This is a genomic window from Kaistella carnis (assembly GCF_003860585.1).
Taxonomy (GTDB): Bacteria; Bacteroidota; Bacteroidia; order Flavobacteriales; family Weeksellaceae; genus Kaistella; species Kaistella carnis.
Genome location: NZ_CP034159.1, coordinates 403701 through 634386, shown reverse-complemented (window position 1 = coordinate 634386; position 230686 = coordinate 403701). Strand labels below are relative to the sequence as shown.

The following is a 230686-nucleotide window of genomic DNA, read 5'->3' as shown; positions in this document are numbered from 1 at the left end:
TTTCCGTCGTTACTTACATAGTTAACAGGAGTAACTGCCTGCATAGAATCCATCGGCATTGTTTCCGTCATTGCAGAATCTTGCGCCGGTAACGCCATACTGTCAACAGTAGTGTCCATTGAAGTGGATTCTGTTTTTTCTTTAGAGCAAGAAGCTACGGTTAATGATAATGCTAAAACGGGTAATAAAAGTTTGATGTTCATCTTTAAAATATTTAGATTTAGGTGACATTTTTGCAAAAGTTATGCCACAAACAGATATGGAACTCTGATTTCATTAATTTATTTAGTTCTTTATCTATCCTTTTTAAAATCCCACAACTTAAAAAAGTGGTAGGATTATTATTTACTCTAAATCACTTTCTGGGTGATGCGAAATGGTGTCGTACAGATCTTTTCTACGGTCACTCATTGTTCTTACGGCGCCGTAATGATGCAGTTCTTTCAGCAAATTTAAATCGACATCTACAATTAAAGTACTTTCTGTATTTGGAGTCGCTTCTCCTTTAATTGCATTTGAAGGGAATGCAAAATCAGATGGCGTGAAAACCGCAGCCTGTCCGTACTGAATATCCATATTATTTACTCCCGGCAAGTTGCCCACACAGCCTGCAATGGCAACATAACACTCATTTTCAATGGCACGTGCAGATGCACAGTTTCGAACACGCATATAAGCATTTTGCGTATCGGTAAGGTAAGGAACAAATAAAATTTTCATTCCCTGATCCGCTAGAAGTCTTGGTAACTCCGGAAATTCTACGTCATAACAAATTACAAGTCCTACTTTTCCACAATCGGTATCGATGACTTTAATTTGGTCGCCACCTTTCATTCCATAATATTTTCTTTCATTCGGCGTAATGTGAACCTTGCGGTGTTCATCAATTTTTCCGTCTCGGTGCAGTAAATAACTGATGTTGTACAACTCCTCATTCTCTACATAAGGCATACTTCCACCAATAATATTAATGTTGTAAGCGATGGCTAACTGAGATAGTTTATTCTTAATTTCCTCTGTGAGTTCCGCCAGTTTAAACATACTGTCTCTTTCATTAAGGTCATTGAAAGGAGCGAGTAGAGGCGTATTGAAGAATTCGGGGAACATAATGAAATCTGATTTGTAATCTGCCATTACATTTACAAAAAATTCTACCTGTTCATAAAAAGCTTCGAGGTCTTTAAAATGGCGCATTTGCCACTGAATTAATCCAAGACGAATGACCGAATCCTGCATGGTATTCGGCTTTTTGCTATAGTAAATATTGTTCCACTGCAGCAAAACTGCATTTTCTTCGGAATGTAAATCTTCAGGCAAGTAATTTTTGAGAACCCGCACCGGTAAGAAATTATTCGCGAGCTGAAAACTTAAAACGGGGTCATAAATTTCTTTCTTGCGAACTTGCTGAATATATTGGCGGGGCGTTAATTCGGCACTGTGTAAGTGATAGTGAGGAATTCTGCCACCTACTACAATTGATTTTAAATTTAGTTTTTCACAGAGTTCTTTTCTGGCATCATATAATCTGCGCGCCAGACGTAATTCTCTGAATTCCGGATCTACAAAAATTTCAATTCCGTATAAGACATTTCCGGTATCAGAATGGGTGTTAAAAGTGTAGTTCCCGGTAATTTCTTTATACGTATGATCATCTCCGAAGAGTTCATACTGCACTTTAAGGGAGAGACAAACCGCCGCAATTTTTTCATCAACGGTGATGCAGATTTGACCGTCAGGAAAAATTTTAATGAGTTTCTGAATGCTTTTTTTAGACCAAATACTTTCCGACATTGTAGGATACGCTTTGAGCATGGTTTCCCGCAGTTCGTCGTAATCTGAAAGGGCTAAATTTCTAATATCTATTTGCATCTCTATGTATTTATATTAAAGTTTTTTTATATCACAATTCCGGAACAGTGATTCTCTGAACTTCCGGTTGCTGAAGACAATATATTAATTTCATTGTTCACACGCAAAACGCCCATGAAAGCGAAGATCAGAGCTTCTTTAAAGTTAATAATCTCCTCCTCGGGAACGATAATTTGGGTTTCGGTCTTTGTTTTTATTCTTTCCAAAAAATAGGTATTGTAAGTGCCGCCACCTGTAAATACTATTTTCTGAATTGCATTTCGATTTAAAACTTCTGCAACCTGAATCGCAGCATGTTCTGTAAATGTCGCTAAGACATCTATTGAATTTTCATTTTCTAAATGTGGTAAAATATTTTCAGCTACCCATTCCATTCCTAATGATTTGGGCGGTTTCTCCTGATAAAATGGTAAGGAATTCAGTTTTGATAACAGCGCATGATCTACTTTTCCGGTTCGGGCAAGATTGCCATTTTCATCGAAATCTTTTCCGACCTTTTTGGCAAAATGATTTAAAACGATATTCACGGGACAAATATCGAAGGCGATCCTATGACCATTTTCTTTAAAGGAGATGTTAGAAAATCCACCAATATTTAGACAAGCATCGTACTCAGAAAACAGTAATTCGTCACCGATCGGCACTAAAGGCGCTCCGTTGCCACCCATCAAAACATCCTGACTTCTGAAATCATAAACCACGGGAAGCTTCGTTAAAAGTTTAATCGCACGACCGTCACCAGTTTGAACGGTAAATTTTTTTTGAGGCTGATGAAAAACCGTATGTCCGTGGGAAGCTATTAAATCGATATTTTTTAAAGAATATTCTTTGATAAACTCATTTGCTTTTTCACCCAGATAAAAACCATAGTCCGAATTAAGTTCATAGAGTTCTTCCGCCGATAACCGAGTTGCATTTCGAAGGCGATTTTCCCAGACTTCAGTATAAGGAAAAGTAGAAGCATTTAAAATTCTGAATTGCCATTGACCCAGATCATCTTTTTGAAAAGACGCATGGCAAATATCCAATCCATCCAGACTTGTTCCTGACATTAATCCTAAAGCGTGAAAAATCATGAGATCAAATTTTCTTAAGTGTAAGAATTGTTGCTAAAAAATTACTTCAAATTTAAGAAGAGCGAATTATTGCCCTTTCTCCGGAATCTTTTGCGCATTAATATCACCGGAATTATTATAGAACGTATATTCCGAAAAGTCATCCTTGGCGATCATTCCGTTCGCACCAACCAGCGTAGATCCGTCTTTATCAGTAACATAAACCGTGTCTTTAGTAGAGATTGTTTTCTTGACTTGATCCCAATAAACCGATTGCATTGCAAACATCTGATTTTCATTGCTGATTATTTTAACGTTTCCTTTGGCCTCGTAGAATTTTTTCTTCTCATTAAACTTAGCAAATTTAGCTGAGATTTTACCCGGAGCATCAGGTTTCTTTTTATCGTAAAAGAGAATATTAATTCCTTTTCTGGCGACTATATAAGGAGAATCAATATATTCGTACTTCTCAATGAGTGGAGCAGTAGCGCGCAATTTGATCATTCCCGAATCCCGCTGTACGATATTGGCATTATTAATAATCTGCGATGGGAAATTGGTATTTTTGTTTTTATTGATCTTGGCAAGATCTTCTTCACATGAGGTCAAAGCAAAAAATATAGCACAACCCAAAAAGGCGGCTATATTTTTAATTTTTATTGTTCTAAAGACGTTCATCTTTTAATCATAAAGACGTTTAGTAAACCATTTATCTGCGAAATTAATTCCGATTTTTAAGTTTACAAAATTCTGACGAATCAGATTATTGTCCAATGTTCCTCTTTTACCCAATTCAATTCCTAAATCAATACCGCTCATTCTGCTTGCACTTCTGTTTTCAAATGGTAAAGAAACACCACCTGTAACTGCAAACTGATTAATATTTGTGCCGTTAAAAGCTAAATTTCCTTTTTCATAATACGCTCCATAACGATAAGTTACGCGGGAAAAGTAATTTCTAAAGTTGTTGTAATTCGGTAAATACCAACCTCCAGCTGAAATTTTGTAAGAGTTTTCATTTGAAAAAGGCTGACCTAAAAATTGAATAGTTTCTCCTTTTTTATAATCAAACTGTGTTCCTACAAACCATTTTGCGTCTCTTCCGTACCCAGCTCCCACAGACAATTCCATTGGGATAAGATTTTTATCTTCACTGAATTTTTCTTCAATAACGCTGATGTTATTTTTGGTTTGTCCCGGAGTATAATAATAAGTACTGTTTACATAATTTGTTTCCATTTGACCGGTATTCCCAAAAGTGTACGTCGCTCCCAAAGTCAATTTTCTATCGTTTTGCAGCTTTTTCTGATAAGCAGTACCCAACGTGAAATTAAAAGTTTTGATCTTATTTTTAGTTTCGTATCCGTTAATTAGTTCTGCGTTAGAAAAAGTTAACTCGTTGATGTCATACAGATTTCCGAAATAAAAGTTAGAGCGAAGACCCAATGCAAATTCCGGCGTAATTTGATAACCTAAAGCAGCCTGTACGGTACTCAAAGTTCCTTCTCCTCTAAAAATACTCTGTTGTGTATTGCCACCTTCAGTTTCTCTCGAACTCAGCACCGCGTATTTTTTCGAACTGTACGGTTGATATCCCATTCCAAATTTAATTTTACTTGAAATAGGAAAAGCGATCGTAAGGTTAGAAAGGTAACTTGAATGTTTGGTAGAACTCATATCATCAACATTTGATTTGAAGAAATTATTCTCATTCGAACCTTCAATTTTCAAAGTTGTTAATTCTAAGTTTTTATTTGCAGCGGGATTGCTAAAATTAAAATTATTGTTGAAATCCCAAATATATGCGGTAGAAATACCACCCATGGCATTGATATCAGCTGTATTATCATACTTCACATCTCCAATTCCAAAAGCAGCGTAAGGAGAATTACCAATTGTTTGCGCATTCAGAAAAAAGCCGGCCGCGATGAGTGGTAATACAAAAAATCTTTTCATTCTCTATTTTTAAAAATAATGCGCAAATATCCTAAATATTACTGAACTACGAAAGTAAGTTTGGTTAAAGTTTGTTAAGCTTCTTAAATGGATTTCTTCCTCCACATCTGTATAAAAGAACATTGAAATTTCTTTAATAAACAATAGTTCTAAAAAAGATCTTTTCAATATAATCAGACGAAACATCATTTTAACTATCAAAATAAAAAATCTGGAAGACACAGAAACGAGATTTGCCGCTATTTTTAAGCCATAAATTTTGATAAAAATATTTATCTTTGAGGCATGAATTGGGAACAGATCGTAGGTCATCAGCATTTAAAAAATATTTTGCAGGAAAGCATTGATAATGGAAGGGTGAGTCATGCGCAATTATTTGTCGGCAAAGACGGTTACGGAACGCTTCCCTTGGCAATGGCTTTTGCAAAAGAAATTTTAAGAAAGGAAAATGAAGCGTCCTGTTCAAAAGTTGATCATCTCAATCATTTGGATCTGCATTTTAGTTTTCCTGTCTTTAAAGTAGATAAAAAGGGACTAAGTGCAGCTTTCTTTCCAGAATTTCGGGAAATGCTGCTCGCAAATCCATATTCCAACAGCGAAGACTGGAGTGCAACTCTGGAATCTGAAAATAAACAATTGACCATTTACGCCGAAGAAGTTGATGAAATCAATAAAAAATTTGCCCTTAAAAGTTTTGAAGGCGGCAGTAAGATATTAATTGTCTGGCAAGCTGATAAAATGAATACTGATGCGGCGAATAAATTTCTGAAGTTTTTAGAGGAACCACCGAAAAACACCTACATCATTTTAACAGCGGACAATACGAACTTGATGTTGCAAACAATACTGTCGCGCACGCAAATCGTAGAAATTCCGCGAATTGGAGACGAAGATCTGTCGGAGTTTCTCAGGTCAAATAAAAAAGTTGACGAAGAAAAAATAAAATCCATTATTTTTCAGGCACAGGGAAATTATAATACCACACAAAAATTATTGCAGACGGAAAACTCAGATGCCGAGTTTGAAGAACTGTTTGTAATGTGGGTGCGTGAAGCTTTTCAGGTAAAGAAAAAACCGGAGTTCTTGAAAAATATCGTTTTATGGAGCCGAAAAATCGCCCATTTTAACAGGGAAAAACAAAAGAGTTTCCTCGAATATTGTTCAGAGATGTTTCGTTTGGCCTTACTCCAGAATTACGGAAATGACCTTTTGGTGTATAAAAAAATTGAAACGGGTGGTTTTAAATGGGACAGCTTTTCGAAATTTATTCACGGTGCAAATATAGAAGCGATTTTAGAAGAAATCTCCGAAGCCGATTATCATTTGGAAAGAAATGGAAATGCAAAAATTATCTGGACTGATTTAGGAATTAAACTGTCGAGATATCTACACAAATCAATATAATAAGAACCACCAGCGCGGTGGTTTTCTTATTAATGATACTTATTCACAACCTTATCAAATAAGTTATATATCATTCCGGTGTTGAATGTTGTGAAGTTTAAAAGTGCCCTTTAAAATACCAGCAGCCAATTGTAAACTAACCATCTTTAAAAATAGAGGAGAGGCTTTTGCGAAAAAAAATCAATCAAACGTTTGATTGTTGTCTGATTTTAATTTAATTTTACACCCTCAAAAATTACAATTATGATTTCTAAAGAAGAAAACCTTTTGCGAAGTGCTGAAATACTCTTTGCAGAAAAAGGCTTCGCAGGAACTTCCATTAGAGAGATAGCAAAAGAGGCCAACGTTAATATTTCGATGATTTCCTATTATTTTGGTTCTAAAGAAAAATTATATGAGAAGCTTTTCGAATTTAGAATGAATGAAAGTTTAAGTTTTAGCGAAGATGTAATTGCGAACAATACTTTAGATGAATGGGAAAAAATGGTTTTGGTAATGAACCGATACGCAGACCGCGTAAAGAACCTGAAGCCTTTTTATCTGATTATGCAGCGTGAACAGTTGGTTAATAGAAATCCTGTGATTTATGAGTTTTTGAAACAGTCTAAAAAGAAATTTCTCGGCATTTATGAGGAGTTGATTAAAAAGGGAATTGAACGCAAAATTTTCACAAAGAATCCACGACTTGAATTTGTTCATTCCACGGTGTCGGGCACCATTTTCACCGCTTTAAATACGCTTCCGGTGTACCAAGAATTTTTCGAAGGTGATGACGATTATGAAATCCAATACTTCGAAGAAATAAAAATTCATATTCAAACTATTTTAAAACATCTTTTAGGTTATGAAGAAAATAAATAAATCGGCTTTTATTTTTGTCTTTTTGGGAATGATTCCTATGATAAAAAGCAGACGGTAAAGAAGCTTACGCTGGAGGAAGCCATTGCTTTGGGAACTCAAAATTCTAAAAATTTAATAATTGACGAAGCAAAAATTCAGGAAGCTACAGCCAATTATCTGGAAGCAAAAAACAACAGATTGCCCAGCCTGAAAGTTTCCGGAAGTGCTTTGGCGCTGGCAAATGCTAAAGTGGATTTGAAGATTTCTCAACCTTCTACGGAAGGTGGGAGACAAACCCCAAAAGCCAATTCTGCCTTTTATGGAAATGTTTCGGCATCGTTACCTCTGTTTACGGGTGGCAGAATAAAATACGGAATTCAATCCGCAGAATATCTCGTCACTGCCGCAAAGTTGAGTACCGAAAATGATCGACTTGCCATAGAATATAATATTGCCCAGGCTTATAATAGTCTGTTTAAAGCAAGTCAGCAGATTAAAGTGCTGGAAGATAATTTAGCTTCTTCTCAAAAAAGAGATTTGTCTTATCAAAAATTAGAAGATAATGGAATTATTGCCAGAAATGATAAGTTGAAAGCCAATTTGAAAACTTCAAATGTCGAGCTGCAACTTTTAGATGCGTATAATAATTACAGCATCGCAACCATCAATATGGATTTATTATTGGGTCTGCCGGAAAATACGGTATTAGAAATTGATGATAATTATATTTCAGATTTAATGGAAAATCAGCCGGCTTCATATTATGTAGAAAAAGCATTTTCACTTCGTACCGATCTGCAGTCGATTGATTATCAACAGAAAGCTTCAGAATTAAATATAAAATCTGCAAAAGCAGAAAATTTACCTACGATAGCTTTAACTGGAGGTTATGTTGCTGCGGAAATTCCTAAAATTTTAACCGTCCTGAATGCTGCAAATATTGGCGTAGGTATTCAATATAATATCGACAATCTTTGGAAGAAAAATTCAAGTCTGATGCGTGCAACCGCCACCGACAAAAGACTTACAGCCACCCGGGAACTATTAACTGATCAAATTAAACTGGAAGTAAACAGAGATTATCAGACCGCGCAGTTTGCAAAGAAGAAGATTTTGGTGTACGAAAAGGCAGCTGATCAGGCAAATGAAAACTTCCGCGTAACAAAAAATAAATACGATAATGGTTTGTCGACAATCACAGAGTTATTGGATGCAGATGCTGCACAAATGACGGCGAACGTAAATGTGGTTAACGCAAAAGCAGACGCAGAACTGGCTTATCGAAAACTCTTACAAAGTTCCGGCATTTTAACCGCAAAATAAACCATAACAATATTAACAGAACAACAATACAATGGATAATACTACAGATCAACCGGAACTTTTTCCTGAAACAAAAAAGAAAAAATCACTTGTCTTTCCTATCATTTTAGCAACGGTATTACTCGTAGGAGGATTTTTTGGGTACCGAATTTATTCCTATGGTTTAACTCATGAAGAAACGGACGATGCACAAATCGCGTCTAATATGAGTCCTGTTATTTCTAAAATTTCAGGCTATGTTGCGGAAGTAAAAGTAACTGACAATCAATTTGTTAAGAAAGGAGATACGCTCATTATTCTTGATAATCGGGATCAGAAAATGCTCTTGGAGCAAGCAATTGCAGCGTTAGGAACAGCAAAAAGCAACGTACAAACTTCGATTGCTTCGACCAGAGCAGCTTCCCAAAATATTAACTCAACCAAGGCTGCAATTGCAACTGCAAATGCACAAATTGAAGCAGCGAAAGTAAATGTGTGGAGAACAACCCAGGATCTCAAAAGATATGCAAACTTGGTGCAGGATCACACCATTACGCAACAGCTATACGAAACTGCGCTTGCTGCAAAACAAACTGCAGACCGACAGCTACAGGTTTTGGTGGATCAGCGAAACCAAGCTTCCCAACAAACGGGAATTGTAAATTCTCAAACAGAAGCCAGTTCCCAACAAATTGGTGTTGCAAATTCTATGGTAAAACAACGGGAAGTTGATGTAGAAAATGCAAAGTTGAATCTTTCCTACACTGTAATTTTAGCGCCGGAGGATGGGAACGTTTCTAAAATTTCTACACAAAAAGGACAGTTTGTTCAGGCCGGAGCTCAGCTTTTCAGTTTGGTTCGGGATAATCAAAAATGGATTATTGCCAATTTCAAGGAAACGCAGCTGTCAAAAATGGTAGAAGGACAAAAAGTAGAAGTAGAAATTGATGCATTTCCGAAAGAAAAATTTGAAGGAAAAGTTACTTCTTTTTCCCCTGCGACAGGATCTACATTTTCTATTTTGCCGCCGGATAATGCAAGTGGAAATTTTGTAAAAGTAGTTCAAAGATTACCAGTTCGAATTGATTTCACCAACCTGAAGCCCGAAATCGCTAAAAAACTGCGCACCGGAATGAATGTAAAAACAACAGTTGTTTTAAATTGATCATTCCAATTTAGCAAGAACATCATTTTCCCAAAATCTTAATACAGACTTAATAAAATGGAACAAGATTCATTAGTTGAATACGGTGCCAGACGCGTTATCATTACCATTACTGCGATTCTCTGTGCTTTGCTGGAGATTGTGGATTCTACTATTGTAAATGTTGCTTTGAATGAGATGAAGGGGAATCTTGGAGCCACGTTATCAGAAGTCGGTTGGGTGATTACAGCCTATGCCATTGGTAATGTGATTATTGTACCAATGACCAGCTGGCTTTCTCAACAGTTTGGCCGTCGAAATTATTTTGCGGCTTCTATTATCATATTTACTATTTTCTCTTTTCTGTGTGGGAATGCCACAAATATCTGGGAACTTGTTTTTTTTAGACTGTGTCAGGGAATCGGTGGTGGAGCATTGCTCGTGACGTCCCAAACGATTATTACAGAATCTTATCCTTTGGCAAAAAGAAGTATGGCGCAGGCGATTTATGGGTTAGGAGTCATTATTGGACCTACTTTGGGACCACCATTAGGCGGATATATTGTTGATAATTTCAGTTGGCCGTATATTTTTTACATTAATATTCCAATCGGAATTGCAGCTACTTTGATGACTCTACAATTTGTAAGAAGTCCAAAATTTGCGGAGAAACGAAAAGCAAGAGATGTAGACTGGTACGGAATTATGCTGCTCGCTGCTTTCGTGGGTTCTCTTCAATATATATTAGAAAAAGGTCATGAAGATGACTGGTTTGACAGCCCCGTAATTGTGTATCTCAGTATTGTCGCTGTGATTGGATTTATTCTTTTTCTGTGGCGGGAACTCAGTTACAAATATCCTGTCGTTGAACTGCGTGTCTTGAAGAATGGCAATCTAAGGCTTGGTACCATCATGTCCTTTATTCTGGGGTTTGGTTTGTATGGGTCAACATTTATTGTTCCGCTTTACACGCAGAGTGTTTTGGGCTGGACTGCCTTAGAATCGGGAGCCTTAATGATTCCCGCAGCCTTAACAACCGCTGTCATGATGCCAATTATTGGGCGTTTGTTAACAAGAGGAGTTAGACAGCAACTCTTGGTTGCTCTGGGATTGTTACTGTTCTTCGCTTACAGTTTTTGGGGATATAAAATTATCACGCCGGATACCGGAAAATCTGATTTCTTCTGGATGCTGATTGTGCGTGGAGCAGGATTAGGATTGCTTTTTATACCAATTACGTCTTTGGCCTTAAGTACACTGAAGGGTCAGGAAATCGGTCAGGGTGCTGCGTTTACAGGAATGATGAGACAGCTCGGTGGTTCCTTTGGAATTGCCGCGATTACCACTTTTATCTCAAATCAAACTTCCATTCACCGGGTTGCATTAACTAGTCATTTAGATGCCAACAGTTTTGATGTTCAGCAAAGATTGAATGGTTTAATTGCCTCTTTCCAGGCGAAAGGGTTTAGTGTCGACCAGGCACACGGCGCAGCTTATAAAATACTGGATCTATCCGTTATGAAACAGGCAACGGTTTTATCCTACATGGATGTTTTCCTGTATCTGGGATTTCTTTTCTTGGTGTGTATTCCTTTTGTTCTTTTGGTAAGAGAAAAGAAAAGCAAAGAACCTATCGATTTGGGAAGTATTCATTAAAATAAACAATTACTTTTCAAAGAAGGCGAGGGAGCTGCCAATCCATATGGCATCTTTTTTATTGAAATCGACATTTGCCATGGCAACCTTGGTCATCCGCGCCAGATTATCCATAAGTAATGGGTCTTCTTCGTCTTCTTTCCAAAGATAGAGCATTCGAATTTCCGATTTCGAAAACTCACCATTCGGGTCTTCAAATAAAGGTTCATAAAAAACTTTACGTTGCATTATGAAATTTTCTTTATCCTCAATTTCATCAATGTCGGCTCGAGTTGGATCTAAGTTAACACCACTTCCTGCAAAAGAGAAAAGTGGTTTCAAGACAAAGTTTTCAAATTTTTCATCTGTCGGGAATTCTGATAGAAAATAACTTTTGGGAATATACGGATGTTCTAATTTTGGAAGAATAAACTTTGAAATCTTAAAGAACCAATTCGGGTGTGTCACCCAGGTTACGTCAACTTCTTCACGAAAATCAAATTCTAATTTTAAATTGGGAATCCGATCCAGTTCATCGAAAATAACACGGTTATAAATCCGGTGAATCGGTATAAGTTTTCCTTTTTTCTCGTAAAATAATTTTTTGCCTTGTTTTTTGACTTTTGTAAAACAGACCGTTTCAATTCCTAAATATTTTTCTGTAAAAGCAAAGTCAATATTTGTTTTTTGCCGCTCGGGATAAATTTCCATCAATACCACATTTTCGGGTTTTTCATCTGCAACGATAACTTCCGTTAAATATTGAATGTATTGATCTTTTGGAAGGGAAGTTCGAAGTTCTTTTAAGAATGGAAAAATCTCTGAAATCACTTCTTCATATTCCTCCTGGAAAGCATATAACGTAGGAAATGCCTGCAATTCAATTAACTGAGGTTCGATTTCACCCGTTGTTTGATTTTTACAAATTCCAAAATCTATGGCTAAAAAGTGTGGTTTATGATAGTCGTTCGGGACACGGCAATGAGCGGGAACTGCCAAATCTAATTCTGCCGCAGACATGTTCTTTATCTGAGAGATGATGCTGTTGCAAGCCTGGTCGAGCTTGTTTTTTAAATCTTTAGTTAAAAAGATAGGACTTTCAGAAATTCTGAACTGCGCTTCTGTCCCTGCTCTTAGGGCAAGTTCATCTTTAACTTTATTATATTTTTCTTCGGAATATTCAGCGTTAAACTGTTTTCTGTATTTTTGAATCATCTTAATTTTTTTTTTGAAAAATAGTCACTGGTTAACATGAACCAGCATTATTGATAAAGTTAAAAACACTTCTGCAAAAACAGTACACTGAAACCATTTAAAAGAGGGTTCTAAACCATCATTAAATTCTTAACAATCTGTTCCGAAGCATGTTGTAAAAAGCGAGGTAAAATTTGAGTCTGCGTTAACACTATTTTATCTGGATCATCCATCCGGTCGACGGTTTCCAGGTATTTTTCAACACCATAATTTTCGATCATGGCATCGCGGTTACTTTCAATTTTTAAATTCTCCAGCATTCCATAAGGGTTTGCTTCCGGGTGAAACTGTGTTCCGAAAATCTCCTCTGAAAACCGTATCGCCATCACCGCTCTTTCCAGTCGAACGTGAGGTCTTACCTTTTCCAAAGCCACCACAGACATTCCCATTTCTTTCAATTTATCGTAATTGGGTTCTATAAACTGATACGCTCTGGAATCTACTGCATAGAAAGGTTCCGGCAAATTCTTCAGCAGAAAATCTTCTTTGCCTTGTCGGGTTTTATGAATAGGCATGACACCAAAGGAATATGATTTTCTTTTACAGATATTGCCCAACCGCCAATGAATACTTGCAAGCTGGAAGGAGTGACAGATCAGAAAAGCGAATTTTTTATTTTCCGCATTCTTGTTATGTTCCCAAATTTGATCCAAAAAATCAGCGTACTTACTTTCCCACGCATAACCTTCTTTGTGAGGATTTCCGGGGCCACCGGATGAAATAAAAATATCAAAATCGGCAATGTTGGGAATTTCTTCTTTATAACGTACGTCAAAGACAGAAATAGTTACGTCTTCCTCAGAATTTTGCTGAAAATGGTGTGCTATTTCTTTTATATTCCGCATACCCTGATTTACATGATTGTTATTCATATCCAGCAGTGCGATCTTAATCTTTTTCATACGTTTAATTTCTGAGGACAAATTTACGGAAATCTCAATTACTCATAGGTGATACCATATTCGGTCTCAGAAATCATATAATCAACCACCGCTTTTAGGTCACCTGTTTCTTCTAATATTCGGAGTTGTCGGTCGGCACCGGTTCCGTTTTTCATAATTTCCCAGGCATATTCTAACTCACTGCGACAATCGAGATCATCAACCACATCATCAATAAATTCCAATAGCTCTTTCAACAAATCAACATAAGGAACGCTAGTTTCTTTTCCAAAATCAATCAGGTGAGCGTGAATTCCGTCTTTAGAAGCACGCCACTTATTTTCATTTAACAGCAATCTTCGGTAGCTTCTAAAACTCATATTCTGCTCATGGAGTTTATAAATTTTTGCAACAAGACTTTGCATAATCGCAGCCAGACAAACGGTTTCGTCTATTCTTAAAGGCATATCGCAAATTCGAAACTCGATTGTAGGGTAGAAGGGATGAACACGCAGATCCCACCAGATTTTCTTTGCATTATCAATGGTTCCGGTCCTGATCATTAGATCGATGTAGGCATCAAATTCTGCAGCACAACTAAAATAACTTGGAATTCCGGTACGCGGAAATTTTGCAAAAACTTCTTGACGGTAGGATTTAAAACCTGTATTTCGACCCACCCAAAAAGGAGAATTTGTGGAAAGTGCATAAATATGGGGCAGAAAATATCGCATCACATTTTGAATTCGTACGCCTTCTTCGCGATTCGGAATCCCAATATGAACATGGAGCCCAAAAATTAAATTTGACCGCGCGGCGTCACCCAAATCACTTATAATTTTATCATAGCGAACATCTTTCGTGATGTGATTGTCTTTCCAGTTCGAAAAAGGATGAGTTCCCCCGCCGGAAACACGCAAATCATTTTCGTGCGCCACCTTGATCAGTCGCTTTCGGAGATCCTCTAATTCCGCTCTAACGCCGGCGATATTTTGACAGATCCCGGTTTCCATCTCAATCACAGATTCATGCATTTCATGTTTTAAGTTTTCATGCAATGTGGCTTTTCCGCCTTCAATGATTTTTGAAACGTGCGACACCAAATCGCGGGTTTCCGCATCGATAATTTGATATTCTTCTTCAACTCCTATGGTAAACTGATGCATTACTTTGTGTTTTTAAATTATGATTTTTCGAATTTCTTTCTAGAAATAACTGACCTACTTAAAGGAATCTTTAACAAATTTTCCCCAAGAAATATTCGGCTTCCCGGGAACATATTCTTTTGCTTTTTCAATGGCAAGTTTCGCAGCATGTTCTACGATCCAAGCGAAATTTTCTTCTCCCACTGCATTGCGATCGGCATCAGGCGCCGGATTACAAAAATCAATGGCGTACGGAATCCCATCTTTTACCGCAAATTCTACGGTGTTGAAGTCGTAACCCAAAGCTTCATTCATTTTAATGGTGTAATCATGAATAATTTTCAGCAGTTTCTCCCGGTCTTTACCTTCAGTTTTATGGGTAGTTTCATATCGTAAGTGAGGAGCATTTCTTGGTTCATATGGCATAATGTGAACATATTTTTTACCCAAACAGTAAACTCTGTAGTAATCCTCGAAAAATATTTCTTCCTGAAGCATCATCACCAACTGTCCTGTTTCTCCTAATTTATTCCACATATCTTCGGCATTTTCTACACGATAAACATTTTTCCAGCCGCCACCGTCGTGCGGTTTCATATATGCAGGAAATCCGATGTAATTAAAAATATAATCCCAGTCATGAGGAAATTTGAGGTTTCTGAAAGAAGTTTCTGTGGTGTTGGTCGGGCGGTCATTTGAAGGCAACAAAACAGTTTTCGGAAGTGGAATTCCTAATTTTGTCATTAAAGCATTATTGAAGAACTTCTCATCTGCACTCCACCAAAAGGGATTATTAATTACATACGTGCCATTCAAAGCAGCGTTTTTTAAATATGCTCTGTAAAAGGGAACGTCCTGAGAAATTCGGTCAATGATCACCGCATAACCGTAATCTACACCTTGCTCCAACTTGTCGATCATTACTGCTTCTGCAACAATTTCTCCTTTTCCCATTTCATTTACTTTATCGATAAATGCCCAGGGAAAGGTATCTTCCATGCCGAATAAAATTCCTACTTTCTTTGCCATAATATTTATTTTTTTAAATTAAAGTGGGTTAAAACTTTTTTATTAGTTCTAAAATTAAGAGAAAAACCGGCCGATGAATTTAGGGAAAACCATTCGCCAGAGAGGCCAGTCGTGATTAATCCATTTTTGTTCATCATACCAATATTTGATTCCTTTCGAGGATAAAATACCAGCCATTTCTTTGGTCTGCTCCAAACAGATATCTTGATCAGAAGTGCTCAAAACGATATGCATGTGTTGATATTTCCAAGCTTCATCATTCACAACAAACTCGCGTGGACAATTAAAATAAACGGTTTCGCTGTTAAAACCCTCCATGAAATTACGGATCGAAAAAGCGCCCGACAGACAAAAAAGATGCGACACCACATCAGGAAATCTAAAAGCAAAATTTGACGCGTGATAACCACCGAAACTTGCTCCGGCTACTGCAACACGGTGAACACCATGCAACTTTTGAATATAAGGTACATATTCCTGAATCAAAAACTGAACATACATTTCGTAGTTCCTAATCCTTTCTGAAGGAGATCTATTTTTATCATAAAAACTATATTCATCAATGGTCGCCACATTATAAAGTTTTACTTTTCCCCCATCAATAAAATGATTAATGCTTTCATTTAATTTAAAATCATGATTCTGTGTATATTGACCCTGAGACGTCGGGAACATGATGATCGGATGTCCGTAATGTCCAGTTACTTCTACTTTTAAAGAAGTTCCTAATATATTTGAATAATAATCGGTGTGCTCAATTCTTGGCATAATAAGGTAAATTAGTTTTCGTTCTGTTTTTAATGGAACTTGTTTTAAGAAGTCGGTTTGGTCTTGGGCGGCATGATACTGATATAATGCTCCCTAATTTTGTTTGCGGTTTCATCTAACAGCTGTTGTATGACTTCCTCATCCGTAGACTTGTAAACAAGACCAATGTGGTAATCCATTGGCAAGATTTTATAGACTTCTTCCCGTTTAAATTCGGCGTAATCCGGCGTTTTATTTTTAGACAGACAAATAATTAAACCTGCAAAAAATTCTGTAGGTTTGGCGACTTTATAATCAGTATTTTTGAGCCAGGCATTTTCGATTCTTGCCCATTCCCGCCATAAATTGGTGCCCGTAGAAGCTTCTACCAAATCAGGGATATGAGCACCTCCAACGCGTGAAGACGTTTCCAGAAAATACCATTTTCCATCTTCTTTACCGCGTATAAACTCAGTGTGGGTTGCGCCGTTTTTTAAGCCGAAACTTTTCATCACTTTATGATTTGCTTGTTCCAATGCCTTAAATTCAGCTGTGGAAAAGCCTAATGTTTTAGACCGAAAAACACCACCTTCATGCGAAACTTCCATAGGCGGCGAAAGATATTGTGAGGCCGAAACAAAAACAATTTCACTGTTGTAAACCAAACTGTCCACATGGAAAACATCGCCAGGTTTAAAACTTTCTAAAAGAAAATGATGTCTTTTATCAACTAAATTATCAATGGCTTTAAAAAGCTCTTCCTTGGATGTTATTTTAATAATTCCAGTAGCAGAAGCTTCAGAACGTGGTTTCAAAACCCAGGGTGGCGAAACTTTATCTGCAAATTCCTCTACGGTTTCATCATTAAAAATTGAGGAGTATTCGGGAACTTCAATTTGTGAATCCTTTGCCATTTGTCGCATGGCCAACTTATCCCGAAAATATCGATGAGTAGTTTGTCCCATTCCGGGAATACGGAAAGTCTCCCGAATTAAAGCGGCTTTTTCAACATCATAATCATCCAGAGCAATGACCACATCAATTTTACACCTTTTCAGCAGATGAGAAAAACCTTGAACCAGATGGTCTAAATCCCAGACAGAAGGCTCTTTTTCTGACATGTAATACACTTCGTCAATTGCATGCCAAGGCCAGTTTTTATCTTTAATTTTCTCCGAAGTAATGAGGATGATTTTATTGCCGAGCTTTTTCATCTCATCCATAAAATCATACCCCTTGTAATAGCAGGAAATACACACAATCGTTTTCTCCTTCATATAATGATTATTAATAATTAGTGAATAATCAAAAAATAAAATAAATTCTTATTAAATTATCAACACTGATTTTTAATAATCATTCAATATATGAAAATCCACTATCAATTATACAGAGAAAATTTCAGATATGCTAATTTTCTTCGGAGAAAGTTTCCAGATAATCCATCAATAATTGAACTCCGTAGCCAGTTGCGCCATAACCTTTCATATAGCGAACACCTCCAAAGGCAACTCCTGCGATATCAAGATGCGCCCATTTAGGATGCCCTTCTATAAACTGCTCCAGAAATTTTCCGGCGATGATACAACCACCGACCGGCTTAGACGATATGTTTTTAAAATCTGCAACATCAGACTTGAAATCTTTTTCCCAAATGTCCCAAAGCGGCAAATTCCACAACCTTTGATTGGTTTTATCAGCAGATTTTTCCAAAGATTTCTTCAGCTCATCACTGTTTGAGAAATAGGCACCACAAGTATCTCCAAAAGTTCTTACGGAGCTGCCGGTTAAGGTTGCCAGATCAATCAATACTTCTGTTTTGTAGTTTTTAGAAAGGTAGGAGAGTCCGTCTGCCAAAGTCATTCTTCCTTCCGCATCCGTATTTAAAACTTCAATTGTTTTCCCATTATAAGCTGTTACAACATCACTTGGAATATACGCCGTATTTGAAACTGCGTTATCGGTAATCGGTAAAATAGCAATAATGTTTACAGGAAGTTTTATTTCTGCCGCGGCAATTAAAGTTCCGATAACCGCTGTTGCACCGCCCATGTCGGATTTCATATAATGAAGGTTTTCTGAACCTTTAATTGAAATTCCGCCGGTATCAAAAAGAACACATTTCCCAACCAAACCAACGGTTTTTGCATTTTGATTTTCAGAATGATATTCTAAAATGGTAAAAGCGGCTTCCTGCGAACTTCCCTGATTTACAGAAAGAAATGCTCCAAGTCCTACTTCCTCAGATTTTTTGCGGTCGAAAACAGTTTGTTTGAAATTATATTTTGTGGAAATTTCATTTAAAAATCCAGAAATATGCGGAACTCTTTTAAAATTTTGAGGTTTGTTCAGCCATTCCATGCAGGCAAATTGTCCTTCGCAAATTGCTTGAGTTTTAATTTCTAATTCCTTTAGATCTTCGTCTGAAAATGAAATCAATTTTAAAGAAAAATTATCATTAAAGAAAGAATGCTCTTCTTTAAAGGGATATTCGTAAGTTCCAAGATATAAACCTTTTACTAAGTTTTCAATTTGATCAGTATTAAAGTTTTCGGTCTTGATAAAAGTACTTTCTACTTTAATTTTTTTTCGAAAGTCATAACTGAATTTTTCCGCAGCTTCCCGAATTTCAAAATTCTTTGGATCCGCTCCTAAACCTATTAAAAAGTGAACTAAACCATCTTGAAGAAGAATAAAAGTTTCGTCTTTTTTTGCGGAAAATAAACCGTCGAAATTATGGCTGAAGTTTGCTTTTTCTTTTTGCCATTGTTCTTCGGTTAAAAAAGTGAATTTTTGATTTGTCTCGATTGATGGACTATTGGTAAGATTAATTGTCATTTTAGATTTGTATGAATTAATTATTTGAATTTATTTAAAATTAAGGTTTTTTAAAGTTCCAGGGAATTTATTTCAGATTTTTTTAAATAAAAAAAGCCGGAAGAGTAGTTCTCCCGACTTTGACCGAAGTCGATATTTAAATCAAATTTATTTTTTGATTACTTTATGGCTGGAAGTTTTTCCGTCTTGAGTAATCTTCATTATATAAATTCCGGTTGGTAAACTTTGAACATTGACAGCGTTTTCAGATTGGTTGCCATCTTTAACAATTTTTCCATCGATGGAGATCAATTGATAATTATAGTCACCTTTTGCATTAATATTCAAAATATCTTTCACTGGATTTGGATAAACATTAACTGTGTCTGCACTCGTGTTTACTAACGCTGTCACTGTTCCTGCAGCTTTAATGTTTAAGGTGTAATCTTCGACCTGTCCATAAGAGAAAGTTTCGCAAGCTGTTGGTATTCCATTGTATTTCATGGAAACTCTCATTCTGGTATTTCCTGAAAGTGCAGATGCCGGAATTGTGATTGATCCAGAAACCGGATTTGTTTTAGAAGCAGCTTTTGTGAAAACAGTTTCGCCCGCATCAGAGAAATCTCCATCTTGATTATAATCAATGAAAACGGCGTAACCTTCATTATAGGAAGTGGAAGTCCATTTTGGAGTAATGGTAATCGTGTAAGCAGTTCCTTTATTTACATTAGCAATTTGAGTGGTGAAGTTTTCGTAACCCGCCGTTCCTGTAGAAGTATTATTAAAATTGAGCTTTACTAATCATTTTACGTGTATTGTTGAAATAATTATAATCTTATTTTTAATAATTATTCAAACAAACATTTAATTAGAAATAAGATCCAAAAATTGCTGCTCATCAAGAATTTCACTCGTTCCAATGTCTTGGGCTTTCTTTAGTTTGCTTCCGGCCTTTTCACCAACCACTAAATAATTGAGGTTTTTAGAAACTGCAGAAATATTTTTTCCACCATGTTTTTCGACCATTTCTTCGGCGGCTTCCCTTGTAAAAAGAGAAAGTTTTCCGGTAAAGAGAAAAGTCTTATCTTCTAAAACAGTGCTTATAACTTCATTCGTATTTTCTCCTTTTTCCAGTTGAACTCCGTAAGATTTCAAACGTTCAATCATCAATAAGTTTTCTGGATCTTTAAAGAAATTGACAATACTTTCAGCGATTTTTCCACCGATGTCTTCAACCTGAATTAATTCTTCGGCAGTAGCATTTTTCAAATCATCAATCGAGTTGAAATTTTTCGCTAATTTTTTAGCAACCGTTTCTCCAACGTGCTTTATGCCAATTCCAAACAATACTTTTTCGAAGGGAATTTGTTTTGATTTTTCAACACCATCGATAATATTCTGTGCAGATTTTTCTGCCATTCTTTCTAATGGAAGGATTTGCTCTTTTGTTAAAGTATAGAAATCTGCAGGATTTTCAATCAATTTTTCACGATATAACTGTTCAATCGTTTCAGCGCCTAAACCTTCGATGTCCAGGGCTTTTCTGGAAACATAATGAATCATTCGTCCTACAACCTGCGGCGGACAATGCAAATCGTTCGGACAAAAATGAATCGCCTGATCTTCAATTCTGACTAATTCAGTTCCGCATTCCGGACAGTTCGTGATGTATTCAATTTCCTTAGAATCGGATTTTCTTTTCTCTTCATTAATGCCAACAATCTTTGGAATAATCTCACCACCTTTTTCTACATATACAAAATCATGTTCGTGCAAACCGAGTTTTTTAATGATGTCTTCATTGTGTAAACTTGCTCTTTTAACGATTGTTCCGGCAAGTAAAACAGGTTTTAAATTAGCAACAGGCGTAATCGCTCCCGTTCTACCAACCTGATAAGTGACGGTTAATAATTCGGTTTCTACCTTTTCGGCTTTGAATTTATACGCCATTGCCCAACGCGGAGACTTCGCCGTATAACCTAATTGCGCTTGTTGCTTAATAGAATTTACTTTTAAAACAATTCCATCGATTTCAAAAGGAAGTTCATGTCGATGCTCGTCCCAGTAAGTAATAAAGGCTTTTATCTCGTCTAAATTTTTACATAATTTTGCCTGATCCGAAACTTTGAAACCCCATTTTCTGGAATTCTGCAACAATTCCCAATGTGTTTCTGCCGGAATTTCAGAAGAAATAAATTGATATAGTACGGCTGAAAGTCCACGTTTTCGAACTTCCGCTGAATCCTGCATTTTCAAACTTCCTGAAGCCGTATTTCTTGGATTCATGAACAAGTCCAATCCTTCTTCTTCACGTCTTGCATTTATTTTGTCAAAGTTTTTTCGGGTTAAATAAATTTCACCGCGCATAAAAAACTGAGTCGGGAAATCACCTTTTAAGGTTAAAGGAATATCTGAAATCGTTTTTACATTCGCTGTGATTTCGTCGCCTTGAAAACCATCACCACGAGTTACGGCTTGTCTCAGTTTTCCGCTTTCGTAAAAAATAGAAATGGAAGCGCCATCGTATTTTAGTTCGGCGACAAATTCGACAGGTTCATTAATGGTTTTGATAATTCTTTTTTCCCAGTCTTCCAAATCATCGAAATCGTAAGAATTATCCAGAGAATACATTCTGAATTGATGTTGAATGGTCGGAAAGTTTTTAGTGATTTCGCCTCCAACGCGCAAAGTGGGAGAGTTAGCATCATAAAATTCAGGATGATTTTTTTCGAGTTCCTGCAATTCCTTTAATTTCAAATCAAATTCAAAATCAGAAATCTTGGCTTCGTCTAAAATGTAGTAATTATAATTATGCTGATGAAGTTCTGTACGAAGTTCTTCTATTTTTTGCTGGATGTTTTCGGGCATCGTTTTGAAGGGTTTGTACAAAAATACTAAATCATTCAGTAATTGGCTGATTTTTTTTGAAAGTGAAAACGCACTAAACTTTAATTGTAACATTCCTTCAAAAGTGTAAAAAACTATAAGGAATTTAGATTTTAATACACTGATTTTATCCATTCATTTTGTCTTCTTCTAAAAAAATCACCTTCCGTGTTTCTATAAAAAACTATTGTTTTTATAACGAGTCGCGCCCCGGATAGCAATGGAAATCCTTTTTTTTGGAGGGTCAAGCAACGGAAAAAAAAGATTGTAATGAATAGCCGGAAATGTGCGCCCGAAAAAACTACTTCAAAACCGTAGATTTTTTGTTACTTTTATTATATAAATCTCAGACGATGAATAAAAAAGATGTCTTATTAATTGCGGCCGCTTCGGTTGTTGCCGCAGCGACTGGCTTTGCTACCCATGCCGGACTCAATGCTGTTTTATTATTTGTTTTGGCAGCAGTTTCGTTGGTTTTGGTGGCCATGATCGTAGGAAAAGCCACGGAACAGTTGGGAAGTAGGATGGGACCGGCAGCAACGGGGGTTTTACAATCGGCTTTAGGAAATTTGCCCGAACTTTTTGTGTGTATTTTCGCATTAAGAGCAGGTTTGGATATGGTGGTAAAAGCGGCTCTGGTCGGATCGATTTTGGGAAATTCTGTTTTGGTTTTTGGAATGGCTATTTTATTCGGTGGCTTAAAAAATGGAAGACAATATTTTCATTCCGAACCTCCGAAGATGAATGCAGTTTTGATGATTTTAGCGGTTGCCGCCATGGCAGTTCCTACCTTGACATTTTATCTTCATACGCCTGCGGAAAGCCATTTAAATAAATTAGATATTATTGTTGCTGTTGTTTTACTTATTGTTTTTGGCGCGTATTTGACCTTCTCTATCAAAGGAGACAAAGCAATTATACCCGATAAAAACGGAGAAACTGAAGAAGCGACCTGGTCGTTACCGACGACGCTTATTATTTTGGCAGCGTCGGGGGTGGGCGCCGCTTTTGTTTCAGATTGGTTTGTGCAGGCTTTAAAACCCGCGATGGATTCTTTGGGTATTAACGATGTTTTCGCAGGTTTAATTGTGGTTGCAATTGCGGGAAATGCAATAGAAAATCTGGTAGGAATTCAGTTGGCGCTCAAAAATAAAGCAGATTATGCGGTGAGTGTTATTATGAATTCTTCTTTGCAGATCGCTTTGGTCATTTATCCGCTGTTAATCCTTCTATCCTTCTTTTTAGGCGGTGCTATTTTATCATTTGTATTGAGTCCGCTTTTATTAGCAGCTTTGGCGCTTGCCGTATTAACCAGTGCTTTCATCGTTTTTGATGGGGAAAGTATCTGGCTTGAAGGTGTTGCTTTAATTGGATTGTATATTATTATCGCGACGGCTTTTTGGTGGGGCTAAGAAAGACTTGAAGGACAAAAGTTAAACTGTTGTTACTTTTGATTTTTGGTCAAATACAAGGATCACATCCACGGCTGCAACTTTGATTTTTTCACTTTAACATTGCGTAATAATATCTTATTGTTTAAAAAAATGATCCATCTTCAACTACAAGAAGCTATAGTTCTTGCTTCCATAAAAAAAACTTAATGTTGAGAATATCAACATTAAGTTTTTAAGAGATTGGAAACTTTAAATTTATGTAAAAGTCAAATTAATGATTTAACATTTCTTCAATTTTTTTAGTCAGTTTTTCCGCGTTTGGAAGCATTTCTTTTTCCAACACTAAATTGATTGGAACTGCCGGTAAATTCAGTGAACCCATGGCTTCAACAGGAGCATCTAAATATCGGAAACATTCCTTAGATATTCGGTGTGCGAAAGCTTCTGCAAAAGAGTTTTGAATTTGCTCTTCCGTTAAAACCAAACATTTTCCGTGGAGTTTTGTACGTTCAAAAACTAACTTTTCATCCAAAGGAATTAAAGTTCTCAAATCGATAATTTCAACTCGACCTTCGAAATTCTTAGCGGCTTCTTTTGCCCAATAAACACCCATTCCATAAGTGACTATGAGCATTGTTCTGCCTTTTTCAGTTTCAGCTTGATCAGCTTCTAAAAGGATATTTCCTTTCCCAAAAGGAAGGATATAATCTTCTGCGGGCTCAATAGTTTTTGCATCTTCGGTTCCCGGAACTTTGCTCCAGTATAATCCTTTATGCTCCAACATAACGACTGGATTTGGATCGTAATAAGCAGCTTTTAGTAAACCTTTAAAATCGGCAGCATTGCTTGGATAAGCTACTTTAATTCCTTTAATATTGGCCAGAATACTTTCTACACTTCCGCTGTGATAAGGTCCGCCACCACCATAAGCACCAATCGGAACCCGGATAATGTTACTCACCGGAAATTTACCGTTGCTCAGATAACAGGATTTTGAGATCTCTGTAATCAATTGATTGATCCCTGGATAAATATAATCAGCAAACTGCACTTCTACAATAGGTTTTAAACCAACTGCACTCATACCAACGGTTGAACCTATGATATAAGCTTCCTGAATAGGCGTATTGAAAACCCTTTTGTTCCCAAATTTTTTGCCTAAAGTGACAGTTTCGCGAAAAACTCCCCCAATTCTTTCACCAACATCCTGTCCGTAAAGCAATGCTTCCGGATGTTTCCACATGATTTCCTGAATCGCGTGAATCGCGGCATCAACCATTACAATTTTCTCCTGACCTTTCGGTTCTCTTTCACCCACTTCTTCTGTAATAGAAGTAGGAGCGAACACATGATCTTCTACGGATTGTGGTTTTGGATCTTCGGCGGCAATTGCTCTCTGGAAAGCTTGTTCAACTTCTAATCTTGCTTTCTTTTCTATTTGTTTTAAAAGATCTTCGTCGGTACCTTCTTCTAAGAGTCTTTTTCGAAGAATATTGCCCGGATCTTTTGCGCGGTGTTTTACCAAATCATCTTCATCACGGTAGAATTCTCGTCGAACTCCGGAAGTGTGATGCCCAATCAAGACGGTACTTGCACAAACCAACATTGGTTTTCTTTCTGTTCTTACGAAATCAACGGCTTTCTTCATGGCTTGGAAACTGGCTTCGAAATCAGTTCCATCCACTTTCATTCGGTTAAGACCGACAAATCCTGCGGCGAAATCATATGCATCTGAAGTTCTTGCTTCTTCTTTAGTTACAGAAATTCCCCATCCATTATCCTGAACTAAGAATATAATCGGTAACTGATGAAGTGCTGCAAACTGAAATGCTTCCGAAACTTCACCTTCTGTGATGGAGTTATCTCCAAAACTACAAACTACCACAGGATTATTTTCGTATTCTTTTAAGTTAAATTCCTGAATGTATTTGATTCCCTGCGCAACTCCCGTCGTAGGAATAGCCTGCATTCCAGTCGCAGAACTTTGGTGAATTATTTTAGGTAAACTTTCTTCCCGACTTGATGAATGCGAATAATATGAACGTCCGCCCGAAAAAGGATCTTCTGCTTTTGCCAGTAACTGAAGCATTAATTGATAAGGCTCGAAACCTATTCCTAATAATAAACTTTCGTCACGATAATATGGGGAAACCCAATCTTCTTTTGTTAATTGATAAGCAGTTGCTAACTGTATGGCTTCGTGACCCCGAGAAGTAGAGTGCACATATTTGCAAATATTTCGGTTTTCTTCATAAACATCGGCTGTTGCTTTGGCAATCATCATGTGATTGAACGCTTTCAGCAATATCTCCTGTGAAACGGTTTTTTTTGTATCAATTTCCATATCGAACAAAGATAAAACATTTATTCATTTTTAGAAATTTTTAAAGGATTCTGACCCATTTTATGTCTTTAGATATTTTCATTTTTTGAAAATAGCAACTTTTTTTTAAAGAAATTTTAGCCTAATTTTACCAAAATTCTTCATATTCATGTATCTTATTTTTGACACAGAAACTACCGGTTTACCTAAAAATTTCAATGCTCCCATCACCGACTCCGATAACTGGCCCCGAATGGTTCAGATCGCGTGGCAACTTCATGACAGAGAAGGTAATCTAATTGAGAATCAGGATTATATCATTAAGCCGGAGGGTTATGATATTCCCTTTTCTTCCCAAAGGATCCACGGTATTTCAACAAAAATGGCCACCGAAGAAGGTCGTGATCTGAATGAAGTTTTATTGGAATTCAGAGAAGCTATGCAGAAAGCGGAAGTGGTGGTTGGCCACAATATTATTTTTGATTATAATATTGTAGGAGCCGAGTTTTTCCGTAAACAAATTGACAATAATTTACAGGAAATCCCTTTTGCTGATACCATGAAACTGGGAACCGATTTTTGTCAGTTAGGTGGTGGAAAAAGCGGAAAATATAAATCTCCGAAACTCACCGAGCTTTACGAAAAGTTATACGACGAAGAATTTGATGAAGCGCATAATGCTGCAGCCGATGTAAATGCAACGGCACAGGTCTTCTTTGAAATGATGCGGATCGGAATTGTACCCGCTGAGGAGGTGAAGCTTGAGACTCAGGAATTACAGCAGTATATCAACAATCATCCGAGTCCGATAAAACCATTTCCCATCGTCATTCGAAGACAGGTTGCGGATTCGAAAAAGAAAAAGAAAACATCTTTTAATAATACGGATGAAATTGAAATAGGAAGTTATTTTAATTTTCATAATCACAGTATTTATTCGTCACTTCAGGCATCCTCAAATATTAATGATTTAATTAAACGGGCTCTAGAAAATAATTTTCCAGCTGTTGGTATTGTGGATTTGGGAAATATGATGGGTGCTTTTAAATTCATTTCTGAAGTTGAAAAAACCAATGGAACGATTAAGAAAAACCATCAGGAATATTTAGAGCGGAAACAGAAAGCGGAAGAAGACGCACTTCCATTTAACGAAACTGAACCGAGAAAAGAACCCTTAATTCCTATTATTGGATGTGAATTTTATCTTTCCGACCGCCCAGAGCAGAAACAGTTTACGAAAGATGATCCCGACCGAAGAACAAATATCGTTCTTTTGGCAAAGAATTTCAATGGCTATAAAAATTTGGCAAAACTCTCGAGTTTAGGATATATCAATGGTTTTTATTTTGGAGTTCCGCGAATCTCAAAAAAGATGATCGCCGAGTTGAAAGAGGATCTTATTGCTGTAACTGCAGGAACAATAGGAGACATTCCCAATACAATTTTAGAATTTGGAGAACAAAAAGGAGAAGAGGTTTTTCAATGGTGGAAAAACACCTTCGGCGAGGATTTTTATGTACAGTTGCAAAACCATGAAATTGAAGAAGAACATTATTTGAATGATGTTTTATTGACTTTCGCAGAAAAATATGAAGTCAAAATTTTAGCACAAAATGAGACTTTTTACACCGAAAAATCAGAAGCGCACATTCAGGATATTTTATACTGTATTAAGGATGGAGAAAAATTATCTTCGCCTGTAGGAAAAGGTTTTGGTAAAAGACGAGGATTGCCTTCACACGAATTTTACATTAAAAATACGGAGGAACTCAAACAAAGTTTCCGTGAATTCCCCGATGCTTTTGAAGCGTATGACGAGTTGGTGAAAAAGTTTGAACCTTACACATTGAAGCGTGATGTTCTGCTTCCTGAATTTGGTATTCCTGACGAATTCCTAAGTGAAGAAGATAAATTAGACGGCGGAAAAAGAGGAGAGAACGCTTATTTGAGGCATTTAACCTACGAAGGTGCCAACAAAAGGTATGAGGAAATCACCGACGAAATAAGAGAAAGATTAGACTTTGAGTTAGAAGTTATCGCCAAAACCGGTTATCCCGGATACTTTTTGATTGTACAGGATTTCTGTAATGAAGCCAGAAAAATGGGTGTTTGGGTTGGTCCCGGTCGTGGTTCGGCCGCGGGTTCTGCGGTGGCATATTGTACGGGAATTACCAATGTTGATCCTATAAAATATGATTTGCTATTTGAGCGTTTTCTAAACCCGGAAAGGATTTCAATGCCCGATATCGATATTGATTTTGATGATGAAGGTCGCGATAAAATCATTAAATGGGTGGTTGAGAAATACGGTAAAACAAATGTTGCTCAAATTATCACCTATTCCGTTTTAGGAGGAAAATCTGCGATCAAAGATGCCGGAAGAGTTTTGGACTATCCAATTTTCGAGACCAATAATATTGCAAAATTAATCCCACCTTCTCCAGGAATGAATATTGCGAAAGCTTTTGCAAAATTCGATAAACTTGCCCCGGAAGATAAAGCGTTGGCGCAGGAAATGAAAGATATCCTGGCAAACCCAAAAGATGAGCGTTACCAAGTTCTGTCTGCTGCTCAAAAAATGGAAGGTTGCATTCGAAATACTGGTATCCACGCTTGTGGAGTAATTATAACGCCCGAAGATATTTCTAATCTGGTGCCGATTACGATTGCATCTAAAGACGCAGATATTTTGGTATCGCAGTTTGACAACTCGGTGGCTGAAAGTGCAGGATTGTTGAAAATGGATTTCTTAGGATTGCGGACTTTGACCATAATCAAACACGCAATCAAACTTATCAAAGAAAAACACGGCATCGAGATCGATCCGGATACCATTCCCTTAGATGATGCTAAAACCTATCAGCTTTTTAAAGAAGGTCGCACTGTTGGGATTTTTCAGTATGAAAGTCCCGGAATGCAGAAATATATGCGTGAACTTAAACCAACGGAGTTTGCTGACTTGATTGCGATGAACGCTTTGTATCGACCTGGACCGATTAAATACATCCCACTATTTATCAATCGAAAAAATGGGGTAGAAGAAACGGTTTACGATTTAGAAGAAACCGAAGAGTATTTAAGTGAAACCTATGGAATTACCGTCTATCAGGAGCAGGTAATGCTTTTATCTCAGAAATTAGCCAACTTTACAAAAGGGGAAGCTGATACTTTGCGTAAAGCAATGGGTAAAAAACAAAGGGACGTACTGGATAAAATGTATCCTAAATTTATCGAAGGTGGAAAAAGCAATAACCTCGACGAAACCAAACTCAATAAAATTTGGAAAGACTGGGAAGCTTTTGCTGAATATGCATTTAACAAATCGCACTCCACGTGTTATGCTTTAATTGCCTATCAAACAGCCTATTTAAAAGCGAATTATCCCGCGGAATATATGGCGAGCGTGATGTCTAATAACATTAATAATACGAAGCAGATCACTTTATTTATGGAGGATTGTAAAAGTATTGGTGTTGACGTTTTGGGGCCAGATGTTAATGAATCGCAGTATGCTTTTGCAGTGAATGAGAAGGGGCAAATACGTTTTGGTTTAGGTGCAATTAAAGGGATTGGCGAAGGTCCGAGTGAGGCAATTGTGGAGACCAGAAAAAATGGACGTTTCAAGAATATCTATGATTTTTTCGAAAGGATTCCGACCTCACAAATGAACAAGCGAGTAGCGGAAAGTTTAGTCGTTGCAGGCGCCTTCGATGAAGTTGATGTTTATCACCGGGCGCAGTATTTCGATATTGATTCCTCTGGAAAAACAAACATTGAAAGGTTACTTCGATATGGTAACAGTTTTCAGGACAGCAAGAATGAGATTGAAAATTCTCTGTTTGCAGATTTTGCGGAGGAAGTTAAAATTGAACAGCCCAAAATTAATCCTGCACCCGAATGGCAAAGCATGCACAAACTTAATAAAGAAAAAGAAATTATTGGCTTCTATCTCTCTGCCCATCCTCTGGATGAATATAAATATCAGTTCCAGTTTTTACAGGGAGCTTTGAGCAAAAAAGAAATTTTGGAAAGCAAGAAGGAAGAACCGTTGGAACTGGAGAAAGTGATTTTACCAATCGAAGTTTCCGAAGTGGAAGACGCTGATGATGATCTGGTTGATCTGCCGCCTGAAATTTTAGAAGGTGATGATGACGTTATGATTGAAGAACCTGCTAAAATAGTGGAACCAAGAGGAAGTTTTAATTTCTTGAATCTAGACGAGATTGAAGATTATAAGAATAACGTTTTTGCCAATCAACAACCCGATTTATTCAATAATGATAAATTATCCTGGAAAGAAAAACAGGCCTTAAAAAATAACACACCCGAATACATGGTCGCTGGTTTGGTAACAGAATACACCATTAAAGACGGTAAAAATAGTGGTGAAAAGGTGGCGTTTTTGATGTTGGAAGATTATAGTGGAAGTTATTCTTTCCGTTTAGGCGACCGCGATTATATGAAATTCAGAGATAAAATTGATGTTCAGCGATTCGTTATCTTTAAAATTAAATTCTCTCAATCCAATGATGGACGGGTTTTCGTAAATGTGTCGGAAGTTATTGATCTTAAAGAAGCTTTTGAAAAATTTGCAAAGAAGATGACCGTAGTTGTGGATATTGATCATTTGCGAAAAGAAGATATCGATTTCTTAAGAAATCAGTTTGATGAACATAAGGGGGACCAGAAACTTAATTTTTACATTAAAAATCCCGCAGATGAGAGTCAACTGGAGGTGATGAGTATGCAGACGATGATTCAGGTGAATGGTGAATTAATCGAGATATTTAATGAGATGCAACGTTATGATATATTTCTGAACTAATGTCCTTTTCTAAAAATCAGCCTTAAAAAAGAGGTTGATCTATTAGATATATTAATAAGAAATAATTAAATTAACTTGTGTACGTTAAGTGTAAATCTCTAATATTTTTCATGATAAGGGGTTGTTATTTACGAATTTCCTATCTTTTCTAGGTTAATGGTGAAAAATTTACTAAATTCGTACAAACTAACACACCATGAAAAAAAAAATTATCCTTTACGAAAGTCAGAGGCTTTACTTAGATTGTATACATTACTTTCTACAAAGCAATGTTATTAGTAAAAACTACCAGATTGTAGGAATTACCGAATTTGGAGATATTGAAAAGAATATCACTACCGAAAATTCTGTTTTGTTCCTAAATGTTACAGGAATTAATACCTTCGATATTACAGATTACATTGAAAAATTCCTCGAAATAAATCCCACCCTGAAGATTATTGTCAATTCCCTCACTCCCGAGGCAAGAATGATTAAGAAATTTTTTGACAAAGGCGTAAAAAGCTATTTGGGTGGAACGACCAGCAAAGAAGAATTTTTAGAAGCACTTCATCAGGTAATGGACGGCAAAGTCTATGTAAATGATAATGCAAAGAATGCCCTGTTGAATTTCATTTGTAGCGTAGATGATCTTTACGAGAAAAAACATAATAGTGTAGAAGATCTGACCGCGAGAGAGAAAGATGTTCTTCTTCTAATTTGCGATGGTTTGCGATCAAAGGAAATTGCTGAAAAGCTTTTTATCAGTACGCATACGGTGGAATCACACCGCAGAAATATGATGTTGAAATTCAACACTAACAATTCTTCTAAACTGGTGAAATTTGCCTTAGAAAATCGTTTGGTTGAATATTGATTTACAATAAAATATAAAAATAAGAGCTGACTAAAATAGTCAGCTCTTACTGTTTTAAAAAAAGAAGAAAGTTGAGGAATAAATTCCTCAACCCCCTTGAAAACATCACTCCCAGTCCGGCATTTCTGCGTCAGGGAATAAGTCTGTTCTGCTATTATCTTGTAAGATTACTTTTGTTATTTTTTTGGCGGAGATGCCATCGTTTGAGGTATTCACAAAAATAACGTCTGCATCATTTGGTGAAAATCTTGGATCCAAATCATTACTGCCATCTGGTTTTTCACTTAGTACCGATAAGTCGATATTCTCATCAGTCACTAAATTGTAAATGAACATGTGAGTATCAAGCTGTCGATAATTCGCTTCTTGATGTCCGGATATATCGTAAGTATAGAGTAATTTACTTCCGTCAACTGAAAAGTTGAGTCCGCCCGCTGCACCAGGAACATTTTCTAAAACTGTTTTCACGGTGTTACCGACCAAGTCAATGATGTAAATTTTCACGTTGTATCCATTCGCATCATTGGTCTTTAAAGCGATTTTACTTCCATCGTAACTCCAGTCACATTCTGAAATAAAACTACCATCCGGTGTTGTGTAGACCAGTTGGAGTCCACTGCCATCTTTATTTATTCTATAGAGTTTGGTAAAGTTGGCATAAAGAAATTCTTTTCCGTTTTTACTCCAGGCGTAATCAATTTCAGCATTATCAAAACCTGCAACCGGAACTGCCGTCACTTGGAAAGGATTAGATCCATCGGTATTTGCGGTGAAAATCTGCGCATTACCACCAACCGTTCTTAAAAATGCAATGATTTGCGAATTTTGATTAAGTCGTGGTCGCCAACTGTTTTTGTCAAAAGGTGTGAACTGAAAATTAACGTTTGCTTCATCACTTGAAACGATATAATAACTTCCGTTCATTTTTTTCACATAATGAAATCTGTTATTAGGAGTTGTACTGGTTTTGAAACGGAAAACGGGACTGTTGACTTCAGGATTGATTCCATCAGAAACTGACACCTGCCAATAGTAGGTCACTCCAAATTTTAGATTTTCCAGATAATAATGTTTATCCGTTAAATCTTTAATTTCAATAACATTTGCATCAAAGTCATTTTTAACCACCACTTTATATTTAAGAACGTCGAGAGAATCCGCATCGTTGCAATCCCATGTTAAATCAACAGCTAGTGGTTGATCAACTGCATTGTCAACCGGACTTAGCAAAACGGGAACTGATGGCGAACTGTTTAATGAATCATCATCACTCATTTCGAAAACGACACTTACAGTCTGCTCATTATTTTTAAAACTTACCCCTTGAAAGCTTGTAAGATACCCGGTAAGTTCAGCACGCACAGAGTAATCACCCAAGGGAATATTTTCTATAATAAAACTGCCGTCATCTTTTGTAAAAACAGTTTCGGTAGAAGGAGTAGTAAATAATTTTACATTTTTAATTGGCTGATTTGTTCCTTTTTTTATTACGATTCCTTTTAAGGTCGCTACTTGCACCTTATCCACTAGATCTTCACTACAGGAAGAAAGTGAAAATATAAAGAGGAAAAATGTTAATATGTTAAATATATTTTTCATGATCTTAGTTTTTAATTTTTTTAGAACCGAAATAATAGTTAAGGCCGACCCCAAATCTTACCCCCATATCTTTTTTCTTACCGTTAACGAAATTGTCCCAATCATCGGTAAAACCAAGATCATACTGAGCAACTGCGCGTACGCCCAAGTTTTTACCGGCTAAATATTCGAATCCACCACCGACCTGTGCTTTATAAAGATTAACGGTGGGATGGAAAAAGTTTCCAACTCCGGCATAAACAAATGGCGAAAATTTAAATTTGGCAAGAAAGAGATATTCCAGATTTAATTCGGAACCAAACACTTCTTTCTTATAGATATCTTTATTTTCTAAGGTAACCGCACTCACATTAACTTCTGCATTTAGGTTATCCGTTATAAAATATTTTATACCTACTTTTCCGCCTAACGTCGTTGTGGGGTTCACATAATCTCCTTTAATTTTAAAAGCTTCTACATTAGCAAAGACAGACATTTTCCCCCGTTCCTGATCTGGGAACTTATTACCAATCAATCTGGAGTCATTTATCTTTTCTTCTGAAGTGTAGTTTTCAATCAATTTGTCGAAGTCATGAGGATTTACCTGTTTGTTAGCCCACAAATTATCTTTTACTCCTTCGATAATTAAGGAGAGTACCGCTTTTTCAATCGCCTCCGTAACAGCAAGTTGTACGGGTTCATTTTGAGTTATACCGATGTCAGATTCCAACAATCTTTCCGTATCGATAAATCGGAAGAAATTACCATTGATACTGGTAGACAAAATTGTTTTGGAGGTGTAAACAGTTTTTAGAATTTCACCGGTAGAGGTAGAGACTGCTCTAATATAGACTGTGATTCGATCCTGTCTATATTGTGCTCCGGCGCCAAGTCCAAAATAGCGCGCTCCAATCCCCCCAGTCATTACATTGGTATCATAGGAAATTACACCACCTTCCAGTAACACTCCTGCGAAAAGCAGAGGTGGTAAAGCAGCCACATCATTTGAATCATTCCCGGAATATTCTTTTCTGGTACTTCGAATAATCTGTCTTTCGTTCAGAAGATTACCAATATTTTCTCTTTCGATTGGAGTAAACCATTTACTGTCTTCCAATGCTTTTAATAAAATTGAAGTCGTTCCCTGCGGAATTGCAGTACTCCAGCTTGCGCCATTTTCTGCTGCTTTGTATTGTCCTGTTTGATCTCGGAATTTGTAAACTCCGACCACAATTTTATCTTTTGGTGCGGGCAGTTTTCTTATTTCTGGGGTGTAATTCGTATTTTCTCCTAAAGTTGATTTTTCGTTGCCAGTGGGTAAATTAAATAATGTACAATTTTGAAGAGAAAATAAAAGAACTGATAGAAATGCTAATTTTATAAGAGTAGATGTTTTCATGTGTTTTTTGTTTTTTAGCCGCCCGGAATTACAATTTGAGACTGTTCACCGGTGTCGGTGTTCAAGATCGAAATCAATAATCCTTGGCCGGTCTGTATAACTTCAAGGTAAATAGAACCGAAAATGTAAGTTCCAGGTTGTAAGTCACCATCCCCAAATTGATCTCCAAATAATTTCCGAGATAATTCGCTGAGGATTTGTCGGTTCAGACTATCTGTAAAACTGCTTAAAGAATTTAAATCCTTTAATGAACTGGTGCGGGAGTTGCCTTCATCAAATTGATTTTGAGCGCTTGCAGAACTCATTAACCACTGATAATTAAAAGTATCGCCACCAAAAGCGGGATTAACAGGTTTATAGACGAGCTGTTGGGCATTTAGGAATGAAAATCCTAAAAATGATATGAAGAAAAATAAATTTTTCATGATGTTATATTAATATTTGAATTCTTTGTTCCGAAGGCTGTTTCGGGAATTGTAACTGATCAGACTTGCCAATGCCTTATCGGCTTCTGCTTCTATGGATTCCTCATCAGGTTTTGATAGGAAGGCGTGAATCACCTGATCGTCTATTGTGACGACAATACGGGTGTTTCTTCCGAAAGTCGGCATTTCTGAAACGGTAACCGTACCTTCTAATTTTGTTTGGAGCTGATTATATTTCTTAAAAAAAGAATCATAAAAGCTTTGTCCAATTCGGGTTTTGGTATCGTCTATGGTGAGACCGGCTAATTCCAAATTACTTTCCGGAATATAACTTACCTCAGAATCAAACTGATCGCCGTTGATTTCCAGGCTGTCTTTCGAAACAACCTGATCACTTTCTTCATCCTTTAAAAATAAAAACACTTTTAATCCATCATTTTTTGACAGATTAATATTCATTTCGGAAAGAGTTTTGGTTTCTTTAGGCTTTATTGAAAATTTTCCACTTTGTTTATTAGTTGAACTTCCTGATTTTCCTTTTTTAACGGAAACCATAATGTAATTGAGATCACCATAGATCTCTGAACTGTTGCTTGCGACGGCTTTTATTTTTAGGCCACCTTCGTGATTATCGGTAACTATTTTTCCTGTAACTGCTGCATTCTTTTGTGCAGATGTTTTGTTGTACAGAGAAAACATGACCAGAATTGCGATGAGAGTTTTCATTTTCAAGGGGTTTAGTAATTTCTCATAAAGATCGTCATGTCATTGGCGTTAATGTTAATTTTCATTCCATCAGAAATGCTGTTACTGCCAGTAATGTCTATATAATTACCCGAACCTTTTACATTGATCTCTGCATTTGTAGGGTAGTTATTTGGATTTACAAAATAGGTGGTGTTGAAATTTCCTGTTTGTGATAGCTCAATATAACTTGGAGTTTTATCAATCACTTCAATTAAGTTACCGGTTCCGATTTGGGTCGCAATATCTATACTTTTATTTTCCATAGCAGATTGTCTTATCTGCGAACTAATGTAATAATCTAAGATATTGGAGCTGTTAATTTTATTTAATGAAATATCTTGAGCCGACATAAAATGAAAAGTACATAAACAGAGCATTAAAGTGCATAGCGTTTTCATGATGTTATGAATTAAAATACAGGAGAAAACGAGTTCTCCTGTATTTATTATTTAATATTACCTAGTTAGATTGTGTAATAATCATCGTGTTAGAGTTACCGATTTGAGTACCAATATGAACATGATCATCACCTGTTTGCCAAGTATCAGCATAGTTGCCGTCACCAATTTGCCAATCATCAGCTAAGTTTCCATTACCCCATTGGTATTGATACAAATCGTTATTGTCTCCGATTTGTAAACCTAAAGTGGTATTGTCGTTTCCAGTTTGGTGAGAGTCTGCAGAGTTATTATCTCCCATTTGTAAATGGTCTGCATAATTTCTGTTACCGTCTTGAAGTTGGTGGATGTAGTTGTCATCTCCAATCTGTTCAGCGTTAGCCTCATTTCTGTTTCCATACTGTTGTTGGTTAACAAAGTTGAATGCTCCATCTTGCATAGAAGACGCGTCATTTCTGTTTCCGATTTGGGTTTGAAAAGCTTCATTTGCAAAACCATCTTGCTCCGCATAGGTCGTATTTCTATTTCCTTGCTGAAGTTGTTCTACATAATTAAAAATACCATCTTGATCAGTTGTAGCACTGTTTCTGTTGCCGTACTGCTCTGTGGAGTTTTCATTTAAAATACCAACTTGGTCAACATTAATAGAGTTTCTATTTCCTTGACTTAAGGCATTGTTTAAATTCCACCAGCCAGTTTGGTCAACATCTGCTGTGTTACGATTACCGTCCTGGGTCAGGTAATTTTCGTTTTGGTACCCTGTTTGGTCCACTGTTGCGTAGTTAAGGTTTCCCAATTGAGTGGTTACATCTAAGTTTCCTTGTGCAAAAGCGAAACTTACTGCCATAAGTGCGCAAGCACTTGTAAATAATTTTTTCATGGTTAAAAAATTTTATTGGTTAGTTTGTGATACAAATGTATGTTGATTGCCAACTCGAAAAATCACAGATATTAGTGAAATTTAGAAAATCAATAAAATTGGTGAAGCCTATGGTATAATCACCTTTTCAAAATTTGACTCTGAAAAATGACTCTTTTAACCAAGGAGTTTTACTGAATTAAAGCACATATGTAAAAGTTAATTAAAGCTGATAGAACCAGGACTTAATTAACTGCTCTATAGAAGGACAAAGTATTTACAATTAATTTATAATACCCATTTCGTCGGAAGGAGCTTTGTTAAATGAACATTAACAATGAAATAAATGTATAAAAACATCTTATAAGGATCAGATCCTCTTTATTAAACTAAAATTTAAAGCATAAAAAATCCCAAAGATCAAACTCTTCAGGATTTATATAGATAAATGATATCGAATTAATAAACTGTTCGTCTCAATTTAATTTAAGAAGGATCAAAAAATTGAAAGTTCTTAATCTTCTTCTGGCGTTTTATTGGTTAATAGCAAAATCTATCTTTCGCTGGGAAAGCTTTAAAAACCTCATCACGAGCAAAATTGCAGATATTGTTAATCCTAATCCAAGGGCGATCCACATTCCCCAAGCACCCATTCTTAAAGTCACACATAAATAATACCCCAAAGGAATGGTGATAATCCAGTACGCAACAAAAGTGATCATAGAAGGAATCTTTACATCCTGTATTCCACGTAAAATCCCGAGAGCGACCACCTGAACACCGTCTGACAACTGGAATAGAGCGGCAATAATCAATAATTTAGAAGCGAGAACAATAACATCTACATCTTCTTTCTGGGTGAAGAATGTCGGTAATATATTTCTACCAATGATAAAGAATAGCCCACAGAAAGCCATAAATATGAATACAATTTTCAGGTTATTAATACCCACTTTTTTCAAACCTACAAAATCGCGCTCTCCAGATCTGCGCCCAATCATTACGGTCGACGCGACACTAAATCCTATACTTAAATTAAAGGTGAAAGACGCCATGGACAAAGCAATTTGGTGAGAAGCAATATCATGTGCAGAAATAAGCCCACAAATAAATGCAGCACCTGCAAATGCGGTGACTTCAAAAAACATCTGCAACGCTGTAGGAAAACCGATCTTTAACATTTTCTGAAACATCACCTTAGAAAAACCTGCAAGTTTCAAGGAAAAGTGTTTGATATATCTTCGGGTTCCGGGCTGTTTTAAAAGTACATAATAAAGGAATATCATCATAAAAATTCGAGCGATGAGACTTGCAATGGCTGATCCTTTTACCCCCATAGGAGGGAATCCAAATAAACCTTTAATGAAAACATAATTAAGAACGATATTGATGATATTTGCAATAATCGTAGCTTTTGTCACTCCAATTGTAAATGATAAACCTTCGCTAAATTCCCTTAAAGTTTGAAAAGCCATAAAGGGAACAATACTCAGTGTCATAATTCCTAAAAAGCTGATGGTATCAGGAATTATTTCCTGAGGCTGATCCATATGATAGAGTAGTGGCATTGCGGCCAACATAATAATCATGAGGATTAATCCTATTCCCATATTAATGATAAACCCATGTCGAAAAACAGAATTGATGGTGTTGTGATCATTTCTGGAATGAGCTTCAGAAACCAAAGGAGGAATTGCCAAAGAAAAACCTAAGGCAAAAACAAAAATGGAGAAAAAGACGGCATTTCCCAGAGATACAGAAGCCAACGCCTGTGCACCCAACAATTTTCCAACAATAATATTATCGAATAAATTCACAGAAACTTGCCCGACTTGTGTCAGCATTACAGGTAATGCTAGTTTTAAACAGGCTTTGGTATATTGGGGATTCAGAAAGGCCATGAAATAAAAAATTTCCTGCAAAAATACTGCAAACTTTCTGGATATGTTTTATCGGATTATTTTTTATTCCAATATTGATCTTCAGAATTTAAGACTTATTCAAAGCTTTATCGAGAAAAAGAGCATTTTTGATGCCGGCAACTCCAAAGGTATTATTGAAAAATAGATAAGATGTTCCTTTAAAATTTTCTATTTTTTTTGCTAAATCTTCTAATTCTGACTCTGAATATTCCGATTTAAAAAGCTGAGGAACGCCATGCAAACGATAGTACAAAGTGTTATCATTATTTATAACGACATCATCGGGAATATTTTTTGGAAATGAAACGCCGGCGAAAATGATTGCGTTTTTCTTTAACGCTTCCTGAACTTCAGAATTCCACCATGATTCATGTCTAAATTCAAACACATTCATATAATTCCTGTCGCCCGCATTCAGTACTTTCTCTAAATTCTCCGGAGTAAATTGAAAAGAGGGTGGAAGCTGAAATAAAAATCCCGCAAGCTTCTCTTCTAAGCCTGCGGAAATATATTCGCAAAATAACGAAACCTCCTGCTTTACTTCTGTTAACTTTTTAAGATGTGTAATTGCTTTTGGAATTTTAATGAAAAATCTAAATTCCGTTCCAGTTGAGTCATACCATTTGGCTAATGTCTTGACCATTGGTTTGCGATAAAAAGTAGAGTTAATTTCTACAGCAGATAAATGCTCAGAATAAAAAGCAAGGTAGTCTTTAGACGGAAGATCTTCCGGATAGAAAAAACCTTTCCAATACCCCTGCGCAAATCCGGAACAGCCAATGTATCTTTTATTCTTCAATTTTGATCAGACCATTTGTTAGACCTTTCCACTGAATCGTGCTTCCAATCATCATGGCGCCGAAAGCGACCATTTTATTTCTCAACTTTTCCGAAATACCTTTATCTTCCGTATTTGGAACTTCATTTCGGGCATGAACTTGCGCACTGATCATCTTTCCTTCCCTTTTAATAATAAAATTAGAAGTAGAGTCTGAATCTAAAAAATGAGTAACCGAAGAATCCTTTTCGCTCGGCTTGGAAGTCGGTCGAAGTCTGATATAGACCGATTCAGAATTATCATTTTTATCCTCTTCAACTACTTCTACCTTTGCCCAATCTAAATGATCCGGATCTTGATTTGGAAGCAAAGGGATTTTAATGGCAACTAAATCACCAACTTTCGGTGACTCAACTATAACATTACCGTTTGAGTTTCGGAGGGAAAATTCAGCTTTTTCTTTTCCGGCGAAAAGTTCCCACGAATTAATATCCAGAAATCTTTTCTTTACGGTCTCAAAATGTTTCTCAGCTAAAGCGACAGTTTCAAACTCAATATTTGAAACCGCGTCACTTTCAGCGCCTTTAATTTGTGGAGGGACTTTATGGTTCATGATTAAATATTGAATTTATTTACCGAACTCTTCCACCATTCTTTTATTAAAAGCGGGCAGATCTTCCGGAGAACGGCTTGTCGTAAGATTTCCATCGGTTACCACTTCTTCATCAACCCAGTTTGCACCGGCATTTTCCAAATCTTTGGAAATTGTTTTGTAAGATGTCATTTTTCTGTCTTTCACAACTCCGGCATTAATTAATGTTTGCGGAGCGTGGCAAATTGCAGCAACAGGCTTATTGGCAGAGAAAAAATCTTTAACAAATGAAACTGCTTTTTCATCGCCACGCAAGGCATCTGGATTAATAACGCCTCCAGGCAAAAGTAATCCGTCATAGTCCTTACAATCTGCATTAGAAACGGTTTGATCAACGGTAACAGAGTTGCTCCATTGATGATCCTTCATTGCTTTTATTTCACCTGATTTTAATGATACGATCTCAACCTTGGCACCCGCATCTTTTAGTGCTTTTACGGGACTTTCTAATTCGGACTGTTCATAACCATCAGCAGCTAAAACCGCTATTTTTTTATTATTTAAGTTTGACATAATATTTATTTAATTTAGAAGCAACAAAAATTTTGCCGCAGTTCTATCATTTATTACTATTTGGTATTGTTTAAGGATATTTTAAGATTAAATAACCTAATTATCATTTAAAAAGGTGATCTAATTCCGACCACCTTAATTATCATTTTGCTTTGATGTTAATTTCTGTTTTAGCGAGCTTCGTTAAGTCTTTGTCGCATGTTTTTTCTTCTTTCAGGGTTTCAAGAAGAAGTTTTAGAACTTCTTTTTCGCCGAGTAATTTGGCATAAGTCGCCATCGTACCGTACGATGCAATTTCGTAATGTTCTACTTTTTGAGCCGCTGCGATAATCCCTGCATCTCTTACTGCTCCTGGCTCTGTTTCTTCCATTATTCCTTTTGCTTCTTTCAGCAGACCGTCCATTGCTTCACATTTCACGGCTTGTGGTTTCAATTTTAAAGCTTTAAAAGCGTCTTCTAATCTTTTCACCTGCGTTTTAGTTTCAGATAAATGTGCGTCTACGGCTTTTTTGAGGTGAGGAGATGTAGCGTTTTTAGACATTTTCGGAAGATTTTTCACTAAGGCTTTTTCTGCCCAATACAAATCCTTAATTCCGTCGATCATAAAATCTTTTAATTTGTCAGCTGCATCCGATTTTGGAGCAATTTTTCCTTTTGGAGCTGTTTTCTTTGCCATAATTTAAATTTTTAATGTTTATTAGGATATTGAAAAACAGAAATTCATTTAGGTAAATATAAAAACGTCATTTTCAAATAAAACGCTTCTTCATCACATTTTTTATTACTAAAGGGGGAATTTCTTTATATTTAAAGTACATCAACTATGCCAAAAGAAGAAAAGTACTATTAATTAGATAAAAAAAACCAAAGTAAAAATACTTTGGTTAGTCTATATTATCGTTTAAATGAAATTACATTTAAGTGTTAAGTCTATTTTCTTACAAAACTGATCACGTCATTTTCATTAATTGGGTTTGACCCTAAAATGATTAATCGCTCTACGACATTTCTCAGTTCCCGTATATTTCCGGTCCAGCTGAAATTTTCTAACGCTTTAATAGCCTTATCATCAAATTTCTTTAATGCTGTGCCATGTTCTTCAGAAATAATTTTAGCGAAATGCTCTACCAGAAGTTTAATGTCATCTTTTCTTTCATCTAAAGAAGGAACGTAAATTTCAATTACTGAAAGTCTGTGATACAAATCTTCCCGAAACTTTCCAGACCTAATTTCTTCCTGCATATTTTTATTCGTGGCTGCTAAAACTCTAACATCAACTTTGATTTCTTTGTCGCTTCCAACCGGCGAAACCTTACTTTCCTGAAGAGCACGAAGTACTTTAGCCTGAGCAATCAACGACATATCACCAATCTCATCCAGAAAAATGGTTCCATTGTTTGCAAGTTCAAATTTACCTTGTTTATCTTTTATCGCGCCCGTAAAACTTCCTTTAACATGTCCGAAAAGTTCAGATTCAATCAATTCTGAAGGAATGGCAGCACAGTTCACTTCGATCATTGGTCCCTTGCTTCGGTCACTTTGCGCGTGAATGGCGTGAGCAACCAATTCTTTGCCGGCACCGTTTGGCCCGGTAATAAGAACTCTGGCATCAGAAGCTGCAACTTTCTCAATCATTTCCTGAATTTTTTTCAACGCAGGAGATTCACCAATCATCTGATATTTTTTATTAACCTTCTTTTTCAAGGTTTTATTTTCGGTACTTAAATGTTGATTTGATTTTTGAAGATTTCTTTTATCTAAAGCATTTTTAACACTGGTGATCAAGCGATTAATATCAATAGGCTTGGATATAAAATCGTAGGCTCCATCTTTTAGGCAGTCTACGGCAGTATCAATATCAGCATGACCAGAAATCATCACGAAAGTGATATCGGGTTTTAATTGTAAAGCTTGTTTTAAAAGTTCTGTTCCGGAGACTTTCGGCATTTTAATATCCGAAACGACCAAAGCGAAATCATCTTTCTCAATATGTTTAAGTCCTTCTAAACCATCTTCGGCAATAATGAATTCATAATCAGACAGTTCATCAGAGAGAATGCTCTGCAATACCCCGGAAATAGCTTTTTCATCTTCAACAATTAAGATTTTTTGCATTAGTTAAAATTTATGGAATTAATAAAAAATTTTGTGTGAAAGTAGGAATCTAATTAGCAATAATCGTTCCCAAAAGGTTCTTATACGATATCTCTGCGACCGAAAATTGCAGAACCAATTCGTACGGAATTAGCACCGCATTCTATAGCCAGTGGGTAATCATTGCTCATTCCCATAGAAAGAGTGTGCATTTGTTGTTTTAAAGAAAGTTGATCAAAGATCTGTTTGAGGACCGTAAATTCTTTTCGGATCTGATTTTTATCCTCCGTAAAAGTGGCCATTCCCATTAATCCCACAACATCTACATTCGGATATTCATTGTTTAGGAATTCTACAAATAATTCCTTTGCTTCATAAATTTCAAGACCATATTTTGTCTCTTCCTCAGCGATTTTTACCTGTAAAAGAACTTTGATTTTTCGATTAAATTTAGCAGCCTGTTTATCTATCTCTAAAAGTAGTTTTTTAGAATCAACGCTTTGTATGGTATCGATAAATTCAGCAATATATTTAACTTTATTCGTTTGCAGGTGACCAATCAAGTGCCATTTAATATCTTTTGGTAACTGGGGATATTTTTCCACGATTTCCTGCACTTTATTTTCTCCAAAAGTCCTTTGTCCCAGATCATATACGGTTTTTATCATTTCCGCAGCATGCGTTTTTGAAACAGCAACCAATTCTACATTTTTGGGTAAAGCACTGATAATTTGGCGATAGTTTTCTTCGAGATGAGCGTTTTCTTGCATTGTTTCTACTTAGCGCAACCTAAAGTTGTGTTATAAAATTCAAAAGTGAAATTTAAGTAATTAATCTTTTATTTACAAAAGAAGAGGAAAAAAACAAATTCGTTTAAAATAAATTTGATTTTGGGTGATTTCACTTATTTTTTTCCGCAATTTAACGTTAGATTTGTTAAAATCAAAAAATAACCATGAGTAATTTACAAAAACACTTAATAACAAAAGGTGAAAGCGAGGTTTTATCCCGCGAATATGATACCAGCAACTATGCCGCAATTAATAAAATCAGACCTGCCGCTAAACCAGACTCGAAAACATACACTTATGAACTGGAAGTTTTGCAGGATTATATCAATTTAATCCGTGATGGATTGGAAAAACAAGGCGTCAAAAATAAAGGAATAAAAATTTCGCTCGGTAAATATCCTGAAAGTGGTTTTACAGACCGGTTAGATCCAAAATATAAAGGTTACCAAACGGTATTCTTTACTGCAGTTGATTTAGATGATAAGTCGGAAAATGAATCCGATAAAAAGAAAGGAAGCGGGGGATTACCAGGTTTAGATTTTGGGCAGCTTTGTCCGCCTTGATTTCTAACAGAAAATATAATAAATAGATAATTCGGGTAATCATCCGAATTTTCTTTGATACAAACAATTCGTTGAATTAAATATCCGGTAATAAATATCAACTCAGGCGATATAGCCAACTTAAATTTCAAAGCTTATGATTGAATGGAACAGAGATGTTGCAAGTGCGATCCAACTATTGTTGGTCTTATTATTTTTTATCTTACTCGTTATCTTCCGAAAAAGGTTGGGTAGGGGAATCATCTATTTAATTTTGGCTTCGGCCATTGTAGCAGGTACAGACAGTTTTGTTTTTTTTATGAGATTGAAATCGGCAACATTCAACAGTATAGCCATTTATTCTATCGCGGTAAATTTGTTCGTGTTTCTTTTATTCTTCATTTATTTTTATCATGTGTTAGAACTTAAAAAATCGAAGAAATTAAGTTTGTTCCTTTTGGGATCTTTTCTCACCACTTATATCTTCTTTGCTATATTTTCGGAGGATTTTTACAGTAAATTTCCCTTTATCTTTTACTTTGTTGAAGTCATTTTATTGATGGGGAATATTTATCTTGTTATGCACGAAGTCTTTAATTCCGATAAGATTTTAAATATAAAACGATATTATCCAATTTGGGCTTGTGTAGGAATCATGTCTCTCTATCTTGGAGTAACACCCTTGCTAATTATCAGTAATTCAGTTGAAAGACTAATGAATATCAAAATATTTTTCATAATTTTATTTGTTGTAAATATGATAGGTTATTCAATACTCATAACAGGAATTTTTTTCGCGCAAAATATTAAAAAAGGTGAACCTTACAGAAACTGATTTTTTACTGAGCATTTCAACCTTCATTATTCTAATTGTCATCTTAATGATGGTTTTAGTTTACGGAGTCTTTATAAAGAAAAAGTCTCAAATGATTTTGGCGCAACAGAAAAGGGATGCCTTATTTGAACAGGAACTTGCCATCTCCCAGGTAGAAATTAAAGAGCAGACGTTAAATTATATTGGGCAGGAATTACACGATGATCTGGGTCAAAAACTTTCCGTTGCCCGATTGATGACTAATAAAATCGCATTGGCGAAAGAGGAGGATAAAACGAATATTGCAAATGAGATCAATATGTTGATTGGGGAATGTATTCAGGATATTAGGAATTTGTCAAAAGTTTTCATTAGTACGCAGGTCAAGCATTTTGGATTTGTAGAATCTCTGGAAAGGGAAATATTTAGAATTGAGCGACTGGAATTGTTAGAAGTTGATTATCACATCAATAATCACAGTTTGGAAATTAACGCAGATCACTCCCTTATTTTATTTAGAATTATTCAGGAATGTATAAATAACGTGATTAAACATGCAAAATCGAATAAAATAGAAGTCAAGATTGAAGATAAATTAAACGTTATTGAGATTCATATTAATGACTACGGAATTGGATTCGACAGAAACATCAACGATGATGGCAGCGGACTGAAAAACATTTTCAACCGTGCAAAAATAATCGATGCAGATTTTAATCTTAAAAGCGGTAAAAACAGCGGGACAGAAATCACCATAACTTATAAAAAACGTGCGGCATGGAAAGAATAAAAATTGCGATTGTAGATGACCATAAACTGGTTTCGAAAGCGTTGGAGAATATGATTTCCTTTAATCCGGATTTCGAAGTAGTGATGAACTGTTTCAACGGAGAAGATTTCTTAAAAGAACTGGAGCAACAGAAAATTTTACCGGAAGTTGTCCTGATGGATATTAATATGCCAAAAAAAAATGGCATTGAAACTACCGCTAAATTAACGGAGAAATATCCTGATCTTAAAGTGATAGCTTTAACCATGGAAGATAATGAAACTACAATCATTAATATGTTAAAGGCGGGTGCGAAAGGATATCTTCTGAAAGATATGTCGCCAGACATTCTTTTTAGTGCCATTAATATCGTTCACCAAAAAGGAATTTTTTACACTGATATTGTGACTCAAAGTTTGCTTAAAATAAAAACCGAGGAAAAAGCAACAATTGAAATTAATAAATCCCTAAAAGACAGGGAACTGGAATTTATCAAATTAGCATGTTCCGAACTTACCTACAAAGAAATTGCCGAAAAAATGTGTCTGAGTCCACGTACGATCGATGGATACAGGGATTCAGTATTTGCTAAACTTAATGTAAAAACACGCGTCGGTATCGTCTTGTTTGCAATAAAACATGAGATGTGTTAATTAGGGTGTTTTCACGCTGTTATTGCTTATACATTTGTCTTACTTTTGTACCAACACAGAAGCACGAATAGTGAAAAAAAAAAGAGAGCCGGTTTTTAATCGGTTCTTTTTTTTTCTAACGAAATATTTGAAACCCTGGAATCATTTCATATTATTCAAAAATTTCTTTGTTAAAATCTTCATTCCCTCCGTCGCTGACATTTGAAAATAATGTTCTGATTTTGTGTAACTATTGGATAATTTAGGGTCAATAACAAAAATTTCACAATCGTCCGGTAAATAATGAATTAACCCTGCTGCCGGATAAACCGTCATCGAAGTACCAATGACAATAAAATAATCTGCCGTCGAAGTAATTTCTATGGCATTTTCCATTTCAGAAACTGTTTCACCAAACCAAACGATGTGTGGCCTCAGTTGAACTCCTTTGTCATTTTTATCCCCAACATTTAAATCATTTTCCCAAACTACAATATCCACATCAGAGTCTATAGGTCTTGCTTTTTTAAGTTCACCATGAAGATGAAGAACTTTTTTAGAACCGGCCCTTTCATGCAAATCGTCTACGTTCTGGGTGATAATTTCCACGTCATAAAATTCCTGCAATTCTGCTAAAATTAAATGAGCATCATTGGGTTCAACTTCGTTTAATTGCCTTCTTCTGGCGTTATAAAAATCTAACACCAGTTGCGGATTTTTACGAAAACCCTCCGGACTCGCCACATCTTCAATGCGATGATTTTCCCAGAGGCCATCATGATCCCGAAAGGTTTTTACCCCACTTTCTGCAGAAATTCCCGCACCGGAAAAAACAACAATTTTCTTTTTCATGTTTACTTTTTTACTATTATACGTTCAAAATTAATAAATGCGGTCATTAAAATTATAATGTTCTTTAAATTTGTACAAATAAAAAAACGAACATGCACCCATCTCCACTACAATTTAAGCTGAGGATCGCTCAAACAGATGACCAAGAAATAATATGAAAAATTATTCAAGGTGCAATTTTAAGAAGAAAAAAAGATGGCAGCACCCAATGGCAAGATGGTTACCCTAATCCAGAAACTATTCTGAATGATATCAACAATAAAAATGGATATGTATTGGAAGTTAATTCGGAAATCGTGGCTTATACAACCATTATTTTTGAACCTGAACCTGCCTACAATGAAATTGTTGGCTCGTGGCTCTCTGATCAAAATTATGTAGTAGTTCATCGTGTTGCAGTTCATGATAACTGGCTGGGAAAAGGGTTAGCAACCAAAATATTTGAACTGACAGAAGAGGTTGCCCTTTTAAATAAAGTCTACGATATAAGAGTTGATACTAATTTTGATAATGCTCCAATGCTAAAAATCTTAGATAAACTTGGATATACGTATTGCGGAGAAGTGTTTTTTCGGGGATCGTCAAGAAAGGCGTTTGAAAAAATACTTGAATAACTTTAGTATTTAGGAACGTATATTTTTAAAAGATCACGTATTTAGTCGTGAATTTACTGGTAAATCACTAAATTTGTATATCATCAAAAATAAAAAATAGAAATGTCAAAGAAAGCCATTTTAGCCATACTGGACGGTTGGGGTTTGGGCACCGACCCGAAAGTCTCCGCGATTGCTCAGGCCAATACTCCTTTTATGGATTCGTGTTTTCAAAATTATCCACATACAACTTTAGAAGCGAGCGGAATTGCAGTAGGTTTGCCATTTGGGCAAATGGGCAACTCGGAAGTTGGTCATATGAACCTTGGTGCGGGTAGAGTAGTGTATCAAAATTTGGTCAAGTTAAACATGGCCGTAGAAAACGCAACCTTAGGGAAGGAAAATGCGATCACTGCTGCGTTTGACTATGCCTTAAAAAATAAAAAGAAAGTTCATTTTATCGGTTTGGTTTCCGATGGAGGTGTTCATTCACACATCAACCATTTGAAAGGATTGCTTACCGCTGCAAAAGAATATGGCCTAAACGACAATGTTTATGTTCATGCATTTACTGACGGTAGAGATTGCGACCCACACTCAGGCAAAGGGTTTATTGAAGAATTGCTGGAACATATGTCCGTAACGACCGGTAAATTAGCAACAGTTGTAGGAAGATATTATGCCATGGATCGGGACCGTAGATGGGAACGCGTAAAATTGGCTTATGACGCAATGGTAAACGGGATCGGTGAACAAAGCCAAAATGTTTTATCGTCCATTGACAATGCATATAAAAATAATATTACCGATGAGTTTTTGAAACCTATCATCTGTTTGAAAGAAAGCAGTTTGCCCGTCGCAAAGATTGAATCTGATGACGTTGTTTTTTGTTTCAATTTTAGAACAGACCGCGGACGCGAAATCACAGAAGTTCTTTCTCAACATGATTTACCCGAGTTTGGCATGAGTCGTCTTAATCTTTATTACGTCACCATGACCAATTATGATAAAGAATATTCAAATGTGCATGTCGTTTTTGATGAAGAAGTTTTGCATGAAACAATGGGAGAAATTCTTGAGAGAAATGGTCGTACTCAAATAAGAGTGGCTGAAACTGAGAAATATCCTCACGTTACGTTTTTCTTTTCCGGTGGAAGGGAGGAGCCATTTGTCGGAGAAAGCCGTTTGTTATGTCCAAGTCCGAAAGAGGTTCCAACTTATGATTTTAAGCCGGAAATGTCAGCATTTGATATTACAGAGAAAATTTTACCGGAGATTGAAAATGAAACCGCAGATTTCATCTGTTTAAATTTCGCGAATACTGATATGGTAGGTCACACCGGAGTTTTCTCTGCGGCAGTCAAGGCAGCAGAAACCGTAGATCAATGCATTGAAAAAGTCGCTAAAATGGCTTTTGAACATGATTACGCAGTCTTCATTCTTGCGGATCACGGTAATTCAGATGTTATGATTAATGCTGATGGAAGTCCCAACACGCAACATTCTACAAACCTGGTTCCTTTAATTGTTATGGATAAGGACCGAACCTGGAAATTGAAACCTGGAAAATTAGGAGATGTAGCACCATCCATCCTTAAAGTAATGGGAATTGAAATTCCCAGCATTATGACAGGAGATGTTTTGGTTGGATAATTGATTACTTATAAACTGATTTTAGAATTGCACCATCGTTCAAATTTAAATAAATTTGAAAACTAAGATGATCGCTTCTTTTAAAATCGACAAAGAACTTATGCTATAAATAATAATTTTAAATTATATTTGTACGCAAAATTAAAAAAAGAAGAAAAATGTATAATAAATTAGTAAGAATGGAAGTAATGCGAACTCTCGGCAAAGATGTCGATGATTTCATTTCTTCCTACTTAACTCCTGTAGAAAAGATTTGGCAACCCAGCGATTTTTTACCGGATCCTTCCTCAGATAGCTTTAAACATGAAGTTGATGAGTTACAGACTTTTGCACAAGAGATGGGTTACGATCTTTTTGTAACCTTAATCGGTGACTGTATTACTGAAGAAGCGTTGCCAAGTTATGAATCTTGGTTAATGGGCATTGACGGAGTAGATCAGGAAGAAAAATCAGGTTGGTCACAGTGGATTCGCAGCTGGACGGCTGAAGAAAACAGACACGGTGATCTTCTAAATAAATATCTCTATTTATGCGGTCGCGTCAACATGCGTGAGATCGAAATGACGACACAGTATCTTATTCAAGATGGTCTGGACATCGGCACTACAATGGATCCATATAGAAACTTTGTATATACCAGTTTTCAGGAAACCGCAACCAATATTTCTCACCGTAGAGTAGGCACATTCGCAAAGCAAACCGGAAACACAAAACTTTCCAGAATGTGTGGAGTCATCGCTGCAGATGAAGCAAGACACGCAAAAGCCTACAAGCATTTCGTAACTCGAATCTTAGAATTAGATCCTTCGGAGATGATTCTGGCATTCGAAGATATGATGAGAAAAAAAATTGTGATGCCTGCACACTTATTACGTGAATCCGGACAAAAAGCGGGTGAACTTTGGGGACATTTCAGTGATGCTGCACAACGAGCCATGGTTTATACGGGTCAGGATTATATTAATATTCTTTCCGAACTTCTGGAAGACTGGAAAATTGACCATGTCACCGGTCTAAATGAAAAAGCGGAAAGAGCTCAGGAATATTTAATGAAACTTCCATCAAGACTTCAAAGAGTTACAGACCGTATTTCAACTCCCGATTTAGAATGGCAGTTTAAATGGGTTAAATCTTAATAAACACTTTAAAATATAGAGATTGCCAAAGAGCACTGCATCAGTGAACTTTGGCAATTTTCGTTTAATAGGAGAAGCAAAATATAGGGACTATAATTTTTGACGAATTGAAATTTCTTATCTTTGCACATCTGAAATTTAAAACTAATGAAGAACAGTAAAAAACTTGCAATTGATTTCGACGGAACGGTGGTTGATGATGCATATCCGGGAATTGGAAAGCCAAAAACATTTGCTTTTGAAACTTTACGCAAACTGCAGTCGGAAGGATATCGCTTAATCCTGTGGACTTACCGTCATGGAAAAACTTTGGACGAAGCTGTTGAATTCTGTAGAAAAAACGGCGTAGAATTTTATGCTGTAAATTCCAGTTTTGAAGGTGAGATTTTTGATCACAGTCAGGCATCGCGCAAGATTGATGCAGACTTATTTATTGATGACCGCAATTTAGGAGGTTTTCCTGGTTGGGGAGAAATCTATAATATTATTACAGAAAGAATCGAATTTCGGGTAGAAGGCAAAGAAGTTTTAGCCTACTCTAAAATGAAGAAAGACAAGAAAAAAGGGTTATTCTGGTAGTTTCTTACCACGAATGACCACTATTTTATACAACATATACTTACTCCTGTGATACAGTTAAAATCTATAGAAGAACTTCGCTTAATGCGTGAAAGTGCCCAATTGGTTTCTAAAACTTTAGGGATGCTTGCAAAAGAAATTAAGCCTGGCGTTACCACATTACATCTCGATAATCTGGGTGGTGAATTTATTCGCGATCATGGCGGCGAGCCCGCTTTTCTGGGAATGTACGGTTTCCCAAAAAATCTGTGTATTTCTCCAAATGCTGAAGTTGTACATGGTATTCCCAATGAAAAACCTCTGGAAGACGGTGATATTTTATCCGTTGATTGTGGCGTTTATATGAATGGTTTTTACGGAGATCATGCCTATTCTTTTGAAGTGGGTGAAGTTGCTCCTAAAACTAAAAAATTACTGCAAGTCACCAAAGAATCCCTTTACAAAGGAATCGAGCAGTGTGTTCGTGGTAAAAGAGTTGGTGATATATCAAATGCCATTCAGACCTATTGTGAAGCCCATGGATATGGCGTTGTTCGTGAATTAGTGGGACACGGTTTGGGCAGAAAAATGCACGAAGATCCACAAGTTCCAAATTACGGCAGAAAGGGGAGTGGTAAAGTACTAAAAGACGGGATCGTACTAGCTATTGAACCGATGGTTAATTTAAGAACTGAAAAAGTAAAATTCCATGATGATGGCTGGACTGTAACTTCTTTAGACAATTCTCCCTCTGCGCATTTCGAACACGATGTTTGTATTATTAATGGAAAACCCGTGTTACTTTCAACGTATCGTTACATTTACGAAGCGCTGGGAATTGTAAGTGACGAAGAAAAACCATTTACGTTGGATTTTTAATGAAGAAAATCACCAAATTCCTTCTCAACAAAATACCTCGTCCATTCCTAATTAAAGCGAGCATTCTTGCACGACCTTTAATTGTTTTATTTTTTAAAGGAGACAAATTCACAGACCCGATCGATGGGAAGTCTTATCGTAAATTCCTGCCTTATGGTTATGGAAAGCAACGCGAAAACGCTTTATCTCCGGGAACTTTAAGTTTAGAAAGACATCGCCAAATGTGGCTTTATCTTCAAAATGAAACCGACTTTTTTACAAAAAATTACAAAGTTCTGCATATCGCACCGGAACAGGAATTTTTGCGGAAATTTAAAAAGATGAAGAATCTTAATTATGTTTCTGCAGATTTATATTCCCCGATTGTTGATGTAAAAGCAGATATTTTAGATCTTCCCTTTGAAAATGAAAGTTTCGATATTGTTTTCTGTAATCATGTTTTAGAACATATTGAGGATGATCAGAAAGCGATGAGTGAGCTTTACAGGGTGATGAAAAAAGAGGGTTGGGGAATTTTTCAAGTTCCTATGAAAAACGATCTGGAAAAAACATATGAAGATTTTTCTATTAAAAATCCACAGGAACGGCAGAAACATTTCGGACAATACGATCACGTTCGCTGGTACGGAATGGACTATTTTAAAAGATTAGAAAACGCAGGTTTCGAAGTGGATATCAATTTTTATTCTCAAAAATATCCTAAGGATATGATTGAAAAATACGGTTTAAATAAAAATGAGATTTTACCCATCGTTTTTAAAAGATCCGTGAACGGTTGAGAAAAAAATATTTTTTACATCTGTTAAGATCGCTCCCTTTATTGCCGATCATTTATTTTCAGGGAAAAAAAATCAAGAAAGAAATTCCCCTTTTGCCGGCAGCTAAAAATCCTGAAGGTTCCGTCATTATCATTTCCAATAGAAATTTAAAAGTTCTTTTCATTGGCGAAAGTTCTTTTGCCGGCGTCGGAACGGATTACCACAAAAATAGTTTCGCGGGATATTTTGCAGAAAAAATAAGTGAATTATTCCAATCTAATATCCATTGGAAGGTTTACGCCAAGATTGGTTACAATATTGATCAAATCCAACGAATGATCATTCCTAAAATTGAGGAGACAAACTGCGATCTTATTGTGGTTGGAATTGGTGGTAATGATACTTTTGAATTAACGCATCCCAAAAAATGGAGTAGAAGTGTTCAGGTTTTAATTGATGATTTACGGGAAAAATTTCCTGATACTCCCATTTTATTTGCTCAGTTACCAACTATTGAAGCTTTCCCAGCATTTACAGCAGAAATGAAATGTGTTCTGGCAGGGCATAAAAATATTCTTGCTAATTATCTGCATCGGCAGGTTTTAAAGAATAAAAACATCTTTTATCCGTCAGAAAAAATTAATATCCAAAAATGGATGGCAACACTAAAAGATGGTGAAACGGTTGCAGAATTTTTCAGCGATGGTATTCATCCCTCAGAACTTACTTATAAGATGTGGGCTTACGAATGTGCAGATTTCTTGCATCAGTCGTCAGTTAAATTTAATTAGGTTTCGGACAGATTTTCTAAGCTTTTCAGCATATCAATTCCTTTTCCTAAAACAGGTTTAAACAGATCACCTTTCTTTTCAATGCGCTCTAGAGAATTTGTAATATTGAATTCTGTAGCCTTTAAACCAAACTTAAGTTCGTCCCAATTTAAAGGCATAGACACCGGCGCAAATGGTTTAGGCCGAACGCTGTAAACACTCGCGAGGGTTTGTCCCGACCGGTTTTGCAGATAATCCAGGTATATTTTTTCTTTGCTTCGTTTTTTTAGACTTCTTTCTAAAGTTGTAAGATCAGGCAATTTTTTCTGTACTTTTTGCATCAGCAAATGGGCAAAATTCTTTACCTGTTCCACCTCATATTTGGCGTTCATCGGAATGTAAATATGAATTCCAGAGCTGCCGGAGGTCTTACAATATCCTTTGATTTTTGCTGAATCCAAAACTTCTTTTACTGCCAAAGCCGTTTCAATTACGTGATCAAATGTATTATCGTCTGAAGGATCCAAATCCAAAGCCAGCCAATCAGGCTGATCCAGATTTTGAATCGTGGAATTCCAGGGATTTAAATCAATGCAGCCCAAATTATTGAGATAAGCCAGATCATTTGCGGTATTGCAAATTAAGTAGTGGATTTCCTTTTCGTTTGATTCTGAAAAAATACCGATTTTATCGATCCAGTCGGGTGCATCATCGCCCGCGTCTTTATGATAAAAACTCAACCCGTTAATTCCATTGGGAAATCTATTCAATGATTGTGGTCGGTTTTTTAAATGAGGCAAAATATATTTCGCAACAGATTGATAATAATCGATCAAATCACCCTTTGTAATATCACTTTCCGGAAAATAAATCTTGTCTCGATTTGTTAATTTAATGGTGGGTTTTGCAACACCCTTTTTTTTACCTGAGATTATTTCTGTAGATATTTTAGTCTGTTTCTTTCCACTGCTAATCGGAATCGAATCGCTTTCCGATTCCTCCGTGTCCTCATTTTTCAAATTTTCTACCTCTTTATCTTCGCGAAGGCCCATAAAGACAGGGTGACGAAAAATACCATCTTTCGTTTTTTCCGTGTATTTAATTTCACAAACAAGCTCAGGTTTTAACCAGGTTGCCGGTCCATTTGTTTTGGGAATTTCTTCAAAAGGACACTTCTCGGTAATGAATGGTTTAAAAATTTCATGTAATTTTTTTAGAGATTCATCATTAAAACCCGTTCCGGCATGACCGCAATACTGGAGTTGATCATCAATAAAAGTCCCGAGAATTAATGCACCAAAGTTCTTACGAGACCCTTTTGGATCGGTAAAGCCGCATATTAAAACATCTTCCGTATTTTGAAATTTTATCTTGAGCCAATCCGAAGATCGAACGCCTTCTGAATAGTTACTGTCGGCTTTTTTAGCCATCATTCCTTCGAGCTCCATTTTTTTAATCTGATCAAAAAAATCTTTTCCATGTTCGGGAATGTGCTCACAATATTTTACGACTTCATTTTCCACCAAAGCTTCTTTCAATAATTCCTTTCTTTCAATTAAAGTTAAACTTTCAGTCGAATGACCATTAAGCCACAACAAATCAAAAACCTGAAAAGTCATTGCTAAATCAGGATTTTCATCAATCTTTTGTAAAGTTTGAAAATCCGGTTTTCCGTCAGCATTGAAAGCAACGATTTCGCCGTCCAGAACCATAGGAAACTTTTGATCTTCCAACGCTTTTACAATTTTTGAAAATTTTTCAGCATAGTTAAGACCATTTCTGGAATAGAGTTTAATCGAATCTTCCCGTAAATCAGAAATCGCACGATAGCCGTCCCATTTGATTTCGAAAACCCATTCTTTATCATTAAAAGGTTTTTTGCCAACTTTCGCCAGCATCGGTGTAATGAAATCTTTTAATTTTCTTTCCCCGGAAAGGGCCGGAGCATAATTTTTAAATGTCTTTTCTGAGGAGCTAGTTTTCTTACTCCTTTTTTTTGAAGGTCTCGCTTCTTCCCGCAACGTTACTTTAGATTTTGGCGGAACATGATCTTCAGAATTATAATTTTTTTGGGCGAAATCATCTTTATGTTTTATCAAAAGCCAGGCGTTCCCGTCTTTAGAATTTTTGATTTTAACCAAGGCAAATTCACCTTTTAGCTTTTTACCGTGAAGCACAAATTTTAGAGATTCTTTATGCAGTTCGTGTCGCATAATTAAATCGTCTGTTTTTCCCTCCACCTTTTCTAAAGGCTCATAGGTACCGGAATCCCAAATTTCAACTTCGCCACCTCCATAATTTCCTTCCGGAATTGTACCTTCAAAATCTTTGTAGTCATACGGATGATCTTCCGTCATCATGGCAAGCCTTTTATCTGCCGGATCGAGTGACGGACCTTTGGGGATGGCCCAACTTTTAAGAACACCATCCATTTCCAAACGGAAATCATAATGTAGTCGGGTTGCAGAATGTCTTTGAATAACAAAAATAAGTTTGCCACTGTTTTCCACCTTTTCACCTTCCGGCTCAGGAGTTTCGCCGAACTTTCTCTTTTTGTTATAATCTTCTAAAGACATAATCAGGAGGCTTTTTTATCTTTTTTTGAACTTTCTAAACTGGCTTTTAACTGCGCCATTAAATCGACTACTTTTCCATTATCTTCTTTAGTTTCTGTGGCTTTTTTAACCTTTCCACCTTTTGCTTTTTTCTTGATGATCTTCATTAAATCTTCAGCATAATGATCTTTATAAGCTGTGGGATCAAATTTCTCCGAGGTTTGTTCAATAAGGGAAACCGCCATTTTTAATTCTCCAGCTTTCGGACTTTTACTATCTGGAATTTTCAAATCTTTGTAATCCCTAATTTCCTGTGCAAATCTTAATCTGTTAACAATTAATATTTTATCATCGTAAGGTCGAATCATCCCAAATATTTCCTTATCGCGCATCACAAATGTTCCAACGCCAGCCATTTTTGTTTTGGTTAAAGCCTTTAACAACAAATTGTAGGCATTTTCAGCATTTTTCTGGGGTTCCAGAAAGTAAGGAACTTCAAAATAAATAGAATCAATTTCAGCTTCTTTCACAAAGTGCTCAATAGAAAATACTTTGGTTTTTTCGGGACTTGCCGCCGCATAATCTTCGTCATCTAAAACAACATATTTATCATCCAGTAAAAAGCCCTTGACAATATTTTCCCATTTTACTTCTTTGCCGGTTTTTTCATTAACCCGTTTAAATTTGATATTTGAAAAATCATTTTTATCCAGCATATCCAAATCTAAATTGCTGTTTTCGACCGCAGAATACATTTTAATGGGAATATTTACCAAACCAAATCCTATTGCTCCATTCCAAATTGCTTTCATAGTTTTATGTTTTTAATGAGTGGGTTTAATGAAATAATTGTGCCTTTTAAAAGTGTCTCTATAATCACTTATAATTCGGTCACAAATCAACTTTTTATTCTGATTAACTAAAAGTAAGATTTAAATAGTGACCTTCATTAAACATTGAACTGACCACCACTTTTTATTCATTGTATTATAAAGATAAATAAATAACTCTTTAATTCGTTATAGACGCACACATCTGATGGTCATATAAAAATACCCGCTCAAATTTTATCCGTACAACAATGTTTCACTACCTTTGTGATGATTTTGAAAATTCATTATCTTTAATTTTAACTATTTCAACACATAAGAATGCATAAAGCAGGATTCGTAAATATTGTCGGCAAACCAAACGCCGGCAAATCCACCCTTCTTAACCAATTGATGGGAGAGAAGTTGGCTATTGTTACCCAAAAAGCACAGACTACCAGACACCGAATTTTCGGTATTTATAATGAAGAGGATTTACAGATTGTATTTTCTGACACGCCGGGAGTTTTAGACCCGAAATATGGTCTTCAGGAAAAAATGATGGATTTTGTAAAAGATTCACTGCAAGATGCAGATGTCTTTCTATTCATCGTAGATATTACCGATAAAACTGAACCGAGTGAGTTTTTGATCGATAAATTGAATAAAATCCCAGTTCCTGTTTTAATTCTTGTCAATAAAATCGATGCGTCTAATCAAACGGATTTAGAGCGGATTATGGAGTTTTGGCATGAACAGATTCCTAAAGCTGAGATTTTACCAATTTCAGCATTGACCGGATTTAATACGGAGGTGATTTTGCCGAAATTAAAATCCATGCTTCCTGAAAGTCCGCCGTATTACGATAAAGATCAATACACTGATAAACCGGAAAGATTCTTTGTAAATGAAACCATTCGGGAGAAAATCCTTTTAAATTACGACAAAGAAATTCCTTATTCTGTAGAAGTTGTTACTGAAATGTTTAAGGAAAAAGAAGGCATTATCTTCATAGATTCGGTGATTTATGTCGAACGTGATACGCAGAAAGGAATTATTATTGGCCATAAAGGTGACGCCATTAAAAAAGTAGGAACGGAGGCTAGAATAGATCTGGAAAAGTTCTTTTCCAAAAAAATACACCTCAATCTATTTGTGAAGGTGAAAAAGGACTGGCGCAAAAATGACCGTGATCTGAAAAATTTTGGGTACCGTTAAATTAATCCAGCGTGTGTTTTATATGTATTGACCTTTACTAAATTTGTAATTAAAAATTCACATGAATTATTTTTTTTCAACCAAAGATTCTTCTGTCCTCAATGATATAATGATGCTTCTGGTTCGGGTATTTATTGGTATTGCAATGATTTTTTTGCATGGACTCCCAAAATTAGAAAATTTGCTCAGTAGTGAACCAATTAAATTTTACAATTTTCTGAGCCTTAGCGAGGAAACGACTTTGATTATAGCTACAATTATAGAAATAGTTGGCGCTTTCTTTATCATCATCGGACTTTTTACGAGAGCTTCCAGTTTAATTTTAATGTTGATGATGATAATTGCTGCGTTTGGATATCATTACTCAGATCCATTCAGCTTAAGGGAGAACAGCTTACTTTATCTGAGTATTTTTACGCTGATATTTGCCTTTGGCTCGCGAAAGTATTCAATCGACAATATGCTTACCAAAAGACGGGAATCTAAATGGTAAAGTAATTCATATGTTTTTAAATTATAAATCCGCTCATTCCAAGCGGATTTTCTTTGTTGTTAAAGCCATATATTTTTGATACTTTTGAGAAAAAAGTATTCATGAAAAAAAGACTCACGACGATTGCACTTCTTTGTATGATGTTTGTAAATGCGCAAGAAAACATCACTTATCAAAAGCCTTCGCCTGAAATTTTGCAACTCGCAGATTTTGAAAGGGCACCTTCTGTTTCTATGAACAGTAAGCGAGACTGGATGATTTTCTCTTACCGGTCAACGTATAAAACCTTAGATGACCTTAATCAGGAAGAAATGAAACTTGCGGGTTTACGTGTGAATCCTGTTACCAATATCTCGAGTACCATTACGTATGTGAATAACCTAAAGACAAGAAAGTTAACCGATAAAAACGAAGCACAGGTTAAAGGTTTGCCCAATAATCCTAAGATAGCATATCTGTCTTTCTCTCCGGATGAAAAAAAATTGGCTTTTACAAATACGACCTCAAATGCAGTGGAGCTGTGGATTCTGGATCTAGCAACCAATACTGCAAAAAAGGTCTCAAATCAGCCACTAAACGCAAATTTAGGAAGCCCTTTTGTTTGGATGTCAGATTCGGAAAATCTTTTGGTTAAGGTCATTCCGGCAAACCGAAAAGAATTGATTGACGAGAAGAAAAATCTTCCTACAGGTCCAATTGTTTCTAATTCTGATGGAAAAGTTTCCCAAAACAGAACCTATCAGGATTTGTTGAAAAATCCTCAGGATGAAGCCAATTTTGAAACGTTGGCAAAGTCCGAACTGGTAAAAATATCGACTTCCGGAACCGCTCAAAAATTTAAAGATGCTGAATTATATACGTCTGTAAATTTCTCTCCAGACGGTAACTATTTGATGCTGACCACCATTCAAAAACCTTATTCTTATATTGTTCCGCTCAATAGATTTCCAATGACTTCTACCGTTTATGATAAAGAACTAAATTTAGTGAAAACGGTTAACGAAACTCCGTTAAATGAGATTATGCCGAAAGGTTTTTCTTCTGTAAGAGCCGGAAAGAGAAATATGAGCTGGCGAGATGATCAACCGGCGACTTTGGTTTATGCTGAAGCTTTGGATGGGGGGGAGATCAGGCAAAACAAGTGGAATACCGTGATGAACTTTTCTTATGGGAAGCGCCTTTCAATGCAGAACCTCGGTCATTTTTCAAAACAAAGCAGAGATTTAGTAATATCGAATGGTCAAATTCTAATGTTGCGATTATAACTGACAGCTGGTATGACACCCGAAATTCTAAATCATATTTGGTGAATTTAACAGATAATTCTTCCAAAATAATTGATGACAGAAATTATCAGGACGTTTACAGTGATCACGGAAATTTTGTTGAAACGAAGAACAAATTCGGAAGATCTGTTATTAATATTGATAACAATAAAGCACATTTAATAGGAGACGGGTTTACAAAAGATGGCCAGTTTCCTTTCATTGATGAACTTGATCTGAATGGATTAGGGAAAAAGAGAATTTATAAATCAAACCTCAAAAACTCCAAAGAAAGCATTGTTGATATTTTAGATGCAAAAAGTGGTAAAGTTTTAGTCGTTGAGCAGTCTTCCAGTCAATATCCTAATTATTTTGTCAGAAACATTAAAAACGGAAAAGCAACTGCGGTGACGAATTTTGAAAACCCCTTTGAAAGCATAAAAAATGTGTACAAAGAAGTCATTAAATATAAAAGAAATGATGGAGTAGAGCTTACCGGAACCCTTTATCTACCCGCAAATTATGACCGAAAAAATCATAAAGAGAAATTGCCGCTTTTAATTTGGGCGTACCCGAGAGAGTATGTGAATAAAGATACTGCCGGACAAAACACGCAGAATCCGAATGATTTTACCTTCCCAAGTTATGGTTCATTTATTTATTGGGTGACAAAAGGATATGCCGTCTTGGATGATGCTTCATTCCCAATTATTGGTGAAGGTGATGCCCAACCGAATGATACTTTTGTGACCCAGTTGGTTGCGAACGGAAAGGCAGCCATCGACGCCGTTGATAAATTAGGCTACATTGACCGAACTAAAGTTGCGGTTGGCGGACATTCTTACGGTGCATTTATGACCGCAAATCTATTGACTTATTCAAAGGATTATGCGTGCGGAATTGCCAGAAGTGGCGCTTATAACAGAACTTTGACGCCATTTGGTTTCCAGAGTGAACAGAGAAATTATTGGGATGTTCCAGAAATCTACAATACCATGTCGCCGTTTATGCAAGCGGATAAGATGAAAACACCAATGTTGTTGATTCATGGTGAAGCTGACAATAATCCCGGAACATTTACTTTGCAGACGGAAAGATATTTCCAGGCATTGAAAAATTTGGGTGCGCCGGTGCGAATGGTTCTTTTACCTAAAGAAGCGCACGGATATGCAGCCAAAGAAAACATTTTACATACTTTATGGGAACAAGATCAGTTCTTAGAAAAATGTTTAAAAAAATAATTTTAAAAGTCTTCCAAATTGGAAGACTTTTTTTATGAAGTCATTAGAATCAACAGTGTTCCAAGTTTACGATTGGAGTATTTTAAATGATGTTTGAAATAAATGGATTAATTGTTTAGACAAAATGAATAGACTTCTAAGATATTTAAAAAGTTAAATTTACTATCAAACGATCATTGAAGATAATTCTGACTTAAGTACAAAAACAATAACTGGAAACAATTTCAATTTAACATAATATAAATTATAAGACTTTTTATTAAGTGGAAGAGTTGTGATACTTTTCTGTAATTTACATTAGAATTCTTAAAATATAATCTAATTCTGTCATGAATAACTTTTATAGGTAAGATGTTCATTAAAATTGAATATTAACTAAACCTCAATTTTTTACATATCCGCATCATTATCATTCTAAAAAGCTAAAGCCGATTCTCAGCGATTAGGATTTAATTTCAATTGTTCTCAAAATAAAAATATAATTTTTAAGTCTGAGTTTTTAAATAATCCGCCTCATTATCATTTTAAATAGCTAAAGCCGATTCTCAGCGATTAGGATTTCATTTCAATCGTTCTCAAAAAAAATTTAGATGTTATTAATAAATTTCGATTTACTTTTTTCTGCAGATTATATAAAGCATCATTAAATTCTTTGAAGTAATCTTCCTGTTGAAATTTTGTTTTTAGGATATTTTTGACTTCATTAAAATTACATCATTTTTAATTCCTTTAAAGGATTCCGTTTTATTTTACTAAATTTAGGCACCAATAAAAGATTAATAATAGTTTATGAAAAGTTATGTTTTAACAGCTTGTATTGCCTTATTGGCTTTCAGTTGTGAAAAAAAATCAACGGAAATAGTGAACACTGATAATTCATTGAAGGACACCATTGTAATTCCCGAAACCAATGAACCAATTGAATCTTCCACGCTACAAACATGCTATATGGAGGCGATAAATAAAGATTCAGTCTTTATCAGTTTGGATGATAATCTGGGAACAATTACGGGCAAATTGAGATACAAAAATTTTGAAAAAGACAGTTCTTATGGTGATTTAATGGGAAGCCAAAATGGTGATACTTTAAAATTGATGTACACTTTTGAATCTGAAGGAAGCACTTCTGAACGCGAAATTTATTTCCTCAAAAAAGACGGTAACCTTTTGGAAGCCACCGGAGAATATAAAGTAGATGGAATAAAATCAATGTATGCAAATCCAAACGCCTTAAAATACGATGTACATGTTTTAAAACAGGCAGATTGTAACAATTTTGAGAAGAACTTTAAAATAAAATAATATTTAATCCGGTTCTTTTCTTACTGCAATAAATTTTCCAGAAATGTTTTATTAAAAATTTAAAAAATCCTACATTAGGGCAAACTATATAATATGTCTTATTATCCATTAAATTCCATCCCCGATTACTACGGAATTGATTCCTTACTTACTGAAGAACACCTACTTATACGCCAATCGGTACGGGATTGGGTTGAAAGTTTTGTGATGCCTAAAATTGATGATGCCGCACAAAATCATACCGACATTGCTGATTTGATGAAAGAATTAGGGAAAATTGGAGCGCTTGGTCCTTATATTCCGGAAGAATACGGAGGTTCGGGTCTTGATCAAATTTCTTACGGAATCATTATGCAGGAATTAGAAAGAGGAGATTCTGCGATTCGTTCGGCAGCTTCTGTTCAAAGTTCTTTGGTCATGTTTCCAATTAATGAATATGGCTCCGAAGAGCAAAAGAAAAAATTTCTACCGCATTTAGCGAGCGGTGAAATGATTGGTTCTTTTGGGTTAACGGAACCGAATCACGGCTCTGATCCCAGTTCTATGGAAACCTATTTCGTAGACAAAGGTGATCACTATTTACTGAATGGTGCAAAAATGTGGATTACAAACGCACCTGTTTGTGACATCGCTATAGTTTGGGCAAAAAATGAAGAAGGTAAAGTACAGGGCCTTATTGTAGAAAGAGCTTTTGAAGGTTTTACAACGCCTACAACTCATAATAAATGGTCGCTTCGTGCGTCAAAAACGGGAGAACTTGTTTTTGATAACGTAAAAGTTCCAAAAGAAAATTTATTACCAAAAGTGACGGGATTAAAAGGACCTCTGTCCTGCTTAAACTCTGCACGTTACGGAATTTCCTGGGGCGTAATTGGTGCGGCTGTCGACTGCTATTGTACCGCGGTTCAATATGCAAAAGAAAGAAATCAGTTCGGAAAACCAATTGCTTCTTTCCAGTTACAACAAAAGAAACTGGCAGAATTCTTAACAGAAATTACAAAAGCACAATTGCTTTGTCTTCAACTAGGAAATTTAAAGAATGCACATAAAGCGACTCCGGCTCAGATTTCTATGGCGAAAAGAAATAATGTGAAAATGGCCATTGATATTGCCAGAGAATCACGTCAGATCTTAGGTGGAATGGGGATTATGGGAGAATTCCCGATGATGCGCCACGCTGCAAATCTGGAATCCGTAATTACCTACGAAGGAACACATGACATTCATTTGTTGATCACAGGAATGGATATTACTGGAATTAATGCTTTCGGATAATCGAAGAGAGAACTTTTAAATATCAAAAAAAACCTTTAAGACTTAAACATCTTAAAGGTTTTTTATTTATAAATTGAAAGAGTCATTCTTATTTTTTACCAGGATTGTTTCACTTCTTCCACAAAATCGTTGGCTGGATTTAGAATTTCTTCAATAACATTTTTAATCCACTTCATAGGATCGTTAAGCAAAGGGCTAGAAATTTCTTGCTCTCCAAAAATCTGTAGATTCTGTACGCCTTTATTCGCTTCCGCAAAACTCCAAATTCCGCACTGCACAAAATTATCCGGATATTTTGTATCATTTAAAACGGCATAGGCATACACACAAAGTTGCATCGCCTGTTTATAATCATCTTTAAAAAATAACTGTTCAAGTTTTTCTTCTTCCTCTTCTTTTTTAGCTTCTTTAATTGAAAGGTTTTTTGTCTTTGCGGTTTTGTAATCAATTATTCTGAGTTTTCCATTCAGTCGGTCAATTCGATCAATAAATCCATAGAAAGAAACTTTATCGGTTTTGTCTTCATTGAAATAATAATCAATGTTTTCAAAATTTCCTTCAACACTTAAAATTTCTAATGTGTTTCCATCCGCAATTAATTGTTTATCTACTTCCAAAATAGTACGTACTACCCTTTCTGCAATCGATTTATGAATGTAATTCATCCCTTTTTCATAGAAATCCGTTTGATGATTTAGCTTCACAATTGCCTGATTTAACACTTCAATCAATTCTTTATCTGAAAACTCTAAATCATTACAGGATAATTTTTTACCAAGATGTTTTTCATATATAATTTGAAGTGCGTAATGAACAAGATTACCATAGCTCCTTTGGGAAAGCTCCTCCTCCATTTCGCTCGTTTCCCTCGTTCCTAAAATTTTAGTCAAATAGAAATCGATCGGATTGTAGATAAATGAAGTCAGATGAGATGGAGAAACTCTTTTTTTCCAGTCTTCCAGTTTTTGCAGAACTGCAGGCGTTTTTTCAATCTGAATTAACTGTTTATTAATGGGTTCCGACGAATTTTCAATAATAACATGTTCGATTTCGTGATGTTGATCCTCAATTTCAATTTGGGTGATAAAACGACTTTTTTCCCCAGTATTCACACCGGAACTTAAAGCGTTAAAAAGCAAATGAACATTTTCCGCATCTTGAATTAAACGGTAAAAATGGTAGGCATAAATACTGTCATTTTCTAAAAAGGTATGAAGGTGAAAATGCTGGCGTACATCAAAAGGGAGATACGTATTCTGAGAATTTCCGAGCGGAAGTTTTCCCTCATTTGCAGAGAGTAAAATAATATTCTCAAAGTTGAGTAATCGAGTTTCCAGAAGTCCCATCACTTGTAAACCCTGAAGTGGTTCTCCCTGAAAATCAATGGTTTCAGAACTCACCAGTTGATTGATTAAAACCTCCAGCGTTTCCATTTTTACTTCGAAGGTGTAAGGTGTAAGCTGATTTTTGATTATTTTAAAACTCTTCTCGAAATGGGAAATGTTTTCATATAAAATATCATCCAGATCCCGGAATTTTAGCTGATAACAGAAGGAAATCATCAAATCAATAAATTCCTTAATAGATGTGGGCTTTTCAAATAATTTAAAATAAGAAAGTTCCCACAAAAATTCTTTGAACTGCTTTTTTGAAATATAAACGATATTTCTTTCTTCAATTTTAGCTTTAAAATCCCGAATGATTTTCTGATCACTTTCCTCATTAGGAAGTTCTTCTAAAACGGAAAGCACATCATTATAATAATAGGAAGAATCTTTCTTCTCTAATTGTTTCTGCAGATAGAAAAGCTGTTTCATCGCATTACTGAAACCCAAATTTTTTAAAGGGAAACCCATGGTAATATTAAGATGCTCTACTCTACTCATCGAATCCAGGCAAGTTGGAAGCAGATTTTCATCTAATAAAACCACCGCGGTTTTTGAAAGATTTTCTTCGCTTATTTCGTCAAAGATTTCCGGTAAAACTTTTGCCTGGGTTATATTTCCGGAAACTTCGTAAACTTTAATTTTTTTGGGTTGGGAAAAATCATCTTCAATCCACTTAAAATTTCGGCTTTCATTAAATTCTTTCCAGGTTTTTATACTGCGTAAAAACTTTCCGGCTTCCTGTCTTTCATCATTGATGTAGTATTCGTCTGCCTGGAAGAAGCATTGCGCTTTATCCCACTGCATTAGATTTCTTACCAGTTTTTCCTCTACAGGAGTAAAGGCATTAAATCCACAAAAAACAAATTTACCAGTTGTGTTTTTGGCGTATTCTTCAATTTTATTTTTTGCAGCTTCATGAATCATTCCTGAAGTAGCCCAATTATTTTCAGTTAATTTTTGCTTCAGGATCGGCAAAAATAAATTCATTTTCTGCCAGAAATTAAGAAATTTCTTTAAAGGTTTTTCGTCATCGCCTAAATTCTCTGACCAGTTTTTTATGCGTTCTTCATCAAACATATACTCTAAAACAGCTTTGTCAGAATCCGAAAATTTCAAGATATCATCCCAATCTTTTAGTAAGGTTGGGAACCATTTTAAGAAATTAGAAAAATCTTCGGAAGGCTGAATTTCCCTATAAACTTCAAAAGCAAAAAGCCACAATGCAATTCCCTGAACCGGCTGTTTATCTGAGATATCTTTAATTAAATCTTCAACTGTAAAAAAATTGGGCAACATTCCCGAATAGTTTTTCTCCTGCAATATTCTTTTAATAAAAACGACGGGCCTTTTTCCCGGAAGTACAATATTAAATGTTCCTAAATCTGAATTTTGTGCAAGAAGTTCAGTTACTATTTTATTTAAAAATTTCATCGATCGATATTTTGCTTTTTAAATTTAATGATTTTTATTAAAGAAAATAATTAGGTAAACAAGTGCTCATACACTTGATTATCATTAAAATATTTAAAAATGAAAAATAGGAAATTTTAAATGAAAAAGCATCAAAAAAAATTCGATTTTTCGATGCTTTATGAAAACCCTTAAAAATATAGAAGTTCGCTTATTGAACCTTAATTGTTTTTTCGATCCAAATATCTTCTCCGGAGGAATTTAGACCATTCCAAAATTTAAAAATATAATCACCAGCTTGTTGCGGACGAAAATTGATGAGTGAAGCGCGGGTTACAATTTCGGTACATGCCGCATCGGTTTTAAAATTATAGGAAGTAACCTCCCTTGTCAAGTCATTTTTATGAACATAATCATAGCCGTAAAATCCTTCGCAATTGCCACTGTAATTGGAATAAGTTTTTATAGTCTGCGTGGTTAGCACGTCCATAGAATCTTGCGCAATTTTAACGCTGTCAATTTTTATGCGGTCAGTACCAATAATCAGGTCACCTTCTTCACGGTCGTTACAACTGAAAATCATCATCGTCATTAATAATGAAAGACAAAATTTTAAAATATTCTTCATAATGCTCTATTTTTTATTAAAACGACATTAATTATTCCTTTAGTACAAAGAATTAGGAATTAAAATTTCCTTTAGATAAATATACTACTTTTTTGGTCTCAAAAAATTCACTTTCGAAATAATTTTTTAGGGGAAATAACTCGGCTTTTAATCCATAAAGTTCCTCAGCTAAATCACCACCTTTTAAATAGAGAACGCCATTGTGTTTTGGATTAAACTGATCTTTGGCAAATTTACCGCGTAACCAACGAAGAAATACCGGCATTTGAGTCACAGCACGACTTACGACAAAGTGAAACTGATCTTTAATGTCTTCTGCACGTGCATGTATGGCCTTTACATTTTTCAAACCAATTCCTTCCGAAACCTCTTTAACCACCGAAATTTTTTTACCGATCGAATCAACTAATGTAAAATGAACTTCTGGAAATAAGATTGCTAAAGGAATACCGGGAAAACCGCCGCCCGTTCCAATATCCAGTACTTTTGTTCCTGGTGCAAACTCCATGATCTTTGCGATTCCTAATGAATGAAGAATGTGCTTCTCATATAGGGACTCCATATCTTTGCGGGAAATCACATTGATTTTTTCGTTCCACTCTTTATATAAATCATTTAGATCAGCAAATTGTTTTTTCTGATGGTCAGAAAGGTTTGGAAAATATTTTTCGATTAATTCAACAGACATTTTAGACATATTTTTCACAAAAGTAAAGAAACGATTTCACTTCCTATTTGTTTTTGCAGGTTCAAAGTAAAAAATTATCTTTGATTCACTTAAAAATAATTATGGAAAAATATTCTGATCGGTTAAACAGACTGAGTTTTTCGCAGACTTTTGTGATGAGTAATAAAGTGCGTGAAATGAAAGCTGCCGGCATCGATGTTATCAGTTTAACTCTAGGCGAACCCGATTTCGACGTGCCCAACAATATCAAAGAAGCAGCATTTGAGGCCATCAATAAAAATTTCAGTCACTACTCTCCTGTTCCAGGATTTTTGGATTTAAGGGAAGCAATATGTGGTAAATTAAAAAGAGATAATAATCTTGAATATAATGCGTCTCAAATTTGTGTTTCTAATGGCGCGAAACAGGCAATCATTAACGTTCTGGCCTCCATTATTAATAAAGGCGACGAGGTGATTTTACCCGCACCGTATTGGGTGAGTTATGACGAAATGGTAAAAATGATGGATGGAACTTCCGTATTTATTGAAACTTCCATCGACACCGAGTTTAAAATGACCGCAGCGCAATTAGAAAAAGCAATTACGCCTAAAACAAAGGCCTTGCTTTATAGTTCCCCCTGCAATCCTTCCGGAAGTTATTATACGCGGGCAGAGTTAGAAGCGATTGCGAATGTAATTGCTAAATATCCTCAGATCACCATTATCTCCGATGAGATCTATGAATTTATTAATTATGAGGGTCAACATACGTCCATTGCAGAGTTTCCTCAAGTGTATGAACAAACTGCTGTGATTAATGGAATGTCGAAAGCTTTTGCAATGACTGGGTGGCGCATTGGTTATTCTGCGTGTCCAACATGGCTGGCAAAAGCGTGTGAGAAGATTCAGGGGCAAATGACAAGTGGTGCAAATTCGATGGCGCAAAAAGCCTCGGTTACTGCTCTGCAGACTGACCCAAGTGAATATCGATTTATGGTGGAAGAATTTAAAAAAAGAAGGGATATTGTTTATGACTTGATGAAGGATATTCCAGGATTTAATATCAATTATCCGAAAGCTGCTTTTTACTTCTTTCCTGATATTTCTTTTTACAAAGGGAAAACTTTAAATGGAACTAAAATTAATAATGCAGATGATTTCTCAATGTTTCTGTTGGAGCATGCACAGGTAGGAACCGTTGGTGGCGTTTCTTTTGGTAATCCAAATTGTATTCGATTTTCATACGCTGCTTCAGAACATGAGTTGCGGGAAGCCATGAAAAGAATAAAAGACTTTTTAACTGCAGTAAAAATGACTTAAAATTAACACCTAAAAAAACCGGTTTGAAAAATATCAAACCGGTTTTTTTATGTTGAAAACTTTATTAAAATTTAATAATGTCTTTCATTTTCTCATTTTCTTCGTTTACCATATCGTCATCAACCAAGATTTTTCCTGAATGTTCATCAATGATAATCTTTTTACGCTGCGCAATCTCCATTTGTTTCTGTGGAGGCAAAGTAAAGAAAGATCCTTTTGGAGCTCCTCTTTCTAAACCTACAACAGCCAAACCAGTTGGTGAATTGGTACGGATTCTTTGGTAAGACGCCAATAATCTTTCGTCGATTTTCTTCGCAAATTCATTTGATTTTTCGAGTAAGAAATCTTCCTCTTTTTGCGTTTCAGAAATTAAATTTTCAAGTTCCTCTTTTTTAAATTTAAGGTGATTTTTTAATTCTGCAATCTTATTGTTAAGCTCCTCCAGTGTTTCGTTTTTGTGAGCGATTTTTGCACTAAATTCGTTAATTCTTTTTTCAGAAAGCTGAATTTCAAGATCTTGATATTCGATTTCTTTTTCCAAAGATTCGAATTCTTTGTTATTTCGTACGTTATCTTGCTGAGTTTTGTATTTTTCAATCAAAGATTTCGCATGATTGATGATTTCATTTTTAGTATTGATTTCATCATTCTGCGCCTTAATTTCACTTTGAAACTTTTCAGCTCTCTTTTCAAGACCTTCGATCTCAATTTCTAAATCTTCCACCTCAATTGGCAATTCACCTCTTGTACTGCGGATTTCATCTAACCTAGAATCAATGATTTGTAGGTCGTATAATGCTCTTAGTTTGTCTTCGACGGAGATTTCTACGTTTTTCTTAGCCATATTTTATAAAAAATAATTAACAGGATTGGTTTTCTCAGTAGATTTTGAGATGGCAAAGGTAGTGAATTTTTGTGATAATATTTCAACTAAATGCTGGGTAACAAATTGTTCAGATTCAAAATGTCCGATGTCGCCAATCAACATTTTACCTTCACTTTGAAAATAATCATGATATTTTAAATCCCCGGTTAAATACGCATCACATTGTTTAGAAATCGCCGCCGAAATTCCGCTTGCTCCACTTCCGCCCAAAACGCCTACTCTCTTAATTTTTTTGCCCGTAAAATCTGAGTGTTTGATCACCTTCAAATTAAATTTTTCTTTCACGAAATTTAAAAATTCAGCCTCCTCCATTTCCACTTCAAATTCACCAAATCTACCCAACCCAAGATATTGGTTTTCGTTTTCTAATTTTATTATTTGATAGGCTACTTCCTCATAAGGATGTGAATTTTTTACGGCATCTAAAATCTTATGCTCCTTATAACTTTCAAAGATGACTGAAATCAATTTTTCGCTCGCGTTTTCTCTGATATTTTCACTTCCAGAAAATGGATTTGATCCTTCCAAAGGTCGAAAAGTTCCCGTGCCTTCGATGGAAAAACTACATTCATCATAAAATCCTATGTTTCCGGCGCCGGCTGTAAATAAAGCATTTTTAACTTCTTCAGCATGATCTTGCGGAACATAGACTTCAAGTTTTCGTAAATCCTGAACTTTTGGCATCAGAATTTTTTGATTTTTCAACCCGAGTACTTCGCAGATCCGATAATTCACTCCAAAATAGTCATTATCAAAAGCCGTATGAATCGCGTAGATTGCAATTTTATTTTCAATAGCTTTCATGATTACCTTTTCTACATAATTTTTACCCGTAATGGATTTTAATCCTGAGAAGATGATGGGATGAAAAGTCACAATTAAATTCAGGTCTTTCCTAATCGCCTCTTCTACAACATTATGCAAGGCATCATGACAAACCAAAATTCCTGTGACCGCTCTTTCGGGATCGCCACAAAGCAATCCTACATTATCATAATTTTCTGCTTGAGCCAAAGGAATTACATTTTTTAAGTCGGAGATGACTTGGTTTACTGTCATTTTGTTATGTTTGTAACGAATTTAAGAATTAATTATTTAATTATACTGCAAAGTTCAATGGAAAGAGAACATAATTTTTTGCCTGAGAGGACGAAATGGAAACGACAGCTTTTCCGTATTATCTTCAAGTCTGACACTAAAATGGGACGACTGTTTGACCTTCTACTGTTGGTTCTCATTTTAGTAAGCACCTTCATCGTTATGATGGAAAGTGTACAAATTTTCGACGCTAAATTTCATAATGCTTTCGTCATTTTAGAAATTATCATTACTGCTTTTTTTACCATAGAATACGCGCTGAGGATCCTTACCATTAAAAATAAGAAAGCATATATTTTCAGTTTCTTCGGAATCATCGACTTTCTTGCGATTCTTCCCTTTTATCTGAGTTTGTTCTTCCCGATTACAAAATATTTCTTAATTCTAAGAATGCTTAGAATGTTAAGAATTTTCCGGATTTTAAATCTGATGGATTTTATGAACGATGGTTATTTTATTGTTCGTGCCATGAAAAACAGTTCCCGAAAAATTTATATCTTTCTTTTATTCCTAATTATTTTTTCTGTCATTATTGGCTCGATGATGTTTATGGTGGAAGGCCATCGTGAAGGTTTTGAAAGCATTCCCCAAAGTGTTTATTGGGCTGTTGTCACAGTAACAACCGTTGGATATGGTGATGTTTCGCCGGGAACGCCGTTGGGTAAATTCCTATCTGTGCTCTTAATGCTTGCAGGTTATTCCATTATTGCAGTTCCTACCGGAATTGTGACGGCAGAGATGCGTAACAAGCGTCAGGAAATAGGCAAGGTTTGTAATCGTTGCGGAAATAATGACGTAGATGATGATGCTAGATTTTGCAAAATTTGCGGTGAAAAAGTAATTTAAAATAAAAAAGGTATATCGCTGATATACCTTTTTACTTTACCGTCGGATTAACAATTTTTATTTTCATTAACTAAGCTTGCCCGATCGGCATTGAAAATTAAATCATCATTTGTTTGGTCTCGTTACTAGTTTTTACCCCCACGTCTTTTAATTCTATTGCCTACTTTTTATAGACAAGAAAATTATAGAGCTCGCAATAAATTTCCAGTAAATGCTAAAAATTTTATTACATGTAAAGTGTAGAAAATAAAAATCTATTCAGCTTAGTTTGTTTTGTCTAACAAATATACCAAATTGAAGTTTAATAAGTCGTAGTTAAAACAGCCTTTTAATAAATTAAATATAATGAATTTTGATTAGTTTCATAAAAACATAATCAATCGGTTACTTTTAATTATCATTTTACTATTTATTTCTTTGAAAAATAAAAGAGCACTTCAATAGAAATTGAAGTGCTCTTTTTTAGCAATAATATAATCTAGAAGATTACGGTTTATTTTGTTAAACTGCTTTTAATTTTAACGAGTTGTACGTCAAAAATTAACCAGGCATTTGGCGGGATAACTCCTGCAGCTCCTCTTGCACCATAACCCAATTCTGAAGGAATCAATAGTGTTGCAGATTCACCTTCCTTTAGAAGAAGAATTCCTTCATCCCAACCTTTAATTACCTGACCTACACCAATTGGAATTTCAATAGGTTCATTTCTTTTGAAAGAGGAATCGAACTCTGTTCCATCAACTAATTTACCTGCATAATGTACAGAAACTACGTCTCCAACATTTGGTTTTTTACCTTCTGCAGTCTGCGTAATTTTGTAATAAAGACCGGAAGCAGTTGGCGTCATTGTCGCTTTTAAATCATCAACTAACTTTTGTTGATTCGCCGCAAATTCTTCTTCTTTCTTCTTTTTATCAGCTTCAATTTTTTCTAAAATGGCTTTGTTATTTTCTTTAATTTTAGATTTTCCCTCGTTAAAGATCTTGGCAGCATCGTAACCTTTGTACTCCTCTCCTTTGGAGAAAATGGCTACTTTTTCTAAAACCACATCAGTTTTTGGTTTGTCCTGAGGTCCCTTTTCAACATTTGCAATTGTATCAATTACTTCAATACCATTCACCACTTCGCCGAATATGGTATGTTTTCCATCTAACCAAGGTGTTGCAACTTCAGTAATGAAAAATTGAGATCCGTTGGTATTCGGTCCTGAATTCGCCATCGATAAAATTCCTTTTCCTGTGTGGGTCAAGTCATTTCTTTCGTCATCAAATTTGTAACCTGGGTCACCCATTCCTGTTCCTTTTGGATCACCACCTTGAATCATAAAATCTTTGATAACTCGGTGAAAAATAGTTCCATCATAAAAAGGGACTCCTTTCGCTTTTGATTTATTATCGATTTTACCTTCTGCTAAACCAACAAAATTTGCAACGGTAACCGGAGCTTTTTTGTCTTCAAATTTAACGATCATATTTCCTTTTGATGTTTGGAAATTAGCGTAAAGGCCATCTTTAAGACCTGCGTAAGTTTCTTTGTCTACGTTCATTTTTTTATAAATTGGGGTACAACTTGTTAGTGATATCGCTGCTAACGCGATTAATAAATTTTTTTTTAACATAAATAGCAATATTTTTAAAGTACTTTTAATTTAATGATAAGAGGCATGTCATTTGGGATCTTGTCCTGATCACCATAGGTCCCAAATCCTAGTGCGGAAGGAATTAAGAGGGTAACTTCCTGGTTTTTATTCATGTGCCGCAACGCATCTTCCACGGGTTTTAACTCTTCAAAATGACCAAAACTTACATTGATATTTTCTTTCGGGGTTTCATATAATTTAACCTTGTCAAAATCATAAATATCATATTGATAAGAGATCATTTCACCGTTAGCTTTTCGGGAATTATTTTGAAGTTCCGAATCATTGACCCAATAATTCATATTCATTGGATAAAATTTCTCATCCTGCATTTTTATCCATTCCTGAATCTGTTGTCGCTCCATCAAATTCAGGTTTTTTGTTCGGTTTTTTGAATCCGCCATCTCCTTCTCTCCAAGAAATCCGCCCACAGGAGGATGACTCGGTGCCTGTTGCATGCAACCCATCAATAATAAAATCGAAAATAAAAATATTCTTTTCATAAAAGCTTTTGCGAAAATAAGCATTTCGGGGCAGATGAGAAAACGAAAAAACCGGGAAGAAATTATTCCCGGCTTAATTATCTTGAAGTTTAAAAAAAACTATGCGTTTTCCAATATATTTTTCTCTACCAAAACTCTCCATCCAAATGGATCTTCAGCAACATTGGTTTGAATATCAACCAAGTCTTTCTGAAGGGTCAAGGCAAAACTTTCTTCTAAAGGCAATTGCGGCAAATCAAGTCTTTCACCTTGGTATCCGATTGCTTTAAATACGGTAGTTACCACGGCCGTTCCAACACCCCAAACTTCTTTCAAAGTTCCATTCTTATGAGCTTCAATTACTTTTTTCACAGATATTGGTTCTATCTGGATATCGATTCCTCTTCTTTTCGCCAATTGAATAAAACTATCTCTTGTTACTCCATCCAGAATTTTTTCAGATGTCGGCGGCGTATAAATGGTATCATTAATTCTAACAAAAACATTCATCGTTCCACTTTCTTCAAAATACTCATGGGTAGAATCATCCGTCCAGATAATTTGCTCATAACCTTCTTCATTTGCCAACTTAGTGGGATAAAACGAAGCAGCATAATTACCGGCAGCTTTTGCAGAACCAACTCCACCGTTGGCAGCTCTTGAATAATAATCTGAAATTTTTACGGCTACCGGCTCTGAGTAATAACTTTTTGCTGGAGTTGCAACAATGGCAAACATGAATTTATTAGCGATTCTTGCTTTCAAAGCTTCTTCTGTAGCAAAAATTAAGGGACGAATATATAATGAATTTCCTTCTCCGTAAGGAATCCAGTCTCTGTCTAAATCAACTAAAGCTTTTAGTCCGCCTAAAAATATTTCCTCCGTTACTTCCGGCATTGCCAAACGATTTGCAGATTTATTAATTCTGGCAAAATTCTTTTCCGGTCTGAAGATAAAAACCTGACCATCTTTATCTTTATACGCTTTCATACCTTCGAAACATGCCTGACCATAGTTTACTCCCATCATGGCAGGAGAAAAAGGAAGTGGACCATACGGCATCAATTTTACATCTCCCCATTTTCCATTTTCGTACTCACAGATAATCATGTGATCGATAAACATATTTCCGAAAGAAAAATTCTCGGGATCAAAGTTTGAAATTCTCGGATTGGTAGATTTTTGAATTATCATTTTTTAATTTTTTATTGATGTTCTACAAATTTAATATAATTTTTCAAATATCAAAATTTTAAATTAATTTTGAAAAAAAATTGAATGAAAAGGGAAATAAAGGCCACTTCAGATGGCAGTAAAACATTATATATTAGTGAGTTAAATGAAAACTACCATTCTCATAACGGAGCACTCACAGAAGCAAAATATGTCTTTATTGATAATGGATTAAAATTAGTATATAATTATGAAATTAATATTTTAGAACTTGGTTTTGGAACAGGTCTTAATGTTTTAGTCACTATTGATGAATTTTTGAAAACTGACAAAAATCATATTATTCATTATTTCACTGTTGAAAAATACCCCGTAACTGGCGATGAGATAATTAATTTAAACTACGAATCATTTTTTGATAATTTGCAGGTAAAAGAAAGTTATGCTAAAATTCACGAATCTGAATGGAATAAAAGCATCGAAATCGTACCCAATTTCTTTCTTACCAAATTTAACTGTGATTTTTTTGAAATTGAAAAGCTGGATCTTCCAAAAATTGACCTCGTTTACTTCGATTGTTTTGGAGCGCGAGTTCAACCAGATTTATGGGAGAAGCCCCTTTTTGAGCAGGTCACTTCAAAAATGAAAGTCGGCTCCCTTTTAACAACCTACTCCTCCAAAGGAAGCGTTAGGAGAATATTGCAGGATCTTAATTTTAAAGTTGAGAAAAAAGCAGGTCCCCCCGGAAAAAGGGAAATGATCAATGCAATATTAAAGGAGGAAAACCTAAATGATTAATTTATTTATAACTTTGTTTTAATCACTACTATAAAAATTTACAGATGATTGATAAAATGAACGTGCGGGTGTATGCTGCTATTTTGAAAGACGGTAAAGTAATGGTACTCCATGAAGAATACGTTGGGCAGCAGTTATTAAAATTCCCAGGTGGCGGACTGGAACTTGGAGAAGGTGTTCTGGAGTGTGTGCAGCGGGAACTTGAAGAGGAACTCAATATTAAAGTGAAAAATATTGAACATTTATATACACAGGAAGACTTTTTGGCTTCCAAATTTCGGGCGGGAGAGCAATTACTGAGCATTTACTATGTAGCGGAAATGGCCGATGAAAATGATCTTCTAATAATGGACCCGTGTATCGAGAAAATAGAATGGATTTCCCTCGACACCGAAGAAAATCCATTTCCATTACCTATTGATAAAATTGCGTTTAAAAAATTGAAGCAACGATTTCTATAATACTTCGTTCAAAATTTTTGCCAAGCGTAAACCGCCGTACAGCAATTGTCTTTCCAACAAAGGATTAAATTTATAATTATAATCGTACGAGTAATTGCTGTCGGCCACAGAATTCGCATAAATTCTATTTGCTGCCAAATGACTGTCATAAAGCCAATCTTCTAAAGTTCCCGTCTGTATTAACTTAACTTCCTCTTTGGATTTAACATCTAAAACCCGCGCAAATTCGGTATAACTGTATTTTTGAAAATCAACGAGTTTCGAGTCCCACAGGGAATGTAAATTTGTATTTTCTCCAAAGAATTTCAATTTAATTTTGTTTCCGCCGAGATCTTCAAAACGTCCAACGTGCATAGGCTGGGCAGCATCTCCAACCAAGTGAATTAAGAATCTTAATGCAATCTCTTTATCCTGTTTACTTGTATTTTTATCTTTTATCTGTTCTGAAAGAACTTTGATTTGAGAATAAATATTTGGTCCGGCCTGAGCTTTCAAGCTCTCTGCAAATTGTTTTATATTGGTTTGTTTGGGAACATTTACATAGTGCCACTGGTCAGTGGGCTTCCAAACTCCGGTAGTATCTGACTTAATTAAATCCGGCCAGTTTGCCCAATACGCCAATTTCTGATCGCCTATTAATTTTTTAAGATTTCTCTTTGCCTTACCATTTAAATTATTTTGAGCGATCTCTGCAATTACCCGATGTCCGGTTGTTCCCCAGGAATAACCAAAATTAAAACTCAATAATGCTAGAACTAATATTGAGTTTTTAAGAATTTTATTCATACTATTTTTTAACTTTAAAACTTAAATAACCGGGATAAGGCTTCAAATAACCATTGTTCCAATTACTTTGTAGCAGTGATTCTATAAACTCATCACTTCTGTCCTGATGAGGATTATAAGGTTGCTTTATATCAACATCTGCTACTTTTCCTTTCACATTCCACCAGAAAGCACTCCACCCGCCACGAAGTTCTTTGATGATATCATAGACCGTTTTACCTGTAGCACGGTTCATCAGTTTGGCGAAAACCTTTCCTTCGGTAGTAGTCAAGTCACGAAGCTGCATTTCATATTGATCTGCTAGTTTTGACTGGCGCGAATTTACATATTTTCGCTGATCTTCCTTATCTAAAGTCCGCATTTCTTGCTGAATATCTTCATACTGTTCCAAAGCGGTTAAGAAAAGTGGGTATACCCGATTTAATTTTTTGTTCAAAAAATAATAATAATTTTGATCGAGCTGATTATTGAATCGTGGTTTTTTGAATAGAACAAGTTCATCCATCACCACAACATTTTCCCCATTTATCTCGTAAATTCTTGCTTTTTGACCTTCGTCGTAGTAATATTTGAGTCCATATTCATCTGTCTTCAAGAGTTCAGGAGCATATTCACTAAGGGGTTTCGCAATTACAGTGTCTTGCTGAGCATTGGTGAAAAGTCCGAAAAACAGAAGAAATAGTAAGAGCAGTTTATTAAATTTCATTATTTTTACCTTCTATTAAAATCAAAATTTAGTCTAACAAAAGTCATTCCTTTCTTATGAAATTTGAAAAAAAATCAATACAATTTTTAGAGCAATATTTAAACACCGCATCTCCAACCGGTTATGAGCATGAAGGTCAAAAAGTATGGATGGATTACCTTCATCCTTATGTAGATCAAATTGAAGTGGATCACTACGGAACATGTTACGGCATCATTAACCCAGAAGCAGACTTTAAAGTTGTTATAGAAGCTCATGCCGATGAAATCTCCTGGTATGTAAATTATATTACAGATGATGGTCTTATTTACGTTATTCGAAACGGTGGCTCTGATCAAATGATCGCTCCTTCTAAAGTAGTGAACATACACGGTGAAAAAGGAATCGTGAAAGGAGTTTTCGGTTGGCCGGCAATTCATACCAGAGGCGTAAATTCTGATGAACCGGTCCCAAAGATCGAAAATATTTTCATCGATTGTGGTGCGACAAATAAAAAAGAAGTTGAGGACTTAGGAATATTTGTAGGAAGCATGATCACTTATCCCGATGAATTTTTCCAGCTGAATAATAAATATTTCGTGTCGCGTGCTTTAGACAATCGTATTGGTGGATTCATGATCGCGGAGGTTGCGAGACTGTTAAAAGAGAATAGAAAGAAATTGCCATTCGGTCTGTATATTACAAATTCGGTACAGGAAGAAGTGGGCTTGTATGGTGCAGATATGATTGCAGATACCATTAAACCGAACATTGCCATCGTTACTGATGTTACCCACGATACCTCTACCCCAATGATCGAAAAGAAAAAAGAAGGCGACACCAAATGTGGAGATGGCCCGGTCATTTTCTTTGCGCCAAGTATTCATCACAACATTAGAGAGTTGATTGTTAACACTGCAAAAACTAAGGAAATTCCTTTTCAGAGAGCAGCATCAAGTAGAGCGACCGGTACCGATACCGATGCGTTTGCACATTCCAACGGAGGTGTTCCTTCGGCATTAATTTCTCTTCCGCTAAGGTATATGCATACTACTGTGGAGATGGTTGCACAAAAAGATGTCGCAAATGTAATCCAGTTGATTTATGAAACTTTGCTACAAATTAAACCGGATATGAATTTGAAATATTATTCTATTAAGAAGAAATACAAAGTAAAATAGATCGTAAATAAGTAAAAATGAAAACAAAATTAATTGCACCTTCCCTACTTTCTGCTGATTTTGGGAATCTACAAAGAGATATAGAAATGCTGAACGAGTCACAAGCCGACTGGGTTCACGTAGATGTGATGGATGGTAGATTTGTACCGAATATCTCTTTTGGTTTTCCTATTATGCAAACAGTGCAGCAACATGCAAAGAAATTTGTAGATGTACATTTGATGATTGTAGAGCCCGAAAAATATGTAGAAGAATTTATTGAAAAAGGTGCAGACTTGGTATCTGTACATTATGAAGCTTGTGTGCATTTGCACAGAACTGTTCATTTAATTCAGGAAAAAGGCGCAAAAGCAGGCGTTGTTTTAAACCCAGCAACTCCGGTTTTAATGCTGGAAGATATTATTGGCGATGTGGATCTCGTTTTATTAATGAGTGTGAACCCTGGATTTGGAGGACAAAAGTTCATTGAAAATACCTACCGAAAAATCGCAGAAACCAAAGACTTAATTTTATCAAACAACTCCACAGCTTTGATTCAAGTTGATGGTGGTGTTAATTTAGAAAATGCGGAGAAACTTTTTGAAGCGGGAGCAGATGTTTTGGTTGCAGGAAACGCGGTTTTCTCTTCAGCAGATCCAGCGAAAACCATTGAGTTATTGAAAATATAATTGTTGTATTGAAACATTATTTTTTGAACCATAAAGAAGCCGTCTCAATACTGAGGCGGTTTTTTCTGTGTTTAACATTTGTCAGTTTTAAAGGGTTTTACTATCTTTAAGTATTGATAATCAATTATATGAGTATTAAATTTAAAGATTATAACCAGCAACAAAATTGGTTATTCCCACCATCAATCGAGGAATTGATTCCAGAAAATCATCCCGTTCGGGTCGTTAATGGAATTATTGAACAACTGGATTTACGATTGCTCATTGAAGAGTATAGTAAAGATGGCAAACCGAGCTTTCATCCCAAGATGATGCTTAAGGTGATGGTTTACGCTTATATGGATAATACGTATTCCAGCAGGAAGATCGAAAAAGCGATGCGTGAGAATATTAATTTTATGTGGTTGTCCGCTCAACAGGTCGCAGACCATAACACCATCGCACGTTTTCGGAGCAAGAAACTCAAGACTATTTTCAAAGACATTTTCAAACAGGTCGTCCTGTTATTAGCAGAGGAAGGACTCGTTAGCTTGAAAGAAGTTTTTACCGATGGAACTAAGATAGAGTCTATTGCCGGGAGATATACCTTCGTTTGGGGCAATGCCATTAAAACCAGAAAAGAGAAGATGGCAGAACAACTTGAACAAATGTGGAACTATGCCCAAAGCATTGCTGAGGAAGAAGACAGCGATCCTACACCACCGGAGTTTAAAACCATCGATAAAGACAAAATAGAGAAGACCGCCAAGAAAATAGAAGAGATCATCAGCAAAAACCCGAAGGCATCCACCAAAGCAAAGGCAAAATTAAGATACATTCAAAAGAATTTTTCTCAGAACCTGGATAAGTACCAGGAGCAGGAAAAGGTTTTGGACGGACGTGGCAGTTATAGTAAGACCGATCCCGATGCCACATTTATGCGCATGAAAGATGATCATATGCAGAATGGTCAACTTAAACCCGCCTACAACGTGCAGGTAAGTTCTGAATCCCAGTTTGTTATTCATTATACTTTACACCAAACCACCAATGATTTAAATACGCTTAAACCACATCTCAATACTTTTGAAGAACTTTATCAGTTTTTGCCGGAAGAACTTACTGCTGATGCTGGTTACGGCAGTGAAGAAAATTATGATTTTCTGGAAGAGAAAAATATAGAAACCTTCGTAAAATACAACACCTTCGATAAGGAACAGGGTATTTTAAAATCGAAAAGAAAGAAAATCAACGAAGACTTTCACCGCGATAAACTTTATTATAACGAAGAGAACGATCAGTATATCTGTCCGATGGGGCAACCGATGAATAAAATCACCAACCGAAATCGAAAAACAAAAAGCGGTTATGCTCAGACAAGTTCACTGTACCAGGCTCAAAACTGCACCGGTTGTCCGCTGCGAGGGGCTTGCCATAAAGCCCAGGGAAACAGAATAATAGAACGCAACCAAAATTTAGAACGGCATAAGGAGAGAGTTCGGGAAAACATCTTGAGTGAAATCGGAGAAATAAAACGCAAACAACGCACGGCGGATGTAGAACCCGTCTTTGCACATATCAAATCCAATCGGAACTTCAAGCGTTTTACACACAAAGGAATAGAAAAAGTGGAATTAGAGTTCGGATTACACGCTTTAGCACACAATCTAAGAAAAAAGAGTGCTTAAGTAAGAGCACATTTTTATCCTAATGTGCAAAAATCACAAATAATCAAAATTTAACGCTTTACAAAAGAAAATAAAAAAACCGCCTCAAATTTTATTTTGAGACGGCTTCATTCTTAGTAATTTTTATCACTAGAAACTAATGTTTACAAACGGCACAAATGGACTGCTGTACACACTTTTTTCTTTATCATACAGAACATTAAACTTTCCACCAACTGAAATTTTCGGTGTGATTTGATATCCAGCTCCAACAAATAGAGCGGAATCCCAAAATTCGTCTTTTGTATCGGTAATCAGCATATTTCGGTTCACATGCATTTCTGCAAATTCAATAGTAGTAAGTAATTTTGGTATTGGATAATAACTTCCGAGGATATTAGCCCCAATCGTAGTGGTTTTTTGCAAGTCTTTAATTCCGGTATAGTTAAACAATAAACCGGCACCCACAGAAAACTTATCATTTAAGTTGTAGGTTAAATTTGGAGAAAAACTTATACTTGTTCCACCCACGAAATTCAAACCAAAACCAAGACCAAAATTTAGCTTTTTAGCTGGTTATACAGGGTTTTCTACAGCTTTAATACTATCCATCTGCACTTGAGCTGAAATCTTATTTCCTCCAAAAAACATCATCAACAGACTGAAATAAAAAATATAATTTTTCATAATTTATTAATTTCAAAACAATTTAAAAAAAAAATGTCCAGCATTGCTGAACATTTTATCTTAAATATGAAATATTTTAGAAAATTTCTCTTCCCGCAAAGTGGAAATTTGCTTCGATCTCAGCATTTTCGTCTGAATCAGAACCATGTACTGCATTCTCGCCTATGCTTCTTGCAAACATTTTTCTAATTGTGCCGTCTGCAGCTTCAGCTGGGTTAGTAGCACCGATTAAAGTTCTGAAATCCTCAACTGCATTATCTTTTTCTAAAACTGCTGCAACGATTGGACCTGAACTCATAAAGTCTACCAATTCCCCATAAAAAGGTCTTTCAGCGTGAACTTCATAGAATTTCTTAGCATCAGCAACGGTAAGTTGTGTAAGCTTTAAAGCTTTGATCTTAAATCCTGCTTCGGCGATTTTCCCTAAAATAGCACCAATGTGACCGTCTGCTACTGCATCTGGTTTGATCATGGTGAATGTAATTTTACCTGACATATATCTTGTTTTATTGTGCGGCAAAAGTACAAAAAAGTTTTATATCTTTGAACCGAAAATTCTCTTAGAGAACAGCTAATTTATTTTGGCACGAAAGTTGTAAATTTTTTTACGATTCTCATGTTTAATTTGAGTTTTCATGGTTATTAGTTTTTACCCAGCTTCGGCTGGGTTTTTTATTGGGCAGAATTTTCTTCTGCTTCTTCCATAATTTTCAAATAAGTAATGTACCGTGTTTCTTCAATTTCACCCTCTTCTACAGCTTCCAAAACTGCGCATTTAGGTTCATTAATGTGCATACAATTGTGAAATTTACATTTTCTGCCGGTAGTGAAGATCTCGGGAAAATAATGCTGAATTTCTTCTTTCTGAACATCGATCATTGCAAATTCGCGGACTCCGGGAGTATCAATTACGCTGCCACCAAAATCCCAAAAATGCATCTGTGCAAAAGTGGTCGTGTGTTTTCCTTTTAGATGAACTTCAGAGATCTCAGATGTTTTTATGTTGAGCTCTGGTTGCATCGCATTAACTAAAGTGGATTTTCCGCTACCGGAATGACCGAAAAATACAGAAACTTTATCTTTAATGGTTTCTTTTAAAAGCTCCAGGTTCAATCCGGAATAAGATGAAATTTCCATGGTATCGTAACCGATCTGATTATATAGATTTTCTATTGCTGCACAATACTCTTTTTCCTCTTCGGAAAGAACATCCATTTTGTTAAATAAAATAAGAGGTTCAATATTATAAGCTTCACAGCATACCAAAAAACGATCTAGAAAGCCAAACGAAGTTTCCGGATATTTAAGGGTGAAAATAAAACAGGCCACATCGATATTGGATGCAATAATATGGGCTTCTTTGGAAAGGTTGACCGATTTACGGATGAGATAATTCTTCCGAGGTTCAATTTTAGTGATCCACGCAACATCGTCAATTTCCAATGAAAACTCAACTAAATCACCCACGGCAAGTGGATTCGTAAGACGGGTCTTTATCAACTTAAATTTCCCCCGAATTCTGGCTTCGAAAAATCGCCCTGTTTCCGGTTCTAAAACCTGATACCAACTGCCTGTTGATTTTGTAATAAGTCCTTTCACTGCCTAAATATTAATTAAATAATCAAGAGATATTTCTTCTTCCGCTAACTCAACAGGAGAAAAATTCACGCTCTTCCTAAAATCATGCAGAAGAATATCAGAAATTAATTTCATTTTTAAATCTAGATTTTATTCTGAACCTCTATCGATTCTTCATGAATTGCCTTAAATACTTTCTCAATAAATTCTGCAGACATTCCGGACTCATCTGCTTTTTGATTAGCATATTCGGTAATTACTTTCCAGCGTTCAGGTTGAAAAATTGCGATATTATTATCTTTTTTCAAATTTCCAATTTTTTCAGAAATTTTCATTCTTTGCGATAAAAGATCGATCAACTGGAAATCAAGATCAGAAATTAAAGTTCGGTGTCTTCCCATTTCGTCATCGAAAGCAGAAATATCGGTATTTCTAATCTGTAAATTCTGAATTAAATCGCCCAAAACCTCCGGGGTAATCTGCTGTGCAGCATCGCTCCAAGCCTCATCAGGATTACAGTGCGTTTCGATCATCATTCCATCATAACCAACATTCATGGCTTCCTGCGTAATTCCCGCCAATAAAGTTCTATTTCCACAAATATGGGACGGATCAACAATCATTGGTATATTAGGAAATTGATTCTTGAAATCTAATGCTATCTGCCAGTTTGGAATATTACGGTATTTTGTTTTTTGATAGGTTGAAAAACCGCGGTGTATGACCCCCAAGTTTTTAACATCCTGACCAACTAATCTTTCTAAAGCTCCAATCCACAAAGCCAGATCCGGGTTTACAGGATTTTTAACCAAGACGGGTTTATCGGTACCTTTTAGCGCTTCTGCAATTTCCTGGATTGTAAACGGATTTACGGTGGAACGCGCGCCAATCCAAAGAATATCAACATCAGCTTCCAAAGCTGCCGCTACATGATGAGCATTTGCTACTTCGGTAGCAGTTTTAAAACCGTATTCTTCTTTTACTTTTTTAAGCCAGTTTAAACCAATGACTCCTACTCCTTCAAAACCATTGGGTTTCGTTCTGGGCTTCCAAATTCCCGCACGAAAGATTGGAATTTCAGCATTTGATTCTTTTATTCTTTTGGCTGTTTCAAGCATTTGGCTCTCACTTTCAGCACTGCAGGGTCCTGCAATAATTAATGGCTTGGGGAATTCTTTTACCCAATTGTTTTCTAAATTCTGTAAATTCATCTTCGAGGATGGGAGGCTTTAATTAAAATCAAGTTTAAATAGATCATCCAGTTCTTTTAAAACAGGATTGATTTCAGCAAATTTATCGAAAATCTTTCGTTTGGTAATGATTTCTTTTTTCATTGAAAGATCCAGTTTAAATTCAATGCTGATTTTGTAGTTGTTCACTTTGTGCATAAAGTGATTAAAAAATTCTGACCGAACTTTTTCAAACTCTACTTTCGCAGATTCAGATGGATAAGTAATTTCTACGATATTTTCATCTTTCTTCATCAATTTAAAGGAACTGATTGCGTTATAAACAATCACATCACTTTTCTTCAAATCAACTAAAAATTTTTGCCATTCACTCTGCAGATCCGTTTCGCTAAAATGGTGAGAAGGCAAATCTTTTTCTGTAGAAGCTGTTTTAACTTCGATCACTTCTTCAGACTTATTTAAAGCTGCACTGATGCTGAACTTAGATGGTTTTTTCGCAATTCCAATCGGCTCTTTGGTCTTTGGGAGTTCTTTTTTAATTTCTTGTAGAGCAGGTTTCGATACTTCTAGTTTCAGCGGCTCTGTTTGAATGGCAGAGGGTTTTGCAACGTTCAGTTTAAGAAGCGGTGCTAAAATCAGATACTTTTTTTTTTAGACGCTGCCGGTTCTGCAGATAATGACGAAAGTTGCATCAAGGCAATTTCAACGGTCAAGCGTGGATTCTTGGAATTTTTATAATTAATATCTGCATGATTACAGATCTCAATCGCATCCACCAACTGCTGTGCATTCCACTTCTTACTTTGCTCTAAAAATTTAGCTTTGGTCTTTTCACCGACTTCAATTAAACTTAAGGTCTGTTGATTTTGCGCCATCATCAAATCCCGGAAATGATTTCCTAAACCTGCGATGAAAATATGAGGATCAAATCCTTTCTTTATAATTTCGTTTAGAGCAAATAAAGTTTCCGATATTTTATTCTCGTGTGCTAAATCTACAATATTTAAATATTGATCATAATCCAGAACATTTAAAACTTCTGCGGCTTTCGCTAAAGTGATATTTTTCTGAGAAAAAGTGGAAAGACGATCAAAAATAGAGAGTGCGTCCCGCAGAGCGCCATCAGCTTTTTGGGCAATTAAATATAAAGCATCATCTTCATATTGTATGCCTTCTTTCTCGGCGATTTTCTGCAAATGAGCTTGAATATCTTCAATAGTAATCCGCTTAAAATCATAAATCTGACATCTTGACAGAATAGTTGGAATGATCTTATGCTTCTCCGTAGTTGCCAAAATAAAAATTGCGTGTGCCGGAGGTTCTTCCAAAGTTTTCAGAAAAGCATTGAAAGCCGCCTGTGAGAGCATATGAACCTCGTCAATAATATAGATCTTGTACTGACCGACTTGTGGTCCAAAACGTACCTGATCGGTCAGTTCGCGAATATCATTTACAGAGTTATTCGACGCCGCATCAAGTTCAAAAATATTATAGGCAAAATTATCTTCAGATGTTGAGCCGTCCCTTTCATTTATTTTTCGCGCCAAAATCCGTGCACAAGTGGTTTTACCAACTCCTCTAGGACCGCAAAAAAGAAGGGCTTGCGCCAACTGATTTTCTTGAATGGCGTGCTCCAAAGTTTCTGTAATATGGGATTGCCCAACAACAGTATCAAACTCTTGCGGACGGTATTTTCTTGCAGAAACAACGAAATTTTCCATTGGTCAAAAATAAGCAAATAAATGAGAAAATAAAATAGTTTCGGGACTTTATAAAGTTTTTTTAACATTTAAGAAAGCACACTTTATGAAAAATAGACTTGGTGTAAAATAAAAAACTCTCAAAAAATTAATCTTGAGAGTTATCTGTTAAAATGGTATTTTAAATCAATTTACCTTCGTCTAAAATTTCCCGGTTTTGGTATTCCTGAACAAGATCGATAGCATTTGTAACGACGTCACTTAACGCGGTAATAAAAGTACCTTCTTCCGCCATACTCATGGCATGTTTTAGAGCCTCAATTTCTTTTGGAATACTTTCGTAGCTCACATTTCTGTTCGCTTCCTGAATTCCGGAGATAATTAATTCGTTAATTTCTTCTTCTGTTCTTCCACGCAGGTGTTTTTCATTGCGGATAATAATATAATCGAACATTCTACCCGCAATTAATCCACATTTTTTAATGTCTTCATCTCTTCGATCACCAACTCCGGAAATAATTCCGATTTTTTTCGTGGCTTCTACATTTTTCAAATAATCTTCGATGGCTTCATAACCTGCAGGATTGTGTGCAAAATCAATTAATACGTTGAATTTTTTGAATTTAAAAATGTTTAATCTTCCTGGTGTTAAAGCTGCACTTGGAATAAACGTTCGAAGGGAATTGGCGATATCTTCAATTTCAAAACCATATAAATAAGTGGCTAAACTTGCGGCCAACACATTAGAAATCATAAACTTCGCTTTAGCTTCCATGGTAATTGGAATATTGTGTGCCTTTGCAATACGAATTTTCCAGTCGCCTTTCTTAATGGTTACGAAACCTTCTTCGTATACACAAGTCACTTTTCCTTCCTTCGCGAATTTTTTGATGTGTGAATTATTTTCATCTAAACTGAAAATTGCAATTTTGGAATCTAAATCGTTCAGCAATCTCATAGAATATTCATCGTCCGCATTCAGTACGCTCCAGCCATCTTTTTTCACCGAATCCATGACGACTCTTTTTACTTTGGTAAGGTCTCTAAGATTGTGAATATCGTTCATACCCAAATGATCTTCTTTAATATTGGTTAAAACTCCAATATCACAAGAGCTAAATCCTAAACCGGATCTTAAAATACCACCTCGCGCTGTTTCCAAAACTGCGAATTCAACAGTGGGATCTTTCAAAATAAATTCTGCAGAGATTGGACCCGTGGTATCTCCTTTTGTGAGCATGGTATTTTGAATATAAATACCATCGGAAGTGGTAAATCCTACTCTGAAGCCATTACTTTTTACAATGTGAGAAATAAGACGTGTGGTGGTTGTTTTACCATTTGTTCCTGTTACGGCAATGATTGGAATTTTAGTTGGTTTGCCTTGCGGATAAAGCATATCAACAATTGGTGCTGCCACATTGCGAGGTAAACCTTCACTTGGTGCAAGGTGCATTCTAAAACCCGGAGCTGCATTAACTTCTAAGATGGCACCGCCACTCTCTTTTAAGGGTTGAGTTAGGTTTTCTGCCATGATGTCGATTCCGCAAACATCTAAACCAATGATACGCGAAACTCGTTCTGCCATGGTAATATTTTCCGGATGAACCATATCGGTGACATCAATTGAGGTACCTCCCGTAGAAAGATTTGCCGTACTTTTCAGATAAACAATTTCACCATTTTTGGGCACTGTTTCTAAAGTATAATTTAGTTTTTCTAAAAGCTCATTCGTGTCTTTATCAACTGTAATTTCGGTTAAGACATTTTCATGACCATATCCTCTGCGTGGGTCAAGATTTTCTTTATCGATTAATTGCTGAATATTTAACTCACCATCGCCAATAATATGTGCGGGAACTCTTCTTGCCGCGGCAACCATTTTATGATTAATAACTAGAATTCTAAAGTCATATCCGGTAATATATCTTTCAACAATTACTTTTTGAGAATAATTCTGCGCATGCTGTAAACCTAATTTTGCTGTTTCGAAATCGTTTACATTAATGGATGAACCTTTTCCATGGTTTCCATCCAATGGTTTAAGAACCAGCGGATATCCAATTTTTTGCACTACTCTTTCCAGACCTTCTTCATCGTGAACTAAATCTCCTGTTGGTACAGGAATCGCAGCTTCATCAAGCATTTTTTTTGTCAGCTCTTTATTACAGGCAATATCAACAGCGATAGAACTTGTATTGCCCGTGATGGTTGCCTGAAATCTCTGTTGATTAACGCCATAACCTAACTGAACCAAAGAGTTTCTACCCAATCTGATCCACGGGATTTTACGGGCTTTTGCTTCCTGAACAATACTTCCAGTAGACGGTCCCAATCGTTCCCCTTCGCGAATTTCACGCAAGGTCTGAATACACTTTTCGATATCAAAATCACGATTATCTATAAGATGACGCGCTATTTCTACTGATTGCTCCGCTGCATAAACTCCGCAATTTTCTTCTAAATAACTAAAAACGACGTTGTAAACACCAGGAGTCCGTGTTTCCCGCGTGCGTCCAAAACCTGTATCCATCCCCGCGATGGTTTGGATTTCTAAGGCGACATGTTCAATAACATGACCCATCCAGGTACCCATATCAACGCGCTGGAAAAAACCACCTTCCACGCCTTCTGAACAACGGTGAGTAATTAAAGACGGAATTAGTTTTTGCAGTCGTTCCCGGAAACCATCAATTTTATTAGTGGGTAAATCTTCCACCTCTTCTAAATCTAACCTCATTTGGATTAGATTTGGACGTCTGATACTCCAAATATTAGGTCCGCGTAAAACTTGTATTTTCTCAATTTTCATAGGTAATTGCTATCTTTTTTTAAAGCTTATTTTTTATTTGAATATCAAAGATAATAGAAAAGCTTAATAATTAACGAAAAAAAATGAAAATGAAGACCATTTATGCTTCCGCTATACTATTAAAGATGTGAACTTTTCAATTATTTGACTGAAATATTAGTGATAGGACAAATAATAATTTTTTAAATTTGCAAACTATGGAAGCAGTTGGAAAATTAGTGATCATTGGTGGCGCTGTAAATAAAGGCAGTTTTGCGGAAACCGACTATGATCAAAACATCGAGAAAAATCTGAATTTTTTTGAACGTGGCATTTTACGAAAAATAATTAATGAATCTAGATTAAAGGAAGATTCTGTGATAGAAATTATCACTACTGCTTCACAAATACCACAAATCGTGGGTCCCGAATACAAAAAAGCTTTCGAGTTTTTGGGTGCGAAACACGTGAATATTTTAGATATTCAAAATCGGGAACAAGCCAATAGTGATGAAATTACAGCTCGTGCTACTGCTGCAGATGTTGTAATGTTTACGGGTGGAGATCAGTTAAGACTGACTTCTATTTTAGGCGGAAGCCGTTTTCACGATATCATTCTCATGAAATATCTGAAAGAGGATTTCATTTATGCGGGTACTTCCGCGGGTGCAGCAGCAGCTTCTGAAAATATGATTTATCAGGGTTCGAGTGGTGAAGCACTTTTAAAAGGAGAAATAAAAACGACCCAAGGTTTAGGCTTCATCGAAAATGTGATCGTGGATACTCATTTTGTTCAGCGTGGCAGAATTGGCCGACTTTTTCAGGCGGTGGTAAATAACCCGAGAACTTTAGGAATTGGTCTTGGGGAAGATACCGGACTTTTCATTTATAAAGACATCATGACTGCGATCGGTTCAGGACTTGTTATTTTGGTGGACGGAAGATTTATTAAAGATACCAACTTAACCAATATAGAATTGGGAAAACCAATATCAATCGATAATCTTGTGGTTCATGTACTGTCACAAAATGATTACTATGATTTGAAATCGAAAGATCTCACCATCGTTAATTCACAATACAGCCCTATTCCACAATATAAATAGCATCTCTTTAACTACAGTTTTATCATGAAAATAATTATACACGGCGGATTTTTCTCCGAAAGTGATCAAAGCCACGAGGTGAAAGTCGCCAAGCAAAATTCCCTTAAAGAAATTGCTTCCAAATCCTTTGATTTTTTAAAAAATCACTCTGCTGAAGAAACTGTGGTATTTGCGGTGAAACTTTTGGAAGATGATGAACTCTATAATGCCGGTACAGGATCTCAAATTCAAAGTGACGGAAAAATTAGAATGAGTGCTTCTCTAATGAATGGGGAAACTCAGAAATTTTCCGGAGTCATTAATATCGAAAATGTTAAAAACCCAATTGATGTTGCAAAAATTTTAATGAAAGAAGACGACCGGGTTTTAGGTGGAAATGGCGCGAAAATTTATGCCGAAGCAAATGGAATCCATGATTTCTCGACTGAAATTCCACAACGTAGAAAAGAATATGAAGAGAAAATAAAAAACGGAGGAAAAGGCACTGTAGGTTGTGTAGCTTTGGACAAAAATGGTAAACTGGCAGCCGCAACTTCTACCGGCGGTAAGGGTTTTGAAATTGTGGGAAGAATTTCTGATTCAGCGACGGTCGCAGGAAATTATGCAAATGAACATTGTGCTGTAAGCTGTACCGGTGTTGGTGAAGACATCGTGAGTAATGCAACTGCAGCGAAAATCGTGACCCGCGTAACCGATGGAATATCGCTGGAAGATGCCGTGCAAAAAACCTTCGTTGAGCTAAAAAAAATTGATGGTTTTGCCGGCGCAATCGCAATTGACAAGGACGGAAACATCGCTCATCAGGATTCTCATCCGACCATGGTTTTTGCCAGTTTCGACGGAACTGATTTTGAAGTTTTTAATTAAAAAAAGAGAATTACTTTCCTTAAAAGTCATTCGCATCGATAATCAAATTTTTCTGATAATTTTTTGTATCTGTTGCGCTAACTAAAATTTGCATCATTTTTGTTTAGTTTCTAAAACATTAAATAAATTATCATGAAAAAACTATTTGCTATTGCAGTTCTTGGAACTTTATGTTTCGCAAGTTGTGCCCAAAAGGAAGAAAAAAGAGAAGATTACAAAGAAGAGCACAGCGTGAGCGAGAAAAGAAATGCCGGCGTTGATTCAGCGGCTTTTAATGATGAAGGTCAAGTGAAAGATTCACTTTCAGTACAATAAAAAAATGCGTCGGTTGACGCATTTTAATTTTATCTATTTTAAGTTTTCCAGATTTATTCTACTAAAACATTTACCTTAGTTTAGTAATTAAATAACACAGAGCCCCAAGTAAATCCACTACCGAAGGCAGAAATAAGGACTAAATCTCCGCGTTTAATTTTCCCAGCCTGGATTGCTTCACTCAGTGCAATTGGAATAGATGCCGCAGTGGTATTTCCAAATTTCTGAATATTGTTAAAGACTTTCTCATCTGGTAGTCCAAATCTTTGCTGAACGAATTGGGCGATACGTAAATTCGCCTGATGTGGAATAAACATATCCAAATCCTCAGGTTTTTTACTTGCTTTATCCAAAGCTTCCATCATGGTTTCAGGAAATCGGGTCACTGCGTGTTTAAATACAAAGTTTCCGTTCATCACTGGATAAATTTCTGCATCGGTCACATTTTCCGGCTCCAGACGAATACGGTCACTCCAGCCAAATTTTGAACCCGGAAATTTGGTACATAACTCTTCAGCATGTTTCCCTTCCGAATGCATATTTGTTGCTAAAACATCACCATCTTTTTCATCTTCGGAGGCAGATAAAATGATTGCACCGGCTCCATCGCCAAAAATGACAGAAACTCCTCTACCGGCATCAGAAAAATCTAAACCAAAAGAATGAACTTCTGCGCCAACAACCAAAATATTCTTATACTGACCCGATTTGATAAAAGCATTGGCAACACTCATCGCATATACAAATCCGGAACATTGATTACGCACATCTAAAGCACCAATGGTGTCACAGCCCAACATTTCCTGCAATAATACCCCACAACCCGGGAAATAATAGTCGGGAGATAAGGTTGCGAATACGATATAATCAATATCTTTTCCTGTTAAGCCTGCCATTTTCAAAGCCGATTCTGAAGCTTTAAAACCTAAATAGGCCGTAGTTTCTTCGGAATCGTTCCTATTTTTGCGATGGTGGCGTTCTTTAATTCCTGTTCTTTCGGTAATCCACTCATCATTGGTTGTCATGAGTTTAGACAGATCATCGTTGGTTACGACATTCTCCGGCACATAATGGCCGATTCCTTTTATATAACTTTTAATCATAGAATTCGAAATTTTAACAAAGATAAATTTATTTATTATTACTAAAATATTTTAAGTTGGAAAACTATTTTTTAACTTAAATTTGCGATATGCCTATTGAAATATTATTTAAAAACAACCATTGCGAGTGGATTGATGTAGAAAGTCCGACTGAAGAGGATCTGGAATTTCTGCACCAGCGTTACGAAATTAATTCACTTTTGTTAGAAGATACCATTGATGCCAATCACCTGCCAAAATTTGAGCAGGATGGAAAGGTCGATTTCTTTCTGATGCGGGAGAATACGCAACTCGAACGGTCAAACCTAAATACAATTAGTGATATTTCTACCAAGTTAGGAGTTTTCTTACTCGATTCTTCGATTATAACCATACACCGCCTGAAGAATAAAAGTATTTACGAACTAAAAAAAGAAATCCTTTTACCAGAAAATGCAGAAATCAGGAGAGATGAAATCGCCCTTAACCTTGCCTTGAAAGTCATGAAATCATTTGATGATGAATCCCAAAATCTACTGGATACCATGGATCACATCGAGAGCGAGATTTTTTTGAAAACGACGAATCATTCTAATCATATAAGAAGGTTGTATCGGTTAAAAAGAAAATCCGGACTGAATAACCGGATCTTAAATATTTCAACGGTGTGGGTCGATAAGTTTAAATTACTGGATCTGGATGATGCTGAGATCACGGATTTGAAAGATAAACATAAAGATGTCATCGGAGATTTTGAACATTTGAGTATGCAAGTTTCCAGCTTAATTTCAATGTTTCTGGCGATGAGTGACCAGAAAGCCAATCAAGTCATGAAAGTTCTGGCAATATATTCGATGTACTTTTTCCCGATTACGTTTATTGCCGGAATTTATGGGATGAATTTTCATTTTATGCCGGAACTGGATCTGAAATTTGGATATTATATTACTTTAGGTTTAATGGCTTTTATTTCCTTACTCACTTTTCTGTATGTTCGGAAAAAAGGCTGGTAATCTAAAAACACAACTGTAAATGATGGAGTCAAAACTTCAACAATTTTAAAAATCATTATTAGGAGAATTTTTTCATCAACACATAAAAAATCCCAACCTTTCGGCTGGGATTTTTATTTAATAATGTCTTTAAAAGTTTACTACATGAACGTCTATGCGTCGGTTCTGCGCTTTACATTCATCCGTATCATTTGCTTCACAAACCGGATGTTCAGCTCCGTAACCTTGGGCTTCAATTCGGTCAGCGGCGATACCCATTTCGAGTAATTTTAATTTCGCAGACTGGGCGCGAAGATTAGACAATCTCATATTGGTTTCTTCACTTCCTGTATTATCTGTGTAACCTCCCAATTTAATTTTCACACTTGGATAAGCGTTTAGAATCTCCGCCAGATTATTTAATTGCTGCTCAGAACCCGCTTTCAAGTCGCTGCTTCCACTTTGGAAATAGAGATTTTCAATCGTGTACCATTGATCAGGATTTAACACTGTTTTGTCATTTGTCTTCAGGCCGTTATACATTCTGTACAACTGGCTATTTTCTCCTAAAGCAATAGTTTTGTCTGCCAGCTTTACTTGCTTCATATTGCCGATATCATAAACGAAATCACCGTCTTCATTCAGCTGACCTCTTATTTCTGCGGCAGGCATTACGACCGCACCACCATCCACAACAATTGGCACAGCAGCAGTTCCTATCATGGCTTGCAGGGATTCTAATTTTTCTTTTCTGTTTTGATCAATCTTGTCTTTGTGAAGTATTGCTAATGTAGGTGCGATAACCAAAGAAACAATGGACATCAATTTAATTAAGATATTCATAGAGGGTCCTGAAGTATCTTTGAACGGATCACCCACTGTATCTCCGGTTACTGACGCTTTGTGAGGTTCAGAACCTTTGTAGTGCATTTCCCCATTGATCTCAACTCCTTTCTCGAAAGACTTTTTAGCATTATCCCAAGCTCCACCCGCGTTATTTTGGAACATTCCCATCAACACGCCTGAAACGGTCGCTCCGGCTAAAAACCCTCCCAATACTTCCGGTCCGAAAATAAATCCAATCAATAGCGGAGAAACCAATGCGATTGCGCCCGGAAGCATCATCTTTTTGATGGAAGCATCCGTTGAAATAGCCACACATTTTTCATATTCCGGAACCGCTTTACCTTCTAAAATTCCAGGGATTTCACGGAATTGTCGGCGAACTTCTTCCACCATGGCCATTGCGGCTTCTCCAACGGCTTTGATCGCCAATGAGGAAAAGATAAATGGAATCATGGCTCCTACAAATAATCCGGCAAGAACATCAGCTCGATAAATATCAATCCCATCAATGCCTGCAATTCCAACGAATGCCGCAAATAAAGCCAAAGCCGTTAAAGCAGCTGAAGCGATCGCAAAACCTTTACCACTTGCAGCAGTTGTATTTCCTACCGCATCTAAAATATCGGTTCTTTCACGAACTTCTTTTGGTAATTCACTCATTTCAGCAATCCCACCTGCATTGTCTGCAATGGGTCCAAAAGCATCAATGGCTAACTGCATAGCTGTAGTTGCCATCATTCCTGCCGCCGCAATTGCAACACCATATAAACCGGCACAAAGATATGAACCGTAAATACCTCCGGCTAAAACTAAAATTGGTAATAAAGTAGATTCCATTCCAACCGCTAATCCACCGATTATATTGGTTGCATGTCCTGTTGAAGATTGTTTAATGATACTTTTTACCGGTCTTTTACCCATCGCAGTATAATACTCGGTAATAATGCTCATTAATGTTCCTACCACAAGTCCCACCATAATAGCACCGAAAACGCCCATTTTGGTAAATTCATGACCGCGAAGTGTCATGGTATCCGGCATTAAATAGTTGACGAGGAAATAAGAAGAGATCGCTGTAATAACGATACTTCCCCAGTTTCCTAAATTTAATGCATTCTGAACCGGCGCAGTATCTAACTCTGTGGTTTCTGCTATTTTTACAAACAAAGTTCCGATCATAGAATAAATAATTCCTGTTCCTGCGATTAACATCGGTAAAAGGATCGGTGCATAACCACCAAATGCATCATCAGAAAATGTTTCTCTTCCCAAAACCATGGTTGCTAAAACCGTGGCAACGTAAGACCCAAATAAATCAGCGCCCATTCCGGCAACATCTCCTACATTATCTCCAACATTATCTGCAATAGTTGCAGGATTTCTCGGATCATCTTCCGGAATTCCGGCTTCAACTTTACCAACCAAATCAGCACCCACATCGGCAGCTTTTGTATAAATTCCGCCACCTACACGTGCAAACAAGGCGATTGATTCAGCTCCTAAAGAAAACCCTGTTAAAATCTCTATGGTTTTTTCCATTTCCAAAGAATCAACACCAGCACCCGGCGCGAAGATCTGTTTGATGATGAGGTACAATCCACCGAGACCTAACACGGCCAATCCCGCAACTCCCATTCCCATTACCGAACCTCCTGCAAAGGAAACCTTCAGGGCTTTTGATAATGAAGTCTTCGCGGCTTCCGCTGTTCTTACATTGGATTTTGTGGCGATTTTCATTCCGATAAATCCTGCCAGAGCAGAAAGGATGGCACCTAAGACAAAAGAAACGCCTATGGTCCAGTGCGAGTTCGAATTCGTAGCACCCATTAAAGCAAGTAATACAGCTACAATGATCACGAAGTAGCCCATGATTTTGTATTCTGCCTTCAAGAAAGCCATGGCTCCGTCGGAAATGTGACCTGCGATCTCCTTCATCCGGTCATTACCTGCATTTTGTTTACTCACCCAAGAGCTTTGGACAAAAGTGTAGATTAAAGCAATAATACCAAAGATTGGTACTAAATAAAATAAATCCATAGACTAATTTTTAAGGTTAATTTAATTAATGTTAAATATTGTTAATAAAAACGAAATTCGAAAATACGTTTTTTTTTTAATTAATACTCTTTTATCCTTAAAATAAAAATAGACAAATGAAAAACATTTGTCTATTATAAATTGTAATTAAATTACAGATTAGCCGCCAAATTTATTCGCGTAATCTTTTTGTGAGGCTAAAATAACTTTCTTTGCATGTTCTGCACCGTATACTTCTTCGATTCTGCATTTTGCAGGTTCATCCGGTAAATTTTTATAGGTTAAGAAATAGTGCATCAATCTTTTCACTTCCGCTTGAGGCAATTCTTCGATATCGCGGAAATGACCAAAAGCGTGGTCCCCTTTCATGACTGCAACTATCTTATCATCCGCTTCACCTTTGTCGATCATTTTAAAACCGCCAATTGGAATAGCTTCCATCAACATACCACCAGCATGGATATTATGAGAGCTTAAAACGCAGATATCCAAAGGATCTAAATCTCCCATCGACACATCCTGAGCGCCGCTTTCAATCGCCAGTTTCAATACTTCATCGTGACAGTATGTTCTTGGAATAAAACCGTACAAAGCCGGGATAATATTAGAAAATTGCTGTGGACGGTCTACTTTTAAATAGCCACTCTGCTTATCGATCTCATATTTTATGGTGTCGCTAGGGACAATTTCTACAAATACATTAACAACGTTTGGTGCTTCATCGCCGGCAGAAATCCCGTGCCACGGATGTGCTTTAAAATTCGGTATCATTTATCTATTTTAATTTATAATTAAGTTTTCTTTTCTAAGGTCTTCAATACAAGATGAAATATAATCGTCTTCATTCATATAATTCATCAAAAAAACAGTTTTAAAATCCTGCAGCGTGCTTTCATTGCTAAGATTTTCATAGGTTTTATGAAGTAAATGCAAAACACTGTTCTTACAGTTTACGACTTTGCTCCAGGAATTTTTGGTCAGATATAATTGCTGGGAGGCATTATAATCGAACTCTTCATTAATGGTTTTTTCTACTAAAAAAAGATATTCGTGCGCCGCGAGACTGCTGTCAAATTTCGTCACTAAATTCGCGGGTTTCAATCGTTCTAAAAAAAGGGTGATTCTTTCATACGCGTGAATACGCTGTTCCGATTGTCCTTTTACCGTCAATAAATTGATCTGTTGCTTTTTCAGTTTGATGTACGTGTATACAAACTGCCTGGTGTAAATCAGGAAAGGTGCTGCGATTAGCAGCGCAAAAGCATATGGAAATAAAGGCGATTCTATCATGTTTTTTAAGAATGCACAAAATTACGAATTTTAGCCCTTTCTGAGTAGGCTTTTCAGTAAATCTTTCCTGGAATTTTCTATCACCGCATATTCCTGCAATTCTGAACCGAAACTTTTAAAGAAAACCTCAATTCCGCGGATGGTACTGCCCATATAATCAAACGAATATACGGAAATGTGATCCGTTAAAATACGGTCAATTATAAACGATGCACCGTTATCTTTTCTGTACATATCATCATTAATTAACCCTAATAATGAAATCTTTTTCCCACTTTTGATCACTGTGGCCAAACAGATTAAATGTTCTTCTTTAAATGCTCCGTAAATTTTCAAAAGATTTTTAGCCTGAAGAAAGTTTAAATACGTAAAAAATTTATCCATATCTTTCTTTTTATCCAAGCCTTTAAAATGGGTTTGAATAAAAACGAGACTTTCCGACAGGGCGAGTTCTTTAAAAGTAAGATGTTGTGAAGATTTTACTGCCGATTTTCTACCTTTAAAATAGTTTTTCTTTAAGTCTAAATATTCAATGTTTTGAATAAAGTAATTTTTCTTAAATTTTAAATTCTCTTCAAAAGTATTCTGATAATTGAAAGCATAATAGTAGACCTTGTAATTTTGAATAAAATATTTAAAAAATTCCTGTTCTATAATTGGATTTCTTTCTTTACCGAAAATCCCCAATTGCTGGCAGAATAAAGGCATTAGGGCAAACTGAACTCCAAATTTCTTCTTTAAAGGAATTGGCATTACAAATTTGTAATCTCCGGAAATAAGTATTTCCCAGCTTTCACAAAGGTGATCTAATATGAGTTTGCTTGCATAAAAGTTATTTTGAACCGAATTCTCAATCGCGCTTTTATATTTCTGAAAATCGATATCGGCATATTTCAGTTTTCTAATCATAATAAATTTTCATCTGCAAAACTTAAATAAGAATTTTGCGCAATGATCAAGTGATCAAGCAATTGAATATTCAAAATTTTACCTGCCTCGGCAATTTGTTTTGTTATTTTGAGATCTTCAGAACTGGGTTTCAAATTCCCGGACGGATGATTATGAGCGATAATAATCCCGGTTGCAAATTGCTCCAAAGCAGTTTTGAAAAGTATACGAACATCTACAACCGATTGATTAATTCCGCCAGAAGACAGTTTTCCTTTACCCAAAATACGGTTGTTTTGATTCAGATAAATGGCCCAAAATTCTTCGGTCTGCAAATCTGATAAATAAGGAAGTAACACTTTATAAGTTTCGTGGCTGTTCGTGATTTGAATTTTTTCCGGAACTTCCTGGGCTGCTCTTCTTCTGCCAATTTCAAGTGAAGTGGCAATCAATATGGCTTTTGCCTCTCCAACTCCTTTAAACTTCATCAAATCTGGAATGGTTAAAAGTGATAAATTATGCCAGTTATTTCCGATCGAATTTAAGATCTTACGTCCTAATTCAACGGCTGATTCTTCGCGGTTGCCGCTTCCCATAATAATTGCCAGCAACTCTGCATCTGAAAGTGAATTTTTACCTTTCAGTAAAAATTTTTCTCTCGGTCGGTCGTCTTCAGCCAGGAATTTAATAGACATTTCAAAGTGATTGAAGAATTAACTTATAAATTTAATTAAAATATCTGAATACTCTGAAATTAAAGACCATGAATAATCAAACCATCTTTCATCACCAATTTACGGTCGGTGGTATCGGCCAAATGTGTATTATGCGTCACAATAACAAAAGTCTGATGGTATTTATCTCTTAAATCAAAAAAGAGTTGATGCAGATCATCAGCATTTTTCGAATCTAAATTTCCGGTGGGTTCATCGGCGAAGATGATCTTCGGGGAATTGATCAAAGCTCTCGCCACCGCGGTTCGTTGTGCTTCACCACCCGACATTTCGTTGGGTTTGTGGTGAATTCTGTGGGCAATGTTTAAATCTTCGAATAATGAATAAGCTTTGTCAATGGATTCTTTTTCGTTTTTACCGGCAATTTTTGTGGGAAGCAAAACATTTTCCAGTGCAGAAAATTCGGGTAAAAGTTGGTGAAACTGAAATACAAATCCGATATTTTCATTTCGGAAGCGTGACAACTGACGGTCGCTCATATTAACAAAAGACTGGCCCGCCAATTCGAGTGCGGTATTAAATTTCTTCGGATTACTGGGTTTATCAAGGGTTCCCAAAATCTGCAGTAAAGTTGATTTACCTGCGCCCGACTCACCAACGATAGAGATCACCTCGCCTTCTTTGATGTGGATGTCTACTCCTTTCAACACTTCTAAATCGCCGTAGGATTTATGAATATTAGTCGCTTTAATCATGGTTTCAAAAATAGGGAATTTTTGCGAGTTTTTGCGCAAGGGCGAAGTGCATTGTTGGAGTTCCTTTTTGTTTTTCGCAGAAAAATAAAAAGAACGACTGCACGCAGACCGACCCGAGATGCTGGATTAGCTTGGGCGAGGGTTGCGCCCAAATAAAAATCCCTCCAAAATGAATCGGAAGGATCAAAATATTTAAAGTTGATTACTTAGAGTAACAGTGTCAAAGGCTGTTCTAAATAGGTTCTTAGCGTTTGTAAGAATTGCGCGCCAGTCGCTCCGTCAACTACTCTGTGGTCACATGCCAAAGAAAGTTTCATGGTGTTCCCAACAACGATTTGTCCGTCTTTTACAATTGGTTTTTCCACAATCGCTCCGACAGAAAGAATCGCAGAGTTCGGCTGGTTGATAATTGAGGTAAAGGTTTCAATCCCAAACATTCCTAAGTTAGAAACTGAGAATGTAGAACCTTCCATTTCGTTGGCTTTTAAACCTTTGGATTTAGCTCTTCCGGCCATATCTTTAACGGCGGCAGAAATTTGATTGTAGTTCATTTGATCTGCATTTTTCAACACAGGAACCACTAATCCATCAGGAATTGCGACGGCAACACCGACGTTGATATTTCCATGGTGAATGATTTTATCTTCTTTCCAGGTAGAATTCACTTGTGGATGTTTTCTTAAAGCCATCGCAGTTGCTTTAATAATCATATCATTAAATGAAATCTTGGTATCCGGTAAAGAATTGATTTCTTTTCTCGCTTCAATCGCTTTATCCATGTTGATTTCGACAATCAGATAATAATGTGGAGCGGTAAATTTACTTTCAGAAAGTCGTTTTGCTATAATGTTTCGAACCTGTGAATTGGGCGTTTCAGAATCTTCACCCTGAACAAAATTCATTGGAGCTGGAGAAGTCGATGCAGTGGCAACAGATTCTTTTTTATCTGCAGAAGTACTTGCGGCTTTTGGTTCGTAATTTTCGATATCTTTTTTAACGATTCTTCCGTTCTCGCCACTTCCTTTTAAAGTCTTAAGGTCAATTCCTTTATCTTCGGCCATTTTTTTAGCCAAAGGAGAAATTGCCAATCTTTCCGTAGAAGCGTTGTCGGCAGATGGAGTTTCTGTTTTTTCAGATGTTGATTCTTTTGGAGCCTTCTCAGATTTTTCTTGTTCAGCTGCAGGTTTTGAGGCTTCTTTGGGGGCACCTCCTGAAGTTATTCCGGAAACATCTGTTCCTTCCGGACCAATGATGGCTAAAATTGTATCAACCGGACTTGCTTCACCTTCACCAACGCTGGTAAAAAGCAAAGTGCCATTGAATTCAGATTCAAAATCCTGAATGGCTTTATCAGTTTCGATTTCTGCAAGAATATCGCCTTCTTTCACTTTATCACCTACTTTAAAGTGCCATTTCGCCACTTTACCCTCGGTCATGGTATCAGAAAGTCTTGGCATTGAAATGACTTCTACTCCTGCCGGAATTTCAGCAGTTGTTTTTTCAATACTGGTTGCTTTGTCTTCCGTTTTATGTTCTTCGTCGGTTTTTTCTTCTTCTTTTTTCTCGGAAACGACTTCTGCAGCTTTTCCACCTTTCAGTGTAGAGATATCTTCTCCTTTTTCACCGATAATGGCCAATACAGAATCTACGGGAGAAGAATCACCTTCTTCTGTTCCGATATATAACAAAGTACCATTAACCTCTGATTCAAAGTCTTGAACGGCTTTATCGGTTTCGATTTCTGCTAAAATATCGCCTTCTTTTACGGTATCACCGACTTTAAAATGCCATTTTGCCACTTTACCGTCAGTCATCGTATCCGAAAGTCGGGGCATTGTAATTACTTCTGCCATAATTTTTCTTTATTAATATTGTTAATATGATGATGCTTACAACTGCTAAAAATATTTAAACGAATGTACGCGTCTTCAAATTGTTTTAGTTATTTTCCAGTTTATCGATGAAAGGATAATCTTCCTGCGCATACACATAATCGTAAACCTTTGAAGGATCCGGATATGGAGACTGCTCCATAAATTCTACACATTCGTCCACGAACGTTCTGGATCTTTCTTCAATTTCAGCAAGTTGATCTTCTGTCGCCCAGCTATTTTCCAAGATTCTTCGCTTTACAATTTCGATAGGATCATCTTTTTTATGCTCTGCAACTTCATCTTTAGTTCTGTATGGTTCTGCATCAGACATCGAGTGACCTCTGTAACGGTACGTTCTCGCTTCAATAAATGTTGGTCCATCACCTCTTCTTGCTCTTTCGATCGCTTCGTAAGCTGCTTCAGCAACTTTCTCAGGATCCATAGCATCTACAGGCAGACAAGGCATTTCATATCCTAATCCTAATTTATAAATATCTTCGTGATTGGCTGTTCTTTTTACAGAAGTTCCCATTGCATATCCATTATTTTCGACCACAAAAACTACCGGAAGTTTCCAGTTCATGGCCATATTGAACGTTTCGTGGAGTGAACCCTGACGTGCAGCACCATCTCCAAAGAAACAGATATTTACGCCGCCGGTTTCAAAATATTTATCAGCAAAAGCAATTCCTGCTCCTAATGGGATTTGACCACCTACGATTCCGTGACCGCCGTAGAAACGTTTCTCTTTGCTGAAAATGTGCATAGAACCTCCCATTCCACCAGAAGTTCCGGTCGCTTTACCGCAAAGTTCTGCCATAATTCTTTTCGGATCTACGCCCATTGCCATTGGATGAACGTGACAACGATATGCGGTGATCATGCTGTCTTTCGACAAATCCATTGCATGTGCAAATCCAGCTGGGATTGCTTCCTGACCATTATATAGATGTAAAAATCCTCTAATCTTTTGTTTGAGATAAAGAGAGCGGCATTTGTCTTCAAACCTTCTCCACATTGTCATCTCTTCGTACCACTTCAGGTAAACTTCTTGCGAAAATTCTTTCATGTGCTAACTTTTGCTTTTTTATAAAAACATATCGCCTTGCGGTTTTATGTTTGTTTGGAAATATTCAGCAAAAATAATAAAAAACTTTGTCTTTATTGGTAGCATAGTGTTTTAAATGTGAGTTTTTACTCCTAAAAAAATATTACTTTTGAAACTATAAATTTATTTATGACAAAATCGCCTTCTTCTCTCCTTATAAAGTTCTCGAAACTAATCTCCAATTTCTTCAATCCGCTCAACTCCTTAATCATTTACTTCATTATTTACAGTGCTAAAAATTCCACTTTACGGGAATCTGCACTCCAGTTTCTCCCTATTTTGGCATTCACCATTATTCCCATTTCAGGATTTATAGTCTGGAAAGTTAAGAAAAAGGACTATACAGACCTTGATGTTTCGAACAGACAGCAGCGCAAGAGTCTCTATTTTTTTATCGCAGGATGTATTTTGGTCTATCTTGCTTTCATCTACCTGCGATATCAAGAAATTGACTGGGTTTTATTTTTTCTTTTTATTTTACTAGTTACCATGCAGGTCAGCAACTATTTTATTAAAAGTTCCATGCATACAGCCCTCAATATCTTTGTAGCAGCGCTCCTTTTTGCAATTGAGCCAATATTTGGGGGTATTTGGCTGGGTATTTCAGTATTGGTCGGAATCAGCAGAATTATTCTAAAACGCCATACTTTAGCAGAAGTATTGTCTGGCTCGCTGATCGCGGGTGTAATTTCTTTTATTTATCTTTATACCCATATTCAAATTTCAAATTAACGATGAAAATTAGTCTTTTAACTACTGCTGAAGAACACTTAATGAAAGTCCTTTGGAATCTGGATTCTGCCTATATGCGAGAAATTATTGAGCAATATCCCGAACCAAAGCCACACCCAAATACCATTTCTACTTTTTTAAAAATACTGGTAGAAAAGGAATTTCTAACAACCGAAAAAGAAGGTCGAATCTTCAGATATAGCGTTGCCGTACCTTTTCACGATTATAAAAAATTCATGTTGACCAATTTTTTAGATCAATATTTCAATAACTCTTCACGCGAAATGATTCAGATGATGCGCGACGAAAAACTTTTGCAAGCTACTGATCTAGAGGGTTTCTTTGAAACAAAATCAACCATCATTCAAAACGATAAAAAAGCGGAATCTGAATCTGACATCAGTCAGTTTATACAAGACATCACAGGACCGAAGAAAAAGAAAAAGAAGAAAAATCGCCTCAATTTCGATCATGCAGTAACAGTTAAGAAAAAAAAGAAGAAGAATAAAGAAAAATAATATAAATGTTTAAAAAGCTCAACGATGTTTTAGGAAAAACCGCAGTAATAGTACAGCGGTATCCGATGGTCTTGGTGATGGCCTTTATTTCGGCGATATCAATGATTTGTTACATAGAAACAGATTTTCCTAAAACTGAGGCAGCTTTTGAATATGTAAAATTAACGCTCATTTCTGCATTGGGAATTTCATTGTTTTTCGGCCTCAAAATGCTTTCTCAAAGAATTGGCCAAGAATTGATTCTGCAGTTGTGCGGTCTAATAATCCTTGCAGTAATCTATTTCGTTTTACCAACTCGTGAAAAAGATTTTACAGAAGTATATGCGTTTGTGCTGATCCCCATTTTAATATTGTCGCATCTTCTCGTATCGTTTGTCGCATTTATAGGTCACAACAAGGAGTTGAATTTCTGGCAGTACAACAAAAATCTGTTCATCAATACTTTTCTAACTGTCATTTTCACAGGAGTTCTTACCGGCGGCGTTTTACTGGCTATTTTAGCAATCGACAAACTGTTCGATTTTAACTTTAACAGTAGTTATTACAGTTATACGTTCGCATTTTTTTCAATTTTCGGAAGCTGTTGCATTTTTTTACTTTTTAATGAAAAGGGTTTAAATTACCTGGAAAGAAATGGTGATTATCCAGTCGTTTTAAAGTTTTTTACGCAGTATATTTTAATTCCACTGTTGCTTATTTACGCTGTGATCCTTTACTTCTACTCCGCAAAAATTCTGATGAACTGGGAATTACCACGAGGTTGGGTTTCCTATTTAATTCTCGCTTATTCTGTAGTTGGAATCTTGGCTCTATTGCTCGTACATCCTTTAAAAGAATCAGCGACCAGATCTTGGGTTAAAATTTTTTCCACTATATTTTATTACACTTTACTTCCCTTAATTATTCTACTGTTTGTGGCTATTTTCACCAGAATTTTAGAATATGGATTTACAGAACCTCGATATTTTGTTTTGATTATTGCCCTTTGGCTAACTTCGGTTGTACTTTATTTTATTTTTATTCCTCGGTCTACGATTAAATTCGTACCGATGAGCCTGTTCATTTTTGGATTATTAGCCTTAGTATTTCCTTATATTAATGCTTTTTCTACCGCAAAAAGAAGTCAGAAAAATGAATTGATGAAGACTTTAACGGAAAATAATTTATTGCAAAACGGAACAATTAACTTTAATACAAAGGTAGATATTAAAGTAGTGATTGATGTATCTGATAAATTTGAATTTCTCGCCAAACGGCATGAAGAACAATTTCTACAATCTTTAGTGAAGAGTCCTCTTCAAAAAAGACTTGCAACGCATATTGAAAAAGGTGCTTTCTATAATATAAGCGGGAGTTTACGAGATGAGTTCAAGAATATTACTTATGATAACTCCAGTATAAATCCTGAATCAACTCCACAAAACCGAACACTTACTGTACGAAACAACAATATAAATATTACGGGCTATCAATATCTTTTTAAAGCTTATAATTATAGACAAAATTCATTTAACCTGGAGGGAAAAACCTTAGAATTTGATTTGGACGGAAATCACTCTCAATCTAAATTTACCCTCGTCTATGAAGGGGAAAAAATTGACCTGCTTCCGGAGATTACTGAGATTTTTAAGCGCTATCCCGGTGTTGGCGAAACCAATGTTTCTAGTTTAGATATCACCCGAAAAATTGGTGACTACGAGATCAAAGTTATATTTGATAATTTAGTACAACTAAATACACAGGAAAAAAAGAATGAGTTCAGTACCAACTCTGAATCGATTTTAATATTAGTGAAGAAAAATTAAGCTCTTCTTTCTAACCCTTAAACAGAAACTCCCTGATCACTAATAAATAAAACATGATCCGAGATTTCGCTCAAAAAAGAAAAGCACCTTAAAGTTCACAAAAGGTTATTCATTTTTCTACAGCACTCCTTATATTAAAGAAAATACCTGATTGCTTTTTGTAACATGCATTATTTAGATTTAAAATAAAAGCACAAAAAAAGCGACTTGAAAAAAGTCGCTATAATTATTCTGGGTAAAATCTTACCAGTTAGAACCGCCACTACGACCTCCGCCGCTGTATCCGCTTCCACCACCACGATTTCCACCTCCGTAACCACCACCGCCTGAACGGTTGTTGTCAAAGCTTCTTCTTGGTTTGTCTTCTCTTGGCTTAGCTTCAGAAATGTTAAGTTCTTTACCATCCAATTCTTTTCCGTTTAGAGCTTCGATAGCATTCTTGCCATCTTCGTCGCTCATTTCTACGAAACCGAAACCTCTAGATCTACCGGTTTCTCTGTCTGTGATAATTTTGGCAGACGATACGTCACCAAATTCTGAAAATAAATCTTGCAACGACTGTTCTTGAGTTGCATAGTTAATGTTTGAAACAAAAATGTTCATCTTAAAAAAAAATTAATTATTAATACTGTTGAAATTATAAATGAAACTCAATGAATGCGATGAACAATAATTGACTTCGGATATAAAAACGAGTGCAAGTTACGATTATAATTCAAACCTGCAACTATTTTATGATAAATTTACAATACCTCGCTCCCATTTTTTGCCTGTAAGAGTTTAAACCAGTCTTCATTCGAGAGTTTTATTTGTAAGGAAGCTTTAAGTTTTATAATATTTTCCGAGCGCGAAGTCCCTATAACAGGCAAAATTCCCGCCGGATGTTTTAAAATAAATGCAAGCAAGATTTGATTTTCCTCCGCATTATACTTTCCACAAAGTTTCTCTAAGACTTTTTTAATTCTTTTATTTTCTGCAGAATCTTTGGAAAAATAATTTCCCATCACGGACCACGCCATGGGCTTAAGCTTTTTTATCATCAGCTGATCCAAAGTTCCGTCGTCAAAGGCAGCCGTTTGATTCAGTGAAATTTCAACTTGATTCGTAATTAGAGGAAAAGCATCATTTATTAAGTGAAACTGTGAAGGAGAAAAATTAGAAACTCCGAAATGCCGTACTTTTTTCTGTTCCCTTAAAACTCCAAAACTTTCGGCAATTTCCCCTGGATTCATTAAAGGTGATGGTCGGTGAAGGAGTAACAGATCTAAATAGTCGGTTTGCAAATTGTTTAAACTTTGATCGACGGATCTTAGAATGTGATCTTTAGAATAATTATAGGACTTCACCGTGTAATTTCTGTTTGAACACGGCATCTCTATTCCACATTTTGATATGAACTGCACTTCTTCCCTCTTCACATTCATTTTAGAAAACGCATCTCCAAATAATTTTTCCGTTGTGTAATCACCATACAAGTCGGCATGATCGAAAGTTGTCAAATCTTCTTTCAGAGCAGTTTCGATGAGCTTCTGAACATCTTTTTTAGAATGATTGGCGCCCCAAATTCCCCAACGCATAGTACCAATAATAATGGGTGAAAACTTCATTTTTTATAATTTATTTAAAATTACATATTAAGATCTCAAATTTAACTATTCAAATTTATATCCTTCACATAATATTTTTAACTTTGATTAAAATTTTGATTAAGAGAAAATTAACAAGTTTAGTTCTATTTTAATAACACCGCAATAAATTTGATGAGTGCAACCAAAAATTGCTGATGAGAAGGAGAACTATTTGAGGAGGCTATAGTAGAAGAAGTAATTTCACACCGCCAAAATTCGAGCAATCAATCATTTATATTTAACAAAGCCAAAGGTTTAACTGTAATCACCACGGCTGTTTATGTAAATTATACTATGTAGTAAAAATTAGATTTCTGTTTAAGCAAAATTAGACTTCTATATATTGGTTGTCGCAAAAGAAGTAAAACAATATTTAACTAAATTAATTATTAAATAATTGACGCCTTTGTAATTAATTTGAACTCATTCTGTGCCTCTGCAGAATGAGTTTTTTTATCAATGGTTTGAAATAGGAAAAATTTGATTAGTAAAACTGCCCTTCATACCTGCTATAGTCGCGACCCAGCTTGAGTGGAACTCTTTTTATAAAATAAATGTAGGGGGAAAAAGCGTTGGATTATTTTATAAAAAAGTGGGAACGGAAGATGGATTAAAGTCGCCCAAAAAAGAATAGCTATCATATTTTTAAAGTTTTGTAACCTTTTGATACTTCTGATCGTATAATGTAATGCAGTCCTAAAGTGGACCGATTTAATATGAGACAATTAAAAATTACCAAACAGGTTACCAACAGAGAAACCGCCTCTCTCGACAAGTATTTGCAAGAGATTGGGAAAGTTGATTTGATTACGGCCGACGAAGAAGTTGAATTGGCACAAAAAATCCGCGCCGGAGATAGAGTTGCGTTGGAAAAATTGATTAAAGCCAACCTCCGTTTTGTGGTATCTGTGTCTAAACAATACCAAAATCAGGGGCTTTCTTTGCCCGATTTAATTAATGAAGGGAATTTAGGCTTGATGAAAGCGGCGAAAAGATATGATGAGACCCGAGGTTTTAAATTTATCTCTTACGCAGTTTGGTGGATTCGTCAATCGATTCTACAGGCATTGGCAGAACAGTCGAGAATTGTAAGGTTGCCATTGAATAAAATTGGATCGATTAACAAGATCAACAAAGCATACGCACATTTGGAGCAGGAGAACGAAAGACCTCCATCCCCAGAAGAGTTAGCGGAAGTTTTGGATATGAGTGAATCTGACATTAAAGAATCAATGAAAAACTCCGGAAGACACCTGTCCATGGATGCGCCGTTGGTTGAGGGTGAAGATTCTAACTTGTATGACGTATTGCGTTCCGGTGAATCACCAAGTCCGGATAAGGATTTGATGCTGGAATCTCTTCAAATTGAAATCGAAAGAGCATTACAAACTTTGACGCCACGTGAGGCAGATCTGGTTCGTTTGTATTTCGGTTTGAACGGAAAACACCCGATGACTTTGGAAGAAATTGGAGAGACTTTTGACCTGACCAGAGAAAGAGTTCGTCAGATTAAAGAAAAAGCAATTAAAAGATTGAAACACAATACGAGAAGTAAAATTCTTAAATCGTATTTAGGTAAATAATATTTATCGCAAAAAACTAAAAGGAACTCAATCGAGTTCCTTTTTTTATGATGGTTCAAAATTTTTCCGCGCTAATTCTTTCCTCACCCTGCTTAAACTTTCGGGTGTAATTCCAAGATAAGAAGCCACCATCCATTGTGGTGCACGCAACAGAATATCAGGGTACATTGTTATAAAACTCATGTACCGTTCTTCTGCGGTATCTGCCAAAAGTGCGTTGACTCTGTTCTGTAAAATTCGGATGTGTTTTTGCAAAAGGATCTCATTATTCTCGGCCGCGTGCGGATAGACATCACCTAATTTGGTGAAAAAGTCATCGTTTAAAAGATAAACTTCCGAATCTTCCACGGCTTCAATATAATATTTCGATTTCTCGTTAAAGTATACGGAGCTGCGGTCAGAGATCATCCATTTTTCCGGTGCAAACTGAATAATGTGCTCTTTGCCATTTTTATCAATTGAATACATTCTGAGCAAACCTTTTTCTACAAAAAAAGTATCGCGACAAATCCCCCCTTCTTCAAGTAAAAATTCATTTTTACCGACTTTTTTATGGTGGTAAAATGTGCTGCAGGCTGAAACTGCTTCTACCGGAATCTCCAGAATTTCTGCGAGATAAGTTGTGATATTGCTTACTGAATTCATGCGTAAACTTTAGATGAGATTTACAGAAATACTTTGGTGTGATGCGTCTTTTATGGCTTTCCCATTTTCTAGAACGATCATCTGCGGACTCTGATGCGTCACGCCAAACTGGTCGGCTATTTTATTTGAAATAGAACGGTAAGCAATTAAGTCCAGGAAATAATAAGCGACGTCTTTATCTGAATTTTGCACTTCTTTTTCAAAATTTTTCAAAACCGTTTTGCTGATAAAGCATCGCGTTGAATGTTTAAAAAGCACAACCTTCTTTTCAGAAGACTGCTCCACTGCTTTTTTTAAATCCTCTTCAGATTCAATCGTATTCCAAAATTGAAGTGATGATTTTTGTGGCTCATCGCTGCCAAATATTTTATTTAAAAAGCCCATATAGTAACGTTTATGATGATTATTGAATGAAAAAAATGCTCGAAAAACATTCTGATTTCTAAAATTTCTATTTCATAAAAACAAATTGTAAAAAAGTTCTAACATTTGTTCCAGCCATTCAAATTTACCATTTTATTTAATAATAATATTTTCCAGCTCAAAACCAATGCGGAAACTTTGAGATTAATTTACCAGTTATTTTCTTTTCTTAGCTGATCGATATGTGCAAAATGATGATCACAATGCCAGGCGCAAAAAGCCAGACTCTCGCGTAAACTTATATCTCTATTCTGATCCGGATGATGATAGGTACTTTCAAATTCTTTGTTGGTTAAAGCTTTCAATTCATAGACCCACCTTTTATGTACGCCTTTTAAAGTTTGCATCGCCGGTTTTATATCAATATTAAAACTGTCTTGTAACTCAGCCCACTGTTGTTCATTATAGGTTTTAATGGTTGGATTATTTTCCGTTAAAGCCAGTTTAAAACGGATATAGCTGTTCATACTGCTGTCTGCCAAATGATTAATGAGCTGTCTCACCTTCCAGCCATTTGTTCTGTATTGCGTATCGAGTTGTTCGTTCGTCCAGTTTTCAACAAGCTGCTTTATTTTCCCCGGAAAATCTTTTATTGTTTTTATATATCGGTCGAGATCCTGATCAGATATTTTTTCAGGCTGCTGAAACTGACCAATGGGATATTTTTTCGCTTCTGTGTTGTCCATTTCCAATTTAAATTTTGACGATTTGGCTGATAATTTTGCTTGGCTGAAATTTTGCCTTTACTTTTGTAAATTTACTACAAAATAAGTTCAATCCGATGTCACTCGAAAAAATTTAAAATATGAAAAAAGCCCTTATTATCGTCGATGTTCAAAATGATTTTTGTGAAGGCGGCGCTCTTGCAGTACCTGGTGCAAGTGAAATTATTCCTTATATCAACCTCTTAATGCAAGACAATGAATATGATCAAATTGTGTTGACGCAAGACTGGCATCCGGCCGACCATAAAAGTTTTGCATCAAATAATGGTAAAAATGTGGGTGACTCCATTATTTTAAATGGCATACCACAGTTTATGTGGCCGGATCATTGTGTTCAGGGAACTCATGGCGCAGAATTCCACCCTGATCTGAACCGGGAAAAAGTCACACACATTATTCAAAAAGGAACCAACGCAGAATTTGACAGCTACAGCGGATTTCAGGATAACAATCATTTCGTGAAAACCGGTTTGGATGATTTCTTAAAATACCACGACATTCAATTGCTTGAAATTGTGGGTCTTGCCTTAGATTATTGCGTAAAATATACGTGTTTAGATGCTGCGCAGCTAGGTTACGTTACCTGTCTTCATTTTAACGGAACACGTGCTGTAAATGTAAAACCTGAGAATGGCAAAAATGCGATTTATGAAATGTTAGAAAATACAGTCACCATTTTAGGATAAAATCAATAATTAAATAACTAGAAGCCGTCTCAAAATAAAATTTGAGGCGGTTTTTTTATTTTCTGTTGTAAAGCGTTAAATTTTGATTATTTGTGATTTTTGCACATTAGGATAAAAATGTGCTCTTACTTAAGCACTCTTTTTTCTTAGATTGTGTGCTAAAGCGTGTAATCCGAACTCTAATTCCACTTTTTCTATTCCTTTGTGTGTAAAACGCTTGAAGTTCCGATTGGATTTGATATGTGCAAAGACGGGTTCTACATCCGCCGTGCGTTGTTTGCGTTTTATTTCTCCGATTTCACTCAAGATGTTTTCCCGAACTCTCTCCTTATGCCGTTCTAAATTTTGGTTGCGTTCTATTATTCTGTTTCCCTGGGCTTTATGGCAAGCCCCTCGCAGCGGACAACCGTTGCAGTTTTGAGCCTGGTACAGTGAACTTGTCTGAGCATAACCGCTTTTGGTTTTTCGATTTCGGTTGGTGATTTTATTCATCGGTTGCCCCATCGGACAGATATACTGATCTTTCTCTTCGTTATAATAAAGTTTATCGCGGTGAAAGTCTTCGTTGATTTTCTTTCTTTTCGATTTTAAAATACCCTGTTCCTTATCGAAGGTGTTGTATTTTACGAAGGTTTCTATATTTTTCTCTTCCAGAAAATCATAATTTTCTTCACTGCCGTAACCAGCATCAGCAGTAAGTTCTTCCGGCAAAAACTGATAAAGTTCTTCAAAAGTATTGAGATGTGGTTTAAGCGTATTTAAATCATTGGTGGTTTGGTGTAAAGTATAATGAATAACAAACTGGGATTCAGAACTTACCTGCACGTTGTAGGCGGGTTTAAGTTGACCATTCTGCATATGATCATCTTTCATGCGCATAAATGTGGCATCGGGATCGGTCTTACTATAACTGCCACGTCCGTCCAAAACCTTTTCCTGCTCCTGGTACTTATCCAGGTTCTGAGAAAAATTCTTTTGAATGTATCTTAATTTTGCCTTTGCTTTGGTGGATGCCTTCGGGTTTTTGCTGATGATCTCTTCTATTTTCTTGGCGGTCTTCTCTATTTTATCTTTATCGATGGTTTTAAACTCCGGAGGTGTAGGATCGCTGTCTTCTTCCTCAGCAATGCTTTGGGCATAGTTCCACATTTGTTCAAGTTGTTCTGCCATCTTCTCTTTTCTGGTTTTAATGGCATTGCCCCAAACGAAGGTATATCTCCCGGCAATAGACTCTATCTTAGTTCCATCGGTAAAAACTTCTTTCAAGCTAACGAGTCCTTCCTCTGCTAATAACAGGACGACCTGTTTGAAAATGTCTTTGAAAATAGTCTTGAGTTTCTTGCTCCGAAAACGTGCGATGGTGTTATGGTCTGCGACCTGTTGAGCGGACAACCACATAAAATTAATATTCTCACGCATCGCTTTTTCGATCTTCCTGCTGGAATACGTATTATCCATATAAGCGTAAACCATCACCTTAAGCATCATCTTGGGATGAAAGCTCGGTTTGCCATCTTTACTATACTCTTCAATGAGCAATCGTAAATCCAGTTGTTCAATAATTCCATTAACGACCCGAACGGCATGATTTTCTGGAATCAATTCCTCGATTGATGGTGGGAATAACCAATTTTGTTGTTGGTTATAATCTTTAAATTTAATACTCATATAATTGATTATCAATACTTAAAGATAGTAAAACCCTTTAAAACTGACAAATGTTAAACACAGAAAAAACCGCCTCAGTATTGAGACGGCTTCTTTTTATTCGCGCATTTGATTATAAAATTTTATTTTTAAAAAAAATTAAACGTTGAAAAAACTTGCTCTTCTTTTATTGTTTTTAGTCATTTCCTCTTGTGTATCGGTAAAGCAACACAATAAAAGATTGGAGATTCCGATTGATGCGACAAATCTGAGAAAAGATGTGGACTTTACCCGTCAAAAATTAGAAAAGCTGCACCCAAATTTATATTGGTACATTTCAAAAGAGGAACTCAATAAAAAATTTGATAGTCTGAAATTAACCATTCATAAGCCTTTAAAACCAAAAGAGTTTTATCAAAAGCTCGCGCCAGTCATTGCTAAAATTAAAGAAGGTCATCTTCGGTTGTATCCCTATGACAAGCGTTTGACGAAGAAAGAGATTAAAGATCTGAAAAATCAGAAAGGTCTGCTGAATCGCTATAATTTCACCATTCATCACGACCGGATTTTTGTAAAAGACAATGCCGATAAAATCCCAAATATGAATGTGGGAACAGAGATTCTTACAATTAAAGATATTCCCGTTAAAAATTTACTACATCAATATAAACCGTTAGTCAATAGTGACGGCGAAAACCAGACTTTTCAAAAATATTCCATGGAACGAAGATGGCCGAGTTTCTTTACCGCAGAATATGGAATTTTGGACAGTGTAAAAATCGATGCGAAATATCAAAATGAATTGAAAACCTTTTACATCTATCGGGAAAAAATAACGAAAGAAGAGAAAAAGAAAACTGAAAAGGAAAATAAAAAGCAACAAAGAAGTGAAACAGGAAAAACCAAAGATTATAATATTGTAACCAAAAGTTTCAATCGTGATCTTCAGTTTGCAACAAAGGATTCCTTGGTTGCTTACATGAAAATCAAAACTTTTTCCGGAACATTCTCCCGAAAATTCTACAAACAAAGTTTTCAGCAATTGAAAAACTCACCGGCGAAATATCTGATTTTAGATGTGCGGGATAATCTTGGCGGTTCCTTAGCAGAAATTAATAATCTGTATTCCTATTTGGTTTCTGATGATTTTAAATTCATCAACGATATTGAAGTGACTTCCCGTTTTTCTATGCTTCACGCGAACTACATCAATGAATTTCCTGATTTATTAAAACCTGTTGCAGTGCTCACTTATCCTCTTTATTTAACGGGGAGTTTGTTCTCTGTGAAGAAAAAGGATGAACGTTTCTACGTTCGGAATAATGGCATCTTTGCTGTTAGAAAACCAAAGAAAAATAATTTTAAGGGAAAAATATATGTCTTGATTAATGGCAGCAGTTTTTCAGCATCCTCAATAATCTCCTCAAAATTAAAAGGTGAAAAAAGAGCTTTTTTGGTTGGCGAAGAAACCGGCGGCGCAAATGACGGAACCGTCGCAGGACGATATTCTACGGAGAAATTACCGCATTCAAAACTCCAGCTTCCTATTGGTTTAATGCTGATACAGCAAAATATTGAATTTACAGGAACAAAAAAAGGAGTTCTCCCCGATCACGAGATTATTCCAACTTTAAACGAAATTTTACAGAAAAAAGACATTCAACTGGAATGGGTGATGGAAGATATAAAAAACAATTCCGTTCAAAAATAAAAGAAACTCTCAATTTTTGAGAGTTTCTTTAAATACTATTTCTGAGAAAATTAAGCTAAAGGTGCTACGCTTAAGATTTCAATTTTCTTTTCTCCATTTTCAAAAGGCCAGTTGATAACGTCGCCCACTTTATTTCCTATCGTAGCTAATGCAATTGGAGAAAGGATTGAATATTTTCCTTTTTTTGCTTTTTCTCTGTTGGTTTGAACAAACAAATATTTTTCTTCTTCGTTTGTTTCCACGTCTTTAATCTTAACTTCACAATTTACAGTGACTACATCTTCCGGTAACTCGCGACGAAGAACCTGCTTGGCGTTTCTGAGTTGTTCTAAAAGAATATTCTCCTCTTCGATAGTGGTTCTTTTTCTTCTTAAATGATCTTTGATTAAGTTGTAAATTCCTGTTGTTAAAACGATATCCTGTGACATAATGTATTTCTAAAAAAATTAAACTTTGAATATAATAGAAGATTCAGACCGAAAAACCGAATATTAAAAACATTCAGATTTCCTGCAAAATATATTCAAAAAAATAAGTTGGTAAATTAATAAGTGTTCGTAAAGTGCCCTGTTCTGAATCGCAACAGGGAATCTTAAATAAACTCTTTAGAATCTTTTAGAAAAATGTCATCATGAAGGTATGCCAACAACAACGAAATTCCCAATGGGAATTTTTCTTTGAAATTAAATGGTTTTGCGGTCATAACTATTTGATTGAAAGGCTAAGATACGGCTTATAATTGACAAAAGCAAAATCGAAGACGTTAGTTTGATAAACATCAGGCATCGTCACTTTAATAATAAAGTCAAAAAATTAAAATAGAAAAGATATTGATGAATTTGCCAAATGCTGAATAAAAAGGATAATTTTGATTAAAATTAAAGATATGTTTTTAAAATTAGTATTCAGTACTGTTTTATTCATTTCCACATTCTTATTTGCTCAAAATTCTAAAACAGCAAATACTGTTTTGATGGGCGGAAAACCAGTTCACACGTATGCAAAATTGCCTGCCGTAAATACACAAGCACCTAAATTTAGTTTGACAGATGTAGATATGAAGGACCAAAACCTCGATGCTTACAAAGGGAAATATTTGATTCTTAATATTTTTCCGAGTGTTGATACTGGCGTTTGTTCTGCCTCGGTGCGTCATTTCAATGAAGATGCAGCAAGTCTTCCGAATACGGTCGTGCTTTGTATTTCAAAAGATCTGCCTTTCGCACAGAAAAGATTTTGTGGCGCAGAAGGAATCAAAAACGTAGTGATGCTTTCAGATTTCCGGTCAGATTTCGGAAAAACTTATGGTGTTGAGCTTACAGATTCCGCAATGAAAGGACTTCTGAGCCGCGCAGTTGTTGTCATTGATCCTTCCGGGAAAATTGTCTACGAAGAGCAGGTTGATGATATTGGCCACGAACCGAATTATGAAGCTGCCATTAAAGCCGTAAAAATGTAAAATCCTTTCTTAAAATTTAATAGAAAAACCTGCTCCATTGCAGGTTTTTTTTTATTTACTAAAGATCAATTTATTTCATTATGTCTCCGGTTGTTCTATTATCTTTTTTAAAATACGTAATCTGAAAAATTTACAATTTTGTTTTTAAATCTTACAAAAATCGAAACAAAAAAAGCATTGGATAAACACCAATGCTTAATTCATAATACCGTTCAATTAGGAATATAATAGTTTCTCAATCTAAAATTCAAACATAAATCCAAAATAAGGCAGCGGTGTAGAACGGTCCATTTCCCCCGTTTCCAGAAGATAATATTGCTGGTTTTCCGGAGCGCCAGGATTTCCTATGATTCCATTGTTTTGGCCATCACGTTGCAAATTTACGATGGGCAGATTGCTGGGACTTTTGGATCCATAAGCATTTACGATATCCAAATATGCGGTAAACTGCCATTTTTTAAAAATCCACTTTTTTTCTGCACGCAGATCTAATTGATGCGAAAGATTTCCACGCTCTGAATTTAACAAAGTAAAATCTTTCAAAGGACCATTGGCGATATTCCATACTTCTACCAAAGCACTTCTTTGTAAATCATAAGGGGTTTCAGGCAAGCCGGACTGTAAAAGGAATCTTGCACCAATGTTCCAGTTTCTCTTCAGATACTTTCCTGCGGTAACCGCTAAAATATGTCGCGAATCCCAACTCGATGGTAAAAGATTTCCGGCAGCATTGGAAAATTTTGAGTAACCAAAAGTATAAGCCATTATTCCGTAGAAATTATTTACGGTTCTTTTTTGGGCTAAAAATTCTATTCCATAAGTTTCTCCGAAGCCACGGGAATCCAACGGTTCATTTCCTACAACACCGAAATCCCCACCCACGTTTGCTAAAGAAATCTGGTTTCGCAAAGAAAACGGATAGTTCTTGTATTTTTTATAGTAACCTTCAACAGTTAATCTCAGATTATTTTTTCCGTTGTACTCTACTCCACCCACTAAATGGGCATTTCGAACATATTTTAAAGTACTTTTATTTATTAAACCGCCATTTTCAATAAAACCTAAAGAAGTATAAGCCGGAAGCTGGTAATAGATTCCCGTATTAAAATTAAGAGCAATTTGTGGATTTATTTTATAGCTTAAAGAAAGTCTCGGAGAGAACTGATCCAACGGATTGTCCGTATTCTCTGAGTAATTGCTCGCGTCTAAGCGAACTCCTGCAGAAAACTGTAAATGATCGGAAAAGAATTTCTTGGCTGTTTGTAAATAGAAACCATATTGCATTAAATTAATTTCAGAAACGAATTTGTCAAAATTAAAAGCATTTTGGGTTACATTTTTTACCGTAGAATTATTGTAATATCTGGCCAAATTAATATTTGTTCCTGTACTGAACTGATAATCTGACCAATTGAAATTACGGTCGATCCTCACTTTATTTTCGCTCTCCTGCGATTTGTAATCATACAGTAAATTATCGGGTGTTTCTATATTTCGATAATATTTTAAAGCTTGATTGTCCAGCATATTTCTACTCCAGGTGAAAAGCCAGTTGCCATTCTCTGCCAAATGACGGTAACCGGAACCGATCGTGTAATTCCATTGCGGAGAAACGGGAAGTTGATCAATCAGGGTAAGATTTGTTAAACTTGGATCGGCACTTTCATTAAATTTGAAACTGTCTTTGGCGCCAAGACCTAAGAAAAACAATTCATCGCCAGATTCATATTTCTTAGAAATCTTAAAAGTGCCATCATAATAACTGGGCAAAAAGGGCAGACCGATTGCTTTGAAAAGTAATTGCAAATTCGATTTACGTACACTGAAAAGTCCGCTCCAAGATTGATCTTTGGATAATGGACCATCAACCATTAACTGCATATCGTCTAAACCGATCACCGCTTTGTAACCCAGTTTATCTTTTCTTGCCTGTTTTAAGTTAAATTCAAAAAGCGAGGACAATGCTCCATTTCTGCTGGCTGGAAAAGCGCCGCTGTAAAAATCTACATCTTTTACAAAGTCAATGGTAATAATTCCTCTGGGACCACCGGATGCGCCCTGTGTTTGAAAGTGATTGATAACGGGAACTTCAATACCATCGATATAAAATTTATTTTCAGATGAACTTCCGCCGCGGATAAAGAGATCGTTTCTGAAAGTTGCCGTACTTCCAACGCCCGGAAAACTTAAAATAGCTTTGGAAACATCACGAGTCGAGCCGGCATTCTTCTGAACTTCTTCACTTGTGATATTTCTTAAAGAAAGTGGGCTTTCTGCAGTCGTCTTATATTGTTTTTTGGTGATAATGACTTCATCAATCGTTTTAGCAATTTTATTTAAACCTATAGAAAATGTAAGATTTTGGTTTGGAATAATGTCGATATCAGTTAAAAAACCGGTTTCATAATCTTGTGCGTTAATTTTTAAAGTGTAAGTCCCGGACGGTAAATCAGCGATTAAAACATTTCCATTTCCAAAAAATTCCTCTGAGTTTTTCTCAATGTTGATGGTGGCCGAAAGTGGTTTTTTGGTAAATTGATCGTAGACATTTACGTTAACGCTACCGGATTGAGCTGAGAGGAGAATAGAAAATAGAATAAAAAAAGAAGCTATTTTAAATTTCATAAAATTACATTTTTGCAAAACTACAATAAGCGTCCCAATTGGGACGCTTATAAACATAAAAATAAAAACTAACTATGGTAAAAGAACTCGGTCTATAGCATGAACAATACCGTTACTGCATTGTACATCTGTTAATATAATGTTTGAAACTCGGTTATTGGCATCCGTGATTTTTGCACCACCTGTGGTTGTGATTGTAGACATTCCTCCTTGGAAAGTTGTTACACTCATATTATTCACTAAATCAGTAGAAGCTACACTAGCACCTGCTACAACGTGATATTTAAGAACATTTTCTAAAGTTGCGGTTGGCACTGCAGCTAAATTAGGTAAACCAAGTTCTCCGAGTAATGAAGTGAAAGCAGCATTCGTAGGTGCAAACACCGTAAATGGTGAACTAGCTGTTCCTCCCAAAATCCCTACAAAATCCGGCATATCATTTCTGGTTAAAGCCGCTACAAGTGAAGTGAAATTTGGATTTGCCAAAGCATGAGTAACGATCGTTAGTAATCCAATTACTGCGTCTACTTTGTGGATGACGCCGTTGGTCGCCATAATATCAGCTTTCGTAACATTTGAAATCCCGTTAATTTTAACTCCGGAAGCATTGTTAATAAACATACTTAAATTTCTTGTAGATGATGCTGCACCTTTTGCTAAAGTTGAAACATACCCTGTGGCAATGTCACCCGATGTAACTCTTGTGGCAAGTACATGATTTAATAAAATTTGTTTTAGTGCTGCTACAGGAACATCATTTAAAGAAGCAAAACCATTTGCTTGTAAGAAAGTGTTAAATGCCGCATTTGATGGTGCAAATACGGTGTAAGTTCCGACAGAAGCATCTAAAGTTGCCGCCAAATCTGCTTTGTCAATGGCTGCTTTCAAAGAAGATAAATCAGAGTCTCGTGAGGCAATCGCATAAATGGTTTGACTCATTACTGGTTCGTCATTGTTATTGCTGCAACTCACACCTATAAAGCTGACTGCAAAAAAAACGGCTAAAATTTTAATTAAGTTTTTCATATTGATAGTATTTAATGTCATTCAAATATTGTCAAATAAAATACTACATACGGTAAAATGGTATTTTTTATTATTAAAATTGTCATTTGTAAAATCTATATCCTATATATAAACATATATTAAATACGAAACCCTGCGGCTAAGGCAGGGTTTATAGAAATAGATATTCTTTTAAAAACACTAATCAGCGTTTAATCTTTCACAATAAATTCTCATCAACTAAGTTAGGTAATGTAACTTTCAAATTAGGCTCGATCTCCATGGCTCTTTTAATAGCAAAAATTGCCCCTTCATTTCTCGCCCAACTTCTACGTGAAATTCCATTATTAACATCCCAGAAGAGCATCGATTTTAACCGTCTATCCGCATCTTCTGAACCATCGAGCAACATTCCGAAACCTCCATTAATCACTTCGCCCCAACCGACGCCTCCTCCATTGTGAATGGAGACCCAAGTTGCACCACGAAAACTGTCACCAATCACATTGTGAATGGCCATATCTGCTGTAAAACGGGATCCGTCATATATATTAGAAGTTTCGCGGTAAGGAGAATCTGTTCCGGAAACATCGTGATGATCTCTACCTAAAACCACTGGTCCAATTTCTCCATTTTTAATGGCTTTGTTAAAAGCCTCCGCAATTTTCATCCTGCCTTCTGCATCGGCATATAGGATTCTTGCTTGTGAACCAACCACTAATTTATTTTGTTGCGCTCCCTTGATCCAGCTTATATTATCCTGCATCTGCTGCTGAATTTCGTTTGGTGAATTTTTCATGATCTCTTCCAGAACCGCACAGGCAATGTCATCAGTTTTCTGAAGATCTTCGGGCTTACCACTTGCACAAACCCACCGGAATGGTCCAAAACCAAAATCAAAACACATGGGACCCATAATATCCTGTACATAACTTGGATATTTAAATTCTCTTCCCAAAGTGGGTTGTTCTGACATTACATCAGCTCCAGCCCTGCTTGCTTCGAGTAAAAATGCATTTCCATAATCAAAGAAATAGGTTCCTTTTTGGGTATGTTTATTAATAGCGGCGGCATGTCTACCCAAACTTTCCTGCACTTTTTCTTTAAATAGATCCGGATTTTCAGCCATCATTTTGTTGGCTTCTTCAAAAGGAATTCCGACTGGATAATATCCTCCTGCCCAAGGATTATGGAGTGACGTTTGATCAGAACCAATATCGATATGTAAATTTTCTTTGTCAAATTTCTCCCAAACTTCTACTACATTTCCGAGATAAGCCAGCGAAACAGTTTCTTTATTTTCCTGCGCTTTTTTCACTCTTTTTACTAACTCATCTAAATTTCCGTGAATTTCATCAATCCATTTTTGATCATGACGAATTTTGGTGATTTTAGGATTTACTTCTGCGCAAACAGTGATACACCCGGCAATATTACCTGCTTTTGGTTGAGCCCCGGACATTCCACCTAATCCAGAAGTAAGAAACAAACCGCCTTTCGGCTCTTTTTTAATTTTTCTAAAAGCATTTAAAACCGTGATTGTCGTTCCATGCACAATTCCCTGTGGACCGATATACATATAACTTCCCGCCGTCATTTGTCCGTATTGTGAAACTCCCAACGCATTAAATTTTTCCCAATCATCCGGTTTTGAATAATTTGGGATTACCATTCCATTCGTCACCACTACTCTTGGTGCGTCTTTGTGGCTCGGAAACAATCCCATCGGATGACCGGAATACATGGTCAAAGTCTGTTCGTCTGTCATTTCCGACAAATATTTCATAGTCAAAAGATACTGCGCCCAGTTTTGAAAAACCGCGCCGTTTCCACCATATGTAATTAATTCATGAGGATGTTGTGCAACTGCATAATCCAGATTATTTTGAATCATGAGCATGATCGATTTTGCCTGCTGAGATTTCCCTGGATATTCCTCTATATTACGCGCTTTCATCTCATAATCCGGACGGAACCTATACATATAAATTCGTCCGTAATCTTCTAATTCTTTTCTAAATTCCGGTAGCAATTCTGCATGGAATTTCGGATCGAAATAACGTAAAGCATTTTTTAGAGCTAATTTTTTCTCTTCCTCAGATAAGATTTCTTTCCTTTTCGGAGCATGATTAATCTGGGGATCAAAAGGTTTTGCGGCTGGTAAAATGGGTGGAATTCCTTGTTGAATCTGTTCTTGAAAAGTCATGACTATATTTAGATTTTGAATTAAACTGATCAAGGTTCACAACCTTGAAAAAGCTTTTGATTTCGAAGCTTTAAAGATATTCAAATAAAAAAACACAAACCAAAAAAAAGAGGAAAAATAAATTCTCCTCCTTCTTACTATTGAAAATAAATGCTGATTAAAAAGTGTTAACACTAATTTATGAGAGAAGATCTTCATTTCTTTCCTCGTGATTATCCCGATTATCGCTTAAACTGTAAAAATTATTTTCTTCGTCTTCAGACCCAATCTCTTCCATGGCGTCATCTGCTTTTGAACCGGGAACATCTAGATCGCCTCCCAACCTATTTTCTTCCATTTCACCAAGTTCTATAGGATTTCCGTCACCATCCAAAGAAATATGTTCTTCCTGATTGAAAATATCCTCTTCCGGATTGTAATTCATTTCTTTTAAATTCTCATTCTGCTCCTGTTTGTTATCTTCTGGTATCATAATATAATATTTTAACCTGTTGTGCATTTAGCACAAATTAACTTTTAGTTTATTCAAACTTCTTTTGAAGACGAAAAAATTGAGGTATTGAATCATCGTAAAAGAAGTTATTTTCGACACTATCCTTGTCGCCAAACCTTGAAAGGTTTTTGCAAAGTTCACGTTTATTGTAAACTGGCCGCATAGTTGCGATATATTGGTTTCAATCCGTTTCCTTATGTTTGATTTTGTCCTTGAAAACTCTACAAAACCATGCTGGTTTTTCCTCATCGGGACCGAAAGATTTATCTTGGAATAGTTGAATAAATCTACTTGAAATTTTTTACTGATATATCCTCTGTCCCCGATCAATAAACAGTTTTTAAAGTTTTCCTTAATATCCTTGAGGTAATTTACATCATGAACATTTGCAGGGGTGAAATCAAAAGAGTGAAAGATTCCATTCTTGTCACAAACCGCATGAAGTTTATAGCCAAAATACCTTGACTTCTGCGCGGCACAATATCCAAACGAAGGTTTGATATCATCTGTGGAACAAATTGCCGAACGGTTTGCACGACTGAATTTACATATTTCAATCGGTGTTGAATCAACAATGAAGACATCGCTGAAATCAGAAAATTTACCGCTTAAGGTCTCCCTTATTTTTTCAATATATGGAAAAAGCCTCCTCCTTCTTTTATTGTAGACGCTCCTCTCGATCTTCCCATCCAAATCGGTTCCCGAAATACATCTAAACAACTGTAATTCAGAGTTAATGGACATGTATTCAGCGGTAATATTAAGTGCCACAAGTTCCAAGTCAGACATTTTCGGGAGTCTGATCTGCTTATTTGACTTAATATGTTTACAGGTTGCTGTCAATTCTTTTAAAATAATTTCGTAGTTTTGAATGAGATTGTTCATGTATTTAAATGACTTGGTAATCAATTAAATATACGATTTTTTAATCAAATGGACAATCTTTTTTCCTTTCAATTTCTAAATGCACAACAGGTTATTTTAGTGTTTTAATAAGATGTCAAAAATGATTCCAAGAATTATTTTTGAAATTTTCAAATGATCCATTTCCACCTTGCTAATGAAAAACAATATCAAACTCTGGAAGAGAAAAAAAATCTATATTTGCCCCGTAAATTTCAATGTAAAGGTGAATCGTGTTTGAATCACGAACTGTCGCGCAACTGTGATTCGGGTTTCCCGAAAGTCAGATCCCTCCTTTGAAATTAAAGTGCTTTCGCGATTTGAAGCAGAAAAATTTCTAAACTTAATTGTTTACTTTCTGTTCATTTCCCTTATTAATCCTTTTAATAATTTAAAAAATGAATTACGAAGAAAAAATTCAAGAGTCCGAAACCCGGGTATTTAAAGTAGTATTTCCCAATATTACGAATCATCATAATACCATGTTTGGTGGAACAGTGATGGAAATGATGGATGAAGTTGCTTTTATGACTGCTACACGATTTGCCCGAAAATCTTTTGTTACTGTGAGTTGCGACAGAATTGATTTTAAAAATCCGATTCCCGCCGATACCTTGGTTGAACTGATTGGAAAAGTAAAATATGTAGGGAATTCCAGTTTAAAAGTCAACGTACAGGTTTTTGTAGAAGAAATGTATAGTGAAAGTAGAGAAAGGGCGGTTTCCGGAGATTTCACTTTAGTCGCTATCGGTATTGATAAAAAGCCTGTTAAAATATTTGAAAAAGATTAACTTAAATCAAAAAATTCCGCATTACAGCGGAACTTTTATTTATAAAATAGGTTACATGTCGTCTTCCAGAGCCTGATTTTTATTATTCTCCCAGGCATCTTGATAGGATTTTTGTTGATTTTTCCAGGCATCCGGTGGTACTGCATTTTCTGCATCAATGGGTCTGTCATTAATAATCTGTTCCCCATCTTTATCTGATTCATCTCTTAGCACACGATCCTTAACCTCTGAATTATCTATAATTCTACTTTCTTTTTCTGTGATTTTATCATTTTGATTTTCCATAATTTATAATTTTTTGAAATTGTGATAAGAAATCAACAAATAATATTCCGTACTGATAAAAGAAATCTTTTATTTTAAATAAACAGGATAACTTAGAAATTAAGGATAAAATTCACTGCCCTATTTTTTTTGAAATAAGGGCAAATTCTTTATCTAAATATTTCTTCTTAAAAACAATATAAATTCTCTTTAATTCAGAAAAATTACTTAAATTTTATTATTAAATTTGCCCTCATTAATATTATGGAAAAAGACATTAAAAAAAGTCCTGCAAAAACGGCTGAGCAAAATAAAACCCTTTCTAAACCACGTATATTTTTCGGAATTTTATTTCTTTTGATTTCGGTGGTAAGTGCCCTTTCTTTCGTTTCTTATTTAATGAACTGGAAAGCAGATCAAAGTCAGGCTGGCACCATGCTTGACAAAGAGATTCAATCATCCAATATTTTTGGAAAGATTGGTGATTGGCTGGGCAATATTTTTATTTTTGACAGCATTGGTATTGCGGCATTTATTGTGGCTTTTCTATTTTTTGTAGTGGGATTAATTATTCTTAAGAAAAATTATTTCAAACCCTGGAAAACCGTGGGTCACTCCTTGTTCTTTATTTGCTGGCTTCCAATATTTATGGGCGCTGTAACTAAAGGTGAAGGTGTTCTAAGTGGAGTTTACGGTTATCAAATAATGGATTTTCTTAACTCCATTATTGGGACTGCAGGTTTGTGGCTTGTGATCGTGGTCAGTATTGCTCTTTATTTTATTTTGGAATTTAATCTGAATCCAACCAATATTAAAACAAAGCTGAATAATCTTAATGATAACACGGTTGGAAAAGTAAAAGGGATGATGCCACGTTCCGAAAAAAGTTTCGAGGCTGATGAAGAGTTAGAAGAAATAGCAGATTCAGAAGAAGAAAAAATTACGGTGAGCGAAAGTGCTCCTCTATCAAAGAAAGTGACAAAAGATCCAGTTACAGGATTACCGGATATTCCGATTAATCAGGATCTTGAAACCATCGTAACGCCAAATCAGACTTCCTTTTATGAAAGTGCAGAAAATAATTCGGTGACCTTAAGTCCGACTCCGTCCGTACCAATCGTAGATATTGCCCCTAAAACAGATGATATTAACTTTAAGGTAGAAGTTGCTAAAACAGTAGATATCGTTGATGAAAGTGATAGAGCTTCACAGGAACTGGTTGATAAACACGGTTTTTATGATCATAAGCTGGATTTGGCTAAATTTCAAATGCCAACACTCGATTTATTGCGCGATTATGGAAACGAAGAAATCTCTGTAAATAAAGAAGAGTTAGAAGAAAACAAAAATAAAATCGTTGGTTTACTTAAAAACTTTAATGTCGGAATCTCCGAAATTAAAGCAACCATCGGACCTACTGTGACATTATACGAAATCGTTCCGGAGGCAGGAATTCGGGTTGCTTCTATTAAGAAATTACAAGATGATATCGCTTTAAATCTTTCGGCTTTAGGAATTAGAATTATTGCTCCGATGCCGGGAAAAGGAACGATTGGAATTGAAGTTCCCCGTAAAAATCCATCTATGGTTTCAATGAGAAGTGTGATCGCTTCTCAGAAATTTCAGAATTCTGACATGGATCTACCAGTTGTTTTCGGTAAAACAATTTCCAATGAGATCTTCATGGCCGATTTAGCAAAAATGCCGCATTTACTTATGGCGGGAGCTACAGGTCAGGGTAAATCAGTTGGGATCAATGCCATTTTAACTTCTCTACTTTATAAGAAACATCCAAGCGAGTTAAAATTTGTCATGGTTGATCCGAAAAAAGTAGAACTTTCACTTTATTCAAAAATCGAAAGACATTATTTAGCAAAACTTCCAGATGGCGAAGATGCCATTATTACCGATACTCACAAAGTAATCAATACATTGAATTCCCTTTGTATCGAGATGGATCAGCGTTACGACCTGCTAAAAAATGCTTTCTGTAAAAATATTAAGGAGTATAATAAAAAATTCTCTGAACGTAAATTGAATCCTGAAAACGGACATCGTTATTTACCTTACATTGTTCTCGTTGTTGATGAGTTTGCCGATTTAATCATGACCGCCGGAAAAGAGGTAGAACTTCCTATCGCCAGATTGGCACAGTTGGCCAGAGCGGTTGGAATTCACTTGATCGTGGCAACTCAAAGACCATCCGTTAACGTCATTACGGGAATGATTAAAGCCAATTTCCCTGCAAGAGCGGCGTTCCGTGTTATTTCAAGTGTAGATTCGCGTACCATTTTAGATTCTCCGGGTGCTGATCAATTAATTGGTAAAGGAGATATGCTGTATTTCAACGGAAATGAAATTATGCGTTTGCAGTGTGCTTTCGTTGATACACCGGAAGTTGAAAAAATAGCCGAATTTATTGGAGAACAAAAGGGATATGCGAGTGCGTTTATGTTGCCGGAATATTCGGGCGAGGAAACCACTTCTACAGTGGGGGCCTTTGATCCTAATGAAAAAGATGTATTATTTGAAGATGCAGCAAGAATTATCGTTTCTACGCAGCAAGGCTCTACATCGATGCTGCAACGACAGTTGAAATTAGGATATAACAGAGCCGGCCGTATCATGGATCAGTTGGAGGCCAGCGGAATTGTGGGTGGATTTAATGGTGCGAAAGCAAGAGAAGTACAGATTTCTGATTTAAATTCTTTGGAACAGTTTTTGGAAGAATTGCGAAAGTAATTGAAAAATCTTAAACATTAGTTTAACTTTAAAGTCAATTATTCATCCAAAAAATAAAGAAAGAATGAAAAATATATTTAAAAAATTATCCGTTGGAATTTTAGTTGTTGCAACAACAGCAAGTTTTTCTGCTCAGAAAATTGATGCCAAAGCAAAAAATATTCTGGATGCGGTTGCTACAAATTATAAGAGTAAAAATAACGTTTACTTTAAATTTGTTTACGGAACGGGAACCGGTAAAAAAGTGACCAAGACAGAACCAGGTATCTTCTATTCTGCAAAAGATAAATATAAGTTAAAAATCATGGGCATTGAACAGATCTATGATGGAAGTAAAATTTACAATATCTCTGCAGAAGATCAGGAAATTACCGTTGCAAAACCAACAGGAAGCGAGCAGATGTTCTCTCCCCTCAACTATATTGAAGAATATAAAAAAGGATATAATGTAAAATATATTGGAAAACTTAATGTAAATGGAGTAAATTCTGACTACATTAAATTGACGCCAACTACAAATAATGGAATTAAGGAAGTGAATATCTTTATAAACGATGCTAAAAAGAAGTTAGTGAAGATTGAACAATTCTCAAAAGATAACAGCGTTTCCGTAATCGCAATCAGTGATTATAGAGAAAATCAAAAGTTAAGCAACACCATGTTTAACTTTGATAAAGATCAATACAAAAATTATTTTGTTACCGAACTGTAGCAATAAATAAGTCATTATAAAAAAAGTCACAAAGGAAAAAGTTCTTTTGTGGCTTTTTTGGTAAATTTGAACCATGATTAAAAAACTCGACGGTTACGTCATAAAAACTTTTTTCGGTCCGTTTATGTTCATCTTCAGTGTATTGTTTTTCATATTTGTGGTGAACATTATCTGGATACGATTGGCGCAGTTTACAGGAAAAGGTTTGAGTTACTGGGAAATTTTGAGATTACTTTCCTACCTCTCTGCTATTGTGGTTCAGCTGGTTTTACCACTTACGATTTTACTTTCAGCGATTATGACATTTGGTGATTTCGGGGAACGATATGAGTTGGCTGCCATGAAGGCTGCAGGGATTTCTCTGACTCGAATTATGTTGCCTTTATTTTTCACCACCCTCCTCTTCTCGACTTTTTTATTCTTTTTTTCCAATAATGTTGTGCCCGATTTTCAGCGAAAAGCAAAGAATATGCTTTATAATATTGCCGCAACAAAACCTGCGTTAAATTTTACACCAGGTCAATTTATTCAACAAATTCCTGGCTACAGCGTAAAATTTGACAAAATATCGGGTGAAAACGGTGAAAATCTTACCGGAGTTTTCATTCGTAAAATGGCTACTTCCTTTGAAGATCAACAATCCATCGTTGCAGAAAAAGGCAAATTTGTACCGGCAGATAATCCCAATTATTTGAAACTCGTATTATTTGATGGTCACATTTATGAAGATCAATTAAATGGTGTTGACTACAACCAACGCATGAAACAACCGGATCAGGCTATTAAATTTGACACTTTGGTTTCCCACTTTAATATTTCTGAAATTATAGATAAAGCTTTGGAAGCAGAAAAGATTACCGATGACTATTCATTTCAGAATATCGTACAACTTAACAATACGATTAAAGAAGCCAAAAAAAGCAATGAAGGCACTTTAAATAATTTAACCTACGAATTGGTGAGTCAAACCAACAGTTATGTAAATTATATTGATAAGACAAAACCAAAAGTTAAAATTTCAGCGCCTGCGCAAATCGATACTGTAAAATTGAAAAAGAAGCAGGAGATTCTTTATTCCGCTTACAATAAAATTGAAAGTGTAAAAGAATCTACGAAAGCTAAAGATTCGCAATTAAAAGATATGCACGGTTATTTTGCAAGAGTGGTCATGCATCAGCAAAGGATCGCGTCGTTCTCCATTACGTGTATTATTTTCTTTTTGATTGGTTCAAGTTTAGGCTCTATCATTAGAAAAGGTGGTTTAGGCTTGCCGGTGGTGATCGCAATCGCGGTCTTCATCCTCTTTTACGTTCTTAATTTATCTGCAGAAAATATTGCTTGGGCAGGAAATATGGATCCTTATCTTGCTGCCTGGCTCCCCAATTTAATTCTATTACCATTTGGTATTTGGCTTACCTATAAAGCCTTAACCGATTCCCAGCTGTTTGACGTTGAAAAGTATAAATCCTTTTTCAAACCGATCGTTAACCGATTCTCCAAGAATAAAGAACATACTCGCTATCGTTAATTAGATCGTAAAACATTAGCAAAAATAAAAGAATGTTTTGCAACGATGTTTTTGGGAGGATTATATTACGGCAAAACAAAAAGAAGCCGTCTCAATACTGAGGCGGTTTTTTCTGTGTTTAACATTTGTCAGTTTTAAAGGGTTTTACTATCTTTAAGTATTGATAATCAATTATATGAGTATTAAATTTAAAGATTATAACCAACAACAAAATTGGTTATTCCCACCATCAATCGAGGAATTGATTCCAGAAAATCATGCCGTTCGGGTCGTTAATGGAATTATTGAACAACTGGATTTACGATTGCTCATTGAAGAGTATAGTAAAGATGGCAAACCGAGCTTTCATCCCAAGATGATGCTTAAGGTGATGGTTTACGCTTATATGGATAATACGTATTCCAGCAGGAAGATCGAAAAAGCGATGCGTGAGAATATTAATTTTATGTGGTTGTCCGCTCAACAGGTCGCAGACCATAACACCATCGCACGTTTTCGGAGCAAGAAACTCAAGACTATTTTCAAAGACATTTTCAAACAGGTCGTCCTGTTATTAGCAGAGGAAGGACTCGTTAGCTTGAAAGAAGTTTTTACCGATGGAACTAAGATAGAGTCTATTGCCGGGAGATATACCTTCGTTTGGGGCAATGCCATTAAAACCAGAAAAGAGAAGATGGCAGAACAACTTGAACAAATGTGGAACTATGCCCAAAGCATTGCTGAGGAAGAAGACAGCGATCCTACACCACCGGAGTTTAAAACCATCGATAAAGATAAAATAGAGAAGACCGCCAAGAAAATAGAAGAGATCATCAGCAAAAACCCGAAGGCATCCACCAAAGCAAAGGCAAAATTAAGATACATTCAAAAGAATTTTTCTCAGAACCTGGATAAGTACCAGGAGCAGGAAAAGGTTTTGGACGGACGTGGCAGTTATAGTAAGACCGATCCCGATGCCACATTTATGCGCATGAAAGATGATCATATGCAGAATGGTCAACTTAAACCCGCCTACAACGTGCAGGTAAGTTCTGAATCCCAGTTTGTTATTCATTATACTTTACACCAAACCACCAATGATTTAAATACGCTTAAACCACATCTCAATACTTTTGAAGAACTTTATCAGTTTTTGCCGGAAGAACTTACTGCTGATGCTGGTTACGGCAGTGAAGAAAATTATGATTTTCTGGAAGAGAAAAATATAGAAACCTTCGTAAAATACAACACCTTCGATAAGGAACAGGGTATTTTAAAATCGAAAAGAAAGAAAATCAACGAAGACTTTCACCGCGATAAACTTTATTATAACGAAGAGAAAGATCAGTATATCTGTCCGATGGGGCAACCGATGAATAAAATCACCAACCGAAATCGAAAAACAAAAAGCGGTTATGCTCAGACAAGTTCACTGTACCAGGCTCAAAACTGCAACGGTTGTCCGCTGCGAGGGGCTTGCCATAAAGCCCAGGGAAACAGAATAATAGAACGCAACCAAAATTTAGAACGGCATAAGGAGAGAGTTCGGGAAAACATCTTGAGTGAAATCGGAGAAATAAAACGCAAACAACGCACGGCGGATGTAGAACCCGTCTTTGCACATATCAAATCCAATCGGAACTTCAAGCGTTTTACACACAAAGGAATAGAAAAAGTGGAATTAGAGTTCGGATTACACGCTTTAGCACACAATCTAAGAAAAAAGAGTGCTTAAGTAAGAGCACATTTTTATCCTAATGTGCAAAAATCACAAATAATCAAAATTTAACGCTTTACAACAGAAAATAAAAAAACCGCCTCATATTTTATTTTGAGACGGCTTCTTTTTTTATTTTAATTCTCAGAAGATGATCTTTTGTTTCTCATCCTCAAATTTCAAGGAAATTATTTTAAATATTTCGTTATGGAATCGCTTGTAGGTTTCGTTGTACTAATATAAGAATCAATCAGATGACCATTTTCGTCAATAAGAAATTTGGTGAAATTCCAAAGGATCGCGGTGTTTTTTACGCCGTTCAACTCCTTTTCTATAAGATATTTAAAAATCGGTGCTGTATCATCTCCTTTCACAGAAACCTTTGCTGCCATAGGAAAAGTAACTCCAAAGTTTTTTTCACAAAAAGCTCCAATTTCCTTATTACTTCCGGGCTCCTGACCGCCAAAATTGTTTGCAGGAAAACCGACAACGACTAAATTGTCAGCATAATCTTTCGACAATTTTTCTAAATCCGCATATTGTGGGGTGAAGCCACATTCGGATGCTGTATTAACAATTAGAATCTTTTTGCCTTTAAAATCTGCAAAGTTAATCTCATTACCATCTAGACTTTCTACTTTAAAATCGTAAATGGTCTTCAGGTTCATTTTCTCTGTTGTATCCACTTTAGATATATCTTTATTTGAATTTTTACAGCCTATAGTGACTGCTCCGACCGCTATTAAGAGTATAAGTGTTTTTTTCATCATTTTAAAATTTAAAAGTATTGCTTGGGAATACCTTATTTGTTTCTATTTTATTTAAAATCATCACATAATCACCGTCTTTTTTTGGCGATGCTGATTCTATTCTGTAGGGCATCATCAAACTACCGACCATTCTGTAATCTGAATAAAGTAAAGTATCATCTTTTTTAATTTCTTTCAGAATCATATAAGTTTTGGCGTCAAAGAAATAAACAGTTTTGTTCACATTCTTGGTCAGCTCCACTTTATGACAGTAGATGTCTCCTACCTTTTCTTTACCCATATATTTTGCCTGAAAGCCTTTGTTTTCCCAATCAATAAAATCGTTGTCAAAACTCTCTGCAACATAATTTGGATATTCTTGAATTTTATTGGTCGCATAATTCATCGCATATCCTTTTGTACCGTCATATCCTTCGATCGCAGTTTCCTTTTTACCAATGGTAATAACAGTTTTGGTCAAATTTGGGCGTTGCTGAAAAATCTTGATAGGATAATCGTCATTTATTCCGAGAGTTACTTTTCCCTGTAAAAAAACAGAATTTAAAAGTTTCCAATTGGTGAGTCCACCAGACAATTCTATGTTTTTATCAATAATCTCTTTTGCTGTTTGTGCATAAGTTATAGATCCTATTGCGAATATAAATACTAAAAATAATTTTTTCATATGATAACATTGCGTCCTAAAAAAGAACGTTCTTACGTGCATTAATGGTTAGAAGATATTTAATACCTCAGGAAAATTTTTCAAATATATACTTTTTGAATCAGAATAAATATGATTTTCATTAGGTATTTAAAATCATTACTTTTAAAAATAGGTGATGATTAAACGATTCTAATTTAATGAGTAATCTATTTATTTAATGATTTCGTTTTAAAATTTCACGCGCCTTCTCTAAATCTTCCGGCACATCAATTCCAACGCCTACGAAATCTGTTTCGATCATTTTGATCTTCATACCGTACTCCAAATACCTTATGCATTCAATCTTTTCTGCTATTTCTAAAGGCATCATTTTCAACTTTGCAAAATTCAGCAATGCCTTTTTTCTGAAAGCATAAACGCCAATATGTTTAAAATATTCTGTTTTTACTGAAGTTTCTCTGGGATATGGAATGACCGAACGGCTAAAATATAATGCAAAACCTTGATTATCAGTAATAACTTTCACATTATTAGGATTTTCAATTTCCTCCTTTTCGTGTAATCTTATTTTTAAAGAGGCTAACGAAATTTTTTCCTCCTGATCATCTTTAAAAACAGCAATTAATTGTTTTAAAGGTTCGGTTTTTAGAAAGGGTTCATCACCCTGAACGTTCACCACGATATCACAATCAATATTTTGTACAGCTTCTGCAATCCTGTCGCTACCTGTCTCGTGTGATCCTGTCATTACGGCATTACCACCGATATTTTTAATTTCATTAAAAATAATTTCGGAGTCTGTTGCAACAAAAACTTCATCAAATAACTCAGTTTCTACCACATTTTGATACGTCGTGGCAATCACGGTTTTGTCACCCAAGATTTGCATAAGTTTCCCCGGAAAACGGGATGCTTCATAACGCGCGGGAATAACGGCTATAGTCTTCAAATGTTTTATATTTTTATAAAAATAAATACCCGTCTTTTATCCATATAAATATCCTGGATGACGGGTATTTATTACCAAATTATAATTTTCCGGTACAAGGTCTGAAGGAAATTTAGAAAATGAATACTTTCAGTTTATTTCAACTTTTGCAAAGCATCTTTAAGTCTTGGCAACATATTTTTGATTTCATCCAGAGAAACGCCGCCTGCAGAAGCACGGAACCACGGCATATTTCGGGAATTTCCAAAGGCAGAAAAAGGAACTAATGCAATTCCCGCTTCTTCGATCAAATAGAAAACAAGATCAGATGAATCTTTAATTAAACTCCCATCGGGCTTGGTTTTACCAATATAATCTAACTTCACCGTTAAATATAGTGCGCCCATTGGCTGAATACTTTCTACAGAGAAACCTTCATTTTTAAGATCTTGAATCCCATTGTGAAGAACGGTCAAACTCTCCGCGATCTCTCCCTTAAAATGATTGACGAATTCGTCCACTTTTTCGGGATGATTTAATAAAACAGATACTGCTTCCTGCTCAGGTTTTGGTGCCCAAGCTCCAATGTGACCAAGCAACGCTTTCATTTTATCAATAACTACAGAGGGTCCAAAACTCCAGCCTACACGAACGCCTGTGGCTGCGAAACATTTCGAAGCACCATCAATATAAATCGTAAATTCTTTAAGCTCCGGATATAAAGTGACTGGATCGTAATGTTCCCCACCGAAAGTAAGCATGGCATAAATTTGATCATACATTAGGTATAAAGGTTTTTCACCTTCACCGCGGCTTTTGTTTTCTTCGATAATCAGTTCACAAATTTCAGCAAGTTGCTGTTTCGTAAACATAGTTCCAGTCGGATTTAGAGGCGAACAGAGTGCAATTAAGACAGCGCCTTTAATATGAGGTTTTATGTCAGCAGCCGTGGGCAAAAAGTTATTCTCTACTGAAGTTTCAACTTCAATTTTCTGAGCTTCAGTAAGGTAAGAATAGTGATTGTTATTCCACGACGGAACCGGATAAATTACTTTATCATTCGCATCGACGATCGTTTTAAATGCGGCATAAATCAAAGGTCTAGAACCTCCGGCAACCAAAATATCATTTTCAGAATAATCCAAATTCCATCGGTTTTTAATGTCCTTTGAAATTGCTTTTCGCAAGGATAAAAGTCCATTTGCTGGCGGATAATTGGTTAAATTATTTTGATAGGCCTTCTGAATTTCCTCTTTTAATAAATCGGGAATCGGATAAATATTTGAATTTAAATCACCAATGGTAAGGTTTGCTATTTCAGCACCTTGAGATTTCATGTCGTTAACCTGATTTCCAATTTTGATGATTTCTGAGCCAATAAGATTAGCTGCTAATTTTGATACTTTCATAGATGATTTTTATTGACAAATAGAAGACCTTCTATTGGTCGCTTTAGTTTGAACCAAATTTACAACTTTTTAATAAATTTCATTTGACATTTTAGGGCAAAAAATTAAGATTGATCTTTAATTTATAAGATAAGAAATTTCTATCATCTACTTCTTAAAAATAATTTCATCGAGCTTTATCTCGAATTTTTCACCATCTTCATAGGTTATTTGTACTGTTTTTTCATCGAGAAAAATAATATTTTTATTGCAAGAATAAGTACAAGACTCAACGATAATAGGGAAATACAATTTTTTATTTTTATCATATCCTAAGAGATTGCCACGAAAATAAGTTGCTACAATAAAATTTTCATTCTCAATAATGGTGTCGATATCCGATCCATCAAGATTAAATAGTTGGTCTTTATAGTACGTAGATTGAATCGATTCTGGGATAATAGCGTAACCAGCGCCGTAGTGATTATCCGTTCTATTATCTTTCTCCCATTTTTCTTCATAATTTTTATAATAGTCTGCTTTTTTTTCCTTTTTAGAAGCCTGAAAAATTAATTTTGATTTTGAAGCATATTGATACAAGGGACTTTTTAAAACGATTCTTTTATTTTTTTCTTCAATAGCAAATTCTCCTTTGATACACTCATTGCAGAATTCGCTGAAATAACCTTTGTACAAAAGACTTTGGCGATCCTTTAGGTCACTCAGATTGATCATCCAGAATTCGACCGTTTTTCCCGGAATCGCTTTACCCATATATTCAGGTTGTGTCGTTAGAAACAAGTATTCTTTATTATTGATCAACTTATTCTCTACCGAACTGCTGTCAATACTGAAGTACGACCATTCCAGTCTATTCAGCTCAAATTTTTCGGTGAGCTTTGGTAGGTTATTTTCGAAAGTATATTTCCCAACATTAAAAATATTTAAAGTATCTGCATAAAAGTATTTTCCTCTACTCTCTTTGCTGTCAACCCAAATTCTGGTGAATCCAGAGTCCTGCATCTTTATAAATACGCTTTTACTTAAAATAGAATCTGGAATAACGTTCTCTTTTTTAACATCTATTTTAGGTCTATATTTTATTTGTGTAGTTTCCTTCTCTTTTTCTTCACAAGAAAATATCACCCATAAAAAAAGAACGGTTAAAAGTGATATACAAAAATTTTTCATATTTTTTTATTTAAAACTCAAAACCTAAACTCTCATCAAATTCTAACGGCGTTTCCAAATTCAATGAAAACAAACTTCCGACCCTATTTTTTATAATTCCATTTATCCTCGTAGTCTTATCGAGCTTTAAATTTTTAAGTAAAATCCCCGTAGCGAGTTTTTCATTCTGTGAAAAATAGGTATCGTAAATTAAATATTGGTAACCATCTTTAGTAAAGCTAAGATTGGCAATTTCTTGTCCAGAGTTCGCTTTTCCGCCGCCGCGACTGTAAAAAATATAATGAAAGTGTTTCCAACTTTCTTCTGTTCTTTTCGCTGGAAACTGCATCTCTATTTTACGTTTGGTCCCGAATCGATACTGAATATATTTATTGTTATTGTCTTTTACCAAAACCATTTTCTTTTCGCCATTAGTGTTGAAAGAGTAAATAACCGATTCATTTTCAAGAATATACTGAGAATAAATTCCATGTGGAAAAAGTAGAATAAGGAGCGTAATATAAAACTTCATAATACGTAATCTTAGAATTAAAACTAGGGCTTATTCAAACGATTCCAAAAATCAATAAAATGCTTGCTAATCGGCGTTGGCAACTGGGAAAAATTATCGCTATAGAGGTTTTGACTAAAATTATCATCTGCTGAAACAAATATTTCATAGGGTTTATTTTTGTACATGATCATTCCAATCACTTTTTCAACCTTACTTTCAGGTCCGGCTTCATGTTGATCAATTATAGAAATGCTTTCATAATTGCCATCTTTGTCAACATCAGAATAACTGGCGCGATTATCGACGAACGCTAAAGATTTATTAATGGGATGCGTTAGTTTATATTGGAAAGTCCTGGTAAAAGTACTTCCTGTTTTGGTGAATTTTTCAATATACAACTCATCATTTTCGGCGCCGGAACGATTCTTAGAAACCACAAAATAGTTTTCTGTGTTTTTGTCATCGATGCCAATTGCATATAATTTCCGATCTCCTGAAAAAGGCAAATCTGATTTTGTTAAGTTTTGAGAAAACTGCGATGTGATCATGCTTACCTGCGCATTAAGCAAGTAAACCGTTCCAAATAAAATTAAAAATAGTACATTTCTTTTCATGATAAAAAGCTTTAAAATTACATAATTACGCTATAAAATTGAAGATCTAAAGTCCCCATTTTTTTCTAAATTTAATATAGTAATAAGTCCAAGGCAACATATAAAAGACAAAATAAAGGATCATGATCCACACGTCATTTTCATTAATCATCTCTTTGATTGAAAGAAAAAAAAGTACAAAGTGAATAAAAAAGAAAGTGGCAAAAGAGAGAAATCTTTGCGATCGAATTTTATCAAATATATTTAAAAAAGCAAATAAACTTGCAATTGCTAAGAATAACTGAATCCCAATCGGTATTGCAAATTCTAATCCCGCAAAACAATTTAAATTTCGATAGGGTTCAGCTGGAGAAAGTGGTCTGCTTGTTGCCAATTTAACCGCAAAAATAAGTAGTAAACTTAGGCAAACACTAAGTCCAAAACAAATTAAAATGCTTTTACCAATAAACAATCTCATTCTAAATAATATATAAAAAAGGCAGAAATAAAATTTATCTCTGCCTTAAAGTTATCAAATTAATTTGAACCTTATAATTTTAAATCTGCTTTAACCTGATTGATTTTTTGTTTTAAAGAAGCCGATTTCTCCTTAAATTCTTCTTTTGAAGTAATTTGATCTTTTACAGAAACATAGAATTTAATTTTCGGTTCTGTTCCAGACGGACGTACACAAACTTTGGTTCCATCTTCAGTATAATAAATCAATACATTCGATTTTGGAATATCGTCCATCACCGATTTTGTATTTGTCATCATATTTAAAGAGGTTTGCTCCTGGAAATCTTTTACGATCGCCACTTTGGAACCGGCGATTTCTTTAGGTGGATTTTCACGGAAATCTTTCATCATCTGAATAATTTCTTCAGCACCAGTTCTACCCTTTCTAACCACGTTTACTAAACCTTCGTAATACATTCCAAGGTCTTTGTAAATCTCGATCATATATTCGAACATGGTTGTGTCATTGGCTTTACACCAGGCTGCAATTTCGCAAGCTAATAAAATTGAACCACAAGAATCTTTATCTCGAACGAAATCTCCGGTCATAAAACCGAAACTTTCTTCGCCACCACAAACGAATTTTTCTTTTCCTTCGAAATCACGGATCATTTTACCAATCCATTTAAAACCGGTTAAACCAACTTTGCAGTCAACACCGAATTTTTTAGCAATTTCATAGAAAATATCAGAAGTCACAATCGTTGAACCGATGAATTCCTTTCCGGTGATTTTGCCGGCTTTTTTCCATTGATCCAAAATATAATACGTTAAAATCGTATTGGTTTGATTTCCGTTCAATAACTGCATTTCACCTTCCAGATTTCTAACAGCAATTCCCAATCGATCTCCGTCTGGATCAGTTCCGAGAACGATATCACCATTGGTAATTCTCGCTAAATCCATCGCCATTTCAAGTGCCGCAGGTTCTTCAGGATTTGGTGAATCAACGGTTGGGAAATTTCCGCTTGGAATCATTTGTTCTCTTACCAAATCAACTTTCTTGAAGCCGGCTTTTTTCAATGCGTCAGGAACAGTTGCATAAGTGGTTCCGTGGATCGAAGTGAATACAATATTCAAATTATCTCTGCCAACATTTTGATAAAGAGAATTTTCCATACAAGCATCGATGTAAACATCGTCTTGTTCCGGACCAATCCATTCGATTAAATCATCGTTTCCGTTGAATTTAATCTCACTGAATTTTACCGAATAAACTTCTTTGATAATATTCTCATCATCTGGCGGAACGATTTGCGCTCCGTCATTCCAATAAACTTTATAACCGTTATATTCAGGCGGATTGTGAGAAGCTGTCAACACGATTCCGGCGTTACATTTCTTATCTCTCACCGTGAAAGAAAGTTCAGGAGTTGGACGGTGTTCTTTAAATAGTAAAACTTTTATTCCGTTTGCAGTTAAAACATCTGCACACATTTTACCGAATTCCTTTGAGTTATGTCGAACATCATAAGCAATCGCAACTTTAATTTCCTGATTTGGAAACTGCTGATGAAGATAATTTGCTAAACCTTGAGTTGCCTGACCAAGCGTATATTTATTTAAACGGTTGGTTCCAACACCCATAATTCCACGCATTCCACCCGTTCCGAATTCCAGTTCTCTGTAAAAAGAATCTTCTAATTCATCAGAATTAGTATCGATCCATTCTTGAACAGTTTTTTGTGTTTCTTCATCGAAAGTATCTGTTAACCAGAGTTTTGCTTTTTCTAAAGTTGTCATATCTTTCTATATTTATTTCTAATTAAAATTTTTAAGAATTGCGCCAGAATAGTTTTAGTCTAATTCTTTATTTTGAACAGTTGCCGTTTCATCTATTTTTATGGCACTAATCGGGTCATTATAATAGGTCAGTTTTGCTGTATTTTTAATGCTTCCTTTTAAAGAATCTTTTACATTCAGCTCTGCATAATTTCCATTCTTCGAATCAATATTTAAATTTTCAATCGTCCAGTATGGCGCAATAATACTTGCGGTATCAGAGATTTTCAAAACTGCATCTTTGGTTTTTCCTAAAAAGTTTGCACGACTTTTTTGAGTCATTTCAACTTCTGCTCTTCTGGAATTAACCGATCCAATAAATTTAGCGTTATTTTTCAAATTAAGTTTAAAATTATCGGTCTTAATTTCGCTTGAAACATTCAATTCCACAGATTGGGACATCGAAATTTGTTCTACATTATATTTCGAATAGATCGTAATATTATAGAAATCAACACCTTCCGTTTTACGGCCTTCAGACACCGACAACGTTTTGTCTTTTACTTTAATTTTCAAATTATCACCAACATTTTTATACGTTTCAACATTCACAAAACTGCTGTCACTTTTCACATAGAATGCCCTGAAGTTGCCTTCCAGATTAAGATTAACAAAATCTTCGACCATCACGTCCTTGCTAGTAATATCACCCTTTGGCGAAACTTTTCCACAAGAAAATAAACTTAAAATAAGAACGATATAAATTAAATTCTTCATTATAAAAGGTAAATAAAAAGACTTTTCCGGAATTAAATAATTTCCTCCACGTGATAATTTTCGTGTTGTCTATTGGTTCTGATAATCATTTCACCTAAAAATCCGGCGATAAAAAGAAGCGATCCCATAATCATCATAGTTAAGGCGATAAAAAACCAGGCATTATTCGTTAATAAATGTCCGTAAATACCTTGTGAAACATCGATTAACTTGGAAATTCCCAACCATAAAGCGGAAAGAAAACCGACAATAAACATTACAGTTCCGACAGCTCCGAAGAAATGCATTGGTCGACCGCCAAAACGGCTTACAAACCAAAGTGTAATTAAATCCAGAAATCCACGAACGAAACGTTCTGTTCCAAATTTCGAAGTTCCATAAGGTCGGGCCTGGTGTTGAACCGGTTTTTCAGTAATCTTCCGGAAGCCTGCATTCGCGGCCAAAACAGGAATATAGCGATGCATATCGCCATATACATCAATTGATTTTACGACCTGCTTTTTGTAGGCTTTTAACCCACAATTAAAATCATGAAGGTAAACTCCAGAAATACTTCTGGCCGCTGCGTTGAAGACTTTGGACGGAATATTCTTGGTCATTACATTATCATACCTTTTCTTTTTCCAGCCGGAAACAATATCGTACCCTTCGGTTTTAACCATGGCATATAATTCCGGAATTTCTTCCGGAAAATCCTGTAAGTCAGCATCCATCGTGATTACAACATCGCCACTTGCTTTTTCAAAAGCCGCATGTAACGCTTGAGATTTGCCATAATTACGGGAAAATTTTATCCCATGAATTTGTGGGTGCTGTACTTTCAAATTTTCAATGATGCTCCAGGAAAGATCGGTGCTTCCATCATCTACAAACCAAATTTCGTAGGAAAGACGGTGAGACTGACAAACGTTATCGATTCTTGAAAACAGTTCTTCAAGAGATTCTTCTTCGTTCAGAAGAGGGATGATGATGGATAGATTCATTTATTAAAAAAGATTATTTAGCAAAATTAGGGGTTTATTTCGGTATTTTTATTTGACTTTTATTTTTTAACTAAAGTTCTGACCTGCTTCGGAAAAAACTTGCAAAAAAGGTGGATAAAATTACATAGAATACGAGGATTGCCGCAAAATAATAGGTAAACTGGCGAAAATTAAACATATCCTTTCCTTTGATCATTTCCGGGGAGAAGCTTAATTTTCTTTCCTGATATTTCTTTTCAAGTTCTGCCTTTTCTTCAGGAGTTTTTACAAATTGCTTGGCTTTATTATATTCAGCATCCAGTTCTGTTTTCTGTCTTTCGATATATTGAAAATTCAATAAATCTTTCGCACCCGGATCGGCAAAGTTTAGGAAAAGATACATTCCAATTACAGACAAAAATCCTCCAAAAAACATCGGTTTAAAAGCACGGCCGAAGGCGTCCCGAAAACCCATTCGAATTCCTGCTCTTCTCAATGAATTTACGGAAACATAGGCACCTGCTAGGTAAATTACGGGCATAAAAAAAGCATTTAAAAGGAGCGAATTGTTAAAATATTCGGTATTCATTCCGAAAAAGTACATTCCCAGGAACACAACCATGGTTGCAATAAACAGCACAAAACCAATGGAATAGACATTTTTAATCATATTTACAGTCGTCAATTTTATTATTTTTAATGTTTAGAATTTTGAAATTTAAATTAAAGGCGTATATTTGCAACGGCAAGTCCTAAACAACCAGCTCCTGAAACTCCTCCAGGGTGGGAACGCAGCAAAGGTAATCGGTTGTAGCGGTGTGATTTAGGTAGCTTGCCATTTTTTGTGCCTTATATTCTCGTAATTTCATTATTTCCTAAAGTTTTTTCTCAGTTCGATTTGATTTTTGAATCAAATAGTATTCAGTTTAAATTTCAAAATCCTCCCCTAATTTCGGTAAAGTGAATTCGATATTTCTTTCTGAGAAAAGTTGGTACGCCTCCTCATGATTAATTTCGATCGGCGGAAAAGTATCGAAATGACAGCCAATTACTTTCTTCGTTTTTAATAATTCTGCAGCGGCAAAACTCGCTTTACGTGCACACATCGTATAATGTGAGCCAACAGGAAGTATTGCTAAATCGATGTTACCAAATAGTTTCGGGAACATTTCCATATCGGCCATTACTCCGGTATCGCCAGCAAAATAAATATTCTTTCCTGGCAATCTGAAAATGTAGCCAGCAGGTTCCCCACCATAAGTTCCATCAGGAAAAGAACTCGTATGACTTGCGGGAACCATAGATATTTTTAAATCATCAATCTTCGCAGAACCACCGAAATTAATATCAATAGAATTCGGGTGACCAAAGTATCCACAGATCTCCGGTTGCCCAATTACAGACGCTTCCGGATGATGTTGCAGGACTTCTTTGACATCAGCAATGTGATCGCCGTGTGCATGTGTAATCAATACGTAATCGATTTTCTGGGCAGAAATATCAAAACCGGATTTCTCTTTCTGATAATTATAAAAAGGATCTGATAATATATTTTTTCCTTTGTAAGTGAACAAAAAACAGTTTTGTCCGAGAAATTTTATTTTCATTTTGGAATCTTTTAGTTTTTTAAAATTTTAATTAAAAGTAATTTAATCCGAACGCAACCAAAATTGCCATCGTCAAAGTCATAATACCAACTTGTTTTAAAAATGGATCTAACTCTTTCGGCTCTTTCACCTCCATAATCTTTCGTCTCATTGCCGTCATAGGAAGCATTAATATGAAAAAGATAAAAGCGTAATATTTACCTTCTGTATGCAGGCCATTCATCATCATAAATACCAATATGAGAATTAAAGGCAATTGCAATAAGATGATTTCATAAACCATTGCATTTTTAAAGCCTAAGCGTAAGGCTAATGTTTTCTTTCCACTTGCTGCATCACTTTCAATATCTCGCATATTATTAAGATTCAGCACTGCTGCACTCAACAAACCAACTGCTGTTGCAGGTAGTAAAATATCCCAATCGAAATGTTTGGTAAACAGAAAATAACTTCCACAAACCGAAACCAAGCCGAAAAAGATAAATACCATGATATCACCCAACCCTAAATAGCCATAAGGCTTTTTACCAATCGTATAACCAATCGCGGCCAAAATACAGGCAACTCCCAACCCAACGAACGTGTAAAATTCGTTCATTAAGTTTTCCTTGAAAAAAGCCAAATACAAAAGTGCAATCGTGGCTATTAAAGATAGAATAGAAAATAAAATCACTGCATTTCGCATTTGTGTCGCGGTGATTCTTCCAGAAGCTACGGCCCTTTGCTCAGCTTCATTGACTCTTAGTTTGTCCGTTCCTTTAATTCCGTCGCCATAATCATTTGCAAAATTCGAGAGAATCTGGTACAGTAAAGTAACAACCAGGGCCATTGCAAAAATCTGCCAATCCCAGGTTCCTCCTTCTTCAACAATTCTCCATCTTGCGATGAAAGAACCTAAAATTATTCCGCTCATCGAAAGCGGTAATGTTCGCAGCCGCGCTGCTTTGATCCAATCTGTCATATATTTTTAGATAAAAGATCTTAGATTTTAGAAATTAGACTGAATAATAATTCTACCATCTAATTTCTGACCTCTAATCTCTTCTTTACGAAATCCAGTTATTATCTCCGAAGTCGGGCTTTCTTTTTTCCAGGAAGGCATTTCTACCCTCTTTTGCTTCTTCGGTCATGTACGCTAAACGTGTTGCTTCACCCGCAAAAACCTGCTGACCCACCATTCCGTCGTCTGTTAAATTCATAGCGAATTTCAACATCCGAATTGACATTGGTGATTTCCCTAAAATCTCTTGAGCCCATTCGTACGCTGTATCTTCCAGTTCTGCATGAGGAATTACGGCATTCACCATTCCCATATCTGCTGCTTCCTGCGCAGAATAATTACGTCCTAAAAAGAAAATCTCTCTGGCTTTCTTCTGTCCTACCATTTTTGCCAAATAAGCCGAACCATAACCACCATCGAAACTCGTAACATCAGCATCGGTTTGTTTAAAAATAGCATGCTCTTTACTCGCTAAAGTCAAATCACAAACCACATGCAATGAATGTCCGCCACCAACAGCCCAACCATTAACCACAGCAATCACAACTTTCGGCATAAAACGAATTAATCGCTGAACTTCTAGAATATTTAAACGGTGTCTTCCATCTTCGCCTACATAACCCTGTTCCCCACGTGATCTCTGATCGCCGCCGCTGCAAAAAGCATGACCGCCATCTTTCGGACTTGGACCTTCGCCAGTCAGCAAAACAACGCCTACCGAAGAATCTTCGGAAACGTGGTAAAATGCATCATATAATTCCGAGGTTGTTTTCGGACGAAAAGCGTTGCGGACTTCCGGTCTGTTAATCGCTATTCTTGCTACTCCACCTTTTTTTTGGTATGTAATATCTTCGTATTCTTTGACGGTTTTCCAGTCTGTCATTTTGCGTAAAATTTTGCGTAAAGATAGGGAATTTTAGAAGGCTTGACCAAATCATAAGTGGTCTAAATTCGGGTAAGATGATGCGTTTTTTGAAGCATGAAAGTGTATCACTTCTTCCACCATTCCACCCGCTCTCTGTTACAATTTTTCTAATTCCAGCGCTAAAGCCAATTTCCTATTAGAAAAGATTTTCACGGCGATCGGGGCTAGAAGAACGTAAAGCTCATTTTTTTCCGCAAATTTCACGATGGCTTAAGTGAATAGAAATCACAGTTAAATATGATTTCTAAAATTTAGACCGATGGCGTATAAAAATCAGTTTCCGAGAGTTCGTCATTTTCTTTCAAAACGATTTCTGCAGCTTCGAAGTCCAGAGGGTTGACGAGCAAATAATAATTTTGGGAAATAGGATATACGGCGATATTATTTACGTATTCATTTTTAATATAGCTTGGAATATCGCGGGAGGCAAGTTTGGTTTTTGCCAATTCAATCTCATATAAATACGAAGACTGAAAAACAGGAACTAATTCTGACATGATTTCTTTTTTCGAAAGTTAGTGCTTTTTATTTTATCACTAACCCAATCACATGCAATCTTCCGGAGAATCACCACCCTGAATCCTAGCCCCGATAGGAACGGCATCCCAAAAAGCGCTGGCGTTGCGGCGGCTTGGGATACAGTGGATAGCGGGACCGAAAAGTGGAAAGATTTCTGCTTTTTGTGCTCCTTTACATTAGATTGATTTACGATTATCTGTCGACTTTCTTTCTGTTGACAAACCAATAAACCGGTAGGCCCAGCAAAATAAGGATGAATCCGGGCCACGTATATTGTGGTTTGAAAATGATTAAGAGAACACAAAAAGCGGTTCCGATGAGCAAATAGAGAATCGGAGTAACAGGATAAAGCCAGGTTTTGTAAGGTCTTTCCATGGTTGGTTTTTTTATCCTCATCCAAATAACACCGAAAACGGTGACCATATAAAACAAAACGATAATAAACGAAATCATGTCGAGCAAGTCGCCGTATTGCCCGGAAAGTGCCAGGAGACAAGCCCAAGTTCCCTGCATCCAGAGGGATTTACCGGGAACATCATTTTTATTATTTTCTGCGGCTGATTTAAAAAATAAACCATCTTTTGCCATGGTCTGAAAAACCCTCGCGCCTGCTAAAACCAAACCATTAATACAGCCAAATGTTGAAACCATGACCAAAATGGCCATGATGACCGTTCCCGTACTTCCAAAAATCATCTCAGAAGCTGCAACTGCCGGACGGTTGTTATCGGCAAACGCGATCCCGTCGCGACCTAACGCATGAAGGTATACGAAGTTCACGAAAAGGTATAAAAGCATGACGGTAACGGTTCCAAAAACCATCGCTTTCACCACATTTTTTTTAGGATTTTCAATTTCCCCTGACATAAAAGTTACATTTTCCCAAGCCACAGAACTGAAAACAGATCCAACCATGGCTGCGGCAATACCGCCCAAAAGAGTGACGCTTCCAATGGATTTCCAACTGGTAGGTTCTAAAGTATTGCCGACATCCTTACCAAAATCCTGATATGCATTCCAGCCGAAACTCATGTTTTCTGCCCAATGGGAATCTTTGACGAGAATAACTCCGAAAATAATTATTCCGAGTAATGCTATGATTTTGGAGGATGTAAAAATATCCTGAAGTATTTTTCCATTTTTTAGCCCTCGGGAATTAATGTAAGTCAGTAATAAAATTATAACGATCGCTAAAATCTGGATCCAGGTAATTTTAAAACCACCATTTTGAAAAATTGGTGCAGAATTACTCAATGCCGGAATAAGATAGGCTGTAAATTTTCCGAAAGCCATTGCTACTGCAGCAATAGTGCCTGTTTGTATGACCGTAAATAAGCCCCAACCATATAGAAAGCCCGACATTTTGCCAAACATTTCCGTCATGTAGGTGTATTGTCCGCCCGCTTTTGGAAACATAGAAGAAAGTTCACCATACGAAATCGCAGCTGCCACGGTCATTACAGCGGTAATAACCCATACGGCAATCAACCAGTAACCGGAACCCAAATTCCTCATCATGTCGGAGCTTACGATAAAAATTCCGCTTCCAATCATGGATCCCATAACCAACATGGTGGCATCCCAAAGTTTTAGTTTTTTGTTCATATAAATAAAGAGACATTGAAGATTAGAAGCTGATGATCTTATCTTCTTTTATTAAATTGAGGTGTAATTGTCTATGAGACTATTCTGCTTTAATAAATAGAATCAAATTTTCATTTAACATTAGAAAGCGGTAAATATATAAATTTTCTGCAATGATTTTTAACTTTAACTTCTACTTTATAAGGTTTAATTTACAAATGACTAATTATTAAAAATTTGAATTGAAATATTTTAGTATTTTTGTCCCAAATTAAATCAAATGAAAAAATTAGTATTCTTATTTTCTATACTATTGGCAACGACCGCAATTGCTCAGGAAGCTACCATGAAAAAAGTGGGTCCACCGGAAGGAAAAGCGATGGTTGGAGATGTATATGGTTCCGGTGTTTCCGCAAATGCGGAGAAAACTGCGATTACTCCAAAAAAACTGGATCAGAAACTAAAAAAATCTGCGAAACTGGAAAATGTTGTGGTCAAAGGAAAAGTGACTGAAGTTTGTGAAAAGAAAGGCTGTTGGATGACAGTTGAAACTGAAAACAACGAGAAGTTTTTTGTAAAGATGAAAGATTATGCCTTTTTTGTACCTACCGCTTTAGTAGGAAAAAACGTGATCTTGGAAGGAAGTGCTGAAACGAAAGTTACGACCGTAAATGAACTGAAACATTATGCGGAAGATGCAAAAAAAACTCAGTCCGAGATTGACGCCATCACAAAACCTCAAGAAGAAATCAGTTTTATGGCCAGTGGAATAAAAGTCGTACATTAAAATTGAGTCCTTTTATAATGATAAAGCGAAGTCTCAGGACTTCGCTTTTTTTATTCAATAGTAAAATCTACTTCTTCATCTAATTTGGGGAAACTCTTAGATGACACAAAAGTTTTCCCGCTGCAGTCTATTTCTTTCCAACCCTTCTTTTTGCCAATATCGCCTACTTCAACTACAATAGGGGTGAAAGAAATTTCTTCTTCACCACTTTTTATTTCTTCTTTGTATTGAACTGCAATATCTAAAATACATTCAAAATCAGTATTCAGTTTCACATTTCGATAAATGATATCGTAATGAGATTCTTTATTTTCGGGAATTTCTCTATATAAGAGCCAATCGTCGGTAGCACCTTTTAAAGATGCCATCGCTTTTAAAGCTTCATACAAAGCCAAGGTATAATATTTTCGGGTGCCAGTTCTTTTATAATCATCGGGGAAGTGGCCTCCTTCAAATAATATACATGGAATTCCCATTTTCGTGAAATTATCGCCCGTAGAACTGGGATAAAATTCATCGGAATATCGCGCAATCTGATGCGGAAGTTCCCTATTTAGTTTTTGGTAAATCCTATAGATGACCGCCATGGTTTTTTTTCTTGTTTCAGTCACGGTCCTTTCAAAATCCTGAGAAGGAGCTAAAAAAGAAAGGGTAGCCGGATGAACACCATCCGTACTGAAAATAGTTCGCTGTTCATGAAGATTTAAAGCATAGTCATACTCTTCCTTATCAACTGCTTTTTTTAAGATGGAAAATTCTTTGGATGACCGTTTTAGGAAATCCCGGTTAAGATCAATATCCAATCCATTTCTTCTTGTCCATTTCTCCGCACCATCGGGATTTAGCATAAAAATAAAATCAAGGGTAATGTTTGATGCTATTTCTTTTTCAATTTCTGGCTGATGTTTAAACATCTCAAGCAGATCAAGCATTGCAAGTGTTGAATTAGATTCATTCCCATGCATTTGAGACCACGCGAGCACTTTGACACTTCCTTCTCCCAACCTCATTTTATAAATCGGCTTTCCCAAATATGAAGTACCAACCTCCGTAATTACCCGGCTGTAATTCTCCTGTAGGAAATTAAATAATTTTTGCGGGGAAATATACCGGTTTGGGAAAACAGGGTTTTGCTGATACTTAAGAGTCATGGACATTCTTTATAATTTTACAATTTCCAAATTTAGATTTTTCCGAGCTAAAAATAAAATTTACTTTTGTAAATTAATTAAACAGTTCAAAATGTCAGTTTGTCTGTTGATAATTTTGTGGATTGAATTTATTTTAATTAGAAATTATAATAAACTTACAATCAGTACTTTATTTAAATCATGTCAATTAGAAGTTTATATGTACTTGAAGTGAATTTACTAGTGGATAACCTCATTTGGTGGTAATTAACATAAACACGCATTTACAAACAAAGCATCTTTCAAAGTTTTGTTTTACAAATGTAAACTTAAATATTATTGAAAATCATTACCTTTGTTTTTTACTTATATATGACAAACGAAAGTATTTTTTTAGTAAGTTTCATTTTATTCATCCTCTTAATTTTGGTATTAGATTTAGGTCTTCTCAATAAGAAGTCAGATACTGTTTCAATGAAGCAGGCGGGTCTAATGAGTTTCTTTGTAGTCGCACTGTCTATGTGTTTCTATTTTGTACTTACGCATTACGGTCACCTACTCCATGGCATCGATAGCATTGAAAGACTTCAGGAGATCGTTTCAAAACACCATCATCCTGTACGGATCATCCCAACTGATTTGGAAGGAAGCATCTATTTATATAACCAAAACTTGGGACTGGAATATTTAACAGGTTATGTCGTCGAATACGCGCTGTCTGTTGATAATATATTTGTCATGGTTCTTATTTTTACAGCCTTTGGTGTTGCGCCGCGCAACTATCACCGCGTTCTCTTTTGGGGAATTCTGGGAGCCATTGTAATGCGGTTCATCTTTATATTCGTAGGTGCAGCCCTGATCCAGAAATTTGAGTGGATTATGTATGTATTTGGGGCATTCCTCGTATTTACAGGAGTTAAAATGTTCTTTGATAAAGATCATGATGACAGCATTGATCCTCAAAATCATCCCGTAGTTAAGTTTGCAAACAAGCATTTTAAAGTTCATAATCACTTTGTGGGAAGCAAGTTTTTTGTAACTATCAACGGAATTAAAAAAATGACCCCTCTTTTCTTAGTATTGGTTATCATTGAATTTACTGATCTCATCTTTGCGGTAGACAGTATTCCGGCTATCTTTTCAGTAACCAAAGATCCGTACGTCGTATTCTTCTCCAATATATTTGCTATTATCGGATTGCGGTCTATGTTCTTCCTTTTGGCTGGAATCATCGACAAGTTTAGATTCTTAAAAGTGGGACTTGCCATTCTTTTAACCTTCATCGGTCTAAAAATGTTGTTCCATGAATATCTGGATAAAGTTGGATTTTCAACTACAGATTCTCTGTTTATAATCGTCGGAATTTTAGGAGGAAGTATCTTCCTTTCCCTTGTATTACCGGAACATAAGAAGGAGCGAAAATTAAAATATGATGCAAAAAATGATGATCATTTACGTAAGTAATTTAATATTGTAAATTGATAATATATCACAAAATCAGCTCGTTAAGATTTTATTTTACTTTTGTAAAAATCTGAATTCCATCTTCATTAACATTTGTAATTTAGTTTTGTAAAATTATATTTACATTTGTAATATGGATTTAAAGGAAAGAATTTCTAAAATAATTGCCTATTCTGAATTTTCACTTTCAGAATTTGCAGATGAAATCGAAGTGCAGCGCTCCAGTATTTCACATATTACTTCCGGAAGGAATAAACCTTCTCTGGATTTTTTAATGAAAATTAAAAATCGGTTTCCGGAGTTGGAATGGGAATGGCTGATTGAAGGCAAAGGTGAAATGCTTAAAACTGCGGATATTCCTGAAGAATCCAAGGAAGTAGTTGAAAAAGCAAAACCTACTTCCCTCCCCGATTTATTCTCTTTAATTAATGATGATGATTTTGGAATCACAGAATCTGAAGACACCATTAGCATCGAACCGCCACGAGAATCGAAAATATCTTCCCCACAATCAGTTAAAGAAAAAATAAGCGATTCTCAGCGATTAGAGATTCCGGAACCTTCTCCGATCTCAGAATCAGTTGACAAAAAAGATGTTAAGGTGAAACGAATCGTGTTCTTTTACGATAATGGGAAATTTGAAACTTTTGAACCCTAATTTCGTTTTTGTTATCTAATAAATCTTCCAAAATTTAATTTGTACATTTGATTATATCTCAAAAATCATTTTGTATGAAATTAGGAAAACTTGCAAAAGAACTTCACATTCCAACGGAAAGTTTAATCAAATTTATTCAGGATTTCGATTTGGAACTTTCAGAATGTATTACTACCACATTTGAAGTTAAAGAAGATTTTGCAAAATTTGCCAGAGAAAATATCATTTTTCTGCGTAAGTATAGTGAAGATCTGAATCAGAAAAAAACAGTAGAAGATATTGCGGAGAACATCAATCAACCGACGGATAAGGTTGCTGAAATTATAGAGCATAGAAAGCCAAAGTTATTTGATAACGGAATTTACAAATCCTCTGTTTCACGTTTTGATATTGACAATAAACTGGGCGGAAATTATCAGTTCATCTATAACTATTTTGGTAAAAACACAAAATTAGCCTCCAGAGATTTTATCGGTTATCGGGATTTATTCTTTTTTATTACCCAAACTTTAGAACCTTATTTAAATGAAGTATCGGTACAAGATTGGGGAATTCAAAAACCTGCAGGAATTGTGCTTTACGGTCCGCCGGGGAGTGGCAAAATTTTTTGGGCGCACAAAATTGCAGAAATAATCGGGTATGATTTTAAGGAAATTAAGAAATATTTTTTAGGTACTTCTTTAGTCAATCATCAGGAAACGAACTTCAATGATTTTATTGTAGAAACGATGAAGGAGGAAAAAGTACTTCTTTTTCTGGAAGATTTTGACCAGATTATGAGGGAGCGCAACGAAGTGGAAACTGTAAAAAGTTGCGATGAAGAAACCAAAGAAATCATTCTTCATTATATAGGTCATTTCGAGAGAGAGAAGATTCTGATGCTTGGATCAGCAAATTCTGTTGTAAATATCGACCGTGAGATCCTTGCTCCGGGCCGGTTTGATGTAATAATTCCGATATTTCCACCCAATGCAAAAGAGCGTGCAGAAATGCTCCTGCATCACATGACCAACGGTTTATTGGATGATTCACTATTAATGAAAATTCTAAAATCAAACAACGCCCATCAACTTCCCTTTTGGACGGATGTCTCCAAAAAAATGAAAGTATTTTCTAATACGATGTTGATTGATTTTACACAAAGTTTAAAGAAAAAAATTAGAAACACCTATTTAAAGGATCCTTCTACAGAAATTAAGATTACCAAAAAAATGTTGGAATCTGCTTTAAAAGACGCCTCTACGAAATTAACCCCAAATTATTTGAATCAGATTGACCAGTTTATCGCTGATGTTTCCTTAAATAATTATGAAGATTTTAGCAGACGAATTGATGCTTTGGAAACAGAATTGAACCACTATAAAACTGTTGAAAAACCGACGCAGTCGATTGGGTTTAACCACAATCACTAGATTATATCACAAAAAAAAGTCCATCAAATATGATGGACATTCTTATTATTTTACGTTCTTTTAAATCAAAAAGATTTATTTACATCGCTGTATTTAATGCTAATCTGTAATTGGTTTTGCTACGCCGATCTCAAAAACATTCGCTTGTTTTAAATATTTCGAGCGTTCTCTGGAAGTAACGGATTCGAATTCATTGTTTTTTAAGACAATAATAGGATCTTCTGCAATTTCGATTTCTGCATTGGAGAAATATTTCTCCTCCGGACTTTCATCTTTCAAATCCGATTTTAGTTCCTGTAATTTATCCGCATATTCTCTAAACTCGGGATCAGCAGAGTGGATAAATCGATATTCAGGTCCGGCCTGAACGAAAAAATGTTTTTTACCGCTAATTAATCCCGCTTCTTTATTTAATTGTGGATTGTCATTTCCATCGGTAAAAGCAAGCTCAACCAAAGTTCCTAAATTTTGAGCAGCATATGTTTCCGCAGTTTCAAAATTGGGAAATCCTACAAGAATTTCCTGACCCTCCATTTCATATTTTACGAGTTTTTCTGTGTTAAAGTTTTCCATAATTTATTTTTTTTATTAAATCTTTAGTTTTATATCAAATTTTTTGCCACAAAAACCCTTTATCACAAAGTTTAACGGTATTTTAAGAATTTTCTTATCTTTGAAATCTTATCAATTTATTATGAAAAAAATCCTCTTCTCAATTTCCATTTTAACTTCGGTTGCCTTTTTTGCACAGGAAATAACATTAGATAAAATCTACTCCGGTTATTATCGTGGAAAGGGAATTTCTGGAATTTCTTCCCTAAAAAACGGCGAAGACTATGCGGTTATAGAATCTGGTGGTATAACAAAGTATTCTTATAAAACAACTCAAAAAAATGGAAGTATTGTAGAAGGTCGATTTCAATCCTATACTTTTAATGATGACGAGTCCAAAATTTTATTATTAAAGGACAGTAAATCTATTTACAGACATTCTTTTTTAGGTAAATTCGATGTGAAAGATTTGAAATCCGGAAAAGTAATGAGCCTTAATAATGGGAATTTCGTACAGGAACCTACATTTTCACCCGACGGAAACAAGGTAGCGTTTGTATCGGATAACAATCTATTTTATCAAGACTTAAATTCTGGAAAAATTACCCAGATCACTTCTGACGGTAAAAAGAATTCTATATTAAATGGTTTGGCAGACTGGGTGTATGAGGAAGAATTTGGACATGCAAAACTTTACGAATGGACTAAAAATTCTGATGCCATCGTTTTTGTAAAATCAAATGAATCTGAAGTACCGGAAATGATGATCCCGATCTACGGGAAACAGCTCTACCCTTCTGAAATGCGTTTTAAATATCCAAAGGCGGGGGAGAAAAACTCGGTCGTTTCCGCACAGCTTTACCGTTTAGACAGTTCCAAAACCATTGCTTTAAATCTGAGCAATTTTAAGAATTATTACATTCCTGATGTTTATAAAACTGCAAAAGCCGATGAAATTATTTTGATTACCTCGGAGCGGTTACAAAATGCATCAGATGTTTTAAAAGTGAATACCAAAACGGGAAACATCACTAAATTATTTACAGAATCTGATAAAAGATGGATTGATACCGATAATGTGACTTTAGAATTCTTAGATGACAACTCCTTTATTTGGGGCGCTGAAAGAGATGGCAACAGACATTTATACTGGTATAATGAAGATGGCAAACTCAAGAAACAGATTACAAAAGGCAACTGGGAAGTGACCAATTATTACGGTTACAACCCGAAAACCAAGGAAGTTTTCATTCAAACCACCCAGGAAGGAAGCATTAACAAAGTGATTTCTAAAGTGAATATCAATAGCGGAAAAGTGACTTTGCTTTCGGAAAAAACAGGAACAAACAGTGCTAATTTCAGTCACAATTACAACTATTTCATCGAAACTTCGTCTTCAGCTGCAAAACCTTACACTTATGTTTTAAAAGATGGAAATGGTAAAACATTGAAAGAACTTCAGAATAATGAAGAGCAGTTAAAAAAACTGCAGGCAGATAATATGGTGACAAAGGAATTCTTTACTATTCCAAACGAAGCTGGAGATGAAATGAATGCGTGGATCATGAAACCAAAAGACTTTGACCCTAATAAAAAATATCCTTTATTTATGTTCCAATATTCAGGGCCGGGTTCTCAGCAGGTCACCAATTCTTGGGATCAGGGAAATGGGTTATGGTTTAATCATTTGGTGCAAAAAGGTTATATTGTAGCCTGTGTTGATGGTCGCGGAACGGGTTATAAAGGAACGGAATTTAAAAAAGTAACGTACCTGAATTTAGGGAAATATGAAATAGAAGACCAGATTGCCGCGGCAAAATGGTTCGGCAAGCAATCCTATATTAACAAAGACCGAATCGGTATTTTCGGCTGGAGTTTCGGTGGTTACATGGCTAGTTTGGCTTTGACAGAAGGTGCAGACGTTTTCAAAACTGGAATCGCAGTCGCGCCCGTTACCAACTGGAGATATTACGATTCTGTGTACACGGAACGATTCATGAGAACACCCCAGGAAAACCCTGCAGGTTATGATGACAATTCCCCTACGAGCTATGCAGAATTATTAAAAGGAAAGTTCCTTCTTATTCACGGAACTGCCGATGATAACGTACATTTCCAAAATTCAATGGAGTTTGCAGAAGCTTTAATTCAAAATAAAAAACAGTTTGAATTCATGGCTTACCCGGATAAAAACCATGGAATTGCGGGAGGTCAAACGCGTGCGCAATTGTATCAGAAGATGACTGATTTCTTACTCAACAATTTGTAAATTACTCAAACACATTATATAACCACCCACTTATTGGGTGGTTTTTTATGTAGTATAAAATTAAAATAGATCTATTTTACGATTCAGGATCTCATTTATTGCGAAAAGCCTTGTTGAAATGTGCCGACCTGCGGTTATTTATGAAGAATCATTAAAAGAAAAAGTATATATTTGTTTTTTACTCTATAATTATATCAATGCAAGAAGCAATCATAGAACCTTTATTTAAAAACAACATTCTCGTTTTTGGACTATTAGCACTGTCTTTGGCGGTGATTTTTTATACTTCCTCTTTAAAAAGCTGGAGTAAATTTTACCGAATATTTCCCGCTTTGCTGTTGTGTTATATGCTCCCCGCAGTTTTAAATACAACGAACATCGTTTCCAGTTCAACACCGGAATATGAGCAGCTTTATTTTGTGGCTACACGCTATCTGCTGCCGGCATCTCTATTACTTTTATGTTTGGGAATCGATTTAAAAGGTTTGATTAATTTAGGTTGGAAACCCATTGTCATGTTTCTTTCCGGGACCGTTGGAGTTGTTCTGGGAGGACCAATAGCTCTTTTTCTTTTCAGCCAGATACATCCTTCTACTGTTGCAGGAGCCGGTAATCAGGAAATCTGGAGAGGTCTTACAACTTTAGCCGGAAGTTGGATTGGCGGAGGTGCAAACCAAACGGCCATGCTGGAGATTTTTGGATATGACAAAACGTTGTACGGTGGAATGATCTTAGTTGACATTGTAGTCGCAAATATTTGGATGGCTATTTTGCTGTTTTTAATTTCAAAAAACACGAAAATAAATAACTGGCTTAAAGCGGATGAATCATCGATTCAGAATTTGGTAGAACGAGTGGAAAACTATTCTTTAAGTGTACAAAAACTCCCCACTTTAAAAGATTATATGGTTATGTTTGGGATCACCTTCGGAGGTCTCGCCATCTCCTATTACTTTGCTGAATTGATGGCAAATTTCCTTTCCTCCATTCCTTCTTTCGCAGATCCAAAATCATTCTTTAACTCTTTTACTTCCAGCTTTTTATGGCTCATTCTATTTTCAACCGTAATAGGTGTTTTAGTTTCCACAACGAAACTCCGAAGTTTAGAAGGAGTTGGCGCCAGTAAAATAGGTAGTCTCTTCATTTATATTCTGGTGGCGGTCATTGGAATGCGTATGGATATTATGCAAATCTTTGATAATCCATTCTTAATACTTCTTGGAATTGTCTGGATGAGTATTCACGTGGCAATTCTCTTTTTAGTAGCAAAACTCATCAAAGCGCCTTTCTTCTTTATTGCCGTTGGGAGTAAAGCAAACATTGGAGGAGCGGCTTCAGCGCCGGTTGTTGCGGCTGCATTTAATCCAAGTTTAGCACCGGTTGGGGCATTACTTGCCATATTAGGTTATATCGTTGGGACGGTAGGCGCACTTCTTTCTGCCATTATGATGGAATGGGTAACCGCGAATTTCATCATTTAACAGTCCTTCATCTGGCTAAAATCTAAAAAACTATATTTGCCCTGCTTACGCTCTTTAAGCAATGTAAAAATTTTATAAACAGAAAATTAAACTTATAAAAAATGAATTTAAATCAAGATGACATTTTAATAAAGCACCTTTCGAAAGAAGGAATTGACGATAAAATGGTGATGGGACATCCCGCCTCACTTTTTGTATTATTTTTTACAGAAATGTGGGAACGGTTCAGTTATTACGGAATGCGTGCCTTATTAACTATTTTCCTCGTATCTAAACTTACTGAAGGTGGTTGGGAATGGTCAAATGAAGACGCACTTCAACTCTACGGTTGGTATACAGGATTGGTCTATCTAACGCCGTTACTCGGTGGTATTATCGCCGATAAGTTTACAGGATATCGTAAAGCAATTCTGATTGGCGCCCTGGTTATGACGCTGGGACATGCCGCCATTGCGATGGAAGGAATCTCAGAAACCTTCTTCTATATCGGTTTAGCGTTAATGATATTGGGGAACGGAATGTTTAAGCCCAATATTTCATCGATGGTTGGACAGTTATATCCCGACAGCAGTGCCAAAAAGGATGCGGGTTACACCATATTTTACATGGGAATTAATGCCGGAGCTTTCCTTGGAATGATGCTTTGTGGATATATCGGGGAAAAAGTAGGTTGGCATTTTGGGTTCGGACTCGCTGGAGTTTTCATGTTTTTTGGTTTATTACAGTTCTTTTTTGCACAGAAAATATTTGGAATTATTGGTACCAGCCCAGCTAAAAACGAAGAAGTTGCTGCTATTTTTGATGAAGAAAACCAAATGTCAGAAGCAGAAGAAATATCTAGCAGACCAGCCGTTATTCGTGACCGTTTGATTGTGGTTGGAATATTTATGGTGGCCAGTATATTTTTCTTCTTCGCCTTCGAACAGGCGGGCGGATCAATGTCTATTTTTGCTAAAGATTATACGCAGAGAACGCTTGATGGCAATGCGGGACTAATTTTTAAATGGATAGATACTCTCTTAACCATATTTCCCATAGCGATTGTTACTTACGTTTTATATCTACTTTCCAAGCAGATCGCAAAGAAATATCCACTCACTATTGTTTTTACAGGACTTTCCTTTTTAATTATTTGGGGATTGGGAATTTGGAAGATCAACAGAGAATTTAATCAGGAAAATGCGGAAGTTGCAGCTTCTTGGTTCCAAATTTTAAATTCTTTCTTTATTATCACAATGGCGACCTCTTTCAGTAAATTTTGGGAAAAAAAGTGGAATCCTTCAGGTCCTGTAAAATTAGCATTAGGACTTATCCTGGTAGGATTTGGATTTGTCTTTTTAGCGTACGGAAGTATGAGTATTCCTTTAGGCGCAAAAACTGCTTCCGTAAGTATGATTTGGTTGATATTAGCATATTTCTTCCACACTGCAGGGGAACTTTGCTTATCTCCGGTAGGACTGTCTTATGTAAGTAAGCTTTCCCCGAAAAAATTCATCGGTCTTCTCTTCGGATTATGGTTTACTGCTTCTGCAATTGCAAATTTTATTGCGGGACAAACCGGAGCGATGATTGATAAAATCTCTGAAACTTACGGAATGGCAACCTTCTTTATATTTTTTGGTGCTATTCCTGTATTTGCAGCCGTGTTACTTTTATTATTTAACAGAAAATTAGTCAAGATGATGCACGGTATTCATTAATAATTGATACTACATTAACCGAATAACTAAAGATTTCATAAAACCATCGAATTAATCGGTGGTTTTTTCGACTAAAGTTGTGAAATACCTTTCTAAAAACTGAAAAAAAACTATATTTGCGAATCTTAACAAAAAATTAACAATAAAAACCATGGATACAACACAGCCGCAACAAGGTCATCCTAAAGGATTGTACACCTTGTTCTTTACTGAAATGTGGGAGCGATTTTCCTATTATGGAATGCGTGCCCTGCTAACAATTTTCTTAACCGCTGAATTAGCTACAGGAGGTTTCGGCCTTGATCGGGCTGAATCTTTATCAGTTTACGGAGTTTTTACTGCTTTAGTTTACCTGACGCCAATTTTGGGCGGTTGGTTCGCAGATAAAATTTTAGGTCAAAGAAAATCAATTTTAGTCGGTGGATTAGTAATGGCGATTGGTCAGTTTATGTTGGCTGCCGGTTCTTCCATTGATCTATTTCCAGATGTTGAAACAAGAAAAAACTTATTCTATTTAGGACTAGGAGTTTTAATTTTAGGTAACGGATTCTTTAAACCAAATATTTCAACCATCGTTGGTGATTTATATGACAATGATGACCCTCGAAAAGATGGTGCATTTACTATTTTCTATATGGGAATTAATATTGGTGCGTTTCTTTCTCCTTTCGTAGCGGGTACTTTAGGTGAAAAGGTAGGTTGGCCTTACGGTTATTTCGTAGCAGCTGTAGGAATGCTTTTTGGTATTTTATGGTTTTATGCACGAAGAGGAACTTTGGGCGATAAAGGCCTTCCACCAACTTATAAAGAGAAAGGACTAACTGATTTGGTAAGAAAAGACTGGATTGATGTAATTCTTTACACCATTGGAATTGTTGCTTTCGTTTTCTTGGTAATGTTTATATGGAATAACAGCTCAGAAACCATTCATACCATTTTGGTTTGGATCTTAGGAATAGGCGGAGTTGGATTTATCGGAACTTCCATATTTAAAGGAACAACAGGACCTACTGAATGGACGAGAGTTTTTGTAATCTTAATATTGGCATTTTTTAATATTGTTTTCTGGGCAGGTTTTGAACAAGCTGGTGGAACTTTTAATCTATTTGCGCAAGAGAATACAGACAGAGTTGTGGGAGGATTTGAAATTCCTACCACGTGGTTCCAAAATATTAATCCAATTGTAATAGTAACAATGGCGCCTTTATTTTCAATCTTATGGGTAAAATTAGCTGCAAAAAAAATGAATCCAAGAACGCCTGTCAAATTTGCAATGGCAATGTTCATAGGTGCAATTGCTTTCTTTATTATGACCCAAGCACAAAATGGTGCAGATGCGGGAAATATTGTTAGTCCTATGTGGTTAGTGGTGGTTTATACACTCTTAACTATAGGAGAATTGATGTTATCACCTATTGGACTTTCCATGGTGACCAAACTTTCCCCAAGTAACATCACCTCAATTATGATGGGAGTTTGGATGGCGAGTTTGGCTTTAGGTAATTACCTTGCAGCAACTTTAGAGCAAATTTTAACCACTTATGATTTCGCTTTGTATCCATTTATTACTTATTTGATGTTGACTTCTGGAGTATGTTTACTTCTTCTTTCGCCCATATTAAATAAATTTATGAAAGGTATTCATTAAGAGAATATTAAATAAAATCATAAAAACCATCGCTAACTCGGTGGTTTTTTCTATTTTCGTTTGTCCAAAATTTATAAGTAGTGCTTTCTTTATTTAAAGATTTCTTATAAACATTTGTTCAGCATTTCTAATTACTAATTACTCATTACCTATGAACTTAACTCTCGAACAAATTCAGGATTTTAAAGGAAAATATCCGAAACAGATTTGGTACCTCTTTTTCTCGGAAATGTGGGAACGTTTTTGTTTCTACGGAATGCGTGGAATGCTGGTCTTCTTTATGATTTCACAATTAAATCTCGCGGAGAAAGAAGCCAATCTTCAATATGGAGCTACACAAGCCTTTGTCTATGCATTTACTTTTGTTGGCGGATTGTTCGCAGATAAAATTTTAGGTTTCCGTAAATCTTTATTCTGGGGTGGATTTTTAATGATCATCGGGAGTATGATCTTAGCAGCCAACCCGCATGATTACTTTTTCATCGGAATTTCTTTTACCGTTGTAGGAACAGGTTTCTTTAAACCTAATATTTCCACCATGGTTGGAAAGCTATATAAAAAAGGTGATAACCGTACAGACGCAGGTTTCTCACTCTTCTATGCCGGAATTAATTTAGGTGCTTTACTCGGTGGATATCTTTGTATCGCTATTGGAAAAGGCGAGTTACTTTCGCATTTGATCCCGGAAGGATTGCACTGGAATGTTGCTTTTGGTTTAGCTGCAGTGGTAATGGTGATCAGTTTAATTAATTTTGTGTTTACGCAAAGAAGTTTAGGTCCAATCGGACTTCAGCCTAAAAAAACATTAAAGACTGGTGAAGAAGTCGACATGGAGAAATGGAAAGAATACGCTGTTTATGCGCTATCCCTGGTTTTCATTCCGATGATAATGGTGATGGTTGCCAAAACGGAGTACACCGATTATTTCATGTATACTGTCGGACCTTTAACTTTGATTTATCTTTTCTATGAAATGTCAAAGGTCAATAAGAAGGAACGCAGTAAACTGATGGCCGCTTTAATATTTATTCTTTTCTCTATTATATTTTGGGGTATTTATGAACAAAGTGGAGGCTCGCTGAGTATTTTTGCGGCTCATAATTTAAATAATGATTTGCTTGGTTTAGATCCAAACGGCGTAAACAATTCAGGGGGTGCATTTTTCATTCTATTAGTCGCCATTCCTATTGGTTTACTCTGGATTTGGCTTAGCAAAAAGAAACTAGAACCGAATACAATTATTAAATTTGGTTTGGGCTTTATTTTTCTAGGCTTGGGTTTTTACGCTATTTACGCCACAAAATTCTTTGCGAATGCTGAAGGTGTAACATCCTTAAGTTTATTTACCATTGCCCTTTTTATCATCACGTTGGGAGAAATGTGTCTCTCTCCCATCGGACTGTCGATTATGACCAAACTCTCTACCCAAAAACTACAGGGAATGATGATGGGTCTATGGTTCCTGGCTTCGGCTTACGGCCAATATGTTGCCGGATTAATTGGAGCTAATATGGCGACGGCGCGTGAAGAAGCTTCAAATATTGAAAAATTGCAGGCATATACTTCCGGGTACAAAGATTTGGGATTATATGCCGTTATTGCCGGTGTCGTGTTAATCTTAATATCACCTTTAGTCAAAAAATTAATGCAGGAAGTTCGTTAAACTTAAATTGGCATCACTTTAGCAATCAAGAAAACCATGAAAAAATTTGCCCTTCTCCTTTTAATTTTGAATTTTTACTTTGCCTCAGCGCAAGTTCAATGGATGACTTTGGAAGACGCCATCAATGCTCAAAAAAAAGTTCCAAAAAAAATAATAATTGATTTCTATGCCGATTGGTGTGCACCGTGCAAGGTCATGGAAAAAAACACCTATAATCATCCCGTAATCGCAAAATATTTAAACGAACAATATTATGCGGTTAAATTTAATGCGGAGGGAAAAGAAGATATCACCTTATTCGGAAGAACATTTACGAATCCGGGTTACGATGAAAACAAAAGAAGAAATTCGTTGCATGAGCTCACTCAATATATGAATGTAAATGCTGTTCCTGCAACCGTTTTTTTAGATGAAAAAGGCCAGCCTATTACGATTTTACAAGGTGCTCTTACTGCAAAAGAGCTGGAACCTTATATTCCTTTCATTGCAAATGATGAGTTTAAAAAAGTCGCCTCACGCGAACAGTGGCAAAATTATCAGAAGAAATTTAAATCAAATATCAAAGACTAGTTTTTCAAGAACTTTTATTTATAAGTAAGACTTTCAATTATTTTTGGAAGTCTTTTTTATTTTAACGAAATTCGCTCCTTTCAAAACTATTTTAGAAATTCACGCATAATCTATTTTTCTTGACTTTAGAAACTTCCATTGAATTTTTAAAGGGAATCGGTCCCGAAAGAGCCAAATTCATCAAAAATGTTTTAGGAATTACCACCGTAGAAGATTTTTTGACCTTTTATCCCCTGCGATATATTGATAAAAGTAAAATTTACAAAATTGGAGACCTGCGCGCAGAGCCTGAAGCCGAAATTCAATTAAAAGGAAAAATATCCGATATTCAGGAAGTTGCCTATGGAAAAGGTCAAAAGAGATTAACTGCAAAATTTCGCGATGATACCGGAACGCTGGATCTGGTTTGGTTTCGTTATTCAAAATGGATGAAAGAGCAGATTCCATTAAACCTTCCAATTTTTATTTTTGGTAAGATTAATGACTTCAATGGAATCTTTTCAATGGCGCATCCTGAAATAGAAGTTGATGAAAAAAAAGCACTTTCCGGAACCCTCTTGCCTATTTACCCCGGCAGTGAAAAACTCTCGAAAAGAGGATTGAATAATAAATTCTTTCAAACGGTACTTGCCGAAATTACAAGAAATCTCCCGAATTTGGTAGAGGAAAACCTTTCCGATTCTTTGATAAAGAAACTAAAACTCATCGGCAGAATTACTTCTCTTTACAACATTCATTTTCCGAAAGATCTACATCATTTTGAACACGCAGAAAAAAGAGTAAAGTTTGAAGAAGCATTTTTTTTTCAATTGGGCTACGGTTTAAAAAAACAGCATCATAAAACCTCTGCTGTAGGAAATCCTTTTCCAAAAGTTGGCGATCATTTTAATAATTTTTACAAACATTGTATTCCTTTCGAACTGACTAATGCTCAAAAACGGGTATTAAAGGAAATTCGAACCGATATGAAAAAGCCTATTCAGATGAATCGGCTTCTTCAGGGTGATGTTGGCTCCGGTAAAACGATGGTGGCTCTGCTGTCAATGCTGATTGCCTTAGACAATGGTTTTCAAAGTTGTATGATGGCACCCACCGAAATTTTGGCGCAACAGCATTTTGCTTCAGTACAGGAACTTTTAGAAAACACAGAAATCAAAGTCCGTTTGTTAACAGGCTCCACGAAAACATCAGAGCGAAAAATTATCCATGAGGAACTTCTATCCGGAGAACTTTCAATTCTTATCGGTACACACGCCGTTTTAGAAGATATTGTGCAGTTCAAAAATCTTGGTTTAGCCATCATCGATGAGCAACACCGTTTTGGCGTGGCACAAAGAGCCAGATTATGGGCGAAAAATAAAATTCCACCCCACATTTTGGTAATGACGGCAACACCCATTCCGAGAACTTTAGCGATGAGTTTCTACAGCGATCTGGATGTTTCGGTTATTGATGAATTACCGGTGGGACGAAAACCCATCATCACTGCACACCGCCGGGAAAAAGACCGACTGACTATTTTCCGTTTTGCAAAAGAAGAAATTGAAAAAGGCCGCCAGATTTATTTTGTATATCCGCTCATCGAAGAATCTGAAACCCTAGATTACAAAAATTTACTAGAAAATTTTGATCATATTCTGGAGTTTTACGAAGGTTATAATGTGACAATGCTGCACGGACGAATGAAACCTGCTGAAAAAGAAGCAGCCATGCAATATTTCGCATCGGGAAAAGCTCACATTATGGTAGCCACAACCGTGATTGAGGTGGGAGTAAATGTTCCAAATGCTTCGGTAATGATAATAGAGAGCGCGGAGAGATTTGGCTTGTCGCAACTTCATCAGCTTCGTGGTCGTGTGGGCCGGGGTGCAGAACAGAGTTACTGCATTTTGGTGACCTCTGATAAATTATCCAGTGACAGCCGAACACGAATGAAAACCATGGTAGACACCAATGACGGTTTCAAAATTTCTGAGGTTGATATGCAGTTAAGAGGTCCCGGAGATATTTTGGGAACCCAACAAAGTGGGGTCGTTGATTTTAAAAAGCTAAATCTCGTCACCGATGGAAACATTATTAAGGTTGCAAAAGCCAGCGTAGAACATCTTCTTAAAAACGATCCGAATTTAGAACATCCGGAGAATTTTCAACTGCGAACCTATTACGCCAAGCAATATAAAGGCAAGAATAAATGGAGTCGTATTTCGTAAAGAACTGATCAAAATATCAATTGATATTCACCATTTTATCATTTACTCAGGATGACAAATATTCTAAAAAGAACGAACTTATTTTTGATTTTTTTGAATACTTTTGTTGATATGAAAAGAACCCTTACAATTTTCCTCTTATTTTTTGTAATTACCATATTTGGACAGTCAAAAATTACGGTTTTAAAGACCGGAGAAAGAACACCGATCGCGAACGCATCCATTTACTGTGATGGCAAATTATTAGCAAAAACAGATGGTAATGGAACTGCAACATTTCGAACAAAATGCAATAAAGTCGAAGTAAAAGCCACAGGTTTTTATGAAGATGAGGCGGTAGTGGATAAAATGATGGAAATTAACCTTTCGAAAACAGATCCTAAAACGCAGTCTATTCAGGGCGTTGTAATTTCTGATAAAAGTGATCCGCGTGCCTTGGCAATTTTACAGAAAGTAAATGACCGGTACAAAGATAATTCCCCCCAGAGTTTAGATTCTTATTCCTTTAAATCTTATGAAAAAATATCTTTTGATTTTGATGAAGACAGTATAAAACAATACAACAAATACCTTACAAATCGTTTGGACTCATTGAGTTTGCTCCCACCAACAGTGCAGTCTGTAGAAAAAAGAAAAGATTCCCTTGAAAGCGTAAACGTAATGAAATTGATGTCTGAAAGTAAAATATTTCTTTGGGAAAGAGCCTCCGAATTTTTATATTCTAAAAAATATGGAGAAAAAGTCAACATTTTAGATAACCGCGTGGCAGGTCTTAAGGAACCTGTCTACGAGATGTTGGCATTACGTTCAAACAGAAATAAGATCCCTCGTGAAATTCGTGAAGAAAACAGAACGCTCTACCGTTATTTTCTTACCGACAGTATTGATATTGAAGGACGTAAAAACTATGTCATCCGGTTCCGACAGGCTGATTATAAGAAAACCATTCAACGCCGGAAATTCAACGGATACATTTATGTAGATGCGGAAACCTACGGCTTAAAGAAAATTGAAAGCAACAGCAAGAAGAAAAGTGAAGGAACGATCACCAGCATCTGGAAACCTATCGATAACAAATGGTTCCTAAGTAAAGAACACTTAAAAATAAAAATGGGTGCCACCGCTTTCAGAGAGAACGATGCTGATGGCAAAAAAGACAAAGAGAATAAACAAAACAAAAAGAAATTTGGAAATTATGTCTTTTTAACCGCTGACTATTTTGATTTTCAAACCTCCATTAAAGAAAATAAAAAAGATTTCTCCGGTTATTCGATGTCGGTTAAAAACTCTGATGGTAAAGCTTTGGATCAATTTCGTACGGACTCTTTAACCGAAAGAGAAAGAATGACATATTCCAAAATAGACAGTGTGGGTAAAAAATACAAACTGGATCGCAAAGTAAATGTTCTGACTGGATTTATTCAAGGCAAAATTCGTATTGGTAAATTTGATATAGACGCACTGCAGCTTTTGAAATACAATCAGTATGAAGGTTTACGGGTGGGCTTTGCCGCAAAAATGAATGAGAAATTCAACAAGTATATTTCTCCTGATGCTTATATCGCTTACGGATTCAAGGATCACTTCTGGAAATATGGAGTCGGAGTCGATATCAAAACAACCTTGGAAAAGACCTCATTTTTCCGCGCGGAATATTATAATGATGTTGATGCAGCGGGTCGATTTACCGAAAATCTTTGGAATTTTAAAATGAAGATTAATAATTCCGGAGTTGATTTACGTAATGACCGTTTTTATCATTTTGAGGGGTTTAAGCTATCGTATGAAAACGATCTGTCTAATGCTTTAACAATGAGAATCTCCGCTAAAAAAGATAAAGAAGAAACCAAATTTGATTATAATTTCCAAAATAGAGGTAATCAGTTCGAAAATTTTGCGGCTCAATTGACGTTGCGATATTCACCCAACTCCAAAAGCATGATGACGCCGTCGGGTAAATTAACCTACGAACAAAATTATCCTGAATTTTATGCGAATTACGAGCAAGGTATGGAAGCTTTAGGTGGTGATTTCACCTACAGCCGTTTTGATGTTCTTGCGCAACACCAATTCAAAACAAAAATTGGGGTGACCGGAGTTCGTGTTTATGGTGGTTTAGTGTCTGGTGAGGCACCAATCTGGCATAATTTCGCGATTGCAGGTTTGGGCAGCGGCAACAATTCACTTAATTTCAATTTCACCTCGTATCTCGGCTTTGCGACCATGGAAGGTGGAAAATATTATAATGATAAATTTGCAGGATTCTATTTAACGCACCGAATTCCTTGGTATTTCCGTACCATTGGTAAGAGTATTTCAAGTTTTGATTTCGTGTGCCGAGGCGTGATTGGGGATATGAAAAATCCACAACAGCATCAGTTTGAATTTGAAAAACTCGATCACTTGTATCAGGAAGTCGGACTGGAAGCCAATAATTTTTTAGGAAGTCCTTTCAACCTTGGATTTTTCTATAGAGTTGGCCATTATTCAACTTCTATATTTAAGGAAAATTTCGCAATACAGTTAAAACTTAATTTCTTAGGATTTTAGACATGAAAAATATTCAGATTAAAGCAAGTTCATTTTTCGAATTATTAAAAGCAAAAGACACCTCGATGTGGGAGATTTTCGCCCAAATGATTGATGGTGAAGAGAAAGAGATCATCTTTTTAGATGAGGAAGAAAAAGTACTTTTTAATTACTTTTTACCCGATAATTTAGAAAAATTGGAGCAGGATCGTAAAACTTTTGCAGAACAATATACCCAGAAATTATCTGGAATGAATTAGATTCTTCCACAATTACGAGCGAACGCAGACAAATTTATACAAGATCAAATAGAATAAAATTGATAAAACTTCCTGTAAATGGACGTTTTATTTTTTGTAGATCATATAAAAATTTCTACTTCGAGCAGGAGTTTTCTTAGTTATCTCTTAATTTAAAATGCTTTCTATTCTAATGCTTTCCCAAAAATAAGTCAATTGTCTTTTTAGTTTCGAAAACATCGTGGACGCGAAGGATTTTTGCTCCTTTATTCAGAACTTTTAAATGAAGTTGTTGTGTTTCATTTTGAATATTCAAAGGCGATTTGCCTAAAGGTTTGTAAATAAAGGATTTTCGGGAAATTCCTACCAATAAAGGAAATTGTCCAAAACTAACGGCATCTAACTCATCAATCATTTGATGTTGCTGCTCCACTGTTTTACCAAATCCAAAACCGGGATCCAAGATGATATCTTTAATTCCAAAGCTTCTCAATTGTTGGACTTTTTCAGAAAAGTAATGATTAATTTTAAGAATAATGTCCTCTTTAATTAACTTTTTGTGCATCAATTCATAAGCTGAGTTCACGTGCATTAAAATATACGGAAGTTCTGTTTTTGCCACTGTTTCAAACATATTTTCGTCGAACATTCCACCGGAGATATCGTTTACCACATCAATTCCTTCATTAAAACCAAACTCTACCGTTTTGGAATAAAAAGTATCTAAAGAAATTAAAATCTCCGGGAATTTCTTTTTAATTGTCGAAATCAAACTTCCGATTCTGGCAATCTCTACATCTGCGGATAAATATTCTGCTTTTGGTCTCGTTGATTGCGCACCAATATCAATAAATGTTGCACCGTCATTAATCATTTTCTCTACCTGGTTCAGCGCTGATTTTTCAGTGTTGAACCGGCCACCATCTGAAAAAGAATCCGGCGTTAAATTCAAGATTCCCATAATCTGCGGAGTTGAAAGATCGACCAACTTTCCTCTACAATTTAAGGTATTAAAACTCACGTTATTAAAGGCAGTATTTGAAATTTCCATGGTGCAAAAATACAATTCTGGCCCTGATGTACCAATAACTCTCAAACGAAATTCTTATCTTTGAAAAGTTTAGAAATCTTATGCAAAAAACAGCCAAACAGTTTGATGAAGTGATTACCGTCTGCCGCAATTTATTCAGTAATAAACTGAGTGATTACGGCGCCTCTTTTCGAGTATTGCGAAGTTCATCTTTAACCGATCAAATTTTTATTAAAGTCAAAAGTTTACGCAATTTTCAAACCACCGGAGTTTCCAAGGTAGGAGAATCGGAAGAGGAAAATTTTATGGCGATCGTGAACTACTCTATTATTGGACTCATCCAGTTAGAAAAAGGGTACGCAGATGATTTCAAACAAGATAAAGAGGAGATCTTAAGTCTTTACGATAAATACGCGCAGGAAGCAAAAGAATTGATGCTCCGAAAAAATCATGATTATGGCGAAGCTTGGCGCGAAATGCGAATTTCCTCCATCACCGATTTAATTTATCAAAAAGTTTTGCGAACAAAACAGATCGAAGATAACGCTGGAGCCACGTTAGTTTCAGAAGGAATTGATGCCAATTATTTCGACATGTTAAACTACGCGGTTTTCTGTCTTATAAAATTCTCAGAGGAAAAAGAAACTTTCACACCAAAACTTATTTAGCCCAACAACATGATCAAAAATATCCTTCGAATTATTGTTGCCCTCGTTTTCCTGGCTTCAGGCTTTGTGAAAGCTGTAGATGTGGTTGGGTTTTCCTTTAAACTGGAAGAATATTTTTCACCCTCCGTTTTCAATATTCCTTTTTTAGAAAAACAGGCGCTCCTGTTGGCTGTAATTGTAGTCGCATTTGAGTTAATCTTCGGATTTTTCCTGTTGTTGAAAAGTCATTTAAAATTCACTTTAACGGCGCTTATTGCGCTTTGTGTGTTTTTTGCCTTTTTAACTTTCTATTCCGCCTACTTCAATGTGGTAACCGACTGCGGGTGTTTTGGTGATGCCTTAAAAATGGAACCATGGCAAAGTTTCTGGAAGGATATCATCTTGCTGGTAGCGCTCTTAATTCTCTATTTTCTGTATAAAAATGAATTTAATAACCTTGAAGAAAAAACCAATTTCAAAAAATATCTTTCTGCATTTGCTTTTATGACGATGGTTTTTGTTATTAACTGGGGAATTACGCATGAGCCGGTCATCGATTTCCGGGATTATAAAATTGGAACCGATCTGAATGTAGAGAAGCAAAAAATCGCGAAAAACCCATCTGACTTTAAAACCTTTTATTCCCTTAAAAATAAAAAAACAGGAGAAATTCTGGAAGTCAATCAGGATGATTATGTGAGTGATAAAAAATATTGGGCAGAAGGTTCGCCGTGGGAGATTGAAGAGGGAAAAACCACTTCCAAACTTACAAAACAAGGCTACGAATCGGAGATTGCAAAATTTCATCCAGAAACTGCAGACGGTGTTGATCTCACAGAAGAAATTCTGAAAGCGCCAAAAGCAATTTTAATTTTTTCTTACGATCCTAAAAATGCAAACATTAATGTGTTAGCACAGGCAGAGGCAAAATTGAGTCTTCAAAGAGATGCGTATATTTTGGGAGTTTCCACCAGTCCAACGACCTTTAAAACCATTAATAATGCAACTATGGATGGAACTGCGATTAAAACCATTGCCAGAAGTAACCCTTTTGTACTGACTTTAAAAAACGGAAAAATTATAGATAAGCGCTCTGCAGAAGATTATATTAAACAAAAAAAATAAAAGATAATGAATACTAAAAAATCAAATAAATCAATCGCCGGATATCACCTTCTTATGATACTTTCTGCGGTTGACGGTGAATTTGCACCGGAAGAAGGAATGATGATTCAGAAATACCTTGCCGAGGAATTTCCTTTTCAAGTAAATCTTGATGATGAACTTGATGTAATCGCAATGTTGAAGCCCGAGGAATGGAAAGCACATTTTGAGTTTCATGCTCAGTGTTTTTTAGATGATTCTACGAAAGAAGAAAGAACTTCTTTCCGAAAATTTGCGAAAACTTTGATCAAAGCTGATAATGAAGTTTCTGATACCGAGCACGACTTTTACGAAATTTTGAAAAAGATCTGGAAACTCGATTAATAATATAAAAGTATTTTGAAATGAGAAAAAATATCGTTGCAGGAAACTGGAAAATGAACAAAGATGTAATTGAAGCTCAACAACTCATGTTTCAATTGTTAAGTTACAAAAAAGAAAACGCCACGAACTGCGAAGTCTGGATCGCACCGCCCGCATTATATTTAATGATGGCGAAAGACGTTTTTGAATTTGATGAAATTGGGGTATTTTCACAAGATATGAGCGAGCATGAAAGTGGTGCCTTTACGGGCGAAATTTCTGCTGATATGTTGAAATCAATTGCAGCAACCGGGTCGATCATCGGGCATTCTGAAAGAAGATTGTACCACGGTGAAACAGATTCTCACTGCAACAGAAAAATCAAATTAGCTTTAGATAAGGGGCTTACGCCAATTTACTGCAACGGGGAAACTTTGGAACAAAGAAAAACCGGTCAACATCTTGAAGTCGTAAAAAATCAGATAGAAGTGGCACTTTTTACTTTGAGTGCAGAGGAGATTAAAAAAGTAGTCATTGCTTATGAACCCGTTTGGGCGATTGGAACTGGCGAAACTGCATCTCCGGAGCAGGCGCAGGAAATTCATGCGCATATCAGAAGTTTAATTGCCGATAAATATGGAAAAGAAGTTGCGGACGAGATTTCTATTCTTTACGGAGGTTCTGTGAAGCCCGATAACGCAAAAGAGATTTTCTCTCAACCCGATATTGACGGTGGTTTAATCGGAGGCGCAGCTTTGAAAGTTGAAGATTTCTCAAAAATTATCGAAGGATTTAATTCTTAATCCATTCAGTTTTCAGCATAAAAAAATGCGTTTCAATTATGAAACGCATTTTTATTTTTAGTTAGAAATATTATTTCTTCTCTACTTTTCTTTGAAGAACTTCATCAACCATTCCGAAATCTTTCGCTTCGGAAGAAGTCATCCAGTAATCTCTGTCCGAGGCTTTTTCTACCCATTCGTAAGTTTGACCTGAATGGTCAGAGATGATATCGTACAATTCTTTTTTCAATTTCAACATTTCACGTAAGTTGATCTCCATATCAGAAGCAACTCCTTGTGCACCACCACTTGGTTGGTGAATCATCACTCTGGAATGTTTCAAGGCAGAACGTTTTCCTTTTTCCCCGGCAACCAAAAGAACAGCGCCCATAGAAGCAGCGATACCGGTACAGATTGTCGCAACATCCGGCTTAATGATCTGCATGGTGTCATAAATTCCTAATCCTGCGTAAACGCTTCCACCAGGTGAGTTAATGTAGATCTGAATATCTTTGGAAGCATCCGAACTTTCTAAGAAAAGCAACTGTGCTGTTACAATATTCGCAACCTGATCATCGATTCCGGTTCCTAAGAAGATAATTCGGTCCATCATCAAACGGGAAAAAACATCCATTTGAGCAACGTTTAAACGTCTTTCTTCCATAATATACGGGGTCAAATTGGTCGGTCCGTACATTCCCATGTATTGATCCGTTGCCAACCCGCTATTTCCTAAATGTTTTACAGAGAAATCTCTGAAATCTTTTTTAATATCCATTTTATATTTTTTACGTTATTTAGTTTACAATTTTTGTTCCTTAAAAAAACTGTGACCTTTTGTCAGTTGCCTGTTTACTTTCATATTTATTTCGTTCAGCAATGACTTCAAAATCATGATCTTTTTAACCAATTCGTAGTACGCCTCCTGATCGCTGTCTCGCACGTCGTCTAATTTCTTTGCGACATCATAAATTAATTTTTCAATAAAATGACTCTTATGAATTAGAATGTCATCTTCAATTTCTGCTTCTAATTTATCACCCGGTTTTGGAGGGAAAATATTGCTTTTTTCCCAATTGCTCAATTCATCATCACCAATGATGGCGTTTGACACTTTGGAAACAATCGTTTCATCCATTAAAGTTAAGAAAAAATTACTCTGAATAATTTCGTTATTATCCAATCCTTTCTTTAATTCCTCAATTATTTTTTGATTAATGGGCGATTGTGGTTCATAATTATCTTCGTTAAAGTGACTGATAATTTCTTCGATCACCGTGATTTTAAAAGGCTGATTATCTGCATCCGTCTTTTCTAAAATCCGATCCCCGAAGTTCAGCATATGTTTTACAAGCTTTTCCTCTAATTCCAGTAACGGATTGACGGATAGCGAAGGACTTTGTGGAACAATTTCCATTTTTGGTCGTTCTTGCGGCTCCGATCTTTGCTGAGGCGAAAACTGTTTACTTTGAATTTGTTTCTGAACATTCAGTTCATTAAAAAGTGACTGTTCCGAAAGTCCAAATTTCGTTGCCACTTCTTTCAGATAAACTTCTTGCTTCAAGGCATTTTTTACGAATGCTACCGATTTTACGATATCACGAATGGCTTCTGCTTTTCTGATAGGATCATCTCCGGCTTCTTTTAATAAAATCTCGGCTTTGAAATCGATAAAATCATTGGCCTGCGTTTTAATAAATTCTTCCACATATTCCTGTGGATGCTTTCTGGAGAAAGAATCAGGATCATCACCATCCGGGAAAAGAAGGATGCGAATATTCATTTCCTCCGCGAGCAATAAATCGATACTTCTGAAACTCGCCTTGATTCCAGCAGGATCACCATCAAAAAGAATGGTTACATTTTCGGTCAGGCGTTTAATCAATTTAATTTGATCTACCGTCAAAGCTGTTCCTGAACTGGCGACAACATTTTCAATTCCACTTTGATGAAGCGCAATAACATCCATATAACCTTCCACCAAAAGACAGAGGTTGGCTTTGGAAATCGCCTGTTTTCCCTGACTTAAACCATAAAGAACACTCGATTTATGGTAAATTTCCGTTTCGGGAGAATTTAGATATTTTGCAGTTTTTATATTATTCTTCAGGATTCTGGCGCCAAAACCCAGAACCCGACCCGAGAAACTGTGAATCGGAAATAAAACCCTTTCGCGGAAACGGTCAAGACCATTTGGTGCATTTTCCGGAAAAATAGAAAGTCCGGATTTTTCCAGAATTCCTTTGGAATAGCCTTTGTTTAAAGCATATTCGGTAAAAGCATTGCGCTGTTCGGGTGAATATCCCAACTGGAATTTTTTAATAATATCATCCCGAAGTTCCCGCTCTTTAAAATAAGAATAGGCAATGGAAGTTCCTTCTTCAGTCTCAAACAATTGATGCTGGAAAAAGTCATTGGCAATCTCATGAATTTTAAACAATAATTCCCGATCGGTCTGTGCCTGCTTCTGCTCTTCTGTTTGCTCGCGTTTGTCCTCTTCAATTTCAATTCCGTATTTTTTTGCGGCATGACGAAGGGCTTCAGGATAAGTGAAATTCTCAATTTCCATTAAAAAAGAAATCGCAGTTCCTCCTTTTCCGGAAGAAAAATCTTTCCAGATCTGCTTGCTTGGCGACACCACAAAACTTGGTGATTTTTCGTCGTGGAAAGGACTGAGGCCTTTAAAATTTGACCCAGCTCTCTTGAGTTGCACGTATTCACCAATGATTTCCTCTACCCGAACGGCAGAAAATATTTTATCGATTGTTTGCTTAGAAATCATTCGGTAAAAATAGGGAATAAGTTTTTCTTTTCATAAGTTTGAAAAACTTTAATGTATATCCGTTTTTCATCATACTCCTGTAATGCTTGCTATCACAAGTCTATCGAACAGTTTATCTTCAAAATATCTCCGATTTAACTTATAAACAAACTCATTTAGATAAAGTTGAAGGTTTTTGCGTTTTATTTTGTGGTAATTTCCTAATAAATTCCTTTTCGCATTACTGATAAATATGTGAACCCAACGCAAAGTATCTTTTGTAGTTTCTTTCGAAGATTTTTCTGAAATATGAATTTCTACAAGTTGTGATATATCAACATATGACGTGCTTTGATCTGTAAAAACTATGCTGGATTCTGCCAAAGATTCTTTAATAGTCTCATTAATTCCCTCTGCTGTATGATCTTCTAATACTATTGCTTTAAAATATCTACAAGATTTCGATGTCTCTCCTGTTTCTATATTTTCTAATGGCGTAGATTCCGCCATCACTGCAACATTTTGCTTTCCAACTGCACCTCTTCCACGAATCCCTTTCTCTTGTTCCAGTTCTCTAGATTCAACTGTAAAATACCCTTCATCCATTTCAATCATGCCCTCTAAAGTGTATCTTTCATCTCGTTTTCCCATCGCTTTTCTCAATTTGTGCATCATAGCCCAAACTGGCTCATAGCGCTTCAAACCTAATTGCCTTTGCATTTCTTTAGCAGAAAATCCTTTTTTTGTTGCACTCATCAAAAACATCGCTTTATACCAAACTAGAAAGGACAAATTGGAATTTTCCATGATGGTTCCACTTCGTAATGTAGTTCGCTTTCTACAAGATTTACACTCGTAACTTAATCTGCTTTTAATCCAAAAAAAATCAGTTTTTCCGCACTTGCAGGAAACGCCAATTTTGTCACGTTCTGCTTTAAAATGAGATATACAATCCTCTTCACTGCTAAACTCTACGCCAAAACTAAAAATATTCATCTCAATTATTTAATTATCAAACAAATATACGGAATTATGGGAAGTTACGGACATACATAAAAACTTTAAAGTTTTTTTTAAGTACAAAGTTCACCGAGCTGCAAAGATTTTTATACTAATAAAATCATTTTTAATAACATTTATTTTCACGGTCCATCCGTCGACCTACTTGATCTGCGATAATATGTGAAATCCTTTCGTAGAAATTAATTGTTTTAAAATCGTTCACTCTGCTGTTTTAAGGTCATGCTAAAAAAAATATATAAATTTGACAAACTATTCCCTTTAATAATGAAAAAACTCCTACTCTCTTCTCTCCTTTCCTTTTCCTTGATGATATCGGCACAAAAAAAATACGTTCTCGTAATTCATGGTGGTGCCGGAACGATTCTTAAATCAAACATGACCGCCAAACAAGAAGATGAATATAAAGCAAAACTGACAGAAGCTTTAAAAGCTGGCTATGCTGAAATCCAAAAAGGAAATTCCTCTGTTGATGCAGTTGCGGCTTCAATTATGATCATGGAAGATTCGCCTTTGTTTAATGCAGGAAAAGGAGCAGTTTTCACCGCCGCTGGAACAAATGAACTCGATGCTTCTATTATGTATGGGAAGGACAAATCAGCGGGCGCCATTGCGGGAGTTCACACGATTAAAAATCCTATCACGGCAGCAATTGCTGTGATGCAAAAATCGGAACATGTAATGTTATCCGGAGTTGGTGCAGAAGAATTTGCGAAAGAGCAAAAATTAGATATTGTAGATCCATCCTATTTTTGGACTAAAAACAGATGGGAAGGTTTGCAGAAATTGAAACAAAAAGAAAAAACAACGACAAAAAAGGTCTCCCAAAGTACGTTGCCGGAATCTTATGAAATCGATCAAAAATTTGGAACTGTGGGCGCCGTTGCTTTAGATAAAAGTGGAAATATTGCAGCCGGAACGTCAACCGGTGGAATGACGAATAAAAAATATGGCAGAATTGGTGACGCACCGATTATTGGTTCCGGAACTTATGCCAATTCTCAGGTCGGTATTTCAGCGACGGGTTGGGGCGAATATTTCATCCGTGCTACAGCAGCAAGAACCATAGCGGCGAAAATGGAATATCAAAATAAAAATATTCAAACGGCGACACAGGAAACCATCGACGAGATCGGAAAAATGGGTGGCGACGGCGGCGTTATCGCTTTAGATAAGAACGGAAACATAGCAATGCCTTTCAATACCGCCGGAATGTACCGAGGTGCGATTACTGAAGACGGCGAAGTGATGATCGAAATCTACAAATAATCATGGAATTTAAAATTAATAAAATTGAAGACTGGCAATCGGTCATTGAGGAAATTCTGCCAAAACTTCAGCACAATATTCTTTTATTAAAGGGAAATCTGGGCGCCGGCAAAACCACCTTCACCCAGTTTCTTTTAAAGAGATTGGGCAGCAATGATGAAGTCTCCTCTCCCACTTACGCCATCGTTAATGAATATGATTCACCAAAAGGAAACATTTTTCATTTCGATCTTTACCGCATTAAAAATGCCGATGAAGTTGAAGATATTGGGATCCACGAATACCTCGACCATGCTTTCCTCAGCATCATCGAGTGGCCGGAAGTTTATGAATATGAACTTTCCCAGTTTCCCCATCACGAAATGAGTATAGAAACTGAAGGCGCTTTTAGGATTGTTAAGTTCGTCTAAATTTTGCCCTATTAATAATCAAATGATTGTATCTTTGCATACGGATTATTTTAGATTGATCTGTTGTATATCAAAACTTATAAAATGAGTCATACCCACGTTTTTACCCCTTTTTCTGAACAGGATCTTTTGCCCCAAGAGGAGAAACTAGAAATTGTAAGAAAAGGAAAACAGTTTAGTATAGGAATTCCGAAAGAAACCTGTCTTAATGAACGAAGAACTTGTATTACGCCCGATGCAGTGCAGGTTTTAGTTGCCAATGGCCATCAGATCATAGTAGAAACGGGAGCAGGCGAAGGTTCCTTCTACACCGATTTACAATACTCAGAGTCGGGTGCAAAAATTACTCAAAATCCGCAGGAAGCCTTCGAACAGGATTTGGTTTTAAAAATCAATCCACCTACAACGGAGGAGATTGAAATGTTGAAACCCAATACTTACCTCGTTTCTGCACTTCAGATCAACTTGCGGGACAAAGAATATTTCAAAAAACTGGCGGAGAAAAAAATAAACGCCATTGCATTTGAGTTTATTGCTGATGAATACAAACAGCTTTCTTTGGTTAGACTGATCGGCGAAATTGCCGGAAGCATTTCTGTACTTTACGCCGCTGAACTACTGGCTTTATCGAATGGACTAATGCTGGGTGGAATTACGGGTGTTCGTCCAACAGAAGTAGTCGTAATGGGCGCTGGAATCGTAGGCGAATTTGCAACAAAGGCCGCCTTAGGTTTGGGAGCAAGTGTAAAAGTGTTTGACAATTCACTTTCAAAATTACGCCGTTTACACATGATGGTGGACGGAAGAGTTCCTACTTCCATCATCGATCCAAAAGAATTAACGAAAAGTCTAAAAAGAGCCGATGTGGTCATTGGCGCGCTTTCCAAATTAAGCCACGTTCCAATTGTGACCGAAGAAATGGTTGCGGGCATGAAAAAAGGCAGCGTCATCATCGATGTCACCATTGACAATGGAAAGATGATTGAAACGTCGGAACTGACCTGTATGGACAATCCTTATATCATCAAACATGGCGTGATTCACTGTGGTTTACCCAATCTAACGTCGAAAATGCCGCGTACCACTACGAAAGCCATTTCTAACTTCTTCCTTTCTTATCTTTTAAATTATGATGAAGAAGGAGGTTTTGAAAATATGCTTGTTCGCAAAAATGAGATGAAGCAATCGCTTTATATGTACAAAGGCCGCCACACCAAAAAAATGATTTGTGACCGTTTCGATCTTACTTATCATGATATCAACCTTTTAATTTTCTAAATGAGAAAAATTAAATTCTTCTTACTGGGATTGATTCCCGGACTTATTCTCGTGTTTTTTATTTTAAACAAAAAAGGAGCAAGCTGCAGCGGTTATCTGCCAAATTCCAGAGTAATTGCTGAAACCTTATCAAAAGAATTCACCTATTCTGAAAGTTTCAAAACCGAAATGGAAGTTTTGAAAGTGGATGAAAAATTTTTGAAAGACAGTATTCTTACGAAAGGAAATGTCGATTTCGAAAAGAGTAAGGCGCAACAAAAACCTTGTCCCAGTTATATTTTAGATTATCCAAAGAAAAATCCACGTTTTCAAATCAGCTTTGAAAAATGTGCAGAGACGTCAAACTTTCAAAGTATCAAAAAATTACGATAACTTTCATCATTAGCAAAAAACAATTGTGAAATTAACTATTATTGGTGTTGGTTTGATTGGTGGATCAATCGCCTTAAAATTAAGGGAAAAACATTTTGTAGATTACATTTACGGAGTAGATTACAGCGAGCAACACTTACGTGAAGCCAAAGAACTGGAAATAATCGATGAAGCTTCACCGTTAGAAAATGCAGTAAAAAATTCTGATTTAATTATTGTAGCAATTCCCGTAGATTCTGCAAAAAAAAATTTAGAGTCTGTTCTTGCTCTAATTAATGATCAGCAAACCGTAATGGATGTAGGCTCTACCAAATCCGGGATTGTTCAGGCCGCCAATCTTCATAAAAACAGAAACCGTTTTGTGGCATTTCACCCGATGTGGGGAACGGAAAATTCAGGTCCGAAATCTGCCATTTCAGACAGTTTTACAGGAAGAGCCGGCGTTATTTGTGACAAAGAGGATTCTGCGCCGGATGCGTTGAAAATGGTGGAGCAAGTGGCTGAACATTTAGAAATGAACCTGCTCTACATGGATGCCGAAAGTCATGATGTTCACACGGCATATATCTCTCATATTTCCCATATTACTTCTTATGCTCTGGCAAATACCGTTTTAGAAAAAGAACGTGAAGAAGACACTATTTTCCAGTTAGCGAGTTCCGGTTTTTCAAGTACGGTTCGTTTGGCGAAATCTCACCCGGAAATGTGGGTTCCGATTTTCCGTCAGAATAAAGAAAATGTGCTGGATGTTTTGAATGAACATATTACGCAACTTCGTAAGTTTAAATCTGCCTTGGAAAAGGACAATTATGAGTATTTGGAAGAGTTGATCCGAAATGCGAATAAGATTAGGGGGATTTTGAAGTAGAGTTAAAGGTTCGTAAGCATACGAAAGAATTCGTGCGGTAGCAAGGCAGTGCTATTTTGTGATTTTAATGGTAGTGTTTCACTAACTGTGTAAGTTGAAAAGTTATTCTGAAAAATTTTGAGCCTTCAAAAGCTCAAAACTTTTTCGGAAATAACTTTTTACTATTTTTAAACTTTATACAGTTATGATCGACAAAGAAGAATTATTAAACAACAAGGATTTCTACAAATCCTTCAAGAGTGGAGAAGATTTAACCTCTTTCTTCAAAACAATGCACAAACGAGCCGTAGAACATATGCTCGAAGCCGAATTAGATGACCATCTGGATACCGAGAAACATCAAAAAACAAAAGACGGAAATTATCGCAATGGCCATCAAACCAAGAAGATAAAAACCTCTTTTGGCGAAGATGAAATTAAAGTTCCGCGGGATAGGGAAAGTACTTTTGAGCCAGCCTTAGTTCCCAAAAGGCATAATATTATTGAAGGTTTGGAAAATGTTATCATCTCATTTTATGCCAAAGGAATGAGTGTAAGTGATATTGAAGATCAGATCAAGGAAATGTATGATTTTGATGTTTCAACATCCACAATATCCAGGATTACCAATGCGGTTTCCAGTGAGATTGTCGCTTGGCAAAATCGGCCACTAGAGGATTTATACCTCATTGTTTGGATGGATGGAATTGTTTTTAAAGTCCGTGAGAACTCAAAAGTTATCAACAAAACCATTTATCTTGCCGTTGGTTTAAGACGGGATGGAAGAAAAGAAGTTCTGGGAATGTGGCTTGGAAAAAACGAAAGTTCCAGTTTTTGGATGAGCGTTTTAACTGACATAAAAGCACGTGGCGTAGAAGATATACTGATCACTGCAACGGATAATCTCAATGGATTTACCCAAACTATTCGCAGTGTTTTCCCACAATCTCAAACTCAGATCTGCGTGGTGCATCAGATTAGAAATGCTTGTAAATACGTAGTTTGGAAGGACAGAAAAGCCTTTACTTCCGACATGAAACACATTTACAACGCTCCCACCAAGCAAGCCGCAGAAGCCGCCTTAAATGATTTTGCAGAAAAATGGGAATCTAAATATTCGTATGCCATCAAATCCTGGAGAGATAATTGGGATGAATTAACGGTATTTTTCGAATTTCCGGTGGAAATCCGTAAAATCATTTACACCACCAATTTAATAGAAAATCTCAACGGAAAAATAAGAAAATATACTAAAAATAAAATGTCTTTTCCTACTGATGATGCGGTTTTAAAGTCAGTTTTCCTTGCCTTAAGAGAAGCAACAAAAAAATGGACAATGCCGATTCGAGATTGGGGAATCGTATTAAATCAATTTATGCTTATATTTGAAGAAAGGCTCAAGTTATAAAAAACTCAAGTCTTAAACTTTTCAACTTACACACTTTGCGGGACAGTGTCTTAAATTTTTTAAGTCAATTACTGAAGAATCAGGATTATAATATTGAATGTCTTCTCTTTTTCCGTCAGTGTAGAAACTTTGGGTTGAATTATCCAGTTTTAAATGATCAGGAACTTTCAAAAGTTTACGTGCTTTAAAGTATTCTGTTTTATCTAAAGGTCCGTAAATACTATCATTTCTTAATGTTATAATCCAAAATTTAGAAACGTCTAAATTGAAGATCATTTCTTGTTGTTTGTCAAATGTGAGATTGTTATCACTACTATAAATGCTGTCAGTAGGTTTCTGATTTGCTATTATGAAATCTTTATTGTGTCCGTAAAATAAAATATGTCCAGGAATTTCAATTCGTTGATACCCTTGTTTTTCTGGCACAACCAAATTAACTTCATTCATTGGATTGTAATCTAACTCATAATTTTTCTCAAGTGGATCGTTTCCGCATGAGAAGATAAAAAATAGTATAATAATTATAAAAACTTCCATATTGTTTTCTATGACACAATTTTTGTCACCATTATCTACAACAATTTGCGGCTTTGCGATCGTGCGGCTTAAAATGCCAAACCTTTCTATTATAAACTACTCTTCGAAACATCTAAATAGTTAAACTTGGCGAAAAACCCGCACTATTGCAAAACCTCTGTTGAACTAAACCTCCGGTAGCTTTTCCTGAGGCTGTTTTAGTTACCAAGTGGGGAGAAAAAGCCACCGGAGGTTCCGTTCAACAGGCTTTCATCTCGTGTCCTGCGGACAAGACGAAAGCTTAGTTATTACCAGCAGTGCTAATTTACAGTCATATTTTTTTGTTTATTTGGCATTAGGAAAATAAAAACTAACAAAACTAATTGTATGACAATCAAAACAAAAGCAACTATTTGAGTTTGAAAAGCTATGTTTGAAATGTTTTTTTCATTTTTGCGATTTTGGTCTATTTGATTTTTCAGAAGTTCCTTCTCATAATTGTTAATGTCAGTTCTTTCACTTATTTTATGTTTTGCATCCATTACATACCAATCAGTTTTGTTAGATGCGATGTCAAGATATTTGACATAATCAATAATTATCCATCCGCAAATTAGAATGGTCATTAAGGATAATGCTATGGCAATTTTTTTCTTCATCTGTTTATTGTTTACAATACCTTCCTACATTTCCATTCAAATCTTTAACGTACAATCTTCTTTCGCCATAATAGTTTTCTACTCTGTCAATTATACCAATTAATGACTTGCTGTTATGAAAATAAATACTATCATTTTTTACATACAAATGCTCTTTACTGAAAACCAAAATATCAGAAATATGACCAGTTTCTCCACAGAATTTCCAAATGGAATTTTCCAAGTTATTTTTTTCTTCTGTTTTAGTGTTACAGCTTGTCAAAATAATTAAAAATAAAAGTAGCTTTTTCATTTTCATTTTGTTGTTAAAGCATTGCAGGTAACGGTTTTCGTATTGGCGATGGTGCGGCTTTAACGCGGAAACTTTCTTATTATAAATTAATCTTCGGGACATCTGAAATGGTTAAACTTGCGATTGCTCCGCACTATTGCCAATACGATGTTACAAGCTGGTGTTTTGCAGTCTAATATCATTTTAAGCATTGTTTAACTGTCTTTTTAAGAGTCAAATTGATTTTTATTGAATGTTCAATTTTCCTTTACATTCAGTAAATTCTGAAAGCACTTTTTTTAATTCATCAAAAACTTTTCTATTCGGGCTGATTTGAATTACATATTTTTCGTTTTCAAATGTGATAATAAATTCAGTTTCTGTTAAAAATATTTCAAAGTCTTCTAATTCTCCAGATTTTTCAAAGTCGCGTGATTCAATGTAATAATAGTCTTCTTCAAATTCGTCTTCTCCATATGTTTTTTGAAGCATTAAATACTGGTCAGTTGCATTCATTATTTCCTCAACCGTCTCTTCGTAATCAAAGCCACTATCTTCTTTTTCAGACAATGTCACAGTGCAACCGAATTCTTCGTCATTAATTGATATTTCTTTACAAACAAAATTCATTTAATTTTTTTTATTATCCCGTTATCTTGTGCGAACCGTCCTTTACACTTGCTTGTAACTCGTTTATATGTCTTACTTCGTCAGACAAATACAACGTATTTGGTAGTGATTTGTCTGATTACCGTAAGACTTATTTCCAGTCACTAAGATAGTTGCTTTTTTAAGTAAATCACCAAAACAACTTTTTATTGAATACAAATACGTGTATCCTTCAAATAAAAGAAGAACAGAACTTTTAGCCCCGATTGTAACGACATCCTTTTGTGAGGACGAAGGACGAGCAAAAGATAGAGTGGAAAGCGGGACGGGTTTTGTAAGGAGCGAAAATCTTCTCGCTCTTAATAATCAGAAAAATAAATTTAACACTCAGCAACGTTAACAGCGATGGCGAGACCACCTTCGGAAGTTTCTTTGAAACGGTCGTTCATGCTTTGAGCAGTTTCCCACATCGATTGAATCACCTCGTCTAACGTCACGCGCGCTTTGGCAGGATCGGATTCTAAAGCAATATTGGCCGCGGTAATCGCCTTCATGGCGCCCATAGAATTACGCTCGATGCACGGAATCTGAACCAATCCACCGATCGGATCGCAAGTCATGCCGAGGTGATGTTCCATGGCAATTTCGGCAGCCATTTGAACCTGACCCGGAGTTCCGCCCATGATTTCGGTGAGACCTGCCGCCGCCATGGCAGAGGAAACGCCAATCTCGGCCTGGCAACCGCCCATGGCTGCAGAAATAGTAGCGTTCTTTTTAAAGAGCGTTCCAATTTCACCTGCTACCAAAAGAAAACGGATGACATTTTCGTCACTTTTAAATTCTGTGAAACATTGGGAATACATGAGAACGGCGGGAATTACGCCACTTGCACCATTAGTTGGCGCCGTGATGATCCGTCCGAAACTGGCATTTTCTTCGTTCACCGCCAAGGCAAAACAAGAAACCCATTTGTTGATATTGGTGAAACTTAAATCGGCATCGACCAAATATTGATACCATTCGTGGATGTTTTTATAGACTTTATCGCCCAGCAGTTTTCTATTTAAACCCGCAGCACGACGGGTAACATTAAGTCCACCCGGAAGAACACCTTCTTTGTTCACGCCTTTGTAAATACATTCTTTAATCTGTTGCCAGATATACAATGCTTCTTTTTCAGTGTCTTCTTTGGTTCGCCAAGATTCTTCATTCAGAAAAACGAGATCTGAAATTTTATCCAAACCTAATTTTGCGATATTTTTATCAATGTCTTTTCCATTGTGACACGGGTATAATGTTCTGGTACAATGGTTTTCGTACGAATTGGCTTCTTGGGTCGCGATAAATCCGCCACCTATGGAATAGTAATCCTGAATCAGTTCTTCGCCATTTTCAAATATGGCTTTGAAAATCATTCCGTTTGGATGAAAGTCCAGTGATTTCTGTTTGTTTAAAATCAAATGATGTCCGTAAATAAATGGAATTTCTTTTTCACCATTCAAATTTATAGTACTTGAAGATTTGATGGCTTCCACTTTTTGATCAATTTTAGAAGTGTCGATCAGTTTAAAATTTTCCCCGGAAAGTCCGAGCATTCCAGCGATATCGGTTCCGTGACCAATTCCGGTCTTAGCAAGAGATCCAAAGAATTCTACAAAAACTTCTTTTACCTCCTGAAGTTGGTGACTGGTTTTTATTTTTCTGATAAAACTTTCCGCTGCGTTCCAGGGTCCCATCGTATGAGAACTTGACGGCCCGATTCCAACTTTTATAATTTCAAAAACACTGATTGATTCCATTCTATTTTATACGAACTGATGATTAAACCTACTTAACTTATAGACAAAGATAATTCTATTTTTACTATTTAGAGAATAGAATTCAAGATGGAAATCTTGATCGCAACAGAAATAAAGATGCCGCAGAATAAGCACGTTACGCAGTTTTATTTTAAAGCTTTCAAATTATTCAAAGATCTCACTCAAAATTTTAGATACTTCTTTTGGTTTTGTGGCCGGGAAAAGATGCGTTCCATTTTGGACAACGTAATCAGGTTTGGAATACTTCAAAGGGAAAACAATGTCTTTGCTTCCTAAAATTTGAATGACTTTTGGATTTTCTTCAAACTTCCAGGCAGAAACTTTCTCGATGCTCCACTTTAGATAATAGGTGTCGCGCACCGTAAAATATTCTAATAGTTTGGGATTCTTGGGATCAACGATTCCTCTTGCCAATGAATATACGGTTGCGGAATTAATATTAAATAATTGTTGCGGCAAAAACCTCGGAATTTTTGTTACTTCTCCTAACTTTATCAATCTGGATTTTTCTTTATGGGATTTTATACTTCCCATAATTACTACTTTCTCTGCAGCTTTTATTTTATCGATTTCCTGTACAATGATGCCGCCAAAAGAATATCCTAATAAAGAAAATGGTTCAGAATCATCAATGCGGTCTGCCATTCTCTTCACATAATGATGAAAATCCTCATTCTTTTCCGGCATAATCCAATCCAAAAAAACCACCTCTAAATTCTGGGGGAAGGTAATTTTTTCCAGCACCTTAAAATCGGCTCCTAATCCACTGACTACATAAAGTTTCATCTGTCAAAAATAAAAAAAAGAGCAGACAAACGCTGCTCTATTCCGAATAATATTTTGTTAAAATTACTTCGCTGTAACGTTAATCAGCATATCTATTTCATCTTTCACCACCACATCTTTCATCGCGGAAGCATAAGCGATCCCAAATTTCTGACGGTCAAAACTGAATTTGTCTGAAACAATATTTAGAACGCCATTATTTAGAGAAATTTTTGCTGGAAAAGAAACGGGATTTGTTTTGCCTTTGGCAGTAAGATTTCCGACGATCATGTAGGGAAATGATTTATTCGCATTTTTCTTTACAGCGGTAATTTTATAGGTTGCAGTTGGGAATTTATCGGTTTCGAAAAAATCACCGTTTTTCAAGTGGTTATTTAATTTGGTCTGATATTCTCCGGTTAAATCGATTGCGTTGATGCTGTTCATATCCAAATGGAAAGTTCCACCAACGATGTTATTTCCTTTCATGATTACGTCGCCGGATTTTACGTTTACATATCCGTTATGAGATGAAGCTTCGGTTTTTGCCAACTTATAACCCCACCACTGTACTTTTGAATGGGTTACTTTTTTTGATTGTCCAAAAGCCAATCCACCCGCTAAAAGCGCAGCTAATACTAAATTTTTCATTTATTAATTTTATTTGAGCCGCAAAAATATTGAAACTTCTCTTACCAAGCTATTAACCTGGGATAAGAAAACAAAATAAAGGCAATTTTTTTAGTTCTTGAAAAATAGAATAAAAAAAAGACTCTGTCCGAGGGCAAAGTCTTTTTTTGAAATTTTATACGATTACTCCTGATAAAAAGCAGCGTAAAGCGCAGCACCATTAAGAATAGTCTTTTTATCTTTCACAAGATAGATTGGTATATCTTCTAAAATATTTTCCATTTTATCACTGATGATAAAGTTTTTATAAAATTTAGTGTTTGTGATAAACTGCTCTAACATTACGGGAATATCTCCTGTAAGAAATAATCCGCCTGTTGCCTTCATTTTAAGCACCAAACTGTTCGCCTCTCTTGCTAAGAACACAAGAAATGTGTCGATAGTCATGGTACAAATTCGGTCTTTATTTTCCAAGGCACCTTTGATAATGGCTTGTGTAAAATTACCCGCTTCAATTTCTTTCGTTAGCCAATCGGGTTGTTTCTGTTGTTTTACATCGCGTAAAAAACGATAAACATTAAATAAACCTCCTGTTGAAAGGACTGATTCCCAACTTACGATGCCATAGATTTTCTGAAGAAATGAATAGAATTCGACCTCATCATTGGTACGTGGGGAAAATTCGCAATGACCACCTTCCGTAGCGAAAGGCCGAAGACAGTGACCATCCCAAAATAATGCTGCCTCACCTAAACCTTCGCCTGGTGACAATACCGCCACATTCCCCGGAGTCGCGTTGCCGGAATCATGAATGGTGACAAAATGTTCCTCTGCCACATTCTGAAGTCCATAAGCTGACGCCTCTAAGTCATTAATCAAATACACTTCACCTACATTTGTTTCATCCTTAATAATCTCCGCATCTATTTTCCAAGACAACCTTGCAGGCTCACTTCTTCCTCTAATGACAGGACCCGGAACTGCGACTGCAATTTTTGCAACATTCTCTATGGAATGATCTTCTTTAAACCGGTTGATTATTTCGGAACAGGAATTAAAGTCTTTCGTGTTATAGAATTGTTCAGCCTGTAAAGTAACCTGCTGACTTTTGGCAATATAATGTCCGACAAGGGTCGTTTCTTCCCGTAAATCTACTGCTACCAGGGAAAGATTGTTATTACTTTCGGAGGCAATGCCGGGTAAAAAAAGATTGAATTTATTTGTAGTTTCCATTTTGTAATGTTATCAACCAAAGATAATAATTGTTTTTTATATAGATTATAAAAAATAAAAAAACCTCCTCTAAGAGAAGGTTTTCGTATTTTAGGACGGTTTTGATTATTTACCCAACGGGATATTATAACCAATACCAACACCGATTGCACCGGCATTATATTTCTGATCTCCAATTTGTCCTTTGTCACCAGTGAATGTTTTCTCATACTGAAGTGCGAAATTCCAGTCACGGTTATGGTATCCAATTTCCGGTTTAATGTAGAAACCACCGTCAGGTCTTGCAACAGTACTGTTAGCAGCAACATTATCATCACCAACGATGAAACCGTACCCTAAATCAGTTCCCAAATAGAAACCAGTTTGTTTTGGGTAAATTCTAATTAAAGCAGCTACTGGTACAACACCAAAATCGTTGTTGTCAACATTTACACCACCTACTGTATTTTCTCTTCCGAAAAAGTGGCTATAACCTGTAGCGATACCTAAACCGAATCCAGGAGTTACCAAATTTTGGTAAGAAAGGTCAACACCTAAATTTCCACCAGCATTTTCTGCAGGAACTGCAAATCCACCGTGTGCTCCGATTTTAAACATATTAGTCATATCAGAACTTTGTGCGCTCAATAATCCTGCGCTAAATAAACCTAGAGCAAGGATTGATTTTTTAATTGAATTCATAATTTTAAATTTTAATTTTACATGAAGGTTAGTTATCAAAATCGTGCCAAAACTGAGACATACTTCTGCTAAACTTCAGTACAGTTTAAACAAGTTGTTGATTACCAATTATTTAAAATTAATTATATTTAAACAAGCATTTAATTTTTACTGACTTTTATTCCGTTTTTTAAGTAAGAATTTAATAATTGACATAAAAAAAGAGCTGACAAAATGCCAACTCCTATTTATTTTGGAAAAGAAAGTTTTATAAATTCTCCAACATTTTGGCCATATCAGTATAGCCTCCACCATTGTACACTTCATCTAAACCTTCAGATTTAAAGTATTCCATTGCTTTTCCACTTCTGTTCCCACTTCTGCAGAAAAAGATTTTTGGTCCCGCAAGATTTACAACTTCCTGTTTGCGGTCCTCTATTTCGCCTAACGGTATATTTTGAGCAGCTTCAATCTGTCCATCCATTTCGAGTTCCATTGGTTCACGAACATCGATTAAATGATAGTTTCCTGCTTTTAAAATTTCTTCTACTGACATACGATTGTATTTAAAGTTAATATTATTCTGAAATAAATTGCTTAGCAAATTTATAAAATAATGTTAGTTTTGCAATGCAACCCATGTTACAAAACGCAGAAAATTACGCAAACCTTATTAAAACCAAAGCAAAAAAGTTTGGTTTTCAAAATTGTGGGATTTCGCGGGCAGGCTTTTTAGAAGAAGATGCGAAGCCACTGGAACGTTATCTTCAAAATAATTTTCACGGAGAAATGTCTTACATGGCAAATTATTTCGATAAACGGCTTGACCCAACTTTATTGGTAGAAGGCGCAAAATCTGTTATTTCCCTTTCCTATAACTATTTTCCGGAAGAAAAAATTGCCGGCATTGAGGATTTGAAAATTTCGAAATATGCATACGGTCAAGATTATCACGAGATCATAAAAGAGATTCTAAAAGAAATGGTGGCAGAACTTCAAGACGAAATTGGAGATTTCACCTGCAGAGTTTTCACCGATTCCGCACCCATATTAGAAAGGAGTTGGGGCAGAAAATCCGGAATTGGCTGGGTAGGGAAAAACGCAAATTTAATCACGAAGCAAACCGGCTCTTTTTATTTTTTGGCAGAAATCATCTGTGACCTGGAATTAAAGGAGGATTTTGCCACCACGGATCATTGCGGATCCTGTCGTAAATGCATTGATGCCTGTCCTACTGAGGCGATTGTTGGTGATCGCGTCATCGACGGAAGTAAATGTATTTCATACGCAACTATTGAATTGAAAAATGAAATCCCGGATCACTTTAAAGGTAAAATGGAAGACTGGATTTTTGGGTGCGATATCTGTCAGGATGTTTGTCCCTGGAACCGTTTCTCTAAACCTCATCAGCAGGAAAAATTTAAACCGAATCCATTATTAAAAAGCATGAATAAACATGAATGGACGGACCTTACGCAGGAAGTTTTTTCCGAAATTTTTAAAAAGTCTCCTGTGAAAAGAACCAAATTTGCCGGCCTTAAAAGGAATATTGACTTTATCAATCAGGGAATAAAGAACGATACCGACCTTATTCTTTAAATAAATTATTTTTGAAGAAATTGATAAACCTTCTTCTATAGTTCCTATTTAAAAATTGCTTTAGATCTGCTTCTAAATTTCGAAATTAAGAAATTATAAATTTAAGTACATTTGAAAAATGAAGAAAGCAATACTTATTATTTTAAAATTTATTTGGGCAATTATTGCCATAGTGGCGGTTTATCTGCTTTGTGGTTTGCTCATTCCTTATATTGGAGTACCGGCTAAAAAAGTTTCGGAGCCGAAGACAGTGGGAGTTTATATACTGACCAACGGGGTGCATACCGATATTGTTGTTCCCATTAAATCGAAACAGTTCGACTGGAGCAAAGTAGTTTCATCTGAAGACACAAAATCAAAACGAAGCGATTTCAAGTATCTTTCTATCGGTTGGGGTGATAAAGGTTTTTATCTGGATACGCCGGAGTGGAAAGATTTAAAAGTATCTACCGCATTCTATGCTGCTTTTTGGTTGGGTGAATCTGCAATGCACTGCACGTTCTATGATCAGATGACCGAAGGTAAAGACTGCAAAAAAATAATGCTCACAGAAAAACAGTATGAAGATTTAATACAATTTGTTAATGATAAGTTTGATCATGATGAAGCTGGAAAAGTAATTAAAATTAATACAGACGCTGTTTATAGTGAAAATGATGCGTTTTATGAAGCGAAAGGCAGCTACAGTTTCCTTTACACGTGTAATACATGGACAAATAATGCACTGAAAGCAGCAGGTCAAAAAGCAGCTTTATGGACTCCGACTGACTTCGGAATTTTCCAGCATTACAAATAAAAAACCTCTTTTTTAGAGACGATTTATTTCCAGTTCATCCGCTTCATTTGTATGAAAATTTATTTTTTCTTACATTGTTTTCTTTTATGAACCCCTAACAAAATTTATGACGCGCTGTTCTTTCCATCCGTTTTACACTTTAGCTTTTATATTTTCTCTCTGTTTTTTCACCAAAGCGCAGTATGTTTCCCTTAATCCCAAAGTTGATACTTTAAAAGTTGGAGTTGCCGGCAATGCACCTTTCATTATCAATGAACCTGGTAATCCGTTGCCACAAGGAATATCTGCAAAGATCTGGGGTGAAATCGCCGATGATCTTAACTGGAATTATCGTTACAAAGATTATCAAAGTGTTAGTCAAGCTTTAGAAGCCTTGAAAACAGGAGAAGTAGATATGGTTGTGGGTCCGGTAACCATTAATTCCCAACGATTAGATTCTTTTAAATTCTCACAGCCCTATTATCAATCAAGTTTATCCATTGCGTACAAACAGGGCGAATTTAGCATTTGGAATCTGGTAAAACTTTTATTCAGTTTTAAATTACTCATAGCGATTGGTATTTTCCTGGTTATTTTAACCATAGTGGGAACTTTGCTTTGGCTGGCCGAAAAAAAAGCCTCACCCGATCAGTTTCCCTCTGAACCGGCAAAAGGAATTGGCACGGGAATGTGGCTGGCCATTGTAACCATGAGCACCACGGGTTACGGAGACAAAGCACCCATTACGTTGATGGGAAGAATCATAGCCGGAACCTGGATGATTGTGTCGATTATTTCTGCGACGTCTATGGTGGCGGGAATTGCCAGTGTATTGACTTTTTCAAATTTTCAGTCCGTTGATATTAAAAACATTGAAGAATTAAACGGGAAAAGAGTTGCTACTATTTCCGGCTCCCCTTCTGTTGATTTCTTAAAAGAATATAAAGTTACCGTAAGACCGGTAGAGAACTTAAATGCTGCCATGACTTTACTTCATGATAAAAAAGTGGATGCTATTGTCTATGATCGTCCGCAATTATTATATTATCTCAATAATCATGAAGAAGAAGATTTGCAAATCTCGAAAGCCGAATATTACAAACAGGGATATGGTTTTGTTTTCCCTAAAGAAAGCCCACTAACCTACGACGTCAACCGAACGCTGTTAAAGCTGGCGGAGGATAACAAAACAGCAGAGATTGCCGAAGAATATTTAGGTAAGGAGCAATAGTTGTAAAAACTAGAAGTCATTTTAAAACATTTCAATCTGTAAATAGTATAGAATTATTTAAAAGATCAGGAAAATTTTAAATAAAAAAAAAGCCTCTGTGAATCAATGATTACAGAGGCTTTTGGTACCCGGTGCCGGAATCGAACCGGCACATCTTGCGATACTAGAGTTTGAGTCTAGCGCGTCTACCAATTCCGCCAACCGGGCTTTTTAAATTGGTGTGCAAATATAGAATTATTTTTTATTGCAGAAAAATTATTTCTTGATATTTTACAGATAAATGCAGGAAAAACATTTAACTGTTTGATTCTCAAAACTGAATTTCCAGTCCGTCATACGCAAGGTGAAGATTTTCGGGCAACTCCTGCTCTGTTTCGTCGTGCAAACCCAAATGGTGGGAAATATGAGTTAAATACATTTTCTTTGGCTTCAGTTCCGCGAAAAGCTCTAAAATCTGCGGCAAAATGAAATGCGCCGGATGTAACTCTTCTTTACGTATGCAGTTTAAAATAAGATAATCCAGACCTTTTAATTTTTCCTTCTGCGCCTCGGAAATAAAACTGGCATCTGTAATGTACGCAAGCTTCTTAAATTTAAATCCGTAAATCGGAATATTATAATGCATCACTTCTATCGGAATAATATCGGTATCAAGAATGGTGAAAGGCTCCTGAATCTCATGAATGTTAAAAGACGGCGCTCCCGGATATTTTACATCTGCAAAAGCGTAAGGAAAGCGATTCTTCACTTCATCTCCTACCCTTTTGTTACTGTAAATATCAATATTCTTCCGATTTCTAAAAATGAGCGGACGTAAATCATCCAACCCGATAACGTGATCATTGTGTTCATGAGTCAGCAAAACTGCATCAATTTGTTCTTCCTTATTTTGAAGCATTTGCATACGGAAATCAGGACCGCAATCGATGAGAATTTTTTTTCCAGCCTCAGTGGTTACCAGTGCCGAAGAGCGAAAACGTTTGTCTTTAAAATTTGTAGAGGTACAAACCTCACATTTACAGCCTATAACGGGAACTCCCTGAGAAGTGCCGGTTCCTAAAAATTTCAACTCCATTTTTTTGAGGTCAATTTGATTTTGGTAAAAATACAAAAATAGTGATTATGTATCTTTTCCAGTTTCTTATATACAAACCTCGCAACTATCAGACCCGCTGAATGCAAAAACAATTAATAGGCGTTCAAATTCATTTACCAAAGATTTTCCCATTTCCAGAACGATAAAATTGGCTCTCTTTATAAGCATTTGAGTGAAAATTAGAATTATTACTTGAATAATTTGTATTTTTACCAAAAAATTAGCCTTGCCAGTGATTCATCAGAAATTAACTCCTAAGCAGAAAGCTTTAGCGATCAATTTAGACCAAAATATTTACGGAACATTTGCCGAAATAGGTGCGGGTCAGGAAACCGTTCGTCATTTTTTCAGAGCGGGTGGTGCCTCTCAAACGATTGCAAAGGCAATGTCTGCTTACGATAAAGATTTTAGTGACGCCATCTACGGAAAGGAGGCGCGAAACAGATATGTGACCCAAAACCGACTTCGCAAAATGCTTCGGTACGAAGTTTCTTTAATTGAAGAACGGGTTTCTCGGGAAAATTGTCCGGGTAGAAAGTTTTTTTCCTACGCAAATACCGTAACGACCATCAATTTCGATAAAACGATGAAAGGTCACGGTTGGGTCGGTTTAAGATTTCAATTGGACGAAAAAGATGATTACAACGAAATTGTACTCCATGTAAAATTTAAGGAAAATGACGCAACACTTCAACAGGAAACTTTAGGTGGTCTTGGCGTGAACTTGATCTACGGCGCGTTTAATTATGCAGACAATCCTCGAAAGATGATCAATTCTCTTTTCGATGATATTTCAAAAGACAATGTAGAGATCGATATGATTGATTTCAGCGGTCCGGCTTTTTGCTATGTAGACAACAGATTGATGAGTCTTCAGTTGGTAAAAAGTGGAATGACCGATGCCGTCATCTTCAATGCGGAAGGAAACAACATGCTGCCTGCAGATATTTTGTATAAAAAAAATATTTTCGCTGTTCGTGGAAGTTTTCGTCCTGTAACTTTGGTCAATATTGACATGTTCGAGAAAGGTTTGGAAATGTTCAAGAAAGATTGGGGTTGCAGCGAAGATGAAACCGAAGTTCTATTTGAAATTACCATCTCAAACTTACGGGCTTCCGGAGACATTGATGAACGTGATTTTCTGGATCGCGTTGACGTTTTAGGTAAATTAGGCTATACCGTAATTATCTCTAATTTCTCCGAATACTATAGACTTATCGACTACTTTGCGCCTTATACAAGCGGAAAAATTGGAGTCGCAATGGGCGTCAATAATCTATTGGATGTTTTTGATGAGGATTACTATAAAAACTTATCCGGGGGAATCCTGGAAGCTTTTGGTAAATTCTTCAGACAGGATATGCGCGTCTATCTATACCCATATAAAGACCCGGAAACCCATGAGTTATTAACTTCTAATAATCTGAAAGTCAGCGACAGCTTAAAAGAGTTGTACAAATATTTTAAGCTCAACAAACGTATTGTGGACATTGAAAATTACAATCCCGATTATTCTGAAATTTACTCCAGAATTATTTTAGAAAAAATCGCTAATCATATCTCAGGCTGGGAGAAAGAAGTTCCGGAAGGTGTGGCAGATTTGATTAAAGAGCGAGGAATGTTCGGTTATAAAGAGGAACTCATACTTAAAGAATTTATTTAATAAAACCATAAAATGTCAGAAATAAAAAAACGTCTTTCTATTATTTTAGAAAGCCCAAAACATAATACAGAAGAGAAACTTCAAAAAATCTGTGCTTTACTTGATCAGGAAATTTCCTATTTCAACTGGACCGGATTTTACTTTAAAAACGGTGACAAAGAAGAATTGATTTTAGGACCTTACGTTGGTGCTCCGACAGATCATACCATTATTCCTTACGGAAAAGGAATTTGTGGACAGGTTGCTGTTTCTAATGAAACCTTCGTGGTTCCGGATGTTCATGTGCAAGACAACTATTTGAGTTGTTCCATCGACACCAAAGCAGAAATCGTAGTTCCGATTATGAAAGATGGTCAGAATATCGGACAAATCGATATTGACTCTCACAAAGTAGATCCATTCACTGATGAAGATCGTGAAATGTTAGAATGGCTTTGTGACGAGGTTGCAAAGATTATGTAATCAGATTTGATTAAAATAAAAAAAGTGTGGTTTTTTAGAAGTCCACACTTTTTGTTTATATAACAAGTTTTTTATCCCGCCAAATCAGTTATTCCTTTTTTATCTAAACGGTAAACGGTCCATTCATTCATAGGTTTTGCATGAAGTGATTCATAGAAGTCAATTGCGGGCTGATTCCAGTTCAGAACCGACCATTCCATTCTGCCGCAATTTTCTGCTTTTGCGATTTTTGTCAGTTCGATGAGTAAAGTTTTTCCATATCCTTTTCCGCGGTGTTCAGGTTCTACATAAAGGTCTTCGAGATACAATCCAGGTTTTCCTACAAAAGTGGAAAAATTGTAAAAATAAAGTGCAAATCCAGCCGGAACGCCATTTTCCTCCCCGATGATAACGTAAGCGAATTTTTTTACGAATATATTTTCCTGAAGTTCCTCTACGGAAGTCACCACTTCATCTTCCATTTTTTCGTAAACGGCAAGTTTTTTTATAAGATCAAAAATTACAGGAGTATCTTCGGGCGTGGCTTTTCTAATAGTGAACATTTCTTTTTAATTTTAGAAATCAAAGTTAAGGTTTTTGCGAGAATTTAAGTTGAAAATCCATCCGTAACTAGCCCCGATTGAAGCGACATCCTTTTCTGAGGAGGAACGACGAGGAAAAGATATAGCGGAAAGCGGGATTAAGCTCCTAAAAAAACCTCTGAGAAATTCTCAAAGGTTTGCTTTTATATTTTGGTCTGCTGAAAATTAAATTTCAGTATTCATATCCCAGTTTTGAAGATAATCGTGAACATGTTTCAGGAACATTCCACCCAAAGAACCGTCTACTACACGGTGATCGTAAGAATGTGACATGAACATTAAATTACGGATCGCAATTACATCGCCATCTTTGGTTTCTAAAACTGCAGGTTTTTTAACAATCGCGCCAACAGCCAGAATCGCAACTTGAGGTTGTGGAATAATCGGCGTACCCATTAGGTTTCCGAAGCCTCCAACGTTGGAAATCGTATAAGTTGCACCTTGCGTATCTTCCGGTCTCAATTTTTTATTTCTAGCTCTGTGTGCTAAATCGTTGATTGCTTTTGCTAAACCTGAAAGGGAAAGTTGATCGGCATTTTTAATAACAGGAACGATCAAATTTCCGTCTGGAAGTGCCGTTGCCATTCCGATATTGATATTTTTCTTTTTGATGATTTTATCGCCATCTACAGAAACGTTGATCATCGGGAAATCCTGAATCGCTTTTACAATTGCTTTTACGAAAATCGGCATGTACGTTAATTTTTCACCTTCTCTCTTTTCGAATAAGTCTTTATGTTTCGTTCTCCATTTTACGACATTCGTAACATCGGTTTCGATGAAAGAAGTTACGTGTGGAGATGTTCTTTTGGAGTTCACCATGGCATCAGCGATGATTTTTCGAACTCTGTCCATTTGGATAACTTCGTCACCCTCATTTAATTTCATTGGTGCAGAAACTGGAGCCGCTGCTTGTGGAGCCGGACTTGGAGTTGCTGCAACTGAAGGCGTAGAAACCGCTTGCGGCGCTGCAGGAGCAGTTCTGTTTGCAACGAATGATAATATATCTTCTTTGGTAATTCTTCCGTCTAAACCGCTCCCTTTAATGGATTGCAATTCAGCGTCAGAAATTTTTTCGTTTTGTGCGATTGATTTTACTAACGGTGATAAGTATAAATCAGAACCTTCGAAACCGGTAGAAACTTTTGCGCTTTCCATGGCTGCTTCCAAACCTTTTACAACGTCGGAATCTACATTTGGAATTTCAGTTTTCACTTCTTCCGCCGATTTTGGTTCTTGAGGTTGATCAGCCACTGCATCACCAGCGCCGGCAACTTCTAAAATTGCGATTGCTTCGCCAATTTTTGCAACTTCATCTTTCTGTTTCAGGATTTTAATAATTTTCCCCGAAACTGGAGTCGGAACATCGGAATCAACTTTGTCGGTTGCAATTTCTACAACGGAGTCATCTTCCTTTACGGAATCTCCTTCATTGAACATCCAACTGATAATCGTCGCTTCCATCACGCCCTCTCCCATCGATGGAAGTAGTAATTTATATTCTGCCATTTTATATTTCGATTTTCACAAAGATAAAAAATTTTCCCATTAGGAAAAAATGAATTTTTAGGGCATTTTTTTGATTTTATTTCAATAATTAAGTTTTCTATTTTTACATTTGTCTAAATATTTATCTTAATGAAAAACTTACATATCGTAGCCTTATTCCAATTCAAAGAAAGTGATTTGATGGACGCTCTGGAATTACTGAAAAAATTAGTTTTCGAAACCCGAAAAGAAGAAGGTTGTTTACATTACGACTTAATCGAAGACAATACCAACAAAGGCGTTTTCTTTATTATTGAACTTTGGGAAAGTGAGGAACATCACCATCAACACAATGGTACAGATCATTTGATGAATTTCAGAAATCAATCGGCATCGATGTTGGAGAAATCAGCACAGGTTTATAAAGGATACAAAACTTTCTAAATCATGAAGAAAGTTTCCTTATTATTGGTCTTATTTTCTGTTTTTGCCTTTTCTCAAAAATATACAAAATCAGAAATTTCAAGAATTACGGAAGGGAATATCGATTCAGCCTTGCCTATTTTTCAAACATCTGATTCCTTGCAGCATCGGGTTTTACTTGATCAATCGATGGATGCAAATCCAAAAGATCAATACACAAAGATTCTAGTCAACCGAATGAAACTTGCCCTTCTTTCTACGGGAAGCGGTGTCGGAATCGCAGCACCACAAGTTGGAATCAACCGGAATATTATTTGGGCAAAACGATTTGATAAAGAAGGAAAACCTTTGGAATATTTTATCAATCCGAAAATTCTTTGGCGTTCAGAAGTTTTAAATTTAGGTCCGGAAGGTGATTTATCCATTGAGGTTTTCAGAGATTACTTTTACAGAAGCCAAGTGATTCAGTTAGAATATTTTGATTTAAATGGAAAGAAACACACTGAAATCGTGGAAGGATTTACAGCAGTTATTTTGCAGCACGAAATCGATCATCTTTCTGGGATTTTAATATCTGATAAAATAGAAAATCAGAAAATGAAGACTTTCGAAAAAGTGGAATTGTATAAAGAATTGAAATAGAAAAGTAAAAAACTTTTTAGACACTAGACAATCTGCGCTTCAAAAACGTCACAGAAATGTTTTTTAATTTTCTCTTTAACTTCAGCCATTTCTTCTTCAGAGAATTCTCGTTCTAATTCTCTTTGCAAAGAAGTCACGCCTTTATCTTTAATTCCGCACGCAATAATATATTCAAAATAGCGTAAATCCGTATTCACATTCAGAGCCAAACCGTGCATGGTCACCCATTTCGACGTTTTCACGCCCATCGCACAAATTTTTCTTGCGTAAGGTTTTCCAACGTCCAGCCAAACTCCCGTTTCTCCTTCACTTCTTTCGCCTTTCAAACCATATTCAGCAATCGTGCGAATAATCACTTCCTCCAAATTTCGCATATAAAGATGAATGTCAGATTTAAAATTATCCAAATCCAAAATCGGATATCCCACAATCTGCCCAAAACCGTGATACGTAATATCTCCACCGCGATTAGTTTTCACATAAGTCGCATTAATTTCTTCCAACTTTCTCGCATTCGCCAGCATATTATGCTCGTCCCCGGATTTCCCAATCGTGTAAACATGCGGATGCTCCACAAACAATAAATAATTCGGAGTTTCTACCTGTTCATCGTCAGTTCGGTTGCGATTTGCCAATTTCAAATCGATGATTTCCTTCATCAATTTCTCCTGAAATTCAAAAGCCGGTTCATAATCCATCAACCCCAATTCCTGAAACTGCAAAGTTCTGTTCTGTGTGCTTGTCATTTTATTTTACTTTTTTGGGCAATCCCCTCTCCGACGCTTTTCCAGCCGCTTGGGTCGGGCTATCCGTTGCAATTCCTCGTTTCGGCGCTCGCTTCGCTCGCGCCTCTACTCCGGGATTTACACTTCTATCCCTATTGCGAGATTCCGCCTCTTTTCAACTTTATTTAAAAAAAGAAGTTTCCTCGATTTTTTCCTGGGCAAATTTATAAAATTAATTTATTATGCTACGAATAAAATCTTCTCCATTTTTTGTCCAGTCATCATTATTAAGCAAAATATTCACGAAAGCCGTCCCGATAATTCCGCCATCTGCTTTTTCGGTAACCTTATCAAAATCAGATTTATTTTTAATTCCAAACCCAATCATCACTGGATTTTTCAAACCTAAATTCGCCAGTCTATTCAGGTATTCTTCATTGTTGATTTCTTTTGCATCATTTCCTGTGGTAGAAGAACTTGAGACCGCATATAAAAATCCGGAACTTAAAGAATCCAAATATTTAATTCTTTCATCCGAAGTTTCCGGCGTCACCAAAAAGATAAAATTCAGATTGTATTTTTCTAAAATGGATCGGTAGTTTTTCTCAAATTCGACTGGTGGCAAATCCGGAATAATCAATCCTGAAACTCCAGACTCTTTACATTCTTTACAGAATTCTTCAAATCCAAAACTTAAAACCGGATTAATATATCCCATCAAAATAATCGGAATATTCATTTCTGATTTCACCGATTTCAATTGACCAAAAAGTTCTGCGATGGTCATTCCGTTCTTCAACGCGATTTCATGTGCTTTCTGAATCACAGGTCCATCAGCAACCGGGTCAGAGTACGGCATTCCAATTTCGATATAATCTGCACCGGAATGCTGGATTAGTTTTAAAATTTCAGTCGTGTCTTTCAATTGGGGAATTCCCGCTGTAAAATATATATTGAGTTTCTTTTTCATTTTCTATTCAATTTGAGATAAATTCATTTATAATTTAAAATCTAAAATTTATAATTTTGAAAGATACGTTTCCATATCCTTATCGCCTCTTCCACTCAAACAAATCACTACAACTTCGTCTTTTCCAAAACTTTTCTTTTCCAAAACTGCCAAAGCATGCGCAGATTCCAAAGCCGGAATAATTCCTTCTATTTGCGTTAATTCAAAAGCAGATTTCAATGCTTCATCATCAGTAATACTGAAAAATTCCGCTCTTTTTCCGGTGGCTAAATTCGCATGAAAAGGTCCAATTCCAGGATAATCGAGTCCGGCAGAAATAGAATGCGGTTCGATGACTTGTCCATCTTCAGTTTGCATCACCAAACTTTTACTGCCGTGCAAAACTCCTAACGTTCCCAGAAAAGTCGTCGCCGCAGATTTACCAGAATCCAAACCAAAACCTCCCGCTTCGGCAGCGATAATCTTCACACTCGGTTCATCTACAAAATGATAGAATGTTCCGGCAGCATTACTTCCACCACCAACACAGGCAATAACAACATCTGGATTTTCCCGTCCGATCTTTTCCTTTAACTGCCATTTTATCTCTTCCGAAATAACACTTTGAAACCTCGCCACCAAATCCGGAAACGGGTGCGGACCAACTACACTTCCGATAATATAATGAGTTGTTGTAGCATTATTAATCCAATCTCTTAACGCTTCATTCACGGCATCTTTCAAAGTTTTCGATCCAGAAGTCGCAGGAATAACCGTTGCACCCAACATTTTCATACGACCAACATTGGGTGCTTGCCGAGCGATATCGACTTCGCCCATGTAAATAATACATTCTAAACCAAGTAACGCACAGGCAGTAGCGGTTGCAACGCCGTGTTGCCCAGCGCCAGTTTCTGCAATAATTCTTTGCTTTCCTAATTTTTTTGCGAGTAAGGCCTGACCTAAAGCATTGTTGATTTTATGTGCACCAGTGTGATTCAAATCTTCTCTTTTCAGATAAACTTGAGTCTGATATTTTTCGCTCAAATTCTTCGCAAAATATAATGGAGTTGCGCGACCCACATAGTTTTTCAAAAGATCTTGGTATTCTTCCTGGAATTCTTCAGAATTAATTATTTCTAAATAATTATGGTGAAGTTCTTCGACATTTGGATATAACATTTCCGGCACAAAGGCGCCACCGAATTCGCCGTAATAACCATTTTCATCTGGGTTTCTGTATGTTTTCATAGTTGTATTTTAATATTTATCTAGCCACGAAGTGGCGATTTAACAAAGGATAGGATGAAATCCTATTATATCAAAGGGATGGGTAAAATCCTATTCATCAATTTAGCATTAATCCCAAAGATATTTTTCATCATATTCCATCTTATTTTCAATTAACATTTCTACAAACTCATTCTTGAAATCTAACTCCTCATGATGTTTTCTCTGATTCACAATGTAGTTCTTAACAATTTCCAGATTGCTCCTACACACAGAAAATCCACCATAACCATCTTGCCAAAAGAAATCTTCATATTTACTTCCTTTTGTTTTTATCCATTTGGATGAATGTGCCTTAACTTCCTGTACCAATTTCATTAAAGCAATTTTTCTTGAAAGCAAACATAAAATATGGATATGATTATCTGTTCCTCCAATTCGAATTGCTGTACTTTCAAAATCCTTACAAATGCTAGCGATGTATCTGAACAATTCGTCTTCTATTTCTTCATCGATGAAATCATTTCTGTATTTTGTGCTGAAAACGATATGGACGTAATTTTTGACTAATGATTGTGGCATGGTTGAGTTTTTTTTAATTTCAACATTAATAGGATTTCATCCTATCCTTTATTAACGCGTCGCTTTGCGACTTAATTTATTTTTAAAACTAACAATTTTATCTATGTTTTTATTTCCAGGTTCAATTTCAAATTTTGAATTGATATCTAAAGTAAAAGGTTTCTGCTTTAATAATTTAATATTTTCAATATTCTCTTCTGAAATTCCGCCACTTAAAAAGTACGGTTTGTTGATTTCTAAATCATTTAAAATTTGCCAGTCAAACGTTTTACCAGTTCCACCAAATGCTTTTGAATCGGTATCAAAAAGAAAATAATCTACATTAGATTTTAGATTTTGAATTTTAAATTTTAAATTTTCGATATCGTTTCCGATTCTAAAAACTTTAATAATTCCAATTTTTCTATCCAACTTAATTCTTAATTCAGAAATAAATTCGTCGCTTTCATCTCCGTGAAGTTGAATATAATTAAGTTTGGCTTTTTCAGATATCTCTATAATTTGTTCTAGACTTCCATTGACAAAGACGCCAATCTTCCCTTCATGGTTTATTGATTTTATTTGATCTAAAGTCAAAGAATTTAAAACATAACGCGGCGATTTTTTATAAAAAATTAAGCCCAGGAAATTAACGTCCAAAGAAATTAATTCTTCGATCTGATCTAGTTTTGTCAAACCGCAAACTTTAAGTTTTGGTTGTCGGCTATCATTTGTCGGTTGTTGAGTCATTCTAATTTCTAAAATCTAGTTTCTAACATCTTTAATGAACTCTTCAAAAGCAATTCCCGGATTTTCATTTCGCATAAAATATTCGCCCATTAAAAATCCGTCAAAGCCTTTTTCTTTTAGAAATTTAAAATCATCGATGGAGTAAATTCCACTCTCTGCAACTGCTAAAGTATCTACCGGCAAAAGATTTTTCAAATTGACAGAATGTTGTAAATCAACTTTAAAATCTTTGAGGTTTCTATTATTGATTCCCACCAAATCAATTTCTTTATTAAAATGTTTTAACTCATCTTCCGTATGAATTTCTAACAAAACTTCTAATCCTAATTCGTGAGATAATTGTGTAAATTCCTGAACCTGGTTTTGAGAAAGACACGAAGCAATTAATAAAATCACATCTGCTCCATTCGCTTTTGCTTCATAAAATTGATATTCATCAATCATGAAATCTTTTCGCAAAATAGGAATCGAAATTTCACTTCGTACTTTCAAAATATCTTCTAATTTCCCTCCAAAAAATTCGGAATCAGTCAAGATTGAAATTCCACTTGCTCCAAATTTTTGATATGACGTTGCAACTTCTAAAACGTCTGCTTTATCATTGATTATTCCTTTACTGGGCGATTGTCTTTTAAATTCCGCAATGATTCCACTACCCGATTTGACTGATTCTTTTAATGAAAATGTCTTGCGGTTAAACACTACTGCATCTTTTAATTGCGTCAAAGAAATTTTCTTTTTCGCTTCCGAAACTTCCTGCTTTTTCTGGTCAATTATTTTATCGAGAATATTCATTTCTAAGCAATTAAAACATTTAGACAATTCAGGGCTTTTCCTTCCATTAAACTTTCTTTCGCCATCATTAAGCAATTTTTGTAATTACCAAATTTCTCAGTATTGTTCAAAGCCATTGCTGCATTCGCTAAAACCACAGCATTCTGTTCGTAAGTTCCTTTTCCCTCTAAGATAGATTTAAAAATTTCCGCTGCTTCTTCAATACTATTTCCGCCAAAAATAGATTCTGATTCGATATTTCTAAACTGCAATTCTTCCGCTGAATAAATCTTCTCACCGTATTTATCAATCATTTTAGTATCGTTGGTCAAACTGATTTCGTCGTAACCATCTAAAGCATTCACCAGCAAAAAATCAGCATTTTTCTTCTGTAATAAATATTGGTAAATCCGTGCGATTTCCAAATTCGCAACACCTATCATGGTATATTTTGGTTGAGCCGGATTGATCAATGGTCCCAACATATTGAAAAAAGTTTTTAAACCTAAATTTTTACGCATCGGCGCGATTGATTTTAAAGACGTGTGGAAAATCGGTGCGTGTAAATAACAGAAATTTCCCTTTTCCAGATCACTTTTCAACTCTTCTTCCGTTTCTTTAAATCGATAACCGAGAGTTTCCAAAACATTTGATGCTCCACTAATTGTGGAAGCGGCATAATTTCCATGCTTGGCAACTTTCTGCCCAGTTCCGGCTACGACCAAACTCGCCAAAGTTGAAATATTAAACGTGTTTTTTCCGTCGCCACCTGTTCCAACGATGTCGACTAAATCTTCTGTTCCTAAATCAATTTTCGGCGCCAACTGATGCAATGCTTCGGTAAAACCTTCTAGTTCCGCCAACGTAATACTTCGCATCAAGAAAACCGTAACGAAAGAAGTCACTTCAATTTCATTAAAAATATTCTTTGAAATTTCCAGGAGAATTGATTTCGCCTGGGCTTTGCTCAAAGTTTGATGGTCGAATAAATATTGTAATATCTCTTTCATTTTAATTCTGTAAAAAATTTTGGATGATCTTTTTCCCGTGCGGCGTTAAGATACTTTCCGGGTGATATTGAACTGACTGAACATCATAGGTTTTATGCTGTAAAGACATTATCATTCCGTTCTCATCTACTGAAGTAATTTCCAGTTCTTCGGGGAAATCTTCAGGATTTACGGCCCAACTGTGATATCTTCCAACTTCCAAATTTTCGGGTAAATCTTTTAAAAGTCGAGCGTCTTTTTTGATTGTTTGAGCGTTTGTTGCAACGCCGTGATAGATTTCTGTGAGATTAATCAAACTTCCGCCAAAGGCTTCTGCAATTGCTTGCTGACCAAGACAAACTCCCAATATCGATTTCGTCGGTGCATATTTTGTAATCAGTTCAATTAAGATTCCCGCTTCACTTGGAATTCCCGGACCTGGAGAAAGCACGATCTTGTCATACTTTTCGATATCCTCCAAACTGATTTGATCATTTCGGAAAACATCTACTTTATCACCACTGATTTGCTCAATCATTTGAACTAAATTATACGTAAAACTGTCGTAATTATCAAAGACTAATATTTTCATAATTGTATTTTCTTAAATTGAAGTTGCTTTTTTTACAGCCATTTTCAGCGCATTCAGTTTATTATTTACTTCCTGCAATTCATTTTCTGCTGTAGATTTTGCGACGATTCCAGCACCGGCTTGATAATAAAGCGTGTTATTTTTACTTAAAAAAGTCCGGATCATAATCGCTTGATTACAACTTCCATCAAAGCCGACAAAACCGATACAACCGCCGTAAAACGAACGCGAAGTTTTCTCATAAGAATCAATCAATTCCATCGCTTTGTATTTTGGTGCACCACTCAAAGTTCCCTGTGGAAAAGTGGTCGCGATCATTTCGTAAGGATTTTGATTTTCTTCAACATCTGCCGTTACTTCGCTTACCAAGTGAATGACGTGAGAAAAAAACTGAACTTCTTTCAATTTCGTCACGGTGGTACTTTTTCCACAAATACTTAAATCGTTTCTCGCTAAATCAACGAGCATCGTATGTTCTGCGTTTTCCTTCGCATCTTTCTTTAATTCTTCGGCTGCTTCTAAATCTTTCTGAACTTCACCAGTTCTTTTAAAAGTTCCCGCAATCGGATGAATAATGGCTTTTCCGTCTTTAATGATCAATTGACTTTCCGGACTGGATCCCATTAATTTATAATCTCCATAATCGAAATAAAATAAATAAGGAGAAGGATTAATATGTCGCAAAGCACGGTAAACATTGAATTCATCACCGTTAAATTTCTGTTCAAATCTGCGGCTCAAAACCAATTGAAAAACATCACCACGGAAACAGTTTTTTTTTGCGGTTTCCACCAATTCCCGGAATTCTTCATCTCTTAAATTGGACGTTTCATAATCGGTGATTTTGAACGGAAAAATTGGAGCGTTTTTCTGGTTGATCAAATTTTCGATTTCGATCGTATTTGATTTCAGTCCATCAATTTTATTTTCGATGATGAACATTTCATCGTTGTAATGGTTAATCGCAATCACATACTGGTAAAGGCGATAACGCAATAATGGAATTTTATTTTCCTCTGAAAGTTCTTTAAATTTTATATTTTCAAAAAACGGAATCGCATCATAACTCGTGTACCCAAAAAATCCCTGTGCAGATTTACCGATTTCTTTAGATGGTTCTTCACAAACAAAACATTTGGTGAAATCATTTAATAATTCACTCAACTTCTCTTTTTCTAAAGCGATTTTTTGTGGATTACCAAGAGGGAATTTAACTTCTGCTTCCTCAAAATTTCTGATTTCAATTCCGGCAACTGCATTGATGGCAATAAACGAAAAGTTGTTATCGTTGTTTTGATTTCCGGCACTTTCCAGTAAAATGGTGTCCCGAAATTTATCACGAAGTCGCAGATAAATTCCGACCGGCGTGAAAAGATCGCTCATCACCGATTTGATGGTAGTTTTTATGTTTACAGTTTGCTTAAATTCCATGATATTTTTTAAAATTTAGATAAAAAAAAGACCTTAACGAGTCACGTCAAAGTCTTTTTATATGTTTTTACAAACAGAATACAAGATTTGCTTCAGACCCTTATGAAGTTTGAATGATGCCACCAAGTAATGTTTATGATTGTTTTCATTGGAGCAAATATATAAATGTTTTTTTTATTTGCAAGTAAATTTTAAAATAATTAGTAATTATCTAACAATTCAAATCTTTATTTTGTAACCGCAAAAGTAGCAAAAGACATATAAATTAAAAAGGTTTTCAAAAGAGTGCAAAACGGTAAAGTCGTTATTTCATGTGACTTTTGTAAACTTTTGATTCATTTTAACGTAAAACTTTTGTCTCTTTTGCGGTTTAAAAAAAATTAGACAGTTATTTACTCTTCTACATTTTTCAGCGCCATTAATAATTGATAAGCGCCTTTGGTCACGAATTTTTTACTTCTATTTTCTTCTTTAAAGTTTAAAAGTTCGGTAAATCCATTTTCAGCATTTCCGATTTCTACTGGAAACATCTTGTAGGTTTTGGGTTTAACTTCTTCGAAAATATATTGTTTTTCCTCCCAGGTCACGATGGCGTCATCGGGAATTACAATACCTTCTTCGGAATCGGCTTCCATTTCTGCGTTCATAAAAGTTCCCGGAAGTAGTTGCAAACTGTTATCGACAAAATGGCAATGAATCAAAACACTTCGGTCAGCGGAGAAATCTTTTCCGATAATAAAAACGCGGGCTTCATATTTTTTAGTAGGATTTTGATTGGTATAAGCGAAAACTTTCTGCCCAATTTTAATCTTACTCAAATCCTTTTCAAAAACCTTTAAAGCCAAATGTAAATCACCCGTATTGACAACGTCAAACATTTTATCCATGGGCGAAACATATTGTCCGATATTCACATTGACCGTAGAAATATATCCTGAAATCGGAGAAGTTACGGCAAATGTTCGGCGGATATTATTGGCGTTTAAAGAACCGGGATTAATTCCCATCGCCGTTAATTTTTGCGCCATTCCTTTCATCATTATATTTTGATTCTGGCTTTCATTAAAGGCTTTTTGCGTGACCTTATCGGAACTGGCTTTGTTTTCATTCAAATCTTGTTGACGGGAATAATCCTGTTGTGCGTATTGAAGGTTCGATTTTGCTAATAAATAATCTTGTTGCAATTGCACCAATTCTGGATTTTCTAAAGTTGCTAACGTCTGCCCTTTAGAAACATAATTTCCGGGCATGAATCTCGAGACTCTCACGTAACCTCCGCTTGGTGCAGAAACACTTGCCATTCCTTGCGGAGGAACATCGATTTGTCCCGTCAGCATAATTTTATGCGCGATATCAAGGTTGTTTAAAGTGTTGGCTTCAATGCCCGAATTTTTGATTTGTAAATCGGTTAAAGAAACCTGATCTCCAACGACGGTGCCGATTTCTTCGGGAACCACTTCTTCTTTGGAACAGGAAAAAATCATGAGGCTTAAAAATATGATAAGTACTTTTTTCATTTTAAAAATTTTGTTGTTAAGATTCACCACCGATCATTTTTGAGGTGATTCCTTTTCGATTTGTATTTTCAGAAATGGCAATTCCGCCGAAGTGTAAAAGAACGAAAATTGGCATCCAGTAAACCGCGAGTTTGTGCGTAGTTTCCGCTAAATCAGCGAAAGATTCTGAGCCAATCTCAAATTTTAAAACACTTCCTGTAATTATTTGCATGGCTATTAACACGTAAAATGCGACGTAGATAAAACCTTGAAATTTCTCCTTAGCAGTCGTCGTTTTTAAAAAAGGATTCGGAAATTTAATTCCTTTTATGAGCATGTAAATGATTCTGATCACAAAGGCCAAAGTAATAATATAAGCCGCATAAACATGCCACTCAAACATCGGACCCTGAACGGAATGAACGATGGTTCGAAGACTTTGTTTATTTAAATTAAGAGCTTGAATTGACGCGTTTTTATTAACAGCATCTGAAATGACTGTTTTGCTCATCCAGTACATTCTGAGAAATCCTGTGGTAAATAAAACCAGGATTCCTATTGCAAAAATCCAGTGAAGGACGCGGTGAAGGACGGTATATGTTTTCATTTTGTTTATTTTAAATTATTGTTGCGTTAGATTATTTAACTGAATTATTTTTTCATTCAGCAATTTTTGCGTGTCGATGAATTTGTTTTGAATGTCTAAACTTTGGTTGATTAAAATCGACCATTCCAGATAGTTGATTTCACCTTCATAATACAATCGGTTTGCAGTTTTCATAATGGTTTCTGCATTTTTTAAACCTTTGGATTTGTAATAATCGGATTCACTTTTTAGTTTTTCATATTCACCGAAAAGGGTTGCGTATTGGTTTTTTAAATTTTTGGAACCAAATTCATAATTGTTTTCAGCGATGAGTTGATTGATTTTCTGACCTTCAATTAATGATTTCTGCGCTCCATTAAAAAGTGGAATTCCAACGCCAATCATGCCGGAATGAAAACGTGCTGATCTTTCATAAAACTTGTCATCGGCGCCGGTTCCGTACATGCTGGAATTATTATACCCAATATTGAACGTCGGCAAAAGTTTCGATTTCTCTGCATTTAGTTTAGCCAGTTCTATCGCTTTCTGCTGTTCCAATTGTTTTAACACGATGGGATTTCCAACATAATTTAGATCTTGAGTCAGACCATTCATTTCATAGAAATTCGAATTTTCGTTTGAATACATTGTTTCATCATTGATCAGATAATTAAACTGATAAAGGGAAACTTCCCGGTCTTTCTTCAGATTTGTCAATTGAATTTCTGCCTGACTTCTGTAATTTTCAGCAGTGGTTTTTTCCAGAATATTACTTTCTCCTTTTTTGAGTCGAAATTCTGCTCTTCTGTAATAATTGGTATAAATAGAATCGGCTCTCAAAAGCAATTTTTCTTTTTCGTTCTGATAATTGAGTTCATTATAAATTAAAGCGATCTCACGTTTAAGTTGCCATTTCTGAACGTCTAAATTTAACATTGAATTTTTCCATTCCTCCATCAAAACCTGTTTTTGGGAATTGTAGAATCCGGGCAACCTTAAGGTTTGATTGACCGAAAATTTGTTGTCGGTATAAGCAGACACAAACTGCCCAATTTCCCCGGAGATATTTAAGGGATCAACAACGGCGTAAGATTTTTTGATCTTATCCTGATAATCAATCCGAAGTTGTCCATTCTTTAAATTCAGATTGTTTTTAAAGGCTTTTTCGTAGGCGGATTCCAGGGAAATAGGCGTTTGTGCTTTCAGTTGAATGGCGATCAAAACTGAAAATGCTGTTATTATTTTTATAAGTTGTTTCATTTTTATAAATTTTTTTTTTACCGCAAAAGAGGCAAAAGTTTTATTTCTTTAAGTCAGTTAAAAGTTTGCAAAAGTTGTATGAAACTTTATCTTTATCTGACTTTTTATTTTATCTAAAATCTGCAGCCCGACTTGACTCTAGTTTTTATATTTTTATTTGAATCGTCGAAACTCGTTCCTCGTTGTGAGCGAAGCCCTTTTTTATTGGTGGCTGAGCTTGTCAAAGCCAGCAATAAAAAAAGCGGGAACGGAAGGCGGAAATGTCTGCCCAAAAAAAACTATTCATCATAACCATCTTCTTCTGCACTTATTTCTACAATTTTTTTACGTCGGTCTGGGAAATGTTCTTCAAACCAAATGTAAATTAGGGGCAACAAATAGAGCGTGAGGAACGTGGCCAAGAGCAATCCGCCGATGACGACTGTTGCTAACGGTCTTTGCACTTCTGCGCCTTCGCCTTGACTTAGTGCCATTGGTAAAAAGCCGAGTGAGGCTACTAAGGCAGTCATTAAAACCGGACGTAATCTGGTTCTTCCACCGATTTTTACGACGTCTTTTAAATCTGAATGATGCAATTTCTGGCGGTTAAATTCTGCGATTAAAACGATTCCATTTAAGACGGCAACTCCGAAAAGTGCGATGAAACCGACGCCGGCGGAAATACTAAAATTCATTCCTCGAATCCAGAGCGACATAATTCCGCCAATCATAGAAAGTGGAATTGCGGAGAAAATGAGCAAGCCGTATTTTACGGAATTAAAGGCGAAATAAAGCATCAGTAAAATCAGCAATAAACTGATGGGAACTGCTATCATTAAACGGGATTTCGCATGTTGAAGGTTCTCAAAAGTTCCACCGTACGAAATTGAATATCCTGGTGGAAGTTTGAAATCTTTTTCGACCACTTTTTGTAAATCCTCGACGGTGGACTGAATATCGCGGTTTCTGACATTGAAGCCGACGATGATCCTGCGTTGTGCATTTTCACGCTGGATTTGATTGACACTTTCTCTAAGTTCGACCGCAGCAACGGTGCTTAACGGAATTTCAGTTCCGGTTGGTGTGGAAATTAAAAGATTGTTTACATCATCAACATTTTTTCTTTGCTCGCCATCTAACCGGACGACCAAATCGAATTTCTTCTCGCCTTCGAAAACGGAACCTGTTGATTGTCCGGCAAATGCTGTGTTGACAATGTTGTTGACATCTTCGACATTTAATCCGAACTGCGAAAGCGCTTCTCTTTTGTAGGAAATCACGATTTGCGGCATTCCGGAAATTGGTTCTACGTAAATATTTTGAGCGCCGTTGATCTTCTTGGAAATGTCACCTAATTTTTCGGCGTACAATTTTAAAGTATCGAGATCTTCACCGTAAATTTTACAAACAACATCTTGCCTCGCTCCGGTCATCAGTTCGTTAAAACGCATAGCGACAGGATATTGGAAAGAATACGTTACGCCGACCAGATTTTTCTTTAATTCGGCGGACATCTTTTCCGATAACTCATTATAAGTTGTAGCAGATGTCCATTCTTTGCGAGGTTTTAAGATGATCATCATATCACTTGCATCTATTGGCATTGGATCGGTTGGGATTTCACTGCTTCCAGTTTTCCCGACAATCTTTTCGATTTCCGGAAATTTCTTCATTAATATTCTGGAAGATTTCTGCACAGCGTCAGTAGATGTTTTCAGATTACTTCCTGGTAAAACTCTCGTATCAACAGCAAAATCTCCTTCTGGAAGGGACGGAATAAATTCGCCACCCAATCTCGACATGACGAATAAAGAGATTAAAAATAATCCGACAACGCTGAAGAAAACCAGATTAGGAATCTTTAAAACAAAATTTAAAGTTCGATGGTAAAAGGCTTCAAACTTTGCCATCATTTTATCTGAGAAGTTTTTCTTTAAATCTATCTTTTTAGATAAAAACAAAGAACTCATCATTGGAATGTAAGTCAGAGAAAGGATGAAAGCACCCAGTAATGCGAAGATTACGGTTTGTGCCATTGGTTTAAACATCTTTCCTTCAATTCCCTGTAAAGTTAAAATCGGCAAGTAAACAATCAGAATAATGATCTGTCCGAAAACTGCCGAATTCATCATGGTACTGGAAGAAGTATAAACTTCTCTATCCATAAATTCCTGAGAGATCTTTTTGTCCTGGAATTTTGTCAAATGTTTGAATCGATGCAGAATAGCTTCCACAATTATGACCGCTCCATCGACAATCAATCCAAAATCCAGCGCTCCTAAACTCATTAAGTTTCCGGAAACACCGAAAATATTCATCATGATAATGGCGAAAAGCATTGCCAAAGGAATAACCGACGCAACTAAAAGTCCTGCACGGAAATTTCCAAGAAATAAAACCAAGACGAATATGACGATCAAAGCACCTTCCAATAAGTTTTTACTTACCGTACTGATGGCGTTATTCACCATTTTTGTTCGGTCCAGAAAAGCATCGATTTTCACTCCTTCCGGAAGTGTTTTTTGAATTTCTTCAATCCTGCCTTTTACGTCTTTGATGACTTCATTGGAGTTCGCTCCTTTCATCATCATTACGACGGCGCCGGCAACTTCGCCTTCGCCATTATAAGTCATCGCACCGTAACGGATGGCTTTTCCGTATTGAACCTTCCCAATATTTTTAATGAGAACCGGAGTTCCATCCTGCAAATTTTTGACGACCGTATTTTCAATGTCCGGAATTTGATTCATCAAACCTTCCGTTCTGATAAACAAAACGCTTGGTCCTTTTTCAATATAAGCACCACCAGTATTTTGATTGTTTTTTTGCAAGGCATCAAAAACTTCGGTAATCGTAACGCCCATCGATTTAAGAATGGCGGGATTTATAGCGACTTCATATTGTTTTAAATAGCCACCAAAACTGGCAACGTCTGCTACTCCGGGAGTTCCAAGTAATTGTCGGCGAACGATCCAATCCTGAATGGTTCGTAATTCCATCGGATTATAGCGATGTTCGTAGCCTTTTTTCGGACGGACAACATATTGATAAATCTCCCCTAAACCCGTGGAAATTGGGGCCATTTGCGGAACTCCTAAACTTACAGGAATATCCTTCGAGACTTGTTGAAGCCGTTCTGCAACTTGTTGACGAGCAGACATTAAATCGATATCGTCATGAAAGACAATCGTAATTACCGATAAACCAAAGCGCGAAAAACTTCGCATTTCCTTGATTCCCTGAATATTGTAATTGATCTGTTCTAAAGGAAAGGTGATAAACCGTTCGACATCGGGCGCGCCCAAACTTGGCGAAACGGTAATGATCTGAACCTGATTATCCGTGATATCAGGAACCGCATCAATCGGGAGATTTCTGAGTTCAAACAATCCATAAATAATTAAACCAAGCGTCATCAAAATGATGATCAGTTTATTTTTTATGGAAAATTCTATTATTTTATTAAGCATATTTTTTCTTTAAAAAGTTGCCAGAGCATGATACGCTGACATTGTTAATCATCATGTTTATCACTTTTGGAAGCCGGACCGTTGCCTTCATAATTTCGATAGTCGAAGTCTTGGCCCGTTCTGATTTCGGTATGGCGAATTTCGCCGCCTGTAGTCCCGGCTTTCTGTGCAAAAAATAATGCAACGACCGCGAAAATGCCAACAACAAAAGGGGCATATTTAGAGATGATGGAGTTTTTTAAACTGGCAATGAGAGCAATCAAGGAAATTGCTCCTAAAACATACGTTAAGGTTGCAAATATTTCAGAGACTTCTTCATGTTTTTTTATCAGATTTTCAGAAAGGCCTGCGATTTTTGTTGCAGAATCTTCGGCACCTTCACCTGTTCCCATGGCAGCAATGGAAGTAATTGCTCCAAGAATAAAAATGATATAAGCGTTTCGTTTAGTGACTTCGGATTTAGTGAAAATTCCGATAAGAAGTATTATAATTCCAACGATAGGAAATATAATCGGCATATGGTTGACCACCAAATGCAAATGTAATTCGTCCATTTTTTTTAATTTAAAATTAAACTATAAGTAAGATTAATGACTGTCAAAATCGAAAGACCAGACATCATTATTTAGACTGAAATTTTAAATTAAATTTTTGGAGGTTCCCAAATTTTAGAAAAAACCGAAGGATAGTATTTTTCAGAATACGAAAAATGAGTCGAACGATCCACATAAATGGATTGTTGTAAAATGTTTAAACTTGGACTTTCTGGCGGAATATTGAGATTAACAATCGAATGGGAAAAATCATGCGTTTTGAAAGGCAGTTTCATATCCTGTTTGTAATCACTGTCTACAATATGCTCATCAATATAATGCATCTTAATGAAGGCATAAATTGACATATCGTGATTCGCCATTTTGTGTGAAATAAAATGCTCAACCAATCTCGGCATTTTCACCAGTTGTCTGACCTCACTAAAAGAAGTAAGATAAGTACACAATAGGAAATAAATAAACCATTTTTTCACAACACAAATTTACGGAAAATAGTAGATAGAATATAATATGTTGCAGATTTGGAATCAATCCAAATAAATATCATGTTTATCTGGAGGAAAATCTTTAGAAATGAAATGACTTTTAAAAATGAAATAATTACTACTCAATCTGTAAATCTATCTTGAATTTCAACATTGAAATCTTAGCGAAAAATTTACTAAATTTGCACTCTTAAAATAGCAAGACAAATGCAGTTATCAGAACAGGAAATTATCAGGAGAGAAAAGTTACAAACCCTTGAAAAAATGGGTATTAACGCTTTTCCAGCCGATGAATATAAAATTACAGAAACGACCAAAACCATTAAGCAAGATTTTGTTGAAGGTAAAAAAGTTACGATTGCAGGTCGTTTGATGAGTCGTAGAATTCAGGGGAAAGCAAGTTTTGCGGAACTTCAGGATTCGGAAGGTAAAATTCAGGTTTACTTTAATAGAGATGAAATCTGTACTGGTGAAGATAAAACACTTTACAATGACGTTTACAAACACCTTTTAGACATCGGTGATATCATCGGAATTGAAGGTGAACTGTTCAACACGCAAGTTGGTGAAATGACCGTGAAGGTTACGGATTTCAAAATTCTAACAAAATCATTAAGACCGCTTCCGTTACCGAAAGTTGATGCTGAGGGAAATACTTTCGACGCTTTCAATGGTCCTGAACTTCGATACAGACAACGTTATGTAGATTTAATCGTAAATCCACAAGTTAAAGAAGTTTTCATTAAAAGAACAAAATTGTTCAATGCGATGCGAACCTACTTTAATAATGCAGGATATTTTGAAGTGGAAACACCTGTTTTACAGTCAATCCCAGGTGGAGCCGCTGCAAGACCGTTTATCACGCATCACAACGCTTTAGACATTCCATTATATTTAAGAATTGCCAACGAATTATATCTGAAAAGATTGATTGTAGGTGGTTTTGATGGTGTTTATGAATTCTCGAAAAACTTCAGAAATGAAGGTATGGACAGAACTCACAATCCGGAATTTACCGTAATGGAAATTTATGTAGCTTACAAAGACTACAATTGGATGATGGATTTCACGGAAAAATTAGTGGAATACTGTGCGATTCAGGTAAATGGAACTACGAAAGGAAAATTCGGAGAGCAGGAAATTGATTTCAAAGCACCGTTTGAGAGAATTTCAATGACAGATGCGATTATAAAATACACCGGATTTGATATTACTGGGAAATCAGAACAAGAACTTTTTGATTTCGCAAAATCGATCGGAATTGACGTCAATGAAACGATGGGTAAAGGAAAATTAATTGATGAAATTTTTGGGGGAAAATGTGAAGGAAACTTTATTCAGCCAACTTTCATTACCGACTACCCTATCGAAATGTCGCCTTTAACAAAAAAACACAGAAGCAAAGAAGGTTTAACCGAACGTTTCGAATTGATGATTTGTGGAAAAGAAATCGCGAATGCTTATTCGGAATTAAATGATCCGATCGATCAAAGAGAGCGTTTTGAGAAACAAGTAGAATTAGGTAAAAAAGGTGATGATGAAGCAATGTTCATCGACCAGGATTTCTTACGTGCCTTGGAATACGGAATGCCGCCAACGTCAGGTTTAGGAATTGGAATGGACCGTTTGATCATGTATTTAACGAACAATCCATCCATTCAGGAAGTTTTATTTTTCCCACAAATGAAACCGGAAAAAGCAACGCCAACTTTCGAACTGGATGAAGATGAGAAATTGGTTTTGGAGATTTTGAATTCTTCAGAAGAACCGATGACTTTAGGCGTTGTGAAAGTAAAATCTCAACTTTCCGGAAAGAAATGGGACAAAGCGACGAAAAATTTAACTAAATATAATTTAGTAAAAGTGGAGAAAATTGATGATGTGGTTTGGATGAAAACAATCTAAATTTTATTCTTCCAAAAAATAAAAATCCTCAAATTTTGAGGATTTTTTTGTTGAAAACCAACCCAATTTTATGACTTCTTTAACTTTCATATTCCGAGGAAATTCAGTATATTTGTTAGCATTTTGAAATAGAAGAAAATCACTTTATTTTCAGTAAAATTTTAATCAAAAGTAGTAAGAAATTCAAGGCGGATTCGCCTTGATGAATATAAAAAATATGAGCCAAAAAGAATATACAGCGAGTAGTATACAAGCGTTAGAAGGAATGGAGCATGTGAGAATGCGTCCATCAATGTACATTGGAGATGTAGGATCAAGAGGTTTGCATCATTTAGTTTATGAAGTAATCGACAACTCGATTGATGAGGCTTTAGCCGGGCATTGCGACACGATCTCGGTAGTTATCCACGAAGGAGAATCGATTTCTGTAAAAGATAACGGACGTGGGATCCCGGTAGACATGCATGAGAAGGAGCAAAAATCAGCATTGGAGGTCGTAATGACCAAAATTGGTGCGGGTGGTAAATTCGACAAAGATTCTTATAAAGTTTCCGGTGGATTGCACGGTGTTGGGGTTTCTTGTGTGAATGCACTTTCTAATTCATTAATTGCAACTGTTTATAAAGATGGTAAAGTTTACCAGCAAAAATATTCAAAAGGGAAAGCCTTAGCAGATGTTGCTGAAATCGGTACTACTGATGAAAGAGGAACGGAAGTTTTCTTCCAGCCTGATGATACTATTTTTCAGGAACTGATCTATAGTTATGATACTTTAGCAAGCAGATTACGTGAACTTTCTTACTTAAATAAAGGGATTACGATCACGCTAACTGATGAAAGAGTTACAGAAGAAGACGGCAGTTTTAAAAGTGATGTTTTCCATTCGGAAGGTGGATTAAAAGAGTTTGTAGAATACATCGACGGAAACCGCGAAAGCATCATGAATAATGTAATTTTCATGGAAGGTGAAAAAGACAATATTCCGGTTGAAGTTGCGATGAGATACAATACTTCTTATAATGAGAATCTACATTCTTATGTAAATAACATCAACACACACGAAGGTGGAACTCACCTTGCAGGTTTCAGAAGAGCGCTTACAAGAACTTTAAAGAAGTTTGCTGACGAATTAGGACTTCCGGCAAAAGAAAAAGTAGAAGTTACCGGTGATGATTTCCGTGAGGGATTAACGGCTGTGATTTCTGTTAAAGTAATGGAACCTCAGTTTGAAGGACAGACAAAAACAAAATTAGGAAACTCTGAAGTTTCCGGTGCTGTTGATAAGATCGTGGGCGAAATGCTTTCTAATTTCTTAGAAGAGCATCCAAACGAAGCAAAAATTATTGTACAGAAAGTAGTTCTTGCAGCGAAAGCCCGACAGGCAGCAAAGAAAGCTCGTGAAATGGTTCAGCGTAAATCTCCAATGGGAGGAAGCGGATTACCGGGAAAACTTTCTGACTGCTCTTCTAAAGATCCAGAAATATCTGAATTATTCCTAGTGGAGGGAGATTCCGCAGGTGGTACGGCTAAGCAAGGTCGTGACCGTCATTTCCAGGCGATTCTACCTTTACGTGGTAAAATTTTGAATGTTGAGAAATCAATGCTTCATAAAGTTTATGACAATGAGGAGATTAAAAATATTTACACTGCCTTAGGAGTTTCTGTTGGAACAGAGGAAGACAGCAAAGCACTGAATATTTCAAAATTACGTTATCATAAAGTAGTCATCATGACCGATGCGGATATTGATGGTGCTCACATTTCTACTTTGATTTTGACTTTCTTCTTTAGATATATGAAGGAGCTTATTGAAAACGGTTACATCTATATCGCGCAGCCGCCTTTATATCTTTTGAAAAAAGGAAACAAAAAAGTCTACGCATACAACGAGAAAGAACGTGAAGAAATTACCCTCGAAATGTCCCCGGATGGCAAAGGAGTTGAAGTTCAGCGTTACAAAGGTTTAGGGGAAATGAATCCTGAACAGCTTTGGGACACCACATTAAATCCTGAAAAAAGAATATTAAAACAGGTAACCATCGAAAGTTTAGCAGATGCCGACAATGTATTCTCTATGTTAATGGGCGACGAAGTTCCACCAAGACGTGAATTCATTGAGAAAAATGCAATTTATGCAAAAATTGACGTGTAAAAACCCAATATCTTTAAATATAAACTGCTCAAAATTTGGGCAGTTTTTTTTATTATAATTACTCATTCAAAATTCTTTTTTATAAATAGAATCTTTTTATTAAATTTAAAAATGAAAAATTCATTCATTATTTTAAGTGTTTTAGCCCTCACTTTTACGGCTTGTACCAAAGAAAAAAACACGACAGAAAATACAATAAATACCACGGAGCAGGCGAAAAAAGAAGCAACTCTTTTTGCAGTTGATTCCATAAGCGTAAATGATTCTCTAAGGGTAAACGAAAATCTGTTGCTTAGCTATAAATCAAACATTTTGATGTTGCCTTCAATTAAAAATAAGGCTGTTCTGGACTCTATTTATCACACAGAAAATATTCTTTTAAAAGAGTATTCACCAGAAAATCTTAAGGAAGCTTTAAACCTCAAAAAGAAAAATTACTTCGAAGAGCAGAAAAAATCGCTGGCTGATTTCACACCCGTTTCTGCGCAAAAATGGAACAGTAATTCCAACATGAAGGTATTTTCCAATGAATTTGACTACTTAACAATACAGTATTCGGGCGATGGATTTACAGGTGGCGCTCATGGTTATTATTATGAAAAGTATAAAGTTTTTGATCTTAAAAATAATAAAACCCTTCAGCTGGATGATGTAATTTCTGAAAAAGATCCCAAAATCTGGGACCGAATTTTAAGTGATAATTTCTTTAAAAATGATGCAGATCGTGGACAGGCAGAAATGCTCCTGGTAAAACAGATTCCGTTAAATAATAATTTCTATTTTGATAAGGAGTATTTATATTTTCTTTATAATCAGTATGAAATAACCGCCTATGCTGCCGGAACTGTTTTAATTAAAGTTCCGCTATCAGACATTAAACTCTTTCTGCAATCAGATTTTAAAGAACGCCTATCTCTATAATAAGACGCTGAAAGCAAGTTTATGTACTTGCTTTTTTCTATTTTTGTCTTCTTATGAAAAATGTCGCCTTTATCATCAATCCTTTTTCTGCGAAAAAAAATTATAAACCGTTCGTTCGTCTTTTAAAAGAAAAAGTGAAGGATGCCAATTTCTTCATCTCAGAATCGTTTGAAAGCACGGATCAATTCATTAATCAAAATTTCGACACCATCGATATATTTGTGGCTGTTGGTGGCGACGGCACTATTTCTTCCGTTGCAAAAAAACTCATTAATACAGATAAGATTTTAGGGATTTTTCCGGCAGGTTCCGGAAATGGTTTTTCTAATGAAACGAATTTTACTAAAAATTTAGAAGAACTCCTTCTTAAAATTAATAATAAAAACTTTCGGGAAATCGACACGTTTAAAGTCAACAATCACCTGTCCATCAATGTTTCAGGAACTGGCTTTGATGGAAAAGTGGTGAAAGAATTTGAAAAGACAAAACGCGGTTTTGCGAATTACATCAAAGTATCCTTACAAACTTTTTTCAAGTACAAACCCATTCAGTTACAGTTTTCCGCCAAAGAATATGAGCAGTATAATGGTAACTATTTAATGCTGAATGTGGCAAACACCCGTCAGTTCGGGAATAATGCTTATATCGCGCCCCATGCAAGTACAGTGGATGGATTGCTGGAAGTAGTGCTGGTGAAAAAGTTTCCTATATGGCACGCGCCACTTTTTGGAATACGCATGTTTACAAAAGGATTGAAGGAGAATGATTACCTCACCTACATCTCTGTCCCCGAGATTGAATTTACGGTGAATACGCAAGATTGGCATTTGGATGGAGAATATACCGAAATACACTCTCCTATTCATATTAAAGTTTTGCCAAAAAGCCTGAAAATTTTAATTTAATTCTTGATCGCCTCAGCGGATTCCAGTCCTTTTTTATAGGTTTCTAACGCGCGCTCTCGGGCAAATTTATGGTCCACAATGGGTTCTGGATATTCATCGGTTCCATATTCTTTGACCCATTTCTTGATATATTTAAAATCCGGATCAAATTTTTTCTGTTGTTCCTCCGGATTAAAGATTCGGAAGTAAGGCGCCGAATCACAGCCGCTTCCGGCACTCCACTGCCAATTCCCATTGTTTGCAGAAAGATCATAATCCAGTAATTTCTCTGCGAAGTACGCTTCCCCAATTCGCCAGTCCATTAAAAGATGTTTGGTGAAAAAACTTGCACAAACCATTCGAACACGGTTGTGCATAAAACCAGTTTCATTTAATTGTCTCATTCCCGCATCTACAATCGGATATCCGGTTTTTCCTTCCTGCCACTTTTTCAAAATATCATCATCATAAAGCCAGGAAATATGATCATACTTTTTCTTAAAAGATTGATGAACTACTTTTGGAAAATGATAAAGAATCTGCATAAAGAATTCCCGCCAGATCAATTCCTTCAAATACGTTTGATTGAGTTTCGCCGATGCAGCAGCAAGTTTTCGGACACTGATCGTTCCGAAGCGAAGATGCACACTCATCTCCGAGGTTTTTACGGTTGGAAAATTGCGCGTTTCGTGATAAGATTTAATTAAATCAGAACTAATGACGGGCGCTTCAAAAACATAACCCGTTTCCTCAAATCCGATTTCTTTTAAAGAAATAGTCTGCTTTTCCACATCGCAGAAATGCTTCAGTAATTTTTCGCTTGCGTAATTTTCTACGTTATCGGAGGTGTATTTTAAGAGCCATTGCTTCGAATAAGGCGTGTAAATGGTATAAGGCGTGCCATCAGATTTTAGTATTTCGTCTTTATGAAAGTGAACCTGATCTTTAAAGCTGTGAAAATCGATTTTATTTTTATTCAAATATTCTTTAATCTCCAGATCTCTTTTAATCGCAGATGGTTCGTAATCTTCATTGCAAAAAACCGCTTCAATATCATTATCCTGGACTAACTCTTTAAATATTTCGAGGGGTTTTCCGTAGTATATTTTAATCGACGTACCCGTTTTTTCAAGATGTTGATTCAGAATCTTTAAAACCTGAAAAATATAGTCAACGCGTTTATCGGCCTTATTTTCAATTTTTGACAAAATTTCAACATCAAAAATAAAGATGGGCAACACATTTTCTGAGAATTCCAAAGCTTTTAAAAGTCCGTGATTATCAGACAATCTTAAGTCGCGTCGAAACCAAAAAATCGTTAATTTATCGGTCATTATGCACCATTTTCAAAATTTCCCTTGGTTCTTCATTTTTTAAATTCGTATAAACGGTATGGTGAAAAGTATTGAGCTTTTTTAGGGATTCCAACAACTGGATTTTTTCGTCATCGGTCAATCTACCACACATTATTTTAGAAACGATGGTAATGTCTTTCATAGATTCCTTAAATACTTTTTTCCCCTTTTCTGTCACTGAAATCCTGGTACTTCGTTTATCATTAGCATCCGGACTTTCGACAAAAAGACCATTTCGAACTAAACGTTTAATAATTTCAATACCCGATTGTTTTTCATGTGCATTTTTCTCGATCAACTGCATCTTCGTTAATGATGGATAATCCATCATTCTGAAAAGATATGTGAAATCTTCGTTGACCAGATCTGGATGATTTTCCAGTGATTTCTTGATCAATTGCTTAGAATATCTACCTAACATAATGACTTGCTTTGCAATTTCATTTTCCAGATCATAGACGTCCAAATCGAATTTTTCTGTAAGATTCCGGGGAGTCTCCTTCTCGTAAGCCTGTTCATTTAAGTATAGACGAAAATCTTCTAAAGTCGTTGAATTGCTGGGTTGTTTTCGTTGAAAATTATCCAGTTCAGAAAGAATGTCGATGATTAAATTTAATTCCATGATAAGTTATATTAAAGTTTTATTGTTCCTAAGCCTCCATCAATGCCAATAATTTGTCCAGTCATCCAGGAACTTTTTTCGGATAAAAGGAATTCTACCATTTGAGCCATATCTTCAGCCGAGCCAATCCTCTGCAACGGATGTCTTTTCGCAGAAGCGAATCTTTTTTCTTCTGTTGAAAGCAGTTGTGCCGCCAATTCGGTGTCTGTTAAAGAAGGCGCTATAACGTTCACTCTCACATTTGAAGCCGCCAATTCTGCAGCTAAACTTTTTGCAAAACCTTCAATTGCTCCTTTACTCGCCGCAATCGACGTATGAAAAGGCATTCCTAATTTTGCTGCCACCGTGGAAAATAAAACAATGCTTGCTGATTTCGATTTTTTCAGAGCCGGCAAACATTTCTGAATAATGCGAACGGCACCCAAAAAATTCTGCTGAAAATCTGCCTGAAAATCTTCTTCCGTAAGGCGATTAAAAGGTCTCAAATTAATAGAACCCGGACAAAATACAAGTCCGTGTAATTCTGGCGGTAAAGATAAGTTTCCCAAATCATCTTTGGCAACATCCAACTGAAAAAATTCGGTATCCAAATCCTCTAATTCCTTTGTAGAAGTTCGGGAGATCGTGTACAGATTTTCATTCCTCAATAATTCTGCAGACTTCAGTCCGATTCCTTTTCCGGCTCCTACTATTAAAATATTCTTCATCTTACTAATTAATTTTAAGCATTTTTATTCATTTTGCATTTTTGGCTGCAGTAAAGAACCTTTTCCCAATCTTTCTGCCATTTTTTACGCCACGCAAAAGGTATTTCGCAAACAGGACAAATTTTTGAGGGTAAATTCTGTTTCTTAATATGTTTCGAAGAGATTTTCATCTGCGCTATGGCTTTGCATACTCGAGCTGTGTTATCATTTCCGCGGAATAATAGGCATCCAACCCTCCACTTAATAATAGATCATGATGATTTACCGAGCCATCTTCTGTGAACCTTTCGGCAGGAATTTGAATCCATTCCACGCTGCCAATCATCAGTTTTGTATTATTAATCTTAATATCCAGAATTTGTTGCAGCTTCATTTCAATTTTAATTTCAGCTTCTTTCACAAACGGTGCAGAACAATCGCCGATATATTCCGAAGAAAAATCAGTGGCAGAAAATTCTGAAACTTCTTTTGCATACCTGGCTGATGTTTGATGGGCGTCCTTCACCCATTTTCGATCGATAAAGTTCAGGGTATACTTTCCGTTCTCTATCATATTTTCTAAAGTATCCCGACTTACAGTGTCAGGTCTACTGATCAACCCCAGCAAAGGTGGATGGGCTCCCAAATGAATTACAGAATTGAAAATGGCAAGATTTTCTACTCCAGCACTCGATTTGGTTCCGACTAACGCAACCTGTCTAATGCCGGCCAAAGAATTAATCAACTTTGTACGAAAACGCTTTTCACTGTCTAATATAAAAGACTTCGTAAAAGTGAAATATTCCTGCTTTTCCTCCATTTATCTTTTACTGATTTTATTATTAGAAATTGTTCTTTGTCTGCTGCATCGAAAACGGTCCATTTCCGAAGTCCTTTTCTGCAAATGCTTTTGACTGACTCCAGAATTCACTCGTGCTCTCCAAAGTTTGAAGGAGCTTCTTTTTAACTCGGTGCGCATCAAAATAATCACGTCTTTTTCGGTTAAGGAAAACTGATATTCAATCGCTTCAAAAGGCGTTCGATCTTCCCAAGCCATTTCAATGATCCGATCAATCTGTATAGGATTCAGCATTACTTATTCAGGTAATTTTTATAATTATTGATCTTGATATTTTTAGATTTCAATTCATGCATTAAATTGTACAAACCGAAAAATGTTCTGTTCATATAGATAAAGTGACGCGAACCTCTATTGGCATTTCTTCCTTTAAGCTGGGTGTTTTTTGCATATTTCTGCCCTAAATCTGCGATTGCAGAAAAGAATTTTCCATCTGAAAAATCAAATGTCTCTTCTTGGAAAGGAGTTGTAAACAGATATAGCAATTCGTAAAAAATCTCGGTGAAAAAATCTTTCTCTTCTGCAGAATCATCAGGTCTTATTATTTCGAGTTCCAATAATTTCTGATCTAAAAAAGCTTTGTCCTGTAAATTCTCCCGGATCGAAAGTTCGAAATAGGGAATGTAAAAATCCTCTGGAATACTTTTCATACATCCAAAATCAATCGCGATTAAAGTTCCCGATTTTGAAACTAAAAAATTACCGGGATGCGGATCGGCATGTACTTTCCGTAAGTGATGAATCTGAAACATATAAAAATCCCATAAAGCCTGCCCTACCTGATCAGCAAGTACAGCGTCGGTATTTTCTTCGGAAAAAGTGGACAAATGTTTACCGTGCATCCAATCCATGGTAATGATCCTGTCGTTGGAAAACTCCGGATAATAATTGGGAAACGCCAGATTGGGCAGCAGTTCGCAACTTTTTCTAATTTCCAGACTTTGCTTGATTTCTAAAGCATAATCTGTTTCTTCCAATAATTTATCTTCAACTTCTTTAAAATATTGGTCTGAATTCTTTCCTTTAATGTTAAACATTTTCATTGCAATGGGTTTTACCATTGCCAGATCCGAAGAAATGCTATCGGAAACACCGGGATACTGAATTTTTACTGCCAATTCTTTTCCATCTTTCATCGCTTTGTGAACCTGTCCAATACTCGCTGCATTTGCAGAGGTCGATTCAAACTGGTCGAACAATTCACTTGGTTTTTTACCAAAATAATTTTTAAAAATTTTATTTACTAAAGGTGCAGAAAGCGGCGGAACCTGAAACTGGGAAAGCGAAAATTTCTCCACATAAGCAGCAGGTAAAATGTTTTTTTCCATACTCAACATTTGAGCAACTTTTAAAGCACTTCCTTTCAACTCTTTCAAGCTGTCGTAAATATCTGCAGCATTATTTCGGTTTAAATTTTCCTTGGCTTCACCTTCCGTTTTGGTCATTTTATCACCATAATATTTCAGGTAATTGACCCCAACTTTTGCTCCCGTAGAAATTAATTTTGTCGCTCTTTCGATCTTACTGGTCGGAATTTTATCTAAGGTCTTCATTAATTTTTTACTTTTTCATTAAATAAAAATTTTCCAAAATCGATCAGTTTCTTTAAAGGTTTAACCTCTAAAAACTCAAAGCTCGTATCCACGGATTTTTCAATAAAAATATCGGTTTTTTCAAAGTTTGAACTTGTATCATCAATCCAGAATTTAAGCGTGGCGAGAAAATGGCCCCAATATAATTCTTCAATTCCCTTGTTTTTAAACCGCTCTATTTTAGCCATATTTTCGGGCTGATTGTCCATCATCGGTTCAGATAAATCTAAACTCTTGATAAAAAGCTGAAATTCTTTTTTTAGAGACCAAAGCTTTTTCAAATTATTTAGATTATTTCGTTCAGTACCAATTAAGTAAATCAGCAAACTGCGATTCATCGTCAGCTGTTCGAAAAAGGTAAAATAGAAGGACAGCATTTTCGTTTTCGCGTTCTCAAAAAGATAATTTTCTTCTGCCGTGATTAAGCGGATACTTTGCTGCATAAAATAGCGCAAGTAATCAGCCTCCAAAACATCGAAATTGACATAATAGAAATAGAAATCGGTTTCGTTAATATCATGTTCCTCACAAAAAGTAAACACAGTTAAAGGTTTCCTGTTGTTACGAAGTACATATTTTGAGTATTTATCCAGGATTTTTTCTTGAGCATTATCTATATCTTTCATATATTGTATTTTAAATAAAGCACAAATTTAGTAAAAATATTTTCTATTTTAGAAATAAAAGTATATTTTTGTTCCATTATTAAAAAACATGAGTAAAGTTGTCATTATTGGTTCCGGATTTTCAGCCCTTGCTTCTGCCTGTTATATGGCAAAGAAAGGCTATTCAGTAAAAGTTTTAGAAAAAAATGAACAGCTCGGCGGTCGGGCGTCTTTACTGGAAATTGATGGATTTAAATTTGATATGGGACCAAGTTGGTATTGGATGCCTGATATTTTTGAACGCTTTTTTGCAGATTTTGGAAAAAAAGTGAGTGAGTATTATAAATTAGAAAAGCTCTCACCTGCTTATCGCGTAATATTTGGTAAAGATGATTATATAGACATCGCAGATGATCCGGAGAAAATAATTGCCAAATTTGAAGAAATAGAACCAGGCAGTGGAAAGCATCTTCGAAAATTTATGGAGGATTCTCGGAAGAACTATGAGATTGCGATGAAAGATCTGGTCTACAACCCCGGAAAATCAGTAATGGAATTGGTTAGTATGGAGACCGCAACACGACTGAATCTTTTTGTGCAGAACATCTCTCAGACGGTTCGAAAGAATATTAAAAATCCAAAACTCCAAAGTATTTTAGAGTTTCCCGTTCTTTTTTTGGGTGCTAAACCTCAAAATACGCCCGCATTTTATAACTTTATGAATCATGCCGATTTCGGCTTGGGAACCTGGTATCCAAAAGGAGGTTTTAATGCCGTAGCAAAAGGAATGGTGAGATTAGCAAAAGAATTAGGAGTAGAATTTTTAACGCATCAGGAAGTTTTAAGAATTGAAACGAAAAATAGTATTGCGAAAAGAGTCGTCACTACAACGGATGTTTTTGAAACGGACTTGGTGATTTCTGGTGCAGATTACGCACACACGGAACAACTTTTAAATGCTGATGAAAAGAACTATTCAGAAGATTATTGGCAGAAGAAAGTTTTTGCGCCATCCTCATTCTTATATTACGTCGCTTTTGACAAAAAAGTTCCGGAATTGCAACATCATAATTTATTTTTCGATACCGATTTCGGACAGCATGCAGTTGAGATCTATGACGATCCAAAACTACCGACAAAACCTTTATTTTACGCAAACTTCTCTTCAAAAACAGATCAGGATTTATGCCCGGAAGGCAAGGAAGTCGGTTTCTTTTTAATCCCTGTTGCAGTCGATTTAAAAGACAGTCAGGAAATACACGATCAGTATTTTGATCTGATCATGAGTAGAATAGAAGAAAATATTGGCGTAGATTTACGTAAACACGTTATATTTAAGAAAAGTTTTGGCGTGCAGGATTTTAAAGAAAGGTACAATTCTTGTCGCGGTAATGCCTACGGGCTTGCGAACACTTTATTGCAAACCTCCATTTTACGTCCAAGCATTAACAATAAAAAAATTAAGAATCTATTTTATACCGGTCAGCTCACTGTTCCGGGTCCAGGTGTTCCCCCGGCGCTTATTTCGGGGAAAGTGGTCACCGATTATATTCTTAAAAATCAACATAAAATATTCTAATATGATGAATAATTTAGAAATTTTCAATTCATTTTGTGGTCAATCATCAAAAATGGTGACCCAAAAATACAGCACGTCTTTTTACAAAGCTTCTTCCTTATTTCACCCTGAGATTCGTCAGCACATTTATAATATTTACGGTTTTGTAAGATTGGCAGATGAGATTGTTGATACTTTTCATGATTACGATAAAGTACGACTGATGACCGAATTTGAAAGCAGTTACGAATCTGCGAGAGAAAACTGTATTTCATTAAATCCTATTTTACATTCTTTCTGCCTCACTCAACGTGAGCAGAAAATTCCCCAACATTTAGTCGATGCATTCCTGACCTCAATGAAAATGGATTTAGGAGAAATTAAAGATTTGAATGATGAGAAATATAACGAATACATTTATGGATCTGCAGAAGTTGTGGGTTTAATGTGTTTGAAAGTTTTTGTAAATGGGAATGTTGAAGAATATGAAAAGCTTAAGCCTTATGCGCAAAGTTTAGGAGCTGCATTTCAAAAGATAAATTTTCTGCGGGACATCAGTGCTGATTTTAACGATTTAAACAGAACTTATTTTCCGGGCGTAGATTTCGAAAACTTCACCCATATAGACAAGCTGGAAATTGAAAATGATATCGCCAAAGATTTTGCGCACGCCAAAATAGGAATTAAAATGTTGCCGATGTCAAGTAAATTGGCAGTGTTTATGGCGTATAAATATTATTTCAATTTATTCAAAAAAATTAAAAAGACAGAAACAAAACAACTTTTAACAAAAAGAATACGTGTTTCTAATGCAAGAAAAATGTATCTTTTCGGCGAAATGATTTTAAACAAGAATTTAAATTTGCTTTAATGAAAAGACTAAGTCTAATAATATTCCTTCTAATTTGTCATGTAATGGGTGCCCAAAGCCTAAAAGAATTTCGAGCATTAATTAAACAGAGCGAAAAATCTGAAAAAGCCTCGAAATCGTTAATTGAAAAATCTACCGCCGCATATGTTGAAACCAAAGAACCAATTTATGGCGGTTTTATGGCAGTAGGTAATTTTTTTATGGCAAAACATACTTTTAATCCAATCAAGAAAATTTCTTATTTCAACCAGGGAAAAAGAACATTGGAAAATGCAGTTAAAGCAGAACCGCACAATATAGAGATCAGATTAATGCGATTGATTACGCAGGAAAATATACCAAATATACTTGGTTACCATCAGCACATCAAAGAAGATCGCGCTTTTATCCGCAAGGAATATCAAAAAATTGAAGATCGTGATTTGAAGAATTTTGTTATTGATTATTTAAAATTATAAAATGGAAATTATAGGATATATTGCCCTCACCCTTCTTGTTGTAGTTACGATGGAAGGCGTGACCTGGCTTACCCACAAATACATTATGCATGGTTTGGGGTGGTATTTACATGAGGATCACCATCAACCCGGATATCCGCACGTATTTGAAAAAAATGACGCTTTTTTTGTTGTATTTGCCATTCCTAGTATGTTACTTTTCTACTTTGGAACCCGCGGCGGGATTAACTGGATGTTTTTCGTAGGTCTGGGAATTTTGATTTACGGAATATGCTATTTTTTGGTGCATGATATTTTAATTCACCGTCGTTTCAAATGGTTCGATAATACCAACAACTGGTATTTCCGCGGTTTAAGAAAAGCCCATAAAATGCATCACAAACATTTAGGAAAAGATGAAGGAGAATGTTTCGGGATGCTTTTCGTTCCCATGAAATATTTTAGAGAAGCGCGTTTATCGACCGTGAAAAGATAAGGTTTGGAATTCTGTAATTTAACTTTTGGATGTTGTAAGTTTTCTGATTCCTATTTCAACAGTTTTCCTAAAGTACGATTCCACTTATTAAACATTGGAAATAATTATGCAACAAACTTTGATAGTTCGTGCATTTCACCTTTATGATGGTGCTTCAGCTTATTTTTTGAATGAAAATTTGCAAAATGATTTTATGTAATTTTTAAAATTTCTTCGTCATTAATTTCGCACCGATCGGAAGTGATTCTTATAATCCTGTCAGATATTAAGACCATATTGAAAACCTTGGAATTCGCTTAGGACCAATTCCAGCTGAAGACCTTTCTACTATTTTGCGTTGCGCCACTCGATAACCTTGCTCTCTACTTTTAAAAAAATAAAAATTTATTTCAATCAACTGATGAAAATTAATCTGACCAAACAATCTGGAATTTATACGCTCACCTCAGAGCAGATCTTACCCATCTCACTTAACAAAGCCTGGGAATTTTTTACTTTGCCGAAGAATCTGGATAAGATCACCCCGGAAGAAATGGAATTTCGAATTACCAATAATCCGCCAAACAAAACCTATAAAGGTCAGATTATAACTTACAAAATCGGCGTTTTGCCCATGATCAAATCAAACTGGATTACCGAAATTACCCATTTAGAAGATCATCAGTTTTTTGTGGATGAACAGCGCTTTGGCCCTTACGCTATGTGGCACCACGAACATCATTTTGAAGGAGTTGGTGACAATCAAGTGAAAATGACCGACATCGTCAATTTTAAATTGCCTATGGGAATTTTAGGTGATTTCTTTGTAGGGAAATTTGTGACCAACAAAGTGAAATTCATTTTTGAAAGTCGCTATAAAATATTACAAAAAGCATTTGCATCATGAAAATACTTCTTACAGGCGTAACCGGTTATATCGGAAAAAGATTACTCATTCAATTGTTAGATGAAGGACATCATTTGGTATGTTCTGTAAGAGATAAAAATCGTTTTGGTCTGCATTTATTTAAAGATAAACTGGACCAGATCGAAGTTATTGAAAATGATTTTCTGGACGAGAAAACATTAGAAAACATTCCCAAAGATATTGAGGCAGCTTATTATTTAATTCACTCCATGTCTTCCAGCGAGGGAGATTTTGAGGAAAAAGAAAAAATATCAGCGGACAACTTTCGGGAAGCTTTAGAAAAAACAAATGTTAAACAGGTCATTTTTTTGACGGGAATTATTAATGAAGAAAAACTTTCGAAACATCTTCTGTCCCGAAAAAATGTAGAAGGAGCTTTGAAAAGTTCAGTCTATGGATTAACCAGTTTACGGGCCGGAATTATTGTGGGCTCCGGGAGTGCTTCTTTTGAAATCATTCGTGATTTAGTAGAAAAATTACCAGTTATGATCACGCCTAAATGGCTGAATACGAAGTGTCAACCAATCGCCATCCGAAATGTAATGCAATTTTTAGTAGGGGTTTTAGGGAAGGAATTTACTTACAATCAAAACTACGATATTGCCGGAACAGACATTGTTACTTACAAAGAAATGCTGTTACAATATGCCGAAATACGCGGATTAAAAAGAAGCATTTTTATCGTGCCCGTGATGACACCGCGTCTTTCCTCTTATTGGTTATACTTCGTTACTTCTACGAGTTATTTTCTCGCAAAAAACTTGGTCGACAGTATGAAAATTGACGTGGTAGCAAACAAAAATAATTTAGCGGAACAGTTAAATATTCATCTCTTTTCCTATCAGGAAGCTATTCGCCTGGCCTTTGATAAAATTAAGCAGAATGATGTTCTTTCGAGCTGGTTCGACTCTTTTTCCAATCAGTTTCACAGCCGTAAAGTATGGCAATATCT

At 36.0% G+C, this 230686-nt stretch carries 214 protein-coding genes, 1 tRNA gene, 1 other RNA gene and 1 pseudogene (2 of these 217 only partly in view); 87 read left to right on the top strand and 130 right to left on the bottom strand.

The window, feature by feature from the left end; all coding sequences use genetic code 11:
• The 5 genes from EIB73_RS02850 to EIB73_RS02830 all read right to left on the bottom strand — a co-directional run.
• Positions 1 to 203 carry the beginning of an MliC family protein gene (locus EIB73_RS02850; protein ID WP_125022443.1) on the bottom strand. The gene continues 208 nt to the left of window position 1, outside the view, so only the first 203 of its 411 coding nucleotides appear in the window; the start codon lies at positions 201 to 203; its stop codon lies beyond the left edge, outside the window.
• 142 nt (positions 204 to 345) lie between these two features.
• Positions 346 to 1869 carry a carbon-nitrogen hydrolase family protein gene (locus EIB73_RS02845; RefSeq protein WP_125022441.1) on the bottom strand — a complete coding sequence of 508 codons (1524 nt, stop codon included), beginning with the start codon at positions 1867 to 1869 and terminating at the stop codon, positions 346 to 348.
• 26 nt (positions 1870 to 1895) lie between these two features.
• Positions 1896 to 2945: an anhydro-N-acetylmuramic acid kinase gene (locus EIB73_RS02840; RefSeq protein ID WP_125022439.1), complete on the bottom strand. Its 1050-nt coding sequence runs from the start codon at positions 2943 to 2945 to the stop codon at positions 1896 to 1898.
• 66 nt (positions 2946 to 3011) lie between these two features.
• Positions 3012 to 3602: an LPS export ABC transporter periplasmic protein LptC gene (gene lptC / locus EIB73_RS02835; protein ID WP_125022437.1), complete on the bottom strand. Its 591-nt coding sequence runs from the start codon at positions 3600 to 3602 to the stop codon at positions 3012 to 3014.
• Positions 3603 to 3605: 3 nt separating this feature from the next.
• On the bottom strand, positions 3606 to 4880 hold the full coding sequence (locus tag EIB73_RS02830; protein ID WP_125022435.1) for a hypothetical protein: 1275 nt from the start codon (positions 4878 to 4880) through the stop codon (positions 3606 to 3608).
• Between the two features lie 285 nt (positions 4881 to 5165).
• Between EIB73_RS02830 and EIB73_RS02825 the strand changes: the two genes are divergently transcribed.
• From EIB73_RS02825 to EIB73_RS02805, 5 genes are all read left to right on the top strand, one after another.
• Positions 5166 to 6284: a DNA polymerase III subunit gene (locus EIB73_RS02825; protein WP_125022433.1), complete on the top strand. Its 1119-nt coding sequence runs from the start codon at positions 5166 to 5168 to the stop codon at positions 6282 to 6284.
• Between the two features lie 243 nt (positions 6285 to 6527).
• A complete protein-coding gene (locus tag EIB73_RS02820; RefSeq protein ID WP_125022431.1) occupies positions 6528 to 7145 on the top strand; it encodes a TetR/AcrR family transcriptional regulator in 618 nt (205 codons plus the stop codon).
• An 87-nt stretch (positions 7146 to 7232) separates the two neighbouring features.
• The gene (locus EIB73_RS02815; protein WP_262706713.1) at positions 7233 to 8447 is read left to right on the top strand and encodes a TolC family protein; all 1215 of its coding nucleotides are present in this window, start codon (positions 7233 to 7235) and stop codon (positions 8445 to 8447) included.
• Between the two features lie 31 nt (positions 8448 to 8478).
• Complete coding sequence (locus EIB73_RS02810; RefSeq protein ID WP_125022429.1) at positions 8479 to 9591, top strand: HlyD family secretion protein; 1113 nt, start codon at positions 8479 to 8481, stop codon at positions 9589 to 9591.
• A 57-nt stretch (positions 9592 to 9648) separates the two neighbouring features.
• Positions 9649 to 11226, top strand: a complete 1578-nt coding sequence (locus EIB73_RS02805) for a DHA2 family efflux MFS transporter permease subunit (RefSeq protein WP_125022427.1) — start codon at positions 9649 to 9651, stop codon at positions 11224 to 11226.
• A 9-nt stretch (positions 11227 to 11235) separates the two neighbouring features.
• On the opposite strand, the gene EIB73_RS02800 is transcribed toward EIB73_RS02805, so the two are convergent.
• From EIB73_RS02800 to ligA, 9 genes are all read right to left on the bottom strand, one after another.
• The gene (locus EIB73_RS02800; protein ID WP_125022425.1) at positions 11236 to 12420 is read right to left on the bottom strand and encodes a hypothetical protein; all 1185 of its coding nucleotides are present in this window, start codon (positions 12418 to 12420) and stop codon (positions 11236 to 11238) included.
• A gap of 110 nt (positions 12421 to 12530) precedes the next feature.
• On the bottom strand, positions 12531 to 13361 hold the full coding sequence (locus EIB73_RS02795; protein WP_125022423.1) for a type 1 glutamine amidotransferase: 831 nt from the start codon (positions 13359 to 13361) through the stop codon (positions 12531 to 12533).
• 38 nt (positions 13362 to 13399) lie between these two features.
• Positions 13400 to 14506, bottom strand: a complete 1107-nt coding sequence (locus EIB73_RS02790; RefSeq protein WP_125022421.1) for a carboxylate-amine ligase — start codon at positions 14504 to 14506, stop codon at positions 13400 to 13402.
• Between the two features lie 54 nt (positions 14507 to 14560).
• The gene (locus EIB73_RS02785) at positions 14561 to 15514 is read right to left on the bottom strand and encodes an ATP-grasp domain-containing protein (RefSeq protein ID WP_125022419.1); all 954 of its coding nucleotides are present in this window, start codon (positions 15512 to 15514) and stop codon (positions 14561 to 14563) included.
• Between the two features lie 54 nt (positions 15515 to 15568).
• On the bottom strand, positions 15569 to 16282 hold the full coding sequence (locus EIB73_RS02780; RefSeq protein WP_125022417.1) for an alpha/beta hydrolase-fold protein: 714 nt from the start codon (positions 16280 to 16282) through the stop codon (positions 15569 to 15571).
• Positions 16283 to 16326: 44 nt separating this feature from the next.
• Complete coding sequence (locus EIB73_RS02775; RefSeq protein ID WP_125022415.1) at positions 16327 to 17538, bottom strand: ATP-grasp domain-containing protein; 1212 nt, start codon at positions 17536 to 17538, stop codon at positions 16327 to 16329.
• 133 nt (positions 17539 to 17671) lie between these two features.
• Positions 17672 to 19099 carry a leucyl aminopeptidase family protein gene (locus EIB73_RS02770; RefSeq protein WP_125022413.1) on the bottom strand — a complete coding sequence of 476 codons (1428 nt, stop codon included), beginning with the start codon at positions 19097 to 19099 and terminating at the stop codon, positions 17672 to 17674.
• A 147-nt stretch (positions 19100 to 19246) separates the two neighbouring features.
• On the bottom strand, positions 19247 to 19723 hold the full coding sequence (locus EIB73_RS02765; protein WP_228411304.1) for a GEVED domain-containing protein: 477 nt from the start codon (positions 19721 to 19723) through the stop codon (positions 19247 to 19249).
• Positions 19724 to 19942: 219 nt separating this feature from the next.
• Positions 19943 to 21946, bottom strand: coding sequence for an NAD-dependent DNA ligase LigA (gene ligA / locus EIB73_RS02760; protein WP_125026052.1), 2004 nt, complete (start codon positions 21944 to 21946; stop codon positions 19943 to 19945).
• A gap of 371 nt (positions 21947 to 22317) precedes the next feature.
• Between ligA and cax the strand changes: the two genes are divergently transcribed.
• Positions 22318 to 23376 carry a calcium/proton exchanger gene (gene cax, locus EIB73_RS02755; RefSeq protein ID WP_125022409.1) on the top strand — a complete coding sequence of 353 codons (1059 nt, stop codon included), beginning with the start codon at positions 22318 to 22320 and terminating at the stop codon, positions 23374 to 23376.
• A gap of 253 nt (positions 23377 to 23629) precedes the next feature.
• Here the strand turns inward: cax and EIB73_RS02750 are convergent, their stop codons facing one another.
• Positions 23630 to 25702 carry an alpha-ketoacid dehydrogenase subunit alpha/beta gene (locus tag EIB73_RS02750; RefSeq protein WP_125022407.1) on the bottom strand — a complete coding sequence of 691 codons (2073 nt, stop codon included), beginning with the start codon at positions 25700 to 25702 and terminating at the stop codon, positions 23630 to 23632.
• A 148-nt stretch (positions 25703 to 25850) separates the two neighbouring features.
• On the opposite strand from EIB73_RS02750, the gene dnaE reads away from it, so the two are divergent.
• Both dnaE and EIB73_RS02740 read left to right on the top strand, forming a co-directional pair.
• Complete coding sequence (dnaE, locus tag EIB73_RS02745; protein ID WP_125022405.1) at positions 25851 to 30506, top strand: DNA polymerase III subunit alpha; 4656 nt, start codon at positions 25851 to 25853, stop codon at positions 30504 to 30506.
• 196 nt (positions 30507 to 30702) lie between these two features.
• Positions 30703 to 31362 carry a LuxR C-terminal-related transcriptional regulator gene (locus EIB73_RS02740; RefSeq protein ID WP_125022403.1) on the top strand — a complete coding sequence of 220 codons (660 nt, stop codon included), beginning with the start codon at positions 30703 to 30705 and terminating at the stop codon, positions 31360 to 31362.
• A 105-nt stretch (positions 31363 to 31467) separates the two neighbouring features.
• Here the strand turns inward: EIB73_RS02740 and EIB73_RS02735 are convergent, their stop codons facing one another.
• The 13 genes from EIB73_RS02735 to EIB73_RS02675 all read right to left on the bottom strand — a co-directional run bounded on the left by EIB73_RS02735 (position 31468) and on the right by EIB73_RS02675 (position 43497).
• Positions 31468 to 32961, bottom strand: a complete 1494-nt coding sequence (locus EIB73_RS02735; protein ID WP_125022401.1) for a carboxypeptidase-like regulatory domain-containing protein — start codon at positions 32959 to 32961, stop codon at positions 31468 to 31470.
• Between the two features lie 4 nt (positions 32962 to 32965).
• Positions 32966 to 34339, bottom strand: a complete 1374-nt coding sequence (locus tag EIB73_RS02730) for a CsgG/HfaB family protein (RefSeq protein WP_125022399.1) — start codon at positions 34337 to 34339, stop codon at positions 32966 to 32968.
• A 14-nt stretch (positions 34340 to 34353) separates the two neighbouring features.
• Entirely contained in the window at positions 34354 to 34764 is a 411-nt protein-coding gene (locus EIB73_RS02725) for a curli production assembly/transport component CsgF (RefSeq protein WP_125022397.1), read from the bottom strand.
• A 9-nt stretch (positions 34765 to 34773) separates the two neighbouring features.
• The gene (csgH, locus tag EIB73_RS02720; protein WP_125022395.1) at positions 34774 to 35490 is read right to left on the bottom strand and encodes a curli-like amyloid fiber formation chaperone CsgH; all 717 of its coding nucleotides are present in this window, start codon (positions 35488 to 35490) and stop codon (positions 34774 to 34776) included.
• 11 nt (positions 35491 to 35501) lie between these two features.
• Positions 35502 to 35774, bottom strand: a complete 273-nt coding sequence (locus tag EIB73_RS02715; RefSeq protein WP_125022393.1) for a hypothetical protein — start codon at positions 35772 to 35774, stop codon at positions 35502 to 35504.
• 196 nt (positions 35775 to 35970) lie between these two features.
• On the bottom strand, positions 35971 to 36789 hold the full coding sequence (locus EIB73_RS02710; protein ID WP_125022391.1) for a hypothetical protein: 819 nt from the start codon (positions 36787 to 36789) through the stop codon (positions 35971 to 35973).
• A gap of 512 nt (positions 36790 to 37301) precedes the next feature.
• The gene (locus tag EIB73_RS02705) at positions 37302 to 38669 is read right to left on the bottom strand and encodes an MATE family efflux transporter (protein WP_125022389.1); all 1368 of its coding nucleotides are present in this window, start codon (positions 38667 to 38669) and stop codon (positions 37302 to 37304) included.
• A gap of 88 nt (positions 38670 to 38757) precedes the next feature.
• Positions 38758 to 39489, bottom strand: coding sequence for a DUF72 domain-containing protein (locus EIB73_RS02700; RefSeq protein ID WP_125022386.1), 732 nt, complete (start codon positions 39487 to 39489; stop codon positions 38758 to 38760).
• Complete coding sequence (locus tag EIB73_RS02695; protein ID WP_125022384.1) at positions 39479 to 40081, bottom strand: hypothetical protein; 603 nt, start codon at positions 40079 to 40081, stop codon at positions 39479 to 39481. The genes EIB73_RS02700 and EIB73_RS02695 overlap by 11 nt, the downstream gene beginning before the upstream one ends.
• A gap of 15 nt (positions 40082 to 40096) precedes the next feature.
• Entirely contained in the window at positions 40097 to 40633 is a 537-nt protein-coding gene (locus EIB73_RS02690) for a type 1 glutamine amidotransferase domain-containing protein (protein WP_125022382.1), read from the bottom strand.
• Between the two features lie 142 nt (positions 40634 to 40775).
• Positions 40776 to 41309, bottom strand: coding sequence for a ferritin-like domain-containing protein (locus EIB73_RS02685; protein ID WP_125022381.1), 534 nt, complete (start codon positions 41307 to 41309; stop codon positions 40776 to 40778).
• A gap of 254 nt (positions 41310 to 41563) precedes the next feature.
• On the bottom strand, positions 41564 to 42748 hold the full coding sequence (locus EIB73_RS02680) for a sigma-54-dependent transcriptional regulator (protein ID WP_125022379.1): 1185 nt from the start codon (positions 42746 to 42748) through the stop codon (positions 41564 to 41566).
• A gap of 80 nt (positions 42749 to 42828) precedes the next feature.
• Positions 42829 to 43497 (bottom strand): YggS family pyridoxal phosphate-dependent enzyme, encoded by a 669-nt coding sequence (locus EIB73_RS02675; RefSeq protein ID WP_125022377.1) that lies wholly within the window; start codon positions 43495 to 43497, stop codon positions 42829 to 42831.
• A 185-nt stretch (positions 43498 to 43682) separates the two neighbouring features.
• Between EIB73_RS02675 and EIB73_RS02670 the strand changes: the two genes are divergently transcribed.
• From EIB73_RS02670 to EIB73_RS02660, 3 genes are all read left to right on the top strand, one after another.
• The gene (locus tag EIB73_RS02670) at positions 43683 to 44081 is read left to right on the top strand and encodes a hypothetical protein (RefSeq protein ID WP_125022375.1); all 399 of its coding nucleotides are present in this window, start codon (positions 43683 to 43685) and stop codon (positions 44079 to 44081) included.
• Positions 44082 to 44875: 794 nt separating this feature from the next.
• The gene (locus EIB73_RS02665) at positions 44876 to 45664 is read left to right on the top strand and encodes a sensor histidine kinase (RefSeq protein ID WP_125022373.1); all 789 of its coding nucleotides are present in this window, start codon (positions 44876 to 44878) and stop codon (positions 45662 to 45664) included.
• Complete coding sequence (locus EIB73_RS02660) at positions 45652 to 46296, top strand: response regulator transcription factor (protein WP_125022371.1); 645 nt, start codon at positions 45652 to 45654, stop codon at positions 46294 to 46296. The genes EIB73_RS02665 and EIB73_RS02660 overlap by 13 nt, the downstream gene beginning before the upstream one ends.
• A 141-nt stretch (positions 46297 to 46437) precedes the next feature.
• Here the strand turns inward: EIB73_RS02660 and EIB73_RS02655 are convergent, their stop codons facing one another.
• A complete protein-coding gene (locus tag EIB73_RS02655) occupies positions 46438 to 47127 on the bottom strand; it encodes an SIR2 family NAD-dependent protein deacylase (protein WP_125022370.1) in 690 nt (229 codons plus the stop codon).
• A gap of 275 nt (positions 47128 to 47402) precedes the next feature.
• Between EIB73_RS02655 and EIB73_RS02650 the strand changes: the two genes are divergently transcribed.
• The 7 genes from EIB73_RS02650 to EIB73_RS02620 all read left to right on the top strand — a co-directional run bounded on the left by EIB73_RS02650 (position 47403) and on the right by EIB73_RS02620 (position 53495).
• Complete coding sequence (locus EIB73_RS02650; protein WP_317132679.1) at positions 47403 to 47741, top strand: GNAT family N-acetyltransferase; 339 nt, start codon at positions 47403 to 47405, stop codon at positions 47739 to 47741.
• 102 nt (positions 47742 to 47843) lie between these two features.
• On the top strand, positions 47844 to 49373 hold the full coding sequence (gene gpmI, locus EIB73_RS02645) for a 2,3-bisphosphoglycerate-independent phosphoglycerate mutase (protein ID WP_125022368.1): 1530 nt from the start codon (positions 47844 to 47846) through the stop codon (positions 49371 to 49373).
• Between the two features lie 158 nt (positions 49374 to 49531).
• On the top strand, positions 49532 to 50509 hold the full coding sequence (locus EIB73_RS02640) for an acyl-ACP desaturase (RefSeq protein WP_125022366.1): 978 nt from the start codon (positions 49532 to 49534) through the stop codon (positions 50507 to 50509).
• A gap of 147 nt (positions 50510 to 50656) precedes the next feature.
• Positions 50657 to 51088: a BT0820 family HAD-type phosphatase gene (locus EIB73_RS02635; RefSeq protein WP_125022364.1), complete on the top strand. Its 432-nt coding sequence runs from the start codon at positions 50657 to 50659 to the stop codon at positions 51086 to 51088.
• A 48-nt stretch (positions 51089 to 51136) separates the two neighbouring features.
• Positions 51137 to 51946 carry a type I methionyl aminopeptidase gene (gene map, locus EIB73_RS02630; RefSeq protein ID WP_125022362.1) on the top strand — a complete coding sequence of 270 codons (810 nt, stop codon included), beginning with the start codon at positions 51137 to 51139 and terminating at the stop codon, positions 51944 to 51946.
• Entirely contained in the window at positions 51946 to 52725 is a 780-nt protein-coding gene (locus EIB73_RS02625) for a methyltransferase domain-containing protein (RefSeq protein WP_125022360.1), read from the top strand. Before map ends, EIB73_RS02625 begins: the two co-directional genes overlap by 1 nt.
• Positions 52726 to 52766: 41 nt before the next feature.
• Positions 52767 to 53495, top strand: coding sequence for an SGNH/GDSL hydrolase family protein (locus EIB73_RS02620; RefSeq protein WP_164467845.1), 729 nt, complete (start codon positions 52767 to 52769; stop codon positions 53493 to 53495).
• Here the strand turns inward: EIB73_RS02620 and ligD are convergent.
• On the bottom strand, positions 53492 to 56050 hold the full coding sequence (gene ligD / locus EIB73_RS02615) for a DNA ligase D (protein WP_125022356.1): 2559 nt from the start codon (positions 56048 to 56050) through the stop codon (positions 53492 to 53494). The two genes, EIB73_RS02620 and ligD, sit on opposite strands and share 4 nt — an antisense overlap.
• A gap of 2 nt (positions 56051 to 56052) precedes the next feature.
• Positions 56053 to 56841, bottom strand: coding sequence for a non-homologous end joining protein Ku (gene ku / locus EIB73_RS02610; RefSeq protein WP_125022354.1), 789 nt, complete (start codon positions 56839 to 56841; stop codon positions 56053 to 56055).
• 339 nt (positions 56842 to 57180) lie between these two features.
• Between ku and era the strand changes: the two genes are divergently transcribed.
• From era to EIB73_RS02585, 5 genes and pseudogenes are all read left to right on the top strand, one after another.
• Entirely contained in the window at positions 57181 to 58056 is an 876-nt protein-coding gene (gene era / locus EIB73_RS02605; protein ID WP_125022352.1) for a GTPase Era, read from the top strand.
• A 61-nt stretch (positions 58057 to 58117) separates the two neighbouring features.
• Positions 58118 to 58549 carry a DoxX family protein gene (locus EIB73_RS02600; protein ID WP_125022350.1) on the top strand — a complete coding sequence of 144 codons (432 nt, stop codon included), beginning with the start codon at positions 58118 to 58120 and terminating at the stop codon, positions 58547 to 58549.
• 101 nt (positions 58550 to 58650) lie between these two features.
• Positions 58651 to 61055: pseudogene (locus EIB73_RS02595) on the top strand (prolyl oligopeptidase family serine peptidase).
• A gap of 789 nt (positions 61056 to 61844) precedes the next feature.
• The gene (locus EIB73_RS02590) at positions 61845 to 62357 is read left to right on the top strand and encodes a hypothetical protein (RefSeq protein WP_125022348.1); all 513 of its coding nucleotides are present in this window, start codon (positions 61845 to 61847) and stop codon (positions 62355 to 62357) included.
• Positions 62358 to 62450: 93 nt separating this feature from the next.
• Positions 62451 to 63632 (top strand): acyl-CoA dehydrogenase family protein, encoded by a 1182-nt coding sequence (locus EIB73_RS02585; RefSeq protein ID WP_125022346.1) that lies wholly within the window; start codon positions 62451 to 62453, stop codon positions 63630 to 63632.
• A gap of 95 nt (positions 63633 to 63727) precedes the next feature.
• On the opposite strand, the gene EIB73_RS02580 is transcribed toward EIB73_RS02585, so the two are convergent.
• From EIB73_RS02580 to rsmG, 3 genes are all read right to left on the bottom strand, one after another.
• Positions 63728 to 66451 (bottom strand): PD-(D/E)XK nuclease family protein, encoded by a 2724-nt coding sequence (locus EIB73_RS02580; RefSeq protein ID WP_125022344.1) that lies wholly within the window; start codon positions 66449 to 66451, stop codon positions 63728 to 63730.
• 190 nt (positions 66452 to 66641) lie between these two features.
• Positions 66642 to 67058: a hypothetical protein gene (locus tag EIB73_RS02575; protein WP_125022342.1), complete on the bottom strand. Its 417-nt coding sequence runs from the start codon at positions 67056 to 67058 to the stop codon at positions 66642 to 66644.
• Positions 67059 to 67110: 52 nt separating this feature from the next.
• Positions 67111 to 67746: a 16S rRNA (guanine(527)-N(7))-methyltransferase RsmG gene (gene rsmG, locus EIB73_RS02570; protein ID WP_125022340.1), complete on the bottom strand. Its 636-nt coding sequence runs from the start codon at positions 67744 to 67746 to the stop codon at positions 67111 to 67113.
• 101 nt (positions 67747 to 67847) lie between these two features.
• Here rsmG and EIB73_RS02565 point away from each other — a divergent pair, with 101 nt between their 5' ends.
• A complete protein-coding gene (locus tag EIB73_RS02565) occupies positions 67848 to 69047 on the top strand; it encodes a pyridoxal phosphate-dependent aminotransferase (protein WP_125022338.1) in 1200 nt (399 codons plus the stop codon).
• A 64-nt stretch (positions 69048 to 69111) separates the two neighbouring features.
• On the opposite strand, the gene EIB73_RS02560 is transcribed toward EIB73_RS02565, so the two are convergent.
• Both EIB73_RS02560 and EIB73_RS02555 read right to left on the bottom strand, forming a co-directional pair.
• Positions 69112 to 69891, bottom strand: a complete 780-nt coding sequence (locus EIB73_RS02560; protein WP_125022336.1) for a zinc ribbon domain-containing protein — start codon at positions 69889 to 69891, stop codon at positions 69112 to 69114.
• Between the two features lie 3 nt (positions 69892 to 69894).
• Positions 69895 to 70992 carry a Nif3-like dinuclear metal center hexameric protein gene (locus EIB73_RS02555; RefSeq protein WP_125022334.1) on the bottom strand — a complete coding sequence of 366 codons (1098 nt, stop codon included), beginning with the start codon at positions 70990 to 70992 and terminating at the stop codon, positions 69895 to 69897.
• Between the two features lie 57 nt (positions 70993 to 71049).
• On the opposite strand from EIB73_RS02555, the gene EIB73_RS02550 reads away from it, so the two are divergent.
• Positions 71050 to 71877 carry an ion transporter gene (locus EIB73_RS02550; protein ID WP_125022332.1) on the top strand — a complete coding sequence of 276 codons (828 nt, stop codon included), beginning with the start codon at positions 71050 to 71052 and terminating at the stop codon, positions 71875 to 71877.
• Between the two features lie 493 nt (positions 71878 to 72370).
• Here EIB73_RS02550 and EIB73_RS02545 read toward each other — a convergent pair whose 3' ends face one another.
• The 3 genes from EIB73_RS02545 to EIB73_RS02535 all read right to left on the bottom strand — a co-directional run bounded on the left by EIB73_RS02545 (position 72371) and on the right by EIB73_RS02535 (position 75192).
• Entirely contained in the window at positions 72371 to 73423 is a 1053-nt protein-coding gene (locus tag EIB73_RS02545; RefSeq protein ID WP_228411268.1) for a peptidylprolyl isomerase, read from the bottom strand.
• Between the two features lie 86 nt (positions 73424 to 73509).
• Positions 73510 to 74019, bottom strand: a complete 510-nt coding sequence (locus EIB73_RS02540; RefSeq protein WP_125022328.1) for an FKBP-type peptidyl-prolyl cis-trans isomerase — start codon at positions 74017 to 74019, stop codon at positions 73510 to 73512.
• A 99-nt stretch (positions 74020 to 74118) separates the two neighbouring features.
• Positions 74119 to 75192, bottom strand: a complete 1074-nt coding sequence (locus tag EIB73_RS02535; RefSeq protein ID WP_125022326.1) for a branched-chain amino acid aminotransferase — start codon at positions 75190 to 75192, stop codon at positions 74119 to 74121.
• An 84-nt stretch (positions 75193 to 75276) separates the two neighbouring features.
• On the opposite strand from EIB73_RS02535, the gene mnmD reads away from it, so the two are divergent.
• Both mnmD and EIB73_RS02525 read left to right on the top strand, forming a co-directional pair.
• Entirely contained in the window at positions 75277 to 75969 is a 693-nt protein-coding gene (gene mnmD, locus EIB73_RS02530) for a tRNA (5-methylaminomethyl-2-thiouridine)(34)-methyltransferase MnmD (RefSeq protein WP_125022324.1), read from the top strand.
• 44 nt (positions 75970 to 76013) lie between these two features.
• The gene (locus EIB73_RS02525) at positions 76014 to 76430 is read left to right on the top strand and encodes an NUDIX hydrolase (RefSeq protein ID WP_125022322.1); all 417 of its coding nucleotides are present in this window, start codon (positions 76014 to 76016) and stop codon (positions 76428 to 76430) included.
• On the opposite strand, the gene EIB73_RS02520 is transcribed toward EIB73_RS02525, so the two are convergent.
• Both EIB73_RS02520 and EIB73_RS02515 read right to left on the bottom strand, forming a co-directional pair.
• Positions 76425 to 77216 (bottom strand): S1/P1 nuclease, encoded by a 792-nt coding sequence (locus tag EIB73_RS02520; RefSeq protein WP_125022320.1) that lies wholly within the window; start codon positions 77214 to 77216, stop codon positions 76425 to 76427. The two genes, EIB73_RS02525 and EIB73_RS02520, sit on opposite strands and share 6 nt — an antisense overlap.
• Before the next feature lies 1 nt (position 77217).
• A complete protein-coding gene (locus EIB73_RS02515; RefSeq protein WP_125022319.1) occupies positions 77218 to 77922 on the bottom strand; it encodes a DUF4294 domain-containing protein in 705 nt (234 codons plus the stop codon).
• Between the two features lie 56 nt (positions 77923 to 77978).
• On the opposite strand from EIB73_RS02515, the gene EIB73_RS02510 reads away from it, so the two are divergent.
• The 3 genes from EIB73_RS02510 (at position 77979) to EIB73_RS02500 (ending at position 81417) form a co-directional block, all read left to right on the top strand.
• Entirely contained in the window at positions 77979 to 79082 is a 1104-nt protein-coding gene (locus EIB73_RS02510; RefSeq protein ID WP_125022317.1) for a M42 family metallopeptidase, read from the top strand.
• 17 nt (positions 79083 to 79099) lie between these two features.
• Complete coding sequence (gene rpe, locus EIB73_RS02505; protein WP_125022315.1) at positions 79100 to 79750, top strand: ribulose-phosphate 3-epimerase; 651 nt, start codon at positions 79100 to 79102, stop codon at positions 79748 to 79750.
• 119 nt (positions 79751 to 79869) lie between these two features.
• Positions 79870 to 81417 (top strand): IS1182 family transposase, encoded by a 1548-nt coding sequence (locus tag EIB73_RS02500; protein WP_125026051.1) that lies wholly within the window; start codon positions 79870 to 79872, stop codon positions 81415 to 81417.
• Between the two features lie 129 nt (positions 81418 to 81546).
• Here the strand turns inward: EIB73_RS02500 and EIB73_RS02495 are convergent, their stop codons facing one another.
• The 7 genes from EIB73_RS02495 to cphA form a co-directional block, all read right to left on the bottom strand.
• Complete coding sequence (locus tag EIB73_RS02495; protein WP_125022313.1) at positions 81547 to 81927, bottom strand: hypothetical protein; 381 nt, start codon at positions 81925 to 81927, stop codon at positions 81547 to 81549.
• Between the two features lie 232 nt (positions 81928 to 82159).
• Positions 82160 to 82579 (bottom strand): nucleoside-diphosphate kinase, encoded by a 420-nt coding sequence (locus EIB73_RS02490; protein WP_125022311.1) that lies wholly within the window; start codon positions 82577 to 82579, stop codon positions 82160 to 82162.
• 176 nt (positions 82580 to 82755) lie between these two features.
• Entirely contained in the window at positions 82756 to 83682 is a 927-nt protein-coding gene (gene rsgA / locus EIB73_RS02485) for a ribosome small subunit-dependent GTPase A (RefSeq protein ID WP_125022309.1), read from the bottom strand.
• A gap of 122 nt (positions 83683 to 83804) precedes the next feature.
• The gene (locus EIB73_RS02480) at positions 83805 to 84872 is read right to left on the bottom strand and encodes a chorismate mutase (RefSeq protein WP_125022307.1); all 1068 of its coding nucleotides are present in this window, start codon (positions 84870 to 84872) and stop codon (positions 83805 to 83807) included.
• Positions 84873 to 84890: 18 nt separating this feature from the next.
• Positions 84891 to 85295: a hypothetical protein gene (locus EIB73_RS02475; RefSeq protein WP_228411267.1), complete on the bottom strand. Its 405-nt coding sequence runs from the start codon at positions 85293 to 85295 to the stop codon at positions 84891 to 84893.
• 191 nt (positions 85296 to 85486) lie between these two features.
• The gene (gene dnaX / locus EIB73_RS02470) at positions 85487 to 86572 is read right to left on the bottom strand and encodes a DNA polymerase III subunit gamma/tau (protein ID WP_125022305.1); all 1086 of its coding nucleotides are present in this window, start codon (positions 86570 to 86572) and stop codon (positions 85487 to 85489) included.
• Between the two features lie 160 nt (positions 86573 to 86732).
• On the bottom strand, positions 86733 to 89363 hold the full coding sequence (cphA, locus tag EIB73_RS02465; protein ID WP_125022302.1) for a cyanophycin synthetase: 2631 nt from the start codon (positions 89361 to 89363) through the stop codon (positions 86733 to 86735).
• Between the two features lie 197 nt (positions 89364 to 89560).
• On the opposite strand from cphA, the gene EIB73_RS02460 reads away from it, so the two are divergent.
• The 3 genes from EIB73_RS02460 to EIB73_RS02450 all read left to right on the top strand — a co-directional run bounded on the left by EIB73_RS02460 (position 89561) and on the right by EIB73_RS02450 (position 91630).
• Positions 89561 to 90448: a cyanophycinase gene (locus EIB73_RS02460; RefSeq protein ID WP_125022300.1), complete on the top strand. Its 888-nt coding sequence runs from the start codon at positions 89561 to 89563 to the stop codon at positions 90446 to 90448.
• Positions 90449 to 90472: 24 nt separating this feature from the next.
• Positions 90473 to 91315, top strand: coding sequence for an isoaspartyl peptidase/L-asparaginase (locus EIB73_RS02455; protein WP_125022298.1), 843 nt, complete (start codon positions 90473 to 90475; stop codon positions 91313 to 91315).
• Positions 91316 to 91447: 132 nt separating this feature from the next.
• Positions 91448 to 91630, top strand: a complete 183-nt coding sequence (locus EIB73_RS02450; RefSeq protein WP_125022296.1) for a hypothetical protein — start codon at positions 91448 to 91450, stop codon at positions 91628 to 91630.
• A gap of 80 nt (positions 91631 to 91710) precedes the next feature.
• On the opposite strand, the gene EIB73_RS02445 is transcribed toward EIB73_RS02450, so the two are convergent.
• Entirely contained in the window at positions 91711 to 92733 is a 1023-nt protein-coding gene (locus EIB73_RS02445) for a 3-oxoacyl-ACP synthase III family protein (protein ID WP_125022295.1), read from the bottom strand.
• An 89-nt stretch (positions 92734 to 92822) separates the two neighbouring features.
• Between EIB73_RS02445 and EIB73_RS02440 the strand changes: the two genes are divergently transcribed.
• Positions 92823 to 93725, top strand: a complete 903-nt coding sequence (locus EIB73_RS02440; RefSeq protein ID WP_125022293.1) for a CorA family divalent cation transporter — start codon at positions 92823 to 92825, stop codon at positions 93723 to 93725.
• Between the two features lie 129 nt (positions 93726 to 93854).
• On the opposite strand, the gene EIB73_RS02435 is transcribed toward EIB73_RS02440, so the two are convergent.
• From EIB73_RS02435 to pdhA, 8 genes are all read right to left on the bottom strand, one after another.
• On the bottom strand, positions 93855 to 96587 hold the full coding sequence (locus tag EIB73_RS02435) for a sodium-translocating pyrophosphatase (RefSeq protein WP_125022291.1): 2733 nt from the start codon (positions 96585 to 96587) through the stop codon (positions 93855 to 93857).
• Between the two features lie 159 nt (positions 96588 to 96746).
• Positions 96747 to 97358, bottom strand: coding sequence for an inorganic pyrophosphatase (locus EIB73_RS02430; RefSeq protein WP_125022289.1), 612 nt, complete (start codon positions 97356 to 97358; stop codon positions 96747 to 96749).
• A 9-nt stretch (positions 97359 to 97367) separates the two neighbouring features.
• Positions 97368 to 97877, bottom strand: coding sequence for a DUF7935 family protein (locus EIB73_RS02425; protein ID WP_125022287.1), 510 nt, complete (start codon positions 97875 to 97877; stop codon positions 97368 to 97370).
• 30 nt (positions 97878 to 97907) lie between these two features.
• Entirely contained in the window at positions 97908 to 98786 is an 879-nt protein-coding gene (locus EIB73_RS02420; protein WP_125022285.1) for a hypothetical protein, read from the bottom strand.
• Positions 98783 to 99460 (bottom strand): RadC family protein, encoded by a 678-nt coding sequence (gene radC / locus EIB73_RS02415; protein ID WP_125022283.1) that lies wholly within the window; start codon positions 99458 to 99460, stop codon positions 98783 to 98785. The genes EIB73_RS02420 and radC overlap by 4 nt, the downstream gene beginning before the upstream one ends.
• Positions 99461 to 99519: 59 nt before the next feature.
• Positions 99520 to 100194, bottom strand: coding sequence for an ABC transporter ATP-binding protein (locus EIB73_RS02410; RefSeq protein WP_125022281.1), 675 nt, complete (start codon positions 100192 to 100194; stop codon positions 99520 to 99522).
• A 206-nt stretch (positions 100195 to 100400) separates the two neighbouring features.
• Positions 100401 to 102047 (bottom strand): 2-oxo acid dehydrogenase subunit E2, encoded by a 1647-nt coding sequence (locus tag EIB73_RS02405; RefSeq protein ID WP_125022279.1) that lies wholly within the window; start codon positions 102045 to 102047, stop codon positions 100401 to 100403.
• A gap of 85 nt (positions 102048 to 102132) precedes the next feature.
• Positions 102133 to 103137 (bottom strand): pyruvate dehydrogenase (acetyl-transferring) E1 component subunit alpha, encoded by a 1005-nt coding sequence (gene pdhA, locus EIB73_RS02400; protein ID WP_125022277.1) that lies wholly within the window; start codon positions 103135 to 103137, stop codon positions 102133 to 102135.
• Between the two features lie 168 nt (positions 103138 to 103305).
• On the opposite strand from pdhA, the gene EIB73_RS02395 reads away from it, so the two are divergent.
• The 3 genes from EIB73_RS02395 to EIB73_RS02385 are packed head-to-tail and all read left to right on the top strand — an operon-like array spanning position 103306 to position 106231.
• Positions 103306 to 103908 carry a phosphatase PAP2 family protein gene (locus EIB73_RS02395; protein ID WP_125022275.1) on the top strand — a complete coding sequence of 201 codons (603 nt, stop codon included), beginning with the start codon at positions 103306 to 103308 and terminating at the stop codon, positions 103906 to 103908.
• Between the two features lie 2 nt (positions 103909 to 103910).
• Positions 103911 to 104426: a BlaI/MecI/CopY family transcriptional regulator gene (locus EIB73_RS02390; protein WP_125022273.1), complete on the top strand. Its 516-nt coding sequence runs from the start codon at positions 103911 to 103913 to the stop codon at positions 104424 to 104426.
• A 5-nt stretch (positions 104427 to 104431) separates the two neighbouring features.
• Positions 104432 to 106231: a DUF4153 domain-containing protein gene (locus EIB73_RS02385; protein ID WP_125022271.1), complete on the top strand. Its 1800-nt coding sequence runs from the start codon at positions 104432 to 104434 to the stop codon at positions 106229 to 106231.
• 243 nt (positions 106232 to 106474) lie between these two features.
• Here EIB73_RS02385 and EIB73_RS02380 read toward each other — a convergent pair whose 3' ends face one another.
• A complete protein-coding gene (locus EIB73_RS02380) occupies positions 106475 to 106834 on the bottom strand; it encodes an RNA recognition motif domain-containing protein (RefSeq protein ID WP_125022269.1) in 360 nt (119 codons plus the stop codon).
• Between the two features lie 140 nt (positions 106835 to 106974).
• The gene (locus tag EIB73_RS02375; RefSeq protein ID WP_125022267.1) at positions 106975 to 107838 is read right to left on the bottom strand and encodes an aldo/keto reductase; all 864 of its coding nucleotides are present in this window, start codon (positions 107836 to 107838) and stop codon (positions 106975 to 106977) included.
• Between the two features lie 737 nt (positions 107839 to 108575).
• Here EIB73_RS02375 and EIB73_RS02370 point away from each other — a divergent pair.
• A complete protein-coding gene (locus EIB73_RS02370) occupies positions 108576 to 109442 on the top strand; it encodes a sigma-70 family RNA polymerase sigma factor (protein ID WP_125022266.1) in 867 nt (288 codons plus the stop codon).
• Positions 109443 to 109487: 45 nt separating this feature from the next.
• Here the strand turns inward: EIB73_RS02370 and EIB73_RS02365 are convergent, their stop codons facing one another.
• The 3 genes from EIB73_RS02365 to EIB73_RS02355 form a co-directional block, all read right to left on the bottom strand.
• Entirely contained in the window at positions 109488 to 110087 is a 600-nt protein-coding gene (locus tag EIB73_RS02365; RefSeq protein ID WP_125022265.1) for a Crp/Fnr family transcriptional regulator, read from the bottom strand.
• 9 nt (positions 110088 to 110096) lie between these two features.
• Positions 110097 to 110471, bottom strand: coding sequence for a bacillithiol system redox-active protein YtxJ (gene ytxJ, locus EIB73_RS02360; RefSeq protein WP_125022264.1), 375 nt, complete (start codon positions 110469 to 110471; stop codon positions 110097 to 110099).
• A gap of 188 nt (positions 110472 to 110659) precedes the next feature.
• Positions 110660 to 111196: a YfiT family bacillithiol transferase gene (locus EIB73_RS02355; RefSeq protein ID WP_125022263.1), complete on the bottom strand. Its 537-nt coding sequence runs from the start codon at positions 111194 to 111196 to the stop codon at positions 110660 to 110662.
• A 119-nt stretch (positions 111197 to 111315) separates the two neighbouring features.
• Here EIB73_RS02355 and pncA point away from each other — a divergent pair, with 119 nt between their 5' ends.
• Positions 111316 to 111921: a bifunctional nicotinamidase/pyrazinamidase gene (gene pncA / locus EIB73_RS02350; protein WP_125022262.1), complete on the top strand. Its 606-nt coding sequence runs from the start codon at positions 111316 to 111318 to the stop codon at positions 111919 to 111921.
• Positions 111922 to 112050: 129 nt separating this feature from the next.
• Here the strand turns inward: pncA and EIB73_RS02345 are convergent, their stop codons facing one another.
• Entirely contained in the window at positions 112051 to 113598 is a 1548-nt protein-coding gene (locus EIB73_RS02345; RefSeq protein ID WP_125026049.1) for an IS1182 family transposase, read from the bottom strand.
• Between the two features lie 136 nt (positions 113599 to 113734).
• Between EIB73_RS02345 and EIB73_RS02340 the strand changes: the two genes are divergently transcribed.
• Complete coding sequence (locus tag EIB73_RS02340) at positions 113735 to 115279, top strand: S41 family peptidase (RefSeq protein ID WP_125022261.1); 1545 nt, start codon at positions 113735 to 113737, stop codon at positions 115277 to 115279.
• 50 nt (positions 115280 to 115329) lie between these two features.
• On the opposite strand, the gene EIB73_RS02335 is transcribed toward EIB73_RS02340, so the two are convergent.
• Positions 115330 to 115707, bottom strand: a complete 378-nt coding sequence (locus EIB73_RS02335) for a GreA/GreB family elongation factor (protein ID WP_125022260.1) — start codon at positions 115705 to 115707, stop codon at positions 115330 to 115332.
• A 458-nt stretch (positions 115708 to 116165) separates the two neighbouring features.
• Here EIB73_RS02335 and tpx point away from each other — a divergent pair, with 458 nt between their 5' ends.
• The gene (gene tpx, locus EIB73_RS02330; protein ID WP_125022259.1) at positions 116166 to 116738 is read left to right on the top strand and encodes a thiol peroxidase; all 573 of its coding nucleotides are present in this window, start codon (positions 116166 to 116168) and stop codon (positions 116736 to 116738) included.
• Between the two features lie 240 nt (positions 116739 to 116978).
• On the opposite strand, the gene EIB73_RS02325 is transcribed toward tpx, so the two are convergent.
• The 5 genes from EIB73_RS02325 to EIB73_RS02305 form a co-directional block, all read right to left on the bottom strand.
• Positions 116979 to 119363: a TonB-dependent receptor gene (locus EIB73_RS02325; protein WP_125022258.1), complete on the bottom strand. Its 2385-nt coding sequence runs from the start codon at positions 119361 to 119363 to the stop codon at positions 116979 to 116981.
• A gap of 72 nt (positions 119364 to 119435) precedes the next feature.
• Complete coding sequence (locus EIB73_RS02320) at positions 119436 to 120302, bottom strand: fasciclin domain-containing protein (RefSeq protein WP_228411266.1); 867 nt, start codon at positions 120300 to 120302, stop codon at positions 119436 to 119438.
• Positions 120303 to 120588: 286 nt separating this feature from the next.
• Complete coding sequence (locus tag EIB73_RS02315) at positions 120589 to 122574, bottom strand: urocanate hydratase (RefSeq protein ID WP_125022254.1); 1986 nt, start codon at positions 122572 to 122574, stop codon at positions 120589 to 120591.
• Between the two features lie 178 nt (positions 122575 to 122752).
• Positions 122753 to 123046: a hypothetical protein gene (locus EIB73_RS02310; protein WP_125022252.1), complete on the bottom strand. Its 294-nt coding sequence runs from the start codon at positions 123044 to 123046 to the stop codon at positions 122753 to 122755.
• Between the two features lie 27 nt (positions 123047 to 123073).
• On the bottom strand, positions 123074 to 123952 hold the full coding sequence (locus tag EIB73_RS02305) for an IS982 family transposase (RefSeq protein WP_125021619.1): 879 nt from the start codon (positions 123950 to 123952) through the stop codon (positions 123074 to 123076).
• A gap of 416 nt (positions 123953 to 124368) precedes the next feature.
• Between EIB73_RS02305 and EIB73_RS02300 the strand changes: the two genes are divergently transcribed.
• On the top strand, positions 124369 to 124761 hold the full coding sequence (locus EIB73_RS02300; RefSeq protein ID WP_125022250.1) for an acyl-CoA thioesterase: 393 nt from the start codon (positions 124369 to 124371) through the stop codon (positions 124759 to 124761).
• A gap of 51 nt (positions 124762 to 124812) precedes the next feature.
• Here EIB73_RS02300 and EIB73_RS02295 read toward each other — a convergent pair whose 3' ends face one another.
• A complete protein-coding gene (locus EIB73_RS02295) occupies positions 124813 to 125046 on the bottom strand; it encodes a hypothetical protein (RefSeq protein ID WP_125022248.1) in 234 nt (77 codons plus the stop codon).
• A gap of 243 nt (positions 125047 to 125289) precedes the next feature.
• On the opposite strand from EIB73_RS02295, the gene EIB73_RS02290 reads away from it, so the two are divergent.
• The 4 genes from EIB73_RS02290 to EIB73_RS02275 all read left to right on the top strand — a co-directional run bounded on the left by EIB73_RS02290 (position 125290) and on the right by EIB73_RS02275 (position 131721).
• Positions 125290 to 127767 carry an FtsK/SpoIIIE family DNA translocase gene (locus EIB73_RS02290; RefSeq protein WP_125022246.1) on the top strand — a complete coding sequence of 826 codons (2478 nt, stop codon included), beginning with the start codon at positions 125290 to 125292 and terminating at the stop codon, positions 127765 to 127767.
• 64 nt (positions 127768 to 127831) lie between these two features.
• Entirely contained in the window at positions 127832 to 128479 is a 648-nt protein-coding gene (locus EIB73_RS02285) for a LolA family protein (RefSeq protein ID WP_125022245.1), read from the top strand.
• Positions 128480 to 128552: 73 nt separating this feature from the next.
• Positions 128553 to 130007, top strand: a complete 1455-nt coding sequence (locus tag EIB73_RS02280; RefSeq protein ID WP_125022244.1) for an LptF/LptG family permease — start codon at positions 128553 to 128555, stop codon at positions 130005 to 130007.
• A 166-nt stretch (positions 130008 to 130173) separates the two neighbouring features.
• Positions 130174 to 131721, top strand: a complete 1548-nt coding sequence (locus EIB73_RS02275) for an IS1182 family transposase (protein WP_125026049.1) — start codon at positions 130174 to 130176, stop codon at positions 131719 to 131721.
• 170 nt (positions 131722 to 131891) lie between these two features.
• On the opposite strand, the gene EIB73_RS02270 is transcribed toward EIB73_RS02275, so the two are convergent.
• The 12 genes from EIB73_RS02270 to EIB73_RS02215 form a co-directional block, all read right to left on the bottom strand.
• Entirely contained in the window at positions 131892 to 132470 is a 579-nt protein-coding gene (locus EIB73_RS02270) for a glutathione peroxidase (protein ID WP_125022242.1), read from the bottom strand.
• A gap of 4 nt (positions 132471 to 132474) precedes the next feature.
• Positions 132475 to 133137, bottom strand: coding sequence for a histidine kinase (locus tag EIB73_RS02265; RefSeq protein WP_125022240.1), 663 nt, complete (start codon positions 133135 to 133137; stop codon positions 132475 to 132477).
• A gap of 196 nt (positions 133138 to 133333) precedes the next feature.
• Positions 133334 to 134068, bottom strand: a complete 735-nt coding sequence (gene kdsB / locus EIB73_RS02260) for a 3-deoxy-manno-octulosonate cytidylyltransferase (protein WP_125022238.1) — start codon at positions 134066 to 134068, stop codon at positions 133334 to 133336.
• Positions 134069 to 134202: 134 nt separating this feature from the next.
• A complete protein-coding gene (locus EIB73_RS02255) occupies positions 134203 to 135456 on the bottom strand; it encodes a pyridoxal phosphate-dependent aminotransferase (RefSeq protein WP_125022235.1) in 1254 nt (417 codons plus the stop codon).
• Positions 135457 to 135603: 147 nt separating this feature from the next.
• Positions 135604 to 136626: a hypothetical protein gene (locus EIB73_RS02250; protein WP_125022233.1), complete on the bottom strand. Its 1023-nt coding sequence runs from the start codon at positions 136624 to 136626 to the stop codon at positions 135604 to 135606.
• A 10-nt stretch (positions 136627 to 136636) separates the two neighbouring features.
• A complete protein-coding gene (locus tag EIB73_RS02245; RefSeq protein WP_125022231.1) occupies positions 136637 to 137137 on the bottom strand; it encodes a hypothetical protein in 501 nt (166 codons plus the stop codon).
• Positions 137138 to 137160: 23 nt separating this feature from the next.
• On the bottom strand, positions 137161 to 137733 hold the full coding sequence (locus tag EIB73_RS02240; RefSeq protein WP_125022229.1) for a hypothetical protein: 573 nt from the start codon (positions 137731 to 137733) through the stop codon (positions 137161 to 137163).
• A gap of 46 nt (positions 137734 to 137779) precedes the next feature.
• Positions 137780 to 138190 (bottom strand): hypothetical protein, encoded by a 411-nt coding sequence (locus tag EIB73_RS02235; protein WP_125022227.1) that lies wholly within the window; start codon positions 138188 to 138190, stop codon positions 137780 to 137782.
• Between the two features lie 71 nt (positions 138191 to 138261).
• Complete coding sequence (locus EIB73_RS02230; RefSeq protein ID WP_125022225.1) at positions 138262 to 139974, bottom strand: phospho-sugar mutase; 1713 nt, start codon at positions 139972 to 139974, stop codon at positions 138262 to 138264.
• Positions 139975 to 140028: 54 nt separating this feature from the next.
• Positions 140029 to 140730, bottom strand: coding sequence for a GIN domain-containing protein (locus EIB73_RS02225; RefSeq protein ID WP_125022223.1), 702 nt, complete (start codon positions 140728 to 140730; stop codon positions 140029 to 140031).
• Positions 140731 to 140762: 32 nt separating this feature from the next.
• Positions 140763 to 141713: a glycosyltransferase family 2 protein gene (locus EIB73_RS02220; RefSeq protein WP_125022221.1), complete on the bottom strand. Its 951-nt coding sequence runs from the start codon at positions 141711 to 141713 to the stop codon at positions 140763 to 140765.
• Between the two features lie 70 nt (positions 141714 to 141783).
• Positions 141784 to 142377, bottom strand: a complete 594-nt coding sequence (locus EIB73_RS02215) for a DUF4199 domain-containing protein (RefSeq protein ID WP_228411265.1) — start codon at positions 142375 to 142377, stop codon at positions 141784 to 141786.
• 58 nt (positions 142378 to 142435) lie between these two features.
• Here EIB73_RS02215 and ffs point away from each other — a divergent pair.
• An RNA gene (gene ffs, locus EIB73_RS02210) (signal recognition particle sRNA small type) lies at positions 142436 to 142533 on the top strand.
• Between the two features lie 85 nt (positions 142534 to 142618).
• Here the strand turns inward: ffs and EIB73_RS02205 are convergent.
• The 5 genes from EIB73_RS02205 to EIB73_RS02185 all read right to left on the bottom strand — a co-directional run bounded on the left by EIB73_RS02205 (position 142619) and on the right by EIB73_RS02185 (position 147348).
• A complete protein-coding gene (locus EIB73_RS02205; protein WP_125022219.1) occupies positions 142619 to 143299 on the bottom strand; it encodes a metal-dependent hydrolase in 681 nt (226 codons plus the stop codon).
• Positions 143300 to 143330: 31 nt separating this feature from the next.
• Positions 143331 to 144260, bottom strand: coding sequence for a 1,4-dihydroxy-2-naphthoate octaprenyltransferase (menA, locus tag EIB73_RS02200; RefSeq protein ID WP_125022217.1), 930 nt, complete (start codon positions 144258 to 144260; stop codon positions 143331 to 143333).
• 85 nt (positions 144261 to 144345) lie between these two features.
• Positions 144346 to 145182, bottom strand: coding sequence for a 1,4-dihydroxy-2-naphthoyl-CoA synthase (locus EIB73_RS02195; protein WP_125022215.1), 837 nt, complete (start codon positions 145180 to 145182; stop codon positions 144346 to 144348).
• Positions 145183 to 145475: 293 nt separating this feature from the next.
• Positions 145476 to 145721, bottom strand: coding sequence for a putative signal transducing protein (locus EIB73_RS02190; protein WP_125022213.1), 246 nt, complete (start codon positions 145719 to 145721; stop codon positions 145476 to 145478).
• Between the two features lie 214 nt (positions 145722 to 145935).
• A complete protein-coding gene (locus tag EIB73_RS02185; RefSeq protein WP_125022211.1) occupies positions 145936 to 147348 on the bottom strand; it encodes an APC family permease in 1413 nt (470 codons plus the stop codon).
• 259 nt (positions 147349 to 147607) lie between these two features.
• On the opposite strand from EIB73_RS02185, the gene EIB73_RS02180 reads away from it, so the two are divergent.
• Positions 147608 to 148114 carry a DUF4920 domain-containing protein gene (locus EIB73_RS02180; RefSeq protein WP_125022209.1) on the top strand — a complete coding sequence of 169 codons (507 nt, stop codon included), beginning with the start codon at positions 147608 to 147610 and terminating at the stop codon, positions 148112 to 148114.
• Between the two features lie 50 nt (positions 148115 to 148164).
• On the opposite strand, the gene EIB73_RS02175 is transcribed toward EIB73_RS02180, so the two are convergent.
• Positions 148165 to 149271 (bottom strand): M14 family zinc carboxypeptidase, encoded by a 1107-nt coding sequence (locus EIB73_RS02175; protein WP_125022207.1) that lies wholly within the window; start codon positions 149269 to 149271, stop codon positions 148165 to 148167.
• Between the two features lie 345 nt (positions 149272 to 149616).
• Between EIB73_RS02175 and EIB73_RS02170 the strand changes: the two genes are divergently transcribed.
• From EIB73_RS02170 to EIB73_RS02160, 3 genes are all read left to right on the top strand, one after another.
• The gene (locus EIB73_RS02170) at positions 149617 to 150708 is read left to right on the top strand and encodes a TerC/Alx family metal homeostasis membrane protein (protein ID WP_125022205.1); all 1092 of its coding nucleotides are present in this window, start codon (positions 149617 to 149619) and stop codon (positions 150706 to 150708) included.
• A gap of 133 nt (positions 150709 to 150841) precedes the next feature.
• Positions 150842 to 151366 (top strand): helix-turn-helix domain-containing protein, encoded by a 525-nt coding sequence (locus EIB73_RS02165; protein WP_125022203.1) that lies wholly within the window; start codon positions 150842 to 150844, stop codon positions 151364 to 151366.
• Between the two features lie 74 nt (positions 151367 to 151440).
• Positions 151441 to 152778 carry an AAA family ATPase gene (locus EIB73_RS02160; protein WP_125022201.1) on the top strand — a complete coding sequence of 446 codons (1338 nt, stop codon included), beginning with the start codon at positions 151441 to 151443 and terminating at the stop codon, positions 152776 to 152778.
• Between the two features lie 99 nt (positions 152779 to 152877).
• Here the strand turns inward: EIB73_RS02160 and EIB73_RS02155 are convergent, their stop codons facing one another.
• Entirely contained in the window at positions 152878 to 153351 is a 474-nt protein-coding gene (locus EIB73_RS02155; RefSeq protein ID WP_125022200.1) for a hypothetical protein, read from the bottom strand.
• Between the two features lie 121 nt (positions 153352 to 153472).
• Between EIB73_RS02155 and EIB73_RS02150 the strand changes: the two genes are divergently transcribed.
• From EIB73_RS02150 to EIB73_RS02110, 9 genes are all read left to right on the top strand, one after another.
• Positions 153473 to 155599 carry a S9 family peptidase gene (locus EIB73_RS02150; protein ID WP_125022198.1) on the top strand — a complete coding sequence of 709 codons (2127 nt, stop codon included), beginning with the start codon at positions 153473 to 153475 and terminating at the stop codon, positions 155597 to 155599.
• 197 nt (positions 155600 to 155796) lie between these two features.
• The gene (locus EIB73_RS02145) at positions 155797 to 157080 is read left to right on the top strand and encodes a DUF819 family protein (RefSeq protein WP_125022196.1); all 1284 of its coding nucleotides are present in this window, start codon (positions 155797 to 155799) and stop codon (positions 157078 to 157080) included.
• Positions 157081 to 157181: 101 nt separating this feature from the next.
• Positions 157182 to 158780, top strand: a complete 1599-nt coding sequence (locus EIB73_RS02140) for a peptide MFS transporter (protein WP_125022194.1) — start codon at positions 157182 to 157184, stop codon at positions 158778 to 158780.
• 151 nt (positions 158781 to 158931) lie between these two features.
• Positions 158932 to 160428: a peptide MFS transporter gene (locus EIB73_RS02135; RefSeq protein WP_125022192.1), complete on the top strand. Its 1497-nt coding sequence runs from the start codon at positions 158932 to 158934 to the stop codon at positions 160426 to 160428.
• 151 nt (positions 160429 to 160579) lie between these two features.
• Positions 160580 to 162091 carry a peptide MFS transporter gene (locus EIB73_RS02130; RefSeq protein ID WP_125022190.1) on the top strand — a complete coding sequence of 504 codons (1512 nt, stop codon included), beginning with the start codon at positions 160580 to 160582 and terminating at the stop codon, positions 162089 to 162091.
• A gap of 36 nt (positions 162092 to 162127) precedes the next feature.
• Positions 162128 to 162661 carry a thioredoxin family protein gene (locus tag EIB73_RS02125; RefSeq protein ID WP_125022188.1) on the top strand — a complete coding sequence of 178 codons (534 nt, stop codon included), beginning with the start codon at positions 162128 to 162130 and terminating at the stop codon, positions 162659 to 162661.
• A 119-nt stretch (positions 162662 to 162780) separates the two neighbouring features.
• On the top strand, positions 162781 to 164871 hold the full coding sequence (gene recG, locus EIB73_RS02120) for an ATP-dependent DNA helicase RecG (protein ID WP_125022186.1): 2091 nt from the start codon (positions 162781 to 162783) through the stop codon (positions 164869 to 164871).
• A gap of 111 nt (positions 164872 to 164982) precedes the next feature.
• The gene (locus tag EIB73_RS02115) at positions 164983 to 167421 is read left to right on the top strand and encodes a DUF5686 family protein (RefSeq protein ID WP_228411264.1); all 2439 of its coding nucleotides are present in this window, start codon (positions 164983 to 164985) and stop codon (positions 167419 to 167421) included.
• A gap of 2 nt (positions 167422 to 167423) precedes the next feature.
• Positions 167424 to 167660 carry a hypothetical protein gene (locus EIB73_RS02110; RefSeq protein ID WP_125022182.1) on the top strand — a complete coding sequence of 79 codons (237 nt, stop codon included), beginning with the start codon at positions 167424 to 167426 and terminating at the stop codon, positions 167658 to 167660.
• Positions 167661 to 167829: 169 nt separating this feature from the next.
• Here the strand turns inward: EIB73_RS02110 and folP are convergent, their stop codons facing one another.
• A complete protein-coding gene (folP, locus tag EIB73_RS02105; protein ID WP_228411263.1) occupies positions 167830 to 168690 on the bottom strand; it encodes a dihydropteroate synthase in 861 nt (286 codons plus the stop codon).
• Between the two features lie 80 nt (positions 168691 to 168770).
• On the opposite strand from folP, the gene EIB73_RS02100 reads away from it, so the two are divergent.
• From EIB73_RS02100 to tpiA, 4 genes are read left to right on the top strand one after another with little or no spacing between them, the layout of a single operon-like run.
• Positions 168771 to 169337: a DUF1599 domain-containing protein gene (locus EIB73_RS02100; protein WP_125022180.1), complete on the top strand. Its 567-nt coding sequence runs from the start codon at positions 168771 to 168773 to the stop codon at positions 169335 to 169337.
• Positions 169338 to 169346: 9 nt separating this feature from the next.
• The gene (locus EIB73_RS02095) at positions 169347 to 170441 is read left to right on the top strand and encodes a BT_3928 family protein (RefSeq protein WP_125022178.1); all 1095 of its coding nucleotides are present in this window, start codon (positions 169347 to 169349) and stop codon (positions 170439 to 170441) included.
• A gap of 6 nt (positions 170442 to 170447) precedes the next feature.
• Positions 170448 to 170804, top strand: coding sequence for a tellurite resistance TerB family protein (locus tag EIB73_RS02090; RefSeq protein WP_125022176.1), 357 nt, complete (start codon positions 170448 to 170450; stop codon positions 170802 to 170804).
• Between the two features lie 20 nt (positions 170805 to 170824).
• On the top strand, positions 170825 to 171586 hold the full coding sequence (tpiA, locus tag EIB73_RS02085) for a triose-phosphate isomerase (protein ID WP_125022174.1): 762 nt from the start codon (positions 170825 to 170827) through the stop codon (positions 171584 to 171586).
• Positions 171587 to 171656: 70 nt separating this feature from the next.
• Here tpiA and clpP read toward each other — a convergent pair whose 3' ends face one another.
• From clpP to EIB73_RS02070, 3 genes are all read right to left on the bottom strand, one after another.
• Positions 171657 to 172343, bottom strand: a complete 687-nt coding sequence (clpP, locus tag EIB73_RS02080; RefSeq protein ID WP_125022172.1) for an ATP-dependent Clp endopeptidase proteolytic subunit ClpP — start codon at positions 172341 to 172343, stop codon at positions 171657 to 171659.
• 24 nt (positions 172344 to 172367) lie between these two features.
• The gene (gene dnaG, locus EIB73_RS02075; protein ID WP_125022170.1) at positions 172368 to 174347 is read right to left on the bottom strand and encodes a DNA primase; all 1980 of its coding nucleotides are present in this window, start codon (positions 174345 to 174347) and stop codon (positions 172368 to 172370) included.
• Positions 174348 to 174416: 69 nt separating this feature from the next.
• Positions 174417 to 175322, bottom strand: coding sequence for an IS1595 family transposase (locus tag EIB73_RS02070; protein ID WP_125021496.1), 906 nt, complete (start codon positions 175320 to 175322; stop codon positions 174417 to 174419).
• 291 nt (positions 175323 to 175613) lie between these two features.
• Here EIB73_RS02070 and EIB73_RS02065 point away from each other — a divergent pair, with 291 nt between their 5' ends.
• The 6 genes from EIB73_RS02065 (at position 175614) to EIB73_RS02040 (ending at position 180930) form a co-directional block, all read left to right on the top strand.
• Positions 175614 to 176615: an isoaspartyl peptidase/L-asparaginase family protein gene (locus EIB73_RS02065; protein ID WP_125022168.1), complete on the top strand. Its 1002-nt coding sequence runs from the start codon at positions 175614 to 175616 to the stop codon at positions 176613 to 176615.
• Positions 176616 to 176617: 2 nt separating this feature from the next.
• The gene (tsaE, locus tag EIB73_RS02060; protein ID WP_125022166.1) at positions 176618 to 177025 is read left to right on the top strand and encodes a tRNA (adenosine(37)-N6)-threonylcarbamoyltransferase complex ATPase subunit type 1 TsaE; all 408 of its coding nucleotides are present in this window, start codon (positions 176618 to 176620) and stop codon (positions 177023 to 177025) included.
• An 84-nt stretch (positions 177026 to 177109) separates the two neighbouring features.
• Complete coding sequence (locus EIB73_RS02055; RefSeq protein WP_125022164.1) at positions 177110 to 178303, top strand: alanine dehydrogenase; 1194 nt, start codon at positions 177110 to 177112, stop codon at positions 178301 to 178303.
• Complete coding sequence (locus EIB73_RS02050; RefSeq protein WP_125022162.1) at positions 178304 to 178675, top strand: hypothetical protein; 372 nt, start codon at positions 178304 to 178306, stop codon at positions 178673 to 178675.
• A gap of 25 nt (positions 178676 to 178700) precedes the next feature.
• Positions 178701 to 179543 (top strand): prephenate dehydrogenase, encoded by an 843-nt coding sequence (locus EIB73_RS02045; RefSeq protein ID WP_125022160.1) that lies wholly within the window; start codon positions 178701 to 178703, stop codon positions 179541 to 179543.
• 184 nt (positions 179544 to 179727) lie between these two features.
• Positions 179728 to 180930, top strand: a complete 1203-nt coding sequence (locus EIB73_RS02040) for an IS256 family transposase (RefSeq protein ID WP_125021533.1) — start codon at positions 179728 to 179730, stop codon at positions 180928 to 180930.
• A 21-nt stretch (positions 180931 to 180951) separates the two neighbouring features.
• On the opposite strand, the gene EIB73_RS02035 is transcribed toward EIB73_RS02040, so the two are convergent.
• The 10 genes from EIB73_RS02035 to EIB73_RS01990 form a co-directional block, all read right to left on the bottom strand.
• Positions 180952 to 181467, bottom strand: coding sequence for a DUF3997 domain-containing protein (locus EIB73_RS02035; RefSeq protein ID WP_125022158.1), 516 nt, complete (start codon positions 181465 to 181467; stop codon positions 180952 to 180954).
• 299 nt (positions 181468 to 181766) lie between these two features.
• Entirely contained in the window at positions 181767 to 182105 is a 339-nt protein-coding gene (locus tag EIB73_RS02030; protein WP_125022156.1) for a hypothetical protein, read from the bottom strand.
• A 4-nt stretch (positions 182106 to 182109) separates the two neighbouring features.
• Positions 182110 to 182397 carry a hypothetical protein gene (locus EIB73_RS02025; protein WP_125022154.1) on the bottom strand — a complete coding sequence of 96 codons (288 nt, stop codon included), beginning with the start codon at positions 182395 to 182397 and terminating at the stop codon, positions 182110 to 182112.
• A 225-nt stretch (positions 182398 to 182622) separates the two neighbouring features.
• On the bottom strand, positions 182623 to 183006 hold the full coding sequence (locus tag EIB73_RS02020; RefSeq protein ID WP_125022152.1) for a hypothetical protein: 384 nt from the start codon (positions 183004 to 183006) through the stop codon (positions 182623 to 182625).
• Between the two features lie 359 nt (positions 183007 to 183365).
• Entirely contained in the window at positions 183366 to 184784 is a 1419-nt protein-coding gene (locus EIB73_RS02015) for an L-serine ammonia-lyase (protein ID WP_125022150.1), read from the bottom strand.
• 165 nt (positions 184785 to 184949) lie between these two features.
• The gene (locus tag EIB73_RS02010; RefSeq protein WP_125022149.1) at positions 184950 to 185591 is read right to left on the bottom strand and encodes an alpha/beta hydrolase; all 642 of its coding nucleotides are present in this window, start codon (positions 185589 to 185591) and stop codon (positions 184950 to 184952) included.
• Positions 185592 to 185654: 63 nt separating this feature from the next.
• A complete protein-coding gene (locus EIB73_RS02005) occupies positions 185655 to 186221 on the bottom strand; it encodes a YceI family protein (protein ID WP_125022147.1) in 567 nt (188 codons plus the stop codon).
• Positions 186222 to 186383: 162 nt separating this feature from the next.
• The gene (locus EIB73_RS02000; protein WP_125022145.1) at positions 186384 to 187433 is read right to left on the bottom strand and encodes a glucokinase; all 1050 of its coding nucleotides are present in this window, start codon (positions 187431 to 187433) and stop codon (positions 186384 to 186386) included.
• A gap of 105 nt (positions 187434 to 187538) precedes the next feature.
• Positions 187539 to 188114, bottom strand: a complete 576-nt coding sequence (locus EIB73_RS01995) for a hypothetical protein (protein ID WP_125022143.1) — start codon at positions 188112 to 188114, stop codon at positions 187539 to 187541.
• Between the two features lie 247 nt (positions 188115 to 188361).
• A complete protein-coding gene (locus EIB73_RS01990) occupies positions 188362 to 188649 on the bottom strand; it encodes a rhodanese-like domain-containing protein (RefSeq protein ID WP_125022141.1) in 288 nt (95 codons plus the stop codon).
• A gap of 83 nt (positions 188650 to 188732) precedes the next feature.
• Between EIB73_RS01990 and queG the strand changes: the two genes are divergently transcribed.
• The 3 genes from queG (at position 188733) to EIB73_RS01975 (ending at position 191698) form a co-directional block, all read left to right on the top strand.
• Positions 188733 to 189692, top strand: a complete 960-nt coding sequence (gene queG, locus EIB73_RS01985; RefSeq protein WP_125022139.1) for a tRNA epoxyqueuosine(34) reductase QueG — start codon at positions 188733 to 188735, stop codon at positions 189690 to 189692.
• Between the two features lie 118 nt (positions 189693 to 189810).
• The gene (locus EIB73_RS01980; protein WP_125022137.1) at positions 189811 to 190488 is read left to right on the top strand and encodes a TIGR02117 family protein; all 678 of its coding nucleotides are present in this window, start codon (positions 189811 to 189813) and stop codon (positions 190486 to 190488) included.
• Positions 190489 to 190594: 106 nt separating this feature from the next.
• The gene (locus EIB73_RS01975; protein WP_125022135.1) at positions 190595 to 191698 is read left to right on the top strand and encodes a transporter substrate-binding domain-containing protein; all 1104 of its coding nucleotides are present in this window, start codon (positions 190595 to 190597) and stop codon (positions 191696 to 191698) included.
• A gap of 122 nt (positions 191699 to 191820) precedes the next feature.
• Here EIB73_RS01975 and EIB73_RS01970 read toward each other — a convergent pair.
• Both EIB73_RS01970 and EIB73_RS01965 read right to left on the bottom strand, forming a co-directional pair.
• Positions 191821 to 191905 (bottom strand) — tRNA-Leu (locus EIB73_RS01970).
• A 103-nt stretch (positions 191906 to 192008) separates the two neighbouring features.
• Positions 192009 to 192773, bottom strand: coding sequence for an MBL fold metallo-hydrolase (locus EIB73_RS01965; protein ID WP_125022133.1), 765 nt, complete (start codon positions 192771 to 192773; stop codon positions 192009 to 192011).
• Between the two features lie 256 nt (positions 192774 to 193029).
• Between EIB73_RS01965 and EIB73_RS01960 the strand changes: the two genes are divergently transcribed.
• Entirely contained in the window at positions 193030 to 194457 is a 1428-nt protein-coding gene (locus EIB73_RS01960) for a TonB-dependent receptor (RefSeq protein WP_125026046.1), read from the top strand.
• A gap of 12 nt (positions 194458 to 194469) precedes the next feature.
• A complete protein-coding gene (locus EIB73_RS01955; RefSeq protein WP_125022131.1) occupies positions 194470 to 194919 on the top strand; it encodes a GAF domain-containing protein in 450 nt (149 codons plus the stop codon).
• Positions 194920 to 194990: 71 nt separating this feature from the next.
• Here the strand turns inward: EIB73_RS01955 and EIB73_RS01950 are convergent, their stop codons facing one another.
• Positions 194991 to 195461 carry a GNAT family N-acetyltransferase gene (locus EIB73_RS01950; RefSeq protein WP_125022129.1) on the bottom strand — a complete coding sequence of 157 codons (471 nt, stop codon included), beginning with the start codon at positions 195459 to 195461 and terminating at the stop codon, positions 194991 to 194993.
• 204 nt (positions 195462 to 195665) lie between these two features.
• Positions 195666 to 197009, bottom strand: a complete 1344-nt coding sequence (locus tag EIB73_RS01945) for a dihydrolipoamide acetyltransferase family protein (RefSeq protein WP_125022127.1) — start codon at positions 197007 to 197009, stop codon at positions 195666 to 195668.
• A 129-nt stretch (positions 197010 to 197138) separates the two neighbouring features.
• Here EIB73_RS01945 and EIB73_RS01940 point away from each other — a divergent pair, with 129 nt between their 5' ends.
• Together EIB73_RS01940 and EIB73_RS01935 are read left to right on the top strand one after the other, a co-directional pair.
• On the top strand, positions 197139 to 197432 hold the full coding sequence (locus EIB73_RS01940) for a putative quinol monooxygenase (RefSeq protein ID WP_125022125.1): 294 nt from the start codon (positions 197139 to 197141) through the stop codon (positions 197430 to 197432).
• 3 nt (positions 197433 to 197435) lie between these two features.
• Positions 197436 to 198053 (top strand): peptide deformylase, encoded by a 618-nt coding sequence (locus EIB73_RS01935; RefSeq protein WP_125022123.1) that lies wholly within the window; start codon positions 197436 to 197438, stop codon positions 198051 to 198053.
• 23 nt (positions 198054 to 198076) lie between these two features.
• Here the strand turns inward: EIB73_RS01935 and lipB are convergent, their stop codons facing one another.
• From lipB to EIB73_RS01860, 15 genes are all read right to left on the bottom strand, one after another.
• Positions 198077 to 198799 (bottom strand): lipoyl(octanoyl) transferase LipB, encoded by a 723-nt coding sequence (lipB, locus tag EIB73_RS01930; RefSeq protein ID WP_125022121.1) that lies wholly within the window; start codon positions 198797 to 198799, stop codon positions 198077 to 198079.
• A 211-nt stretch (positions 198800 to 199010) separates the two neighbouring features.
• Positions 199011 to 199748, bottom strand: coding sequence for a tryptophan synthase subunit alpha (trpA, locus tag EIB73_RS01925; protein WP_125022119.1), 738 nt, complete (start codon positions 199746 to 199748; stop codon positions 199011 to 199013).
• A 48-nt stretch (positions 199749 to 199796) separates the two neighbouring features.
• Positions 199797 to 200978: a tryptophan synthase subunit beta gene (trpB, locus tag EIB73_RS01920; RefSeq protein ID WP_125022117.1), complete on the bottom strand. Its 1182-nt coding sequence runs from the start codon at positions 200976 to 200978 to the stop codon at positions 199797 to 199799.
• Positions 200979 to 201086: 108 nt separating this feature from the next.
• Positions 201087 to 201539 (bottom strand): IS200/IS605 family transposase, encoded by a 453-nt coding sequence (gene tnpA / locus EIB73_RS01915; protein ID WP_125022115.1) that lies wholly within the window; start codon positions 201537 to 201539, stop codon positions 201087 to 201089.
• A 51-nt stretch (positions 201540 to 201590) separates the two neighbouring features.
• On the bottom strand, positions 201591 to 202268 hold the full coding sequence (locus EIB73_RS01910) for a phosphoribosylanthranilate isomerase (protein WP_125022113.1): 678 nt from the start codon (positions 202266 to 202268) through the stop codon (positions 201591 to 201593).
• 15 nt (positions 202269 to 202283) lie between these two features.
• The gene (gene trpC / locus EIB73_RS01905) at positions 202284 to 203063 is read right to left on the bottom strand and encodes an indole-3-glycerol phosphate synthase TrpC (protein ID WP_125022111.1); all 780 of its coding nucleotides are present in this window, start codon (positions 203061 to 203063) and stop codon (positions 202284 to 202286) included.
• Between the two features lie 2 nt (positions 203064 to 203065).
• Complete coding sequence (trpD, locus tag EIB73_RS01900; protein WP_125022109.1) at positions 203066 to 204052, bottom strand: anthranilate phosphoribosyltransferase; 987 nt, start codon at positions 204050 to 204052, stop codon at positions 203066 to 203068.
• Between the two features lies 1 nt (position 204053).
• On the bottom strand, positions 204054 to 204623 hold the full coding sequence (locus tag EIB73_RS01895; protein WP_125022107.1) for an anthranilate synthase component II: 570 nt from the start codon (positions 204621 to 204623) through the stop codon (positions 204054 to 204056).
• A 12-nt stretch (positions 204624 to 204635) separates the two neighbouring features.
• Complete coding sequence (locus EIB73_RS01890) at positions 204636 to 206054, bottom strand: anthranilate synthase component I family protein (RefSeq protein ID WP_125022105.1); 1419 nt, start codon at positions 206052 to 206054, stop codon at positions 204636 to 204638.
• 392 nt (positions 206055 to 206446) lie between these two features.
• A complete protein-coding gene (locus tag EIB73_RS01885) occupies positions 206447 to 207571 on the bottom strand; it encodes an efflux RND transporter periplasmic adaptor subunit (protein WP_125022104.1) in 1125 nt (374 codons plus the stop codon).
• 16 nt (positions 207572 to 207587) lie between these two features.
• A complete protein-coding gene (locus EIB73_RS01880) occupies positions 207588 to 208157 on the bottom strand; it encodes a cytochrome b/b6 domain-containing protein (RefSeq protein ID WP_125022102.1) in 570 nt (189 codons plus the stop codon).
• 15 nt (positions 208158 to 208172) lie between these two features.
• Positions 208173 to 209396 (bottom strand): TolC family protein, encoded by a 1224-nt coding sequence (locus EIB73_RS01875; RefSeq protein ID WP_125022100.1) that lies wholly within the window; start codon positions 209394 to 209396, stop codon positions 208173 to 208175.
• A gap of 278 nt (positions 209397 to 209674) precedes the next feature.
• Complete coding sequence (locus EIB73_RS01870; RefSeq protein ID WP_125022098.1) at positions 209675 to 212845, bottom strand: efflux RND transporter permease subunit; 3171 nt, start codon at positions 212843 to 212845, stop codon at positions 209675 to 209677.
• A 44-nt stretch (positions 212846 to 212889) separates the two neighbouring features.
• Complete coding sequence (locus tag EIB73_RS01865; RefSeq protein ID WP_185144626.1) at positions 212890 to 213399, bottom strand: hypothetical protein; 510 nt, start codon at positions 213397 to 213399, stop codon at positions 212890 to 212892.
• A gap of 89 nt (positions 213400 to 213488) precedes the next feature.
• Positions 213489 to 213872: a hypothetical protein gene (locus tag EIB73_RS01860; RefSeq protein ID WP_125022096.1), complete on the bottom strand. Its 384-nt coding sequence runs from the start codon at positions 213870 to 213872 to the stop codon at positions 213489 to 213491.
• Positions 213873 to 214091: 219 nt separating this feature from the next.
• Between EIB73_RS01860 and lysS the strand changes: the two genes are divergently transcribed.
• From lysS to EIB73_RS01840, 4 genes are all read left to right on the top strand, one after another.
• Entirely contained in the window at positions 214092 to 215789 is a 1698-nt protein-coding gene (gene lysS, locus EIB73_RS01855; protein WP_125022094.1) for a lysine--tRNA ligase, read from the top strand.
• 217 nt (positions 215790 to 216006) lie between these two features.
• Entirely contained in the window at positions 216007 to 217941 is a 1935-nt protein-coding gene (gyrB, locus tag EIB73_RS01850) for a DNA topoisomerase (ATP-hydrolyzing) subunit B (RefSeq protein ID WP_125022092.1), read from the top strand.
• Between the two features lie 111 nt (positions 217942 to 218052).
• A complete protein-coding gene (locus EIB73_RS01845) occupies positions 218053 to 218862 on the top strand; it encodes a DUF3298 and DUF4163 domain-containing protein (RefSeq protein WP_125022090.1) in 810 nt (269 codons plus the stop codon).
• 53 nt (positions 218863 to 218915) lie between these two features.
• On the top strand, positions 218916 to 219767 hold the full coding sequence (locus tag EIB73_RS01840; RefSeq protein WP_125022088.1) for a diacylglycerol/lipid kinase family protein: 852 nt from the start codon (positions 218916 to 218918) through the stop codon (positions 219765 to 219767).
• On the opposite strand, the gene EIB73_RS01835 is transcribed toward EIB73_RS01840, so the two are convergent.
• The 8 genes from EIB73_RS01835 to EIB73_RS01800 are packed head-to-tail and all read right to left on the bottom strand — an operon-like array spanning position 219764 to position 225486.
• Positions 219764 to 221080, bottom strand: coding sequence for a cryptochrome/photolyase family protein (locus tag EIB73_RS01835; protein WP_125022086.1), 1317 nt, complete (start codon positions 221078 to 221080; stop codon positions 219764 to 219766). The genes EIB73_RS01840 and EIB73_RS01835 overlap by 4 nt on opposite strands.
• Positions 221070 to 221723, bottom strand: coding sequence for a MarR family winged helix-turn-helix transcriptional regulator (locus EIB73_RS01830; protein WP_125022084.1), 654 nt, complete (start codon positions 221721 to 221723; stop codon positions 221070 to 221072). Before EIB73_RS01830 ends, EIB73_RS01835 begins: the two co-directional genes overlap by 11 nt.
• Before the next feature lie 11 nt (positions 221724 to 221734).
• A complete protein-coding gene (locus EIB73_RS01825; protein ID WP_125022082.1) occupies positions 221735 to 222430 on the bottom strand; it encodes an SDR family NAD(P)-dependent oxidoreductase in 696 nt (231 codons plus the stop codon).
• Positions 222431 to 222444: 14 nt separating this feature from the next.
• The gene (locus tag EIB73_RS01820; protein WP_228411302.1) at positions 222445 to 222579 is read right to left on the bottom strand and encodes a DUF2256 domain-containing protein; all 135 of its coding nucleotides are present in this window, start codon (positions 222577 to 222579) and stop codon (positions 222445 to 222447) included.
• Positions 222580 to 222605: 26 nt separating this feature from the next.
• Positions 222606 to 223229 carry a flavin reductase family protein gene (locus EIB73_RS01815; protein ID WP_125022078.1) on the bottom strand — a complete coding sequence of 208 codons (624 nt, stop codon included), beginning with the start codon at positions 223227 to 223229 and terminating at the stop codon, positions 222606 to 222608.
• Complete coding sequence (locus EIB73_RS01810) at positions 223230 to 223502, bottom strand: TIGR03643 family protein (RefSeq protein WP_125022076.1); 273 nt, start codon at positions 223500 to 223502, stop codon at positions 223230 to 223232.
• Positions 223502 to 224821, bottom strand: a complete 1320-nt coding sequence (locus tag EIB73_RS01805) for an ABC1 kinase family protein (protein ID WP_125022074.1) — start codon at positions 224819 to 224821, stop codon at positions 223502 to 223504. The genes EIB73_RS01810 and EIB73_RS01805 overlap by 1 nt, the downstream gene beginning before the upstream one ends.
• Positions 224821 to 225486, bottom strand: a complete 666-nt coding sequence (locus EIB73_RS01800; RefSeq protein WP_125022072.1) for a TetR family transcriptional regulator C-terminal domain-containing protein — start codon at positions 225484 to 225486, stop codon at positions 224821 to 224823. Before EIB73_RS01800 ends, EIB73_RS01805 begins: the two co-directional genes overlap by 1 nt.
• An 88-nt stretch (positions 225487 to 225574) precedes the next feature.
• Between EIB73_RS01800 and EIB73_RS01795 the strand changes: the two genes are divergently transcribed.
• From EIB73_RS01795 to EIB73_RS01770, 6 genes are all read left to right on the top strand, one after another.
• Entirely contained in the window at positions 225575 to 227044 is a 1470-nt protein-coding gene (locus EIB73_RS01795; protein ID WP_125022070.1) for a phytoene desaturase family protein, read from the top strand.
• A 1-nt stretch (position 227045) separates the two neighbouring features.
• On the top strand, positions 227046 to 227894 hold the full coding sequence (locus EIB73_RS01790) for a phytoene/squalene synthase family protein (protein ID WP_317132676.1): 849 nt from the start codon (positions 227046 to 227048) through the stop codon (positions 227892 to 227894).
• The gene (locus EIB73_RS01785) at positions 227894 to 228352 is read left to right on the top strand and encodes a hypothetical protein (protein WP_125022068.1); all 459 of its coding nucleotides are present in this window, start codon (positions 227894 to 227896) and stop codon (positions 228350 to 228352) included. The genes EIB73_RS01790 and EIB73_RS01785 overlap by 1 nt, the downstream gene beginning before the upstream one ends.
• A gap of 1 nt (position 228353) precedes the next feature.
• Positions 228354 to 228827 carry a sterol desaturase family protein gene (locus EIB73_RS01780; RefSeq protein ID WP_185144625.1) on the top strand — a complete coding sequence of 158 codons (474 nt, stop codon included), beginning with the start codon at positions 228354 to 228356 and terminating at the stop codon, positions 228825 to 228827.
• A 400-nt stretch (positions 228828 to 229227) separates the two neighbouring features.
• A complete protein-coding gene (locus EIB73_RS01775) occupies positions 229228 to 229713 on the top strand; it encodes an SRPBCC family protein (RefSeq protein WP_125022066.1) in 486 nt (161 codons plus the stop codon).
• A protein-coding gene (locus tag EIB73_RS01770) for an SDR family oxidoreductase (RefSeq protein WP_125022064.1) crosses the window boundary here: on the top strand, positions 229710 to 230686 show its 5' portion. Its footprint extends 451 nt past the window's final position; 977 of the gene's 1428 nt are visible here — the first part of the coding sequence; the start codon lies at positions 229710 to 229712; its stop codon lies off the right edge, out of view. Before EIB73_RS01775 ends, EIB73_RS01770 begins: the two co-directional genes overlap by 4 nt.

Excerpts from the sequence above, each read along its gene's own strand:
- EIB73_RS02845 (WP_125022441.1), bottom strand. The coding sequence starts at position 1,869 with ATGCAAATAGATATTAGAAATTTAGCCCTTTCAGATTACGACGAACTG.
- EIB73_RS02840 (WP_125022439.1), bottom strand. The coding sequence starts at position 2,945 with ATGATTTTTCACGCTTTAGGATTAATGTCAGGAACAAGTCTGGATGGA.
- lptC (WP_125022437.1), bottom strand. The coding sequence starts at position 3,602 with ATGAACGTCTTTAGAACAATAAAAATTAAAAATATAGCCGCCTTTTTG.
- EIB73_RS02830 (WP_125022435.1), bottom strand. The coding sequence starts at position 4,880 with ATGAAAAGATTTTTTGTATTACCACTCATCGCGGCCGGCTTTTTTCTG.
- EIB73_RS02825 (WP_125022433.1), top strand. The coding sequence starts at position 5,166 with ATGAATTGGGAACAGATCGTAGGTCATCAGCATTTAAAAAATATTTTG.
- EIB73_RS02820 (WP_125022431.1), top strand. The coding sequence starts at position 6,528 with ATGATTTCTAAAGAAGAAAACCTTTTGCGAAGTGCTGAAATACTCTTT.
- EIB73_RS02810 (WP_125022429.1), top strand. The coding sequence starts at position 8,479 with ATGGATAATACTACAGATCAACCGGAACTTTTTCCTGAAACAAAAAAG.
- EIB73_RS02805 (WP_125022427.1), top strand. The coding sequence starts at position 9,649 with ATGGAACAAGATTCATTAGTTGAATACGGTGCCAGACGCGTTATCATT.
- EIB73_RS02800 (WP_125022425.1), bottom strand. The coding sequence starts at position 12,420 with ATGATTCAAAAATACAGAAAACAGTTTAACGCTGAATATTCCGAAGAA.
- EIB73_RS02795 (WP_125022423.1), bottom strand. The coding sequence starts at position 13,361 with ATGAAAAAGATTAAGATCGCACTGCTGGATATGAATAACAATCATGTA.
- EIB73_RS02790 (WP_125022421.1), bottom strand. The coding sequence starts at position 14,506 with ATGCATCAGTTTACCATAGGAGTTGAAGAAGAATATCAAATTATCGAT.
- EIB73_RS02785 (WP_125022419.1), bottom strand. The coding sequence starts at position 15,514 with ATGGCAAAGAAAGTAGGAATTTTATTCGGCATGGAAGATACCTTTCCC.
- EIB73_RS02780 (WP_125022417.1), bottom strand. The coding sequence starts at position 16,282 with ATGCCAAGAATTGAGCACACCGATTATTATTCAAATATATTAGGAACT.
- EIB73_RS02775 (WP_125022415.1), bottom strand. The coding sequence starts at position 17,538 with ATGAAGGAGAAAACGATTGTGTGTATTTCCTGCTATTACAAGGGGTAT.
- EIB73_RS02770 (WP_125022413.1), bottom strand. The coding sequence starts at position 19,099 with ATGACAATTAATCTTACCAATAGTCCATCAATCGAGACAAATCAAAAA.
- ligA (WP_125026052.1), bottom strand. The coding sequence starts at position 21,946 with ATGCCCGAAAACATCCAGCAAAAAATAGAAGAACTTCGTACAGAACTT.
- cax (WP_125022409.1), top strand. The coding sequence starts at position 22,318 with ATGAATAAAAAAGATGTCTTATTAATTGCGGCCGCTTCGGTTGTTGCC.
- EIB73_RS02750 (WP_125022407.1), bottom strand. The coding sequence starts at position 25,702 with ATGGAAATTGATACAAAAAAAACCGTTTCACAGGAGATATTGCTGAAA.
- dnaE (WP_125022405.1), top strand. The coding sequence starts at position 25,851 with ATGTATCTTATTTTTGACACAGAAACTACCGGTTTACCTAAAAATTTC.
- EIB73_RS02740 (WP_125022403.1), top strand. The coding sequence starts at position 30,703 with ATGAAAAAAAAAATTATCCTTTACGAAAGTCAGAGGCTTTACTTAGAT.
- EIB73_RS02735 (WP_125022401.1), bottom strand. The coding sequence starts at position 32,961 with ATGAAAAATATATTTAACATATTAACATTTTTCCTCTTTATATTTTCA.
- EIB73_RS02730 (WP_125022399.1), bottom strand. The coding sequence starts at position 34,339 with ATGAAAACATCTACTCTTATAAAATTAGCATTTCTATCAGTTCTTTTA.
- EIB73_RS02725 (WP_125022397.1), bottom strand. The coding sequence starts at position 34,764 with ATGAAAAATTTATTTTTCTTCATATCATTTTTAGGATTTTCATTCCTA.
- csgH (WP_125022395.1), bottom strand. The coding sequence starts at position 35,490 with ATGAAAACTCTCATCGCAATTCTGGTCATGTTTTCTCTGTACAACAAA.
- EIB73_RS02715 (WP_125022393.1), bottom strand. The coding sequence starts at position 35,774 with ATGGAAAATAAAAGTATAGATATTGCGACCCAAATCGGAACCGGTAAC.
- EIB73_RS02710 (WP_125022391.1), bottom strand. The coding sequence starts at position 36,789 with ATGAAAAAATTATTTACAAGTGCTTGCGCACTTATGGCAGTAAGTTTC.
- EIB73_RS02705 (WP_125022389.1), bottom strand. The coding sequence starts at position 38,669 with ATGGCCTTTCTGAATCCCCAATATACCAAAGCCTGTTTAAAACTAGCA.
- EIB73_RS02695 (WP_125022384.1), bottom strand. The coding sequence starts at position 40,081 with ATGAACCATAAAGTCCCTCCACAAATTAAAGGCGCTGAAAGTGACGCG.
- EIB73_RS02690 (WP_125022382.1), bottom strand. The coding sequence starts at position 40,633 with ATGTCAAACTTAAATAATAAAAAAATAGCGGTTTTAGCTGCTGATGGT.
- EIB73_RS02685 (WP_125022381.1), bottom strand. The coding sequence starts at position 41,309 with ATGGCAAAGAAAACAGCTCCAAAAGGAAAAATTGCTCCAAAATCGGAT.
- EIB73_RS02680 (WP_125022379.1), bottom strand. The coding sequence starts at position 42,748 with ATGCAAAAAATCTTAATTGTTGAAGATGAAAAAGCTATTTCCGGGGTA.
- EIB73_RS02675 (WP_125022377.1), bottom strand. The coding sequence starts at position 43,497 with ATGCAAGAAAACGCTCATCTCGAAGAAAACTATCGCCAAATTATCAGT.
- EIB73_RS02670 (WP_125022375.1), top strand. The coding sequence starts at position 43,683 with ATGAGTAATTTACAAAAACACTTAATAACAAAAGGTGAAAGCGAGGTT.
- EIB73_RS02660 (WP_125022371.1), top strand. The coding sequence starts at position 45,652 with ATGGAAAGAATAAAAATTGCGATTGTAGATGACCATAAACTGGTTTCG.
- EIB73_RS02655 (WP_125022370.1), bottom strand. The coding sequence starts at position 47,127 with ATGAAAAAGAAAATTGTTGTTTTTTCCGGTGCGGGAATTTCTGCAGAA.
- gpmI (WP_125022368.1), top strand. The coding sequence starts at position 47,844 with ATGTCAAAGAAAGCCATTTTAGCCATACTGGACGGTTGGGGTTTGGGC.
- EIB73_RS02640 (WP_125022366.1), top strand. The coding sequence starts at position 49,532 with ATGTATAATAAATTAGTAAGAATGGAAGTAATGCGAACTCTCGGCAAA.
- EIB73_RS02635 (WP_125022364.1), top strand. The coding sequence starts at position 50,657 with ATGAAGAACAGTAAAAAACTTGCAATTGATTTCGACGGAACGGTGGTT.
- EIB73_RS02625 (WP_125022360.1), top strand. The coding sequence starts at position 51,946 with ATGAAGAAAATCACCAAATTCCTTCTCAACAAAATACCTCGTCCATTC.
- ligD (WP_125022356.1), bottom strand. The coding sequence starts at position 56,050 with ATGTCTTTAGAAGATTATAACAAAAAGAGAAAGTTCGGCGAAACTCCT.
- ku (WP_125022354.1), bottom strand. The coding sequence starts at position 56,841 with ATGAAAGCAATTTGGAATGGAGCAATAGGATTTGGTTTGGTAAATATT.
- era (WP_125022352.1), top strand. The coding sequence starts at position 57,181 with ATGCATAAAGCAGGATTCGTAAATATTGTCGGCAAACCAAACGCCGGC.
- EIB73_RS02600 (WP_125022350.1), top strand. The coding sequence starts at position 58,118 with ATGAATTATTTTTTTTCAACCAAAGATTCTTCTGTCCTCAATGATATA.
- EIB73_RS02590 (WP_125022348.1), top strand. The coding sequence starts at position 61,845 with ATGAAAAGTTATGTTTTAACAGCTTGTATTGCCTTATTGGCTTTCAGT.
- EIB73_RS02585 (WP_125022346.1), top strand. The coding sequence starts at position 62,451 with ATGTCTTATTATCCATTAAATTCCATCCCCGATTACTACGGAATTGAT.
- EIB73_RS02580 (WP_125022344.1), bottom strand. The coding sequence starts at position 66,451 with ATGAAATTTTTAAATAAAATAGTAACTGAACTTCTTGCACAAAATTCA.
- EIB73_RS02575 (WP_125022342.1), bottom strand. The coding sequence starts at position 67,058 with ATGAAGAATATTTTAAAATTTTGTCTTTCATTATTAATGACGATGATG.
- rsmG (WP_125022340.1), bottom strand. The coding sequence starts at position 67,746 with ATGTCTGTTGAATTAATCGAAAAATATTTTCCAAACCTTTCTGACCAT.
- EIB73_RS02565 (WP_125022338.1), top strand. The coding sequence starts at position 67,848 with ATGGAAAAATATTCTGATCGGTTAAACAGACTGAGTTTTTCGCAGACT.
- EIB73_RS02560 (WP_125022336.1), bottom strand. The coding sequence starts at position 69,891 with ATGGCTAAGAAAAACGTAGAAATCTCCGTCGAAGACAAACTAAGAGCA.
- EIB73_RS02555 (WP_125022334.1), bottom strand. The coding sequence starts at position 70,992 with ATGACAGTAAACCAAGTCATCTCCGACTTAAAAAATGTAATTCCTTTG.
- EIB73_RS02550 (WP_125022332.1), top strand. The coding sequence starts at position 71,050 with ATGGAAAGAGAACATAATTTTTTGCCTGAGAGGACGAAATGGAAACGA.
- EIB73_RS02545 (WP_228411268.1), bottom strand. The coding sequence starts at position 73,423 with ATGAACGTAGACAAAGAAACTTACGCAGGTCTTAAAGATGGCCTTTAC.
- EIB73_RS02540 (WP_125022328.1), bottom strand. The coding sequence starts at position 74,019 with ATGAAAAGAATATTTTTATTTTCGATTTTATTATTGATGGGTTGCATG.
- EIB73_RS02535 (WP_125022326.1), bottom strand. The coding sequence starts at position 75,192 with ATGATAATTCAAAAATCTACCAATCCGAGAATTTCAAACTTTGATCCC.
- mnmD (WP_125022324.1), top strand. The coding sequence starts at position 75,277 with ATGAAAAGGGAAATAAAGGCCACTTCAGATGGCAGTAAAACATTATAT.
- EIB73_RS02525 (WP_125022322.1), top strand. The coding sequence starts at position 76,014 with ATGATTGATAAAATGAACGTGCGGGTGTATGCTGCTATTTTGAAAGAC.
- EIB73_RS02520 (WP_125022320.1), bottom strand. The coding sequence starts at position 77,216 with ATGAATAAAATTCTTAAAAACTCAATATTAGTTCTAGCATTATTGAGT.
- EIB73_RS02515 (WP_125022319.1), bottom strand. The coding sequence starts at position 77,922 with ATGAAATTTAATAAACTGCTCTTACTATTTCTTCTGTTTTTCGGACTT.
- EIB73_RS02510 (WP_125022317.1), top strand. The coding sequence starts at position 77,979 with ATGAAATTTGAAAAAAAATCAATACAATTTTTAGAGCAATATTTAAAC.
- rpe (WP_125022315.1), top strand. The coding sequence starts at position 79,100 with ATGAAAACAAAATTAATTGCACCTTCCCTACTTTCTGCTGATTTTGGG.
- EIB73_RS02490 (WP_125022311.1), bottom strand. The coding sequence starts at position 82,579 with ATGTCAGGTAAAATTACATTCACCATGATCAAACCAGATGCAGTAGCA.
- EIB73_RS02480 (WP_125022307.1), bottom strand. The coding sequence starts at position 84,872 with ATGAATTTACAGAATTTAGAAAACAATTGGGTAAAAGAATTCCCCAAG.
- dnaX (WP_125022305.1), bottom strand. The coding sequence starts at position 86,572 with ATGGAAAATTTCGTTGTTTCTGCAAGAAAATACCGTCCGCAAGAGTTT.
- cphA (WP_125022302.1), bottom strand. The coding sequence starts at position 89,363 with ATGAAAATTGAGAAAATACAAGTTTTACGCGGACCTAATATTTGGAGT.
- EIB73_RS02460 (WP_125022300.1), top strand. The coding sequence starts at position 89,561 with ATGGAAGCAGTTGGAAAATTAGTGATCATTGGTGGCGCTGTAAATAAA.
- EIB73_RS02455 (WP_125022298.1), top strand. The coding sequence starts at position 90,473 with ATGAAAATAATTATACACGGCGGATTTTTCTCCGAAAGTGATCAAAGC.
- EIB73_RS02450 (WP_125022296.1), top strand. The coding sequence starts at position 91,448 with ATGAAAAAACTATTTGCTATTGCAGTTCTTGGAACTTTATGTTTCGCA.
- EIB73_RS02445 (WP_125022295.1), bottom strand. The coding sequence starts at position 92,733 with ATGATTAAAAGTTATATAAAAGGAATCGGCCATTATGTGCCGGAGAAT.
- EIB73_RS02440 (WP_125022293.1), top strand. The coding sequence starts at position 92,823 with ATGCCTATTGAAATATTATTTAAAAACAACCATTGCGAGTGGATTGAT.
- EIB73_RS02435 (WP_125022291.1), bottom strand. The coding sequence starts at position 96,587 with ATGGATTTATTTTATTTAGTACCAATCTTTGGTATTATTGCTTTAATC.
- EIB73_RS02430 (WP_125022289.1), bottom strand. The coding sequence starts at position 97,358 with ATGATACCGAATTTTAAAGCACATCCGTGGCACGGGATTTCTGCCGGC.
- EIB73_RS02425 (WP_125022287.1), bottom strand. The coding sequence starts at position 97,877 with ATGATAGAATCGCCTTTATTTCCATATGCTTTTGCGCTGCTAATCGCA.
- EIB73_RS02420 (WP_125022285.1), bottom strand. The coding sequence starts at position 98,786 with ATGATTAGAAAACTGAAATATGCCGATATCGATTTTCAGAAATATAAA.
- radC (WP_125022283.1), bottom strand. The coding sequence starts at position 99,460 with ATGTCTATTAAATTCCTGGCTGAAGACGACCGACCGAGAGAAAAATTT.
- EIB73_RS02410 (WP_125022281.1), bottom strand. The coding sequence starts at position 100,194 with ATGATTAAAGCGACTAATATTCATAAATCCTACGGCGATTTAGAAGTG.
- EIB73_RS02405 (WP_125022279.1), bottom strand. The coding sequence starts at position 102,047 with ATGGCAGAAGTAATTACAATGCCCCGACTTTCGGATACGATGACTGAC.
- pdhA (WP_125022277.1), bottom strand. The coding sequence starts at position 103,137 with ATGAAAGAATTTTCGCAAGAAGTTTACCTGAAGTGGTACGAAGAGATG.
- EIB73_RS02395 (WP_125022275.1), top strand. The coding sequence starts at position 103,306 with ATGACAAAATCGCCTTCTTCTCTCCTTATAAAGTTCTCGAAACTAATC.
- EIB73_RS02390 (WP_125022273.1), top strand. The coding sequence starts at position 103,911 with ATGAAAATTAGTCTTTTAACTACTGCTGAAGAACACTTAATGAAAGTC.
- EIB73_RS02385 (WP_125022271.1), top strand. The coding sequence starts at position 104,432 with ATGTTTAAAAAGCTCAACGATGTTTTAGGAAAAACCGCAGTAATAGTA.
- EIB73_RS02380 (WP_125022269.1), bottom strand. The coding sequence starts at position 106,834 with ATGAACATTTTTGTTTCAAACATTAACTATGCAACTCAAGAACAGTCG.
- EIB73_RS02375 (WP_125022267.1), bottom strand. The coding sequence starts at position 107,838 with ATGAAGTTTTCACCCATTATTATTGGTACTATGCGTTGGGGAATTTGG.
- EIB73_RS02370 (WP_125022266.1), top strand. The coding sequence starts at position 108,576 with ATGAGACAATTAAAAATTACCAAACAGGTTACCAACAGAGAAACCGCC.
- EIB73_RS02365 (WP_125022265.1), bottom strand. The coding sequence starts at position 110,087 with ATGAATTCAGTAAGCAATATCACAACTTATCTCGCAGAAATTCTGGAG.
- ytxJ (WP_125022264.1), bottom strand. The coding sequence starts at position 110,471 with ATGGGCTTTTTAAATAAAATATTTGGCAGCGATGAGCCACAAAAATCA.
- EIB73_RS02355 (WP_125022263.1), bottom strand. The coding sequence starts at position 111,196 with ATGGACAACACAGAAGCGAAAAAATATCCCATTGGTCAGTTTCAGCAG.
- pncA (WP_125022262.1), top strand. The coding sequence starts at position 111,316 with ATGAAAAAAGCCCTTATTATCGTCGATGTTCAAAATGATTTTTGTGAA.
- EIB73_RS02335 (WP_125022260.1), bottom strand. The coding sequence starts at position 115,707 with ATGTCACAGGATATCGTTTTAACAACAGGAATTTACAACTTAATCAAA.
- tpx (WP_125022259.1), top strand. The coding sequence starts at position 116,166 with ATGTTTTTAAAATTAGTATTCAGTACTGTTTTATTCATTTCCACATTC.
- EIB73_RS02325 (WP_125022258.1), bottom strand. The coding sequence starts at position 119,363 with ATGAAATTTAAAATAGCTTCTTTTTTTATTCTATTTTCTATTCTCCTC.
- EIB73_RS02320 (WP_228411266.1), bottom strand. The coding sequence starts at position 120,302 with ATGAGTCAAACCATTTATGCGATTGCCTCACGAGACTCTGATTTATCT.
- EIB73_RS02315 (WP_125022254.1), bottom strand. The coding sequence starts at position 122,574 with ATGACTTTTCAAGAACAGATTCAACAAGGAATTCCACCCATTTTACCA.
- EIB73_RS02310 (WP_125022252.1), bottom strand. The coding sequence starts at position 123,046 with ATGATACCAGAAGATAACAAACAGGAGCAGAATGAGAATTTAAAAGAA.
- EIB73_RS02305 (WP_125021619.1), bottom strand. The coding sequence starts at position 123,952 with ATGAACAATCTCATTCAAAACTACGAAATTATTTTAAAAGAATTGACA.
- EIB73_RS02300 (WP_125022250.1), top strand. The coding sequence starts at position 124,369 with ATGAATTACGAAGAAAAAATTCAAGAGTCCGAAACCCGGGTATTTAAA.
- EIB73_RS02295 (WP_125022248.1), bottom strand. The coding sequence starts at position 125,046 with ATGGAAAATCAAAATGATAAAATCACAGAAAAAGAAAGTAGAATTATA.
- EIB73_RS02290 (WP_125022246.1), top strand. The coding sequence starts at position 125,290 with ATGGAAAAAGACATTAAAAAAAGTCCTGCAAAAACGGCTGAGCAAAAT.
- EIB73_RS02285 (WP_125022245.1), top strand. The coding sequence starts at position 127,832 with ATGAAAAATATATTTAAAAAATTATCCGTTGGAATTTTAGTTGTTGCA.
- EIB73_RS02280 (WP_125022244.1), top strand. The coding sequence starts at position 128,553 with ATGATTAAAAAACTCGACGGTTACGTCATAAAAACTTTTTTCGGTCCG.
- EIB73_RS02270 (WP_125022242.1), bottom strand. The coding sequence starts at position 132,470 with ATGAAAAAAACACTTATACTCTTAATAGCGGTCGGAGCAGTCACTATA.
- EIB73_RS02265 (WP_125022240.1), bottom strand. The coding sequence starts at position 133,137 with ATGAAAAAATTATTTTTAGTATTTATATTCGCAATAGGATCTATAACT.
- EIB73_RS02255 (WP_125022235.1), bottom strand. The coding sequence starts at position 135,456 with ATGAAAGTATCAAAATTAGCAGCTAATCTTATTGGCTCAGAAATCATC.
- EIB73_RS02250 (WP_125022233.1), bottom strand. The coding sequence starts at position 136,626 with ATGAAAAATTTTTGTATATCACTTTTAACCGTTCTTTTTTTATGGGTG.
- EIB73_RS02245 (WP_125022231.1), bottom strand. The coding sequence starts at position 137,137 with ATGAAGTTTTATATTACGCTCCTTATTCTACTTTTTCCACATGGAATT.
- EIB73_RS02240 (WP_125022229.1), bottom strand. The coding sequence starts at position 137,733 with ATGAAAAGAAATGTACTATTTTTAATTTTATTTGGAACGGTTTACTTG.
- EIB73_RS02235 (WP_125022227.1), bottom strand. The coding sequence starts at position 138,190 with ATGAGATTGTTTATTGGTAAAAGCATTTTAATTTGTTTTGGACTTAGT.
- EIB73_RS02230 (WP_125022225.1), bottom strand. The coding sequence starts at position 139,974 with ATGACAACTTTAGAAAAAGCAAAACTCTGGTTAACAGATACTTTCGAT.
- EIB73_RS02225 (WP_125022223.1), bottom strand. The coding sequence starts at position 140,730 with ATGAAGAATTTAATTTATATCGTTCTTATTTTAAGTTTATTTTCTTGT.
- EIB73_RS02220 (WP_125022221.1), bottom strand. The coding sequence starts at position 141,713 with ATGAATCTATCCATCATCATCCCTCTTCTGAACGAAGAAGAATCTCTT.
- EIB73_RS02205 (WP_125022219.1), bottom strand. The coding sequence starts at position 143,299 with ATGAAAATAAAATTTCTCGGACAAAACTGTTTTTTGTTCACTTACAAA.
- menA (WP_125022217.1), bottom strand. The coding sequence starts at position 144,260 with ATGACAGATTGGATCAAAGCAGCGCGGCTGCGAACATTACCGCTTTCG.
- EIB73_RS02195 (WP_125022215.1), bottom strand. The coding sequence starts at position 145,182 with ATGACAGACTGGAAAACCGTCAAAGAATACGAAGATATTACATACCAA.
- EIB73_RS02190 (WP_125022213.1), bottom strand. The coding sequence starts at position 145,721 with ATGTCAGAATTAGTTCCTGTTTTTCAGTCTTCGTATTTATATGAGATT.
- EIB73_RS02185 (WP_125022211.1), bottom strand. The coding sequence starts at position 147,348 with ATGAACAAAAAACTAAAACTTTGGGATGCCACCATGTTGGTTATGGGA.
- EIB73_RS02180 (WP_125022209.1), top strand. The coding sequence starts at position 147,608 with ATGAAAAAATTAGTATTCTTATTTTCTATACTATTGGCAACGACCGCA.
- EIB73_RS02175 (WP_125022207.1), bottom strand. The coding sequence starts at position 149,271 with ATGTCCATGACTCTTAAGTATCAGCAAAACCCTGTTTTCCCAAACCGG.
- EIB73_RS02170 (WP_125022205.1), top strand. The coding sequence starts at position 149,617 with ATGACAAACGAAAGTATTTTTTTAGTAAGTTTCATTTTATTCATCCTC.
- EIB73_RS02165 (WP_125022203.1), top strand. The coding sequence starts at position 150,842 with ATGGATTTAAAGGAAAGAATTTCTAAAATAATTGCCTATTCTGAATTT.
- EIB73_RS02160 (WP_125022201.1), top strand. The coding sequence starts at position 151,441 with ATGAAATTAGGAAAACTTGCAAAAGAACTTCACATTCCAACGGAAAGT.
- EIB73_RS02155 (WP_125022200.1), bottom strand. The coding sequence starts at position 153,351 with ATGGAAAACTTTAACACAGAAAAACTCGTAAAATATGAAATGGAGGGT.
- EIB73_RS02150 (WP_125022198.1), top strand. The coding sequence starts at position 153,473 with ATGAAAAAAATCCTCTTCTCAATTTCCATTTTAACTTCGGTTGCCTTT.
- EIB73_RS02145 (WP_125022196.1), top strand. The coding sequence starts at position 155,797 with ATGCAAGAAGCAATCATAGAACCTTTATTTAAAAACAACATTCTCGTT.
- EIB73_RS02140 (WP_125022194.1), top strand. The coding sequence starts at position 157,182 with ATGAATTTAAATCAAGATGACATTTTAATAAAGCACCTTTCGAAAGAA.
- EIB73_RS02135 (WP_125022192.1), top strand. The coding sequence starts at position 158,932 with ATGGATACAACACAGCCGCAACAAGGTCATCCTAAAGGATTGTACACC.
- EIB73_RS02130 (WP_125022190.1), top strand. The coding sequence starts at position 160,580 with ATGAACTTAACTCTCGAACAAATTCAGGATTTTAAAGGAAAATATCCG.
- EIB73_RS02125 (WP_125022188.1), top strand. The coding sequence starts at position 162,128 with ATGAAAAAATTTGCCCTTCTCCTTTTAATTTTGAATTTTTACTTTGCC.
- EIB73_RS02115 (WP_228411264.1), top strand. The coding sequence starts at position 164,983 with ATGAAAAGAACCCTTACAATTTTCCTCTTATTTTTTGTAATTACCATA.
- EIB73_RS02110 (WP_125022182.1), top strand. The coding sequence starts at position 167,424 with ATGAAAAATATTCAGATTAAAGCAAGTTCATTTTTCGAATTATTAAAA.
- folP (WP_228411263.1), bottom strand. The coding sequence starts at position 168,690 with ATGGAAATTTCAAATACTGCCTTTAATAACGTGAGTTTTAATACCTTA.
- EIB73_RS02100 (WP_125022180.1), top strand. The coding sequence starts at position 168,771 with ATGCAAAAAACAGCCAAACAGTTTGATGAAGTGATTACCGTCTGCCGC.
- EIB73_RS02095 (WP_125022178.1), top strand. The coding sequence starts at position 169,347 with ATGATCAAAAATATCCTTCGAATTATTGTTGCCCTCGTTTTCCTGGCT.
- EIB73_RS02090 (WP_125022176.1), top strand. The coding sequence starts at position 170,448 with ATGAATACTAAAAAATCAAATAAATCAATCGCCGGATATCACCTTCTT.
- tpiA (WP_125022174.1), top strand. The coding sequence starts at position 170,825 with ATGAGAAAAAATATCGTTGCAGGAAACTGGAAAATGAACAAAGATGTA.
- clpP (WP_125022172.1), bottom strand. The coding sequence starts at position 172,343 with ATGGATATTAAAAAAGATTTCAGAGATTTCTCTGTAAAACATTTAGGA.
- dnaG (WP_125022170.1), bottom strand. The coding sequence starts at position 174,347 with ATGATTTCTAAGCAAACAATCGATAAAATATTTTCTGCCGTTCGGGTA.
- EIB73_RS02070 (WP_125021496.1), bottom strand. The coding sequence starts at position 175,322 with ATGAATATTTTTAGTTTTGGCGTAGAGTTTAGCAGTGAAGAGGATTGT.
- EIB73_RS02065 (WP_125022168.1), top strand. The coding sequence starts at position 175,614 with ATGAAAAAACTCCTACTCTCTTCTCTCCTTTCCTTTTCCTTGATGATA.
- tsaE (WP_125022166.1), top strand. The coding sequence starts at position 176,618 with ATGGAATTTAAAATTAATAAAATTGAAGACTGGCAATCGGTCATTGAG.
- EIB73_RS02055 (WP_125022164.1), top strand. The coding sequence starts at position 177,110 with ATGAGTCATACCCACGTTTTTACCCCTTTTTCTGAACAGGATCTTTTG.
- EIB73_RS02050 (WP_125022162.1), top strand. The coding sequence starts at position 178,304 with ATGAGAAAAATTAAATTCTTCTTACTGGGATTGATTCCCGGACTTATT.
- EIB73_RS02040 (WP_125021533.1), top strand. The coding sequence starts at position 179,728 with ATGATCGACAAAGAAGAATTATTAAACAACAAGGATTTCTACAAATCC.
- EIB73_RS02035 (WP_125022158.1), bottom strand. The coding sequence starts at position 181,467 with ATGGAAGTTTTTATAATTATTATACTATTTTTTATCTTCTCATGCGGA.
- EIB73_RS02030 (WP_125022156.1), bottom strand. The coding sequence starts at position 182,105 with ATGAAGAAAAAAATTGCCATAGCATTATCCTTAATGACCATTCTAATT.
- EIB73_RS02025 (WP_125022154.1), bottom strand. The coding sequence starts at position 182,397 with ATGAAAAAGCTACTTTTATTTTTAATTATTTTGACAAGCTGTAACACT.
- EIB73_RS02020 (WP_125022152.1), bottom strand. The coding sequence starts at position 183,006 with ATGAATTTTGTTTGTAAAGAAATATCAATTAATGACGAAGAATTCGGT.
- EIB73_RS02015 (WP_125022150.1), bottom strand. The coding sequence starts at position 184,784 with ATGGAATCAATCAGTGTTTTTGAAATTATAAAAGTTGGAATCGGGCCG.
- EIB73_RS02010 (WP_125022149.1), bottom strand. The coding sequence starts at position 185,591 with ATGAAACTTTATGTAGTCAGTGGATTAGGAGCCGATTTTAAGGTGCTG.
- EIB73_RS02005 (WP_125022147.1), bottom strand. The coding sequence starts at position 186,221 with ATGAAAAATTTAGTATTAGCTGCGCTTTTAGCGGGTGGATTGGCTTTT.
- EIB73_RS02000 (WP_125022145.1), bottom strand. The coding sequence starts at position 187,433 with ATGGAAACTACAAATAAATTCAATCTTTTTTTACCCGGCATTGCCTCC.
- EIB73_RS01995 (WP_125022143.1), bottom strand. The coding sequence starts at position 188,114 with ATGAATTCAATTAAAAAATCAATCCTTGCTCTAGGTTTATTTAGCGCA.
- EIB73_RS01990 (WP_125022141.1), bottom strand. The coding sequence starts at position 188,649 with ATGTCAGTAGAAGAAATTTTAAAAGCAGGAAACTATCATTTAATCGAT.
- queG (WP_125022139.1), top strand. The coding sequence starts at position 188,733 with ATGTTACAAAACGCAGAAAATTACGCAAACCTTATTAAAACCAAAGCA.
- EIB73_RS01980 (WP_125022137.1), top strand. The coding sequence starts at position 189,811 with ATGAAGAAAGCAATACTTATTATTTTAAAATTTATTTGGGCAATTATT.
- EIB73_RS01975 (WP_125022135.1), top strand. The coding sequence starts at position 190,595 with ATGACGCGCTGTTCTTTCCATCCGTTTTACACTTTAGCTTTTATATTT.
- EIB73_RS01965 (WP_125022133.1), bottom strand. The coding sequence starts at position 192,773 with ATGGAGTTGAAATTTTTAGGAACCGGCACTTCTCAGGGAGTTCCCGTT.
- EIB73_RS01955 (WP_125022131.1), top strand. The coding sequence starts at position 194,470 with ATGTCAGAAATAAAAAAACGTCTTTCTATTATTTTAGAAAGCCCAAAA.
- EIB73_RS01950 (WP_125022129.1), bottom strand. The coding sequence starts at position 195,461 with ATGTTCACTATTAGAAAAGCCACGCCCGAAGATACTCCTGTAATTTTT.
- EIB73_RS01945 (WP_125022127.1), bottom strand. The coding sequence starts at position 197,009 with ATGGCAGAATATAAATTACTACTTCCATCGATGGGAGAGGGCGTGATG.
- EIB73_RS01940 (WP_125022125.1), top strand. The coding sequence starts at position 197,139 with ATGAAAAACTTACATATCGTAGCCTTATTCCAATTCAAAGAAAGTGAT.
- EIB73_RS01935 (WP_125022123.1), top strand. The coding sequence starts at position 197,436 with ATGAAGAAAGTTTCCTTATTATTGGTCTTATTTTCTGTTTTTGCCTTT.
- lipB (WP_125022121.1), bottom strand. The coding sequence starts at position 198,799 with ATGACAAGCACACAGAACAGAACTTTGCAGTTTCAGGAATTGGGGTTG.
- trpA (WP_125022119.1), bottom strand. The coding sequence starts at position 199,748 with ATGAAAAAGAAACTCAATATATATTTTACAGCGGGAATTCCCCAATTG.
- trpB (WP_125022117.1), bottom strand. The coding sequence starts at position 200,978 with ATGAAAACATACAGAAACCCAGATGAAAATGGTTATTACGGCGAATTC.
- tnpA (WP_125022115.1), bottom strand. The coding sequence starts at position 201,539 with ATGCCACAATCATTAGTCAAAAATTACGTCCATATCGTTTTCAGCACA.
- EIB73_RS01910 (WP_125022113.1), bottom strand. The coding sequence starts at position 202,268 with ATGACTCAACAACCGACAAATGATAGCCGACAACCAAAACTTAAAGTT.
- trpC (WP_125022111.1), bottom strand. The coding sequence starts at position 203,063 with ATGAATATTCTCGATAAAATAATTGACCAGAAAAAGCAGGAAGTTTCG.
- trpD (WP_125022109.1), bottom strand. The coding sequence starts at position 204,052 with ATGAAAGAGATATTACAATATTTATTCGACCATCAAACTTTGAGCAAA.
- EIB73_RS01895 (WP_125022107.1), bottom strand. The coding sequence starts at position 204,623 with ATGAAAATATTAGTCTTTGATAATTACGACAGTTTTACGTATAATTTA.
- EIB73_RS01890 (WP_125022105.1), bottom strand. The coding sequence starts at position 206,054 with ATGGAATTTAAGCAAACTGTAAACATAAAAACTACCATCAAATCGGTG.
- EIB73_RS01885 (WP_125022104.1), bottom strand. The coding sequence starts at position 207,571 with ATGAAAAAAGTACTTATCATATTTTTAAGCCTCATGATTTTTTCCTGT.
- EIB73_RS01880 (WP_125022102.1), bottom strand. The coding sequence starts at position 208,157 with ATGAAAACATATACCGTCCTTCACCGCGTCCTTCACTGGATTTTTGCA.
- EIB73_RS01875 (WP_125022100.1), bottom strand. The coding sequence starts at position 209,396 with ATGAAACAACTTATAAAAATAATAACAGCATTTTCAGTTTTGATCGCC.
- EIB73_RS01870 (WP_125022098.1), bottom strand. The coding sequence starts at position 212,845 with ATGCTTAATAAAATAATAGAATTTTCCATAAAAAATAAACTGATCATC.
- EIB73_RS01865 (WP_185144626.1), bottom strand. The coding sequence starts at position 213,399 with ATGGACGAATTACATTTGCATTTGGTGGTCAACCATATGCCGATTATA.
- lysS (WP_125022094.1), top strand. The coding sequence starts at position 214,092 with ATGCAGTTATCAGAACAGGAAATTATCAGGAGAGAAAAGTTACAAACC.
- gyrB (WP_125022092.1), top strand. The coding sequence starts at position 216,007 with ATGAGCCAAAAAGAATATACAGCGAGTAGTATACAAGCGTTAGAAGGA.
- EIB73_RS01845 (WP_125022090.1), top strand. The coding sequence starts at position 218,053 with ATGAAAAATTCATTCATTATTTTAAGTGTTTTAGCCCTCACTTTTACG.
- EIB73_RS01840 (WP_125022088.1), top strand. The coding sequence starts at position 218,916 with ATGAAAAATGTCGCCTTTATCATCAATCCTTTTTCTGCGAAAAAAAAT.
- EIB73_RS01835 (WP_125022086.1), bottom strand. The coding sequence starts at position 221,080 with ATGACCGATAAATTAACGATTTTTTGGTTTCGACGCGACTTAAGATTG.
- EIB73_RS01830 (WP_125022084.1), bottom strand. The coding sequence starts at position 221,723 with ATGGAATTAAATTTAATCATCGACATTCTTTCTGAACTGGATAATTTT.
- EIB73_RS01825 (WP_125022082.1), bottom strand. The coding sequence starts at position 222,430 with ATGAAGAATATTTTAATAGTAGGAGCCGGAAAAGGAATCGGACTGAAG.
- EIB73_RS01815 (WP_125022078.1), bottom strand. The coding sequence starts at position 223,229 with ATGGAGGAAAAGCAGGAATATTTCACTTTTACGAAGTCTTTTATATTA.
- EIB73_RS01810 (WP_125022076.1), bottom strand. The coding sequence starts at position 223,502 with ATGCTGAATCCTATACAGATTGATCGGATCATTGAAATGGCTTGGGAA.
- EIB73_RS01805 (WP_125022074.1), bottom strand. The coding sequence starts at position 224,821 with ATGAAGACCTTAGATAAAATTCCGACCAGTAAGATCGAAAGAGCGACA.
- EIB73_RS01800 (WP_125022072.1), bottom strand. The coding sequence starts at position 225,486 with ATGAAAGATATAGATAATGCTCAAGAAAAAATCCTGGATAAATACTCA.
- EIB73_RS01795 (WP_125022070.1), top strand. The coding sequence starts at position 225,575 with ATGAGTAAAGTTGTCATTATTGGTTCCGGATTTTCAGCCCTTGCTTCT.
- EIB73_RS01790 (WP_317132676.1), top strand. The coding sequence starts at position 227,046 with ATGATGAATAATTTAGAAATTTTCAATTCATTTTGTGGTCAATCATCA.
- EIB73_RS01785 (WP_125022068.1), top strand. The coding sequence starts at position 227,894 with ATGAAAAGACTAAGTCTAATAATATTCCTTCTAATTTGTCATGTAATG.
- EIB73_RS01780 (WP_185144625.1), top strand. The coding sequence starts at position 228,354 with ATGGAAATTATAGGATATATTGCCCTCACCCTTCTTGTTGTAGTTACG.
- EIB73_RS01775 (WP_125022066.1), top strand. The coding sequence starts at position 229,228 with ATGAAAATTAATCTGACCAAACAATCTGGAATTTATACGCTCACCTCA.